The organism is Halorubrum ezzemoulense (genome assembly GCF_004126515.1).
Taxonomy (GTDB): Archaea; Halobacteriota; Halobacteria; order Halobacteriales; family Haloferacaceae; genus Halorubrum; species Halorubrum ezzemoulense.
In genome coordinates this window covers 2337651-2558637 of the sequence record NZ_CP034940.1, presented here as the reverse complement: position 1 = coordinate 2558637, position 220987 = coordinate 2337651, and the positions used below count along the sequence as shown (strand labels likewise).

Sequence of the window (220987 nt, the reverse complement as noted above, 5' to 3'; positions counted from 1 at the left end):
AGGGGAACATCATGAAGTTCACCGAGGGCGCCTTCCGCGACTGGGGCTACGAGGTCACCGAGGAGGAGTACGGCGACGACGTGATCACCGAGGACCAGCTCTGGGAGGAGCACGACGGCGAGCAGCCGGAGGGCACCCTCGTCGTGAAAGACCGCATCGCGGACAACATGCTCCAGCAGCTGCTGACCCGCACCGACGAGTACTCCGTCATCGCGACGATGAACCTCAACGGCGACTACATGTCCGACGCCGCCGGCGCGCAGATCGGCGGCCTCGGCATCGCGCCCGGCATCAACCGCGGTCACGGCCGCTGTCTCGCCGAGCCCGTCCACGGCTCCGCGCCCAAGTACGCCGGCGAGGACAAGGTGAACCCCACCGCGATGATCCTCTCGGGCCGCGAGATGCTCGACTACCTCGGCTGGTCCGACGCCGCGGACCTCGTGCGCGACGCTGTCGAGGAGACCATCGCCTCGGGCAAGGTCACCTACGACCTCCACCGGCAGATCGAGGGCGGCGAGAAGCTCGCCACCAGCGAGTTCGCGGACGCCGTCGTCGACAAGATCGACGAACTGGCGTAAGGCTCCGTCGTCGACCCCGCGGTCAACGACTCCTCTTCTCTCCAAATCGTCGCTGCGTCCCCGCCTATCCCAACCGCTCGTCGAGGATGAGCCGCGTCTTCGTCGACTTGACCTCGTCCATCTCTCGGGCCTGCGTGATCAGTTCGTTGACCGCGCGCGTGTCGACCGCGTCGACGACGAGGACGACGTCCTCCTCGCCGGACACCTGCCAGACGAAGTCGACCTCCTCCCACTCCACCATCCGCTGGCCGACCGCGTCCGTGTTGACGTTCATCTCCACCGAGATCTCGATCATGGCCTTCACGTTGCCGGTGCGGGTCGTGACCGTGAACCGCTCGATCACGCCCTCGTCCGTCATCCGGTCGACGCGGTTGCGCACGGTCCCCTCGGAGGTCCCCACCCGGTCCGCGATCTCCGTGTACGGGGTCCGCGCGTCCCGTCGCAGGATCGAGAGGATCCGTCTGTCGAGGTCGTCCATACCGATCCGTCTCGGTCCGCCGACTTACCCGTTACGAATATCGTAACTAACCTTCGAACGACGCATTTATTATCCTTTACGCGTACGTTTCTCGTAATGTCGGACGCCTACATCGCGCTGGCCGACGGTCGCGTGCTCGAAGCGCGCGCCCGTGCGCCGGGGCGGACCCGCGGCGAACTAGTGTTCACGACCGCGTACACCGGCTACGAGGAGTCGCTCACCGACCCCTCCTACGCCGAACAGATCCTCACCTTCTCGTACCCCCTCATCGGGAACTACGGCGTCCGAACCGAGCGGTTCGAGTCCGAATCGGTCCGGCCGAACGCGGCGGTCGCCCGCGAGATGACCGACGACGTCGCCGACTGGCTCGCCGCGGAAGGCGTTCCGGCCGTCGACCACGTCGACACCCGCGAAATCGTCACCACCGTCCGCGAGGAGGGCGCGATGGCCTGCGGGATCGCCGCCGGCCCGGACGCGACCGCCGAGGACGCCGTCGAAGCGATGGAGGCGTGTGAGCCGATGAGCGACCACGTCGATATCGGCGCGCAGGTGTCCGTCGCGGAGCCGACCGTCCACGAGGGGGGCGGCGACGCCGACGTGGCCCTCCTCGACTGCGGCGCCAAGGGATCGATCATCTCCTCGCTCACCGACCGCGGCGCGGACGTCCACGTGCTCCCGTACGACGCGACCCCCGAGGACGTGGCCGCCGTCGGGCCCGACGTGCTCTTCGTCTCGAACGGCCCGGGCGACCCGGAGAACTTCGTCGCGGCCCAGGCGGTCGTCGACGAGTTCGCCGGCGACCTGCCGATGGCCGGCATCTGCCTCGGACAGCAGGTGATCACGAGCGCGCTCGGCGGCTCGACCGAGAAGATGGCGTTCGGCCACCGCGGCGTCAACCAGCCGGTGAAGGACCTCCGCACCGACAAGGTCGTGATGACCACCCAGAACCACGGCTATACGGTCGACGACACCGGCCCGCTGGAGGTGACGCAGGTGAACGTCAACGACGACACCGTCGAGGGACTCGACAGCGAGGATCTCGACGTGATCACCCGCCAGTACCACCCCGAGGCGAACCCCGGGCCGCACGACTCGCTCGGCTTCTTCGACGAAGTGCTCGACCTGGCGACCTCGTCGCGCCGCGTCGCGGCCGACTGAGCCGACGGTCCGCCCTCCCCGCTCCCGGCGGTTCCGACGCCCTCTGACTGACCACTCGGAGTACCACCCGGTCGGCGCTCGCGATGCCGTCTTCGCTCTCCGCTCTCACCTCTCGGTCCGTCCTTCGGTCTCCGCGCCCCTCGCCGCGGACCGGCGACGTTTTCTCCCGTCCCCCCGCACACCGTCGTATGCCAACCGAGATCCTGCTCACCAACGACGACGGGATCGACGCCGTCGGGCTTCGGGCGCTCGCGGACGCGCTCTCGCGCGACCACGACGTGACGGTCGTCGCGCCCGCGACGAACCAGTCCGGCGTCGGCGGCGCGCGCTCGTGGTGGGACACGACGGTCGACTACACCGAGACGGACCGCGGCTACGCGGTCGAGGGGACTCCCGCGGACTGCGTCGCGGTCGCGGACGTGGCGCTCGGGCTCGACCCCGACGTGGTCGTCTCCGGCTGCAACCACGGCCCGAACATCGGCGCGCACATCCTCGGGCAGTCCGGCACCGTCGGCGCCGCGATGGAGGCCTCGTTCCTCGGCACGCCCGCGATCGCCGTGTCGCTGTACGACCGCGGGAACCTCCCCGTGCCGCCGACGCTCGACAACGGCGACTTCGCGGTCGCCGGCGAGGTCGTCGCCGACCTGATCGACCGCGCCGAACGCGACGCCGGCGACGGCGCCCTCGAACTCCCGTTCGGCGCCGACGTGTTGAACGTCAACGTCCCGGCGGCGGACGACGAGGCCGCGGAGGACCCCACCTACCGGCTGACCGAGCCCGCCCGCGGCTTCGACGTGATCGAGTTCCGCCCGGGCGAGGAGGGACCCGACGACGAGAACGTCCCCGAGGGCTGGGAGTTCGGCGAGCGCCGCGGCGAGATGGGGATGGAACTGCGGGACCGCTTCTGGCGGGAGTTCCTGCGCGGCGACGTGGCGGACGATCCCGGGTCGGACCGCCGCGCGGCCGTGGAGGGCGAAGTGAGCATCTCCCCGCTGTCGAGTTCGCGCGCCGTCGCGGGCGAAAAGGCGGGCGAACTCGTCGAGCCGGTTCGAGGCGCAGAGACGGGAGCCGATTAACGGCGGTCGTCGGTCGGAGTACGACCACTATCGACCACTTCAGCGGCGCGGTCTGCCGATTTAGCGGCGCGGTCTATCGATTCAGCGACGCCGCCGGGGCCGTCGCCCGCTCCCGCTGAACTCCGCGGCGAGCCGACCGAGGTACCACACGACGACCAGCCCGACGAGGAAGCCGCCGCCGAGCGCGGCGAGCAACTGGAGAGGCGACGGGTCCAACTGGAGGGCGAGGAGCGGCGGCGAGGCCGTGACAATCGCGAGCAACGCGATCCTGATCTTCCGGTTCCCCGCGTCCCGTTCGGACTCGGAGATGGGTCCTACCACCGCGATCCCCTCATCTGTGTTCCGACGACTCCCGGCGCGACGCTCATGCCCCCACCACGTCCCCGGCGAACATCAAGGCGACGAACCGAACCCGTTCGTCCGAGTCCGGTGCCGCCGGAGCGACCGCGGAACGATCGTCGCCCCGGACCGTCCGTCGGACGTGCCCACGTCGACGGTCGATCGGTGCGTTCGGTCCCGCACGGGCAAAAGACTCTCGACCGTTCACGCCGTCTCTGGGCTCTCTCCGCCGTGAACGGTCTGGGTCGTTTAAGCCCGTTCGGCGGCTCGTGTCGAGTGCCCCTACCCGCCGTTCCGGTGCGACGGGCGCCGCGGCGACGCCGCCCGCGCCCCGCGTCGCCCGCTCCGCTCCGGGACTCGCCCCTCCCCGCCGTTTCGCGGCGTTTTTGACCCGACCCCGACAAGCGAGCGGCATGGACGACGAACTCCGCGAGCGCGTCGCGGCGGCCGGCGAGGCCGCGGCGCTTTTCAACGCGCTCAAACACGGCAGCGACCCGGACGTGGGCGCGATCATGGGGCCGATCATGGGCGAGAACCCCGAGTTCCGCCCACACGGCGACGAGATCCCGGGCGTCCTCGCGCCGGTCGTCGAGGAGGTCGGCGAGATGGACGAGGCGGCCCGCCGGGAGCGGCTCGGCGAACTCGCCCCCGATAAGCTCGCGGAGCTGGAGGCCGACGACGAGGACGACGACCGCGTCCTCCCCGATCTCCCGAACGCCGAGGACGGCGAGGTCGTGATGCGCGCCGCGCCGAACCCCAACGGCCCGTGGCACGTCGGCCACGCGCGGATGCCCGCCGTCATCGGGACGTACAAGGAGCGCTACGACGGCGAGTTCATCTGCCGGTTCGACGACACCGACCCGGAGACGAAACGCCCCGACTTAGACGCGTACGACGCCATCCTGGACGACATCGAGTACCTCGGCTTCGAGCCCGACCGCGTGCTCTACGCCTCCGACCGGCTGGAGACGTACTACGAGCACGCCCGCGACCTGATCGACGCCGGCGGCGCGTACACCTGCTCGTGCTCCGGCGACGACTTCTCCGAGCTGAAGAACGCGGGCGAGGCGTGCCCGCACCGCGAGAAGGACGCCGAGACGGTCCGCGAGGAGTTCGCGGCCATGGTCGACGGCGAGTACGGCTCGGGAGAGATGGTCCTCCGCGTGAAGACCGACATCGAGCACAAGAACCCCGCGCTGCGCGACTGGGTCGCCTTCCGGATGATCGACACGCCCCACCCTCGCGAGGCGGCCGCCGACTACCGCTGCTGGCCCATGCTCGACTTCCAGTCCGGCGTCGACGACCACCTCACTGGCGTCACCCACATCATCCGCGGCATCGACCTCCAGGACTCCGCGAAGCGCCAGCGGTTCGTCTACGACTACTTCGACTGGGAGTACCCCGAGGTGCTCCACTGGGGCCACGTCCAGGTCGACGAGTACGACGTGACGCTCTCCACCTCGACGATCAAGGGGCTCATCGCGGACGGCGAGCTGACGGGCTGGGACGACCCGCGCGCCCCGACCATTCGGTCGATGCGCCGCCGCGGGCTCCGGGGGCAGGCCTTGGTCGACTCGATGACGGAGCTGGGGATGTCGACCTCCGACGTCGACCTCGCGATGTCGTCCGTCTACGCGCATAACCGCGACCTCGTCGACGACGAGGCGGACCGCTACTTCTTCGTCCGCGACCGCGACGACGCGCCCGCCGTGGCGCTCCCGGTCGTCGACGGCGACGCGCCCGCGCCCGCGGCCGGCCATCCGCCGCTCCACCCCGACCACGAGGACCGCGGCGACCGCGAGGTGCCCGCCGGCCGGGTCCTCGTCGAGTCCCCCGACCTCCCGAGCGAGGGCGAGCGCGTCTGGCTCAAGGGGTACGGCTGCGTCCGGTACGAGGGCGACGAGCTCGCCTTCGTCGACGACGGCATCGAGGTTGTCCGCGAGGGGGACGTGGACGTGGTCCACTGGGCGCCCGCTGAGGAGGGCCTCGACACGCTCCTCCGGACCGTCGACGGCGACGTGCGCGGGATCGCCGAACCCGCGCTCGCCGACGTCGACCCCGACACGGTCGTCCAGTTCGTGCGCGTCGGCTTCGCCCGGATCGACGGGTTCGACCCCGAGGCGACCGATGAGGAGGACGGCCCGAACGGAACCGAGGACCTGCTAGCGTACTACGCGCACCCGTAGGCCGAGGTCGGCGATGTCCGGCCGCCCGGCGGCGCTGCGCTCGGTCGACCGAATCCGTTCGTCGGGGAATTTAAACCCGCGACCGGCGAAGCGAGGGCAACGATGGCCATCGACTCGAACTTCGAAGTGAACCGCGAGCGGGTCGGCGAGGAGGACGGTGTCGCCGTGTGGGGCCCCGTCGAGCCGCCGGAGAAACAGGGGATCCGCGGCACCCACGTCGCGGTCGACTTCGACATCTGTCTCGCCGACGGCGCGTGTCTGGAGGACTGTCCGGTCGACGTGTTCGAGTGGACCGACACCCCCGACCACCCCGAGTCCGAGCGGAAGGCGAACCCCGCCGACGAGGACCAGTGTATCGACTGTATGCTCTGCGTCGACGTCTGTCCGGTCGACGCCATCGACGTGGACCCCGGGCGCGAAAACCGGTTATAATCGGCTGTAAGTGGTCGTTTTTGAGGCCGTGTGGTCTCTGTCGACCGAGTCCCCGTGTTCTGATTGATCCACATTGGATCGACTGCGAACCCCTCCGAAGCCCCAGCCGCGAGGCCGCCGGACGCTCGCCGTGCGCTTCACTCGGTCGCTCACCGCGTTCTTCCCTGCGGTGCTTGCGTCGCCTGCGTTCGCCTCGCGACTGCCCCTTTGAGTCCCGCCCCGACCGCACAGCACGGCACCTCACGCCTCCCCAGCCTCGCGGTTCGCGCTCTCCGAGCGCGAACTGTGTCCCTCGCGCGTGCTCCTCATCCCCTACGGGCGTTCGGAGGCACGCGCCACCGCAGACCTGTTAGCAAGCGGCCGTAGCCGATCCGCTCATTCGCCGGTGAACCGCTCCCGTTCCGCGAGCGCGAAGTCGGTCCCGTACCGCTCCACGAGGGGGGTGTAGGCGTCGCCGAGCGCCCGCATACACGCGCTCGTCGAGGCGAAGCCGAGGTCGTCGGCGACTTCCTCCCACGGCCGGCCTTGGAGGACCTTCCGAACGAGCAGGCGCTCCGCCCGGTCGTCGAGGTCGGTCCCCTCGACCAGCGCCGCGAGCGCGAGGTCGCGGAACGCGCCGGGCGCGCTGTCGTACATCCCCGGCCCGACCGACGCCCCGACGACGGAGCGCCACTCGGTCTCGGTGAGATCGACCGGGACGGAGGCGGAACACGCACCCAGCGCGCCGCGGATCACGTCCGGATCGACGTCGCGGTGCGCGTCGGAGAGCCCGTCGCGCTCGCGGTCCCGGAAGGCGACCGCGTGGCGGGCGAGCAGGTCGCGCCCGGCCGCGGTCTCCGGGCGCAGCATGATCGCGGAGTGCTCCCCCGAGGCGTCGTTGCGGCTCGTCGAGAGGTGGCCGATCCGGTATCCCGCGCGCTTCCAGAAGCGGAGCAGGCGCGGCGTCGCGCCGTAGCCGACCGAGAAGTAGTCGACCGGCTCTCCGTCGTCGTGAGTCGCTTCGCCGTCGCCCGCCACTTCCCCCCCGAACTCCGCGTGGACCTCGTCGAGCAGCCGCGAGCCGAAGCCGGCGTCCCGGAGCGCGTGGTGGGTCGCGATCCGGACCGTTCGCAGGCCGCGCGGGGCGGCGGCGTCCTCGTCGCGGAGTTGGCTCGTGAGCACGTCCGGCACCATGTTGCCGCGGACGCGCTCGCCCTCGTACATCCGCCGCCGCGTCTCGGCGTCGAGGCCGCCCTCCCGCGCGAGGAGCGCGACCGCGACGACCCGGTCGTCCGCGACGAGCGCGCGCGCGACGAGGTTCGGCGCGTCGAGCAGCCGCGCGAGGTCGTTCGGCTCCGTCCGGTAGTGTGCGGTGACGAGCAGCCCGAACGCCTCGCCGAGCAGCGTCTCGTCCGCGCGCAGTTCCTCCGGGTCGAGCGCCCGATACGTCGCGTCGTCGACCGACGCGTCCGCGACCGCGTCGTCGACCGCCGGGCGAGCGTCCAACAGGAGCGCCCGGGACGCCCACGCCTCCACCGGGTCGTTCCGCGCGTACCGGATCGGCTCGTCGAGCCGCACGTCCCGGACCGCGAACCGCGAGCCGACCAGCCGCTCCCGGAACCGGACCGCGAACCCGCGACCCGCCCCCTCGTAGCCGTGGACCGTCGTACAGAACGCGACCGCGGGCGCGTCGAGGAACCCCTCCAAGAGCCGCACCGGGAGCGCCGCCGCCTCGTCGACGATCACGGCGTCCGCCTCGTCGGCGTCCGCCGCGGCCGCCGCGGGCGACATGAACCGGACGCGACCGCCGGCCGGCGTTCGGAGGTCGCGCTCGTCCGCATCGCCGTCGCGGTCGATCCCGTCGCGTTCCCAATCGGTCTCGCTCTCGATCAGCTCTCGGGCCCGCGCGAACACCTCGGCGGCGTTCCGGAACGCGGGCGCGGTGACGAGCACGTCGGCGCCGCCGAGCGCGAGCGCGCCCGCCGCGATCCCGGCCGCGCTCGACTTCCCGCGCCCGCGGTTGGACTCGACGACGACCGCCGATCCGGGGTCGGCGAGCGCCTCGAAGGCCCGCACCGCGCGGGCCTGGTCGTCCGTGAGACAGGCGCCGTACGCGGCCGCGGGGAACGCCGCACCCGGCGGCGGGCTCGGCGCGTCGCGGTCGTCCGCGTCGTCGGGTTCGCCCTCGCCACCGCGTTCGTCCCCACCGCCGCGCTCGTCGCCTTTCTCCGCGGTCAGGCCGTCTCGTTCGAGGGCGTCGCCCGCGGGGTCGTCCCCCAGTGCGACGACCGCGATTCCGGGGTGCGTCCGGAGCGTCGAGACGAGGCGCTCGCGGAACCGCCCGGCCACGTCGCCGAGGCCGTACGGGGGCACCGCGAGCGAGTCGTCGAAGCGGTCGCGGACCCCGGGCCAGTCGTCGAGGAGGGGTGTGAGGAGGATCAGCAGCCCACCGCCGTCGACGGCGCCGACCGCTCGGCCGAGCGCGTTCGGTACGAACTGCCCGTGGCAGTCGAGGACGACCGCCTCGCGGGTGCGTCCGAGCAGCTCGTCGGCGCTCCGCGGGCGGTGCTCCTCGAACCGGAACCCCTCCCGGGTCGAGACGAGCGAGACCGCCTCGTCGTCGACGCCGAGGGACACTATCGCGTCGTAGGCGGCGTCGGTTCCCCGGTCGCGGTCGCCCGCCAGCACGAGGACGCGCCGCTCGTTCGTCCGCTCGGCCTCGGCGCGCAGTTCGCGCGCGACTCCCGCGATCATCTCCGCTCGTGGTTGCCGAGGCGCGGTCATGTGTCTTCCCCTCCGCGCGTCGCCGAGGCGAGTTGCTCGTTCACGACGCTCCGGCGACGCCGGCAAAGGCGGGAGGCTTACGGCCGCGCGGCGCGTCGCTCCCGGCATGACCACGGTCACGCTCATCGGGACTCGGCTCGCGGACGTGGGCCGCGAGTTCGTCTACGAAGGGGAATCGGCCGGCTGCGAAGGGTGTCCCTACCGCGGCCAGTGTCTCAACCTCACCGAGGGGAAGCGGTACCGGGTGACAGACATCCGCGAGAACGCCCAGACGCTCGACTGCGCCGTCCACGACGCGGGCGTCCGCGCGGTCGAGGTCGAGCCCGCGTCGGTCCCGGCGAACGTCCCGTCGAAGCGCGCGTACGCCGGGAGCAAGGCGTCGCTCGCCGGTCCCTGCCCGCACACCGAGTGCCCGAGCCACGGCTACTGCGTCCCCGACGGCGCCGACTTCGACGAGGAGCGCGTCATCGATCAGGTGCTCGGCGACCCCCCGCACGAGACGTGCGCGCTCGACCGCGACCTGACGCTCGTGGAGTTCCGCGCGGAGGAGTGAGTCCGGCCGCGGGGCCGCTCCCTTCGCTTACAGCGAGGTGATCGCGTTCAGCGTGATCCGGATCGCGCGCTCGACGTTGTCCTTCGCCTTCTCCGGTAGTTCGTCGTCGGAGTCTGCCCCCTTCTGCGTGCCCGCGACGAGGTTACCGTCCACCGTACAGATGGCGCCCGCCGCGAGCCCCTTGCGCCGCGCGAGCGAGAAGACGGTCGCCGCCTCCATCTCGATCGCGAGCAGGTTCGCGTCGTTCCAGTCCTCGACGTACTCGTCGTCCTCGTTGTAGAACGCGTCGTCCGAGACGATGGGGCCGACGTGGATCTCCTCGTCGTTGTCCTCGGCCGCATCGACCAAGCCGGTGAGTACGTCGTAGTCCGGGACCGCCGGGTAGTTCGCCGACTCGTACCGCTTGCTCGTCCCCTCCTCCTTGGCCGCGCCCGTCGCGACGACCATGTCGCCGACCTCCATCTCCGGCTGGAGCGCGCCGCAGGTGCCACACCGGACGAACGTCTCCACGCCGACCCGCGAGAGCTCCTCCACGGCGATGGCGGCCGACGGGCAGCCGATCCCGGTCGAGCAGATCGTGAGGTCGACCCCGTCGTAGGTCGCGTTGACGAGCTTGTATTCGCGGTTCTGCGCGACGACCTCGCTGTCGTCACACAGGTCGGCGATCCGGTCGACGCGACCCGGATCGCCCGGGATGACCGCGATCTCGTGGACGTCGCCCTCCTCGACCAGCAGGTGCGGCTGTTTCGCCATACGCGCCGCAACAGCGGCCGCGCGCAAAAACGGACCGGTCGGCGGGCGGGGCTCACGCCGCAAACACAATTTGATATCGCGCTATGCGATTTACAACAGCGATCGAACGGCCGCGGTCCCCCCAGGCTGGACCGCCGACTCCACCGGATCGGACCGTTTTATCGCCCGAGGCCGCGACGTTCGACTATGACCGACGCTGACGCCTCCGCCGATTTCGGTTCGACGCTCGGTGCGCTCACCGTCGCGTTCCTCCTCGTGACACTCGTCACCGGGACGCTGCTTGGCTTCAACTGGACGCAGGCGGTGTTGCTCGGCGGGTTCGCTGGCGTCGTGGCGGTCGGGTCGGCGTGGCTGACGGACCGGCGAGCAGACAACGACTAAAGCCGCGCACGCACCGGTTGCGGCCGCACGGACGCAATTCTCGCGACTGAGAAGGCAACGGAGGATTTTATACCCGTTCGGCGACGACATCGCACAATGCGCTTCAGTCGCGACCGTCGGGGCCAGTCGGTCGTGATCGGGACGGTGGTCCTCTTCGGGTTCCTGATTGTTGCGCTCTCGCTGTATCAGGTACAGATCGTTCCGCAGCAGAACGGACAGACGGAGTTCGAACACTTCGAAGCAGTTCAGAATGATCTCGTCGAACTCCGAACTGCGATTTCCGCTGCCGGACAGTCGGAGCGTCCGCAGTTCCTCGACGTGAAACTCGGAACGAGCTACCGGACTAGGACGTTCACGATCAACCCGCCAGACCCGGCGGGAACGCTGCGGACCAGCGACGCGTACAACATCACGATCACCGACGACTCCGGCACCACAGTGAACGTCTCCACGCGATTTATCGAGTACCGGCCGCGGTACAACGAGATCGAATCGGGGTCGACGTGGTACGACAACTCCGTTCTCTACGTCGAAGAGACGGACTCGAACCGTCCTGCCGTAATCATCGAAGATCAGAATATCTTGGTCGACAACGACACGCTCAGACTGACCGCCGTCCAGAACGACTTCAGCGCGTCCGGCACTCGGAAGGTTGCCGTGGAGCTGTACCCGACGAGCAATGCGACCAATCTGTCGAAACTGTCTGGAGGACTCGACGTCCGTATACCGACACGACTCGGCAGCGAGGACGGCTACTGGAACGAGTCGATCGAGAATGGTTCGGTGACGTATCAGGGGATGGATGATGCCGCGTATCCCGAATCAAGCGAGGTCTCGGCGCTGCTGCTTCGGGTTGACAGCCCTGACAATATCAGCGTGAATTCGGTGGGCATTCAGAGAGAACCAACGGGAGAAGCGACGAAAGACAACATTGGGCCCGCCGGTGGCGGTGGTAGTGACGGGAGCGATAGGAGTGATGGGAGCGGTAGTGGCGCCTCCAGTCAAATAAGTTCTGACAACAATATAAATATCAACAGTTCTGGCGAACATCTTTTCTTCCGCTTCGATACTGGTGGATCAACCTTTACAATAGTCAACGCCAGCGTCGACACCACAAATATGCCAGATGGGTCCCGACCAGATCTCAATGGAATATGGATTAATGAGAACCGCAAATACAATGCGGGAAGCGGTGGATACGCGTCTGATGGTACAACAATAGATATCGATGACACCGCCGTCAGTGGGTCAACCTCGATCAGGTTTGGTCCCTTCACAAGAAGAGAGGGTGTGGCTTTGCCGGGAGGCGCGAGCGACTACACGTTCCAGAACACTCAACCTTCAGGTAGCTACATCGTAGTCAATGTTGGATTCAACGATGGTACCACGAAGACGTTCTATATAGAATACTCTCCATAACAAAACAAACCTGTTCGGCGAATAGCATTCGACAACTGTTTACATCTTCTATTGGGTGGGTGATATTTTTGCTCGTGATGGTGCCAGCCTATCCAATTGGGGGACAAGATCACTTCGGGATTACGTTGACTCTCCAAGTGACGAATCAAACGAAGCGAGTTCCAGTAACGGAGACTTTGAATACGTGTTTGATCCGAGAGTCACAGTTCAATCAGGAGTAAAGACTGAAATTGAATTTGATAATTTTAATAGTAGAATAAAAGAAATTAGTATCATTAATTCAGAATCTAACGCAGATATTATGATCTCGCTTCGGCTAGAAGATGGGAGCGTCAAAAAGATATACTTTGATGCGGAGGAACGGATACAGGGCGGGAACGGGAGCGGGGGTAATCCAGGAAGAGGAAACAATTAGAGGAGCTATACAGTCATACACTGATTGAGCGAGTTCGTCTGTATTGAGCAGCATCACATGCGAGTTCCGACAGCACTTCCACAATCGACGTAATTCCCATCGACAAAGCCATATGCCGGCCGCATGAACGACCGTGTATGACCGCAGTCGGGATCGACGGCATCGAGATCTGGACCGGGAAGCTCAAACTCGACCTGCCGGGCACGTTCGCGCCGGAGAAGGGCGACGACCCCGAGAAGTACACGAAGGGGCTCGGGCTCACTAACTCCTCGTTCCCCGACGTGTACGAGGACATCGTCACGATGGGCGCGAACGCCGCGAAGGGGCTGATGGACCGGAAGGGGCTCGAACCCGAGGACGTCGGCCGGATCGACGTCGCCACCGAGTCGGCGTTCGACCACTCGAAGCCCGTGTCGACGTATATCGCCGGCTGCCTCGAACAGGTGTACGACGGCGACTTCACCCACGCCAACAAGGGCGAGCGCAAGTTCGCCTGCCTCGCCGGAACGCAGGCCATTGACGACGCGTACAACTGGATCCGCGCCGGCCGGAACCGCGACCGCCCCGCGCTCGTCATCACCACGGACACGGCGCTGTACGCTCGCGGTGACCCCGGCGAGGCGACGCAGGGCGCCGGCGCCGTCGCGATGCTGATCGACGAGGACCCCTCGATCGTCGAGCTCTCGACGGACCAGGGGTACGGCTCGAAGGACGAGACTGACTTCCTCAAGCCGAACCAGCAGTTCCCCAGCGTCGACGGGAAGCGGTCGGTCCAGGTGTACCTCTCCCGGATGCGCGAGGCCCTCGAAGACTACGAGTCCGTCACGGACGACATCGAGCTGGAAGACTTCGCGTACGCGCCGTTCCACACGCCGTTCCCCGGCATGGTCCGGAAGGCGGCGCTCCTCGCCTACCGTCACGTCATCCGCGATACAGCACACGAGGACGCGCTCGCCGACGAGATCGGCCGCCAGCCCCGCGAAGGCGAGTACGACGACCGGGAGGCCTACGAGGAGGCGATCCGCGGGTACATGGACGAGTTAAAGACCACCGAGCAGTACCAGACGTGGTACGACACGGCAGTCGAGCCGACGCTCGGCCTCTCTCGCGAGGTCGGCAACTGGTACACCAGTTCGGTCCACATTGCCCGCGTGAGCGCCCTCCGAGACGCCCTGACCCGCGACCGCGAGTTCGTCGGCGACACGCTACTCGTCGCTTCCTACGGCTCGGGCGCGCAGGCCGAGATCCACGCCGAGACGATCCGAGAGGGGTGGCGCGCCGAGATCGAGAGGCTCGACATCGACGACCAGCTCGACGCCCGCTACGACCTGACGTGGGAGGAGTACGAAGACGTCCACGACGTCCACGAGTACGACGCCGACCTCGGGCGCGAGGTCGAGGAGTTCACCCAGCCCGACGGGGAGTTCGTCTTCACCGGCTGGGGGCGGATGAACGAGCGCCAGTACGAGTACGCCGAGTAGCGCCGCGACCGCCGCTGACCGGCACGCTCACCGAACCGTGAGTCATCCGCAGCGGCCCGCAATCCCGTGAAAACGGCTCACACGGGTCGTTCGCGATACGATGCTTTTAAACGACGCTGGCGTGAATCGACACCCAATGGTGACCATCTACGACGTGCCGGCCGACGACCTCATCGAGGCCGTCGCCGCCCGCCTCGAGGACCGGATCGAAGAGCCCGACTGGGTCGAGTTCGCCAAAACCGGCGCAGGCAAGGAGCTCCCGCCGGAGCAGGACGACTTCTGGTACGTCCGATCCGCGAGCCTCCTGCGAAAGGTCGCGCAGAACGAGCCGATCGGCATCGAGCGGCTCGCGACCGAGTACGGCTCGAAGAAGCGCGGCTCCAATCGCTACATCGTCCGCCCCGGCGAGCACGAGGGGGGCTCGCGTAAGCTCATCCGTTCGTCGCTCCAGGCGCTCGAAGAGGACGGGCTCGTCACGACCGCCTCCGGCGAGGGTCGCCGCCTCTCCGACGAGGGCGAGGCGTTCCTCTCCGAGGTCGCGACCGAGGTCTTCGAGGACCTCGACCGTCCGGAACTCGAACGCTACGCGTAAACCGATATCTCTGTTTCTGGCCGCTTTACCGCCGTAGCGACTGCTTTCTCGGTCACATCGCACGCGTCTCGCAAGCGGCTGCTTCGTCTCGCGAGTTCGCCCGTTGCGCACGTCGTAAACCAAACACCGCTATACAAAATCTGATATCGGGTAAATCGACACATACGCGTCGGCCTTCTTCTCCTCGGACGCTCTCCTTCGGTCGCTCCCCCGCTACCTTCTTGATCCCGCGTCTCGGAGTGCCGGCGTGAGTCGCGCATGACGGAGTCACGCGTCGGCACGGTCGAACGAATTCACGTCGCCTCTGGGACGGGCGGCGACCCGGAGCCCCGGGAGGCGGTCGAGGCGGTCGCGGACCGCGGGCTCCGCGGCGACCGCTACTTCGACGGCGACGGGATCTACAACGAGCAGTCGGAGTTGGAGCCGAGCGACATCACGCTGATTGAGGCCGAGACGCTTGCGGCCGCGGCCGCCGAACACGGCGTCGACCTAGAGGCGGGCGCGCACCGGCGCAACGTCACGACGCGTGGTGTCGACCTCAGAGAACTCGTCGGCGAGCGGTTCCGGGTCGGCGAAGCGACCGTCGAGGGGACGGGTCGCTGCGAGCCCTGCGGCTACATGGCCGATCTCGCGGAGGAGTCCGACGCGGTGACCGCGCTCGACGGTCGCGGCGGGCTCGACGCCCGCATCGTGGAGTCGGGAACGGTAGCGGTCGGCGACGAGATCGTCTGGTAGCGACCGACCCCGGGTTATCCGGTGTTTTTCATCCCGGCGGCGATGCCGTTGACGGTGAGCCGCAGGGTGCGCTCCTCCTCGTCGGTGCGGTGGGTGCGTCCGAGCAGGTTCGCCTGGAGGAGGTTCAGGGGGTCGACGTAGGGGTTCCGGCGGTCGAGGCTCTCTTCGAGCCACTCGCGGCGGAGCAGCTGGTCGCGGCCGCTGATCGACAACACTAGCTCGCGGCCGCGCTCGTACTCGTCGACGAGTTCGGGGAAGAAGCGCTCGCGGAGCTCGTCGTCGGCGAGGTCGGCGTACTCGGCGGCGATCTCCGGCTCAGTGCGCGCGAGCGCCAGCGAGGCGTTGTCGAGCGTGGTCCGGAAGAACGGCCACTCGTCGAACATCTCGCGGAGCGTCTCCATCCCCTCCTCCTCGCCGACCTCGTCGAGGTAGGCGTCGATCCCCGAGGCGATCGCGTACCAGCCGGGGAGGATGAGCCGCGTCTGGGTCCACGAGAACACCCACGGGATCGCGCGGAGGTCCTCGACGCTGCGCTCGCCGGAGCGGGAGGCGGGCCGGGAGCCGAGGTTGAGGTCCTCGACGACGCTGATCGGCGTCGCCTGCTCGAAGTAGGAGACGAATCCGTCGCTGTTCAGCAGTTCCCGGTACGTCTCCCGGGCGGCGGGCGCCATGACCTCCATCGCCTCCACCCAGCGGTCCGGGACGTTCTCGACCGGCTCCTCGTTCGCCTCCTTCCGGGCGCGGATCTGGGCGTCCAGCATCTGTTCGAGCTCGCGCTCGGCGATCCGCGGGTTGGCGTACTTCTCGGCGATCGCCTCCCCCTGCTCGGTGAACTTCACCTGTCCGGTGACGGTCTCGTTCGGGAGCGCGGTCAGCGCCTCGTTCATCGGGCCGCCGCCGCGCGAGATGGAGCCGCCGCGGCCGTGGAACAGCCGGAGGGTGACCTCCTCCTCGCGGCAGAACCGGGCGATCCGGCGCTGGTTCTCGTAGAGGTCCCAGTTCGCGGCGAGGAACCCGTTCTCCTTGTTGGAGTCGGAGTAGCCGAGCATGACCTCTTGGACCTCGTCGCGTGCCTTCAGCGCGGCCGCGTACGCCTCGTTCTCGAAGAGGGTACCGAGGATGCGCTCGGCCCCGTTGAGCGCCGATTCGGTCTCGAGCAGCGGGACGACGTCGACCGCGCAGTGGTCGGGTAAGGAGACGACACCGACCTGGTCGGCCAGGAAGAGCACCTCCAGCACGTGGCTGGGTTCCTCCGTCATCGAGATACAGTAGGTGTCTATCGCCTGCTGGCCGTACTCGTCCTGCCAGCCCGCGAACGACGCGAACCGGCGGAGGACGCGCTCCGTCGTCTCGGAGACGTCGCCGGGTTCGTCGACGTCGACGACCGGGTCCTCTTGGAGGATCGCCTCGGTGAGGAAGTCGACGCGCTCGTCTTCGTCCATCTCGGCGTAGTCGACGCCCTCGGCCGCGACCGCCTCGGCGACGGCCTCGGTGTGGTTCTCGCGGTGGTCGCGCAGGTCGAGCGACGCCAGCGTGAGCCCGAACGTGTCGACCTGCCGGCGGAACGGCTCGACGAACGACTCCAGCACCGACTCCTGTCCGTCCTCGCGGAGCGACTCGGCGATCACGTCGAGGTCGTCGAGGAACGCGTCGCCGTCGGGGTACTCGCCCGGCCGGACGTCGTTGACGCGGTCGAGGCGCTCGCGCATCAGCCGGAGCTTCTGCCGGTACGGCTCGTCGGGGTACCGCTCGCGCGCCTCCTCGACGACGGTCGGGAACCGCTCGGCGTCGGCCGCGAGCGACTCCGCGAGCGCGTCGCCGTCGGCGTACCGGTCGCCGTCCTGGCTCAGCACCGCGGAGAGCCGCTTACAGCGGTCTCGGTACTTCTCGACGGCGACCTCGCGCTGGCGTTCGAGCGTCTCGTCGGTCACCTCGGGCGTGACGAACGGGTTGCCGTCGCGGTCGGAGCCCGCCCACGAGCGGAACTCGAAGAGCTTGGGGCAGTCGACGTCGTCGTACTCCTTCGAGATGGTCTCCTCGAACTCCTCGTAGGCGTCACCGACGACGTCGAACAGCGTGTTCTCGAGGTACCACTGGACGTTGCGCGCCTCGTCTTCCGGCTCGGGGGCCCGCTGGCGAACCTGTCGGGTGCCCCACAGGCTGGTTACCTCGGCGGTGACGTCGCGCCAGACGGCGCGCCGCTCGCGGTCGGTGAGGTTGCGCTCGTCGAGCTCGCCGAGGTGGTTCGCGATCGAGCGGAGCTTGGACTTCACGGTTGACCGCCGGGCCTCCGTGGGGTGAGCGGTGAACGTCGGCTCGATGAGCACGTCGGCGAGCAGCTCCTCCAGTTCGTCTGCGTCGACGCCGGCCTCGGCGAACTCGGCTATCGTCGCGTCGAAGGAGTCGTGGAGGGCGGTCCCGTCGTCGGCGTTCCGGACCGCGCGGACGCGCTCGCGCTCCTCGGCGAGGTTGATGAGCTCGAAGTACGTCGTGAACGCGCGGGCGACGACCTCCTCGCGTGTCGTCGAGAGGTCGGCGACCGCCTCGTGGAGGGCGGCCCGGTCCGCGGCGTCTCCCCGCCGGTAATCGATCGCCGCGTTCCGCAGCGTCTCGACCGTCTCGTACGCGTCCGTCGACGCCTGTGCGGCCAGGACGTCTCCCACCAGCGCCCCGAGTTCTCGAACGTCCGTCCGCACGTCCCGATTATGCAACTTCATACCACAGACAGTTCGGTCGGGATCGGTTAAATCCGTGGGCTAGACGAATGCTTGCCCCGGTTCCGAGTAAATTCGATCACGAACGTTCCTTGCCGACCCCGGCCGGAGGCGATGGCGGCGGCGACTCGTCGGTCCCGGGCGCGGCCCGGTTCCGAAGCGTCGCCGTCGACCCGGAATGGCTCCGATTCTCGCCGCTGTGGAGGGTTCGTCACCCTTTTTACCGATCCAACCTCAGTAGCGAGCATGAGTGCGTCCGATAAGTATCCGTCTGAGTCCGGGCGGCGACGCTTCGTGAAGGGCGTCGTCGGCGGCGCGGCCCTCGCTGGGGTCGGCGCGATGGGGTCGGCGACCGTGAACACCCTGACGACCGCCGGCGGCGTCGGCGGCGGGTCGACGATCGCGAAGACCATCGCGCAGACCGGCGGTCCGGCGCCCCGCGGGCTCCCGCAGATCCCCGTTCAGGTCAACGACGACGGGTACATTGAGGGCATCTGGCCCGAGACGACGACCATCACCCAGGAGGGACAGGAGATCGAGGTCGCACAAGAGGAGCTCGGCGGGACGACCTACTCCGGCGCGTGGTTCCAGTACTGCGGCGTCGAGTCGCAGGAGAACGTCCAGCCGAACTTCGAGTCCGACAACCTGTTCCGCGCCGCGAGCGGCCCGCCGTACGACTGGCAGTCGAACACCTACTCGGGCGGCGACCGGATCCACATCGACGACTTCGACGACTACGAGGAGTGGGGGAACGGGATCGGCAGCGACGGCGTCGGCAAGCCGGCGATGACCACGTGGCGCTCCGAGGACTCCGACACGAACCTCAACGCGATCGTGATCCGCTCGCCGGAGATCGAGGAGGCTGCCCAGAACGACGAGTGGCTCCAGGCCTCGACCGATCAGGGGTTCATGGCGTACCTCAACGTCTGTACCCACTTCTGCTGTATTCCGGGCTACAAGGAGCTAGAGGAGTCGGCCCGCTACGACGCCGCCGACGGCTCGTACTGCGTTTGCCACCAGTCGACGTACGACCCGTTCACCATCGAGGAGGCGCTGTTCATCGCGCGTCCCCGACCCGAAGAGTAATCCCAGCCCGAGGAGTAACCCCGCCCTGTCGCGGCTCCGCCCTCCTCTCCGCTCGTCCCTCGGACGTCTCGTGTAAGTCGTCGCCGCGCTTTTCACCTCGCTCGTCCGAGGGAATGACATGAGCGACGACCCCGCTTCCGACGAGTCCGTCTCCAAGGCCGCCGGCGACGACGACCGATCCGCGGCCGCCGGCGGTGCGGACGCCCCCGCGAGCGACGACTTCGAGGCGGAATTGGCCCGCGCCCGCGACCTGCTCGACGGCGACGACATCGACGCGGTCCACGTCGGCGTCGTCCGCGACGGCGAGGTCGACACCACGTTCGCCCAGCGCACCGACGACGACCCGGAGGGGGCGGGACTCCGCGCGCTCGCGCTGCTCGCCGCACACGTCAGGCTGGTCGCGGGCGAGGCCGGCGTCGAGCCCTCCACCGTCGCCGGCGACGCTGCGACGCTCGCGGGGCAGGTGGAACAAATCCCGACGGACACCGAGCAGATCCCCGATGAGTAGCGGGCCGGCTCGTCGTCGCCGGCTGTCTCCGGCGCCGGTCTACTCGGACCCGCCGGACTCCGCCGAGCGGATCCGACGGAGCTGGTGGGCCACGCCCGCGAGCGCGACGAGCAGGACCGCGAGGTTGAACACCGCGAGCGCCACGGACTGGTAGGCCGGATCGAACCACGTGCGGATCGCGTTGCCGGACTGGCTGTAGAACCCCCAGCCAGCCACGACCGCGAGCAGCGACAGCACTGCCAGCCCGACGCGGTCGAGCAGCCCGCGGAGGTCGTCGGTCGAGAGGCGGCCGAAGCCGCCGGAGCCGGCCGGCTCCGTCCAGTAGTCCGTGTCGGTCTCTTCCGGGTCCGTCCGGTCGGGACCCGTCTCCGTGCGGTCGGTCGCGTCGGTGTCGTCTGTCATTGGCTGTGGTGGGTCGCGGGTGCGGTCGCCGTCGGCAGTCGCGCGGTCGTCGCTCGGGCCGTCACGTGGCGGTTCGTCGGTCGCATCAGCACGCGGCGGTTCGTCAGTCATCGTCGCCTCCGTGCGAGCAGCGCCGTGACGACGAGCGCGACGAGCGCGACGAGCGGACCGAAACCGGGTGTCGCGTCGCCGCTGGCGCCGCCGTCTCGCGTCGCTCCGTCGTCACCGGCACTGTCGCCGCCGACGCCCCCCTCGCCGCGCTCGAAGTCCTCGACGGTGAACTGCACGTCGCGGACCGTCTCGTTCGCGGAGAGGGTCTCCTGCGGGTTCAGGTTCGCGACGCCCTGCGTCTCGTCGACGAGCACGTCGTCGTCGAACAGCGCGGCGTCGACGTAGTAGTTGTAGCCGTTCGGCACCTCGACGGTCGCCGTCACGGTGTCGGTGCGACCGGGGCGGACGGTGCCGACGGTCTCCGTCGCCTCCCCGGCGATCACGTTCGACTCCGCCTGCCGGAGGTAGAGCCGGAGGTCGACGTCGTCGCTCGGCTCGTCGCCGCGGTTCGTCACGGAAATCGACGCCGACAGCGTCGCCGTCTCGTTGTCGGCCTCGGTGACGCTCACGGCGACCGTCGGCCAGACCGTCCCGTCGGTGAAGCCGACCCTCGTGTCCGCGTAGTCGGGCGTGAGCGCCGCGACGCCGCCGACGCGAGTGGTCTGTTCCTCGCGGCGCTGGCCGTCCGCGAAGACGACCGTCTCGATGCGGTAGCCCCCCTCGCGCTCGACGTCGACCGTGCCGTTGACCGTTTGCTCCCCCTCGAAGTCGACGTCGCCCACGTCGACCGTGGTCTCGTCGACGAGGAGGCCGGACTCGCTGCCGATCGCGCGGTGGCGGACCGTGACGTTCTCGACTGTCGAGCCGCGGTGGCGGAGGTCGGTGCCGAGCCGGAGCTCGGCGGTCTCGCCGCGCACCTCGCCGGGCGCGACGGTCGCGCCGGCGACGTCGATCCGGCCGGGCGGCTCGTTCGTCTCCCGCGGGTCGGTGATCGCGCCGGGGACGGCGACGGCGCCGACCGCGCTCGCGACGAGGAGGGCGGCGGCCGCCGCCAGGAGGGCCGTGCGGGTGTCCATACGCGACCCCTCACGAGCGTCATATAAGTGCTTTGTCCAGTCGGCGTCTGCGCTTGGAACCGAGCTCAGAGGAGGCGATACCGCCCGTTCGACTCGGTGAGTTCGCCGCGGTGCGCGAGGCGGGTCAGGATCTCGCGGGCCGCGTCGGCGGGGACGCCGTCGGCCGCGGCGCGATCCACGACGGCCGCCTCTGTCGGGTCGTCGAGGGCGTCGACCGCGTCCCGGACGACCTCGGTGCGGCTCCGGGAGCCGCCCCCGCCGCCCTCGGCGCGCGAGGCGGCCTCGTCGACGGCGTCGGCGTCGATGCCCGACGACTCGAGGTACTCGCGGTCGCCGATGCCGGCGTCCTCGACGGCGGCTTCGAGGTCGGCGACGTGGTCCACCTCGGCGAACGCCGCGCTGTCGCCGCGCTTCTTGGCGAGCAGCGCGGACCGCGCCTGGCGGGCCGCCGCGCGCTCCTCGGACTCGAAGAAGCGCTTGAGCTTGGCGGTCCGGTGGGTCTTGCCGCACCGCGAGCACTTCGCCGTCTCGCTCGTCTCCGGGTCCGTGACCAGCCACATGTTGGCGCACTCGTTACAGCCGACGACCGCGTACATGCGACGGGGTTCGCCGGCCCCGAAGTTGAACCCTCGGCTCCGAGACGCGGCCGGGCTCTCGACAACCCAACACGATGCCGTGGCGCGTGCCTCCGAGTGGCCGCCTCCGGCGGCCGCGAGGAGCACGCGCGAGGGAGTCGCGAGCGAAGCGAGCGACGAGGCTGGGGAGGCGTGAGGCGCGGTGCGGGGCGGGACTCGAAGGGGCAGTCGCGAGGACGACGCAGGCGACGTAAGCACCGCAGCGAGTGAGCGAAGCGAACGAGCGAGGAGCGCAACGAGCGTGCGTCGTCCTCGCGACTGGGGCTTCGGCGGTGTTCGCCGTCGATCCGCCACCAGTCATTTATAAACAAGCGACTGTGGCTTCGGCGGTGTTCGCCGTCGATCCGCTATCAGCCAGTTATAACTGAACGGATACGGCGGCTATCCACCGATCGGCGACCTCGATTTATCACCTAACGACTCGGCACTGACCAGCAACGACTACGGACTCCGCTTATCAGTCTGATTCGATCTCGTTCGCGGCCGCGAGCACCTCGTCGTGGAGTGCGCCGTTCGAGGCGACCAGCCCGGTCGAGTCGTGCCGCCAGCGGTTCCCGTCCAAGTCCGTCACGCGCCCGCCGGCCTGTCGGATCGCGAAGACGCCCGCCACCGTGTCCCACGGGTTCGCCGCGACGTTCGTGATCGTCCCCTCCAGCCCGCCGGCGGCGACGGTGGGCAGGACCACCTGCGCCGCGCCGAGCCGGCGCATATCGCCGAAGCGGGTGACAATCGCCTCGCAGGCGCGGGCGTACTCGTCGCGGGCGTCGTATTCCCACCAGATCGTCGGGTCGACGGTCGCGTGCCGGGTCTCGGTCACGCCGCTCACCGCGATCGGTTCGCCGTTGCGGTACGCGCCCTCGGCGTCGGCGATGTAGGTGTCGCCGAGCGCGGGCGCGACGATCGCCGCCGCCACCGGCTCGCCGTCGACGACGGCGGCGACCGCGGTGGCCCACACGCGGATGTCGCGGACGTAATTGTGGGTTCCGTCGATGGGGTCGATCACCCACGCGGGGCCCGACTCGGGGACCGTCTTGCGCTCGTCCTCTTCCTCGCCGACGACCGCGTCGTCGGGGTACGACTCGCGGATCGACTCGATGACGGCGCGCTGGGCGGCGCGGTCCGCCTCGGTCACCACGTCGTCCTCGCCTTTCGTCTCCACCGCGATGTCGCTCCGGAAGCCCTCGTTCGCCACCGCGGCGCCCGCCTCCGCGGCACGCTTCGCGACCGCGGCGCGTTCGTCGACGTCGTCCGTGCGGGCCGCGGGAGCGGGGACCTCCTCGCGCCCGCCCGAATCGGCGCCGCGCTCGTCTGCGTCGGTCATGCGCCCAGTCGACGCCGCCGCGGAGTATAAACGTCGGTTCGACGCGGGGCGCGAGTCGAAATTAACTCAGTTCCGAATCCGAGTACATTTAAGTAGGTCGGAGTCGGACAATTGGATATGAAACCCGAGGAAGCGGTCCGTCAGCTCGAGTACACCATCGACGCCTCGCTCGACGAGATCGGTCAGCGCGCCGCCGCCGGCTACCGGCCCACCTTCGAGCGCGTCGCCGAGCGCGCCGACGGGGCCGCGGTGTACGACCTCGCGGGCGAACTCTCCGAAGAGGTCGTCGACGGCTCTTGCCCCTCCCCGGCGGAGGCGAACGCGGCCGCCGAGCGCGTCCTCGACGACTGGGCGTACACCGACGGCGGGGAATAGGGAAAACGCAGATCGCTAGACGGTCGTCGCAGAGAGGCTCAGACTCCCCGCGATTTCGTCTGCCGTCGCTCCGTCTAGCGCATTGACTATGAACGAGACCCCGATCGATTCGCCGGTGGCCAGCTGCGCGGTGAGCTGGCCTGTTATTGGGCTCGTCGCGAGCCCTTCCCGCGTCCCGCCACCGCCCTGCGAGGACTGTAGCTCGAAGGCGTACTTTGTTCCCTCGTCACTGTCGTCTCGCAGTTCGAAGTCGACCGTGAGAGCGAGGTCGTTGGCCGACTGATTCACGACGGCGAACGCGGACTCAAGGGATTCCTGCCCGCCGCTCATGTCCGACGGGTCGTCGGCCGCGACCACGGAGAACGTGTCGCCCGTGATGTCGGTCACACCGTTGTCGGACACGAAGGCCCCGAACTGATATACCGAGCCGACGTTCACTCCGGGGTCGTCATCACCGAGCGATATCGTTAGCTCGCCCCCGGTGTTCATCCGAACGCCCGCGACCGCGTCGTTCGCGACCAGTCCGACCAGCCCGTCGCTGTCGTCGACGACGTTGATCTTCGCCTCCCGGGAGGCCTCCGCCGCGCTGAACGCGCCGGTGCCGGACGCCGCGGCTCCCGTCCCGACGAGCGCACCCAGTCCGACCACGACATCGCGTCGATTCATGATGATACTCCGAGAGCGGTGTTACGTCCCCGCGTCGGTGTTGGTGAAGTCGTCGTGGCTTCCGGCGCGGACGGTGAGGGTACCGCCGAGATCGGTGCCGCTGGCGGCACCGCCCACGTCGACGAGAATCGTGACGAAAAACTCTTTCCCCGACCCGATCGACGCCGAGTACTGCTGGTCGTCGTCGAAAATGATGCTGGCCGATTTGGCGTTTTCGTTTGCGACACTCCCGACGACGAGGCCCTCCTCCTGTTCGGAACTATCGCCTCCTTCGGGGTAGTAGGCAACCAGGAAGAGGCGCGTACCGTCCGGGAACGGCTCGTCGTTCGCGTTGTAGGTAACCTCGATGTCTTTCGGACTGTCCGTCTGGTTCATCACCTTGAACGCGTACTCCTCCGAGATCAGCGTGGTCGTGTCGATAGCGACCTGTCCGACCGGTGGGTCCACGGTCGGATCGCCCGGAACTAGATCGATATTGCTGGAGTCGAACTGACCCAGTCCGCCGACTTGGTAGGTGGAGTTCGGGTTGACACCCTCACCGCCGCCGGTCGAGCTGAGGTCGATCATCAGCTCGTTCTCGCCGCTTCCTCCGGTGTTGGTGACGTACTCGGATCCTCCGGACTGGAGCCCGATGAGACCGTTGCTGTCGTTGACCACACCGATGTTCGCCTCTCGTCCATCGAGTTCCGCAGCGGTGAACGCGCCTGTCCCCATCGCAGCCGCGCTTCCTGAAGCCAGTGCACCCAGTCCAACAATGAACTTGCGTCGTTCCATATCGTATCTCACCTGTGTTCACACACCCCCGCGACCCGGACATCCGGGCCGGAAGTGCTTGGGTATCACATACAGGGAGGGATACTTCGTTATGATATTCTCGACATGTTCGCGTGCCGATCTCGATACGCGACATGGGTGACACGATACGCGATGTGGACGGCTCAATACGAGACAATTGCCGCTCATGAGCCGTATCGATCCGACCCTGAAGCCGGCGTGGAGACGCTGCGATCCGCTGTTCGAACCCGCTTCGATCCGCAACAACCCCTTGGAACCCGGTAATCGGTCCGTTCTCAGACCCGTTTGCTCCGCGAAAGGCGACGAGCCGAGGCTGTTCCTATCCCATTACTAACATAACAAGTTAACTATCCAACCTATTTATGCCGGGCCGACGCGCACGCTACAGGTGAATATCGCCGGTTCGCGGGAGGGACCGACCGGCGCCAAATTAGGGTGCTCACACCGATGCTCTCTACAACTCCGACACGCGAGACGGGTCAGAACGGAGGTGAACTGTCCGAAGACGAGGTTTTCGAAATCCTGTCGAACAGACGACGCCGATTCGTCATTCACGCGCTCAAGCGGGCGGAAGGCCCGATCGAGGTCTCCGAACTCTCCACGCACGTCACCGCGTGGGAACACGATATCGACCCGACGGACGTCAAGTACGAGGACCGCCGAAACGTGTACAGCACCCTTCAGCGCACGCACCTGCCGAAGTTAGAGGAGGTGAACGTGGTGACGGTCGACGACGAGGCCAACCTCGTCGAGCCGACACCCGAGCTGGAGAGCCTCGACATCTACGTCGAAGTCCTCCGAAGCAGGGAGATCCCGTGGAGCCTCTACTACGTCGGGCTCGCGGCCCTCGCCGCCTCGCTCCTCCTCGCCGTCGTCACGGGGACACCGGGATTCGCCGGGCTGGAGGCGCTCGACGTGGGGGTGTTCACTGCCACCGTCTTCGGGATCTCCTCGGTGGCCCACCACGTCATCGGCCGCAGGACGCGCTTGGGGAACACCGAGAAACCCCCCGAACTCCGCCGCCGAGAATGAACGTCGCTACGTCGCCGTCGACCCGCGTACGGCCGCTCCGCGCGCTGAGCATCGCGCTCGCGTTCGCGGCGGCGACCGGGCTGATATTCGGCACCGCCGGGTTCACCGCGATGGAGGCCGACCGCGGGCTCGCGGTCAACGTCACCGACGACGAGCGCGCGTACCTCGGCTACGCGCCGCTCGCCGACGAAGTCCGCGACGGAGAGCTGACGGCAGTCGTCGAGTACCGCAACCGGTTCGGGAGCGACCTCGACGACATCGATGTCGACGTATCGATCGCGCCGTCCGGATCGCCACGTGCGACGATCGAGTCAGTCGACCCCCCCTCGTCGCTCGACGAGGGCGCCGCCGCCGCGGTCGACGTTACCCTGCGCTGCCCGGTGCGGGAGCGAGTCCCGCTCGTCTTCGAGGTCGACGGGAACGGCGGCGGGGTGAGCGTCTCGCTCAGCCGCGTCCACACCGTCTCCTGCGTCCCGACGAGCCCGATGGTGACCGGCGTCCGGTACGCGGGCGTCGGGAACGCCTTCGTCGAGGCGGGCGGGGAACGCGCGACCGTCGAGGCGACCGTTTGGCTCACCGACTCCGTCCCGGGTGCGAACGGTTCCGAGGGGAGTCTCTGGTCTGAAACTGTCGCGAGCCTGAATCCGTCGAGTCCAGTGCGGCCGCAGCTATCGACTAACGCGTCGAACGAGTGGATCGTCGGCGTCGCGTTCCCCGAGCAGGGGGTCGCGTACTTCCACCCGGGGTGGAACGGAGCGAACCACGTCGCTCCGAGAGAGGGCCCCGGCGTCAGACGAACGGGGGTTCCGCTCGACGCCGAAACCGTCCGGAACACGTCCGTCGTCGAGGACGAGTGACCCCGTTCACAGCTCGATTCGCTCGCCGACCTCGGGCGCGCTCGCGTCGACCCCGTCCGCGCGCAGGTCCGCGGCGAACGCCTCGCAGCGGTCGCCGTGGTTCACCAGCACGCGCGCGTCCCGGTACGCGTCGAGGAACGACTCCAGCCCCTCGCGGTCGGCGTGCGCGGAGAAGTCGTACGACGCCACCCGCGCGCTCACGGGCCTGACCTGCCCGTTCAGCTCCAACCGCCCGCGCTCCTGTAGCTCGCGGCCGGGCGTCCCCTCCACCTGATACCCCGTGAGCGTCACGAGGTTTGTCGGGCTCGTCCTGATCTCCGGGAGGTACGTCTGGACCGGGCCGCCCGCGAGCATCCCGGAGGTGGTGACGATCAGCGCGCTCTCGGCGGTGACCCGCTTCCGCTGGCCGTCGCGGCCCGTGACGACGCGCGCCTGCCCGACCGCCTCCCCGAACGCGTCGGCGTCACGGAGGAACGACGGGTACCGCCGGAGCGTTTCCGTCACCCCGACGCCCATCCCGTCCACGTACGGCGTGAGGTCGTTCGCGGCCGCGACGAGGAGCATCTCCTGCGTCCGGCCGATGGCGAACGCGGGCGCGACGACGGTGCCGCCCTCCCAGAGGGTCCGCTCGACGCGCTCGGCCCACGCCGACTCCACCGCGGCGCGGTCCTCGTGCGTCACGTCCGCGTAGGTGGACTCACAGATCACCGCGTCGGCGTCGGGGCGCGCCGTCGTCCCCGCGACCAGCCGCTGGTCGTCGGTGTGGAAGTCGCCGGTGTACAGCAGCTGAGTGTCTCCGTCGTCGACGAGGACGTGCGCCGAGCCCGGAATGTGCCCGGCCGAGAACAGCGTCACCTCGTAGCCGCCGCCGTCGATCCCGCCCGCGACCGGGAAGGGGTCGCCGTAGCCGTGTCGCACCTCCACTTCGCCCAACCGCGCGACGTGCTCGGCGCCGAACGGGCACAGCGGGCTGTTCCCGTGGAGCTTCAGCGTGTCCTCGGCGAGCGTCCGCGCGAGCTCCCCGGTCGGCGGCGTCCAGTGGATCGGCGGGCGGCGGTCGCCCTTCAGCAGCGCGGGGACCGCGCCGACGTGGTCGAGGTGTCCGTGCGAGACGACGACCGCGTCGGGCTCGGGATCGCGAACCGGGTACTGCGGCGGCTCCGCGGTCATCAGTCCGTAGTCCACGAGCAGCGCGTCGTCGACGAGGAGGGCGCTCCGCCCCACCTCGCGGGCGCCGCCGAGGAACTCGATCTCCATCGAGGGACCGTAGCGGCCGCTGGCGTTAGTGTCCGTCGGTCGGCCGAGCGGCGCTGTCGACCGCAGTGAGTCACTCACTTGGGCGACCGACCTCGCCGACCGCGGTCAGTCGATCCGCTCGGCGGCGTCGCGCTGGACGAGCGGATCGACGTTCTCGACGGGCAGTGAGACCACGTCCTCGCTCGCGAGCTCGTACTCCCGCTCGTCGACGCCGAAGATCGCTCCCACGTCGCGGGTGATCCGCACCGTGGCTCGCTCGGTGGGCCGGTCAGGCTTCGAACCGGCACCCGGCTCCGCAGCCGCGTCCGATCCGCCCCCTGCCGGCGACTCGGGGATCGCTCCCCCGTCCGTCGTCGCGCCGGGGTCGGCCCCCTCGTCCGTGTCTCCCGCGGGGCGATCGCCCGGGACCGTGCCGCTGTCGCCGATCGCGCTGTCGCCGATCGTGTCGTCGGCGTCGGCCGCGTCGTCGGCCCCGACCGCTCCCGGAGGCGCCGGTTCGGGGGGCACCGGCGTCGGACCCTCGCCGCCGTTGGACGCGGACTCGGGGTCGGGCGCCGGGCGGTCCTCGTTCGGCTCCGGCTCGGCGTCGGCGGAGGAGTCTCCCCCGTCGCCGCCCATCGCGCCGGCGAGGGCGCCGGCGTCGCCCGACGCCGTAGCGGCGTCCGACGGCTCGGGTTCCGGGTCGGCGGGAGCCGCGTCCGCGTCCGACGGCTCGGGGCCACCGTCGGGTGAGTCGGTGTCTGCCCGACTTGGGTCCGGCGTCCTCGCTTCGGGGGCCGAGGACCCCTCCTCGGCCCCGAGCGGCCGGTCGTCGCCGTCCGCGGTCGCGGACTCGTCCGGGACCGGCGACTCGCCCGCGAGCACGTCGAGCACCGATGACTTGTTCGCGCTGATGCGCTCGACGAGGTCGTCGAACAGCCGCCGCTCCTCGGCCGTCATTCCCTCCTCGTCGACGGACATGTCGGCCGCGGCGAAGGAGGCGAGCTTGACGACCTTCCCGACCCGGCGCTCGTAGAGCGCCTCGGCGACCTCCTCCGCGGTCTCCACCTCGTCGGAGAGCCGTCGGACGTCGTCGTCGGAGAACGGGTTCTCGACCTGCTCGGCGCGGCGGTCGCGCGCGGCGCGCAGGTCCGCGACGTACGCGCCCACGTCGTCGTAAAACGAGTCCCGCAGGTGCTGGAGGCTGTCCTTCCGGCGCTCCTTCGCCTGCGCGGATCGGAGTTCGTCGAGGTTCATTTGTCGTCGGTCATCGTTCGGGAGCTTTCCGCGCCTCGCCGCGGGCCATCAGGAAGGCTCCCGCGAACTCGGGCACGGTGTTTCTACCGGATTCAACTCTGACGCGCTCGCCGTTTAATTCTACCGTCCGATCCGCGTCCGTCTCGATCCGGATCTCGCGGCCGACGAACCGGTCCGGGACCGCGTCCCGGAGCGGGTCGAAGTCGGCGAGCTCGTCGCGGTCGAGCGGCGTGACGACGAGCGCGGAGCCGCCGTGGAGCGTCCCCGGGAGCCGGATGAGCCGCCGGGTATCGGTCGTCACCGGCTCGTCGATCGGCGCGGCGTCGGTCGCGGCGACGCGCGCGGCGAGCGCGGAGACGAGCCGGCGGACGCCCGGCCCGCCGGCCTCCACGTTGCCCTCGCGCACGGCGGTCGGGTTCCGGTCAAACGCGCCGCGGATCGTCTCCGCGCGCCCCTCGCCGATCCCGTCGAGTTCCATGAGGCGCTCGCGCGCGGCCTCGTCGCCCATCTCGCGGAGGTCGTCGGCGTACTCGACCAGCGCGTCGTGAACGCGCGCGCCCCACCCGCCCTCGGTGCGGAGGACGCGCTTCGTTGTCCCCCGCTCGGAGACCGTCCGGATCAGTCCGTCGCTGTCGAGGTCGATGGCGCGCACGTAGTCGACGATCTCGCGGCGCGCCTCGCTGTCCAACTCCCGCACGCTCTCGTCCCGGACGTGGACGTGGTAGCCCCGCCCACCGGAGAAGACGACCGTCACGTCTTCGAACGCGAAATCGTCGTCGATGAAGTCCAGCAGCCGCACGAGCGCGTCCTTACATGCCGCCAGCATCTCCGGGTAGGAGGTGGTCTCGGGGTCGACGCCGGGGAGGTGGTCGGCGTCCAGGTCGAAGACGAGGTCGGCGTTCCGCCACCCCTTCTGCCCCATCGTCGTCGCTCCGGGGTCGTCGTAGCGCGCGGCCGAGAAGTAGGCGTGCCGGGGCGCGTTGTCGGCGAAGAAGGTGTCCACGTCGCCGAGGTCGTACAGCGACTGGTGACGGACCATCGTCGTCCCCGATCCGGGGGTCCACGGGATGTGCCCCCACTCGCGGAGGTTCGCGTCGGGGGGGAGCGACAGCGACACCGACCGGTAGTAGTCGCCGAACCGCCCCCGGAGGTACTCGCGAGTCCGGTCGTCCATTCGTCTCCTCTCGTACCCGCGGTCGACGTATCAACGTTACCGTTCGCCGGTGTCCGCGACAGTACTCATCGAAAAGACGCGGCGGCGCGTGGCGACGAGCGCTCGAAGAGCGCGAGCCGCGAGGCTGGGGAGGCGTGGGGCGCTGCGCGGTACGGGCGCGGCCCCGCGGCTGGGAATTTGCGGTGTCCTCTGTCGAACTACGATCCATATGTGTAACCAGGCGGCCGTGATTTGGCCTCAGGCCCTCTCCTCGTCACTGACCGTCGACAGCATTTAGTCCGGCACCGTCGTCGGCCGAACACGGCCGGTCCCCATGCTCGACGAGACACTCGACCTGCTCATCGACGAGGTCGCAAAGCTGGTCCCCGATGTCGTGTTGGGCGCGATATTTCTGGTGACCGGTCTCCTGACGGCGATGCTCGGTGTGGCGACGCTTCTCGGCGTGGCGACGGTCGGGTGGTCACCGCGGTTCGGCGGGGTACTGACCGCCGTCGGCGCACTCCTCGTGGTCGGCGTGGTCGTCTGGTGGTATCGATGACCCTCCGGATCCGGTGAGCCCTCAGTCAGTCGCGAGAGTCTCGGCGACGGCGCCCCGTCAACCGCTCGACACCCTTCCGGCCACAACACTATCCGGGACCGCTCCGTACCGAGTGGTATGCGTTCGGAAGAGGAGATCAGAGAGCAGTACGAGTTCCTGCGCGAGCAGTTGGACGACGAAGAGATGAACCACCGCGGCGTCGAGGAGCTGTTCGCGCACTACAAGCGCGCGCTCGGCTGGGTGTTAGAAGAAGAACACATGTGAGCGGCGTACAACACGTTTATTACGCTCTACCTGCTATCGTCAGGTGACGCTTCGTCTGGAGGGCCGAAGCGTCAGCGGGGACCAATCGGCAGGCTCGACGCGGCTTTTTTCCGCGTCGGGCGTGCCTTCTTCGAGCGCTAATCCGACAGCGTCCGGCATATCCTGCTTCGATAGCGCCTCGCACGCCCTGATCCGATAGCGCCTCGCCTCCGTCTCGTCGCGCCCGATCGGAGCCGCTCGGTTTCTCTCCGATCGGCGCCCTACTCCGACAGCCAGTCGTTCCTGTGAGCCGCGGGCTCCGGGCACGTATCAGGTAACCGTAACGACTTCCCATCGCCGAATACCCGCTCTATTTCGGATGACAGTTACGGAGTTGACAGAACGAACCCGTCGGTTACGGAGGCGTAGGTGCCGCCGGCTGGTCGTATGAGGACAGATGTAACGGTATATTTATTTATTTTCGGATAATATGTCTAAGCAGTCGTATGTATGACCTCACAGGTTTTCAGCGAGACCTGCTCTACGTGATCGCGGGGCTCGACGAGCCGCACGGGCTGGCCATCAAGGAGGAACTCGAAGAGTACTACGAAAAGGAGATCCACCACGGCCGCCTCTACCCGAACCTCGACACGCTCGTCGAGAAGGGGCTCGTCGAGAAGGGCCAGCGCGACCGCCGCACCAACTACTACACGCTGACCCGCCGCGGCCGCCGCGAGATCGAGGCCCGGACCGACTGGGAAGCCGAGTACATCGAGCACTGACCCGGCCGCCCGCCGCTCCCGCACTCGGTCGATAGCCGTCGGCCTCTCTTCTTCCTCGCCGTTTTTGCGACGCTCCCGTCGCGCCGCCTCGAACGGTTGGATTCAAGTCCGCCCCGGCGGAAGCGGAGCGTATGCAACCGGGAGATCGCGTCCGCGTCGAGCGCGGGGGCGTCACCAACGAGGGCGTACTGCTCCCCTCCACGACGCGCGACCACCTCGTCGTCAAGCTGGACGGCGGCTACAACGTCGGGATCGACCGCGAGGCGGCCGATGTCGAGGTGCTGGACTCCGCCGCCCGCGAGGTCGACCCTGCGGCCGAGACCGACGACGAGGCCGACGCCACCTCCGAGATCACCTTCGACGAGGACCTCCCCACCGTCTCGCTCATCTCCACCGGCGGGACGATCGCCTCCACCGTCGACTACCGGACCGGCGCCGTCACCGCACAGTTCGACGCCGAGGACGTCCTCCGCGCCGTCCCAGAACTCGCCGGGCGCGCGAACTACCGCGGGCGCGTCGTCGCGAACATCCTCTCGGAGAACATGGAGCCGTCCATCTGGCGCGACCTCGCCGACGCGGTCGCCGAGGAGATCGAGGCCGGCGCCGACGGCGTCGTCGTGATGCACGGCACCGACACGATGCAGTACTCCGCGTCCGCGCTATCCTTTATGCTCGACTCGCCCGTCCCGGTCGTGTTCACGGGGAGCCAGCGCTCCGCGGACCGGCCCTCGTCGGACAACGTGATGAACGCGGTGTGCGCCGTCGAGGCCGCGAAGGCCGAGCATAGCGAGACCCTCGTCTGTATGCACGCCGACCCCTCCGACGACGCCTGCGCGCTCCACCGCGGCACGCGCGTCCGCAAGAATCACACCTCGCGCCGGGACGCCTTCGAGACGGTCGGCGCCGCGCCCCTCGGGCTGATCGACTACGAGCGCGCCGCGGAGGCGGGCGCCGACGGTGACGCGGCCGACGCTGCGATCGAGTGGAACCGCGAGCCGCGCTCGCGGGGCGGAACCGACGGGAGCGACGCGGCCGACGGCGACGCGATCGCGCTTGAGCCCTACCTCGACGGCGACGTGGAGCTGGTGAAGTTCACGCCCGGAATGGACCCGGCCGCGTGGGCGTACCTCGACGACAAGGACGGCGTCGTGATCGAGGGCACCGGGCTCGGCCACGTCCACACCGACCTCATCCCGCGGATCGAGGAGCTGGTCGAGGGCGGGACTGTCGTCGCGATGACGAGCCAGTGCCTCGAAGGTCGGGTCTGCGACCGCGTGTACGACACCGGCCGCGACCTGCTGGACGCCGGCGTCGTCGAGGCGGGCGACACCCTCCCCGGAACCGCGAAGGTGAAGCTGATGTGGGCGCTCGCGAACCGCGCGGACCCCGCCGACGCGATGACGCGTGACCTCGCGGGCGAGCTGACAGAGGAGTCGCGGCCCTGGCGATGAGCGAGGCAGCCGACGACGCCGACGAGGCCGACGCAGCGCCGACCGTCGTCGTCCGCGAGGCGCGCCCGGCCGACGCCGACGCGGTCGCGGCGTTCACCCGCGACACGTGGGGCGAGCGCCACGAGGACTACATCCCTCGCGTGTTCCCGGGGTGGGCCGCGTCCGACGACCCGGACCGCGGCACCTTCGTGGCGACGCTCCCCCCGGACGCCGCCGACGTGGGCGACCTCGACGGCAGAGACGCGGGCGACACGCACGTCACGGGCGACGGCGACGGTGCCGCCGACGCGGGCGACCCCGAGGCGGTCGTCGGCTGTATCCAGGGCGCGCTCCTCAGCGAGTGGGAGGCGTGGGGACAGGGGATCCGCGTCGACCCCGCCGCACGCGGCCACGGCGTCGGGACCGCCCTCTCGGAGGCGGTGCTCGACTGGGCGCGCGGACGCGGCGCGACCGTCTGCCGCAACATGGTGTTCTCGTGGAACGTCATGGGACTCGGCCAGTCGCGCGCGGTCGGCTTCGACCCCGCGACGGAGTTCCGGTTCGCGGAGCCGGCGCCCGACCCGGACGCAATCGACCGCGACGCCGCCGGTCTCGACCGTCTCCCCGACCCCGACCCGAACGCGGCGTGGGCGTTCTGGAGCGACAGCGCCGCCCGCGACCGCCTGCGCGGCCTCGCGCTCGACCCGGACGAGTCGTGGGCCTGCTCGCGGCTCACCCGCGACGAGCTCGCGACAGCGGCCGCCGAGGACCGACTGCTCGCGGTCGCCGACGCCGACGCGCTCGCGGGCTTCGCCGTCCGGACCCGCGTGACGGAGCGCGAGGTCGACGGCGAGCCCACGCGGACCGCGGTCTACGGCGTCGCCGCGTGGCGCGACGTCGACACGGCGGGCGCGCTGTACGACGCGATCGCCGCCGACGCCGCGGCGGCGGACGCCGACCGCGCTCGCGTGCTGATCCCCGAGACGGTCGAGCACGTCAGCGACACCGGCGCGAACCGCGTGCCGGTCGCGGCGGAGCCGGACTTCGTCATGTGCGCCGACCTCACTGGTGGAGACGGATGACGCTCTTCGGTCTCGCTCTCCCGTGGTCGCTGCCGCTCACGCTCGTGATCTACGGCGTCGTCGTCGCCGCCGCGGTGTGGATCTACCGCGACGCGAGGGCGCGCGGGAGCCGCTACGCGGTCGTTTGGGCCGCCTCGACGCTCCTCTTCACGATCGTTCCGGTGCTGGCGTACCTCTATCTCCACCGCGACGCCGGTCCGGCGCGCTAAATTGGTCGCGCGCGGCACCGGTCCGAGCCCCCTGCCGAACCCCCGGCCGCTTATGTACGCCGACCCGGAACGACCGACGGATGCCCTCCTCTCGCCCGCCCGACGGGTTGCGCGCGCTGGCCCGCGGCCGTCGTCCCCGAGTCCTCTCGGTCGCGCTCGCGAACCTGCTCCCGCTCGTCGGCGTGGTCTCGCTCGGCTGGAACGCGGCCGCGCTGATGACGCTGTACTGGTTCGAACTCGGGATCGCCTCCGGGTGGGCGCTCGTCCGCGCGCTGTTCGCCGGACGCCCGTCCGAGATAGAACGCGACGGGCTGCTCATCGGCCCGCTCGCACAGCGACGGGTCGCCCTGTCGATCCCGTGGACCGGCGTTCAGGTCCGGCTCTCGTCGCTGCTCGTCCTCCCCGTCGCCGCGCCGATCCTCGCGGTCGTCTGGCTGGTCGTCGGCACGCTCACGGTCGGCGTCGTCGTTGAGGAGGGGACCGTCTCGACCGTGGTCGACACGGTCGCGCTCGCGACGCTCGCCCTCTTCATCGGCGAGGGGGTCACGACGCTCGTCGAGTACTTCGGTCGCGGCGAGCACCGGGATCACAGCGCGCAGACCGCGATCCAAGGCGTGTTCGCTCAGGGCGCGGCGATCTTCTTCGGCGCGCTGTTCACCGTCACGATCGTCGGCGCGGGAACGCTGGAGGAGGACACGCCGATCTCCGCGATCGATCCGGACGCGATCGGGATTCCCCTCCTGCTCGGCATCGTCGCGGTGAAGTTCGCTTTCGACCTCGCCGGGCTGTACGGCGACCGGCTGGCGGCGTTCGACGAGTCGTCGTCGCTCGATCTGGGGCTCTCCTACGACCCGCCCGCGGCCGAGCCGGTCGACGGATCGCTCGCGAAGCCGACCGAGACGGTCCGCCAGCCCCGCCGCGCTCGCCTCGCCGGGGCGCTGACGACGCCGCTCGGCCACCCGGGGCTCTGGTACGTCGGCGGGGGCCTCGCGCTCCTCGGCCTCCTGTTCGCGTTCGGCGGCGACTGGGGGACCGTCGCCCTCCTCCTCGCGGCCGCGCTCGCGGTCCCGCTCGCGCTCGCCGCGCTCGACCACGAACTCCGGCACGGGCTCGTCGAGTACCGCGCCGGCGACGGCGCGCTCGTCGCGCGCGACCGCCTGTCCGGCGCGACGATGTGGCGCGTCGAGCCGTGGGACGAGACGGATCTGCGGGTGGAGCGCCGGCGGCTCGACCGGCGGCTCGGGACCGAGACCGTCGTGATCGAACTGCGCGACGACGAGTACCGGATCCCGGGCCTCGACGACCCGGAGCCTGTCCTCGACGTGTTCGATCGGCGGCCGGACCGGCCGGACGGCTGACGGCTATCGATATCGATACGCGAACCCGAACGCCTAATTGGTCCCGTCTCGCCCGTGGAGACATGGTCGCGACGCTGCCGGACCTCCTCCGACTCGTCGTCGTCCCCGTGTTCGCGTGGGCGGCGATCCGGGACGTCCGGACCCGGCGCCTCCCGAACAGGCTGTGGCCGCCGCTGTACCTGTTCGGCGCGCTGCTTCTGGTCTGGGAGATTGTGACGATCTGGCCTCTCGGGGGGTTCGTGGAGATGCGATTCCTAGTGCGAGTCGCGATCAGTCTGCTTTTCGTCGCGCCGCTGGGCTACGCGTTCTGGTACCTCGGGGCGTTCGGCGGCGCCGACGCCAAGGCGATGATCGCGCTCGCGGTGCTCTTCCCGACGTTCCCGGCGTACGACCTCGCCGGGGTCACGCTCCCGCTCGTCGACACCCAGCTCGGCGTGTTCTCGCTGACGATCCTCACGAACACCGTCCTCCTCGGGCTCGCGTACCCGGTCGGCCTCGCCGTCTTCAACCTCGTCCGCGGCGAGGCCTCGCGGCTCATGTTCTTCGCGCGACCGGTCGCGACCGACTCGCTGCCCGACCGGCACGGGCGGCTGTTCGAGGACCCCGACGGGCCGACCCGGAACGGCCTCGATCTCGACGCGCTCCGGATGTATCTCCGGTGGCGCGGCCGCACGCTCGCCGACGTGCGGGCCGACCCCGACGACCTCCGCGACCCCGCCTCGGTCGGCGAGACGTTCGCCCCGACCGACGGCGGGACCCACGTCGGTCCGCGGACCGACGGGGGGCGCGCAGTTGACGACGCGCCTACCGACGGGGGGCGCGCAGTTGACGACGCGCCCACCGACGGAGGACGGGAAGTTGACGACGCGGCCCCGGACGGCGGGCATGCGGCCGACGCGGAGACCGACAGCGACGCCGACCGCGAGTCCGACGACCCGTGGGCGGCAGAGCGGTTCCTAGACGAGATCGATCACGGCGCGTACGGCACCGACGCCGCGACGCTCCGCGAGGGCCTCGACGTCGTCGCCCGCGAGGACCGCGTGCTGGTCTCGCCCGGGATGCCGTTCGTCGTCCCGATGGCGGTCGGACTCGTCGCCTCGCTGACGTACGGCGACGCGCTGTTCGCGGCGCTGGGCGCGCTCGGGCTGGTGTGAGCCGACACTGACGACGCCATTTATAAACATATGAGCGGTGCGGCGGCGTGTGCCGACGAGCGGCCGCAGGCCGCGAGTCGCACGCGCGAGGGAGTCACTGGCCCCGGAGCGAAGCGGAGGGCGCCAGCGACGAGGCTGGGGAGGCGTGAGGTGCGGCTGCTGTGCGGTCGGGTGAGACTCAAAGGGGCAGTCGCGATTCCCGCTCGCTTCGCTCGCGGGAATCGCGGCTGGGGCTTTGGAGTCGTTCGCCGCTGATCGCCAATCGCTCTTTTATCGGCGAGCAGCTGCGACTTTAGCGGTTTTTACCGCCGATCGGCGATCGACGATCCGTAAGCGATCAACGACGACCTCCCCGTCTCGCTAGCTCCCAGCGCGGAGGGCGGCCGCCGTCAGTACCCGCGTTCCGACCGGGCGCTTCACGAACTCCCCGAGGTCGCGGCCGACGAGGTCGCCGACCCCGCGCTGGGCCGCCACGTCGAGCAGCCGCTGGTCGACGGTGCCGTCGACAACGACGGCTCGCGGCGCGGGCTCGGCCCCCTCCACCGCGTCGAACGCGTCTCCCGCGTCGACCTCATCGACGACGCCGAACTCGTCGCCGAGGAGCCGGGCGCGGCCGGTCTCGCCGTCGACGACCTCATCGACGTGCGCCGCGATCGACCGCGGTTCGTCGTGCTCGCCGGTCGCGCCGTCCGTCGGTTCCTCGTTCGCGGTCGCGCCGTCCGAAGGTTCCTCGTCCGCGGTCGCGTTGTCGCTAGCCATCTCGTCCGCGGTCGCGTTGTCGCTAGCCATCTCGTCCGCGGTCGCGTCGCCTCCGGACACCTCGTCGGTCTCTCCGGCGGCGTCGTCCGCGACGGTGTCGGTACCGCCGGCTTCTTCGGGAGTTGACGCCGAATCCGCCGGTTCTACTTCGCCACCGGAGGCGGATGCGCCGCTCGTTCCGGCGGCTTCGGCGTCGGCGTCCGTCGCGTCGCGCGATTCGGTCGTCGACCCGGCAGTCGGCGGCTCGGTCGATTCGGGCGACGGGTCGACCGCGTCGCCGCCCGCGGAACCGCTCGGCACCGCGCCGCCGTCGCCGACGCGCGCGGCCGACTCGGGACCGTCGTCGTCGGGTGCCACGTCGTCGGTAGTCGTCCCGTCGCTGACGGACGCCCCGTCGCCGTCCTCGGGATCCTCGTCGCCGGCGGCCGCTCGGAGATCGCCGGCGTCCGCGAGGCTCGCGTACGGGACCTTCCCGCGGAGCGCCTCGAAGACGGCGTCGCGGTCGAGGTCCTCGACGGACTCGCCGGGCGGCGCGAACGCGACGTAGTCCACGTCGCCCACCTGCGCGAGCTCGCGGAGGATGAGCTCCCCGCCGCGGTCGCCGTCGAGGAACGCGGTGACGGTCCGGTCGGCGGTCAGCTCGGCGACCGCCTCGGGGACGTTCGTCCCCTCGACCGCGACGGCGTTCTTGATCCCGCAGTCGAGCAGCGTGAGCACGTCGGCGCGGCCCTCGACGACGATGACGGCGTCTGAGTCGCCGACGCGCGGCCCGGCCGGGAGCCCCTCGTAGTCGACGATGCCCTCGACGCGGGCGGCGTCGCGCACCTCGTCTAACACGTCGCTGCTCGCGAGGCTCGTCTCCTCGAAGCCGCCCGCGATCAGCTCCTTTGCGCGCTCGACGACCTCGCGGCGCTTGGCCGCCCGTACGTCCTCGATGCTCGTCACCTCGACGGAGGCGTGACAGGGGCCGATGCGATCGATCGTCTCCAGCGCGGCGGCCAGGATCGCGGTCTCGACCTTGTCCAGGCTCGACGCGACGGTGACCTCGCCGAACGACTGGCCGTTCTCGGACTCGACGGAGACGTCGATCCGACCCACGCGCGAGGACTCCTGGAGGTCCCGGAGGTCCAGCTCGTCGCCGAGCAGCCCCTCCGTCTGGCCGAACACCGCCCCGACGACGTCGCTCCGCTCGACGACGCCGTCGGCCGCGATGGTGGCGTGTATCAGGTATTTCTCTGTGTCTTTCATGAGTGGTGAATGGTGATAGCGGGCGGTAGCGCCCGTCCGTGTATCGTTGCGCTCCTCGCGGAAAATAGCTATCGCCACGTCCCTCCGGCAACAGTTATCGAAGAAAATTTCTCTCCGATATGTGTGTTCGAACTTATTCGATAGCTCTTTGTGTTTATAGTCGTAGTTTCATTGTACATGACGCGCTTACGGAGCGATCTCGTTTGGATACCGACGTTCGCGATACTCGTTGCGTTCGCGGTGCCGTGGCCGCTGTGGGGCGTCGACCGCGTCGCCGCCGGGCTCCCGGTGTGGATCTGGTGGCACGTGGCGTGGCTCGGGCTGTGTGCGGGCTTGTTCGCGCTGTTCGTCCGGAGCGGCGCGTGGGAGCGCGGGATGGGCAGGCGGGTGGGGACCGACGCCGTGGCCGCAGATTCCGCGGCCGCCGACACCGTGGCCACAGATTCCGCCGCCGTGGACGGCGCGACGAGCCGCGACCCGTCGGAGCCGACCGGGGGTGACCGCCGGTGACGCTCGGCCTTTCGCTCGGCGTCGTCGTCGGCTACCTCGTCGTCGCGCTCGCGCTCGGCCTCGTCGCGTACCGCGTCTCGGAGACGACCGCCGAGGACTACTACCTCGCGAACCGGTCGATCGGCACGCTCGTGCTGCTCTTCACGACCTTCGCCACCCTGCTGTCGGCGTTCACGTTCTTCGGCGGGCCGAACCTCGCCTACCGCGCCGGCCCAGAGTGGCTGATCGTTATGGGGACCTTAGACGGCGTCCTGTTCGCGGTGCTGTGGTACGTCATCGGCTACAAGCAGTGGCTGATCGGCGCTCGTAACGGCTACGTGACGCTCGGCGAGATGCTCGGCGACCGCTTCGGCTCGACCGGGCTGCGCGCGCTGATCGCCGGCGTCAGCCTCCTGTGGCTGTTCCCGTACGTCATGCTCCAGCAGATGGGCGCCGGGGAGGCGCTCGTCGGCCTCACCGACGGCGTCGTCCCGTACTGGGGCGGCGCGGCGCTCATCACCGGGTTCATGATCCTCTACGTCGCCGTTGCCGGACTCCGCGGCGTGGCGTGGACCGACACGCTCCAGGGGCTGTTCATGCTCTCCGTCGTCTGGGTCGCCGCGGCGTGGGTCGTCTCGGCGCTCGGCGGCGTCGGCGCCGCGACCGAGGGGATGCTGGCGGCCCGGCCCGAGTTTGGGGGCTTCGGCGGCGGCGCGTACACGCCGGAGTTCATCGTCTCCACGGCGATCACCATCGCGTTCGGAGTGACGATGTTCCCGCAGATCAACCAGCGCTTCTTCGTCGCGAAGTCGGCCGCGACGCTGAAGCGGTCGTTCGCGCTGTGGCCCGTCCTCGTCCTGCTGCTGTTCCTCCCCGCGTTCATGCTCGGCGCGTGGGCGGCCGGGACGCCGGTCGAGGTGCCAACGGATGCGAACGTGCTCCCGGTCGTGCTCGGCGAGTACACCCCCGCGTGGTTCGCCGCGCTCGTCGTCGCGGGCGCGATGGCGGCGATGATGTCCTCGTCGGACTCGATGCTGCTCTCGGGGTCGTCGTACTTCACTCGCGACCTGTACCGACCGCTCGTCGACGCCGACGCCTCCGAGCGACGCGAGGCGTGGATCGCGCGGATCGGCGTGGCGGCGTTCGCGACGCTCGCGTTCGCCGCGAGCCTGTTCCGCCCGGGGACGCTGATCGAGGTCGGCGACACGGCGTTCTCCGGGTTCGCGCTGCTCGCGCTCCCCGTGATCTGCGCGCTCTACTGGCCGCGGACGACCCGCACGGGGATGATCGCCGGCGTCGCGGTCCCCCAGGCGGCGTACCTGCTCGTCGTGCTGTCCGCCGTCGTCGGTGCCGTCCCGACCCTGCCGAAGACGGTCCTCGGCGGCTGGGACGTTGCGCTCGGGCTGATGGCGCTGTCCGGCGCGCTCACCGTGGGGGTCTCGCTGCTCACGGCGCCGACCGAGGAGGGCGACGCCTCGCGGTTCGCGGTGGCCGGGGACTGACTCGGCCGATCCCCGTCGGTCGGGATTCGACCGCCGTCGGTCTCACTCGTTCCGCAGGAACCGGAGCGTCTTCGGATCGGGCCCGTCGTAGTACCGGTCGAGCGCGGTCCCGAACGGACCGTCCCCGTCCGCGACCGCGTCGAACAGCGTCATCGACGACCGGAACTTCAGGTCGTCCGGCGACCCGAACACCTCGTGGGCCGACCGCCCCTCCAGCCCGTTGACGATCGCCGTACACTCCCGCAGCCGCGGCCCCAGCGTCGGGTGCGCGAGGTACGCGGTCGCCTCCTCGCGGGAACCGATCGCGTAGCGCTGTGACCTCCGACTGGTCCCCAACCCCTCGACCTGCGGGAACACGAACCACATCCAGTGGCTCCGCTTCCGTCCCGCGCGCAGTTCCCGCTTGGCCGACTCGATCACGCCGGCCTGCGCCTCGACGAACCGTCGGAGGTCGTGGGAGTCGTTCGGGTCGGCCATCTCCTCGGGGACGTTCTCGTCGCTTGTTTATAAGAGTGGCCGGCAGTGCCCGTTCCCGCCGCGTCGAACCCGGCGAAAGCCAAAAGACCGCTTCGCCCCGACAACGCGTATGAACGAGCCCGGCACCGAGGGCGTGCTGTTGGACCAAGAGACGCTCCACGATCGGCTCGACGACGCGTCGCCGTGGTTTCAGGAGCACTACCGGACCTTCCGGGAGTCGATGCTCGGCGAGCGCGACGGGTCCCCGTTCCCCTGCTACTTCGGGATCGAGGTCGAGCGCGAGGGCGACATGCTGTACGCCGCCTGCGAGTCGACCACGGACCCGGCCGCGCTGTTGCGGCTGCGCGATGTCCTCTCAGAGTACCTCGACACGTACCCGGACCACGCCGACCGCGCGCCGCTCGCGGTGTTCTTCAGGCCGCCCGACGACGACCGCGGCGAGGCGCACTACCACGAGCGGCTCTGGCACGTCCTGGAGTTCCTCCACGTCCACGACCCGGAGCCGTGGCCGGACGACATCCCGGTCGACCCCGACACCCCGCGGTGGGAGTTCTGCTTCGGCGGCGAGGCGCTGTTCCCGACCTCGCGCGCCCCCTTCTACGACGACCGGAAGAGCCGCTACTCGCCGGTCGGCTTAGAGATCACCTTCCAACCCCGGAGCGTCTTCGAGGGGATCACCGCCGACACCGAGGCGGGCGAGCGCGCCCGCGAGACGATCCGAGGCCGGATGGAGGAGTACGACGGGGTCTGTCCCCACGCCGACCTCGGCGACTGGGGCGCCGAGGGCGACCGCGAGTGGAAGCAGTACCTGTTCCGCGAGGACGACGACGCGAGCCCGGACGCCTGTCCGCTCGACCCGACGCGCGAACACCCCAAGGCGTCCGAGTCGCTGCTCGAACCCGGCGCGTGGCGGGCGTTCGACGCGGCCGACACCGGGAGCGAATCCGACGCGCCCGTCAGTTCCGGACTCGGCGATGACTGACGACGCGGTCCTCCTCCTCGTCGACTTCCAAGTCGGGTTCGACGAGCCGGGGTGGGGCGAGCGCAACAACCCCGACGCCGAGGCGGTCGCGGCCGCGCTCCTCGACCGCTGGCGCGAGACGAACCGACCGGTCGCGCACGTCCGCCACGCCTCGACGGAACCCGACTCGCCGCTGCGTCCGGACGCCCCCGGCTTCGCGTGGAAGCCGGAAACGGCGCCCGCCGGGGGCGAGCCGACCTTCGAGAAGTCGGTCAACGGCGCGTTCCTCGACTCCGGGCTCGACGAGTGGCTCCGCGAGGCCGGGCACGAGTCGCTCGTCGTCTGCGGACTCACCACCGACCACTGCGTCTCGACGACGACGCGCGAGGCCGAGAACCGAGGCTACGACGTGCGCGTGGTCGCCGACGCGACCGCGACGCACGCCCGCGAAGCGCCCGACGGGGAGCGGATCGACCCGGAGACCTCCCACCGCGTCGCGCTCGCGCACCTGAACGGCGAGTTCGCGACGGTCGTCGAGAGCGACGACCTGCTCGCCGACCGCTGAGGAGAACCGCCCGCACGGCCCGTCAGTGACGGCGTCGCGGTCGACCTCGAACGTCGAGGAATTCGGTATTCCGACGAAGCCACCAAGCGCGGGGATCTACCGCGACCCGCACAGCAGAGAACGGAGGGACACCGCGCCGGTCGCGGCCGCTCCGTGCCCCGCACGCGGCCGCCCGGCGCCCGCGAAGGGAAACCTCTTAATGGACTACGCGCGGAGTTCGTGGTATATGAGCAACGGCGATGACGACCCGGCCGACGCCGCGGACGACGGCGAGCCGGCGGAGACGGCCGCTCCGACGCTCCCCGACGACGCGACCGAGGAGTCCCTCACCGAGTACCTCGACGAGATCGCCGACCGCCTCGAGGCCGCCGAGACAGAGGCCGACCTCGACGACGTCGAGGCGCTCTTAGCCGACGCGGAGACCGGTATCGAGGAGGCCGACCTCCCCGAGCCGGACGAGGACGATGAGGACGCGGACGACCCGCGCGGCGACCTCGAAGACCGCGTCGCGGAGCTTCGCGACGGCGTGGACGACGCCCGCGGCCCCTACGGGGAGGACGTCGTCGACGCGATCGAATCCGCCGCCGGGACGGTCGAAGACACGGAGTGGACCGACGACGGGCGAGAGGACGTCGCGGCCGCCGTCGAGTCGTTCGTCGACGCGGCCGCCGACGCGATCGACGAGGCGCTCGGCGACGCCGACGAGGATCCCGAGGCGCTTCTCGCGGAAGGCGAGGCGGCCGACGCCGCGGCGCCGGCCCCCGTCGATCAGCTCGTCGCGGCGCTCGACGCGGTCGCCGGCGCGGTCACTGACGCCGACCTCGACGCGGACGACGACGCCGACGACATCGCCGCGCTGCTGGACGCGACCGACGAGCTGGAGGCCGGCCTCGACGACGCCGAGGAGTGGGACGACCTCGAAACCCACGAGCAGCTCCGTGCGCAGGGATACTACGACGTGCTCGGCCACTACAAGGACTTCCCCGTCGAGTGGGCGGCGCTGAAGGAACACGAGGCGCGGGGCAACGTCGACATGATCCTGCTCGCGCTCGACTCGCTCCAGTCCGAGTTCATGGAGCGCCACTGCCTGGAGGCGTTCGAGCGGATGGGCAAGCGCGGCAAGACCGAGGCGTCGGTCGAGGAGATCCTCGGCCGCGCCGAGAAGCGCGACCAGCCCGCGATCCGGATCCTCGGGACGATGGCGGCCGAAGAGGCGACCGACACCCTCGTCGAGTACGTCCCCGAGGACTCGAACCCGCAGCTCCAGAAGGTCGTGTTCAAGGCGCTCGGCGAAATCGGCGCGTCCGAGGCGGTCCAGCCGCTCGCGAACCAGCTCGACCCCGACGGCGACACCGACGAGCTCGTCCGCCCCCACGCCGCCCGCGCGCTCGGGCTGATCGGCGACACCCGCGCCGTCGACCCCCTCGCCGACGCGCTCGAGGCGCACCCGTCCGACGACGTCCGCGCGGCCGCCGGCTGGGCGCTCCGCCAGATCGGCACCCGCGAGGCGCTCGAAGCGGTCGCCGAGTACGCCGACGAACACTCCTTCGTCGTCTCGACCGAGGGCGAGAAGGCCCGGGACGCGCTCGACGACGAGGCGGAACCGGCGCCGACCGCCTGACGCGGCCCGCGTGATGCGGACCGACTGACCCGACCCGCTCCGCCCGCCGTTCGACCGACCCTTTTCACCGATACCGAGGGCACTCCCCTCGTGTCACCCGCTCCGTTCCGTGTCCCGATCCACTCGACCGCGAGCGTCGCCGCCGTCGTCGCGCTCGGACTGCTCGTCTCCGCGGCCGTCGTCCCGGTCGCCGTCGCTGGCGATGCCGGAACCGGCCCGGGAGTCGGCAGACTCGACCCCGGCGGCGCTGCCACCGCACCGTCGAACGAGAGCCCCGAGAACCTGACGCTCGTGTCCACAACGCCGCGGATCGTCGAGCTGTTCCCGAACCCGACGACCGCGGAGAACCGCGGCGAGTACCTCGTCGTCCGGCTCCCCGAGCGCGGGAACTGGTCGCTCGCCGACGGACACCACGAGGCGGAGGTCCCGGCGAACGCCAGCGGCCTCGTCGCCCTCTCGATGGACCCCGCGAACGCGACGCCCCTGCTCGCCGACGAGACCGCGGTCGCCGGCAACGGCGGCACCGGGGACCCGACGCTCCGCGCGCTCGACGACCACTTCCCGCTCGCCGCGTCGGGCGACCGGATCGCGCTCCGCCGGAACGGGACGACGGTCGCCGCGGTCGACTACGACCGCGCGCCCGAGGGACACCGGTGGCGCGCCGACTGGGGGGAGTGGCGACCCCGCGGGTACGAACGGCGGTCGCCGCGTCGGACCGCGAACGCCGCCGTGACGCCGTTCGTTCTCCCCGACAGCCCCGGCCTGCCGGTCGAGCCGCTCCGCGACGCCGAGGACCGCCTGTTCGTCGCCGGCTACACGCTGACCTCGGAGCGGGTCGCCGACGCGCTCGTCGCCGCCGCGGACCGCGGCGTCCGCGTCCGCGTGCTGCTGGAGGGGTCGCCGGTCGGCGGTTTCCCGGCGCGGAGCGCGGAGCTGATCGACCGGTTGACGGCCGCCGGCGTCGAGGTCCGGATCCTCGACGGCGAGGTAGAGCGGTTCCGGTTCCACCACCCGAAGTACGCGGTCGCCGACGACCGCGCGGTCGTCCTCACGGAGAACTGGAAGCGGTCCGGCACGGGCGGGCGGAGCAACCGCGGCTGGGGCGTCGTCGTCGGAAGCGACGACACCGTGGACGCGGGCGGTCCCGGGACCGAGCGCGACGCGCTCGTCGCGGAGGACCTCGCCGCGCTGTTCGCCGCGGACTTCCGGGCGCGGGACGCGCGCTCGTGGCGCGCCTTCCGCGCCGACACCGAGTTCCACGGCGGCGGGCGCGTGAACGGCTCGTACCCGACGCGGTTCGACGCGCCCGCGAAGCCCGCCACGGCGAACGTGACCGTCCTGACCGCGCCGGGGAACGCCGCCGACCGGATCGTCGCGCGGATCGACGCCGCGGACGAGCGGGTGCTCGCGGTCGTGCCGCGGGTCGGCGGTCCCGACGATCGGACCGTCCGCGCGCTCCGACGCGCGGCCGACCGCGGGGTCGACGTCCACCTGCTGCTCTCGGACGCGTGGTACGACCGGGAGGCGAACCGGAACCTCTCCGAGTCGCTCAGAGACGAGCCGATCGCCGTCGACCTCGCCGAGCCGCGCGGCCGGTTCGAGAAGGTCCACGCGAAGGGGCTGGTCGTCGACGACACGGCGCTCGTCGGCAGCCTCAACTGGAATCCGAGCGCGGAGACGAACAACCGCGAGGTGGTGCTCGCGGTCGAGAACGAGTCGGTCGCCGACTTCTACGCTCGCGCGTACGCGGCCGACTGGCGGGGCGGCGGAATCCAGCTTCCGATCGCCTTCGTCGCCGGGTTCGGCGTCGCGCTCGCGGGAGCCGGCGCCGTCGCTCGACGGGAGCTCGCGTTCGGCTGAGAAACGAGGTCGGTGCGAACGGCCGCGGCGGCCGGCTCAGTCGTCGAGCGCGATCGTCGACGAGAGCGCCTCGTCGATCTCCGCCCCCGCCATCTTCTCGACCAGCGTCTCGATCACTTCGCTCCGGCGGCGCTTCACGAACTTGATCGAGCCGACGACGAGGTGGCCGCCCCCGGAGACGCCGGCCTCGGGGAGTTCCTCGTTCAGCTCGGTCACCATGTTCGGGATGTCGAGCCGGACGCCGTCGGACCGGAGGACGCAGAAGTCGGGGCCGTAGCCGATGGTGATGACGGGGTCGCCGGTCTCTTTCACTCTCGTGTCGTGGAGCTCGCCGGTCGTCTTGCCCGGCGCGGGGTAGGTGAATCGGTGCGCGTACTCGTCTAAGTCGATCCGGTAGAGGTGCGCGCCGGAGGCGAGCCGCTCGTGGTCGACGTGGTCCTCGACGGCGTCGAGCTGGCGCTCCACGTCGCGCTCGGCGCGCTCCGAGAGGAACTCGACGAGCTCCTCGTGGCGCGCCTCGTCGTCGCAACCGACGTTGAGCGCGTCGTTGACCAGGGTCTTCCCCTCGGAGTAGCGGAGCCAGTGGGCGGCGTAGTCGAGCGCCTCGCCGATGTCGAGGAGGTCGGACTCGTCGTACCCCGCGCCCTCGGCGAGCGCGACGTAGTCGTCCATCGCCTCCGCCTTCGAGCGGTCGGAGAGGCCGGCAACCGCCGGCACGTGTTCGAGCTCCTCGGTGAGCGACGGGTCGACGAGCCGGGCGAGCTCGACGCACATCATCCCGGTGGTGACCCGGTAGTCCTCGCCGTGGAGGTAGGGGTTCACGTGGGCGTCGAGCAGCGGCCCGACCGCCTCGGGGTCGGGGTGGTGGTGATCGACGGCCGCGATGGGGATGTCGTAGTGCGCGAGGTTCTCGTAGGCCGGCACGTCCTCCTCTGTCGACCCGTTGTCGAGCATGAGGAGGAAGGGAAGCTTCTGCCCGTGGCGCGCGCGGCCCTCCAAGGCGAAATTGAGGTCGCGGGTGACGTCCTCCATCTCGTAGTAGGGCGCCTTGCTCGGGAGCCGCTTGAACAGGTGTCGGGCGGCGTCGGGGTCGCCGTGGACCTCCTCGATGAGGTTCTCAACGGCGAGCTGTACCGGGATCGCGGCGCACATCCCGTCGCCGTCGGCGTGGTGTCGGACACGGATCGGGCGGCCGGCGAGGACCGTCCGGCGGAGCAACCGCGCGAGCTCGCGGAGGTCCTCGTGGATCGGCTCGAACGCCTCCCAGTCGACGAGCGGCTCGACGTCGGCCGGCTCGGCGCGCTCGTCGAGGGCCGCCTCGAAGCGTTCGCGGGCTTCGGCGGCGCGCTCGTCGGGGAGCCGCGTCAGCGAGTCGACCTCCAACTGGAGCGCGTTCTCGCGGCTCTCGATCGCCCCCGAGACGTGGACCATGTCGCCGACCTCGACCTCGGGGTACGCCCGGACCCCGGCGGACTCGAAGGCGGCACAGGAGAGGACGCCGGAGGCGTCCGCGACGGCGAAGACGGTGGGACCCCCCGTCTGTTTCGCCTGAACGACCTCGCCCTCGACGGTCACCTCGTCGCCCGGCGTGAGGCCCCGGACCCGAGAGACCGTCGGCTCGTGGGCGACCGTCTCGGTGCGGTAGTCGTCGGGGTCGACGTCGTCGAACGCCACGTCGCCGTTCTCCTTGACCTCGGTGAGCCGGACGATCAGCCGGTCGCCGACCGCGTAGTCGCCGTCGAGGTTCGACTCGTGGACCAGCCCGCTCACGGCGTCGGAGAGGTCGACGAACACGCCGTAGTCGACGACGCCGTTGACTTCGGCGTGGTACAGCTCGTCGACTGCGGCGTCTTCGAGGGTACAGTCCGGCGCCAGATCGTAGACGGTCGGCCGGTCGTCGGCCGCCCCCTCCGCCGCGTCGGCGTCGGGTTCGGGGCTCGAATCGCCCCGCGTGCCGGAATCCCCGGCGAAGTTTTCGCTCATGGGCAGCCTTCGGGAACGGCCGGTGTTAAGCCTGTTCTCTCGTGGGCTCGGGCCGGGAGTCCGCGTCGCGTTCCGCGGTCCGGAACCCCTATGAGGCGACGGCGACTTATCCCGCTTATGCGACTGTTCCGCTCGGACGAGCTCCTCGGCATCGCCCGAGAGACCCTGGATTTCGTCCTCGAGGCGAGCGAGGAGACGCACCCCAACGAGTACATGGGGTTCCTCCGCGCGGACGACGCCCGGAAGCTCGATCTCGACCGGGACGGACAGGTGATCACCGACGTGCTCGTCATCCCGGGCACGGAGTCGAGCCCGACGAGCGCCAGCGTCCGGACACACATGAAGCCGAACGACATGCGCGCGGTCGGGTCGGTCCACTCCCACCCCAACGGCGCGCTGCGGCCGAGCGACGCCGACCTCGCGACCTTCGGGCAGGGGAAAGTACACATCATCGTCGGCGCCCCCTACGGCTGGGGCGACTGGAAGGCGTTCGACAACGAGGGGCGACAGACCACCCTCGACGTCCTCGACGTGGAGGTGCCCGACGAGCACTTCTTCGATTTCACCCAGGAGGACATCGACCGGGAGCTCGACGAGCGCGACCGCGGCGGCTTCCTCTCGTGGTTCCGATGACGCGGGTCGTCGCGCAGGGGACGTTCGACCTGCTCCACCCCGGCCACGCCCACTACTTGGAGGACGCCGCGGCCCGCGGCGACGAGCTCCACGCCATCGTCGCCCGCCGGACCAACGTCACGCACAAGCCCGCACCGGTGCTGTGCGCCCGCCAACGGCGCGACATGGTCGCGGCGCTCGACGCGGTCGACGAGGCGCACCTCGGCGATCCGGGGGACGTGTTCGTCCCCATCGAGCGGCTCGACCCCGACGTGATCGTGTTGGGGTTCGACCAGCACCACGACGAGGCCGACATCGCCGACGCGCTCGCGGACCGGGGTATCGACTGCCGGGTCGAGCGCGCGTCCGGCCGCGAGCCGAAGTACGAGGACGAACTGCTCTCCAGTGGCGACATCGTCGACCGGATCCTCCGAGAGCGCGGCGGCGAGGCGGACGCGGACCGGGACTGAGCGCTGACGGACGCCGTCCGCTCGGGTCCGCGTTTTCGCCCGCCGCTCGCCGCCGTTTTGTCGAAGCGCGGAACATATATGGGTCCGATTCGTAATTCACGCCACGTGACGCTCCCAGACAGATTCCCCGCGGTGTTGGCCGCGGCCGCGATGGGCGTGTACCTGCTCGTCGTCGTCGGCGCCACCACCTCGCTCACCGAGGCGGCGACCGCCTGCGGCGCCTGGCCGGCCTGCGGGAACGGCGCCGCCCTCCCGACGGCGACCGAGGGGTGGATCGCCCTCGGCCACCGCGCCCTCGCCGCCGTCGTCGGTCTCCTCGTCGCGCTCTCCGCCGCGCTCGCGTGGCGGGACGGCGCCGACCGCCGGGTCAGGGTCGCGCTCGCCGTCGCGCTCGTCGTCTATCCCGCGCAGGCCGGCGTTGGCGCGCTCGTCGCGCTCGGCGACCTCCCGGCCGCGCTCGGCTCCGCGCACCTCCTGATCGGTATCGGAATCTTCGGGGCCGTCCTCGCCGCGCTCGCCTGGTGGCTGGAGGCCGAGACGGGCGACCCGGACGACGCGCCCGACGAGTTCGAACCCGGGACCGACGACCTGCCGCCGGTCGAGGAGGCCCCGGAACCGGACATCCCGTCGGCGGCGCTCCCGCGGCTGAAGGCGACCGCGACCGCGTACTTCCGGCTGATGAAGCCGCGGCTGATGTGGCTGCTCTGCCTCGTCGCCGCGGCCGCGATGGCGCTGGCGGGCGGCTCCGGTTTCACGCCGCCCGTCGTGGCGGCGACGCTCGCCGGCGGTGCGCTCTCGATCGGCGCCTCCGGGACGTTCAACCACGTCCTCGAACGCGACGTGGACAAGCGGATGCAACGCACCAGCGACCGCCCGCTCGCGACGGACCTCGTGCCCGTTCCGCACGCCCTCGCGTTCGGCGGTCTGCTGACGCTCGTCTCGCTCGGCCTGTTCTGGACGGTGAACTCCTTGACGGCCGCGCTCGGGCTCGTCGCGATACTGTTCTACAGCGTCGTCTACACGCTCGTCCTCAAACCGAACACGGTCCAAAACACCGTCATCGGCGGCGCGGCCGGCGCGCTGCCGGCGCTCATCGGGTGGGCCGCAGTCACGGGCGAGGTCGGCGGCGGCGGGGTGCTGCTCGCCGCGGTCATCTTCCTGTGGACGCCCGCACACTTCTACAACCTCGCGCTGGCGTACAAGGACGACTACGAGCGCGGCGGCTTCCCGATGATGCCCGTCGTCCGCGGGGAGACCGCGACGCGTCGGCACATCCTCTGGTACCTCGGCGCGACGCTGGTCGCCGCGGTCGCGCTCGCCGCGGCCGCCGACCCGCTCGGCGCGCTGTACGCGGTCGTCGGCGTCGGCGTCGGCGGGGTCTTCCTCTGGATGGTCGTCCGGCTCCACTACGAGCAGACCGAGGGGGCCGCCTTCCGCGCGTTCCACGCCTCGAACGCCTACCTCGGCCTGTTGCTGTTCGCCGTCGTCTTCGACGCACTGGTGGTCTGACACGGCGATATCGTCGCGAGCGCGCCGCGACCGACCGGGACCTGTCCCTTTAATCCTGTTCGTGTCCTACGCTGTGCCATGACACGCGTTGAAGTCGAGTACTGCGTCCCCTGTGGCATGTTGAACCGCGCCCGAGACGTCTCCGAGGCGATCCTCAAGCAGTTCGGCGAGAGCGTCGACGAGGTCGCTCTGGTGACCGGCGACGACGGCGTGTTCGTCGTCCGCGCCGACGGCGAGGTCGTCTTCGACAAGACCGAAGACGAGTACGACGTCGACGCCATCGTCCGCGCGGTCAAGCCGCACGTCGGCGCGACGGCGTAGTCACTCGGCTGTTCTCAGACTGGAGACGCCCGAGGAGGACTCTTCGACGGGTTACATTGATCACTGTTCTCACGCCGCAAGCTAATTACGACTCGCCGACAAATCTCGGTGACGATGTCGGACTCATCGGAGCGGACCCGGACCGAGGCGGTCGCCCCCGGCGATCCGGCGGTCGACGCCGCCGCCGAGAACCGGTCGCGGCTCGCGCGGACGTGGTACCGGTCGCGGTTCGGCGTCGGCGTCATCGCCGCCGACGTGCTCCTCACCGTCGGCCTCGCCGCCGGGGCGCTGCTGGTGACCGACGGCCCGTTCCCCGGGTTCGCCGGCCTCGGTTCCGGAGTCGTTCCGCCGTTCGTCCCCCTGTTCAGCCTGCTCGGCGCTCTGGGGTTCGTGTTCACCGCCCTCGTCGAGCGGTTCGACGCCTCCGTCGGCACGCTCGTCCGGTACAACCTCCGGCTGCCGGCCGCCCTGCCGCTCGGCGTCGGGGTGTACCTGCTCTCCGACATCCTTCTCGGCGGGACGACCGGCGACGCGCCCCTCGTCGCCGGCGTCGTCTTCCTCTCGGGACTGTACGTGAACCTCGCGTACAAGCGCCTGGGGGCGTTGGCGCGCCGCCTCCTCCCCGCGAGCGCCGATCGGAGCGCGGGCTCGGGAGACGGGGAGAGCTGACCCCGGCCACGCCGGACTCAGTCGGGGTCGAACACCGCACGCGCGGAGTTGGTCACGACGAGGATGCTGCTCGACGCCATCGCGAGCGCGGCCAGCAGCGGGTTGAGGACGCCGGATAACGCCAACGGGATCGCGACCGCGTTGTAGACGAACGCCCAGCCGAGGTTCTGTTTCAGCCGTCGGTTCGTCCCGCGCGTGACGGCGAACAGTTCGGGGACCGCCGAGAGCCGGTCCTCCAGGAGGACGGCGTCGGCCGCGTCCGCGGCGAGGTCGGTGCCGGAGGCGATCGAGACCCCGAGGTCGGCCGCGGCGAGCGCCGGCGCGTCGTTGCTCCCGTCGCCGACCATCGCGACCGAGCCGTCGGTGCCGAGCCGCCGGACCGTCTCGGCCTTCGCCTCCGGCGGCACCTCGGCGAACACCTCGTCGATCGCGGGGTGCTCCGCGAACCGCCTCGCGGCCGCGGGCGCGTCGCCGGTGAGCACCACCACCCGACGGCCGTCCGCGTCGAGGTCGGCGACCACCGACTCCCACCCGTCGCGCACCTCGTCGCCGACCGTCAGGACGCCGCGGCCGCGACCATCCCAGCCGACGTAGACGGGCACGTTCCCGCGGTCGCGGGCGGTCGCTCCCGCCTCGCGGAGCGCGTCCGGTATCGGCCAGCCGCGCTCGTCGAACAGGCCGGGGTGGCCGACGACGACCTCGTCGCCGTCGACGCGCCCCGCGACCCCGCGGTCGAAGACGTCCACGTCCGTCGCTGACGGGCCGCTCGGGGCGGGCGCGTCGTCGGTCTCGCCGACGCCGTCGGCGGTCGAGTCCGCCGCGGTCGCCGCGCCGCCGTCGGTCGCCGGCCGCTCAACCGTTCGCCCCTCCGAGTCCCCCAGCACTCCGGAGACGATCGCCTCGGCGACCGGGTGGACCGAGGCGCGCTCGACGGCGGCGGCGCGGTCTCGCACGCGGTCGACCGGCGTCCCCGCCGCGGCCGTCGCGTCGAGCAGCCGCATCTCGCCGTCGGTGAGCGTCCCGGTCTTGTCGAGGACGACGGTGTCGACGTCGCTCGCCGACTCGAAGACGGCGTCGGAGACGACGACGATGCCGCGGTTCGCGGCGTCGCGGATCCCGGCGGCGACCGCAAGCGGCGTCGCCAGGCCGAGCGCGCACGGACACGAGACGATGAGCACCGTCAGCCCGACGAGCGCGGCCTCGATCGGCGCCGACCCGAGCGCCAGCGTCGCGGCGGCGCCGACGGTCGCGACCGCGACGACGAGGGGGACGAACACCGTCGCCAAGCGGTCGACGAGCCTCTGGACGCCGGACCGCGAGCTCTGGATCTCCCACAGCAGCCGCACGAGGGTGTCGAGGGTGTTCGCCGCGTCCTCGCCGACCTCGACGACGACCGGCGAGTCGGTGACGACGGTCCCGCCCCGGACCGCGTCGCCCTCGCGTTTCGTGGCGGGGAGGGACTCGCCGGTGACGAGCGCCTCGTCGACAGCGGCCGTTCCCTCGGCGACGGTCCCGTCGAAGGGCACGCGCTCGCCGGGGCGCACGAGCAGCCGGTCGCCGGGGTCGACCGCGTCGGCGGCGACGGTCTCGCCCGCCTCGGTCCGCACCGTCCGGTCCTCGGTCGTCGTCAGGTCGGCGAGCATGCCGGTCGCCCGCCGCTTGATGATCGACTCGTAGTGGTTGCCGGCGGTGACGACCAGGATGACGGCGATGGTCACGTCGAAGTAGAGGTCGGTCCGGCCGACGAACAGCGCGAGCGTGCTGTAGACGTACGAACTCGCGGCCGCGAGCGACACCAACAGGTCCATGTTCGGCTGCCGGGCCCGGAGGCTCACGTACGCGCCCCGCAGGATCGGGTAGCCGGTGTAAAACAGGACGATGGAGGCGAACACCCAGATCTGCGCGAACAGGTACGTCCCGGAGACGCCGCCTAAGTCGAGTATCGGCTCGTACCCGAAGTAGGTCGGATACAGGAAGAGGACGTACCACAGCATCGCCATCATGCCGAAGAACCCGCCGCCGATCAGGAATCGCACGACCGCGTCGTCGTCCTCCGCGTCCGGGTCCGCGCGGTCGCTCGCCGAGTAGCCCGCGACCGAGAGCCGCCCGGGAAGCTCCTCGGCGCTCACGGCGTCGGGGTCGTAGTCGACCCGGATCGTGTCCGTGGCGTAGCTCGCCTCGGCGGCCGCGACCCCCTCCTGCTCGCCGGCCGTCATCTCGAGGAACGACTCGCAGGTGGCGCAGTGCATCCCGTCGACGTGGAGGAACGTCGTCTCGCCGTCGAACTCGTCGCCCGGCGTCGCGTCCGGCCGCTGCTCGTCGAGGTCGTCGAGGTCCTCGACGTCGTCCAGCGACCGCGCGACGGTCAGACAGCCCCGGCAGCAGAACTCGCCGTCGACGTCGGGCGCGGTGTGCGGGTCATCCCCAGTCGGGAGGTCACAGAGCGTACAGCCTGTCATTGGTGGTCCGTTCGCGGTCGGTGGGGCGGTCCGCGGACCGGGGGCGGCGGGTCCCGCGGTTCGTGATCGATTACGCGTGCTCGGAGTCGGCCGAGTCGCCGGCGAACCCCGGGAGGGTCCCGCCGGTCGCGATCCGGAGGCTCCCCCAGATGAGCAGGACGTTCACCAGCGTCACCGCCACGACGAACTCCGCCCGGTCGGCGATGAACACCACCGCGGGGACGAGTCCGCCGAGGACGAGGAGTACGGCCTGTTGGATCGAGAAGTCCATGCCGTAGCCATGCGCTCGCCGGAAATATATAACACCCGTGTTTTCAGGGTGCGAGAACGGGTAGATCTTATATGGCTCTCTACTGTCAAAGTCGCCTATGGGCCAAAGTGAGGCAGCAAACGCTCCGACTGACGATGTCGGCGGCGAGGGAGAGGATTTCGACCCGATCGGCACGCTCACGCTCATCGGAATTTACTTCGCAATCTTGGTACTCGCGTGGGTGTACATCTACTTCGTAGAGTTCCTCGGCCGGGACCTCGTCGTGGTGGGGTGATCACACGTGCACATTCACGCCTACGAGAAGCTCTGGCTCGCGCTGTCGATCGTCCTGATTCTCGCGCTCATCGGCACCGTGACCTACGGGGCGGTCGGTCCCGGCGTGGCGATGGTCGCCGACTCGCAGTCGACGGTCGACGCCGCGGCGCTCGACGAGGACGAGCGGTTCTCCGAGCCCCGCGTCGAGCAGGTGGGCGAAAACGAGTACGAGGCGTACATCGTCGCCTACCAGTTCGGCTTCGAACCGTCTCCGATCGTCGTGCCGGCGAACAGCACCGTGACGTTACACGTCACCTCTCGCGACGTGATACACGGCTTCGAGGTCGTCGGCACGAGTGCGAACACGATGGCCGTCCCCGGCGAGGTCTCGGAGATCACGGTCGAGACCGAGGAGCCGACGGAGTACGGGCTCGTCTGTAACGAGTACTGCGGCGCCGGTCACCACGTCATGGAAGGAAAGATCAACGTCGTGAGCCAGTCGGAGTTCGAGAGCCGCGGAGGTGACTCAGAATGAGCACCGCCATCGAGTCCGAACAGACGTTCGTCGACAAGTTCCCGGACGAGGCGAGGGTCGTCCGCGCGGCCTTCCTGAGCTCCTTCTTCGCCCTGTTGCTCGGCGCGATCTTCGGGATCATCCAGACGCTCCACCGGACCGACGTCGCGCGGATCATCCCCTCGACCGACTACTACACCGTCCTCACCGCGCACGGCGTGTTCATGGTGATCAGCTTCACGATATTCTTCCTCGTCGGGCTGTTCACCTGGGCGCTGACGCGCAGTCTGGACCGGCCGCTCCTGAACATCAAGATCACGTGGACGTGGTACGGGCTGATGGCGACCGGCATGACGCTCACGGGGATCTCGATCCTCGCCGGGTTCGTCGATTCCATCGACATGAGCGCGGACGTGCTGTACACGTTCTACGCGCCGCTTCAGGCGCACCCGCTGTTCTACGCCGGGCTCACCGTGTTCATCGTCGGGACGTGGATCGCGGGCGCCGACTGGTTCCGGACGTTCCTCGCGTGGCGGCGCGAGCACCCCGACGAGCGGATCCCGCTCCAGACGTTCATGGTGCTGACGACGATGACGATGTGGTACATCGCCTCGTCCGCCGTCGCCGCCTCCGTCCTGCTGTTCCTGCTCCCGTGGTCGCTCGGCTTCATCGACCAGGTGAACCCGACGCTCACCCGGACGCTGTTCTGGTTCTTCGGCCACCCGGTCGTCTACTTCTGGCTCATGCCGGCGTACATGCTCTGGTACACCGTCCTGCCGAAGATCGCCGGCGGCCGCCTCTTCAGCGACCCGCTGGCCCGGGTCGTGTTCGTGCTGTTCGTTCTCCTCTCGACGCCGGTCGGGATCCACCACCAGTACCTCGACCCGGGGATCGCCGAGGGGTTCAAGTTCATCTCGATGACGAACACGATGTTCCTGCTGTTGCCCAGCCTGCTCACCGCGTTCACGGTCGTCGCGAGCGTCGAGTACGGCGCCCGTCAGCGCGGCGGCACCGGGCTGTTAGGCTGGCTCACGAACCTCCCGTGGCGCAAGCCGGAGTTCACCGGCATGATGCTTGCCGGCCTGATGTTCGCGGCCGGCGGCTTCTCGGGCATGGTCAACGCCGGGATGAACATCAACTACCTCATCCACAACACGCTGTGGGTGCCGGGTCACTTCCACCTCACCGTCGGGACCGCGGTCGCGCTGACGATGATGGCCGGGACCTACTGGATCTGGCCGCAGATCAGCAACAAGCCGATCTACAGCAGCCAGATCGGGCTGTTCCAGGTCGTCCTCTGGTTCATCGGCATGGCGCTGATGTCGAACGCGATGCACGCGCAGGGGCTCCTCGGCGTCCCGCGACGCACCGCCGAGCCGGAGTACTCCGGCTTCGACTACCCGACGATGTTCGGCGGCTTCGAGGAGCTCAACATCCAGATCGCGATCGGCGGGACCCTGCTCTTCGTCTCGACGATCCTCTTCCTCGGGAACCTCGTGTTGACGATGGGGAACCCGAAGGTGTCCGGGCTCGCGGAGCCGCTCCCCAGTCCGGTCTCCGGCGCGGAGGACGCGCCGCAGGTGCTCGATAACCTCCGCCTGTGGGTCGGCATCGCGCTCACGCTCGTCGTCCTCGCGTACGCGCTGCCGATCGCGGCGATCATCAACCGCGGCGGACTGCTCGGACCGGGCGTCGGCACCTATCCGGTGTGGCTCGCGCCGCTGTTCGACGCGCTGGCAGATGCGGCCGCCCCGCTGTTCGGCGCCGTCGCCGACCTCTCGGCCTCGCTCATTGAGGTGGTCCGATGAGCGTCGACATCTCTCGCGGCGGGCTGCTCGTGACGCTCGCGATCTTCGGCGTGATCGTCTACGAGCTCCGGACCGTGCTCGACTTCGTCGGTGTCGAGCTGCCGATCATCCCGTACATGGGGGCCGTCTTCGTCCTCGCCGGGGCCTCCGTCTGGTACGTCACGCTGAAGGGCGGGTGGCGGACCGAGCCCGAGCCCGACGAACCGGCGTAGCGACGCCGGTCATTCCCGCCGACGCGCCCTCGCGCTCTTCTCTCCGACGTCGACCGCGTCGACGGAAGCAGTTATCACCGTCGACGCCCAATAATGCGTATGGAATCCAATACTGCCTCGAACGCCTCCGAGGCGCCCTCCTCCGGATCGTCCGGCACCGACCGGCCCGTTTCGCTCGCGGACGAGGACGCTCTCGACGCCTTCGTCGCCGACGCGGACGCCGCGCTCGTGGAGTTTTACACCGACGGCTGCGGCATCTGTGCCAGCATGGAGCCGGTGATCGGGAACGTGGCCCGCGGCGCCGAGGCCGACTTGGCGGTCGGCCTGGTGAATCCCCGCGACGACCCGCCGCTGGTCGAGCGGTTCGACGTGCGGAGCGTCCCGCTGTTCGTCCTCTTCGTCGACGGCGAGCCGGTCGCGCGGCGCGCCGACGGGTTCATTTCGGGCGACGACCTGACGGCGTGGGTCGACGAGCACGCGGCCTGACCGAGGCTGATGTGTCGGTCCGGACTCGTTCCGGGGGTCGCCGACGGACACCACTGAAGCCCCAGTCGCGAGCCGGGCGCACGCTCGTTGCGTTCCTCGCTCAGTCGCTCCACTCTGTCGCTGTGGTACGTACACCGCCTTTGCCCGCCTCACGACTGCCCCTTCGAGTGCCACCCCGTACCGCTCGGCCCCGCACCTCACACCTCCCCAGCCTCGGCGGACGCACCGGCGCCGGCGCCGCCGCGCCGGCCCGCCGCCTCCCTCGTGCGTGCTGGCTTCGCGGCCGCCGCTGACGGCCGCTCGCAGGTGCGCGCCACCGCACTTTCCGTACTCACTCGTCGTTTGACTCTCACCTATTTATAAACGATCGCGCTCGACGGAACCCTTTTGAGCCGGAGCGGCGTACTGTGCGCCAGTATGGGACTGGGCTCGGACATGTACCGACAGCAGATCCTCGACCACTACAAGAACCCGCGAAACTACGGGGAACTCGAGGATCCGGACTTCACGCACGTCGGCGAGAACCCCTCCTGTGGCGACACAATCCGGATGGACGTGGACCTCGACGACGAGGAGCAGACGATCGAGGCGGTGCGGTTCACGGGCGACGGGTGCGCCATCTCGATGGCCTCCGCGAGCATGCTCTCGGAGCGGCTCCACGGGATGAACGTCGACGAACTCGACGGGCTCGACACCGACGACGTCACTGAGATGCTCGGCGTCGACATTTCGCCGATGCGCGTGAAGTGCGCGGTGCTGGGGCGACAGGTCGCGCAGGACGGCGCGAAGATCCACCGCGGCGAGCTCGACCCCGACGACCGGACGGTCACCGAGGAGTGAGCCCGCGGGCCGACGGCGCCCGTCGGCTCCCGCCACGGCTCGTCCCGAGCCCACCGGACTTTTGCCCGCGAACCACGTTCGTCAGCCCATGAGCGACGACTTCGACAAGGAGGCGGAACGCGAGAAGCTCCGCGAGAAGTTCGCGGACGACGAGCAGAAGCGCGAGCACACCCAGCGGATGTCCGAGCTCCTCCTGAAGGGCGCGACGATGACGAACCGCCACTGCGAGGAGTGCGGCGACCCCATCTTCCGTCACGACGGTCGCGAGTTCTGTCCCACCTGCGGGAACGAGGCCGGCGGCGCGGCGGGGGCGAACGAGGCGACCGGGACCGCGGCGGAGCCGGACGCGGCGGGAGGCACCGAGGCGACGGGAGCCCCGCCGGACGTGGACGCCGGCGCGGCGGACGGCGTCGCCGAGAACGGCTCGGTGGGTGCCGACTCCGGTGTGACCGATTCCGCCACGACCGAGTCCGGTGCGACCGAGAGCGCGGGGCCGCGGCCCTCCCGCTCGGCTGCCGTGCAGTCACAGGGGTCGGCGCCGCCGCAGGAGTCAGCGCCGCCGCAGGGGTCAGCGCCGCCGCAGCAGTCCGACTCCCAGCGGCCCGAGCCGCGGCGGCCCGACTCCCGACCGCCCGAGTCCGGGCGACCCACCCCGCCTCAGTTGACGGACGACGCCGAGGGCGTCGGCACTGCCCGCGCGTCGCTGACCCGGACGCTGACGCGGTTCGCCCGCGCCGCCGAGGAGACGGACGACCCGCGGCGCGCCCGCGACCACCTCGAAGCGGCCCGCGAGGCGGCCGAGGCGCTGGCGGCGCTGGACTGACGCTACTTATAAACACGTCCCCGTGTCGCGGTCGCGGTCGAGGTCTCGGCTGTCGGTTAACAACCTGATCCCGGTAGATCGGCGGCGAGCCCCACCAGAGTCTCGGCCGACCGTTTATGAGTAATCGACTGCGGATCGCCGGCAATCACCGCCAAAGCCCCGCGACCGCGCCTCACGCCTCCCCAACCTCGCGGCTCCCTCCGCTTCGCTCCGGTCGCCGCGTCCCTCGCGCGTGCTGTCTCGCGGCCGCCGGTGGCGGCCGCTCGCAGGCACGCGCCACCGCAGTTTCGATTATCAAATAGCCTGCGCTACCGCCCGCTCTCGACGGCGACGCGCATGTCCGCCGCCAGCCGCTCGGCGCGGTCGGCGTCGGCGGACTCGGCGTAGATCCGGATCTTCGGCTCGGTGCCCGAGGGGCGGACCAGCACCCACGCGTCGCCGTAGTCGAGCCGATAGCCGTCCGTCGTGTTCGGCTCCGCGTCGGCGGTCTCGACGTAGGCGCGGGCGGCCGAGAGCATCTCGTCGCGCTCGTCGTCGTCCGCGTACTCGACGTTCTCCCGCACGAAGTGGTAGTCGGTGTACGGCGCGACGACCTCGCTGACGGGCGCGCCGTCCGCGGCCGCGAGCAGTTCGAGGAAGCGCGCGCCGATGTACGCCCCGTCTCGCGAGAGCCGGTACGGCGGGAAGAACAGCCCGCCGTTCCCCTCGCCCGCGATGGGGACGTTGACCCCCTCGTCGTGGAGGTCGCGCGTCCGGGTGATGATGTTCGTCGCGCCGATGGGTGTCAGTTCGAGGTCGGCGTCGTTGGCGGCGCAGACGTCGACGAGCCGCTGGGAGACGTTGACCGCGCTAACGACTGCGTCGCCCGGTTCGAGACAGGCGTCCGCCAGCGCCGCGAAGGAGGTGTCGCCGTCGACGAACCGCCCCCGCTCGTCGACGAAGACGGCACGGTCTGCGTCGCCGTCGTGCGCGATCCCCACGTCGGCGTCGGAGGTCGCGACCAGCCGCGAGAGGTCCGCGAGGTTCTCGGGGACCGGCTCGGAGTCGCGGCCGGGGAAGTGGCCGTCCGGCGTCGCGTTCACCGTCAACACCTCACAGCCGAGTTCGCGGTAGATCCGGGGGGACGCGACCGAGGCCGCGCCGTGACCGGGGTCGACCGCGACCGTGAGGTCGGCGTCCGCGACCGCCTCGCGGTCGACCGCAGCGGTCAGTTGGTCGGCGTAGTCGTCGACGGCGCCATCGATCGGCGTCGTCGCGCCGGCCGACCGCCAGTCGGCGTGGTCGTACTCGTCGTCGAGGACGCGCCGCTCGATGCGCTCTAACACGTCGACGGAGAGCTCGACGCCGTCGGCGCCCACCAGCTTGATGCCGTTGAACTCCGGCGGGTTGTGCGAGGCGGTGACGAGGACCGCGGGGACCCCGTCGGCCTCGCAGTAGTTCCCGACCGCGGGCGTGGGCACGACGCCGAGGCGGTCGACGTCGCAGCCGACCGCGGCGAGGCCGCTCGCGGCCGCGTTCGCGAACAGCTCGCCGGTGGTCCGCGTGTCGCGCGCGACGGCGACGCGGTCGGCGTCCCACACCGTTCCGGCCGCCTTCGCGATGTCGAGGACGAGCGCGGGCGTGAGGTACCGCAGCGCGACCCCGCGGATGCCACTCGATCCGAACAGCTCCATGCGGGGCCATCCGCCGGCCGAGGGGAAAGCGGTTCCGAACCGCTCGGCCGGTCGCGTGTCGCTCGACCGACATCCGCGGTCGTTCCCGCGACGACGCGTGCGGTTCATGCCGGTGGCGTTCGTTCGACCCATATGGACCACACGCGACGCGACGCGCTCGCCGGGAGCGCGCTCGCCCTGTCCGTCGCGACGGCGGGCTGTCTCGACTTCGCGGCGGGCGACGGACCGCAGGGCCCGGAGGGAACGCCGGCGACGCTGACCTGCGACGACGACGGGTTCGTCCGCCTCGGTCAGCCGTTCGAGGCGTCGGTCACCGAGACCCTCGTCGAGACGGACGAGACGACCGTTGAGCTCTCCACGGAGGGAGCGACCGAGACGTACGGCCAGTCGCTCCGGCTCGTCCTCCGGAACACCGGCGACGCTCCCGCCGCCACGCTCGGCGAATCCACCTACTCGCTCCAGCGCGAGACGGGGGAGGGGTGGCTCGACATCCGCGGCTCCACCTTGGGCGAGGCGGTCGAACTCCCCCGGACCGAGGCGTCGCTCGACACGAGTTCGGCGTACTCCTGGGACATCACGTTGACCGAGTCGGCGATCGCCGACGCGGTCGACGGCGTCGACTTGGAGGTCTGCCCGCCGCTGGGCGACGGCACCTACCGGTTCGTCTACTGGGGGCTCGTCGACGCGCCCCCGATCGGCGCGGAGTTCGAACTGGTGGGGTGAGGCCGGTTCGACGCGAGCCGCGGAGATCTCGGGCCACGGTGCGGCTCCCGGCTCAGAAGGGCTCCCAGTCCGACGGCTGGCCGACCCGGCCACGGACGCGGAACTCCCGCGCGTCGTCGTCGACGCGGGTCTCGACGACGACCTCGAACGGCTCGTGGAGGGTGTGAACGACCTGTTCGTCGTGGGCGGTCGAGCCGACGACCCCGACGAACGGCCACCCCTCGCCGGAGGTCTGCGAGGTCATTACCCGGGTGAACCGGTAGATACGCTCTGGCTCCCAGTACATCAACAGCTGGGACAGCGAGTAGACGCCGACTGCGCGGTCGCGGCCCACGGAGGACTCGACGATGTCGGTGAACTTGATCCCGATGTCGGTGAGGTTGCCGGCGCTGGCGACGTACTTCGTCGCCGGCGTGTCCTCGCGCTTGTCGCCCTGCTCGTGGGTGACGCAGTCGATGACGACCACGTCGTCGCCGTCCGCCCCCGTCAGCTCCTCGTAGTCCTCGCGGACCTTCTCCGCGGTCCGTCCCGTCGAGATCACGACCGGGCCCGTGGACCACCCTGCGAGCAGCCGGTTGAACAGGTCGTACTTCCCGCTCATCGGCGGACCGCTGATGAGGACGCTGTCGGCACCGCGGACAGCGTCGGGAAGCACAGTCATTTTGTGGACGTGAGAGTGTGTCGGGTAAAACCCTTCCGAGGGATCACTTTCGAAGCATGGAGGGGAGGTCGAGCGACGAGGGCGGGCCCTCCCGCGGCCCGTCGGTGAGTGTCAGTTCGCGTATCGCCCCGGGGAGCGCGGCCGGCACCGGAGACTCGCGCGGTGCGCCGGCGCCGTCGACGAGCGACGACCAGACAGCCTCGTCCTCCGGGTCGTCCCGCTCCGCCTTCGCCTCCAGCGCCTTCGTTCGCCCCTCGTCGTACGCCAGCTCGACGATGCTCCGGTCGTAGCCCCCCGAGAACGTCTCCAGCACGCGGTCGAGCTCCTCCGGGCGGGGGTTGTCGACGCCGGCCGCGACGCCCAGCGCGAAGGCGCGCTCGACCGCCTCCTCGCGGGAGAGGTCGTCCCACTCCGTGCCGAACGTGCGGTCGTACATCAGTGTGTCACCGTCGCCGCCGGGCCGACGCGGAGCCCGCCGTCGGTGAACTCCACGTCTTGGATGTCGGTGTCGACGTCCGTTCCCCGCATCTTCAGCACCTGGACCCCGCGGCGCATCCCCTCGTCTTCGAGGTAGTTGTGCATGAAGACGACGCCGTGCGCGAGGTAGTGCTCCTCGGAGTACGCGCTCGGGTCGGTCATCTCGGAGATCAGAAGCGTCGTCGCGTCCGTCCGCTTCAGCGAGGAGAGCAGCTGGATCATCGTGTCCTCGTCGTCGTCTAAGAGGAACCGCAGCAGCATCGTCGAGTCGAAGACGACGCGGTCGATGTCGCGGGAGTTGATGAACCCGGTGAGCCGGTTGGTGACCCCCGAGCGGTCGCGGCGGTCGCCGGGGAGCCCGAAGAAGCGCCGGCCGTCCGACGAGAAGGAGTCGAGGAAGGTGACGCGGTCGGAGTCGAGCGCGCGGTCGAACCCGAAGTCGTAGCCGCTCATGTCCTCGCGGATCCCGTCCTTCGTCTCGTGCATGCTGATGTAGAGGACGTCCTCGCCGTTCCGAGCGCCTTGGGCCGCGAACTGTGAGCAAAACGTCGTTTTCCCGCTCCCGGGCGGGCCGCTGACAACGTAGAGGCGGTCCTCGGGGAACCCGCCGTTGACGAGGTCGTCGAACCCCGGGACGCCGCTTGAGACGCGCATACGTAGGGACCCGTTGGACGGCTGATAAGCGTTGGCACCCGGTTCTCACCCGTGAGAACCGATCGCCGGCGGACGCCGACGGGGTCGCCGACGCGGTCGCCCGGCGCTCGCTCCGCCCTTTCGGCTACGCTTCCGCGGCCTCGACGTCGTCAAGGTCGCCTGCGATGGCCTCGTCGACGTCCGGCGAGACCCACACGACAAACCGGTCGTCCGACTTGACGATACCGCGGACGCCCTCGTCCTCGACGGTAGTGCTCTGATCGACGTCCTCGGGCGAGACGTCGCGAACCTGGAACACCTCATCGACCATCCAGCCGACCGTGCCGCCCTCGTCGATCTCGTCGTCGTCGAAGACGACGATCCGCTCTCGCGGACCGGCCTCGTCGATGTCGAACAGCGTCTTCGGGTCGACGATCGTCGTCGTCCGGCCGCGGAGGTCCATGACGCCCTCGACGTGGTCCGGCGAGTTGGGGATCCGCGTGAGCTCGCCGGCGTCGACGATCTCGTCGATGACGCCGATGTCCAGACAGTACGTCCCGTCGCCCAGGCCGAACTCCAGCACCTTGGTCGGTTCGGCGTCCGCCTCTGTGGCTGCCATGCCCGTACCTGCGGTGAACCGACAAATAACCGTGTTCCCTGAATTATCAGGGGTGATTACTGGGTCCGTGGATTTATGCTGATTCTGGGCGCGCTGTGGAGTATGAGCAGGACGACGGATCGGCGCGGCGGTCGGGACGGGTCGCCGCGGGTGGTGGTCGTTGACGATTCTCCGTTCATGCGGGGATTGATAAGCGACCTCTTGAGCGACGCCGGGGTCGCGGTCGTCGGCGAGGCGGGGGACGGAGAGGAGGCGCTCTCGGTGGTGGCCGAGACGCGCCCCGACGTCGTGACGATGGACGTCGAGATGCCCGGAATGGGCGGGCTCGAAGCCGTCGAGCGCCTGATGGAGGAGACGCCGACGCCGGTGTTGATGCTGTCCGCGCACACGGACGAGGGGGCAGAAGTCACCTTCGAGGCGCTCGACCGGGGCGCGGTCGACTTCTTCGCGAAGCCGGGCGGCGAGGTGTCCACCGGCGTCTCGCGGGAGTCGGACCGGCTCGTCGAGGCGGTGCGCTCGGTTGCGGACGCCGACCTCGACGCCGCGACCCGCGAGCGTGACGATCCAAGCGCCGCGGCGTCGCGCTCGCCGGGCGCCGCGTCGGAGGCGGACGCCGCGGACGTCGACGGCCCGCTGACGGTCGTGATCGCGGCCTCGACCGGCGGCCCGAACGCGGTCGAGCGCGTGCTGTCGGCGCTGCCGATGGCGGACTGCCGCGTGGTGATCGTCCAGCACATGCCCGAGGCGTTCACCTCGCGGTTCGCGAACCGGCTCGACGAGGCCTCAGCGTACGACGTGCGGGAGGCGAGCGACGGCGCCCGGATCGGCGCCGGCGAGGCGCTCGTCGCCCGCGGCGGAAGCCACACACGCATCGACAGCTACCGGTCGGGGCGGCTCCGGGTGAAGCTCGACGAAGACGACGACTCCCACACTGTCACCCCCGCGGCGGACGTGACGATGCGCTCCGCGGCCGAGGTGATCGACGACCCGCTCGTCGGCGTCGTGCTGACCGGCATGGGCTCGGACGCGGCCGAGGGGATCCGCGCGATGGCCGACGCCGGGGCGTACACGCTAGCGCAGAGCGAGGACACCTGCGTCATCTACGGCATGCCGAAGCGCGCCGTCGAGACGGGCGGCGTCGACGCGGTGTGCGACCTCGACGACGTCGCCGGCGCGATAGTGGGGGGTGAGGCCTGATGGACTCCCACCGCGCGGCGTTCGTCGCCGAGGCCGAAGACGGGATCACCGACCTCAACAACGCCCTGCTCGCGCTCGAAGCGGACCCCGAGGACGCCGAGGCGATGGACGACGTGTTCCGCGTCGCTCACACCCTGAAGGGCAACGCCGCGGCGATGGGGTACGAGGGCGTCTCCGACTTCGGGCACGCCCTCGAAGACCTGCTCGACGCGGTCCGACAGGGCGAGCGCGAGGTGACGCCCGAGCTGATGGATCTCCTCTTCGAGGGGGTCGACACCGTCGAGGCGATGGTCGACGAGATCGCCGACACCGGCGAGGTGTCGACGGACCCCTCCGACCTCGAATCGCGCCTGCGCGAGATGGAGGAGCACGGCACCGTCGGCGGGAGCGACGCCGGCGGAGACGGCGATTCGGCCGGCGGCGCCGGCGATGCCGCGGCCGACGAAGGCGACGCCGGCGGTGACGATGATGGCGGAACCGAAGCCGACGCGGACGGGGAGGCCCCCGACATCTCGGTGCCGGAGCCGCCGGCGGCCGCGGACGACCTCCCGGACCCGGTCGCGTACGCGGACGTGACGATCGGCGAGGCCCAGATGCCGGGCGTCGACGCGGCGCTCGTCCTCCAAGCCCTCGACGAGCAGTTCGACGGGCACGCCACCGACCCCGCGCCCGAGGCGCTGGAGGACGGCGAGTACGACGAGGGGTTCGACGCCTTCGTCGGCGGCGCCGACCCCGAGGTCGTCGCCGAGGGGCTCCGGGCGCTCACGCAGGTCGAGGCGGTGACGGCGGCCGCAGTCGGCGGCGGCGACGCCGCCGAGGTCCAATCGAGCGACCCGGACGCCGAATCGGCGGCCCCCGAGCAGTCCGCCGCCGAGTCGGGCGACGCCGGGCCCGAACCCGCCGACCCCGGCGACGCTGACTCGGGCGAGATCGACGCCGAAGGCGCGGCGGAGCCGGCCGCGGCCGATGCGGACGACGAGCCCGACCAGTCCGACGACGACGGCGAAGCCGAGCCGTCCGCTGACGACTCCAGTTCGCCGTCGGACGACTCCGGGTCCGCCGGCGGGACCGACTCCAAGTCCGGCGACGAGATCAAGTCGATCCGCGTCGATGTCGATCAGGTCGACGAGCTGTACGGGCTCGTCGAGCAGCTGGTGACGAGCCGGATCAAGCTCCGCCGCGAGATCGAGGGGACGGACGCGGAGTCAGACGCCTTAGACGAGCTCGACAAGCTCGCCTCCAGCCTCCAAGACACGGCGATGGACATGCGGCTCATCCCGTTCTCGCAGGTGTCCGACTCGTTCCCGCGGCTCGTCCGCGACATCTCGCGGGACCTCGACAAGCGGATCGACTTCGAGATCGAGGGCGACGATGTCGAGCTGGACCGCACGATCCTCACGGAGATGCGCGACCCGCTCGTCCACGTCCTGCGGAACGCGGTCGACCACGGGATCGAGTCGCCCGAGGAGCGCGAAGCGGCCGGGAAGGACCCGACCGGCCACGTGTCGCTCACGGCGGAGCGCGAGCGCGACCACGTGATCATCGAGGTGTCGGACGACGGCGGCGGGCTTGACCCCGACCAGCTCCGCGAGAAGGCGGTCGACGAGGACGTCAAGAGCCGCGAGGTGGTCGAGGCGATGGAGGACGACGAGGTGTACGACCTCGTCTTCCACCCCGGCTTCTCGACCGCGGAGGAGGTCACCGACGTCTCCGGCCGCGGGGTCGGGATGGACGTGGTCCGGACGACCGCGCGCGACCTCGACGGCTCCGTCTCGATCGAGAGCGAGCCCGGCGAGGGGAGCACGGTCCGGTTCCGGCTCCCGGTCACCGTCGCCATCGTGAAGGTGATGTTCGTCGACGTGGGCGGCACGGAGTACGGCATCCCGATCAAGTCGATCGCGGAGGTCGCCCGCGCCGACGACGTCGAGGAGGTCCACGGCGACGAGGTCGTCAGACACGAGGACGACCTCTACCCTGTCGTCCGGCTGAACGAACGTCTCGGCGAGATCGATCCGACCGCGGCGGAACGGCCGACCGAGACGCCAGCCGCCGACGGCGGCGTCGCGGCCGACGAGCCGGGAGACGACGGGTTCGTCCCGGCCGACCCCGCGGCGCCCGACGGGTCCGGCGAGGGCCCGAGCGACGACGGCATGCTCGTCCGGATCCGCGAGGAGACGCGCAAGGTCGCGCTCCACTGCGACGCGGTGCTAGACCAGGAGGAAGTGGTCGTCAAACCCCTCGACGGCCCGCTCTCGGGGACGCCGGGCCTCAGCGGCACGGCCGTCCTCGGGGACGGGGACGTCGTGGCCGTCCTCGACGTGGTGAGCCTATGAGCGGGTCGGCGGACGACGGCGAGACGGCGTTCGAAGGCGTCCTCCGGCAGATCGACGACACGGTGCCGTTCGAGCCGGGGTACTACAACGAGTCGTACCTCGACCGCCGGATCACGGCGCGGATGCGGCGGCGCGACACGGAGTCGCACGCCGAGTACGAGCGGATCCTCCGCGAGGACGCCGACGAGCGGCAGGCGCTGATGGACGCGCTCACGATCAACGTGACGGAGTTCTTCCGAAACCCGGAGATGTGGGACGTGCTCCGGGACGTGCTCCGCGAGCGGACCGCAGACCAGCGGCGCGTCCGCGTCTGGTCCGCGCCCTCGGCGGACGGCCGGGAGCCGTACTCCGTCGCGATGCTGGCCCGGGACGACCCGGAGATAGACGAGTCGCGGATCGAGGTGCTCGGCTCCGACATCAGCGAGGAAGCCCTCGAAAACGCCCGCGAGGGCGTCTACCACACGACGCGCACAACGGACATCGCCGAGGAGCTGGAGCCGCTCTCCGACCCCGACAAGTACGTCGAGCGCGACGAGGACACGTTTCAGGTGCGCCCGGCGGTCAAGCGCCTCGTCGACTTCGAGACGCACGACCTGATCCGCGACGGCGCCCGCGACCCGTTCGACGTGGTGCTGTGCCGGAACCTGCTGATCTACATCGACGTGGACCACAAGGCCGCCCTGTTCGACACGCTGGAGGCGTCGCTGGCGGACGACGGCGTCTTAGTGTTGGGGATGACGGAGAGCGTCCCCCCGGACCGCACCGACCGCTACGAACCGATCGACAAGCGACGACGGGTGTTCGGGAGGCGCTGATGTCGCTGTACCAGCACGTCCGGGACGGGAACGCGGAGCGCCTCCGGGACGCGCTCGGCAGCGACAGCGCGGCCGTCAGGCGGCGGGCGGCGGAGTTCCTCGGCGAAGTCGGCGAGGAGAGCGATCAGGCGACGGTCGACGGGCTGCTCCGCGCGGCGACGACGGACGACGACCCAGAGGTCCGCGGGTCGGCGGTCGACGCGCTCGACGCGATCGGCGAGGAAGCGCTCCAACAGCTCCTTGAGGAGCTCACGGGCGGCGGCGGCGACGCCGAGGCCGAGTGGGTCACCGCGCGGAAGTTCGCCCGCGCGCTGAAGGCTGACCGCCCGGAGCTCCGGATGGCGGCAGCGAACGCGCTCGGGCGGCTCGACGACGCGAGCGGGGTCCAGCCGCTCGTCGGCGCGCTCGACGACGAGGACGCCCGCGTCCGGCTCCGCGCGGCGCAGGCCTGCGGGACCTTCGCGGACGCCCGAGCGGTCCCCGGCCTCCGCGAGCGGCTGGACGACGACGACCCGCGCGTGCGCCGCGCCGCGGCCAACGCGCTGGGGACGATCGGCACCGACGAGGCGCTGTCGCCGCTGTTGGACCTGCTCGACGACGGCGACGAGTCGATCCGCCGGATCGCGGCCGGGGCCCTCGGGAAGGCGAGCACGCCCGAACCGGTCGAGCCGCTCGCGCGGGCGCTCGGCGACGAGAGCGCGGTCGTGCGCAACGCGGCGGTGTACTCGGTGATCGAGCTGCTCTCGAACGTGCCCACCCAACAGAGCCACGCGGTCCGCGACCAGGTGGTCTCGGAGCTGAAGGCGGCCGACGACGCGACCGTCGTCGAGCCGCTCGTCGAGATCCTCACCGACGGCCAGCAGAGCCGCCAGCGGCGGAACGCGGCGTGGATCCTCGGCCGGGTGGCGGACCCGGACGCGTCGACGGCGGTGGAGGCGCTCGCCGACGCGCTCGCGGACGACGACCCGCAGACCGCGCAGTTCGCGGCCACGAGCCTCAAGAGCCTCGGCGGGCCGGTCGTCGAGGACCGTCTGCTCGACAAGCTGAGCCCCGAACACCCGGAGGACGCCCGCGCGAAGGCGGTGTTCGTCCTCGGACAGATCGGCGGACAGGAGACGCTCAACCGCTTGGAAGAGTACGCGGACGACGACAGTCAGGCCGTCAGGAAGCGCGTGTTCTCGGCCGTCTCGAAGCTCCGCGCGGGGGGTCCGTAAATGGCGCAGGACCAGGGCGAGTACAAGATCACCGACACGCAGGCGAAGTTCGCGGTCGCGGTCCGCGAGGGGCGGAAGGTGAGCGACGTCTCGTGGACGCCCGGGCGCGTCCTGCTCTCGAACCGGCGGCTAATCCTGGCCGGCAACGACGGGAAGCGGACGATTCCGCTGTCGAAGCTGGAGCGGCTCGGCGGCCGCCACGACGCGAACCAGTCCGTCGCGCGCGTCTCCAACTACGTGAGCTTCGACTTAGGCGATCAGGTCATGCTCGTCGCCGCCTCCGACCACGAGTCGTTCGAGCGCGACGTCTACCGCGCCCTGCTCGACCAGAAGACCGTGATGGCGAAACACCCCGCGATCGAGGGGGGCGTCGTCCAGGACACCGAGTGGGAGCAGGCCCGCGTGAAGATCGACGAGAACGGGCTCAACGCCGCCTTGGAGCGCGGCGCGTTCGTGAAGTTCGACCTCGACGACATCAGCGGGCTCGACGCCGCGAAGCGCACGGTGAACGGCGAGAAAAAGCCCGTCATCGAGGTGTCGCACACGGACGACGAGGGGACGAGCATCGAGACGCACGTCGCTGGCGACCCGAGCCGGATGCGGTTCGTCGAGTCGTGGCTCCGGAAGGGCGAGGAGCGGTCGTCGACGAACGTCGACCTCTCTAGCCGCGACCGCGAGGTGCTGATGGCGCTGTACTCCGGCGTCTCGCCGTTCGAGATCCCCTCGTTCCTCGGGATGGACGTCGACGACGTCGAGGAGACGTTTGAGCGGCTGGTCGAGCTCGAAGTGGTCGAGGAGGTCCGGATCCGCCGCGAGGTGGCGCTCAACTCCCGCGGCCGCAACATCGCCAGCGAGGCGATGAACGAGCAGTGAGGCGCGGTCTCCCCTTCTCGACCGCGCGGTGTCGCCGCGTCGAATCACAGTTAAGTCGGTGCCGCGTCGAGTCCGCCCATGAGCTACGAGGCGGTCCTCTTCGACCTCGACAACACGCTGTACCCGTACGCCCCCTGTAACGAGGCGGGCAAGCGGGCCGCGCTCGACGCCCTCCGCGAGCGCGGGTACGAGCTCGACCGCGCGGCGTTTGACGACCTCTACGCGACCGGTCGACGGGAGGCGAAACGCGAGACGCGAACCACCGCCGCCTGCCACGACCGGCACGTCTACTTCAAGCGCGGGCTGTACCGTCGCTCCGGCGAGCCGGACGTCGCGGCCGCGCTGGCGGCCGGCGACGCCTACTGGGACGGATTCCTCGCGGAGATGTCGCCCTGCGACGGCGTCGAACCGGCCTTCGACGCGCTCGACGCGGCCGGGATCGACGTCGCGGTCGTGACCAACCTCACGACGCGGATCCAGCTGCGCAAGCTCACGGCGCTCGGGGTCGACGACCGGATCGACTTGCTCGTCACCTCCGAGGAGGTCGGCCGCGAGAAGCCGAGCGCGCTCCCGTTCACGACCGCGCTCGCCGAGCTAGACCGCCGGCCGAGCGAGGCGCTGGCGGTCGGCGACAACCCCGAGACGGACGTCGCCGGCGCGAACGCGGTCGGTCTCGACACCGCCCTCTTCGTCGCCGACGGCGACGCGCCCGCCGAGGCGGACCTCTCGGCGCGGCAGCGCCCCGACCGTCGGCTCGACGCGCTCACCGACTTGACGGAGGTGGCGGCGTGACCCGCGATGACGCCGGGGGAGACCCCGAGCCGGGAGCGAACCCCGACCTCCTGCGCGAGGCGCGTGACGCGGTCGTCGAGTACGCGCCGGTGCTCGCCGATCTGACGCCCGGCCGGACCGGGAACCTGAGCGTCCGCGACGGCGACGCGGTGGCGGTCACGCCCACCGGCGTCCCCTACGACTCCTTCGACGCGGGGGACGTGCCCGTGGTGTCGCTGGACGGTGAGCGGCTCGCCGGGCGCATGGCGCCGTCGAGCGAAGTGCCGATGCACACGGGCATCTACGGGCACGACCGGCCGGGCGCGATCGTCCACACCCACTCGCCGTGGGCGACGACGATGGCGACGCTCGGCCGGAAGCTCCCGCCGGTCCACTACATGATCGCCGCGGTCGGCCGTGAGGTGCCGCTGGCCGACTACGCGCCGTACGGGACCGAGGAGCTGGCCGCGAACGTCGTCGCCGCGATGGCCGAGGCGGACTCCGACGCCGCAATCTTAGCGAACCACGGGCTCGTCGTCACCGGCCCGGACGTGGAGACGGCGGTCGAGAACACCCGCCACGTCGAGGACATCTGCCGGCTCTACCTGCGCGCGTCCGCGGTCGGCGAGCCGCACGTCCTCACCGACGAGCAGATGGCGACCGTCGAGGAGCGGTTCGAGAGCTACGGCCAGCAGCCGGACGCGGAGTAGGGGCGGCGGCGCCGGCAGTCGGCCGGTTTTATAAATACACGGGCGGCTACCGGATCGGTATGACAGACACGGAGCCGGCGCCGGCGGTCCGTGAGACCGCCGAGTCGATCGCGACGATGGAGATCCGCGGCGCGGCGACCATCGCCTCCGCGGCCGCCGAGGCCCTCGCCGAGCAGGCGGAGGCGGCGGCCGCGGCGGACGCGACCGCGAGCGACCCCGCGGCGTTCCGCGCGTCGATGCGCGCCGCGGCCCGCACGCTCCGCGAGACGCGCCCGACCGCGGTGTCGCTGCCCAACGCGCTCCGATACGTCCTCCAGCGGATGGAGGGCGACTCGGTCGACCGACTCCGCCTGAGCGTCGCCGACGCGAGCGAGGCGTTCGTCCGCCAGCTCGACCGCGCGCAGGAGGACCTCGGGCGGGTCGGCGCGAACCGCCTCGCCGACGGCGACACGGTGATGACCCACTGCCACTCCACCGACGCGCTCGCGTGCATCGAGGCGGCCGTCGAGCAGGGGAAGTCGATCTCGGCGGTCGTCAAGGAGACGCGCCCGCGCCAGCAGGGCCACATCACCGCCGAACAGCTCCGCGACGCGGGCGTCCCCGTCACGCTCATCGTCGACTCCGCGGCGCGGCGGTACCTCGACGAGGTCGACCACGTCGTCGTCGGCGCGGACTCGATCGCCGCCGACGGCGGCGTCATCAACAAGATCGGCACCTCGGGGCTCGCGGTCAACGCCCGCGAGCGCGGCGTCCCGATCATGACCGCGGCACAGACGATCAAGCTCCACCCGGAGACGCTGACGGGCCACACCGTCGAGATCGAGATGCGGGACGAGAGCGAGGTCATCGACGCCGAGACCCGCGGGGAGATCGGTGAGATCGCGGTCGAGAACCCAGCGTTCGACGTGACGCCGCCGCGGTACATGGACGCGATCGTCACCGAGCAGGGGCAGTTCCCGCCCGAGAGCATCGTGACGCTGATGCGGGAGCTGTTCGGCGAGGGCGCAGCCGAGCCGTGGGCGGAACCATGAGCGGACGCGACGGCGCGGGCGACGACGACATCGTGTCCGAACCTGGCGACGGCGAGGGCGTCGACGACTGGGACGAGACGGTCGCGGCGTGGGGCCGCGAGGTCGACGAGTGGGAGGGCGAAGGTTCCGAGGATCGAGGGGACGGCGACGGCGGCACCGCGACCGACGGGGCAGCTGACGACGGCGCGGGGAACGACGCCGCGGGGAACGAGGCTGCCGACGGCGGTGCGCCCCCCGCCGGCGACGGGGTCGACCCGTCGGTCGACCGCGACCCCGACCTGAACCCCGACGACGCCGACCGCGTCCCGAAGGTCGTCTCGGCGGGCCACATCAACTGGGACGTGACGATCCACGTCGACCGCCTCCCCGAGCCCGACGGCGAGACGCGGATCGACCGGCTCGAACAGTCCGGCGGCGGTAGCGCCGCGAACGTCGCGGTTGGGCTCGTCGACCTCGGCGGCCAGTCGGTCGTCTACGGCAGCGTCGGCGGTGACGAGTCGGGCGCGCTGGCGCTGCGCGAGCTCGCCAGCGCCGGCGTCGATCCCGGTCAGGTACTCGTCGACGCCGCCGAGCCGACCTCGGTGAAGTACGTCATCGTCGACGGCGGTGGCGAGCTGCTCATGCTCGCGAACGACGGCGCGAACGAGTCGTTCTCCGCGGCCGGGCTCGACCGCGACACGCTCGCAGCCGCCGACCACCTCCACCTCACCGGCCAGCAGCCCGAGACCGCCGCGGCGCTCGCGACCGCGGCCGCCGAGGCGGGTGCGACCCGGAGCTTCGACCCCGGGCGCCGCGTCGCGGACCGGGAGTTCGACGCCGCGCTCCACGCGAGCGACGTGCTCTTCGTGAACGACCGGGAGGCCGACGCGCTCGCGGCGGCCACGGACGTCGATCCGTGGGAGCCGGAGGACCGCGTCGTCGCGATCAAGCTCGGCGACGAAGGCGCGACGGTGCGGACGCCGCACGGCAGCGTCTCGCACCCCGGGTTCGACGTCGACCCGGTCGACACGACCGGCGCCGGCGACGCCTTCGCGGCCGGGTTCCTCGCGGCCGCGCTGCGCGAGCCGGAGATCACCGGCGACGGGTTCTCGCACGACCCGCGCGACTACCAGGTCCCGATCCTGGTCGGCAACGCCTGCGGCGCGGTCGCCACCGAGTCGGTGACCGCGCGCACGGACCTCTCGTGGGACCGCGTGCGGGACCGGATGGGCGAGTCGCCCGAGACTGACCTCCTCATCGAGGTCCGCGGCTGAGACGCCGCGGTTTGACGCCGGGCCGCCGCGTCAGTCCTCGTAGTCGAACGCGACGGCGAGGTCGTCGGCGCCGAAGAAGACGAACCGATAGCGGCCGGGAACGAGGTCCGGACAGACCCGGAACGCGTCCGCCTGCGGCCCGTCCCCGACGAGCCCGGACTCGCTCATCTCGAACTCCCACGTCAGCGTCCCCCCGGGCGGGACGCCGATCGCCACGTCGTCGTAGCCGACGGCGGGGTCGCCCTCCGTCGCGCGGAGCTCGGTCCAGCCCGCCTCGGTCAGGATCTCCAGGTTGTACTGCCCGCGACTACCGACGTACGCCGTGCGACCGGAGACGTTCGTCAGTTCGATCCGGAACGCAGTCCCGCGGCCGATCGCGAGCGGATCGGACCCGGGGGCGTCGTCGCCGGGGATCACAACGCGGAGCGCGAGCGGGCCGTCGCCGCCGGCGCCGGTGCCGACCCCGCCCGCGCCGCCCCAGTTGACGCCGCCCTCGTAGAGCTGTGGGTGACGCTCGGCCCCCTCGGCGTCGCAGTCGAACAAGGCGGGGACGTTCGACGGCCCGTGGTCGGGTCGGATCTCCCCGGCGAGCCCCTCCGGGTCGCGGATTCCGTCGGCGTCGCGCACCGTCCCGGTCTCGCCCCAGCCGTCGGTGACCGAGAGCCGCGCCGCCCGGGGGAGGGGATCGCTCGTGACCCGGAGCAGCGCGGCCGAGTAGGTGATCGCCTCGCCGCAGGTGACATCGTCGCCCCCCGGCCCCTGAACCGTCGCGTTCGCGACGAGGGTCCCGTCCTCGACCGCGACCCCGCCGAACGCGATCTCGTCGTGACAGGTGTCCGGCCCGACGGACTCGACGTAGCAGAGCCTCGACGCCGCGAAGTCGGTCTCCTCGACGAACGCGCGGACCCGTTCGGGCGCGTCGTCGAACAGCCCCGCGCCCTCGCCGTGCTCCTCGGTGATCAGCGCGCAGAACCCGCGTCGCTCGTTCCGGTTCCACGCCGGCCCGGAGAGGGCCGCGCCGACCTGCTGAACCGCCGTCGTCACCCCGTCGCCGCCGCCCCCGCCGTCGCTCGCGTTACCGTCGCCGTCGCGTCCGTCGCCGCCGTCCGTTCCGTTTCCGCCCGGGATCGGGTCGCCCGCCTCGGTACACCCCGCGAGCGCGGCGGCGCCTCCGACGGCGACGCCGTGGAGGGCCGCTCGCCGCGTGAGACCAGTCATACCTCGCGGTACGCTGTCGATACGTAAGTCCCTCCTGTAGACGCAAACGCGCGTCTAACCAACCGGTCCGCGGCCGGTCCGGGAGCGCGGGACGCGTTCCGGCCGGCCTACGCCGGCGGTGCGAACAGCGCCTCGACCCCCTCGGCGTCGAGGTCGGCGGCGAGGCCGAGCGCGAGCGCGACGCGCGCCTTCGGGGCCGGGAGGTCGCCGGCGAACGTGACGCCGTGGTCGGCGAGCGTGACGGCGCCGCCGGCGGTCCCGTACACCGGCTCCGTCGGCCCGGCGGGCGGGCGCCCGGCCACGACGACCGGCACGGACTCGACCGCTTCGCCGATCGCCTCTCCGAGCGCCCCGGTGACGTTCCCGAGACCGGTCCCCTCGACGACGATCCCGCCGACCCCCGCGTCGAGCGCGTGTTCGAGCGCGCCCGCACCGACGCCGGTGCCCGAGTGGATCACCGGGACCTCAGGCACGCCCTCAGCACCCTCGACGGCGTCTGCGAGGGGATCGACCGAGACGCCGCGCTCGGGGGTGCGGACGACGCGCGAGGCGGCGCGGGTGAACGTCGCGACCGGACCCGCGCCCGGCGAAGTCATCGTCGACAGCGCGTTGCTGTGGCCCTTCACGACGTCGCGGGCGGCGTGGAGCTCGTCGTCGAACGCGACGTGGACGCCGCGCGAGAACCGGCTGTCCGCGGCCGCCCGAACCGCGAGCGCGAGGTTCGCCGGTACGTCGCTGGAGGGCTCGTCGAGCCGCCGCTGCGCGCCGGTGACGACGACCGGCGCGTCGAGGTCCGTGAGGAGGTCCAGCGCGAACGCGGTGTCCGCCAGGGTGTCCGTCCCGTGGGTGACGACGACGCCGTCGGCAGCCTCGTCCGCGCTCACGCCCGTCCGGTCCGGGCCTTCGCCCACCGCCTCGCGCGCCGCCGCCGCGGTCGCGAGCACGTCGCGCCACCGGACGTCGAACCCCGGCCGCGAGCAGACCTCTCTGGCCGTCACCCGCGCGTGGTCGCTCACGGCCGGCACCGCCGCCACGAGGTCGTCGCCGGTCTTCTCCGGCGCCGCACCGTCCTCGCCCGGTTCCGAGGCGATAGTGCCGCCGCAGGCCACCACCGCCACGCCCGGGCGACCGCCGTCGGTTCGCGCCGCGGGTCGCTCTCGGTCGCTTCCGGTGCCGCCGCGCCGGCCGTTCGAGTCGCCGCGCCGGTCGCGGTGATCGGTCTCGGTCATACCGGTCCTCGCTCCCCGACGGACAAAGCGATTGGTACCGCGGCAGGCGCTCGGCTCGGCGCGCGCCGGACCGCGACCGGGGTCGACTACCGGCGGCTCGCGGCGGTCGGACTGCTCCGCGGGCCCAGACGCTCCGAAACCCTCGGTTCGGCACAGATCTCGAAACAAAGGATTAGCGGAGCCGATAAACAGTTAAAATATCTCTGAGCGGGTTTTAAAACGTCCAAACCGACCGAGAAACGTGGTGAAATTCGTCGAACCCTCGTCGGGCTATATGTGGTCCCCCTTCCTACGGAGAGGTGTCCATGTCAACCCCCGCTCCCACGCAGATCGCCTCCGGCGAACGGCTCGCCGGGCTGATGACCGGCACCGTGAAAGCCGCCGCCTTCTGGGCGGCCATCGCCATCCCGGCCGCGTACCCCGCCCTCCTGTACGCGGGCCTCGACGGCGGCACCGGGCAGCTGTTCGTCGCCCTGCTGTTCGCGAACGCCCTCGCGCTCGCGCTCGGTCACGACCACAAGCGCTGAGACCGCCGCCGCCGACTCGACCGCTCGCCGACCGCCGAGGCGTCGCGTGGACACCGACGCTGCGCCCTCCCGCCCTCCTCCGGGCCGTTCTCATATCTCCGGGCCCTCCTCCCGGCCGCCCCCGCGCGCTTTCAGGCCGCGCCGTTCCGCTCTCGAAGCGCTTACCCCCGTCCCGGGCCGACTGCGGGTATGAGCGACGAGACCCGCGTCGAGTGGCGCGACTGGGGCCCCGAGGCGTTCGCCGAGGCCGACGAGCGCGACCGCCCGGTGCTGCTCTCGCTGTCGGCCACCTGGTGCGAGGGCTGTCACGAGATGGACGCGATCACCTACGCGGAGCCGCGGATCGCTGCCAACGTCAACGAGGGGTTCGTCCCCCTCCGCGTCGACGTCGACCGCCACCCGCGGGTGCGCGAGCGCTACAACATGGGCGGGTTCCCGACGACCGCCTTCCTCACGCCCGAGGGGAGACTGCTGACCGGCGCGGGCTACCTCGACGTCGACGGGATGCGGCAGGTCCTCGAATCGGTCCGACAGATGTGGACCGACAAGGGCCGCGACGCGGGGCGCGTCCCCCGGGCGCTCGACGCCGACCTGCCGCCCCGCGGCGACGTGACCGACGGGATAGAGAGCCACCTCGCCGGGCAGCTAGAGGCGAAGTACGACGCCGAGAACGCCGGCTGGGGGACAGACGCGAAGTTCCCGCTCCCGCGGACCGTCGAGTTCGCGCTGAAGCGGGACCGGAACCGCGCGCTCCGGACGCTCGACGCGGTCCGCGACCACCTCACCGACGACGTCGACGGCGGATTCTTCCGCTACGCGGGGACGTCCGACTGGGGGGACGTCGCCTACGAGAAGCCGCTCGACACAAACGCCGCCGTGACCCGCGCGTTCGCGAACGCCTTCCTCTACACCGGCGACGAGGCGTACCTCGACCCAGCGCTCGACGCCGTGGACTTCCTCACCGACGACCTCTGGACCGGCTACGGCGTCGGCGGCAGCCTCGGTCCCGGGCTCGGCCGCGCCTACTACGCCGCCCCCGCCGAGGACCGCGCGGACCTCGACGACCCCCGCCGCGACCTGACCGTGTTCGCCGGCGGCAACGCGCTCGCCGCGGACGCGCTGTTCGCGGTGGCCGCCTACACCGACGACGAGGGGGCCCGCGAGTACGCTGACCGGATCCTCGACGGCCTCGAACGCGACCTGATCGACGCCGACAGCGGCGCGGTCACCCACTACCGCGGCAGCGACGAGGCCGGCGAGTCCGACCTGTTGGAGGACGCCGCCCGCGTGGTCGGGGCGTACGTCCGCGCTGCCGGCGTCCGCGGCGAGGGGGCCGACGTGGCCTGCGCGGTCGCGGACCGAGCGATCGACCGGCTCCACGTCGAGGGGTCGTTCGTCGACGGGCCGCGCTCGGGGGCGGGACTGCTCGACCGGTCGTTCCGCCCGCTCGACGCCAACGTCGAGATGGCGACGGCGCTCCTCGACCTCGCGGCGCTCACCGGCGAGGACCGCTACCGCGAGGTCGCCCGCGAGACGGCCGAGGCGTTCGCCGGCGCGACCGAGCGCCTGAGCGTTCAGGTCGCCGCGTACGGGAGCCTCGCCGCCCGGCTCCGGCGCGGCACGACCGTCATCGCGGTCGGGACCGAACCCGGGAGCGACCTCCACCGCGCCGCGTGGCGGGTCGCCGACCACGAGAAGGTGATCGCACCGAACGCACACGAGGCCGACGCGCCCGCGCCGCGGACGGTGCCAGAAGGGACCGCGGTCGTCCTCGCGGGCGACGAGACCTCCGAGCCGGCGGAAACGCCCGACGAGTTGATGCGTCGCGTCGGCGACGCCCTAGCGTAAGCCGCGCCGATACGCCGGGCAAAAATCGCCGCGTCGCGCCGGTGGCGGCGAGGACGCCCGATCGGTCGGTCCGGATCGTAAACGGGCGACGCGTTTATACGGGTGCCGCGGCATCCCCGGGTATGGCATCTCTCCGCGACCTGGGGCTCTCAGAGTACGAGGCCCGGGCGTACCGCGCGCTCCTCCGGACCGGTCCGACGACGGCGAAGGACCTCTCTCGGGCCAGCGAGGTCCCGATGGGGCGGATATACGACGTGCTCAACAGCTTAGAGCAGCACAGCCTCGTCCGCAGTCAGGCCGCCAGCCGACCGAAGAAGTACGTCGCGGTCGAGCCCGACGCCGCGCTGGACCGCCTGCTCGACGAGAAGAAACAGGAGCTGCGGACGCAGGCCGAGCAGTACGAGTCGGTGGTCGACGACCTCTCCGCCGAGCTCGACGCCGGCGAGCCGGTCGACGGCCAGTTCTGGACCGCGGCGGTCGGCGCCGAGGAGGCGACGGACCTCCTCTTGGAGCGGATCGCCGCCGCGGAGCGCAGGGTGGTCGTGGTCGCGGGCGCGCCGGCGACTGGCTTCGACCTCGGCACGATCGGTGAGCGCGTCACCGCCGAGCTGGAGTCCGCGCTCGAACGCGGTGTGGAGATCCGGGTGCTGCTGTCGCCGGCGACGGTCGACGAGCTCCCGCGGAGCGTTGGCAGCCGGTACACCTCCGAACTCGCCGACATGGACGGGTTCGAGGTCCGGACGTCGCCGAACGTGGACGGGACGTTCAACGTGTTCGACGAGATCGAGGTGTGCATCGAGGTGCCACACCCCCTGTCGGCGGACGAGCCGTTCGCGATGATCGACGTCAAGGACATCGACTTCGCGACGAGCGTGAAAGAGCAGTTCGAGCCGCGGTGGGCGGAGGCGGAGCCGCTGACGTTCGGGTGAGCTGACACCGAGACGGGACGCGGCGCGCGGTGCGAGACGCTTACCGGCCGAGTTCGCCGCGCAGGTCGCCTAGTCTGACCTCGCGTTCGGCGTGGGCGTTGTGCTGGTGGATCGACTCGTCGTTCGACTGTTTCATGCGGATCACGGCGTCGTCCGAGAGGTGCGGGAACTCCTCGACGGTGCCCTCGGCGAGCGCGCGGACGCAGTCCTCGACGAACTTCGCGTCGGCGTGGGCCTCGTAGGTCATGTGGTCCTCGTCGGGCCGCTTCGCCATGTTGTAGATGCGCGCGCTCATCGAGTCCCGGGCGACGTCGATCACGTCGCGGAGGTCGACGTCGGGGTGGCCGTCGGTCGTGATCGTCAGGGTCGCGTGGCCGCGCTGGGAGTGGCCCGGTTGCGGGACGGCGTCCAAGAACTCCTCGGTCGTCTCCTCGTCGATGCCGAGTTCGGCGAGCTTGTCGCGGGCCCGCGACTCGCTCATCCCCTGCGAGCAGGGGCAGACGGTCATCCCCGTCACTTCGGCGCCGATCTCCTCGCGCGTGCCGTCCTCGGTCGCCTCGGCGCTGGCGACGATCGTCGCCGTACTCTGCGTCTCGATGTCGGAGGCGGGCGTGTTCTCGCGGGTGACGAGCTCCGCCGTCATCGACACCTCGGCGGTGGTGGTGTAGTCGTGTTTCTCGAGGAGTCGCTCGGCGGCGTCGCCGCAGACGTCCTCGACGCGGTACGCCTCCTCGCGGGTGATGTCTTCGAGGATCTCGTCGACCGTCGCGAGGTTCCGCGACATGTCGATCCCCTTGCGACCGCTCGGGAGGTCGACGAACACCTCGAACTCCGCCATGAGGACGATGGGCCGTTTGTCGCCGCGCGCCAGCTTCACGAGCTTCTCCACGCCGGTGACCCCGACCTGCGACAGCCCGACGGTGACGTCGGGGGCCGAGGCCTGTACGTCCGGCAGCTGATGACTCATTACGAACATGATAGTGACTCTCGGGATTAGCCCTTTCGGAAGGGGGAGGTACGTCGGGTAGTCGCGCGCGTGCGTCCCGGCCGCGCACGACGCGAAACGTGAGGGGCACCGCCGATCCGCGCGTGTGAGACCTCCACGCCCCGCGGGCCGTAACGCACGATTTATAACGGCGGCAGCGGAAGGTGTTCCAAGACCATGCCGAGTTCCAATGGGCCGCAGAAGGCGACTCGCGACAAGCTCTCGAACAAGCCCCGCAACCGCGGCACCTCCCCGCCGCAGCGAGCGATCCAGGAGTTCGAGGAGGGGTCGCAGGTCCACCTCAAGATCGACCCGAGCGTCCCCAAGGGGCGCTTCCACCCGCGCTTCGACGGCCGGACGGGCACCGTCATCGGCAAGCAGGGGTCGGCGTTCAAAGTCGAGATTCCGGACGGCGGCAAGACGAAGACGCTCATCGTCACCGCCGCTCACATGCGGGCGCAGCAGAACTGAGATGACGATCTTCAAAGAGAAGCTCGACGAGGAGTACGTCACCACCTCCGAGGCGAAGGAGATCCTCGTGGAGATCGAAGACGAGCGCGCGGCCGACGAGGACCGCGATCTCCGCTACGAGCTTGCCCGCGCGATCGAACACGTCAACCGCTTCGCGGACCTCGACGCCGACGAGTCCCGCGAGCTCGTCGAGGAGCTGACCGACCTCGACCAGGTCGACGTGCCGACCGCCGTGAAAATCACCGACCTACTCCCGGAGGACCGCACGGAGCTCCGCTCGGTGTTCGCCCAAGAGCGCTACTCGCTCGACGGCGAGGAGCTCGACGAGATCCTCGACGTCGTCGCGAAGTACGCCTGACCGCGAGATTCTTCCGGCCCGGTGGGGGTCCGTCGCCACGTTTTTTCAGATTTCCGCCCGTATGTCGGGCCGCATGTACCAGACCACCCTCGTTCCGACCGGCGAGGGCGTCGCCGCCCTCGACGCGGTCGACGACGCGATCGACGTCACGGCGGCCGACGGGACGGTACACGTCCTCGGCGTCGTCGAGGAGATCCCGATGTACGACCGGTCCGGCAAGCCGGAGAAGTTCGACGACGACGACCCCGAGCGCCGCGACGAGCTGGAAGCGGCGGTCGACCGGGTCGCGACGGCCGTCGCGGACGCCGGCATCGACAGCGAGACCGCGGTCGAGTCCGGCGTCCCGGCCCACGAGATCGCGGCGTACGCCGACGCCGTCGACGCGGACGCCGTCGTGATGGGCAAACGCGGCCTCGACGCGGCGGCCGGCGACCTGCTCGGGAGCACGACCGAGCGCGTCATCCGGAACGCCGACGCGACGGTCGTCTCCGTCCCGGTCTCCGAGTGAGCACGCGCGGCCGCCCCCGCCCCGCGTCGTCGGCCCCCGTGCGTCACCGGTTCCGGCCGGTCTCAACGGCGATCGTCCCGAAGAGCCGCTGATCGCGCTCCCGGACCGCGGCGCCGTCGTCGAGCGCGCGACGCGCGGCGGCGGTGCGCTCCGCGAGCCTGCCGAGCGGGTCGTCGCCCCGCGCGTCGAAGAGGCGACCGTTCACCGCCACGAACGCCCGGAGCGCGGCGTTCGCCGCTCCGTTCCCCTCCGGGACAAACGCCGCGACGACGACGGCGTCCGCGAGGTCGCACCAGCGGCTCACGACCCGGTACGGGTCGGCGAACAGCGACGTGACGAACGTCGCGAGGACGCCGTCGGCGGCCGCGACGGGCGGGCGCTCGGCGTCGCCCTCGACGAGCGAGACGTTCCCCCAGTCGTGCCGCTCGACGAGCCCGGCCGCGCGGTCGAGCATCCGCGGCGAGACGTCGACGCCGACGACGCGCCCGCTCGGCCCCACCGCGTCGCGGAGCGCGGGGAGGTTCACTCCCGGCCCGCAGCCGAACTCGACGACCGTGTCGCCGGGGGCGAGGTCGAGCGCGCGGACGCAGGCGGCCCGGACGCCGCCGACGGACGCCGTAGCTCGCGCGAACCAGTCGTAGACCCGCGCCCACGCGTCGTAGCCGCGGCGGATCCGACGCAGTCGACGCGGATCCGTTTCCGGATCGCCGGCCACCACGGAGTCGCCGTCACGGTCCCGGGTCACGAGTCGACGCCGACGGCCGCCGGCGGGGTCTTCGGCCACCACCGCGCCGGCCCGTCGCGCGCGACCGTCGAGCGACACCGCTCCGAGTCCGTACAGCCCCGCGGCCGCTGGTAGGCGATCCCCCGCTCGGCCAGGTACGACACGTACCCGTCGTCGACGCGGTCCAGCTTCTCGTGACAGACCCACCGGTCGCCGCACGTCCCGGCGGCGACGCTCCGGTACGGGCAGGTGAACGTCGTCTCCTCGATGCCCGCCTCGGACGCGGTCTCGTCGACCCGCACGCCGACGGAGCGGTACGCCAGCCGGAGTCGCCGGACGACCGCGCTCGGCGACGACGCGCCGAGGAACAGGACGTGCGCGAGCGCGTATCCGAAGTCGTGGAGCAGCCGCTCGCCGCGCGTCAGCGACGCTCGGTCCCCTTCCAGCCGCGTCCGGAGCGTGCCGTACCACTCCGCTATCTCGCGGACCTCGTCGCGCAGCGCCGCCGCCTCCGCGAGCGCCTCTCGCCGCTCCGTCAGGGGCGTCGGCCCGTCGGAGAGACGGAACGACGGCACCGCCTCGACGTGTTCGAGCACGCGCTCGCGGAGGCAGTCGCCGTCCGCGTGCGCCGCGGCTCGGCGGCGGAGCTCGGGGTACCAGTCCCGCGTCAGCGCGCCGTACGCGCCGTCGAGGAGCTCGTCGACCCGTGCCGCGTCCTCCGCTCCGCTCGCTCCGCCGCGATCCGTTCCGCCCGCCCCGGCGGTCGCCCCCGGGAACGCCTCGACGAGTCGCATCACCGCCGCCGGCTCCGGTTCTGCCATGGTATCACGTGTCACTCGACGCTATTGAATCCGCCCGGCGGCGGCCGCCGTCGCCGCGGCCCCGGCAGCGGTTTTTTCACCGCTCGGAGCGTTAAACGATACATGGACAACGCCGACGGCGACGGGACGCCGGAGGACGACCGAACGGGCGGCGACGCCGCCGCGGACGCCGGGGAGACGCCGGACGAAGACGCCGCCGGCGACGGCGGGGACGGACCGACCGCCGTCCTCCTCGACGTGCTGCCGAACGGGCGTCCCGACGACGACCGCCCGCAGTCCCGCAAGTCGCCGGTGGCGTACGGGCTCGGCGACGACTCGTTCGCGCTGTACGAGCTGATGCTCGCCGCCGACGCGGACGTCTCCGTCGGCGACCGGCTCGGGCTGGACGGGCCCAACGTCGGCCGCTACCGAGAGGTCTCCTTCGACGGCCTCACCCGGAACGCGGCCGCGGAGATCGAGTACGCGGCCGAGGCGATCGTCGAGGCCGACGAGGAGCGGTTCGTCGACTTCTACAACGAGGCGGGCCCGATCACCCTCCGGCTCCACCAGCTGAATCTGCTGCCGGGGATCGGCAAGAAGCTGCGGAACGACCTGCTCGACGAGCGGAAGCGCGGGCCGTTCGAGAGCTTCGCCGACGTCGAGGAGCGCATCTCCGGGCTCCACCGTCCCCGAGAGGTGATCCTCGAACGGATCGTCGAGGAGATCCGCGAGGACGACCTGAAGTACCGGACGTTCGTCGGCCGCGAGGAGTGAGCGACGGGCGGCCCGTGCCCCCCGCGACCGTGGGCACGACCGGGAGTCGCCGCGATCCGCCGCCGCGACGCCCCCGGAACGAGACTTTTACCCGAACACCGCGTGTATCCCGGCCATGACCGATTCACCGACGGGTGAAGCCGCCGGCTACGGGAGCCGCGATCCCGACGCGCTCGCGCGGCGGGCCGGCGCGCGGGCGGACCCCGACCGCGACCAGCACTTCCTCGTCGACGACCGGGTCCTCGACCGGATCCCCGGCTACCTCCCGGCCGACGCCGACGGGAGTCACCTCCTCGAGATCGGCGGCGGCGCGGGCGCGCTCACGGACCGCCTGCTGGCGGCGGCGACGGCCGACGGGACCGCGGACTCCGGCCGCGTCACCGTGATCGAGCGCGACGGGGCGTTCGCCGACTTCCTCCGCGAGGAGTTCGCCGCCGCCGTCGCCGACGGCCTCCTCGACGTGGTCGAGGGCGACGCGCTCGACGTCGACCTCCCGCCGTTCTCGGCCTGCGTCGCCAACCTCCCGTACGGCGTCTCCTCGGAGATCGCCTTCCGCCTGCTCCCCGAGAAGAAGCCGCTCGTGTTGATGTTCCAGGCGGAGTTCGCCGACCGGATGGTGGCGTCGGCGGGCGAGTCCGAGTACGGCCGCCTCTCGGTGTCGGCGCAGCACTACGCCGACGTAGAGATCGTCGAGCGCGTCCCGAAGGAGGCGTTCGACCCGCAGCCGGCCGTCGAGAGCGCCGTCGTGCGCTGTGCGCCGCGGGACCCCGACTACGTCGTCGGCGACGAGGCGTTCTTCCTCCGGTTCGTGAAGGCGCTGTTCACCCAGCGGCGCAAGACGGTGCGGAACGCGGTGCGGAACACGGCGCACATCTCCGGGCTCGACGAGCCGGAGGCCGTCGTCGACGCGGCCGACGAGGAGCTGTTGCGCAGTCGCCCGGGGAAGCTGGACCCGGCGGCGTTCGCCGCGCTGGCGGAGCTGGCCCGCGAGCGCGGCTCGCCCACGGGGGCGTGACATGACCGGGTGGATCGGCCTCGTGGCGGCGGTTCAGCGCGCGCTCACGGGCAACGCGGAGCGGTTCGCCGCCTCCGCGGGTATCGTCGCCGCCGTGCTGATCGTCCGGTACCTCACGCGACGGCTGCGCCACGGCGACCGAGACCTCTCCTCCACCCAGCGGCTCCTGCTGTCGGCGGGGGTCGGCGTCGCCACCGCCGCGGGGGCGATCACGCTGATCGCGGTGTGGGACCGGAGCGGCGCGCTCTTCGAGACGGCGCAGTCGGCGCTCAGCGCCGATCAGGTGTCGAACGTCGTCCTCAGCGTGATCCTCTTGGCTATCGCGTACGCGCTCACCGACTTCCTCGGGGGCGTCATCCGCGAGATCGGTGCGGAGAGCGCGTCGATCTCGCAACACCAGCAGGAGGTGATCCTGCGAATCACGCAGCTGACCGTCTACACGTCGGCGGTCCTCGCGGTGGTGGGGCTGTTCACCGACAACGTCGGCAGCCTCCTCGTCGGCGCGGGGTTCCTCGGCATCGTGGTCGGCATGGCGGCCCGCCAGACGCTCGGGGCGATACTGGCCGGGTTCGTGCTGATGTTCTCCCGGCCGTTCGAGGTCGGCGACTGGGTCGAGATCGGCGACCACGAGGGGACCGTCACCGAGATATCGATCATGAGCACACGGCTCCGGTCGTTCGACGGCGAGGTGATCACGATGCCGAACGACGAGGTCCGGTCGGGGTCGATCGTCGACCGATCGCGGCGGAACCGGCTCCGGGTGGAGGTCGAGGTCGGCGTCGACTACGACACCGACGTCGAGCGCGCGGTCGCGGTCGTCGAGGAGGCGGTCGCGGGCGTCGAGGACGTCGCCGAGATGCCCGAGCCGAACGCCGTGACGAAGCGCTTCGACGACTCCGCGGTCGTCCTCGGCCTGCGCTACTGGATCCGCAACCCGAGCATGCGGAAGCGCTGGCGGACCCGGACCGCCGCGATGAACGCGATGAAGGGCGCGCTCGAGGACGAGGGGATCGTCATCCCGTTCCCGCAGCAGACGCTCTCCGCTCGCGCCGAGGGCGCCTCCGGGCCGCAGTTGGACGCGGCGGTCGAGGGCCGGGCGGCGACGCGGCCCGGCTCCGCCGACCCGAACGGCGCCGATGTCGACGCCGACGACGCCGGCGAAGCGACCGACGGCGACGCCGGGGAGGCCGACCGATGACCGACGACGCGAGCGAGGGCGACCTCGCGGCGCGCCGGGGTCTCGACGACGCCGTCGTCTACCAGCCGGCCGAGGACTCCGGCCTGCTCGCGGAGGCGGCGGTCGCGGAGGCGCGCGGCCGCGTGCTGGAGGTCGGAACGGGGTCGGGCTGGGTCGCCGCGCGGGTGGCGAGCGAGCGCGACCTCGACGTGGTCGGCAGCGACCTCAATCCGCACGCCGCGCGACAGGCGCGCGACCGCGGCGTCGGGGCCGTCGTCGCCGACCTGCTCTCGCCGTTCCGCGCGGACGCGTTCGACACGGTGTGTTTCAACCCGCCGTACCTCCCGACCGACCCCGAAAACGAGTGGAGCGACTGGATGGAACACGCGCTCTCGGGTGGCGAGTCCGGCCGGGAACTCATCGAACCGTTCCTCGCCGACGTGGGGCGCGTCCTCGCGCCGGGCGGGGTCGTCCTCCTGCTCGTCTCCTCGCTCACCGGGTACGAGGAGGTGCTCGCACTCATCGAGGAGGCCGGGTTCGACCACGAGGTCGTCGTCGAGGAGTCGTTCCCCTTCGAGACGCTCACGGTACTGGCGTTGCGTCGGGCGTAGCGGGGTCGCTCGGCAACTGATTACTACAAAACATAACGCGCATTAGCAAATATTATACGACGGTATATCCAACGATCGGTGATGACCGAACGTGTCGCGGCGACGCCGGGGCTGTATCCGCTCCCGGACCGGGCGAAAGAGACGCTCTCGGACCTGAAGGGCCACCAGAAGGGGGACCTCCTGAGCGGCGACGAGAGCGAGGCGATCGTGGCGGCGTACGACGAGGTGCGCGCCGAGTACGTCGACGACCAGCTGGACGCCGGCCTCGACCTGATCTCCGAGGGGCAGGGCCGCTGGGACGACATGATCGCGCACCCGCTGACCGTCAGCGACGCCGTCGAGACCGGCGGCATCGTCCGGTACTACGACAACAACAACTTCTACCGGGACCCGCGGGTCGTCGACGACCTCGACTTCTCGGGCGACGTGGCGGGCGAACTGGAGAAGGCGACCGACCTGCTCGCCGACGCCGACGGGGTCGACGACGCGTCGCTCGCGGCGACGCTTCCCGGGCCGTACTCGCTCGCCGACCTCGCGACCGACGAACACCGCGGCGACGAGGCCGATTTCCAGGCCGCCATCGCCGAGTTCCTCGCGGGCGAGGTCGAGGCGTTCCCCGACCACGAGACGCTGTTCCTCCTCGAACCGTCGCTCGTCACGAACCCGCCCGCCGAGGGCGAGGAGGCGGGCGCGACGGACGCCATCTCGACGGTCGCCGACGCGACCGACGCCGACGTGGTCGTCCAGACGTTCTACGGCGCGCTCGGCGAGAAGCTGTACGCGCACCTCGTCGACGAGGCGGGCGCGGACGCGCTCGGGCTTGACCTCGTCGCCGGCGACCGGGACGACACCGTCTACAACGTCCAGGAGTTCGGCTCGACCGACTCGCTGTCGCTCGGGCTCGTCGACGGGCAGAACACGCTGGTCGAGGAGCCGGAGACGATCGCGGAGCGCGTCGAGTGGTTCGAGTCGCAGATCCCGCTGGAGGGGTTCGACCGGACGTACCTCACGCCGAACACCGAGCTGTTCTACCTGCCGACGAACAAGTACCGCGCGAAGCTGAACGCCCTCGCCGACGCCGCGGAGGTGCTCGATTAATGGTCCGAAACCCGTCCGCCAACCGCGACCAGTTCCGTCCGGACGACCACCCGAACGACGCGTTCCTGCTCACGACCGTCGTCGGCTCGTACCCGAAGCCGAAGTGGCTCAACCGCGCCGACGAGCTCGTCGACGACCCCGACTCGAAGTTCGACGAGTCCGACCTCGAGGAGGCGCACGACGACGCCTGTCGGCTCATCACGCACGAACACGAGCGCGCCGGGCTCGACACGGTCGTCGACGGCGAGATGCGCCGCAACGAGATGGTGGAGTTCTTCGCCGACCGCATCGACGGCTACGAGTTCAACGGGCCGGTGAAGGTGTGGGGCCACAACTACTTCGACAAGCCGAGCGTGGTCGAGGAGGTCGCGTACGACGAGCCGTGGCTCGTCGACGAGTTCGAGTTCACCTCGAACGTCGCAGAGCGCCCGGTGAAGGTCCCGATCACGGGGCCGTACACGCTCGGCTTCTGGGCGTTCAACGAGGCGTACCCCTCCACCGAGGAACTCGTGTACGACCTCGCGGACCTCGTCAACGAGGAGGTCGAGAAGCTGGTCGAGGCGGGCGCGCGCTACATCCAGATCGACGAGCCCGCGCTGGCGACGACGCCGGAGGACCACGCCATCGTCGGCGAGGCGCTCGAACGCATCGTCTCGGGCATCGACGAGGACGTCCGGATCGGCCTCCACGTCTGCTACGGCGACTACTCGCGGATCTACCCCGAGATCAACGACTACCCGATCGACGAGTTCGACGTGGAGCTGTGTAACGGCGACTTCGAGCAGATCCCGACGTTCACCGACCCCGAGTTCGAGCCCGACCTCGCGCTCGGCGTCGTCGACGCCCACACCGCCGAGGTCGAGCCGGTCGAGGAGATCAAAGCGAACATCCGGCAGGGCCTCCGCGTCGTCCCGCCGGAGAAGCTCACGATCTCGCCCGACTGCGGGCTGAAGCTCCTCCCGCGCGACATCGCGTACGGCAAGACGGAGAACATGGTGACCGCGGTCCGCGAGGTCGAAGCGGAGATCGACGCCGGCGACATCGACCTCGACAACCCGCTCGCGGACGACTGATCCGCCGACGCTATTTATAAGAAGTCGCCGCACCCACCGTCCGGCATGGACATCGGGGTGACGGTCGGCGACGACCTCGACCGCCTCGCGGCGTCGCCGGCGCGGTTCGACTTCTGCGAACTCGGCGTCGGCGAGCCGACGCTCGTGCCGGACGAGGTCGACCCCGGCCGCCTGACGGACGCGCTCGGCGGCCGCGACCTGCTCGTCCACCTGCCGTACAGCCAGCGACTGGCCAGCTACGTCCCCGAGGTGAACGACGCCATCGTCGACTACCAGCGCCGGCTCCTGACCGCGGCCGGCGACCTCGGCGCGGAGAAGGCGGTCCTCCACGCCACCTCCGCCGACCGCGACGACGTGGCGTTCCGCGAGACCGCGGCCGACCAGCTCCGGCGCGTCGCCGACGTCGGCCGCGAGGCGGGCGTCGAGGTCGTCGTCGAGAACGTCGGCCACCAGCACGCGGGGCTCCAGCTCTCGGTCCTCGGCGACCTCGCCCGCGAGACCGACACGCCGATCTGCTTCGACGTGGGCCACGCGTACATGGAGGGCGGCAACAAGGCGATCAGGCGGTTCCTCCGCAGCCACGGCGACCGGATCTCGCACCTCCACTGTCACGACGTGCGCCGCCGCGGCGACACCCACCTCCCGGTCGGGGCCGGCGAGGTCGACTACGACCTCGTCGCGTCCGAGCTCGACGACTTCGGCGGGACGGTCGCGCTGGAGGTGTTCACCGACGATGCGGCGCTGCTCCTCGACTCGGCCGAGCGCGTCGCCGACCGCCTCGGCGCGTCCTTTTGACTCCGCGGCTCAGTTCGCTCCGCCGGCCGCGTCCTCGTCGTCCGCTCCGGGCGCGTCGTCGCTCGCGTCGGCCGCATCGCCGCTCGTCTCGGCCGCGTCGCCGTCGACCTGCTGTTTGATCGACTCCAGCTCGGACTCCACGTCGACCTCCGGCGGCTCGTCGGCGGCGTCACCGCTCGCATCGCCCTCACCGGGCGCCTCGTCGCCCGCGTCGTCGCTCTCGCCGGGTTCGGTCACGTCGATCCGGACGGGGTTCGCGCCGTCGCCTCGGTCGGACCGCTCCTCGGCGTCCCCTCGGCTCCGCGCGTTGCGGTCGCCGTCGGGGTCGCCGCCCAGCCGCCGGTCGCGCGCCGCGTCCGCCTCGCGGCGCCCCTCGTCGATGCGGGACTCGATCTCCGCGGTGAGGTCGCGCGCGTCGGCGATGATCGAGCGCGAGGCGGCGTCCTCGGGGAGGTCGGCCTCCGAGAGCGCGGTCCGGAGCTCCGAGAGGGAGCGCGAGAGCCCGGCAGTCGCGCCGTCGCGCACGTCCGCGAGGCGGTCGCCCGCCCCCTCTGCGCCCTCGGCGACGCTCCGCCCCGGGTCCGCGAGCCGGAGCGTCCCCCGGAGCAGTTCGAGCGACTTGATCGTCGTCTCCAGCAGCGCGATGACCGTCGGGATGGTGTACTGCTCGGTGAACCGCACTAGCTCCGAGAGCCGCGGCGGCCGCGGGGGACCCCGGCGGTCGCGCTCGCTCTCCCGGAGGTCGGCCCGGAGCTCGCCCAGCACGTCCTCGAGCTCGTCGAGCCGCTCCTCGAGGTCGTCGTCGCGTCGGTCGCGGGAACTCATGCCACCTGCTACGGCGCGCGCGGATAAAAAGCCCGGCAGCGGTCGCGCCCGGCCCAGACCGGCCGCACCGCCGCCGGTCAGAAGGCCTCGCGCAGGAACGTCGGCCGCGGCGGGAAGAGTGCGCCGAGGTCGGCGGCGAGCCCCTCGCCGAAAGCGCCGTCGCCGACGTCCAGCGCGCCGTGCGCCCGGAGGTCGTCGACGCCGCGGTACCCGGCGTACAGCTGCGAGAGCGGGCCGATTCCCGCCGCTACGTCGGCGTCGTCCGGGCTTCCGGGGTCTCCGCCGGCGTCGACCCGCTCGGCGTCGACCTCGCCGCCGGCGACTGTCACCCGGATCGGTCGGTCGTGCCAGCCGACGAGCGGGTCGTCGACCGCGAGCGTGAACTCGGCGTCGAGATCCGGGTCGGGGGCCAGCTCTCGCAGCGCCGCAGGGACATCGACGAGCCGGAACATCGGTCCGGCGCGAACCTCCTCGGTCACCGCCCGCGGGTCGTCGACGCGGTCGAGGAGGCTCACGTCCGCGGGGAGGCGGAGCCGGACGCGCTCGACCTGCGAGTCGTGGTCCCGACAGAAGCGGAACACCTCGTCCCACGCGAACGGGTCGGCGACGGCGGCGTCGGAGACGACCATCGCCTTCCCGTCGCCGTCGTCGCGCTCGGTGAACGTGTACGACAGCAGCGCGCGGAGGTCGTCGTCCCGTCCGAGGCCGTAGACGAAGGGATCGGTCTGCCACCCGCGGAGGGTGTTCTCGCGCCACCACGCCGCCGTCCGCGCCATCGTGAAGTCGTACCGGTCCGCGGTCGCGGCGAGGAGGTCTGCCGCCGCCTCGTAGTCGCCCTCGTCGAGCCGCCGGAATTTCCCCGTTTCGTCACCTCTGTCAGTCGCGTCGGCCGCGAACGCCAACTGTTCCGGCGGCGTCTTCACCCACCGATATCGACTCACCGTCCCCCACCCGTACCGGCGGTAGAAGGGGTGTTCGAACGGCCACAGCACGGAGTACCGAATCTCGTCTTCCCGGTACTCCGTCAGCGACTCGCGGAGGAGCCGCTCGATGTGGCCCTGGCGCCGGTGTTCCGGCGGGGAGGCGACCGCGGAGAGGCCGGCGGCGTCGCGGTCGCGCCCGCGGATCCGGAGCGTGAAGTCGTGGTGGCCGCACACCGCGACCGCCTCCTCGCCGTCGAACAGCCCCCGGTACTCGGCGAGGTGCTCGCGGTCGTCGTCGTCGGCCTCGGGGTCGTACGGCCCCTGCTCGGGAGAGAAGGCGTACCGCATGAACGCGCTGAACTCGTCGTCGCGCTTCTCCGGGAAGGGCCGGTAGTCGAGGTCGCCCATACGCCGTCGGCACCCGGGAGCCTGATAAGTGTTCCCGGCGCCTGCGTGTGGTTCTCACGCCACCGCCGCCCGCGGCCGGTCGCGCGGCCGGCTTAGTCGAACCGGCCGCGGCGGTACTGGACCGGCCACTCGACGTCCGCGCCGAGTTCGTGGGCGGCCTCTAGCGGCCAGTGCGGATGGCGGAGCAGCTCGCGGCCCAACGCCACGAGGTCGGCCCGCTCGTTCCGCACGAGGGCGTCGGCGTGGGTCGGCTCCGTGATCCCGCCGACCGCGGCGACGGGCACGTCGGTCCCCTCGCGGATCGCCTCGGCGTACGGCACCTGGTATCCCGGCCCCGCGCTCGGGAGCTCCTGGTCCGGGTGGATGCCGCCGCCGGAGACGTCTATCAGGTCGGCGCCGGCGTCGGCGAGGAGGGGGGCCAGCCGCACCGAGTCGTCCACGTCCCACGACTCGCGGTCGGGGAGCCAGTCGGTCGCGGAGATGCGGACGAAGACGGTTTCCCGTCCGGCCAGACGTCGCGGACGGCCGCGACGACCTCGCGCAGGAGTCGCGTGCGGTCCTCGAAGCTTCCACCGTACTCGTCGTCGCGGTCGTTGGTGACGGGCGAGAGGAACTGGTGGAGGAGGTAGCCGTGGGCCGCGTGGACCTCCGCGACCTCGAACCCGGCGTCGCGCGAGCGTTCCGCGGCGGCCGCGAACGCGTCGATCACCTCGTCGATCCCCGCCTCGTCCAGCCGGCGGGTGTCGGCGAGTCCGTCCTCGCCGACCTCCGCGTGGGGGTAGGGCTCGCCGGTCGCGGAGACGGTCTCCCACCCGTCCGCCTCGTCCCCCGGAATAGGGTCGCCCCCCTCGGCCGGCGGCCGGTGTGAGGCCTTCCGACCGGCGTGTGCCAGTTGGATCCCCGGCGCCGCACCCTGCGACCGGACGAACTCGACGATCGGTTCGATCGCCTCGGCGTGCTCGTCGGACCAGATCCCGAGGCAGTCCGGCGTGATCCGTCCGCGGGCCTCGACCGCGGTCGCCTCCGTCATCACGACCCCGGCGCCCCCGGCGGCGCGGGCGCCGAGGTGGACCCGGTGCCAGTCGGTGGCCAGGCCGTCGTCGGCGGAGTACTGACACATCGGCGACAGCATGATGCGGTTCCGGAACTCGGTGTCGCGAAGCGAAAGCGGCGTGAACAGCGTGTCGGTCACGGATCGGCGCACGACCGCCGCGACGTAAGGCCCTCCGATCCCCCGCCCGGATCGCCGCCGCTGGTTTAGGCCGACCGAAATATATATGCCCGCCGCTCCCTGAGCGGGGTGTAATGACAACGGGAGACCGGATCGAGCCGGACGCCGAGCCGGCGACCGAGGAGCGACCGACGGTCGCCGCGACCCGCTGCTCGGAGGAGCGGACCGTCTTCGCCGAACAGGGCAACACCGACGCGTGGATCGCGACCGACCTCACCGTCGATCTCGAACGGTAACGCGTCCTCAACGGCGCTCGACCGGCGCGGCGTCTCCTCCCGCCCAGCCCGTCGTGTTCACTCTTCCGAGCGGAGCGTCTCTCCGGTCGAACCGGCGGTCCGCGGCGTCGCAGCCGTTCCCGTGCCCCCTTCTTCCCTGCGCTGCGCGTCGGCGAGCGCGCGGATCCGGTCGAGGATCGCGTCGTATCGCCCGCGGTCGGATCCCTTCTCGAAGTAGGCGTCCGCGCCGGCGCCGAACGCCGCCGCCTCGCACTCCTCGCTCGGACACGTGCTGTGGAACACGACCGGGAGCGCCGGGTCGACCTCGCGCAACCGTTCGGTGAGGTCGACGCCGTGCCCGTCCGGGAGCCGCTGTTCGGTCACGACGCAGTCGACCGCGACCCGCTCGCCGCCGACCTCGATGCCGGTCTCGACGGCGTCGACCCCGTCGGCGAGGCGCTTCACGGACCGGACGTGGACGCGGTCCGTGATCCGCTCGGCGAACGTCTCGAAGAGCTCCGCGGAGCGGGCGTCGGGCTCGATCTGGAGGACGGCGATCGGCGCTTCGCGGTTCTCCTCGCTGACGGTCGTTTCGACTCGGTCGGTGGCTGCGGTCGTGTCCGCGTGTGTTTCGGACGGCGGTGTCTGGTCGGTCATGGGTTGTGGCGCTGGCGACGACTCGTCGAAGAATAACTTACTACGACAGTTGTAATCCTTCTACCAACAGTAGCCGCGGGAACGGTATAATAATTCCGCGATCACCGTTGTCACGCCCCTCAAACGCGATTATCCGGTAGTATTAGGTGAAAATTCCCGGACGTACGGAGGATTTCTCTCTCTGGGCCGCACGCGGCGCGACGCCGTGGGCGCGCGGCTCACACCGGAGTACCCGCTGACGGGATCGAGCGTCGCCGAAGGACCCGTTACGGCGTCGAACGCCGCCGGCCGAGAGGCCTCAGGCGAACAGGTCGCGAGCCTCCCGGACCGCGTCGACCAGGGCGTCGACCTCCTCGACGGTGTTGTAGAAGTAGAAGGAGGCGCGCGCGGAGGCGGCGACGCCCATCTCGTCGTGGAGCGGCTGCGTACAGTGGTCCCCGGCTCGGATCGCGACGCCGTAGTCGTTGAGGATGCTGGAGAGGTCGTGGGCGTGGACGCCGTCGACGTTGAACGCGACGAGGCCGCCGCGGTCGTCCCCGGGCGGGCCGTATATCTCGACGCCGCCGAGTTCGTCGAGTTCGTCGTACGCGTACTCGGCCAGCAGGTCCTCGTGGGCCTCGATCCGGTCCATACCGATCGCTTCGACGTACTCGATCGCGGCCGCGAGGCCGATCCCCTGAGCGATGGATGGGGTTCCGGCCTCGAACTTCCACGGCAGGTCCTCCCACGTGGAGTCCTCGAAGGAGACGCGCCGGATCATGTCCCCGCCGTAGAGGTACGGGCTCATCTCGTCGAGGATCTCCTCGCGACCGTAGAGGACGCCGATCCCGGTCGGGCCGCACATCTTGTGGCCGGAGAAGGCGAGGAAGTCGACGTCGAGCTCGTCGACGTCGACCGGGCGCGTCGGCACCGACTGCGCGGCGTCGGCGAAGACGTACGCGCCGTGATCGTGGGCCAGGTCGGCCAGCTCCCCGATCGGGTTCACGGTGCCGAGCGTGTTCGAGACGTGGACGACCGACACCATCTCGGTGTCGTCGTCGACGAGCTCCGCCGCGTGGTCCATGTCGAGCCGCCCCTCGTCGGTGACGTCGATGAAGCGCACGTCGGCGCCCGTCCGCTTGCCGATCTGCTGCCAGGTGACGAGCGAGGCGTGGTGTTCCATCTCGGAGAGGACGACGTTGTCGCCGGGGCCGAGCTCCTCCAACCCCCAGGCGTACGCGACGAGGTTCATCGCCTCGGTCGTGTTCTTGGTGAAGACGATCTCCTCGCGGCCCGCCGCGCCGATGAAGTCGGCGACCGCGTCGTGGGCCTCCTCGTACGCGACGGAGGCCTCCTGGCTCAGCTGGTGGATCCCCCGGTGGACGTTCGCGTTGTAGCTCCGGTAGTAGTCGGAGATGGCGTCGACGACCGGGTCGGGCGTGTGCGAGGTCGCTGCGTTGTCGAGGTAGACCAGCGGGGTGTCGTCGCCCGCGCCCTCGCCGGCCGTCTCCGGGTCGCCGCCGACCTGCCGATCGAGGATCGGGAAATCGGCGCGGAGCGCCTCCACATCGAACGGGTACTGTTCGTGGACTCCCATTACCTGTTATCAGGCCCCGAGCACTAACACACCTTCGGTCCGGTACGTCTTGCGGGTATCGCAGACGCGCGATATCGGCCGGTCCGCGGCGGGGTACCCCCCGGATCCGCCCCGCGGCGACCTGCGCCTCGGACCGCCCGGCACCTCCTCGGATCCGCCCCCGCTCCGACGACTCCCGCGGCCGCCTACTCCCCCCAGTCCGGATCCGCCCGCGGCGGCGAGAAGATGTCGAAGCCGACGACCGGCTCGTCCGTCCGGTTCTCGGCCGCGTGCGGCTCGCCGCCGGGGATCACGTAGGTGTCGTCGGGGCCGACGACGCGCTCCTCGCCGTCCGCGACGAACGTCAGCCGCCCGGCCGTGATCACGCCGACCTGCTCGTGCGGGTGGTCGTGTTCGGGCACCGTCTCGCCCGGTTCGATCTCGAACCGCTGGATGCTCACGTCGTCGCCGACGGCCCCCTGCGTGAGGAACACGCCGTCGACCGCCTCGACCGCCTCCGCGTCCGCGTCGGGTGCGACGTCCATACGGTCCCCCGCGACCCCGAGCCACCTAAATCCGCGGGCACGGGCAGTCGGCGCCGGGAGGGTCGGACCGCACCGTCGGCGTCTCCGACCCAGCCGCAGTCACGGGAACGGGTGGTACGGCCGGTCGAGCGCGGGCTCGAACCCCATCGACCGCGGCACCTCGCGGGCGCGGTCGCCGAAGAACGGGTCGCCGGTGAACAGCGGCTGTGCGCCCGGCACGAGCACCCGCGCGGCCTCGAAGCCCACCGCAGCGAGGTCGCGGGTCGTCACCCGGGCGACGTACGGGTCGAGCCCGACGGCCTCGACGCGGTCGACGACGGCCGACAGCTCGGCCTCGCCCGTCAGCTCCGGCTCCCCGAGCCCCTCGGCCGAGACGGACGCGTCCGGGTCGAAGAACGCGGCCGTCTCCCCGGGCAGGTCGGCGTGGTGGCCGATCGCCGCCCCCTGCTCGTCGGCCGCCTCCCGTCCCATCGAGCGGAGCTCGGTCCAGTTCTGGAGCGCCTCGGCGAGCGCGCTCCGCGCCGCCGCGGCCGGGTCGAGGTCGGCGCCCGACCCCGCGGCGAACCGCGGCCAGTCGCCCTCGCGGCTGACCCCGACCGCGACGACGGGCACGTCCACGTCGGTCGTGGCGAGCAGCGGCGTCACCGACAGCGACTCCGCCCGCGCTCGCTTCTCCAGTTCGGCGAAGCCCGGGTCGTCGACGTCGAGCCCGAGCGGCTCCGTCGTGGAGTACCAGCTCGTCATCGTCGCGTCGCGCTCGATCGCCTCGTACAGCCCGGAGAGCGCGGCGTCCGGACCCGAGCTACCGAGGCCGAGCCCGGTCGTGATCGGCGGCCGGTACCGCCGCTCCGGCGGCGGGAAGTGAACGAACTCCGCCGGGAGGCTCGCCGGTTCGCCCGTCCCGAGTCGTTCGCCGCGGACCCACGGGAGCCGGTCGTCGCGGTCGTACGCCTCGGCGCCGTCGGGGCGGACGAACGCGTCCGGGGTGACCGGGTTCGGAACGTTCGCGGCCGGCGCGCGCGTGAACGACGCCTCGCGGTAGACGCCCGCCGCGTACCGCTCTAGCCCCTCGCCGAGCGCCTTCATGAACGCGGCGTCCCAGTCGGCGGCCGCGCCACCACCGAAGTCCGCCGCGTCGGCGTCGGAGAACGGGGTGGTGTCCGCGACCCGCGCGACGTAGTACGGCACGGGGAACGACTCTTGCTCGCCGACCTCCGCCAGCGCGCCGATCCGGCGGTCGACGGCGCGCTCCGCCCGGTCGATCGCCTCGTCGAGGCCGCGGTCGGCGTGGTCGCGCGGGAGCGCGTCCCCGGGGCCGTCGCCGCAGCCGCACCCCGGTACCGGGAGGAGGGTCCGCTCGCCGCCCGGCACCTCGACGACGGTGTCCGCCACCGGGTCGCCCGCCAGGAGCCGGATCGTCCGGCGTCCGGCCACCGAGCCGGCGTAGCGCACCGCGGACCGGCGGCCGGTCGGCGCGTCGGCGGGCTCCGCCCCGCCGCTCTCGACCCGGGCGCGCAGGCAGTCGTAGCAGGCGTCGTCGAAGACGGTCACGGCGGCGTCGAGGTCGGCGAGGGGAACGCCGCCGAGCCCACCCACCTCGACCGCGACCCACCGATCGAGCATGTCGTCCGCGGCCCCGAACGTCGCCGACCCGGCGGTGTCGACGACGACCGCGGCGTCGAATCCGTCGAGGAGGTCGGCCTCGACCGGCATCGCGTTCACGTCGACGTCGCCGAGCGCGGCCTCGGCGGCCTCGACCGCGGGGCCGTCGCCGACAAGTCCGATGTCCATACCCGGTCGACGCGAGGCGGCGAAAAAAAGCCGCGGGTCCGCGGCGCGCGGCGGCTCGTTCGGCGCGTCCGCGGAGGGAGTCCGAGAGCGCTCGCGGGCGCGCTCAGGCGGGCGTCGCCGCCAGCATCTCGGCGGCCTCGGCGGCCAGCTCTGCGGCGTCGATGTCCCGGAGCCGGTCGTCGCCGAGCTTCAGGCGGAGCCGCGGTCGGCCGACGTCGATCGGGACCTTCTCCGTGTCGATGATCCCCTGATCTTCGAGGCGCGTCTTCGTCCGGGAGAACGTCGCCTTCGAGGCGATACCGACGTCCTCGCCCCACTTCGAGATGTCGTAGAGGAGCACGTCGTTCTTCGCCGCGACGAGCAGCGAGACGGTCACCTCGTCGAGGTCCACCCCGTCGTCGCGCTCGGTCGCGTCGAGGACGGCGTCGAAGTCCGACCGGGCCTCCTCACCGATCTCGGACTCCAGCGTCTCGCGGACCCGGGCGATCGCCGGCGTGCGGAGCGCGTACGCCTCTGCGTCGTCGAAGGCGGCGCGCTGGGTCTCGTACACCTCCTCGACGAACTCCGCGTCGTCGGTCGAGAGCGCGGCGACGCCCTCCCCCGCGGTGACCAGGGCGACGACCCGAGAGGGCGAGACGAACAGGGCGTTGTCGACCTCCCCGTCCAGCACTCGGATGTCCAGGTCGCCGTCGGCGACGAGGTCCGCGGCCCGGGACGCGACGACGAAGTCGTCGAGCACGTCCTTCAGGGTGCGTTCGTCGGCGAGCATCGACAGCTTCGGGAGGTCGTCCCACCCGACGGCCGTCTCGACCAGCGATACGATCGTCTCTGCGGCGGGGTCCACGACGAGCAGCTCGTCGTCGTCCCCGTCGAAGGCCGCTTCGAGCGCGACCTCGACGTCGGCCGCCAGTAAATTCGATACCATTTGTCTCTCGGTATGAAAGCCGGTTGCGTATTTAATATTAACGGGGTTCATGGAACGAATAACCCGATAAGCGTGCTTGAGGCGGGTAAATTCGGCAGATCGGGGTTACCCAAGCGCAGTCGACGCGAGGCGGCCTCGCGTCCGGTCGCCGCGGGTCGCACGCGCGCCGGCGACGGAAGGATTAATGCGCGGTCGCGCCCGGGTTCGCACATGGACCACGAGCACGTCCGGGAGGTCGATCCGGCGGTCGCCGACGCGCTGGCGGGCGAGCGCGACAGACAGGAGCAGACGCTCGCGATGATCGCGAGCGAGAACCACGTGAGCGAGGCGGTGCTGGAGGCGCAGGGGAGTGTCCTCACCAACAAGTACGCCGAGGGCTACCCCGGGTCGCGCTACTACGCCGGCTGCGAGTACGCCGACGAGGTCGAGGAGCTGGCCATCGAGCGCGCGAAGGAGCTTTGGGGCGCCGACCACGTCAACGTCCAGCCGCACTCCGGCACGCAGGCGAACCAGGCGGTGTACTACTCCGTCCTCGAACCGGGGGACAAGATCCTGTCGCTGAAGCTCAACGACGGCGGCCACCTCTCGCACGGCCACCCCGCGAACTTCACGGGGCAGCTGTACGAGGTCGAGCAGTACGAGGTCGACCCCGAGACGGGGTACATCGACTACGAGGGGCTCCGGGAGGTCGCCGAGGAGTTCGACCCCGACATCGTCGTCTCGGGCTACTCCGCGTACCCGCGCGCCGTCGAGTGGGAGAAAATCCAGGCGGCGGCCGACGCGGTCGACGCCTACCACCTCGCGGACATCGCCCACATCACCGGGCTCGTCGCGGCGGGCGTCCACCCCTCGCCGGTCGGCGTCGCCGACTTCGTCACGGGCTCGACCCACAAGACGATCCGCGCCGGCCGCGGCGGGATCGTGATGTGCGACGCGGAGTTCGCGGACGACATCGACTCGGCCGTCTTCCCCGGCGGGCAGGGCGGCCCGCTGATGCACAACGTCGCCGGCAAGGCGGTCGGGTTCAAGGAGGCCTTAGAGCCCGAGTTCGAGAAGTACGCCCAGCAGGTCGTCGACAACGCGGAGGTGCTCGCCGAGACGCTTCAGGAGCACGGGCTCTCTTTAGTCTCCGGCGGGACCGACAACCACCTCGTGTTGGCCGACCTGCGCGACTCCCACCCCGACCTCTCCGGCGGGGACGCGGAGGACGCGCTCGCGGCCGCGAACATCGTCCTCAACGGGAACACGGTCCCCGGCGAGACGCGGTCGGCGTTCGACCCCTCGGGGATCCGCGCGGGCACCGCCGGGCTCACCACCCGCGGCTTCGACGCCGACGCGATCGAGGAGGTCGGCGACCTGATCTACCGCGTCGTCGACGACGTCGACAGCGACGACGTCATCTACGAGGTCGGCGAGCGCGTCGTCGAGCTCTGCGAGGCGCACCCGCTGTACGAGTAACCGACCGCTCCGATGCGGGATCGCCCTGTCGCGAGACCGCACCGGCGCGGACGAATCCGTGCGTAAAAGTGGGGCCGGCTCGCAGGGGTCGGTATGGACGCTCCGCCGTTTCTCGCCGCCCGCCTCGACCGCGGCGCCGCACCGTTCGCCGTCGGGGACGTGATCGCGTTGATCCTGTTACTGACCGTCGGGACGCTCAACCACCAGACCGTCGAGTTCCTCACCGCGAACCCGCTGTACTTAGCGGGCGTGTTCGCTCCCTTCCTGATCGGCTGGGTCGTTGTCGCGCCGCTCGTGGGCGCCTACTCCGCCGGCGCGGTCGAGACCGCGAAGTCCTCGGTCCCGCTCGTGATCCGGTCGTGGATCCCGGCCGCGGTCGTCGGACTCGCGCTGCGCGCGTTCGTCTTCCGCGGCGGGGCAGAAGTCACGTTCGCCGCCGTCATGCTCGTGTTGGGATCCGTCGCCCTCGGCGGCTGGCGGGCCCTCTACTTCCGGTTCCGATAGTCACCCGCGCTCTCTGCGCGCCGAGCGCCCGACCGCGGTGCCTCGCTTCTCGCTGACGCGGTCGACCGGCCGACTGTGGTGTTGCTCTCCTTGCTGGCCGTTCTCCTCCCCGACCTCTCTTCCCACTGGTCCCTCCTCTCGCCGACTACCCATCCCGAGTCGACGGAGCCTCGGGCCAAGCCATAAGTTACGAGTAACATCCGCGTGTTCACGAACGAACTGCTTCCGAACCGCGGGAAAAATTTAATGTGGACTTTCGACTACTATCTAATGGAAGCATGACTGGATACTACGACTACGTGCTTGGGCTCATCCCGGTGGCGTTGATCGGTGTGACCGCCTCGCTCACGCTGGTCGGACTGTCGTTGACGTCGGCGCTCCCGGTCGGTGCCGTCGCCGCGGCCACGGTGATGGCTCACGCGATGTTCGTCCGAAATCCAGTCGCGGACGGCGCCCCCGAACGGCGGCCGTTCGACGGCGACGCCGGCGAGCGCTCCGCGGGCGGCGGTTCCTCGGCGGGCACCGCCGACTGAGGCGCGGAGTGATTCCCGGTCGCCGCGGCGTCGCGTTTCCGGCCGCCGCGTCCTGTACCGTTTAGTCCCCGCGCCACGAGTGGCCGACTATGACGGAGACCCTGTTCCTCACTAGCTCCGAGGTCGACGACCTCGCGGACCCAGCCGACTACGTCGCCGCCGTGCGCGACGCGTACCGACAGGTGGGCGAGGGAGCGCCCGCCGAGCCGCGGACGAAGCTCCTCAACCGCGAGCCGCCGGGCATGCTCACCACCTACGCCGCCCTCCTCCCGGAGACGGGCGCGATGGGCGGGTACACCTACTCGGCGGGGTTCGGCGCGGGCGACGCGTGGTTCATGACGCCGCTGTTCGACGCCGAGTCGGGCGAACCGCTCGCGCTGCTCGACGGCGCGTCGATGAACCCGTTCAAGACCGGCGCCGCGGGCGCGGTCGCGGTCGACGCGCTCGCCCGCGACGACGCGACCGAGCTCGCCGTGATCGGCAGCGGCGCGCAGGCGCGCGGACAGGTCGCGACGACCGCCACGGTCCGCGAGTTCGAGGCGGTCCGCGTCTTCTCGCCGACCCGCGAGAACCGCCAGGCGTTCGCCGCCGACTTCGGCGACCGGCTCGCCGCCGACGTGACCGCGGTCGAGAGCGCGAGCGCCGCGCTGGCGGGGGCCGACGTGGTCATCACCGCGACGACCGCCAGCGACCCCGTGATCGCCGACGCCGACGTGGAGCCGGGGACTCACGTCACGGCGATGGGCCAGTACCACCCGGAGAAGAACGAGCTCCCGCCCGAGCTCGTCGCTCGGGCGACGTACGTCCCCGACCTGAGGGCGCGCGCGACGCAGGACGCCGGCTCGTACCTCGCCGCGGTCGAGGCCGGCCTGATCGAGGCGGGCGAGGGGATCGCCGCCGACCTCGGCGCGGTCGTCGCGGGCGACCACCCCGGCCGGGCGAGCGACGACGCGGTGACAGTCTTCGACTCCGGCGGCACCGGCGTCGAGACGGTCGCGGCCGCGCACATGCTGTACGAGCGCGCGAGCGAGAAGGGTCGGGGGCAGACCATCGACTTCGCGCCCGCGAGCGAGGCGCTGACTGGCGAGTAGGCGGGGGTTGAAGTGGCGCGCCGCCGACCGGCCGGTATGCTGATCGGCATCGTCTCAGACACGCACGACGACTCGGCCGCGGTCGAGGCGGCCGTCTCGCTGTTCGAGCGCGAGGGGGTCGACGCGGTCGTCCACTGCGGCGACTTCGTCGCGCCCTTCTCAGTGACCCCGTTCAACGCCGACTTCGCGTTCCACGCGGTCCGCGGGAACAACGACGGCGAGTGGGCGGTCGAGTCAACCGTCGAGGAGTTCGGCACCTACCACGGCGAGGCTGCCGCGCTCTCGTTCGGCGACGGAGACGGAGCGGGTGACGCCGTCGACGTCGCGGTCACCCACGGCACGAGCGACCTCGTCGTCGACGCGCTCGTCGACTGCGGCGACTACGACTACGTGCTCCACGGGCACACCCACGCGCACGGCGCCGAGGCGCGCGGCGGGACCGTCCGGGTGAACCCCGGCGGGCTCCCGATCCCGGTCGACGGCGCGGACGACGCGTTCCGCGTGGCGACGCTCGACACGGCGGCCTCCGGCGTCGACGCCGTGACCCACCACGTCCTCGACCGCTGACGCCCCGTGGTAACGGACGCGCCGCTCGCACCCCGAGTTTTATCGCCGCTCGCTCGCTCCGTACGTTCATGAGACACGCACAGGGCCCGCTCCTCACGATCGACCTGACGGAGCGGACCGCGTCGACGACCCGGATCGACGACCGGCTGGCGTCGTTCGTCGGCGGCCGCGGGCTCAACACGTCGCTCGCGTACGACCGGATCCCGTTCGACGCCGACCCGCTCGGCCCGGAGAACCGCCTCTTCCTCTCGACGGGTCCGATGCAGTACTCGACGACCTCCTACACCGGCCGGATGGCCGCCACGGCCGTCTCGCCGCTCACGAACGGCCTCTGCTCGTCGAACGCTGGGGGATTCCTCTCGCGGAACTTCACCGGCGCGGGGTACGCGGCCGTCGAGATCACGGGCGTGAGCGACGACCTGCTCGCGGTCCACGTCCGCGAGGTCGGGCCGGACGGCGAGCCGGACGTGACCTTCGAGGCGGTCGACGACCTGGAGCAGGCCGAGGTGTCGGCGGTCTCCGATCGGTTCGCCGAGACGCACGACCTCGGCCCCGAACACGTCGCCTGCGTCGGGCCCGCGGGCGAGAACGAGGTCCGCTTCGCGTCGGTCATGACCTCCGACACCCGGGCGTTCGGCCGCGGCGGGCTGGGCGCCGTCCTCGGTGCGAAGGGCGTGAAGGCGCTCACGTTCGCCGGCGACGCGGACGCCGAAATCGAGGTCGACTGGCCCGACGAGGCGGCCGAGGTCCACCGCGAGGCGGCCACCTCCGACTCGATCATGAAACGGCAGGGGACGACGAGCGTGACGGAGCTGGCGAACGAGGTCGATGCCCTCCCGTCGTACTACTTCGCGGAGACCTCCTTCGAGGGCGTCGAGGGCATCTCCGGCGACCGCGTCGAGGAGAAGAAGTACGAGAAGGGGACCTGTTCGCAGTGCGCGTTCGCCTGTAAGCTCCCCACCCGCGACGAGGCGACCGGCGTCGAGACGGAGGGCCCGGAGTTCGAGACGGTGATGGCGTTCGGCTCGAACGCGGGCGTCGACGACGTGGTCGACGTGATGCGCGCCAACGAGCTGTGCGACGAGCTCGGGATGGACACCATCTCCTGTGGCGACGTCGTCTCCATGTTCTTAGAGAGCGAAGACGAGTTCGGCAACGCGGACCTCGTCCGCTCGCTCGTCGAGCAGATCGCCTATCGCGAGGGCGTCGGCGACAAGCTCGCGGAGGGCGTCCACCGCGCACACGAGGAGTTCGGCGCGGACGACTGGACGGTCAAGGGGATGGCCTTCTCCGGCCACGACGGCCGCGCGCTCAACGGGCAGGGACTCGCGTTCGCGACCGCGAACCGCGGCGCGGACCACATGTACGGGGAGTTTTACCCCTACGAGTACCCGCTCGTCGACCCCGACGAGGCGTTCGACCCGCAGGGCCTCGACGGGAAGCCGCCGAAGCTCGTCGCGAAGGAGAACCGCAACGCGGTCCTCGACTCGGCGGTGGTCTGTAAGTTCTCGCGGGGAACCGTGACCGACGACCGGCTCGCGGCGCTGCTCGACGCCGACTACGACGACCTCCAGTCGCTCGGCGCCCGGGTCGTCGAGTTAGAGCGCGCGTTCAACAACGCCCGCGGCTTCGACCGGAGCGACGACACGCTCCCGTACGCCGACGCCATCGACGGGTTCGACGCGGCGCTCTCCGAGTACTACGCGCTCCGCGGCTGGAACGACGACGGCACCGTCCCGGGGCACGGCGACGGGCTCGACCCGGCCGGCGCGGCGCCCGCCGACGACTGACGGGCGCGCTCGGCCCGCGCCTCCGCCCGCCTACCCGTCGCCCGGGTCGAGGTCGACGCCGCGGAACTCGAACCGGGCCCCGCCGGCCTCGCTCTCGGCGAGCTCGACCGCCCAGCCGTGCGCCTCCGCGACCTCGGCGACGATCTTCAGTCCGAACCCGGTCCCGTCGTGGTCCGTCGTCACGCCCGCCTCGAACACCTCTCCGCGGTCTTCGGGGTCGACGCCGGGGCCGTCGTCTTCGAGGTAGAAGCCGTCGTCGAGCGCCCCGACCGTGACCGCCACGTCGGGTCCGGCGTGGGCGACCGCGTTGGCGATGAGGTTCTCGAGGGCCTGTCGCAGGCGGCTGCGGTCCGCGGCGACGACGGCGTCCGTCTCGACCGCGATCGTCGCCGACTCGGTGTCGACGGTCTCCCAGCACTCCGCGACGAGGTCGGGCAGCGCGACGGGCTCGGTCTCGTCGATGCTGGCGCCCTGCCGCGCCAGCGCGAGCAGGTCCTCGATGAGCACGTCCATCCGGTCGAGCGAGCGCTCGACCGCGCCCAGCTCCTCCACGTCGACCGACTCCTCCGCGAGCCGCTCCGTGACGATCTCGAGGTTTCCAGTGGCGACGTTGAGCGGACTTCGGAGGTCGTGCGACACGAGGCTGGCGAACTCCTCTAACCGGTCGCGCTCGCGCGCGATCTCCGCCTCGCGCCGCCGGAGCTGCCGCTCGCGCTCGATGCGGACCAGCACCATCGTCACCGTCGCCGCCCAGATGCGCGCCACCGCGAGGTCGGAGTCGTCGAAGGCCTTCGGGGCCGTCGCGCCGACGTTCAACACGCCGTACCGCCCGAGCGGGACGACGAGCTCGCTCCGGATCGTGGCGTCGTCGCTGTGGCGGTCGGGGTCGTCGTGGACGTCCGCGACGTACGTCGGCTCGCCGCTCTCGAAGACCTCCCAGGTGATGCTCGGCTCGTCGGCCGCGAACGTCGGATGCTCGCCGACGACGTCGTCCGCGGTGTCCGTCCAGACGATCGGTTCGAGCGCGTTTTCCCGCTCGTCGTACAGCCATATCGCGGCGATCGGGTGGCCCAGCACGTCGTCGACGTACGACACCGCCGCCTCGGCGGCCGTCTCCCTGTCGGTCGTCTTCAGCAGCTCTCTGGTCGCCTCGTGGAGGGATTCGAGCGTCTTCGTGCGGCGCTGGAGCGCCAGCCGCCGCGTTCGCTCGTTCGTGACGTCGATCGCCGTGACGACCGCGTACGGGTCGCCACCGATCTCGAACGGGCCGACGCTGACCCGAACCGGGACGAGGACGCCGTCCCCGCGGCGCACGGCCAGTTCGAACCCGTCCGCCATCGACCGCGCCTCACCGGCGCGCGTCGTCTCGATCAGCGCCGTCACGTCGTGTCGAGACCCGTCTCGTTCGGCTCTCGCCTCCTCGCCGCTAAGGGGGGCACTCTCCTCGCCGTCTCCGGGTGCGCTCCCCTCGGCACCCCCCGGCGCAACCCCCTCCGCGTCTCCGGCTGCGCCCGCTTCGCCGCCGTCTCGGTCGGCGACGGAGGGCGGCGACGCGACGCGTCCCCAGTCCAGTTCGGTCGGATCCTCGAAGACGTCGCCGATCGCTCGGCCGGAGAGGTCGTCCGGATCGAGCCCGAACACTGTCTCAACGCTCGGCGTCCCGGCGTGGACGACCCCGTCGCCGTCGACGACGAGGGTCGGGTCGGGCGTCGCGTTGATCGCTTCCGGAAAGTGGTCCATGGTCACTCTTCTGCCGGCTCGTGGACGTGGCCGCACTCGGGGCAGCGCACCTCCTCGCCCCGGAGGTCGGCCGAGGAGGCTCGCACCTCGCGCATCACCTCGCTGATCCTGTCTTCGGCCTCCAACTCGTCGGCGACGGCGAGGTCGACGCCCTCGACCTCCAGGAGGAACTTCGCGACCTCGGTCACCTCGTACATCATCTCGTCTAAGTCCTCGGCGGTGAAGAACCCGGACATCGCGCCGTAGAGAAACGTCGCCCCCGCCTTCGTCACCTTCTCCTCGAAAGAGTAGCGCGCCTGGTTCACCGCCTGCGGCGTGTACGTGTCGGTCATGAAGGGGATGAGCTCCGGGAGGTTCTCGCCGATCTTCGTCATCTCGACGCCGGTCTCCGTCCGGAAGTCGGCGCAGAGCCGGGCGATCGCCCACTCGCGGGCGGTGATGTACGTCCGGTCGCGGAGGAACTCGTTGACGCGCTCGTAGCGCGCGCCGTCCATCTTCTTGAACCGCTCGTACTTGCGGACATCCCGCGGCACGTCGTCGGTCGCGTCCGCCTCGTCTCCGGACGCCCCCGACGCCCCGGCGGTCGTCTCCGCGTCCGGTTCGTCGCCGGCGTGCGGATCGGGGTCGCCGTCGTCGTCGGAGGGTGACCGGTCCGTGGCGGCGTCGCCGGTCCCGTCGGCCGAGTCGGCCGTCGAGCCGGAGGGATCGCTCATACGTGCGACACTCCGCGGGCGAACAAAAGCCTTGTCGGTGGCGGTCCGCTCGGAGATCCACTTTTGTACCGTCGCGTGGAGGGGTTGGGCATGAAGGTGCTCTGCGGGATCGGCGGCAGCGACGACTCGTTCCGCGCGCTCGACCGGACGGTCGAGCGCGCGGCGGTCGCGAGCGACGACCTGACGATCGCGGTGGTGGACAACGAGGACTCCTCAGTGTCCCCCGACGAGGTCGTCGAGCGCGCCGAGGCGGCGGTCGAGGAGGCGGCGATCGACGCGGAGGTGCGGCGCGTCGAGGGCGACCCCGGGAGTCGGCTGGTGGACATCGCCGAGACGGAGGGGTTCGAGGAGATCGTCTTGGGCGGCGGACACACGAGTCCGATGGGGAAGATCACGATCGGGTCGATCGCGGAGTTCGTCCTGTTGAACGCCAAGACATCGGTCACGCTGGTCAGATGAGCGATCGAGGCTACCCGGACGCGGTGGCGGACGAGTTCCCGCCGCCGCCGACCGCGTTCACCGACCGCGAGGACCGCCGGATCGAGGTCCGGCCGTACGAGGGCGACCCGGCGGCCAGGGAGTCGCTCGTCGAGATGTACGACGCCTTCGACCCGGCGGACCGCGCGCAGGGGATCCCGCCCGGCGGCGAGGAGCGCATCCGCGAGTGGCTCGACGCCATCCTCGCCGACGACTGCTACAACGTGATCGCCTGGTGCGACGACGCGGCCGCCGGCCACGCGACGCTCGTCCCCGACGGCGACGCCTACGAGCTGGCGATCTTCGTCCATCAGGAGTACCAGCGCGCCGGGATCGGCACCCACCTCATCCGCGGACTGCTCGGCCACGGGCAGGCGAACGGCGTCGAGAAGGTGTGGCTCACGGTGGAGCGGTGGAACCGCGCCGCCGTCTCCTTGTACAAGAAGATCGGCTTCGAGACCTCCGACGCCGAGAGCTTCGAGCTGGAGATGGGGCTGCGGCTGCGCGCCGACGGGGAGACGGCCGCGGAGGGAGACGCGTCCGCGACCCCCGACGAGTCCGACGCCGACGAGTAGGGTTGGCCGGAATCTTCAAGCCTTTAGGGGCGGCCCGCGACCGCTCCGATATGAGTCACCGAATTCTGCTGCTGGGGGCGCCGGGTGCCGGGAAAGGGACGCAGAGCGCGAAGCTGGCCGACGCGTACGGCGTCGAGCACGTCACGACCGGCGACGCGCTCCGCGCGAACAAGGACATGGAGACGGAGTACGGCACGCCGCGCTCGTTCATGGAGGCGGGCGAGCTGGTGCCGGACCCGGTCGTCAACGAGATCGTCGAGGCCGCGATCGGCGACGCCGACGGGTTCGTCCTCGACGGCTACCCGCGCAACCTCGATCAGGCGGAGTTCCTCTCGGAGATCACCGACCTCGACGCCGTCATCCTCCTCGACGTCGACGAGGAAGTGCTCGTCGACCGGCTCACCGGGCGCCGCGTCTGCGACGACTGCGGCGCGAACTACCACGTCGACTTCCAGCCGCCCGAGGAGCCGGGCGTCTGCGACGAGTGCGGCGGCGAGCTGATCCAGCGCGAGGACGACACCGAGGAGACCGCCCGCGAGCGGCTCGACGTGTTCTACGACAACACCGAGCCCGTGATCGACCACTTCCGCGACGAGGGCGTCCTCGTCGAGGTCGACGGCGAGGCGACCCCGGACGAGGTCTTCGCTCGGATCCGCGATGTCGTCGAGAGCTAATCCGCCGCGTGGCCGGGAGCCAATCCGCCGCGTGGCCGGGTGTCAGTCCGACCGGCGCCGGGGGCCGACCGAGCGACGATCCTACAAGGTTCTTAACCGTCGACCGCTAACCGGCCGCTAATGAGCAAAGTCGAACGGCGAGTCCGCTCGCTGGTCCGCGAGGACGGTGAGATGCGGGACGCCATCGAAACCGTCCTCGACAACGCTAGCGGCGGCGAGGTGCGTTGGGTCGACGTCCGCGACCAGATCACCAGCGGACAGTGGGGCCGGCTCATCGAGAAGGAGATCCTCGTCGACGGCGAGGAGGGCTTCGCGCTTGCCGACCGCGACGACATCGAGGCCGGGATGGAGGACGACTCGGGCGGCGGCGACGTTGAGACGCCGGAGACGACCTCTTGGTCGAAGTGGGATAAGCTGGCCGGGCTGGCGACGCTCGGCGCGTTCGTCGGCTACGCGGTCTCGCCGGTCCGGAACGCGATCGCCGGCGGCATCGACGTCGTCCTCGGCCCCCTTCTGAACGTCGTCCCCTTCTACGTCGTCATCATGGTCATCGCGCTCGGCACGGGGATGTACTCGACGCTGCTGCGCGCCGGGCTCATGGACATGGAGAAGATGGGCGCGTACCAGGAGCGGATGAAGGACATCCAGGAGCGCCGGAAGGAGGCCGAGAAGCGCGACGATGACGAGGCGCTCGACGAGATCCAAGAAGAGCAGATGGAGGCGATGGGCGACCAGCTCGGCATGTTCAAAGAGCAGTTCCGCCCGATGGTGTGGATCATGTTCCTCACCATTCCGGCGTTCCTCTGGATGTTCTGGGTGATCGGCTACCGCGGGTCTGAGGCCGCGTACCCGGCCGTCGCCGCCCAGGAGCTCGTCGTCCCGCTCGCGGGCACCGTCACCTGGGACACGGGGATCGTCGGCCCGATCCAAATGTGGATCCTCTGGTACTTCCTCTGCTCGATGGCGTTCACCCAGCTCGTCCAGAAGAGCCTCAACATCGAGATGTCGCCGTCCGCCTCGTAGGCAGCGCCGCGCTCTCCGCCGCTCCCCCTCCGTTTCCCTTCGACGCCGCCGTTCTCCCTCTCACTCCCGTTCCGCGAGGAGCGCTTCCACCTCCTCGCGCGACGGGATCGACCCCATCCCGCCGACCGACCGGACCGAGAGCGCGGCGGTCGCGTTGCCGAACGCGACCGCCTCGCGGAGCGCCTCCGCGTCGGCTCCGGACTCAGACTCGGCACTCCTCGCGAGCCGCGAGAGCAGGCCCGCGGTGAACGCGTCGCCGGCGCCGGTCGCGTCGACCGCCTCCGCCGGGAACCCGTCGTGCCGGACCGTCGTGGCCCCCCATGGCGCGTCGTCGGTACTGACCGCGAGCGCGCCGTCGCGGCCGAGCGTGACGACGACGGTGTGGGGGCCGAGCGCGAGCAGGTCGCGGGCCAGTTCCCCGCCCTCGCTCGTCGACAGCCCGGCCGCGGCGGCGTCCTCGTCGCTACACAGCACGACGCCGCTCTCGGCGACCGTCTCGCGGACCGCGGTCGACGCCGCCTCCGCCGTCTCCGGCGGCACCAGATCGGAGCGGTAGTTCACGTCGAACGAGACGGGACACCCGGCGGCGGTCGCCGCCGAGCGGAGCTCGCGGGTGGCCGCCCGCCCCCGCAAGTGCGTCAGCGCCACGCCGCCGAGGTGGACCCACGGCGGCGCGCTCGCGCCCCCCGGCGACGCCGCGCCGTCGTCGCCCGTCAGCGCCTCGGTCGGGACTGCGTCCGGGTCGAACCCGAACGTCGCGTCGCGGTCGCCGTAGAAGGAGAACCGCGGCCCGCCTTCGCCGGGCGGCGACACCACGGCGAGCGTCGTCTTCCCCTCGACGCGCTCGACGTGCGTCTCCGGAATCTCCGCCGCGGCGAGCGTCTCGGCGAGGAAGTCGCCGAACGCGTCGTCGCCGAGGCGCGTCCAGAACGCCGGCGGCGAGCCGAGCCGCGCGAGCCCGACCGCGACGTTGGCGGGCGCGCCGCCGGGCCGGTGGGCGTAGCTGTCGACCTCCCGCAGCGTCTCCACGGAGTCGGGCACGAAGTCGACGAGCGTCTCTCCGGCGACGAAGATGCCGGCCATTGTCCTACTCGGCCGCCGCGGCCTCGTCGGCGCCGCTCGCCTCGGCCTCGACTTCCTCGGCGACGGCCTCGAACGCCGCGAGGATGACGCGCTTACACGCCTGTCCCTCGGTGCTCCAGTGGTGGGCGTAGTCCAGCATGTCGTCGTAGATGTCGGGCTTACAGCCCGCCGCCTGCGGGTGCCCGCCGCCGTTCACTCGGCCGGCGACCTCGTGGGCGTGCCGGAAGTCGTCCGACCCCCGGATCGAGGCGGAGCCGGCGGGCTTGACGATCACGGCGGCGTCGGCCCCCGCCTCGCGGAGGCGCTCCGCGACCTCGTTCTGCGAGCAGCGGCCGTAGGTGACCGCGACGCGCCAGTCGCCGACCTCATGCGTGACCGCGCGGTCGACCGCGAGGTCGATGCGCGCCTCCTTCTCGACCCGGCGCTCCGCGACGAACGACCGCACCGTCTCCGGGAGGTCGACGCCGTACGCGCCGACGACGGCCGCGTACTCCTCGGCGCCGGCCCAGTAGGAGTAGTCGGCGAGGTCGTCGGAGCGAGGGTCCTCCTTGAGCCAGAGGTCGTGGTCGCGCGTGACCTCGGCGAGCTCGGCCCAGCGGTCGTCGAAGGCGTAGTCGAGCGACCGGAGCGTCACGTCGGCGGTACACTCCTCGTCCGACTCGCCGACGACGAGGTCGACGCCGGCCTCGCGGACCGCGTCGGCGGTCTCGTCGTCCCACTGGTGGTGGTCGAACCACCGGATCGCGTCGGTCGAGTCAGCCAGCTCCGTTAACGGCTCCGCGATCCACTCGTAGTCGTCGGGGCAGAGGTCACAGACGAACAGGTCGATCCCGTCGTCGGCGTACTTTTCGACGCGTTCGAGCGCGGTGTCGATCGAGTACGGCCCCGCCGAGACCAGCCCGACCGGGGACTCGGCGTGGGCGTCGCCGAGGGGGTCGTCGTCGCCCTCCCCCTCGTCGTCCGCCGCGGGCTCGTCCGGCTCGTCGCTCCCGCTCTCGCCTTCGAGCCGGGCCGCGACGGCGTCCTCGAAGGGTCCGACGTCGAGGGCGGCGTCGTACGCCTCGCGGATCATCGCGGCGCAGGCGAGACCGTCGGCGTCGCCGTCGGCGATCACGACCGCCTCGCTGCCCTCGATCGCCTCCCTCGCCCGCCGCTCCGCGCGTTCGTCGTCCAGCGAGTCCGGGTAAAAGAAGCCCTTCCCCGGCAGCTTCGTGTACCGCGACCGGGGGGCATCCCCCGTCTCGATGAGGTCGTCGTCCATACCGTCGAGGCGGGCGGCAGCCGGAAAACTCCGCCGCTCTCGCGGCGAGCGGCGGTCGCGTCGCCTTCGCGACGCTCAGATCGTCGTCCGCCGAGGGTCCTCGTCGGTCAGCTGTCGGACCGTCAGCACCGGGACCGGGCAGGTCCGGACGACGCGCTCGGCGACGGAGCCGATGAGAAAGCGGTTCTCGCCGTGGCGGCCGCGGGTGCCCATCGCGACGAGGTCCGCGTCGGCAGACCGGGCGTACGCGTCGATCTCCGAGGCCGGACGGCCCTCGCGGACCTCGATGGTCACGTCGAGGTCGCCGTCGCGGTCGTGGGCCGCGTCCGCGACGCGGTCGAGCGCGTCGCTCCCCTGATCGTCGAGCGCGTCGCGGAGGTCCTCCCGGACCGTGTCGGGCGACGACTCCACCTCGCCGGCGTCGACGACGTACACCGCGTGGACCTCGGCGTCGAACCGCGCCGCCACGTCGACCGCGACCGAGACGGCCCGTTGAACGCTGTCGGAGCCGTCGGTCGCGACCACGATGGTGTCGAACATGACCACCCGTTCGCCGCAACGACACCTAAAACCCGGCGGTCGGCGGAAGCGCACGCGGTCGGCGGACACGCCGACGGTTCGCCGCCGACTATGTCTAAAATCCTCGCCAGTCGGGCGCCGCTACGCCAGGAAGACGTGGCGCGGGCGGTCGGCGAGCACGTCGCGGCCCCACTGGACGGTCTCGGAGAACTCGTCGGAGCGGAAGAAGCCCATCGCGTCCTCCTTCGCGTTCCACTGGCTGGCGATGAACATGTCGTTCTCGTCTTCGGTGTTCACCATCAGGTCGGTCTCGACGTGGCCGTCCATCTCGGCGAGCAGGTCGCCCACGTCGTCGAAGGTGTCGACGAACTCCGTCTGGTAGTCGGGCTTGACGGTGTAGAACATCCCCATCGTGCCGAAGCCGGACTCCTCGCCGGCGCGGGCGACGATGTCGGGCAGCTCCGAGAGGAACCCCGCCGCGGTCTCCGCCGCCGACGCGGTGTCCCAGATCGAGACGACGGCGGCGCGGTCGGTGTGGCGCCCCTCGTACACCGCGGTCTTGACGTGGGTGCCGTAGTGGTCGAAGTTGCCGCGGAGCCCCTCGACCTCGTCGAACAGCTCGTCCACGTCGGCCTCGCTGTACAGCACGGTGGCGTACACGTCCTCGCCGTGCGGCTTCCCGGCGTAGATGTCGAGGTCGGCGAGCTCGCCGCGGATATCCTCGTCCGAGGCCCCGCCGTCGCCCTCGTCCTCGCCGTGGGGGTGGTCGCCCTCGCCGCCGGCCTCCCCCTCGCCGTGGGGATGGTCGCCGTGCGCGGAGCCGCCGCCCGCACCCGAATGGTCGTGGCCCTGACCGTGGCCGTGCGCGTCGTCGCCGTGACCGCCCTCGCCGTGACCGCCCTCGCCGTGCGGGTGGCCGGCGCTGTCCTGCTCGGGGACGCGCCCGGTCGGGACCGACTCGCCGCCGAGGAAGGCGTCGAGGTCGCGCGGCGGGAACCGCCGGCCGACGTAGAAGTCGCCGAACTCGCCGTAGCGGGAGGAGGCCGGGTCGAACCGCATCTCGTAGACGATGTCCTTGATGTCGGTCGGGTCCGCGCCGAACAGCGTGACGCCCCACTCGTGGTCGTCGAAGCCGACGGAGGAGGCGATCACCTGCTTGATCTTGCCCGCGTACTCCTTGCCGACCTCGCCGTGGCCCGCCATCAGCTCGGCGCGCTCCTCGAAGTCGAGGTCGTACCAGTTGTGTTCCTCGCCGCGGCGCTTGCTCATCGGGTAGAAGCTGACGTACTCCTCGTCGGGGATGTCGGGCTTCAGCTTGCCCTCGATGTACCGCTTGAGCCCCTCGTCGACGGCGTCGGCGCCCTCCTCGAAGTAGTCGTCCGAGACGTAGCCAGACACCTCTGTGACGGAGACGTAGGAGGTCTCGCGCTCGGTGAACTTCGCGAGCGCGGTGTCCTCGAAGCGGCGCTCGATCGCGGAGAGGTCGTCGAGCGACGGCCGGAAGTGGAGGAAGAGGAGGTCCGCCTTGTGCCCCAGCACCGAGAACAGCGCCGACTCGCCGTCCTCGGCGTCGGCGACCAGCTCGCGGTGTTTCAGGAAGGCCTCGCCCTCCTCGATCGCTCGCTGCCGCTCAGACTCGGGCGCCTCGCGCCAGGCGTCCCAGTCGATCGATCGGAAGTCGTGCAGCGAGAACCACCCTTCGGCGGTCTGTGGAGCCTCGACCATACGTCGGGTTCGGGCCGCGCGACTTAGGGGTTTGCGGGTCGTCCCGACGCGCTGTAATCCGTCGGCTCGTCCCCGGTCGTGCCCGAGTCGAAGCCGGCACCAGTGGTTTCGAAGCCCCAGCCGCTCGGCAGTACGTGAGTTCTTATAACCGGTCGATCGGCACGAACATCCCGAAGCCCCAGTCGGGAGGCGGTCGCACGCTCGCCGCGCTCCTCGTCACTCACTCCGTTCGTTCCTGCGGTGCTCGCGTCGCCTGCGGCCGCCTCCCGACTGCCCCTTCGAGTCCCGCCCGCGACCGCACCTCACACCTCCCCAGCCTCGTCGGGCGCGTCTTCGGGCTCCCGCCGGTCGCCCTCGTCGCGCCCGACCCCCTCGCGCGTGCTCCTCGCGGCCAAGGGCCGCTCGCAGGCACGCGCCACCGCGATTCATATTATTAGCGCATCACACCCGCCCCCGTCCGCTCGGGTCATCGACGCCCGCGAACCGCTCCGGTCGTCGCGACTCGCGCCGCTCGCCGTCGCCGTGACCGAAACCCTTTCGACGCGACCCCGAAAAGTCGGGACGATGCGGAAAAGCGGCCCGCCGAAAGGACTGATCTCGTACCTCGTCTTGGAGCTGCTCGACGAACGCCCGCGATACGGGTACGAGCTGCTCGGCGAGATAACCGAGATCAGCGGCGGCCACTGGGAGCCCTCCTACGGCTCCGTCTACCCGATCCTCTACAAGTTCGAGGAGGAGGGCGTCGCCGAGCGCGTCGAGCGCGCGGACGAGCCCGACCGCAAGTACTTCGCGCTCACCGACGCGGGCCGCGAGGAACTCGCCGAGAAGCGCCGCGAGATCGGCGGCGAGGCGCGGGACTTCGGCGACGTGGTCCTCGGCTTCTACCACCTGTACGCCGCGCTCGCCACAGACGGCCGGTTCGAGGTCGACGACGCGGACGCCGACTGGGCGTTCTCGGAGCGGTACAGCGCGTGGATCGTCGAACAGATGATCCGCCACCACGAGCGCGACTTCGGCGAGTTCGAGCGGATCGACGCCTCCCCAGACGAGTTCTACGCGCGGGCGGACGATGCGGACGCGCCGTCGGAGTCCGGGGGCGCCCCCGGCGAGGCCGAGACCGCGGACGACGCGGAGGAGTCGGAGGGGGCGTCCGGCGCGGCCGACGACTGATTCCCTGGTCGGCGGTGAGCGGCGACGCCCCGCGACTCACCGGTGAAGCAGCCGCCACAGGAGTCCGCCGGGGAGCCCGGCGCGGACGAGCCGGTCGTACAGCCGGCCGGGGAGGACGCGACTGAGCCGCGGTAGCCACCGCGCTCGGCGGCTCACCCGATACCGCGTTCGCGGTCGGTCGGCGGTCGTCGCCGTCACCACGCGCTCGACGACGGTCTCGACGTCCGTGGCCGCCGGGGAGTACCCCTCGAACGCGCGGTAGGCGGCGGCGTACGGCCCGTCGCCGTCGGCGGCCTCGACCGCGGCGGCCGCCCGCTCGTTGAAGCCGGTCCGGACGGGACCGGGCTCGACGAGCGCCACGTCGACCCCGCGGGGCGCGACCTCCCGGCGGAGCGCGTCGACGTAGCCGTCGAGCCCCGCCTTCGCGGCGCTGTACGCGCCGTGGTACGGCAGCGCGACCGACCCGACCATCGACCCGACGACCACGACCCGTCCGCCGCGCTCGCGGAGCGTCGGGAGCGCCGCGGAGACGGTCACGTGGACCGCGGTCAGGTTCGTCTCTAGCTGTCGCCGGAACGCCTCGGCCGAGGCGTCCTCGACTGCCGCGATCTCGTAGCCGCCGACGCAGGAGACGACGGTGTCCAGGGGACGGTCGGCGAGCAGGTCGCGGACGGCGGCCTCGTCGCGGAGGTCGACGACGGCGGTCTCGACCGCCTCGGGCAGGTCGGCGAGCCCGTCCGCGTCGCGGTCGACGCCGAGCACGTCGTGGCCGGCGGCGGCGAGCGAGCGCGCGACGCCGCCGCCGATCCCGCCCGCGGCCCCCGTCACGAGAACGTCCATGACGGGCAGTGCGCGGCGCCCCCAGTAGACGGTGGCGGTTCGCGGCGCCGGCTCCGGGGGCCCGTCTCGACCCGCCGCCCGAAGGCATATATCCGCCACGGGCGATTGTCGGCGTAATGTCCACCAACGAGCCGTCCGTCCCGATCGTGTGCGACGAGTGCGAGACGGAGACCCGCGTGCCCCTCGACGACCTCGCGGACGCGCTCGATAAACACAACGACCAGAAACACGGCGGCGAGGCCGTCGCGGAGGTCGATCCGGCGATCAAAGACCGGCTCGCCGACCTCGTCGCCGAGGACTTGGGGCTGTTCGACGAGGAGCCGGCCGAGGGGGCGTGAGCGCCGCCGCGAGCGACCACCGGGAACCGGAGCGCTCGGCGGCACGCGCCAGCAATATTTGCGTCGTTCGGTGACGAGTGTTTTCGCAGTATCTCCGGTATACGGGGCTTTGAACCCTCGAAACGCCACTTCCGTCGTCTTCCGCCGTCACCGGAACGCGCTTCCGTTGCTGGTGACGCGAGAGTGTTGCCCGCGGGGCCGCTTCCGTAGGTATGTACGACTCAACGCGGACAGCGTCGCGGCGGTCGTTCCTCGCGGCCGCGGGCGGAACTGCGACGGTCGGCCTCGCCGGCTGCCTCGGCGGCGGGAGCGGCGGGCTCGACGAGATCACGGTCGCGCACATGCCGATCTACCCCGACCTCCAGTGGTACGTGATGGAGGGCGAGGGATACTTCTCCGAGGTCGACGCCGAGGTCACCGGCCAGGAGTTCGGCAACGGCCCCGACATCGTTCAGGCGCTCGGCGGCAGCGACATCGACATCGCGATGTTCGGAATCGTGCCCGCGATGATCGCGATCGACCGCGGTATCGCCGCGCGGGTGACCGCCGCGAACATCCGGGAGCCGATGGGGATCATGGCCGAGTCCTCGTTCCACGAGACGTTCGAACAGCAGGGCGCCGACGCGTTCGCGGCGTGGGAGGAGGAGCAGGGCGAACCGTTCACCTTCGGCACGTTCCCGCAGGGGAGCGTCCCCGACGTGCTGTTGCGCTTCTGGCTCCGCGATGTCGGCGTCGACCTCGCAGCGAACGACAGCGTGGAGATCATCGAGATCAGCGGGGCGAGCTCCGTCTGGCAGGCGATTGCCAACGACGAGATCGACGGCACCTCGATCATGGAGCCGGTGCCGACCATCGCGCAGGCGGAGGGGTCGTCGGTGGAGATGCTGCGGACCGCCGCCGAGGTCCTCCCCGGCCAGCCCGCCGCGGTCACCCTGATGAGCGACGAGGTCCGGGACTCCCCGATCGCGGCGCAGTTCCTCGAACAGCACGTCCGCGCGACCGACTTCATCGAGGAGAACCCCGACGCGACCGCGGGCCACGTCGAGGAGGGAATCGGGATGCCAGTCGACCGCGCGCGGAAGGCGCTCGACTCGCCGCTGTCGAACTTCATCACCGACCCCGCCGAGATCACGGACGCGACGCAGGTGTTCGCCGAGTTCGCGGCCGATAACGGCCAGACCGACGAACAGCTGTCGAACGACCAGATATTCGACCTCGGGGTGTACGACTCGCTCTGATGGCGACCGAAACCGCATCGCGCGTCGACGAGGACGGCGCGTTCGCCGGCGTCGGGCTCGGAGACGGGCGGCGGCTCCTCCGGGGCGCCGCGGGGGTCGTCGGGTTCCTCCTCGTCTGGCACGCCGTCTCGCTCACCCAGGATCCGTTCGTGCTCCCCTCGCCGGTCGCGGTCGCCGGGGCGTTCGCCGGCGAGCTCGCGTCGGGAGACATGACGACGGCGCTGTATCAGAGCGTCCGCCACTGGATCCCCGGTACCGTCGCCGGAACGGGCCTCGGCGTGGCCGCCGGCGTCGCGTTCGCTTGGAGCGGCCTGCTGGACGACCTGACGGCGCCGCTCGTCCGCACCCTGCGCCCCGTCCCGCCGCTCGCGCTGATCGGCTTCGCGATCGCCTGGTTCGGGATCAACGACTGGGGCGCGGCGTTCATCATCGCGGTCGGCGCGTTCTGGATCAACTTCTACGCGGCGTACGGCGCCGTGGAGGGCGTGAGCGAGGACCTCCTCGACGTGGGGCGGACCCTCGGCGTCCGCGGCGACCTCGACGCGGTCCGGTCGATCGTCCTGCCGGCGTCGCTGCCGGGGATCATGACCGGGATCCGGACCGGACTGGGACGGTGTTGGATGCTCGTCGTCGCCTCGGAGATATTCGGCGTCCCCGGGGTCGGCCGCGAGATCATCCGCGCCAGCAACAACCTGCGCGTCGACCGGGCGATCGCGTACATCCTCGTGTTGAGCCTGATGTACCTGCTCGTCGACGTCGCGTTCCGCGCGGTCGAACGGAGGGCGTTAGCGTGGCGGGCGTGAACGGAGACGGCGCGGCCGGACGCGACGGGGAGACTCCCCCCACCGCGGCGGCCAGCGTCGCGCTCGACGGGGTCGGGAAGACGTACCCCGGCGACGGCGAGGACGGCTCGGTGCGCGCGCTCGACGACGTGTCCTTCTCGGTCGCCGACGGGGAGTTCGTCTGTCTCGTCGGCCCGTCCGGCTGCGGGAAGACGACGCTGTTCCGGGTCGTGGCCGGGCTGACCGAGGCGACCGACGGTCGCGTCCTCCTCGACGGCACCGAGGTCACGGGGCCGACGACGGACATGGGCGTCGTCTTCCAGGAGTACCACCTGTTCCCGTGGCTCACGGTCGAGGAGAACGTCGGGTTCGGGCTCGAACGGAGCGACCGATCGGCCGCCGAGCGCGAGGCGCGCGTCGACGAGATGCTCGACCTCGTCGGGCTGACCGAGTTCCGCGGCGCCTACCCGAAGTCGCTGTCGGGCGGGATGAAACAGCGCGTCGCCATCGCCCGGTCGCTCGCGGTCGACCCGGACCTGCTGCTGATGGACGAGCCGTTCGGCGCGGTGGACGCTCAGACCCGCGAGATGCTCCAGCGGGAGCTACTCGACGTGTGGGAGTCGACGGGGAAGACCGTCCTCTTCGTCACGCACGACGTCGCGGAGGCGGTGACGCTCGCCGACCGGGTCGTCGTGATGGCCGCCGAGCCCGGCCGCGTCCGCGAGGTCGTCGATGTCGACGTCGAGCGCCCGCGCGACCGCGGCGACGCCGCATTCGCGGAGTACGTCGGCCGCGTGCGAGAGCTGATCGGCGCCCACCCGTAGCCCCGTCCCCTTCGCGCCCGGCGCCTCACACCCTACTCCTCGCCGTCCGCCTGATCCTCGACGCTCGCCGACAGCTCGTCCACGTGGGTACGGAGCATCGCGAGCGTCGCGTCCGCGTCGGCGTACCCCTCGTCGTAGTCGTCGAAGGCGGCCGTCGCCCGGTCGAGAAATCGCTCTACCGCCGCGTCGGTCGGCTCGTCGGTCATGAGTCACGCTCCGCCGGCGAGCGGTTTATGTCTCCCGGCGGGGAGCGCGCGGCGACCGTCAGCGCCGACGGAGGGCGTACGTCGTGTAGCCGACCGCGACGACGAGCGCGCCGTACAACAGCGTTCCGAGCAGGGCGGGCGACGCGGTGACGTACTCGCCGAACGGGTCGGTCAGCGCCAGCACGGCCACGATGAGCGCGGCGGAGATGGCGATCCCGACCGCGCCGAACGCCTTGAACGCCGCGTCGAGGTCGAATCCACGCGATCCCGGTTGGTGGCTCATACCCCTTCGTACGCGCTCAGGTTATAAATCCGTCCGACTGGATTCTCAGCCTCGGGGAACGGTGGTGACCGGACCGCCGGGGCTGTGAGCGCGGTTTACTATTATCATTGATAATTTGCTCCGAGGCGTTTTAGCCCTCGGTCGAAACCGGTGCGACATGACGCAGACGGGACCCACGACGCTCTCTCGACGGCGGCTCGCCGCCGGTCTCGGGGGGGCTGTGGCGGGCGCGCTGGCCGGGTGCCTCGGCGACGAGGCCCCCGGTTCGGCGTCGATAGACACCGGCAACGACGAACCGGCGGACGACGAGGCCGACGGGGGAGACGCGATCCGGAACGCGGCGGACGCCAGCGCGACGGTCGGGATGATCTACGCGCTCGGCGGGCTAGACGACCGGTCGTTCAACGACGCCGCGAACCGGGGCATCCAGCGCGCGCGCCTCGATCACGACGTGGCGTTCGCGAACGAGGAGCCGACCTCGATCCCGGAGTTCGAGACCGCGCAGGACGCCCTCTCGTCGTCGACCGATCCCGCCTACGACCTGATCTGCTGTATCGGCTTCCTCCAGGCGGACGCGCTCTCGACGGTCGCGGGCGAGCACCCCGACCAGCGGTACGCAATCGTCGACTCGGTCGTCGACCGCGACAACGTGGCGAGCTACGTGTTCCGCGAACACGAGGGGTCGTTCCAGGCCGGCCACCTCGCCGGGCTGGTGACGGACCGCGACGTGTCCGTCGGCGCGGGGTCGACCGTCCCCGACGAGCGGACCGTCGGCTACGTCGGCGGCGTCGACTCGCCGCTCGTCCGCAAGTTCGAGGCCGGCTACCGCGCCGGCGTCGACCACGCGACCGCGGACGTGTCGGTGCTGTCAACGTACCTCGGCGCGTTCGACGACCCCGAGGGCGGGTACGCCGCCGCCGCGGAGATGTTCGAACAGGGGGCCGACGTGGTGTACCACGCGGCCGGCGGGAGCGGACTCGGCGTGTTTCAGGCGGCCCAGGAGTACGGCCGGTACGCGATCGGCGTCGACTCCGACCAGTCGCGCAGCAACCCGCGGTACGCCGACGTGATCCTCGCGTCGATGGTGAAGCGGGTCGGCACCGCGGTGTACGACGCCGTCGAGGAGACGATCGACGACGACCTCGCCACCGGCTCCACGACGGCGCTCGGGCTCGCCGAGGACGGCGTCGCGCTCGTCTACGGTACGACGCTCGGGCCGGTGATCCCCGACGACGTGCGCGCCGCGATCGTCGACTCCGGCGAGCGGATCGTCGCCGGCGACCTGTCGGTCCCCACGGACCCGGAGGCGGTGAACTGATGGCACCCGACTCGTTCGAGCGCCTCGTGCGCGCGGTCGGGCGGCTCCTCCCGAACGCGGTGCGCCGCCGGTACGCCGCGAAGTTCGCGCTGGCGTTCCTCGTGGTCGCGGCGGTCGTCGTCGCCGGGGGCGCGTTCACCTACCTCCAGACCGAACAGACCGTGGAGTCGGACACGACGACGCAGCTCGCCGAGACCGGCGGCCTCCAGGCCGACGCGATCGGGTCGTGGACCGAGCGGATGAGCACCGAGACGCGGTCGATGTCGGCGGCCGACGCGCTCCGGTCCGACCGGCGCGCGCCGGCGTACGTGCTGTTGAAAGACCAACTGCTCTCCGAGGACATCGTTAGTATCCACCTCGTCGACGCGGCGCAGGACCGGGTCGTCGCCAGCACCGAACGCCCCTTAGAGGGGCGCGCGCCGAGCGACCTCGACGCGCCGTGGAGCGACGCGGACGTCCCCGAGGGGGTCGGCGAGGACGACCGGGTCTGGCGGTCGGACCGCTCGTACCGGTCGCCCGTGCTCAACGACCGCCCGGTGATGGCGTTCGCCAGCTCGGTGCCGCGGGCCGACGGCCGGTACCTCGTCGTGGTCACCCGCATCCAGCCGCAGCTCGAACGCATCCAGAACAGCGACACCGGGGAGGAGACGATGATCCTCAACGCCGCCGGGCAGACCGTCCTCGACATCGACGGCACGGTCGACGAGGCGGAACACGCCGACAGCGTCGAGGCGATCCGGGAGGGCAACGCCACGACCGCGACGCGGATCGGCGACGGTCAGGTCCACGCGTACGCCTCCGTTCCCGACACCGACTGGGTGGCCGTCACGAGCGTCGACCAGTCGACCGCGTTCGCCGTCCGCAACGACGTGGGGAACTCCGTGCTGCTCCTCATCTTCCTCACGCTCGCGTCGCTGGGCGTCGTGGGCGCCGTCCTCGGAACTCGAACGGTGCTCCCGCTCTCGCGGCTCCGCAACCGCGCCGAGCGGATCGAGTCGGGGGACCTCGACGTCGACCTGTCGACCGGACGGATCGACGAGATCGGCCGCCTGTTCAGGAGCTTCGGGGAGATGCGGGACTCGCTTCGGGACCGGATCGCCGAGGCCGAGACCGCCGCCGACGAGGCCGAGGCGGCCCGCGAGGAGGCGGAGGCCGTCACCCGCGACATGGAGGCGCGTGCGGCCGACTACAGCGAGGTGATGGGCGCGGTCGCGGACGGTGACCTCACGCGCCGGATGGACCCGGACGCGGACCGCGAGGCGATGCGCGAGATCGCCGAGGAGTTCAACGACATGGTGGCCCAGCTGGAGCGGACTACCGCGCGGGTCGCCGCCTTCGCCGGCGAGGTCGACGGCGCGAGCGCGGAGCTCGCGGCCGGCGCCGACGAGGTCGAGACCGCGAGCGGGACCGTCAGCGAGCAGATCCAGGAGATCGCCGACGGCGCGATCAGTCAGGACGAGCGCCTCGACGAGGTGAGCGACGAGATGAGCGACCTCTCCGCGAGCATCGAGGAGGTCGCCTCGTCCGCCGCGTCCGTCGCGGAGACCGCCGAGGCCGCCGCGGAGCGCGGCGAGTCCGGCCGCGAGGCCGCCTCGGAGGCGCTCGACGAGATGGACGCGATCGAGGCGCGCTCCGCGGCCGCGGTCGAGCAGATGGAGGCGCTCGACGAGCGCATGGACGAGATCGACGAGGTGGTGGAGTTCATCACCGACGTGGCCGAGCAGACGAACATCCTCGCGCTGAACGCCTCGATCGAGGCCGCCCGCGCCGGCGAGGCCGGCGAGGGCTTCGCGGTCGTCGCCGACGAGGTGAAAGAGCTCGCGGAGGAGACGCAGGAGGCCGCCGCCGAGATCGAGTCGCAGATCGCGACCGTCCGCGAGGAGACCGACGCGACGGTCGATGACATCCGCGAGACAAACGAGCGGATCGACGAGGGGGCGGACACCGTCCGCGAGGCCTCGTCGTCGCTCGAAGCGGTCGTCGACGCCGTCGAGGAGACGAACCACGGCGTTCAGGAGATCAGCGAGGCGGCCGAGGACCAGGCGCGGTCGACGCAGCGCGCGGTCGAGGGCGTCGAGGACGTCGCCGAGGTGAGCGGGGAGGTCGCCGCCGGCTCCGAGCAGGTGTCCGCCGCCGCAGAGGAGCAGACCGCGACCGTCGCCACCATCGCGGAGAACGCCGACCGGCTCCGGGGACAGGCCGAGTCGCTCTCCGAGTCGGTCTCCACCTTCGATGTCGACGTCGACCCCGAGGAAATCGAGGGCGCGGAGTCCGACGGCGTCGACGGGGCCGAGGGCGACGACGCGGTCGGAGGCGACGAGCGACGCGACGCCGGGAACGGGACCGTCGGGGACGCCGACGGATCGCCGTCCGGTGACGGGCTCGCCGCCGACGGCGACGGGCGCCCCCCGTCGTCGGACGAACGTTAGCCCTGCTTCGGGCTCGCTATTGACGAACGAGCGCGAGGGCGACCTTTCGACTGCGTACCGACGAACGAGCGTTACTCCCCGCTCTCCGGGTGTCCCTCGACGATAGCCACGCCGGACGACGCGCCGATCCGCACCGCGCCGGCGTCGAGCATGGCCGTCGCCTCCTCGTAGGAGCCCACGCCGCCGGAGGCCTTCACGGGAAGGTACTCGCTCATCAGCTCCACGTCGGGGACGGTCGCGCCGCCGTCGGCGAACCCGGTCGACGTCTTCACCATGTCGGCGTCGGCGGCGACCGCGGCCTCGCACGCGCGGCGCTTCTCGGCGTCGTCGAGGAGGGCGGTCTCGATGATCACCTTCACCGGGACGGGCACGGCCGCGACGACGTCCGCGAGCTCGTCGGCGACCGCGCCGCCGTCGCCGGCCTTCAGCCGGCCGACGTTGATCACGAGGTCGACCTCGTCCGCGCCCGCCTCCCACGCCGTGACCGCCTCGTCGCGCTTGACCGTCGGGTCGTGTTGCCCATGCGGGAACCCCACCACGGTGGCGATCGCCGCGGGCTCTGCCTCATACTCGGCCGCTTCGGCGACGTAGCACGGCGGGATACACGCGTTCATCCCGTGCGCGGCGGCCTCGTCGAGAACGGTCCGCACGTCGTCCCAGGTCGTCTCCGGACCGAGGACGGTGTGGTCGATGCTGGCGGCGAACTCGTCGCGGTTCATGGGTCGACCGTCGCGCGCGGCAGTAAAAGGCGTGCGGGGTCGGCGCGACCGACTTGACGACCGGTCGCTCCGGCACGAACGGGAGCGCGTTCGGAACAACGCGGGAACGGAACTCGCGGGGAGGGGGCCCGGCGCGATGCCGGTCCGTCGCGACTACGGGGCTCGGAGACCGAGGGTCGCGGGCCGAGCGCGGCGGCGTCAGCTCTCGATCTCGATCTCCGTGCCGCTGACGGCGCTCTCGACGGTCACGGGGAGCCGCACCGTCAGGATGCCGTTCCGGTATTCGGCCTCGATACCGTCCTCGTCGATCGCCTTCGGGAAGCGGAACCGACGGTGGTACGTCCGCCGGGTCCCGCGGTGTTCGTCCTCGTGTTCGCCGGCGACGTTAAGCACGCCGTCGTTCCACGAGGCGGTGATCTCCGACGGGTCGAACCCCGGAAGCTCGACCGACAGGACGAACTCGCCGTCCTCCTCGTACAGTTCGTAGTCGTTGCTACCGGATTCGAACAGTCTGCTCGGGAAGTCGAGTCCCTGTGTCCACGTGTTTGCTGGCTCGAGCATGGGCATCGCTGACCACCTCGAACTCATCCAATTATAGGGTTGCGATTCTATAAAAATCTAACGCATCTTGGTGTTGAGTCTCACACAACGGTCGACGGCCCGTCCCACCGAGCGGCGCTCCGTACAACTGCGCCGACGGATCCGGTCGCCGTCTCAGGCGCCGTCTGGCGAACAAGAGTTAGAGATTTCTCCAACGTTCGCGCGTTCGCCACGAATTTATTCCGTCCGCGTGCCACCGGGAGGCATGGATCGCGACACCGCCACGCCTGCCGTCGCCGACCTGCCGGGCGAGCGCGCTCGCGAGTGGGTCGATTACCACCACGAGTCGGCCGCGCCGAGCACCTACGTCTACGAGTTCGTCTGGGACCGCACCGCCCCCGCCGAGGGCCCGTTCTGTACCGACGTCGACGGCAACGTCCTCATGGACTTCACCAGCCACGTCGCCGCCGCGCCGCTCGGGTACAACAACCCGCTGATCATGGACCGGCTCGCGGAGTTCGACCTTGTCGACCCGCTGAAGATCGCCGGGCAGGACTTCTACGCGGCGGGCGGCCCCTCACCCGGCGACGGGATCCCCGGGGCTTCCGGGCTCATGGACCGCCTGACGGACCTGACGAGCCACTACGACATGGACACCGTCTTCCTCTCGAACTCCGGCGCCGAGGCGGTCGAGAACGCCATCAAGATCGCGTACGACGCCTCGGACGGCGCGAAGTACGCCATCACCTTCGACGGGGCGTTCCACGGGCGGACGCTCGGCGCGCTCTCGCTCAACCGCTCGAAGTCCGTGTACCGCCGCGACTTCCCCGAGGTCAGCGGCGTGATGGACGTGCCGTACTGCGACGACCGGACCTGCTCGCCAGAGACCTGCTCGTGCGGCTTCTTCGCCGACGGCGTCTCCCGGCTCCGCCGGAAGCTCGACCCGGAGCGCGGGAACGTCCACCCGGACGACGTGGCCTACCTCATCCTCGAACCGATCCAGGGCGAGGGCGGCTACCGCTTCCCCTCGGACGCGTTCACCGACGAGATCGCGGCGCTCGCCGACGAGCACGACATCACGGTCATCGCCGACGAGATCCAGTCCGGGGTCGGCCGCACCGGCGAGATGTGGGGCTCGGACCATTACGCGTACGACCCCGACGTGATCACGAGCGCCAAGGGGCTCCGCGTGGGCGCGACCGTCTCCCGGAGCGACGTGTTCCCCGAGGAGAGCGGCCGCCTCTCCTCGACGTGGGGCGCCGGCGACCTGATCGCCTCCGCGCAGGGCGCGCTCACGCTCGACGCCATCGAGGAGGCGGACCTCATGGACAACGCCGTCGTCCGCGGTCGGCAGTTCAAGGAGACGCTGCGCGACGCCGACCTCGACCCCGTCGCGGACGTCCGCGGGAAGGGACTGCTGCTCGCTGTCGAGTTCGACACGAAGGAGCGCCGGGACGCGGTCGTGGAGAACGCGTTCGAGCGCGGGCTCCTCACGCTCGCGTGCGGCCACAAGGTCCTCCGGATCCTCCCGCCGCTCGACGTCACCGAACGCGAGATCGACCTCGGCTGCGACCTCCTCACCGACGCGATCGCGGACACGGCCTGAGCCGCCGGGGAGAGAAACCGAGCCTCAGCGGTCCGCGTACCACTCCGCGAACTTCTCTAAGGCTCGCCCGCGGTGCGACACCGCGTTCTTCCGGTCGGTGTCCATCTCCGCGAACGTCTCGCCGTCGTGTTCGAAGATCGGGTCGTAGCCGAAGCCGCCGTCGCCCCGCGGCGCGACGATCCGGCCCGGGACGTACCCCTCGAACAGCTTGACCGGGAGCGGCTCCGCGCCGGCTCCGGCCGCGCCGCCCTCGCCGTCGCTCCCGCCCTCGCCCGCCGCGTCCGGTCCCGCCGCCGCGGCCGCGTCGCGGTCGCCTTGGTCGACGGGGTCGGGGCTCGCGGCGAACCCCTCGCCGTCGCAGTAGCCGAGCGTACACCGGAAGGCGGCGCGGCGGTCGTCGAGTTCGCTCGCGACCTCGTGGACGCGCTCGATCCCGAGCGTCTCCTCAACGTACGAGGAGTACGGGCCCGGGAACCCGTCGAGCCCCTCGACGAACAGCCCCGCGTCGTCGACGAGGACCGGGGCGTCGGCGTGGCGGTACGCCTCCCGGGCCCCCTGGGCCGCGATCGGGCCGAGGTCGTCGGCCTGGACCTCCGTGTAGTCGAAGTCGAGTCGCTCCACCGAGCCGTCCGGGAGGTACCGCTCCGCCTCGCGGACCTTCCCCGGGTTCGTCGTCACGTACCTGAGCACGGATCCACGTGGGTGCGCCCGCGAGGAATAGCCGTCGGTCGCCCGCAGGGAATCGACCGACTCCGGCAGTACGTTTTTGTCGCCTCGGCGACAGCAGTCGCGCATGGCCCTCCCCACGTTCGAGAAGAAGCGGCTGATCGGTCTCATCGCGATCCTCTCGTTCGGGCTCACGTCGCTGTCCGCCGTCCTCCTCCCGAGCCCGGTGGCGCCGCTCGGACCGGCGATTTTCATCACCGGCTTCTTCATCCTGATCCCGCTGGTGGTGGTGCTCGGTGAGGACTTCCCGCTCGTCGCCGCGGACGATGCCGACGCAGGATCGGCGTCTCCTTCCGCCGAACGACCGGTGGCGGCGCTGCGGGAACGCTACGCGAACGGCGAGATCGACGAGGCGGAGTTCGAGCGGCGGCTCGACCGGCTGCTCGCGACCGAAGACCTCGACGAGCGGTTCGAGCGAACGTCCGCCGGGTTATCCGACCGGTCCGGCGAGAACAGAGCACGCGAGTACGAACTGGAGTGACGCCGGCCGGCCCGACGCGGCAACTCCCGCTCAGGGGTCGACGCGGACGATCCACGCGTCCGGGTCGTCCAGCTCGTCACCGGTCGGGAGGTTCTCGGCGCGCTCCCACACCGCGCCCGCGGCCTCGATGCCGCGCTCGTCGGCGACGTGCCGGAAGAACGCGGCCCCGCGCTCGTACTGCCGCCGCTTGAGGCCCAGTCCCAGCAGGCGCTGGGCGAGCCGCCGCACCGGGCCGCCCCCGCCTCGACGCTCGTCCAGCTTCGCCCGGAGGTCCGCGTACTCGCCGTCGAACGCGCGGTCCATCAGGACCTCGGCGTACCCCTCGACCGCCGTCATCGCGGCCTGGAGCTCCGCGAACGCGTCGGGGTCGAGCCCGCGACTCACGCCCCCTTCGCCGCCGACCATCCCCTCGACGCCGCGCTCGACGCGCGACTCGAGGTACTCCGGGAGCCACGGGGCCGCGCCGAACTCGGCGGCGTGGGTCACCTCGTGGAACGCGATCCACCGCCGGAAGCGGGGGTAGTCCACGTCGAGCGCGCTCGCGACCGCGACGATGTTCGGGTGAACGAAGTAGAGGCCGTGGTCGGCGTCCGGCTCGTCGGCGAGGAGGAGGGGGTCGTACTGGCCGAGGACGTTCCGCGAGAGGAAGCCCAAGGCGAACGCCATCGACCCCGTGTTGGCGACTCGGCTGACGTCCTGCGCGAACGCGGGGCCGCGCTTCGCGGGTGTCGCGTCGAACGTCCCGTCGGGTCCGCCGGGGTCCGCCGCGGCCGCCTCGATCGGGTCCATCACGCGCCGGAACGTGCCGACGCTCGCGTCGATCCAGTGGTGGCGGTTCTGTACCTCGACGGTGTCGGGCACGTCGAACTCGATCCCGGCGACCTCGGTGAGCCGCGAGCGGGCGTCGCGAACGTCGGCGGCGTACCCCGCGCGCTCCGCGTCGGAGATCGCGATCGATCCGGGGTCCGTGGCCTCCTTCGCGGCCGACGCGGCCCGATCCCAGTCGACGACGCCCGGTCCCTCGGCCTCGGCGACGGCCCGGACGCTTCGGAGGATGTCCATACGGACCGGACGTGCGGGCGACTCAAAGCGCTTGTGTCGACCGATCCGCGCCCCGGCGGACTCGCCGGCGGTCCCGGCGCCGAACGCCGACACCGACGTTTTCTTCCCGGCCGCCCCACAGCCACCGAGCATGGACGACACGCGCCGCGCGTTCCTCGACGACCTCCTCGCGACGCCGAGCCCCTCGGGCTTCGAGACGGCCGCCCAGCGCGTCTGGACCGACTACGTCCGCGCGTTTGCGGACCGGGTCGACACCGACTCGTACGGCAACGCCGTCGCGGTCCACGAGGGCGACCCGGACGCGCCGACGGTCGCCGTCACCGGCCACGCCGACGAGATCGGGTTCATCGTCCGGGACGTGCTCGACGACGGCTTCCTCCGGATCGGGCGGATCGGCGGCGCCGACCGCACGGTCTCGAAGGGCCAGCACGTCACGGTCCACGCCGACGAACCCGTTCAGGGCGTGATCGGCCAGACCGCGATCCACCTCCGTGACGGCGACGAGGAGTACGAGGATATCGCTGGGCAGTTCGTCGACATCGGCGCCGCCGACGCCGACGCGGCACGCGACCACGTCGAGGTGGGCGACCCGGTCACGTTCTCGACCGGGCTCCGCGACCTCGTCGGCGACCGGATCGCCGCCCGGGGGGTCGACAACCGGGCCGGCGCGTGGGCGGCCGCGGAGGGGCTCCGGCGCGCCGCCGAGGCGGACGTCGACGCGACGGTGTACGCGGTCTCCACCGTTCAGGAGGAGGTCGGGCTCCAAGGTGCGCGAATGGTCGGCGTTGACCTCGACGACGTCGACGCGTTCGTCGCGGTCGACGTCACCCACGCGACCGACAACCCGGACGTCGACCGCGAGCGACGCGGGCCGGTCGAACTCGGCGCCGGCCCGGTGATCGGCCGCGGGAGCGCGAACCACCCGGTCCTCGTCGACCTCGCGCGCGACGCGGCCGCCGACGCCGGCGTCGACGTCCAGATCCAGGCGGCCGGCACCCGGACCGGGACCGACGCTGACGCGTTCTACACGGTGCGCGGCGGGACCCCCGCGCTCAACGTCTCGATCCCGAACCGCTACATACACACGCCGGTAGAGGTGATCGACACCGCCGACCTCGACGGCGTCGCCGACCTCCTCGCGGCGCTCGCCGCGGCCGCGGGCGACCGCGAGGGGGCGACGAATCCGTTCGCCGTCGACGTCTGAACCGGCCGCCGTCGGTCCGCTCGGCACGACAAACCGGGGCACGGCGGCGTCGAAACGGAACTGTTTTACAATCGTCTTTCCTACCGTCAATTGCGACGAAGGACGTGCTCTGGTGGTGTAGTCCGGCCAATCATATCACCCTCTCACGGTGATGACCTGGGTTCAAATCCCAGCCGGAGCATTTCTCTCTCGATGCGACCGAACCCGATCAGTACCGGCCGTACTCGACCGCCCGCCGTCGGTCGACGCACCGCTCCGCCTCCGTCGGTCGACGCATCGCTCCGCCTCCGTCGGTCGACGCATCGCTCCGCCTCCGTCGGTCGACGCATCGCTCCGCCTCCGTCGGTCGACGCATCGCTCCGCCTCCGTCGGTCGACGCATCGCTCCGCCTCCGTCGGTCGACGCATCGCTCCGCCTCCGCCGGACCGATCGGCCACCGTTCGAGGTAGCGGCAGGTGTTGAGACGGCGTCCGGGTTTTAGCTGGCGGCGCGCGAGCCACGGCGTATGAGCGACGCCGCACGCCCCGCCCCCACCGCCGACGAGGCGCTCCACACGACCGTCGACCTCCCCTTCGAGGACGCGGTGCCGTTCGTCCAGCTCGAACACGAACTCGCCGACTTCGAGACCGTGCGCGTCACGCGGCTCGACGAGATGATCGAGGGGATGCTCGGCCACGACGACGCCGAGCGGACCGCGCTGATCGTCGTCTGTCACCCCGAGATCGCGTCCGACGCGCTGCGGATCGACCCGACGCTCGCCGGTATGCTCCCCTGTACCACGGTCGTGTACGAACGCGCCGGCGACGACCGCGTCCACGTCCACCACGTGTCCGCCACCAAGGCGATCCGCGACCTCGGCTGCGCGTCGGCGGTCGGGGCCGACGAGGGCGCGGTCGAGGACCTCGTGGCGAAGACCGGCGAGCTGATGGCCGTCGTCTGGGAGAACATCGAGCGGCACGGCCGGGAGTAGCCTCGGACGGCTCGGCCGCGCTCACCGGTTCAGCCGCCACCGGATCACCGCGGCGGCGACGAGGACCGTCCCGAACGTGACGACCCCGGAGATCAGCGCGCCGCGGGCGCTGTTCGCGCCCGTCGCGAACGCGCTCACCGACGCGGAGCCGCCGACCAGCGCCGCCCCGCCGGCCACCCCGCCGAACCCGATACAACAGAGGCTCAACAGGCCGACTGCGGACAGCGACCCGAGGATCCCGTCGTCGCTCATCGCTTCCCTCACCGCGGGCGACGGGGAAATAGGTGGTGGGGTCGGGCGCGACTGGCGCCCCGTCGTCGGGGGGGCGGCCGGCGTCGCTCGTCGGCGTCCCGCGGCCGTGGTCGCCGCCCAAGCGAGGGTTTAATTCCGACAGCGCGCGAGGGCGTCGTGTGGACCCGAGCCGGATCCCCGCCGAGTTCCCCGCCCCGAGCTTCCGCGGCGCGCAGGAGCAGGCCCTCGCCGACATCCGCGACGCGTTCGCCGCCGGTAACCGCGTCGTGCTGGTGCGCGCGCCGACGGGCAGCGGCAAGTCGCTGCTCGCCCGGGCGATCATGGGCGCGGCCGAGACCGCGGGCGAGGCGGCCCCCAGCGAGGCGACCGGCGCGTACTACACCACCCCGCAGGTGTCGCAGATCGACGACGTGGAGGCCGACGACCTCCTCGACGACCTCGCGGTGATACGCGGGAAGTCGAACTACGACTGCGTGCTCCCCGGCGAGCACGACACGCCCGTGAACCGCGCGCCCTGCGCGCGCCAGCAGGGGTTCGACTGCTCGATCCGGCACCGCTGCCCGTACTTCTCTGACCGGGCCATCGCGTCCGGCAACCGCTTCGCGGCACAGACGTTAGCGTACTTTATGCGCACCGCCGGCTCCGAGGTGTTCCGGAAGCGCGACGCCGTCGTGATAGACGAGGCGCACGGGCTCGCCGAGTGGGCCGAGATGTACGCGACGATCGAGATATCGCCCGACCGCGTCCCGGTGTGGGACGACGTCGGCGTCCCGGACGTCGCGGCCGACGCCGGCCCCGAGGAGGACGCGGTCGACCGGACCGCGCGGTTCGTCGAGACGCTCCGCGACGTGGCGATCCGGGCGAAAGACGAGCTGGTCGGCCGCCCCGAGCTCGACCGCGAGGAGGTCGCCCGGCGCGACCGGCTCCAGGAGCTCATAAGCGAACTGGGCTGGTTCCTCGAGGACTATCGCGACATCGAGTCCCCGACCTCGTGGGTCGTCGACCAGCCGGGCGGCGAGGGGTCGGCCCTCGATATCAAACCGCTCGACCCCGCCCGGTACCTCCGGCACACCGTCTGGGACCGGGGGAACCGGTTCGCGCTGCTGTCGGCGACCATCCTCTCGAAGGAGGCGTTCTGCCGCGGCGTCGGGCTCGACCCCGCCGACGTCGCCCTCGTTGACGTCGAGCACACGTTCCCGCTCGCGAACCGCCCGCTGTACGACGTGACGCAGGGGTCGATGACGTACGAGAACCGCGACGAGACGGTGCCGAAGATCGCCCGGCTCATCGTCCGGCTGATGGCGGAACACCCCGACGAGAAGGGGCTGATCCACGCGCACTCGTACGACATCGCCGAGCGGATCACCGAGCGGCTCGGCGAGTTCGGCGTCGCCGCGCGGGTCAGGCGGCACGACAGGCAGAACCGCGACGCCGAACTGGAGGCGTGGAAGGCGAGCGCGGACCCGGAGGTGTTCGTCTCGGTGAAGATGGAGGAGGCGCTGGACCTGAAGGGCGACCTCTGTCGCTGGCAGGTGGTGTGTAAGGCGCCGTACCGGAACACGAACGACTCGCGGGTCGCCCGCCGGCTGGCGGACGGGCAGTGGGCGTGGTACCACCGGACGGCGCTGCGCACGGTCATCCAAGCGTGCGGGCGAGTCGTCCGCGCCCCGGACGACTACGGCGCGACGTACCTCGCCGACGACTCGCTGCTCGACCTCTTCGACCGCGCCGCGGCCGACACGCCCTCGTGGTTCCGCGATCAGGTCGACGCGATGACGACCCCGTCGCTCCCGGCGTTCGACCCCGACGCGGCGCTGGCGGGTATCGACGCGTCGGCAGCGAACGGTGCGCGGAGCGGACGGCGGCGGCGCCGCCGCTCGGGTGGGTCGAGGGGTTCGGATCGCTCGTCGCCTGCCGACGGCGATTCCTCGGTCGGCGACGGGGACGCGACCGCCGACAGCGGAACGACCGACGATGAGTCGGTCCGGACCCGCTCCGAGCGGGACGCGGAGCGACGGCAGAACCACCCGCTGTCGGACGTGTGGGGCGACGGCTGACGAGGCGCTATCCAGACGCGGCCGTCACAGCAGCGAGACGCCGTACGCGACCATGGAGCTCACCATGAGAAACGCGAAGAACAACGCCATGAGCTGTTGTCTGTCCATATCGGCGTTCGACCGCAGAGGCGTATAACTCCTGCGGGCGAGCGACGACGGCGCGTGCGTCATATTACCACCTCCGAGCCGATCGTTCGCCAATATATATCGTATAAGGTGTATCAGGGGCCTGAATGAAGTAGTAACCTTCATAATCCCTCACGCGACTACTGGATGTATGGCCACGAACGGGCTGTCGAGTGCGCTGACGCTGTACGGTGCGCGAACCCTGACGCTGTCGCAGGCGGCCGCACAGGCAGGGCTCAGCGAGGCCGAATTCATCGAGCAACTCGAACGCCGCGGCATCGAGGTAACGGAGTCCGAGCGCGCCGCCGCGCTCGGCCGCGAGCAGCCCGCCCGCGCCGACTGAGCGGTGTCCCCCGCGGTCGGGGATGCCGACGCGTCGACGGTTTTCGCGACGCCGTCTCACGAACGATCAGTTCTACGGCCCTCCAGCCGTCCTCGTAGCGCGTTCGGTCCGGCTCGCAGCGATCCCTCAGTTGCCGCTCCGAGCCGACTCCGCGGTCCGTTCCGCCTCGTCGTCGGGCACGAGGTGGACCTCACCGCCGTGTTCGAACGCGAGGACCACGTCGGCGTCGCCGTCGACGAACGCCGGGTTCGGGACGGTCTTCGCCTCGTAGGTGACGGGGTCGAGCACCTGGATCGCGTTCTCGTCTTCGACGGTCACCACGGTGGTCTCCGTCGCGTCCGCGCGGGTCCCGAGCCGGGTCGCGTCGGGGGCCTCCGCGTCCGCGAACGCGGACGTGTACTCCGCGCCGCTCGCGAGCCGGATCCCCTGGAGACGGCCCGAGACGCCCGTGACGAGGACCGGCCCGTCGCCGTCCTCGGGGTCGACGATCTCGCCCTCCGCGTACTTCGGGAGCCGCACCGCGAACGTGACGCGGTACACCTCGTTGCCGTCGCCGTCCTCGGTGACGAGCGTCGGATACGACTCGAAGCTCCCGCCGAGCGACTCGGTGATCCGCGTCGCCACGTTCTGCGCGAGCCGGTTCGAGGAGAGCTTGATGTCCGGCCCGTCGTCGGTCTCGTTCACCTCGGTGATGAACGCCTCGCGGTCGCCGTCGGCCTCCTGGTCGGCGACGTACGACTCCGCGATGTCGAGCGCCTCGGCGCGCTCCGCCGGGGTGAGGTCGCGCTCGTCCGCGCGGACCTGAACGATCCCGGCGTAGTAGCCGCCGGCGATGCGCCCGCAGCGGTCGCAGGTCCCCCGTGATATCTTCACGGGGACCATCACCTCCGCGGAGCGGAGGGTCCCGCGGACGACGCCCGAGAAGCGGCAGTGCATCCGGACCGTGTTCTCGTCGACCTGCTCGGGCTCGACGCCCCACTCGACCTCCTCGGCGTCGACGTGGACGCCGAGCGCCTCCGCGACCTCGTCGACGGCGACGTCGGTGTAGTCGCGCGCGCCGACGTCGCGCCACGACTCGCCGCGCCTGACGGCGCCGCAGCCGGAACACACCAACACCTCGATCCGGTCGGGGGCGTCGACCAGGTCGAAGTCCTCGAAGTAGCAGTCGTCGCAGAGCAGCGCGTCTCGCCCGCGCGGCTCGCCCGGAAGGGGGTCGCGCCGCTCGGGGACCGGGTCGCCGCAGCGCGGACAGAACTCCCGCGACTCGCTCATTACCCGCAGCTACGCCGAGGGCCCGTTTAAACGACGCGGACCGCCCCCGTCGGCGTCGACGGTTCTGCGGGCGGCTCCGGCCGTTCCGCGCGGGTCGCGACCTCCGAAATGGTTTTTCGCACGGACCGAGAACGGGTGCGTATGAGCGGTAACCCCGACGACGAGCGGCTCGAAGAACTGCGCGAACAGAAGATGGAGGAGCTTCGCGAGCGACAGGGCGGCGAGGGCGACGCCGCGGAGGCCCAACAGCAGGCCCAAGAGCGCGCCGAGGCCCAGCAGGAGGCGGTGCTGAAACAGTACCTCACCGACGGAGCCCGCCAGCGCCTCAACGCGGTCGAGATGTCGAAGCCGCAGTTCGGCGAGAAGGTGAAGAAACAGGTCGCCGCGCTGGCGCAGAGCGGACGCATTCAGGGACAGATCGACGAGGACCAGATGCGCGACCTGCTCAAAGAGCTCCAGCCCGAACAGAAGAGCTTCGACATCCGCCGCCGGTAGATGGAGCTCGCGCTGCTGTACAGCGGGGGGAAAGACTCCTCGCTGGCCGCCCACCTGCTCGACCGGTTCTACGACGTCCGCTGTGTCACCGGGAGCTTCGGGCTCACGGACGACTGGGAGCACGCCGAGCGGGCGGCCGGCGAACTCGGGTTCCCGTTCGAGCGGGCCGACCTCGACCGCGAAGTGGCCGAGCGCGCCGCCGAGACGATGGTCGCGGACGGCTACCCCCGGAACGGGATCCAGCGCGTCCACGAGCACGCCCTCGAGACCATCGCCGCGCTCGACGTCGACGCCATCGCGGACGGCACCCGCCGCGACGACCGCGTCCCCACGGTGTCGCGGGCGCAGGCGCAGAGCCTCGAGGACCGAAACGGGATCGACTACATCTCCCCGCTCTCCGGGTTCGGCCGCCACGCCGTTGACCAGCTCGTCGAGGCGACCTTCGATGTCCAGCAGGGACCCAGCGAGGAGGTCCCCAAGGCCGACTACGAGGACGAGCTCCGGACGCTCATCGCCGACGAGTACGGCGAGGGCACGGTGGGAGAGGTGTTCCCGGACCACGACCAGACGTACGTCCACGGCCGGACCGACTGACTCCCGCAGACCCGGAAGCGCCGGAACTCCTTTCGACCCCGCGGTCGTAGCGTCGGGCATGTCATCCGACCGAGTCGTCGACCTGCTCAAGACGGCGTACGCCGACGAGATCGAGACCGTGATGAACTACCAGACGAACGCGATCGTCCTTGACGGCGTCCGGGCCGAGGAGATCAAAGAGAGCCTCAAACAGGACGTCCAAGAGGAGCTCGGCCACGCCGAACAGCTCGGGCAGCGGCTCAAACAGCTCGACGCGCGGCCGCCCGGCTCCGCCGAGTTCACCGCCGGGCAGGAGTCGCTCCAGCCGCCCGAGGACTCGACGGACGTGTTGGCCGTCATCAACGGCGTGCTCGACGCCGAGGAGGACGCGATCGCGACGTACCGCGACCTGATCGACGCCGCGGAGGCGGCGGACGACCCGGTGACCGAGGACCTCGCCGTGACGCTGCTCTCGGACGAGGAGGCCCACCGGACCGAGTTCCGCGGATTCCAGAAGGAGTACCAGCGCGGGTAGACGGCCCGCGGAGCCGCCGCCTCTCGGCCGCAACCGCGCGCCGATCCCGGCTGTCCCGCCCCGAAGGGATGCTTTCAAGCGGGCGCTCGCCGAACCGGCGTCCATGTACGACGGCCTCAAAGGCTTCCGCGACTTCTACCCCGGCGAGCAGTCCGCCCGCCGCGAGGTGACCGACGCGATCGAGGACGCGGCGGCCCGCCACGGCTTCCGCGAGATCGCGACGCCCGCGCTAGAGCGGACGGAGATGTACGTGGACAAATCCGGCGAGGAGATCGTCGAGGAGCTGTACGCCTTCGACGACAAGGGCGGCCGCGGCGTCTCGATGACGCCGGAGCTCACGCCGACGGTCGCGCGGATGGTCGTCGAGAAGGGCCAGGAGCTGTCGAAGCCGATCAAGTGGGTCTCCACCCGCCCGTTCTGGCGCTACGAGCAGGTCCAGCAGGGCCGGTTCCGCGAGTTCTACCAGACGAACATCGACGTGTTCGGCTCGTCGGCGCCCGAGGCCGACGCCGAGGTGCTCGCGACCGCCGCCGACGCCCTGACCGACCTCGGACTCACCGGCGACGACTTCGAGTTCCGCGTCTCGCACCGCGACATCCTCGGCGGTCTCGTCCGGTCGCTCGCCGCCGACCCCGACGCGGTCGACACCGCTGCCGCGATCCGCGCGGTCGACAAGCGCGCGAAGGTCGACGACGCCGAGTACGTCGGACTGCTCTCCGACGCGGGCCTCGCCCGCGACACCGCGCGCGACTTCGACGACCTCATCGCGGGGGTGGAGACCGTCGACGACCTCGACGCGGTCGCCGAGGCGGGCGACGAGTCGGTCGAGGCCGCGGTCGAGAACCTCCGGAACGTCCTCGCCGCCGCCGCCGACTTCGGTGCGGGCGAGTTCTGCGACGTGTCCCTGACGACCGCCCGCGGGCTCGACTACTACACCGGGGTCGTCTTCGAGTGCTTCGACTCCACCGGCGAGGTGTCCCGCTCCGTCTTCGGCGGTGGGCGCTACGACGACCTCATCGAGAGCTTCGGCGGCCAGCCCACCCCCGCGGTCGGGGTCGCCCCCGGCCACGCCACTCTCAAGCTGCTCTGCCAGCGCGCCGGGGTCTGGCCGGACGAGGAGCTCTCGACCGACTACTACGTGCTCGGCGTGGGCGACACGCGGGGCGAGGCGGCCGCGCTCGCGAGCGACCTCCGCGCGCTCGGCGACGACGTGGTGGTCGAACAGGACGTCTCCGACCGCTCGTTCGGCGCGCAGTTGGGCTACGCCGACTCGATCAACGCCGAGACGGTCGTGGTCGTCGGTGAGCGCGACCTCGAGAACGGCGAGTACACGGTGAAGGACATGGAAAGCGGCGACGAGACGACGGTGCCTGTCGAGGAGTTCCCGCCCGAGGAGGGGCTCCCGACGTACGAGGACTACGAGTAGGCGCGTCGGTCGCGGCCTGAACCCTTTTCAGGGTCGCACGGGGAACGGGAGACGATGATCCCGCTCGCGACGACGATGCCCCCGACCGAGGTCGCACTCCGCGTGGCCGCGGGCGTCCTCCTCATCCTGATCAACGCGTACTTCGTGGCGGTCGAGTTCGGCCTGACGCGCCTCCGGCAGTACCCGGAGTCGGAGATGGACACCCCCGGACTGCGGCGCGCCTGGGAGATGACGGACGACCTGGAGTTCTACCTCACCACCTGTCAGGTGTGGATCTCCGGCACGAGCATCGCGCTCGGTATTGTCGCCGAGCCGGGGCTTGCGGCGATCTTCGCGCCGATATTCGAGAACACCGCGCTCGCGTCGGACGGCGCGGGCTCGCTGTTGGGTTTTTTCCTCATCAACATGGTCCACCTGACTCACGGCGAGCAGACGCCGACGTATCTCGGCGTCGAGCGCTCGAAGCAGGTCGCGAACTACGGCGCTCGGCCGCTGTACTGGTTCGCTTGGAGCATCTCGCCGCTGATCAAGTTCGGCGACTGGGTCGCGAAGGCGACGCTGGGGCTCTTCGGCGTCGAGATGACCGGGTCGTGGACCGAGGCCGAAGGGGAGGTGCTGGAGACGCGCGCGCAGCTCCGCACCCGCCTCGGCTCGATGATGGAAGACATCGAGCTACCGAAGGAACGGCGCGAGGAGATTCTCAACGCGCTCGACGTGGATCGGGTCACCGTCGCGGACGTGATGACGCGGCCCGACGAGATCGTCTCGCTGACCACGACGGCGTCGGTCGACGAGAACCTCGACCGGATCCGGGACACCCCGCACACGCGCTTCCCGCTCGTGGGCGAGGACCGGGGCGACTTCGAGGGGATCGTGTACGCCCCCTCGATCGTGAGCCGCTTCGACGCGCTCCGCGACGGCGACCTGACGTTCGCGGACGTCGCGGCCCCCCCGCTGACGGTCTCCCCTGACGCGAGCGTCAGCGACGCCTACGACCGGTTCCAGGCGGAGTCGCAGGAGCTCGCTCTGGTCGTCGCTGACGGCGAGGTCGTCGGCCTGCTCACCGCGACCGACGCCATGGAGGCGGTGATGGGCCAGCTGGAGGACCCGCTGGACGCCGGCGAACTGTAGCGCGCGACACGACTCCGGTCAGTCCTTGTACGCCTCGCGCAGGAACACCAGCGCCCCGCCGAGCATCGCGAGGTTGCCGAAGAAGGCGAGCCGCTCGCCGCCCTTGTCGTCCTCGTCGGCGTTCCAGAAGTCGTGCATCGTCGCGGTGACGACGGTCAGGAACGCGACCGCCGCGCCGGTCGCGACCCGCGGGAGCCGCCAGAGCGCGATGCCGACGCCGGCGACGATCATCATGCCGGAGGCGAACGGCGCGGCCACGTCCGGCATCGGAACGCCCGCCGACTCGGCGTACTCGATCGTGTCGTCCATGTCGCGGAAGTCCTCCGAGGCCTGCGCGGCGAGGCCGGCGCCTAGGAGGACGCGCCCGAGCCGCGACGGCGCGCCGCGGCCGGTCGCCTCGTCGCTCGCGTCTGGTGTTTCGTCGTCGCTCATACCGCACACAACGCGGCCGCGCCTCATAAATCGCGGTGGCGGCGGACGCGGCGTCCCGTCGCGCCGCCCCCTCGCGCCGCGTCGGTCGCCCCTCACGCCCGGTCGATCTGCGCCAGCAGCTCCGCGGTCGCCGCCTCGTCGAAGCCCATCGGGCGGCGCCACCAGGGCCCCTTCCCGGAGTCGCTCGACAGGTCGGTGACGATCGGGTTCGCCTCCACCCCTGCGTCGGGCGCACTCAGCGGAACGACCCGGTCGAAGCGGCCGGACGCGTCCGGGTCGCCGACCGCGACGACGCGGGCGTCGAACGGGTCCCGCTTCAGGTGCGCGTTGGTCGGCGCCGCCGCGGCGGCGGCCGCGCGGTCGACGACGCCGTCGCCCTCGGCCGGCGAGAGTACGCGCTCGATCCGGATCCCCGCGAAGAGGTACGCGCCCCAGTCGGGGGCGAGGTCGTCGTCGACGGCGACGCCGTGCTCTCGGAGCCACGCGCCGCCGCGGTCGTCCGCGCCCGCGTCGCCGGGGCGCTCGTCGCCCGGTCCGGCCCAGTCGCGCGGCCGCAGCGACAGCGTCGCGTAGAACAGGAGCCGGTCGCCGGGTTCGAGGGTCGCGATCCGCCCGGCCTTCACCCCGTGCGGGTCGCCGTACGTCGCGCGCTCGCGGCCGTGGACGCCCGGGAACTCGGGGTCGGCGTGGACGGGCACCTCGCGCAGGGCCTCCGGGACGGCGAACGGGAGGTCGAGGTCGCCGTAGGTCGGGACCGGCTCGTCGACCGGGGCGCGCCCGCGCGGCAGCGTCGCCGCCGACTCGGGGATCGGGACGTACGCGAAGGAGCCGTCGGGGTAGACGCGCCCCCGGAACCCGGGTTCGTTCGTGTTGGCGGCGACGTTGACCGCGAGGGCGCGAGGGCCCGGCATCGAAAAAGCGCGGGCTCAGTCCGCCGTCGCCGCGGTCGGCTCGTGGTCGATCTCGGTCCCGAGCAGGTCGAGGAACTGTGCGATCCACTCGGGGTGATCGGGCCACGCTTGGCCGGTGACGAGGTTCCCGTCGGTCGTCACGCCGTCGACCCACGAGCAGCCGGCGGCCTCGACCTCCGGCCTGACGGCGGGGTACGCCGTGATCTCGTAGCCGTCGAGGACGCCCGCCGCAGCGAGGATCTGCGGGCCGTGACAGATCGACGCGACGGGCTTGTCCGCCTCGAAGAAGTGCCGCACCGCGTCGAGCACCTTGTCGTAGCCGCGGAGGTACTCGGGGGCGCGCCCGCCGGGAACGACTAAGGCGTCGTAGTCGGCCGGGTCGACCTCGTCGAAGCCGTGCGTGAGCTCGAAGTTGTGCCCGCGCTCCTCCAGGTACGTCTGGTCGCCGCGGAAGTCGTGGATCGCGGTCTTGACCGTCTCGCCGCCCTCCCTGTCCGGACAGACGGCGTGGACCTCGTGGCCGACCGCCTGGAGCGCCTGGTACGGCACCATTATCTCGTAGTCCTCCCCGAAGTCGCCGACGATCATCAGTATCCGTTGTCCTGTCATGTGTGCGACACCACCTCTGCGTACGCGCTGCTGGCCAATAACGATACTGGCGTGAGATATCATACCACGAACAAGCCGCTTTCGATCACCGACGCGTCGGCCGCACGGCGCCCTCAGCGCGGCGGGCTCGGCGGCTGGAGGTCCCGCTGAAACTCGTCGAACTGCTCGAGGTCGTCCGGGAGGTCGTACTCGATCTCGCGGTCGTCCTGGTTGTCGGGGAGCCGGCCGTCCTCGATCTCCTCGGCGGCCTCCTCCCACCCCGGCTTCACGCGGACACTGCGGGCGGGCGATCCGACGACCACGTGATGGGCGGGCACGTCGCCTTGGACCACGGATCGCGCGCCCACGACGCTGTTCTCGCCGACGCGGCAGCCGGCCCGGACCATCGCGTCGTAGGTGACGCGGGCGTCATCCTCGACGATCGTGTGGAAGTTCCGGACCTCGGTCTGGTCGACGATGTCGTGGTCGTGGCTGTAGAGGTGGACGCCGTCGGAGATGGAGGCGCGGTCGCCGATCGTCAGCTTCCCGCGGTCGTCGAGGTGGACGTCGTCGTGGATCACGACGTTGTCGCCCACCTCGATGTTGTGGCCGTAGGTGACGGAGATCCCCTTGAAGAAGCGACAGTCGTCGCCGCACTCGGCGAAGAGGTGGTTGCCGAGCATCTGCCGGAACCGGAGCGCGAACTCGACGTTGTCGGCCATCGGTGTGGCGTCGAACTGGCGCCAGAGCCACTGGAGGTGCTTCGAGCGCTGGAAGCGCTCCTCGTCCTTCTCGGCGTAGTACTCCGACTCCAGCGTCGCGTTACACGGGTCGTACCCCTGGAGGCGCACGCGCTCGGCGCGCGACACCGATTCGCCGCTCTGCCACGCCTCCCACGCCTCCCGGTCGCCGTGGAGGTCGATCAGCACGTCACGGACGACCTCGCAGGTGTCCTCGTCCGAGGAGAGCCGCTCGTCCACCTCGTCGATGAACCCTCGGACCCCGGCCTCGGCGCCGTCGGGCAGGGACACGTGTCGCTTTGTCATCGGCCCTCCTTCGTCGCCATCACTCAAATGGATTCGGTTGTGCGACCACGGCGCCTCAGCCGATCAGTACAGTTCCTCGGCGGCAAATATGCCGACGAGAACGCCCGTGAAGGCGATCACGAACGCCGGGGCGATCGCGGCCCTGCCGAACGAGAGCAACAGCGCGGTGACCGCGACGACGGCGATGATCCCGAGCAGGGCGATCACGGCGTCGAGCCGCCGACGGAGGGAGTCGTCCATGGGCGGTCGACGAGCCGGGATCAAGTAATAGGCGGCGGGACGAGCCGAGACGAGCGAGCGTGATCGCCGCCCGCTCCACCGCCCCGAGACCGACAGCGATCGCCGGCCGTTCCACCGCCCCGAGACCGACCGCGCCCGATAAGTGTCCCGACCACCAACCGGTTGGCATGCAACACCGCGAACTCGGTAACTCGGGCGTCGAGGTCTCGGAGGTCGGCTTCGGCGCGTGGGTCGTCGGCACCGACTGGTGGGGCGACCGCTCGGACGAACAGGCGGTCGGGATGGTCGAGGAGGCGCTCGACGCGGGCGTCACCTACGTCGACACCGGCGACGTGTACGGCCACGGCGACAGCGAGGAGATAATCGGGACGGCGATCGCCGGCCGCCGCGACGAGGTGACGCTGTCGACGAAGATCGGCTACGACTTCTACGACAACCCGCAGGCCGGTCACGGCGAGCTCCCGAAGGAGCTGAACCGTGAGTACCTCACCGAGGCGTTCGAGGCCTCGCTGGACCGCCTCGACACGGACTACGTCGACGTGCTCCAGCTCCACAACGCGAACGTCGACGAGGTGACCCCCGAGGTGCGCGACCTCCTCCGCGAGTGGAAGGCCGACGGGCGCGTCCGCGCGCTCGGCTGGGCGCTCGGCCCCTCGATCGGCTGGCTCGCCGAGGGCGACGCCGCCGTCGAGTACGAGGAGTTCGACGCGGTTCAGACCGTCTTCAACCTGTTCGAGCAGGAGCCCGGTCGCCACTTCGTGGACACGATCCGCGAGAGCGGTTCGGACACCTCCGTCATCGCTCGCGTCCCGCACTCCTCCGGCCTGCTGAACGAACAGGTGACGCCCGACACCGTCCTCGAGGACGGCGACCACCGCTCGCACCGCCCGAAGGAGTGGTACGAGACCGGCTGGGAGAAGGTCGACGCGATCCGCTTCCTCGAAGACCCCGACGGCGTTGAGGGGACGCGCACGATGGCGCAGGCCGCGATCCGCTGGCTGCTCGCGCACGACGAGGTCGCCTCCGTCACCCCGACGTTCCGCGACGGCGCCGACATCGCCGAGTGGAGCGCCGCCGCCGACGTGCTGCCGATCTCCGACGCCGAGTACGAGCGGCTCGACGATCTGTACGCCCGCAACTTCGACATCGACCGCGACGACGGGATGGACGTCCTCCGCACCTCCGTCGACGGCGAAGACATCGAGGCCGCCGGCCTCGACAAGCGCGCCGCGTCGTACTGAGCGGCGACCCCGCGTTCGATCGACGCCGATCGACCCGGCCTCTTCGCCTCGAAACCGCCAGACAGCGCCTTGAAACCGTCGCTCAGGACCACTTTCACTCCGGGGCGGCTCGGCCGCGCCGCTGGCGGGTGTGGAAACGGTGGCTCGGTCGAAACCCGTCATCACAAGGGGCTCAGTGGGGGTAACCGACTCGTCATCGCCACCACGGTGCGATCTACTCGCTCGCGGGTATAAACTGATCGCGACGGCCCCCGACGACCGGCGGCTGTGGTCGCGGCGACCGCTCGACCGGGCGCCCGGGCCTGCGACCCGTGAGGAGAGAGCGACCGAAGCGAGCGAGTAGGGCGGAGCGGAAACTAACATGATACTGAGCAACTGTTAATCTACATCCCGCTGTATTGGCGACTGGTGCTGTGCTGGCACAAGTCCCGCGCCGTGCGGGTCGCAGTAGCCCGGCCCCGAACGGTGGGTTCACCGACTCCGAAGGGCGTTCGGTAGGCGGGGCGCATAAAACGCCCCGTCGCGTCGCATGACGGCGAGGACCACATCGAAGCCCCACCCTCAACGAGCGAGCCCCCCCAACGAGCGAGCCTGTCAGCGCGAGCGAAGCAGGGTGAGGTCGGTTACTCGCCCCCGCTACAGACGAGGACCGGTCGTTCGGTGTCGAGGATGACGCTCTGCGTGACGCTGCCGAACAGGACCTTCCCGGTGGGGGTGCGCTTCCGCCCGGCGACGACGATCTGGTCGGCGTCGTACTCGTCGGCGACGTTGAGGATCGCTCGGGCCGCGTCACCGCCGTACCCCTCGGGCGTCACCTCGATCCCGGCGTCTTCGAGTCGCGACCGAGCGACCCGAACTGACTTTACCTGTTCGACGGTGCCCCCCTCCCTGTTCTCGCTGAAGGAGTGAACGAGGACCGCCGTCACGTCGTCCGTCTCCAGCGGCATCGACGCGATCGTCTCGGCTTGCGCGCTGGCCCGGTCCTCGTCCGCGTCGATACCCACAACAAAAGTGAACATGCGACAGTCGTTGCGGCACTCGCATTTGACTGTTTCGGCGGACCGGATCGCTCCGCGCGGTGCTCTCGAGCGCCGCGGCGACCGAAGGACTGCCCGCAGGCGAGTGAATCCATCCCTAATGATTATGTAGTACGTGGCTCTGGGTGGTAGGTAGATGCTCATGACAAATGATAACACAGGGGATCCGACGAGGCTGTACCGGCGGCGCAACGTCCTGAAGAGCGGTGCCGCCGGAGCGGCGACGCTGGCGCTCGCCGGATGTATCGGCGGCGGGGACGGCGGAGACAGCGGAAGCGGCAGCGGCGGCGGAGGGAGCGGGGGGATGCCCGATTCCGTTACGGTGCCCGGGATATACGACGAGAGCGGCGCGACTTCCGACGTGGGCCGGCCGACGGCCATCGGCTCTCGCGACACCATCACGTACATCAACGAGAACGACCTGTTCGACGTGAGCATCGACCATCCGAACAACGACTACGCCTACGAGGTGCCGCAGGCCCAGCAGTACTACCAGCAGTACACCTCGGAGTCGTCGCCGCCGCTGATCATCGGCTGGGGGACCGCCGACACCGAGGCGCTGGCGGGCACCGTCGCGGACGACGAGGTGGTGTACGTCTCCGCGTCCTACTCCGCGAACCTCGTCACCGAGGAGTTCCCGTACAACTTCTTCGGGAACCTCGATTACACCAGCCAGGCCCGCGCCCACCTGCGGTGGATCGCGGACAACGACCCCGAGGCGACGGTCGGGTTCATCTTCTCTAACACGGCGTTCGGGCGGTCGCCCGTCGAGGGCGGCAAGCAGTACGCCGAGGAGCTCGGGCTCGACGTGGCCTCGGACATCAACCTCCCGCTGACCGCCAACTCCGCGACCACGCAGCTCAGACAGGCCCGCGACCAGGAGATCGACTACCTCATCCACCAGAACACGTCCGCGCCGATGCGGGTGCTCTTGGAGGACCGACAGGACATCTACCCCGACCTGACGGTGTGCGGCCTGACCTACACCGTCGACGAGCGCGTGGTCCAGCAGTCGCCCGACATCTTCGAGGGCGTGCGATACGTCAACGCGTTCCGAACGTTCCAGGGCGCTCTCGACAGCGGCGGCCGGGGCGCGGAGATCATCGAGGCGAACTTCGAGCGCGAGGGGCGCAGCATGGACGACCCGGAGGTCGCCCAACTCAACTACGTGCGCGGCGTGATCCACGCGCTGCTCGCGCTGAAGGGCCTGCAGAACGCGGCCGAGGCCGGGAACGACGTCACGACCGGGCCGAACGTCAGACAGGGGATGTTCGGCATCGAGGACGACGACATGTTCGGCCTCGCTGAGCCGTTCAGCTACGCGGAGGACGACCGGCGCCCGACGATGAACGGGCGGCTGTTCGAGGTCACCGACGGCAGCCTGAGCTTCGACACCAGCGTCGAACTGCCCCGTCGCGACTCCTGGATCGGACTGTGATGGCGACCGACGAGCAAACGACCGCGGACGCGACGGCCGCGGCGGGCGACGGCGATCCACCGGTCGTCGAACTCGACAACGTCGAGATCGTCTACGACCGGCACTTCCTCGCCGTGCAGGGTGTCTCGATGTCGGCCAGCGAGGGCGACATCGTCGCGCTGCTCGGCCCGAACGGCGCCGGGAAATCGACGATACTGAAGATGATCAGCGGCATCGGGCGGAGCGAGCGCGGCGAGGTCACGCGGGGTCGTGTTTTCCTGCGCGGCGAGGACGTGACCAACTACGGCGCCAACGAGATGGTCGGCCGCGGCATCACGCACATCCTCGAAGGAAGGCGGGTGTTCGAGGACCTCACCGTCGAGGAGAACCTCCGGTGCGGGCTCTACCGCGAGGGCCGCCGGTTCCGGTTCGACGAGGACGACTACCAGATCGCCTTCGAGTACTTCCCGCAGTTGGAGGACATCTTAGACCTCAAGGCGGGCTACGCCAGCGGCGGGCAACAGCAGATGCTCGTCATCGCGCGAGCGCTCATCCACCGGCCGAACCTGCTCCTGTTGGACGAGCCGTCGCTCGGCCTCGCGCCGAAACTTGTCAGGGACATCTTCGAGACGCTCGTGGAGATCAACAGGAAGGAGGACATCACGATGCTCATCGCCGACCAGAACGCCAAGCGCACCCTGGAGATCGCCGACTACGGCTACGTCATGGAGAACGGGCAGATAGAGCTTCACGACCCGGCCGACGATCTCGTCCAGCGCGAGGAGATCAAGGAGTTCTACCTCGGCACGTCCAGCGAGGACTCCCGCTACACCGACATCAGGCACTACAAGATCCGCAAGAGGTGGACCTGATGAGCGCCGATCAGGAGGCTGAGACGCGGGCGGCGGCGCTCAGAGGCGGGACTCACGTTTCTCCCGAGGACGCCGCGATCGGCTGCCGGAACGTGACCAAGACGTTCGGCTCGATCACCGCCGTCGACGACGTGGACCTCGGTGTCGCCGACGGCGAGTGGGTGTCCATCGTCGGTCCGAACGGGGCCGGGAAGACCACGCTGTTGAACATCCTCAACGGTTTCTACACGCCCGACGCCGGGAGCGAGGTGTTCCTGAACGGCGAGGAGGTCAGCGGCAGGCCGGAACACTACCGCGCGCGCCACGGCATCGGGCGGACGTTCCAGGGCTTGGAGCTGTTCGAGAGCGAGGACGTCTTAGAGAACGTGATGACAACCCGGGCCGTCGCCGAGCGCCCGAACGTACTCTCGGCGATGCTGTACTACGGGACCGGCCGGAAGACGGAGGCCGAGAACATGCGGTTCGTCGAGGAGATACTCGACTACCTCGAGCTCTGGGAACACCGCCACACGACGGTGTCGACGCTGCCGCTCGGCGTCCAGCGGCGCGTGGACCTCGCCCGCTCGCTCGCGCTCGAACCGGACGTGCTCCTGCTCGACGAGGCGATGAGCGGGCTCACCTTCGACGAGAAGTACGACATGATCCGCTTCCTGACCGACCTCCACGAGGAGGAGGGGCTGACGCTCGTGATGATCGAGCACGACCTCGAAGTCGTCACCGCCGTCTCCGAGCGGATGATCGTCATGCAGAAGGGCGGCGTCATCGCCCGCGGGCCGCCCGAGGAGGTGACGAACGACCCCGAGGTCGCCCGCGTCTACACGGGGGTCGAGTAGATGGCGGCCGACAACGCCGAGAGCGAGGGCGTCGCGTCGGGCGACTCCGACGACTCGGGGCTCTCCGTCGAGCGCGTCCTGACCGCGCCGGAGGGCGAGTCGGTTCCCATCGTCTCCGACCGGGCGCTCCCCGAGATCCTCATCGACCACGCCGCCGAGCATCCTGACGACATCGCCCTGCGCTGGAAGCGGTACGGAGTCTGGCAGGAGTTCACTTGGGAGGAGTACTACGACCGGGTGGAGCGGTTCGCGCTCGGCTTAGAGGAGTACGGGTTCGGCGACGAGGACGTGCTGTTCACCATCGGCTACAACCGCCCGCACCAGCTGTGGGCGTGGATCGCCGCGCAGTCCCTCGGCGGGATGGCGGCCCCGAACTACGAGGACATGCTGCCCGAGGACATCGAGAAGCAGCTCCGACTGCTCGAGCCCGAGGTGGTGTACGCGGAAGACCAAGAGATGGTGGACAAGCTCCTCCTCGTCTCGGGCGACGTGCCGTCGCTGTCGACCATCATCTACCGGGACGACAAGGGGATGTTCCGGTACGAGAACGGCGAGAAGACCGAGCCGGGCGACCCGGAGATCGTCGCCTACGAGGACGTCGAGGAGCGCGGCCGCGAGCGCCGCGAGTCCGGGGCCGTGAGCGACGACTACCTCGCGTCCGAGATCCAGGCCGTGCCCGCGGAGGCGACCGCGATGCTCGCGCCCACGTCGGGGACGACGGGGATGCCGAAACGCGTCCGGCTCTCGCATTTCAACCTCGTGAACCTCGCCAACGCCGCCATCGACATCGACCCGCTGCCGAAGGAGTCGGACTACTTCTCCTACCTCCCGATGGCGTGGGTGGGCGAGCAGATGATCCTGCTCGCGGCCGCGTTCGTCGCCGGCTGGACCGCGAACTTCCCCGAACAGCCCGAAACGGAAGAGGAGGACCTCCGCGAGATCGGCCCGGAGATCATCTTCTCGTCGCCGAAGCGGTACGAGGCGTGGGTCGCGGATATCAAGGCGAAGGTCGAGAACACCACCCGGTTCAAGCGCTGGGTGTACGAGAAGGCGACGAGCATCGGCGAGAAGTACGCCGAGTACGTCATCGGCGACAGGAACGACGAGGAGCCGCCGGCGTGGCTGCGCGGTGCCCACTGGCTGTCGTACTGGGTGGCGTACCGCCCGATACTCGACAAGATCGGGCTGAAGCGCGCGAAGAACGTCTACACCGGCGGGGGCCCGCTCGGGGAGGACCACTTCGAGTACTACCACGCGATGGGCGTCCCGCTCAAGCAGATCTGGGGGCAGTCCGAGGTGTGCGGCTTCGTGACGATGCACCGCGACGACGATGTCCAGGTCGAGACGGTCGGCGAGGTGTTCCCGAACGTCGAGGTGGGCATCACGCCGGGCGGTGAACTCCTCGTCCGCGGCCCGGTCGTCACCTCCGGCTACTACGGGATGCCGGAGAAGACGGAGTCGGCGTTCGAGGACGGCTGGCTCCACACCGACGACTTCGGCGCGCTCACCGACGACGACCACGTGCGGATCTTCGACCGGATGGACGACGTGTTGGAGATGAGCGACGGCACCGCCGTCGCGCCGATCAGCGTCGAGACGAAGCTGAAGTTCAACCCCTACGTGAAGGAGGCGATGGTCGTCGGCGACGACCGCGCCGAGCTCACCGCGGTGCTGAACATTCGGTACGACAACGTCGCGGAGTGGGCCGACCAGCGAGACATCCAGTACGCGGGGTACAGCGACCTAACGCGGAAGGAACCGGTCTTAGAGCTGCTTCGCGGAGTGGTCGCCGAGACCAACGAGGACCTCGACAACCCGATCCGGCGGTTCGTGCTCCTGTTCAAGGAGTTCGACGCCGACGACGGGGAGCTCACCCGCACCGGGAAGCTCCGCCGCGAGGTCGTCGTGGACCGGTACGGCGACCTCGTGACCGCCCTGTACGACGGCAGCACCGAGATAGCAATGGAGCTCACGATCACGTACCAAGACGGCAGAGAGTCCGATGAACGCGGTGTCATGCGCATCGTCGACGTGGACCAACCGGTCCTCGACGACGACGACCGCGAACTGGAGGTGAGCTAGATGGTCGACTGGGTCACGTTCATCGACATCTCGCTGAGCGGACTCGGACTGGGCGCGCTGTACGCGCTCGTGGCCATGGGCTTCTCGCTCATCTACAAGGTGACCGGCGTCCTGAACTTCGCGCAGGGCCAGATCGCGATGATCGGCGCGTACGGGGTCGTGGTCTTCGGCACGGCCACCGTGCTCCCGGCGGCGATCCCCGCGTGGGCCGCGGTGCTCGTGACGGTCCTGCTCGGCCTCGTGCTCGGGCTGGCGCTCGAACGCGTCGTGTTCCGCCAGTTCATCGGCGAACCGGTGCTGTCAGTCATCATCGTGACGCTGGCGCTCGGCAGCATCCTCGAGGGCGTCGTCTTCTTCCTGTACGGCCAGAACGCGCAGGCGTACCCGTCGGCGCTGACGTTCGGCGGCCAGCTCAGCCTCCCGCTGGGCACCTCGATACAGGCGGCGTACGCCATCGCCGTCGCCATCGCGCTCGTCGTCGTCGCCGTGCTGATGCTGTTCTTCCGCGAGACCGTCACCGGGTCGATCCTCCGGGCGTCGGCCAGCGACGAGCAGGCGGCGATGGTGCTCGGCGTCTCGATCGAGCGCACCATCGCGCTCGCGTGGACGCTCTCGATCGCCATCACCGCCATCGGCGGCATCCTGCTCGCGACCTCCAGCGGCGGGGCGGCGGTCTCCATCGAGAACACGGGGATCATCATCTTCGCCGCCGTCGTGTTGGGCGGCCTCGACAGCATCCCCGGGGCGTTCATCGGCTCGATCGTCGTGGGCGTCCTCCAGGAACTCGGCTCGTACTACCTCGTGGGCGGCACGGCGGTGTACGTCCCGTTCACGGACGTTCAGGCCAACTTCGGCGCGGGGTTCGGGGAGATACTCCCCCTCATCCTCCTGCTCGTCGTCATTCTGGTGAAGCCGTACGGCCTGTTTGGCACCGAGCGGATAGAGAGGCTCTGACCATGAACGGACACAGTTCGCGCGCCACGCGGCGCTCCGGCGGCGTACCGACGACTCGAACGGCCGCGGCCGAAGGGGGGTGGTCGCATGCCCTGCGGTGAGTACTTCACCGACTACGAGTCGCGGATGGGCCTCGTCCGGTGGCGGACGCAGAAGATCGCGCTCGCCCTAGGGCTGCCGATCCCCTTCATCGCGCCGTTCCTGCTCGGCGGCGGGACCGTGACGCTGCTGACGCAGGCGTACATCTTCGCCATCGCGGTGTTGGGGCTCAACGTCATCCTCGGCTACGCGGGCGAGATCGTGCTCGCGCAGGGCGCGTTCATGGCCATCGGCGCGTACAGCACGAGCAGGCTGCTCGCCGTCGGCGCGGGGCTGTTTCCGGCGCTCGCCGTCGGCGGCCTGATCTCCGCGCTGGTCGCGGTCGGCTTCGGCCTCCCGTCGTTCCGGGTCAAGGGGTTCTACATCGCCATCTCGACGCTGGCGCTCCAGTTCATCGCCGAGGAGTGGTTCTTCGTGAACCCGCAGCTCGCGTTCATCCACGGCGGAACGACCCAGTCGGTGCCCTCGAACGTGGGCCTCGTCGGCCCGGTCGGCGCCCTCGGCACGACCATCGACAAGTACCTGCTCGCGCTGGTGCTGTTGTTAGTGTTCGCGCTGCTGTCGCTGAACCTCTCGCGGACCGGGATCGGAAAGACGTTCCGCGCCATCCACGAGAACGACCTCTCCGCGTCCGTCCTCGGTGTCAACGTGTTCAAGAACAAGCTGCTCGCGTTCGCCATCGGCGGGTTCATGATCGGTGTCGCGGGCGGGCTGTTCGGGTTCCAGATCGGCTTCATCAACGCGGAGTACTTCACCCTCGGGCTCACGCTCGAACACTACGTCATGCTGCTGTTCGGCGGCCTCGGGCGCGTGTGGGGGGCGCTGCTCGGCGTCGGCGTCGTCACGCTCGTGCAGGACTACCTCAACGACGGGCTGAACTACCTCGCCGACCTCACGGGAACCAACGCGACCGCCCTGCTGCCGGTGTTCTTCGGTTCGATCATCATCGTCGTGCTCGCCGTCGAGCCGAAGGGGGTGTTGGCCGGGCTGGGCAAGATCAAGGAGTACCTGCGCACGTGGCCGTTCGCGTACTGAGCGCGACGGCCCGCGCGCCGCGATACGGTCGCGTCGCTCCCGTCTGACCTGACGCGATCCGTCTGATCTGACGCGGTCGACTTCGACGCCCCGCCCGTGACGGAGATTTATGTGCCAGTTTTTCGTGTGTTAACGCGATGTACGACGACAGCACACTGGCTGCGGTCGGGGAGCAGTTGGAGCGGGTCGCCGACCGCGACTTCTACGCCGAGAAGTTCGCGGACGCGGGCGTCGACCCGACGGCGGTTGACTCGTGGGCCGACTTCCGGTCGCTCCCGTTCACCACGGCGGGGGAGCTCGAGGCCGACTTCGAGGCCGCGCCGCCGAGCGGGTCGCTGTACGACGGCGCAGCCATGGTCACGTTCTCGCCGATGGGCGAGCAGCTGCGACCGGTGTTCGACACGGCCGACGACCTCGAGGCCCAGGCCGCCGCCAACGCGGACGTGCTCGAACGCGCCGGCGTCGAGCCCGGCGACCGCGTCGTCAACACGTTCGGTTACGAGCTGTTCGGCACCGGGTACGTGCTCCATCGGGCGCTCGAACGCCTCGGCGCGGAGGTGTTCCCGCTCGGCCCCGGCGACTCCGAGCAGGCCGCCGCCACCATCGAGGCGTACGACGTGGACGCCGTCGTGGGCAACCCGAGCTTCGCGCTGAAGATCGGCGCCGAGGGCGGCTCGGTCGACACGTTCGTCGGCGCGGGCGAGCCGTTCACGTCGATCCCCGGCCGCCGCGAGGCGGTCAAGGACGCGCTCGACGCCTCGACCGCGGTGGACTACTTCGGTACGCGGCACATCATGCCCGTCGCGGCCGAGACCGCGGCCGAGGACGGCCTCCGCGTCGTCGACGACTACGCGGTGGTGGAGGTCGTCGACCCGGACACCGGCGAGGTGCTGGACGCCGGCAAGCGTGGGGAGGTCGTCGTGACGCACCTCAGGAAAGCGGGGGTTCCCCTTGTGCGCTACCGGACCGGCGACCTCGCCGAACTCGCGGTCCGGGACGGGACGGTCGTGCTGCCCGACGGCGTCATCGGCCGCACGGACGAGCGGCTGAAGGTCAAGGGCGTGAAGGTGTACCCGGAGAGCATCGAGACGGTGCTCGCCGGCTTCGAGGGACTGACCGGTGAGTACCGCGTCGAAGTGTCCCAGCCCGAAACCACCGACCGCCTCGTCGTGATCTGCGAGGGCGAGGCCGACGCCGACGAACTGCGCGCGGCGCTCGGCGACCGCCTCATCGTGACCCCGGACGCCGTCGAACTGGTCGCCGACCTCGACGAGCCCGGCGTCGTGGACGAGCGGTACTAAGCGCCCGCCGAGCATCGGCGTCGCTCAGTCGCCGTCGAGGAGGCGGCATCGTCGCTCAGTCGCCGTCGAGGAAGCGGCGCGCGGTCCGAGAGAACATGTTCCGTTGCGCCTCGACCGGGAGATCCCGCGCAAGCAGGTGCTCTCGTTCCCGGGCGTACGGATACGGAATGTTCGGGTAGTCGGAGCCGTACATGACCGACTCCGAGAGCTCGATCAGCGTCTCGTCGGCGACCGTCGCCGGGTCGAACTCCATGTACGTCTCGGCCACGCTCGACATGGCGAAGGTGGTGTCGAGGAAGACGTTGCCGTTGTCGCGGGCGAGTTCGACGAACGCGTCCACCTCGTACGTCCCCATGTGCGCGGCGCACACCCGCACGTCCGGGTAGGAGGCGAGGAACGACTCGAAGCGCTCGACGCCGACGTGGGGGCTGTCCTCGAACATCGGCGCCGTCCCGGCGTGGAGCAGGACCGGCACGTCGCGGGCGGCGACGGCCTCGTAGGCGGGGTCGAGCCGCGGGTCGTCGGCCGCGAACCCCTGGACCGGCAACTGGAGCTTCAGGCCGCGGGCCCCGGCGTCGAGGGCGTCCGCGACGACGGTCCCCGGGTCGTCGTCGCCGGCGTGGACGGTGGCGAACGGGACCGCCATCTCGGAGTCCGCGGCAGCCTCGATCACCCACTCGTTGAGGTCGCCCGCCGTCCCCGGGCGCGAGGCGTACGGGAGCGCGACGTACCGCTCGACGCCGGCGGCGGTCAGTGCCGCTTCCATCCGGTCGCGGTCGGTCGGGTGGTCGAACGTCCAGCCCGCGGCCTCGCCCAGCGCCTCTCGGATGGCGGCCATCAGCCGCTCGGGCATCAGGTGGACGTGCGCGTCCACGACGCCGTCGACGGGGAACTCAGTCATCGGTGAGCTTGTAGACGCCCGTGCCGGTCGCGCAGACGGCGTCCCCGGACTCGACTTCGACGCTCGCCACGCCGATGTCGGCGCCGCGGCGGTCAACCGTTGCTGTCGCGTACAGCGGCTCCCGGCCGGCGGCCTCGAGGTAGTTCACGCGGAGGTCGATGGTGGGCGTGAACGCCTCGCGCCCGCCGACGAAAACGGCGGCGCCGGCGAGGTCAACGAGCGCGCTCACGACGCCCCCGTGGACCGCGCCGAGGTCGGGGTTGCCCACGAGCCCGGGATCGAACGGCAGCTTGACGCTGGCGCGCTCGGGTGTCACGGCGAGCACCTCCAGGTTGTGCCGCCGGTGGAAGGGGACCTCGCCGTACAGCCGCTCCACGACCGCCGTCCGGTCTGCCTCTCCCGAACTCGGCGCCGGCCGGCGGTCGCTGTCGCCGGCTCCCGGACCGGCGTCGCTCGGGTCGGGCATGCGTGTGCCAACGCACGCCACGCCCCCGCATAAATCAACCGCCCAGGTCGACGAGACCGTTCGAGACGTTGGAGAGCAGCGAAGCGATGGGTAGTCCGGGGGAACGGCTTTGTGGTCACGGCGCGCGCTTGGGGGTATGAACGAGGACGCGATGCGACGGTTCCCCGTGCCCGACTACGAGGACCTCCCCGAGGACCTCCGCGACCGCATCGACGAGGAGACGGAAGACGCCGGATTCACGCCGAACGTGTTCTCGGCGTTCGCGTACAAACCCAGCCACTTTCGGGCGTTCTTCGCGTACCACGACGCGCTCGTGTCCGACACGCCGCTGGCTCGGGAGGAGGTCGAGATGATCGTCGTCGCGGTGTCGGGCGCGAACGACTGCCTCTACTGCGTGGTCGGCCACGGCGCGCTCTGTCGGATCTACGCGGGCGCGCCGAAGCTCGCCGACCAGCTCGCCACGAACCACAGGCAGGCCGACGTCTCCGACCACCACATGGCGATGCTCGACTTCGCCGTCACGCTCACCGAGTCGCCCGAGGCCGTGACTGACGAGGACGTACAGCGGCTCCGAGACGCCGGCTTCTCCCCGGAGGAAGTGTGGGACATCGCCTCCGTGGCGGCTTTCTTCAACCTCTCCAACCGCATGGCGACCGTCGCGGACATGCGTCCGAACGACGAGTTCTACGCGATGGGGCGCAGCGACTGACCGCGCCCGCGCCGCCACCGCCGACGCACCGCCACCGACGACGCGCCGCCACCGACGAGGACGGCTCGCGACCGGTCCGGAACCCGTTTGAACCTCGGCGACCTCGAATCGGCCATGCGGGAAGTGACGTTCCGGATCCACCACGCGGGGGAGCCGGAGTGCGAGGTGAGCGCGCGCCACCCGGAGGTGCGGTACCGGTCCGTCTCCTCGATGACCGGCAGCGGGTCCGAGCGCAAGCGGATCGCCGAGCTCACCGGTCCGGCGGCGGAGATCGCGGCGTTCGTCGAGGACTTCCGCGAGTTCGACCTGATCGTGTCGGCCGAGCCGCTCGCGCCGATCGAGGGCGCCCACGCCTACGTCGCACTGACGATCGACATCTCGGCCGCCGACTGGGACGGGATCGGCGAGCGGTTCTCGCGGCTGGGGATCCACTACCGGACGGGGACGACCATCTCCGGCGGCGTCGAGCGCTGGACGGCGTACCTGGAGGACGACGACGACCTCTCGGCGGTAATGCGCGAGCTCGAACGCGGCGGGAACGAGGTGGAACTGGCGCGGAACGTGGAGCTCGCGTCCATCGAGCGCTCGCCGCAGCTCCCCGCGTCCGGCCTCCTCGACGGGCTCACCGACAGGCAGCGCGAGGTCCTCGCCACCGCGATCGCCGCGGGCTACTACGACCACGGCGGCGGCGTGGGCGTCGAGGAGGTCGCCGCCGAACTCGGCCTCGGCTCGACGACCGTCTGGGAGCACCTCTCTCGCGCCGAGTCGTCGGTGATGAACGCGCTGTTCGATCGCTTCGCGGAGGGCGAGCCGGTCGACGCCGCGTACGGGGGAGACCGGACCGACTCGCCGTGAGCCGGACTGATCGCCCGCGAGCGGGGCCGGACCAACGCTTTTGTAGCTTCGGGACGGAGCGCCGCGTATGGACGAGGGAACGGTGACCGTGCCGGACGAGCAGTACGAGCGGCTCGCGGCCCTCGCCGCCGCCCGCGGCGTGAGCCCCGAGACGCAGTTAGCCCGGCTCATCGACGACGCGTACGCCGGCCTCGACGCGGACGGCGACGCCCCCGAGTCGCTCCCGCTCGGCGTCTGCGACGGTTCCGACGAGGAGTGAGCCGAGCGGCGGCCTGACGAGCCGTCCGCGAGCCGCCGCGCCGGACTCGGGGCCGGCGCCCCGCCCCGCCGGCCCCCTCGCGGCCACGCCGAGAGGCGCTCGCCGAGGACCGACGAGACGCTCACGACAGGTTAAGAAACGATCCGCCCGGAGGGCGTCGGGACCTCTCTACGACCGCTACCGTGTTTCGAGACGATATCGAGCGGGTCCTTCGAGACCGTCAGCAGCGCGACGGCTACCTCTTCCCGGCGTACGAGGACTACTGCTTCGGGAACGTCCCGGACACCGTCCGATCGGTGCTCGACGCCGGCGGCCGCCGCGCCCTCCCGAGCGACGTGTTCGACGGCGTCGAGAGGGACGTGGACACGGTCGTCCTCCTCCTCGTCGACGGGTTCGGCCTCGACGGCTGGAAGCGCCACCGTCCACGGTGTGACCTCCTCGACCGGCTCACCGAGGCGGGAACGGTGACCCCGCTCACCTCGGTCTACCCGTCCGAGACCGCGGCGGCGATCACCACGCTCGAGACGGGGCGACTCCCGTGCGAACACGGGTGCGTCGGGTGGAACGTCTACGACCCCCGGTTGGATACGGCGTTCCTGCCGCTCGGGAGGGATGTGAAATCGGGCGCGGCGGCGGAGCGAGTCCCCGAGGGGTCAGTCGTCGGATGCGAGTCGCTCTACGCTCGGATGCGCGACGCGGGGGTCGACTGTCACCGCCTCCAGCCGTTCGACGCCGGCGGCGAGGACGTTACCCAGCACGTCTACGACGGCCTCGGTTCGTTCGGCGAGCGCCTGTCGGCGGCGGTCGCGGCGAGCGGCGACCCCGGATACGTCTACGCGTACGTGCCGCACGTCGACCACGTCTCCCACGCCGAAGGCACCGACGGCCGGGCGTACGGCGAGACGGTGGCGACCGTCTGCGAGCAGGTCACCGCCGCTCTGCGGCGGGTCGATCGGCGGACCGCGGAGCGGACGCTGCTGCTCGTGACGGCCGACCACGGCCACGTGAACACGGACCCCGACGCCAATCTCGACCTCTCGGCGAACGAGGCGGTGACGGGGAACCTCCGACGGCACGCCGACGGCACGCCGGTCAAGATGTCCGGCAGCCCCCGCAACGTTCACCTCCACCTGCGACCGGGAACGGTCCCGGACGCGCGGCGAGCGCTCTCGGACCACGACGCGCGGACGTTCACCCGGCGGGAGGCGATCGACCGCGACCTCTTCGGCGACCGCCCGGTCTCAGACCGGTTCCGACGGCGCTGCGGCGACCTGATCGTCACGCACCGCGACTCGGGAGTGTGGTTCGGCGACGTCGAGCCGGAGAAACTGTCGTACGTCGGGATGCACGGCGGGCTCAACCCGGCGGAGATGCTGGTCCCGTTCGCGGCGGCCCGCGCCTCGGCGCTCGACTGACGCGGCGCGCGGTCCGGACTCGACGCCGGCCTCTGCCGGGTGTCTTGCGTCGACCTCCCGGGCTTACCCGTCGTAGGGCCACCGCCCGCCCGTCTTCAGCTCCTCGACGTACCCCTCGTCGATGGCGTCGCAGATCGACTCCCGCGATCGGTGGTCCGCCCCCACGTCACCCGTCGCGAACCGGTAGACGGCCGCGGTCACGAGCGTCGCCACCTCGCGGAGGTCGCGGGAGTCGAGCTTGTCGATGGTGTCGGCGTGAGTGTGGCCCCAGCCGCGCCCTGACTGGTCGCTCGTCGTCGACGCCATCACGGCCGGGATTCCCTCCTGAACGAACGCCCACTGGTCGCCGTGGGGCGAGATCGTCTCGCCGGTCGTCAGGGGGGCATCGAACGCGTCCGCGACCGCCTCGAACGGCTCGCGCATCCCGTCGAACCCGTTCGTCCCCACGCGGAGGTTCCGCGAGCTACACGCGCCGTCGAGGTTCACCACGCAGGCGATATCCTCCTTCGGGGTCGTCTCCGCCGAGTGGTATGCCCCCCACAGCCCGATCTCCTCCGAGCCGAAGGTGACGAGGCGCACCCGCGTGTCGAGGTCGCCCTCGACCGTCGCGAGCAGGCGACCGACCTCCGCGACGAGCGCCGACCCCGCGCCGTTGTCGTTGGCGCCGTCGCTCACGTCGTGGGCGTCGACGTGGGCGGTGAGGTACACCGCCTCCTCGGTGTCCGGGCCGACCTCCGCGACCGCGTTCACCGAGGTCGTCGGCTCGTTGCGGCAGTCGACGTCGAGCGAGACGGTCGGGCGGTCGGCTCCCGAGCCGCGGCCGCCTCCGCCGTCGCCGTCCGCGGCCGTCTCGGCGAGCCGCGAGAGCCGGTCGCCGACCTCCTTCGAGACGCCGACGGCGGGGATCGGCCCCGGTCGGTTGTGGTACCCGATCTCGCCGGTGGGCGGGAGCGCCCCCTCGATGTGGTTCCGGAAGACGAACCCGACCGCGCCGCGTTCCGCCGCCGCGACGTACTTCTCCATCCGGTGGATCCACCGGTCGTGGCTCTCCGGCGTGCGAGAGGAGGCCATCGCGACCGCGCCGTCCAGCGCCTCGCCCGCGGCCGCGAACTCCTCGTCGGTGCCGTCGCCGACGTCGACGAGGGGGGCCGTCACCTCGCCGCTCGGGGTCCCGGGCAGCGCGATCACCTCGTGGGAGTTCCCGTGGTGCCGCTCCACCGCGCCCGACACCGACAGCGAGGAGTCGCCGCGCCACCAGCCGGGGATCTCGAACTCGTCGAGCCCGGCGTTCCGCAGGCCGGCCGCCTCGAACGCCTCGACGACGCGCTCCGCGCCGCGCCGCTCCCCGGTCGATCCCGCCATCCGGTTCCCGATGTCGGTCAGGTCCGTGAGGAGGCTCCACCCGAAGTCGCTCGTCCGCGCGTCGCCCACGACGCGGTCCGGTAGCTCGGTCATACGGTTCGGTAGTGCCCCGAGCGAAAAGGGGTTGCGGGAGTCGCGGATCGCCTCGTCTGGCTTCGCGAGGCCGTACCGGTTCACTTCCACTCCTCGGCGTCCTCGGCGGCCTGCATCTCTCCTTTAGCTCGTCTCGGCGCCCGCCGAACCGTCAGCGCGATCACGACGACGTAGAACCCGCCGACGAGCGCGAGCACGAGCGCGCCGGGGATCGGCCCAACCGACGCCGTCGCGACGACGCCGTTTCCGGCGGTGGTGAACACCGTGAGCCGCACGACCCACGCGGCGACGAGGACGGAGACGAGCGGCGCGTACACCCGTCGGAGACGCCGCGAGACCGCCTCGACGGCCGGCATCTTGATAGTCGGCTCGCGGAGGTCCTCGCTCAGCAGCGCCCGCCAGTTCGACTGCTCGACGCCCTCCGGATCGAGGGCGTTCGCGAACACGTTCTCCTCCAGCAGCCGGACGCGGGACCGCCACACGTCGAAGGTGCGGTACCGACGCGTCTCGATGCCGAGGAAGACGCTGAGCATGACGAGCCCGATGAGCAGCACGTAGTGCGGCCGCGACGCGCTCGAGAAGGTCCACGTGAGCAGGGACGCGGTCACCACGACCGCCCAGTTGGTCGTGCGGTCGATGCGGGTCCGCCACGAGCTCGTCCGTCCGAGCTCGCCGCGGTATGCGTGGCCCATCAGCGAGAGGAAATCGGACCGGTCGCCGGCGGCCTCGGCGGCGACCTCGCGCTCCTCCCGAGACTCGGGGTCGAAGTCCTCCGACGGTTCGGACATACCGACCCGTACCGAGGCGGGGCAGGTAAAAGCGAGGCGAGACTCAGGCGGGGTCCGCCGCGGTCACCTCGACGTCGACCTCATCGGGGTCGACGCCGATCCGCGCGAACTGCGTCCGGACGTGGTCGCGGGCCGCCTCGACCGCCTGGTCGCGCGTGTCGAACCCGCGGGGCATCGGCTCCTCGAAGGCGACGCGGATCTCCTCGCCGTCGACGACGAGCGGGGAGCCGCCGCTCTCGACCTCGTAGAAGGAGTCGCACACCCACACGTACGGCGCGTCCTCGTCGGGCGCGCCCTTGTACGCCGGCGGCTCTTCGCCGCGCTCGAACACCGTACCGGTGAGGTCCGTCCCGCCTCCGCTGCCGCGAACGAGTATCATGGCACGGGTACGGGGTCGAGCGTGATAAGCGCGCCGCGGGAGGGGTTCCCGTGCGTCCCGGCGGGAGGGCAAACGCTTTCGGCCCGGCGGCCGGTGGATACGCCATGACGCTGGAGGATTTCACCGAGTTCACTGGAGACGGTGACGGCGACGGCGGCGCGCCGAGCGAGGCCGACGGCGGAGGCGACTCCACGGCCGACGGCGGGGTTGCCTCGGCGGCCGACGGCGGGAGTGCGGCCGATGCGGGGGGTGATTCGGCGACCGAAGCCGGGACCGCTGACGCGCGCGGCGACGCGGAAGACGAGGCCTTTGCCGCCTACGACGCGACGCCGGCCGGCAGCGACGCGGGGCTCGGCGTCGTGTCGGTCTCTCAGGGGCTCCGCGTGGCCGAGGAGGAAGACGAGACGTCGCTGAAGGCGTTCGTCACGACCGGCAACCGCGAGTCGGTGCGGCTCGGAAAGTACCTCCTGATCCCGTACCCGGACGGCGAGCGGCTGTTCTGTCGGATCACGGGACTGGAGTACGCGCAGGAGTTCCAGTCCGACGACGCGACCGAGATCCACGCCCGCCGGCAGATGCGCCGCGACGAGTTCGCCGAGCGCGACTACAAGTTCGTCGCCGACCTGGAGCCGATGTCCGTCGTCTACGGCGAGGGCGAGGGGATGAAACGCCGGATGACGGACCGCGTGCCGAAGCCGGGCGCGGTCGTCGAGGAGGCCGACGACGACGCCGAGATCAAGACGGGGCTGAAGATCCCCGACGACGGCGTCTTCCTCGGCCACCTCTCCGTCGGGGGCGAGAAGGTCCGCACCGCGGCGGAGCCCCCGACGGTCGACTACCGCGTCAAGGACGACTACGGCGACGGCGACCCACTCGCGTTCCGGCACACGCTCGTCGCCGGCGGCACCGGTTCCGGGAAGACCCACGCCTCGAAGAACGTCCTCCGCCAGTACCTCGACTCCGACCGAACCTACCCGATGGGCGACGGCCGCGAATCGCGAATGGCAGTCGTCCAGTTCGACCCGCAGGACGAGTACGCGCAGATGCACGACGACAACCCCGACCTCGACGACGCGTTCGCGCGCCGGCTGGAACGCGAGGGGATCGCCCACGGGGGCCACGACGACACCGTCGCCCTCGTGCCCCGCGTCGCGAACGCGACGTACCCCGGCGAGGGGCACCGCGCCGAGCGCGTCGAGTTCACGATCCCCTTCTCGCTGGCGAAGGACATGCCGTGGCTGGTCGCCGGCTCCGGGCTCAACGACAACCAGTACCCCGCGCTGTTGACCCTCATCAACCGGTTCTTCGACAACTACGGCGACGCGGGCACCTACAGCGAGTTCCTCTCGTACCTCGACGACCCGGCGCTCAAAGAGGAGCTCCACGAGAGCGGTCGGATCCACGAGGCGACGTTCGACGCGGTCAAACGGCGGGTCCGCGGGGTCCCGAGCGGGATCTTCGATCAGGACGCGAAGCCGATCACGGAGCTGGACCACACCCTCGTGCGCCCCGGCGGGCTCTCGGTCGTCCCAACCTACCACCTGCCGACCTCCCGGCAGAAGGAGATCGTCGTCCTCGCGGTCGCGGGGCTACTCGTCGACGACAAGCTCTCGAACGACCCGGCGAGCGACCGGATCAAGGAGACGCCGCTGCTGGTCGGGATGGACGAGGCGCACAACTTCCTCGCCGACGCCGACAACGTCCAGGCCCAGAAGGTGGTCCAGAAGTTCACGGAGGCCGCGAAGCAGGGCCGCAAGGAGCGGCTGGGCCTGTTCCTGATCACGCAGGACCCCCAGGACGTGGCCGAGTCGGTGTTCAAGCAGGTGAACACGAAGATCGTCTTGAACCTCGGCGACGAGGACGCGATCTCCAGCGTCAACATCCCGTCGAACCTCGCCGGCAAGGTGCCGTACATGGAGAAGGGGCAGATGGTCGTCTACTCGCCGGACAACTCCGAGCCCGTCGAGCTGATCGGCCTCTCGGAGTGCGTGACGCGGCACGACTGAGACGAGCGCCGCGCGGCCGGCGAGCGCTCCGCGACCGACTGCCCCGCCGCCCGGTCCCGGCCTACGGCCTCGCGGTGAATTGTCGCCGGCTCGAACTCATCGCCGCCCTTTTTGTCCGGAGCAGTCGAACCGCCGCGTATGAGCAAGCGCATCCTCGTCGCGGTGGACGGGTCGGAAGAGGCGGCCGAGGCGCTGCGGTTCGCGGCCGACGAGTGGCCGGACGCCGACCTCACGGCCCTTCACGTGATCAACCCCGCCGACTCGGCGACGGGCGCCGACGGCGGGTTCCCGGGCGCGTCCGACCAGTGGTACGAGAGCGCCAAGCAGCGCGGCGAACGGGTCCTCGCCGAAGTGTCGGAGATAGTCGACCGGGATGTCGAGACGCGGCTGGAGGTCGGCCGCCCGACGAAGACGATCCTCGGCGTCGCGGGCGGCGAGAAGCCGGTCGGCGAAGACGGCGAGGACGGCGAGCCGTTCGACCACCTCGTGCTGGCGAGCCGGGGCCGGACCGGCCTCTCGCGGGTCCTCCTCGGCAGCGTCGCTGAGGGCGTGGTGCGCCGCGCCGAGGTGCCCGTCACGGTCGTCCGCTGAGCGCGCTCCGCTGACGAGGCGGTCCGCCTACCCCTCGGCGCGCTCGGCCGCGACCACCTCGCCGACCATCGACCACCCCTCCTCGTCGGGTCCGGACCGGCCGAGCAGGATGTCCTCGTAGTCCTCGGAGCTGATCAGTCGGAACTCGGCGTCGGCGTCGCCGTCGGTTCGGACGCCCTCGCCGCGGAACTCCCGCTGGAAGAACTCCGTCGACGAGAACTCGAAGACGCCGGTCTCGCCGGAGTCGAGTTCGAGCCGAACCGGTTGGGGCTGGACGTTGTGGATCCGCTTCGCGATCGGGTTGAGATCCGGCATACCGACGTGTCGGTCCGGTCCGCTCATAAGTGGCCGCCTCCGCGGACGGCCCGAACCCGGACGGTGCGGAGGGCACGCACCCCGATGACGCGGACCGCGGTGTAACGGGTCGGAATCAAAAGCGGCGCCGGAAAGCGGAGAGCCGGAAAAAAGCGTTACTCGTCGAGGACGTCGTCGTACTCGCCGGCGTCGACGCGGTCGTCGAACGTCCGGGCGTCCTCGCCCTCGATGGTGACGCCGAGGGAGGCGCAGGTGCCGCCGACCTCCTTGGCGGCGGCCTTCGTGTCGTACGCGAGCAGGTCGCTCGACTTCTGCTCTGCGACCTTCTTCACCTGTTCGATCGACATGTCGGCGACGAAGTTCTCCTGCGGCTCGCCGGAGCCGGTGTCGAAGCCGGCCTCGTCCTTGATGAGCTCCGCCGTGGGCGGCACGCCGACCTCGATGGTGAAGGAGCCGTCGTCGTCGTACTCGACGGTGACGGGCACCTCCATGCCGTCGAAGGCAGCGGTCTCGTCGTTGATCTCCTCGACGACGTCCTGAACGTCCACCGGCGTCGGTCCGAGCTCGGGACCGAGCGGCGGGCCGGGGTTGGCCTGCCCGCCGGGGACGAGCGCTTCGATAGTTCCAGCCATGTCCGTACGAACCCGACGCCGACTTTTAACGGTTGTTCTTTCGGGCAGGGGGCGATAGCGGTTCGCATACGGCGTCCCGACGCCCCGCCGGAAGGAGTTCCCGTCCCGCCGGTTGGGCGGCGACGAGCGCGGCTACGCGTCCGTCGCGACGGGGTCGTTCCCGCCGGCCTCGCCCGCGGCCTGCCCGGGCAGGAACGTCCCGGTCTCCCGTCGGACTCCGAAAAGGAGGACGACGCCGGCCAGCAGCGGGAGGACGGCGCAGGCGGCGTAGATCGGCGTGAAGCCGACCGCCTCGATGAGGGGGAGCGACACCATGGGGCCGAGCCCGCCCCCCACGTCGCCGAGGACGTTGTTCGTTCCCGAGGCGCGCCCCATGCGCTCGTCGGGGGTGAGGTCAGCGAGCAGCGCCATCATCGGGCCGCTCGTCCCGCCCTGTCCCGCGCCGATGAAAACGCAGGCGAGACCCAAGGAGAGGACCGAGCCGGCCCGCGCGAGCAGCAGGAACCCGACGAACGAGACGACGAGGAATGTCAGGAGGATCGGCGTGCGGGAGTCGCGGGTGTCGGAGACGCGTCCGCCGACGAGCATGAAGAACGCCGCCGAGAGGACCGTTCCGGCCATGAACAGCCCGGAGGTGCCCTGCGGGGCGAGACCGAACAGCGAGATGTCGTTCGCGCCGAGGAACAAGACGAGCGTGGAGAACAGCGCGCCGATGTACGCGAACATCAGTCCGAAGTTGACCAGCCCGACCGTCAGCGCCGGGACGGCGGTGTCGATCTCCCACGGCCTGATCGAGTCGTCGGAGCGGTCGCCGGTGACGTGCGTCTCCGGGACGTACCGGTAGGCGACCGCGCTCGCGGTGAGCGCGAAGGCAGCGGCGACGGCGAAGGCGGCGACGTTGCCCACGAGCGCGGAGACGACGCCGCCGAGGACGAGGCCGGCCGGGAACCCCATCGTGATCCCGCCGCGGACGATCCCCATGTTCGTCCCCCGCGAACCGCTGTCGGAGAGGTCGGCCGCAATGGTGTACGCCGTCGCGAACACCGCCGCGGAGCCGAGCCCCCAGAGGACCCGCGCGAGCAGGAACCACGTCTCGGGCGCGACGGCGACGCCGATCGGGGCGAACCACTGCTCGGGACCGACGACCAACGGGCCGACGGCGAACGCGGGGAGCGAGGCCGCGAGTGGACGGAGCGCCTCTGCGGGGGGCATCGCGAGCGCGACGACGTAGCCGAGCGTGGCGACCCCCTCGACGAACAGCCCGGCGACGAACGGCGTCCGGGTCCCGTACCGGTCGACGAGGGCGCCGGCGGGCGCGTTCGCGATGAGTCGAACCCACCGGTTCGCGGAGAGGATCGCGCCGACCATGAACGCGGAGATACCGAGGACTGCGCCGAGGTTGGGGAGGATCGGGAAGACGACGCCGCCGCCGAAGCCGACGAAGAACGTGCTCGCGATCACCGCGAGCAGCACCGGCGGCGGTCGCTCGAACCCGAAGCGGCTCATTCGCCGGGGTCCGTGGACCTGCCGGCCGCTCCGTCGTCGTCGACCGATTCGTCAGGGTCGGCGTCGCCCCGAAGCGCGTCGATCGACTCGTCGAGCGGCGGCAGTTCCACGCCCTCCGCGAGCAGCGGGCCGACGATCCGCCGGAGCGTCGCCTCTGCGACCTCGCGGGTGTAGCCGGCCGCGTCGTCGTCGCGCCCGGCGCCGGCGAGGGTGATCTGTCTGGTCCGGGCGCCGTCGAGGGTGGCCACGAGCAGCGCCGCCGTCTCCTCCGCGTCGATGTCGCGGAAGACGCCGGCATCGATCCCGTCCCCGAGGATGTCGGCGACGGTGCCCCGCAGCAGCCGGTCGCTGCGCGCCAGCTGCTCGCGGATCCGCTCGTTGAACGGTCCCTGCGTGCGCAGCTCCAACAGGGCGATGTGGAACGCCTCGCGGTCGGCCTCGTCGGGCGCGAAGACGAACCACCCGACGAACTGGACCAGCCGCTCGACGGGCGGGTCGTCGGCGCGGGCCGCGATCCGCTCCTCCGAGTCGGTGACGACGTAGTCGAGGAAGGCGACGAGCAGGTCCTCCTTCGTGTCGTAGTGGTAGTGGAGCAGCGACTTGCTCTTCGAACACTCGTCGGCGATGTCCTGCATCGTCAGGTCGGCGTACCCGTGAGCGCGGAGGGCGCTGTACACCCCGTCCATGATCTCCTCCGCCGCGCTCGGCGCGTCGCTCATTGACTGACTAGTCAGTCAACGAGCGGTAAATCCCTATCGGTCGGGGTCGGATCGGGTGTTTCGCCGTCGGCGCCGACCGGGCCTACCGCCCGCGGTGGCCCGCGATCCGGAGCGGCCGCTCGAAGGGTGAAAGCGGTCGAAAAGCCGATTCGCCTCGGGTGTCGTCGCCGACTTACAGACGGGTGACGTTCGACGCGCGCGGACCCTTGTCCGCCTCCTCGATGTCGAACTCGACTTCCTGACCCTCTTCGAGGTCCGGACCGCCGACGTCCTCCATGTGGAAGAACACGTCCTCGTCCGCGTCGTCAGTCGAAATGAAACCGTAGCCGCCAGTGTCGTTGAAGAAATCGACTTCGCCTTTCGCCATTGCGACCGAAGAAGCGGGAGTGGAACATAAAAGGCTTCCGTGACGGTGCGGTCCCTGAAACCCGGTCTCACGGGCCGGTCCGACCGCGTCGCGCCGCCGCGAGCCGGCTCTCGCGGAGCGTTCAAAAATCCGCCATTTCGGGTCGTTGCGTCCGTTTCGCGGGCGTTCGTCGCTCGCCGAGATCCGGGAGCGAGCCCCGCCGTGTTAGTAACTACTATACGACCCCGGTTCAGAACCGTTAGGTATGAGTCAGTCGTACAATCGAGGCCTCATCGAGGACTTCGGCCGTTGGCGGGAGTTCGAGGCGGGGATGTGGGCGTGGATCTTCCACAAGTTCACCGGATGGGTGCTCATCGGGTACCTGTTCACGCACATCGCCGTGTTGAGTACGGGGATTCCGGCGGCCGGCGCCAGCGAAGCCGCGATCGCCGCGGGCAACGACGTGTACACGCAGACGATCGTCTCGCTGGAGGGGCTGCTGCTCGTCCGCATCCTGGAGGTCGGCCTGCTGGCGGTCGCCGTCTTCCACATGCTCAACGGCACCCGGCTCCTCCTCACCGACCTCGGCATCGGGTTGGACGCACAGGACAAGAGCTTCTACGCGTCGCTGGTCCTCACCGGAGCGATCACCGTCGCGTCCGTGCCGACGTTCATCGCGGGGGCGTTCTGAGATGGCCGAGCGCTACTCCTCGTTCCAGTCGGGCGGCCGGATGTGGCTGCTCCAGCGGATCACGGCGGTGTTCCTGCTGGTCGTGTTGGCGTTCCACTTCTTCCTGCTCCACTTCGTCCACCACGCCGACGAGGTGTCGTTCCTCGCCAGCTCCGGCCGGATGGAGCAGCTGAGCTACTACTCGCTGATGATCCTCTTCCTCGTGACAGCGACGTTCCACGGGGTCAACGGCGTCTACAACGCGCTGGTCAACCAGGGGCTCACCGGCACGAAACGCACAGTGATCAAGTGGACGCTCGTCGCCGCGAGCGTCGTGCTGATCGCGCAGGGAATCCGCACCGCGAACGCGTGGGCGGGCATCGGACTCTACTGAACCGACAATGAGCACGCAAATTCCGAAGCAGACCGAGGAATCGACCGAGGCCGAAACCGAGACGGAGCCGGCCTCGAAGGGCGAGGAGCGCCGCGCCGAGAAGCGGCGCCGCGCGGCCGAGCGCCGCCAGCAGCGACAGGAGGAGGAAGCGGAGAAGGCGGCCGCCGACGAGAGCACGGTCGAGCTGAAGGTGTTCCGCTACGACCCGCAGGTCGAGGGGAAACAGGAGCCGCGGTTCGACACCTTCCACGTCCCGTTCACGAAGGGGATGACCGTCCTCGACGCGCTGATGTACGCGCGCGACACGTACGACTCCTCGCTCACGTTCCGCCACTCCTGCCGGCAGGCGGTGTGCGGCTCCGACGCGATGTTCGTCAACGGCGGCCAGAAGCTTGCCTGTAAGACGCAGATATCGGACCTCGAGGAGCCGGTCCGCGTCGAGCCGCTCCCCCACGCCGAGGTGACGAAGGACCTCGTCGTCGACATGGAGCACTTCTACGAGCAGATGGAGGCCGTCGAGCCGTACTTCCAGACGGACGAGTACCCGGACGGCGAGCTCGAAGAGCAGCGCCAGGACCGGGAGAACCGCGAGAAGATCAAGATGTCCACGCGCTGTATCTGGTGTGGCGCGTGTATGTCCTCGTGTAACGTCGCCGCGGGGGACAACGAGTACCTCGGGCCGGCCGCGATCAACAAGGCGTACCGGTTCGCGATGGACGAGCGCGAGGGCGAGGAGATGAAACAGAAGCGCTTAGAGATCATCGAGCAGGAGCACGGCGTCTGGCGGTGTCAGACGCAGTTCTCCTGTACGGAGGTGTGCCCGAAGGACATCCCCCTCACCGAGCACATCCAGGAGCTGAAGCGCGAGGCGGTCAAAAACAACCTGAAGTTCTGGTAATCCCGACAGACAGTATCAAGGGACTTCGGAACTTACGAAATTACATACCAACAATGCACGAACACGATGTCGTCGTCGTCGGGGCCGGCGGGGCGGGACTCCGGGCGGCGATCGCGGCACAGGAAGCGGGCGCGGACGTGGCGATGGTGTCGAAGCTCCATCCCGTCCGGTCGCACACGGGCGCGGCAGAGGGCGGGATCAACGCGGCGCTGCGCGACGCCGACTCCTGGCAGGACCACGCGTACGACACGATGAAGGGGTCCGACTACCTCGGCGACGCGCCCGCGGTCGAGGCGCTCTGTCAGGAGAGCCCCGAGGAGGTCATCCGCCTCGAACACTGGGGGATGCCGTTCTCCCGCGAGGACGACGGGCGCGTCTCGCAGCGACCGTTCGGCGGCCTGTCCTTCCCGCGTACGACGTACGCGGGCGCCGAGACCGGCCACCAGATGCTCCACACGATGTACGAGCAGGTGGTCAAACGCGGGATCACGGTGTACGACGAGTGGCACGTGATGGACCTGGCCGTCACCGACGAGGACGATCCCGCGGAGCGGACCTGCCACGGTGTCGTCGCGTACGACATCCAGAGCGGCGAGATAAGCGGCTTCCGCGCCGAGAACGGCGTTATCCTCGCGACCGGCGGGATGGGGCAGGTGTTCGACCACACCACTAACGCGGTGGCGAACACCGGCGACGGCGTCGCGATGGCGTACCGAGCCGGCGTCCCGATGGAGGATATGGAGTTCATCCAGTTCCACCCGACGACGCTGCCGTCGACCGGCGTCCTCATCTCCGAGGGCGTCCGCGGCGAGGGGGGAATCCTCTACAACAGCGAGGGCGAGCGGTTCATGTTCGAACACGGCTACGCGAACAACGACGGCGAGCTCGCCTCCCGCGACGTCGTCTCCCGCGCCGAGCTGACCGAGGTCAACGAGGGGCGCGGCATCGAGGACGAGTACGTTCACCTCGACATGCGCCACCTTGGCGAGGAACGCATCCTCGACCGCCTGGAGAACATCCTCCACCTCGCGGAGGACTTCGAGGGCGCCGACGGGCTCACGGAGCCGATGCCGGTCAAGCCCGGTCAGCACTACGCGATGGGCGGCATCGAGACGAACGAGTTCGGCGAGACCGTCATCGACGGGCTGTACGCCGCCGGCGAGTGCGCCTGCGCCTCCGTCCACGGGGCGAACCGCCTCGGCGGTAACGCGCTGCCGGAGCTCATCGTCTTCGGCAAGCGCGCCGGCCGCCACGCCGCCGGCGAGGAGATGGGTGAGGCCGAGATCGAGACCGGCCGCTCGGGCGACTGGCAGCCCGCCGACTACGAGTTCGGTGTTGAGGTCGGCGAGACGAGCGGTTCGGGCACGGCCGCGGCCGACGGCGGCGCCGTGGCGACCGACGCCGAGAGCGTCCTCGGCGGCGCCGTCGACCGAGCGCAGGAGCGCGTCGACGAACTGCTCTCGCGGAAGGGCCGCAACCACGCCGAGATCCGCTCCGCCGTTCAGGAAACGATGACGGACAACGTCAACGTATTCCGCGAGGAAGGGCGGCTTGAGGAGACGTTAGCCGACCTCCGCGAGGCCCGCGAGGCGTACAAGGACGTCGCGGTGTCGGACCCGTCCCGGACGTTCAACACCGACCTCATCCACACGATCGAGACGCGGAACATCTTGGACCTCGCGGAGGCGCTGACGATGGGCGCGCTCGCTCGCGAGGAGTTCCGGGGCGCCCACTGGCGCAAGGAGCACCAGGAGCGCAAAGACGAGGACTGGCTGAAGCACACGCTCGTCTCGTGGAACGACGGCGAGCCGGAACTGTGGTACAAGCCGGTCGTCCTCGAGGGCGAGAACAAGACGTACGAGCCGAAGAGCCGGTCGTACTGAACCGCCCGGGACGCTCGGTCGCCCGCGGCGGCGCGTCGCGGCTCCGACCTCTTGGGCCGGAGTTCGCCCGGTCCGGTCGCGGCCCCCGATCTGTCCGGCGGCGGCCCCGGATCGTTTCGCCCGATCGATCCGGATCGTTCACGGTTCCTTATCCGTCGACGGTCGAAACCGAGCGTCGATACGCGTCGATTCGCCGTTCGTCGATCGACGTTATCGGTCCGATTTGAGAGAAAAATGGCTTCAGGGCCGTTCTCAGACCGATCCACGCCGTTTCGACGAACGTTGAATAGGGGGTTTATTATCGTCGAACCCGTCGTATCGGACAAGATGATCGAGACGGAGACCGCGTCCGCGGCGGCCCCCGCGCTGCCCCGGGAGCTCCAGTCGCCCCGCGCCAAGCTCGTGTACCTGTACCTGACCACGAACGGCGACGCCACGGTGTCCGAGATGGGCGAGTCGCTCGGGATGAAGAAGCTCTCCCTGTACAGCATCCTGAAGACCCTCCGCAGCGAGGGACTCGTCGACTGCGACGGCGACCGGTACGTCCCGAACTGAACGGGCCGCGCCACCGCCGCACGCTGCTTTTCACGCTCGTTCCGCACCGCCTCGTTCTCGTACGGCCCTCCCCGGCGGAGCGTTTAGGGACGCGGAGCCCACAGAGCAACCGTGGACGCGAATCAGACGGATTTCGAGAACCCGTTCGCGATGGACGCCGACTGCGAGAACTGCGCCGAGCTGTGCGGCGCTCGCGACCGCGTCGTTCACGGCTACGGCGACGTCGGCGCGGAGTTCCTCGTCGTCGGGACCGGCCCCACGGAGGCCGCCGAGCGCAACGGCGTCCCCTTCACCGGCGCGGGCGGCGGCGAACGCGTCCAGTCGATCTTCGCCGACCTCGGGTTCGTCCGGTCGGCGCCGGACGCCGCGGAACCGGACGTACAAAACCTCTTCTTCACGAACCTCACGCGGTGTCGCCACCCCGACCGCGAGCCGACGGACCGGGAGGTCGACACCTGCGAGCCCTTCCTCAACGCGGAGATCCGGATGATAAACCCCCAGATCATCGTGCCGGTCGGCGACCGACCGCTCCGCGAGCTGGCGGTCGAGTACACGACTCGCCGGCCCGACTCGTTCGATGTCGACGCGGAACACGCGACGACGATTCGCGGACGCGGGTTCGAGCTCGTGCCGATGAAAGAGCCGAGCGAGATGAGCGACGCCGAGGCGGACGCCTTCTGCGACCACATGCGCGAGAACGTCCTGAGCCGGGACTACCGGCAGACGAAGGGCCGACAGAGCCGCTGAGCGGTCGCGACCTCTCCTGAGCGTCGCTCAGTCGTCGAGGTCGATGTCCTCGATGATTCCCTCCGTCGCGTCCTTGCTGTCCGCGCCGAACGCGCAGTCGACGATGATGTGCCCGCCGAGCGTCGTCGGCGAGATCACCTGGTCGGCGCCGGCGCGCCGGAGCTTGTCCACGTTCTCCCGCTGCGTCACCGCCGCGACGATGCGCACGTCGGGATTGAGCTGGCGGGCGGTGAGGATGGCCAGCGCGTCGTGCGCGTCGTCTTCGGTGGCGGCGACGACCGCCCGGGCCCCGTCGAGGTTCACGTGTTCGAGCGGGTCGACGTCGCTGGGATCCGCGGTGTACACCGGGATGTCGCGGTCAGCGAGCCGCCTCGCGGCGGCCTCGTCCGGCGTCACCACGGCGTACTCGACGCCGTCGCGGGCGTCGAGCTCTTCGAGTATCGGTTCCGTCAGGTCCCCGTAGCCGAGCACGAGGACGTGGTCGTCGAGGAGGTCGATCTGTCTGTCGGTCATCTTTCCGAGCGCCTTGGAGAGCTGCGCCTCGATGGCGGGCGTGAGGAGGACCCCGAGCGCCACCGCGAAGGCGGCGACGTTCACCACGAGCGAGGAGAGCGCGAACAGCTGCGCGATGTCGGAGGCGGGACCGGTCGCGGGGTGGACGTCGCCGTACCCCACCGTCGAGGCGGTGACGACGGTGAAGTAGAAGGCGTCGACGATCGTCTCGATGCCCTCGAACTGGTCTCTGAGGGCGTACGACCCGAGCGTCCCGTACGCGACCGCCCCCACGAGCGCCGCGCCCGCGGCCAACTGCGTCGGGGAGGGCCTGAAGTCCCGGTCGAACCGGCCCCGGTTGACCACGAGCGTCGGCACGGAGAGGAGCGACAGCGCCACGAGCGGGAACGACAGGACGGAGGCCTGCATCAGCCCCTGAAGTGCCGTCAGCGGCAGCAACACGGCCGTGGTGTACCACCCGATCCGGTAGCCGTTCCGGAGCGCGAACCCGCTCCCGAACATCGCGAAGCCGGTTATCGTCCCGGTGAACCCGACCGTCTGGCGGACGACCGGGAGCACGTACGGGGCGAGCGGCCCGTCGACGCCGAGCCCCCCGATCTGGGCCAGCCCGGCGAGGATCGACAGCACCGCGACCGCGAACGTCAGGAGGATCGACGCCCGAACGGTCACCCAGTCCCGGGTCAGCTCCATGTTCCCGGGTCGCCGAGACCGAACTTAAACCCCGCGAGGCCGCCGCGGAATCGATCCGACGGGCGCTCCGCGCGTCGCTCGCGCCGGTACTGGTTTAACCGCGCCGCGGATTGGACGCCGTATGTCGCTGCCCGTCGAGATCGTCTTCGGCGTCTACCTCGGGGTGATCACCGGGATCGTTCCCGCGCTGGTGGCCGGGACCCTCGGGTTCGTGTTCAAGTACGTCACCGACGTGACGATCCCCGGGCTCGGAGTGGTCGTGCTGTCGCTCGCGATCGCCGGCGTCAACGGCGGCCTGCTCGCGCTCAACGACGAGACGATTCGGTCGTCGGAGCGCGCGCCAGCGATCCTCACGGCGATCGTCGTGGTGTTGATGATCTCGCTGTACGCCCACGCGCAGGGGGACCGCCTCGGCGCCAGCGCCCCCAAGCGGATCTCGCTCAAGCAGCTCCGCGACCGCACGCTCTCGACGGACGTGATCGAACTCGTCGGCGGCCGCGGGCGCGTCTCCGTCGAGGTCGCCGGCGAGGTGACCGACATCGAGGGGTACCCGCCGCTGCCGGCGGACACGCGCGCCGCGATCCTCGACGGCGACTGGACGTTTCCGGCCGACCTCCCGCTCGCGGAGCTGGAAGACCGATTCGCGGAGCGGCTCCGCACCGAGTTCGACCTGGCCGACGTGTCGGTCCGGATCGACGAACAGGCGCGCGCGACGGTGTCGGCCGCCCCGCCGACCGGCGCGCTCTCGAAGCGGGTGCCCGCCGGGAAGCGCGCGGTGTCGGTGTCGGCGCTCGTGCCGACCGGGATCGCCCGCGGCGACGTCGTTCGCGTGATAACGACGGATATCGACGTCGAGGGCGCCGTCATCGCCGCGCAGTCGAGCGGGAAGCCGGAGCCGGGCGCCGGGGCGGCGTCGACTGTGGTTCCCCCCGCGGGCGACGACGCGGATTCGGAGGACTTCCGAACCGACGGCGGGGAGACGGACGCTCCCTCGCCCCCGGCGGCGACCGCGCCCACGACGACCGGGGGTGAGGGGCGGGTGACGCTCGCCGTCGACCGCTCCGAGGCGACGGATCTCCTCCGCGCCGACCGCGGGCGCGTGCTGGTGCTCTCGCGAGGCACCCGCCGCGAGTACGAGCTCACGGCCCTGCTCCGGCGGGCGGGGAAGCGGTTCCGCAAGGTCACCGTCGCCGCCGGCGGACCGTTGGACGGGCACACCATCGGCGAGGCCGAGGTCCGCGAAGCCTACGACGTAGCCGTCCTCGCGGCCCGTCACGACTCGTGGCGCGTCGCGCCCGACGGGACGCAGCCGCTGTCGGCGGGCGACGACCTGTTCGTCGTGGGGAGCCGCGACGCGCTCGACCGGTTCGCGGAGGTGGCCGCGTGAGCCCCGCGCTCGGTGCGGTCGCCGCCGTCGGCGTCTCCCTCGCCGCCGCTGATGTCCCCCTCGCCGCCGTCGAGGTCGGATTCGCGCGGCCGCGACAGGCGGCCGTCACGCTCGTCACGTTCGCGGTCGTCGCCGCCCTCCTGACCGGGGGCGCGGCGCTCTCCTACCGCTGGTACTTCCGAACGGCGATCCCCGAGGGGGTGACCGGGCTGCTGGGCGTCGCGGTCGTCGCGCTGTACCTCAACACGACCTCGCTGGGGTCGGTCGCGATCGGCGATAATCCGACCCTGTTGGCGCCCGAGAGCGTGTTCTTCAACCTCGTCTCGCTCGGCGTCGCAGTGGTGATGGCGCCCGTCGGCCGATACGCGGGCGACAGGCTCGCGGTCGACGTGTTTGCGCTCTCCGGCGCCAAGCAGCTCGACGGCGAACTCAGCGGGGTCGTGCGCGCTGTCGGGCGGTTCACGGCGGTGACGCTCCCACCGGCCGACGAGATCGGTGACATGGAGACGTACGACCCCGTCTCCCCGGAGAAGAAGGACGAGATCGCCGAGAAGACGCTGCTCTTCCCCCGGAAGCTCTCTCCGGAGTCGCTCCGCGAACGGCTCGTCACCCGGCTCAAAGACGAGTACGGCGTCGGCTACGTCGACGTCGACCTCGACGCGGACGGGTCGGTCGAGTACTTCGCGGTCGGCTCCCGCGCCGCCGGGCTCGGCCCGACGCTCGCGCCGGAGTCGGCGGCGGTGGCGGTGGCGGCCGACCCGCCGAACAACGCCACCGCCGGGGACACGGTCCAGCTGTGGCGCGACGACGCGGAGCCGGAGCGCGTCGCGACCGGCGAACTGCGGGGCGTCGCCGGCGACGCGGTCACCGTCGCGCTCGACGAGTCGGACGCCGAACGCCTGACCGACCAAGGCGGCTATCGGCTCGTGACGCTCCCCGCCGAGCCGCGGGCGGATCGCGAGTTCGCCTCGCTGCTACGGAGCGCGGACGAGACGATGGCCTCGGTCACGGTCGCGGCCGGGAGCGACCTCGACGGGAGCACCGTCGGCGAGGTCGGCGCCGTCGTCGCCGCGGTCCGACCGGCGGCGGGGTCCGTCCAGCCGATCCCGCCGCACGACTACGCGTTCGGCGCTGGCGACCTGGCGTACCTCGTCGGGCGTCCGGACGCGATCCGGTCGTTCGAGGCGGCCGCGTCGACCGCGGGGAGCGCCCAGACGGCGGCGTCGGCCGCGGAGGCCGCAGGCGCCGCCCAGTCCGCCGCGACCGGGGACGGCGACGCGGCGGGGGTCGAAGACGACGGCGACGCCGCTGTCGACTCCGACGGGACGCAACGCTCTTGAGCCGCCCGCGCGGGGATCCGCTATGGAGTGGAAGCTGTTCGCCGACCTCGCGGAGATCGCGGGCGACCGCGCGGTGACCGTCGACGCGGAGCCGGGCGACACGGTCGGCGACGCGCTCGACGCGCTGTTGGACGCGCACCCCGACCTCCGGGACCGCGTCATCGAGGACGGGAGCGTCGCAGACCACATCAACGTCCTCCGGAACGGGCGGAGCGTCCGCCACGACGACGGGCTCGACGCGACGCTGGAGGCGGGCGACGAACTGGCGCTGTTCCCGCCGGTGAGCGGTGGGGCCGCCGACCGATAGATCGGTCGTTTCAAACGCGCGCCGACCCCAGTCGGAGCCATGACCGACAGCGACGGGGACCCCCGAGACGACGCCGCGGACGCCGGTGGCGAGGATCACGGCGGTGAAGGCGATCACGCCGACGGTGACGGCACCGGCGGCGAGCCGAACCGCGAGGAGTTCCACGAGGACCCGGTCGGCCACACGCGTGCGACGGCGGGGATGACGGTGAGCGAACTCGTCGACGGCTACGGCGACGCGGGGATCGGGGCGGCGTCCGTCAACGAGGCGGGCGACGTGCTCGCCGACATGCTCGCGAACGACGACTGTACCGTGTTCCTCTCGCTCGCCGGCGCGATGGTGCCCGCCGGGATGCGCCGGGTCGTCGCCGACCTCATCCGCGACGGCTACGTCGACGCGCTGGTGACGACCGGGGCGAACCTCACCCACGACGCCATCGAGGCCATCGGCGGGAAGCACCACCACGGGCGCACCCACGACCCGGAGAAGAGCCTCCGCGAACACGACGAGGGGCTCCGCGACGAGGGGGTTGACCGCATCTACAACGTCTACCTCCCGCAGGAGCACTTCGCCGAGTTCGAGGGGCACCTCCGCGAGGAGGTGTTCCCCGCGCTGGAGGCCGACCCCGACGCTGACGGGACCGACGCGGTCTCCATCGCCGACCTCACGCGCGAGCTCGGCCGCGCCAACGCCGAAGTCAACGACCGCGACGACGTGCCCGAAGGGCCGGGGGTCGCGGCCGCCGCCTACGAGTCGGACGTGCCGATATACTGTCCGGCGGTCCAGGACTCCGTGCTGGGGCTTCAGGCGTGGATGTACGCGCAGACGGCCGACTTCACGCTCGACGCGCTCGCGGACATGACCGAGCTGACCGACCTCGCGTTCGAGGCCGACGACGCCGGCTGCCTGCTCGTCGGCGGCGGCGTGCCGAAGAACTTCACGCTCCAGACGATGCTCGTCACGCCGCGGGCGTACGACTACGCCGTCCAGATCACGATGGACCCCGAGGCGACCGGGGGGCTCTCCGGCGCGACGCTCGAGGAGGCGCGCTCGTGGGGGAAGCTGGAGAAGGACGCGCGCAACGCCTCCGTCTACGGCGACGCGACCGTGATGCTCCCGATGCTCGTCGCCGCCGCCCGCGACCGCGTGGAGTAGGGTCGCGTCGCCGGTCGCCGGCGAGCGAGCAGGCGATCTTGGCCACGAGCGAGGCCGGACGCCGCACGCGATACGGGGAGAGATATATGCGTGAAGACACCGATACGTGCGCGTATGGGCTCGATCGGCGGCCGGCCGGAACTGCTCGGGGGGCCCGACGACGTCCTCGATCCGCGCTCGCGGCACAACGTCCACGTCACCCGCGCGGCGGACCTCGACCCGGTCGGTCCGTGGTCCCGCGAGACGCTGTACGCGGTCGTGCGGCGAGCCGACGGCGAGGAGCGAGTGGTCGTCCTCGATTACGGTCGTCGCGAGATCTACCTCACGGCCAGGGACGGACTCGCGTACGAGCCACCGCAGGGACTCGGCCTCGCGTCGCCGCCGACGCTCCACGTCGCCGAACCGCATCGAGTCGCCCCCGACCAAGGGGCGGTCACCGCTATCGACCCCGTCGACGTCGCTCCCGAGTTCGACGTCCTCGTCCCCGCCTTCGACTGGGACGAGATCGACGAGGACGACGTCTTACCCCCGGTTCACCGCCGGCCGTCGAGGGCGCCCGCCGGAAGCGGCGCCGGCACGTCCGGCTGACGTTCGGTGCGCATCGACCGGTCCGCCCCGCCGATGTCGGCATCGCACGCGGGGACAGCTACCCCACGCCGTCGCCACAATTTACACGGGAGGCCCGAGTACGCGACGTATGACGCGAACAGCGGTCATCGCGGGCGTCGGTCCGGGACTCGGCGAGTCGCTCGCCAGAAAGTTCGCAGCCGAAGGCTGTCGGGTGGCGCTCTTCGCTCGCTCGGCGGACTACCTCGAAGACCTCGCCGCGGACCTGCCGGACCCGGGTGAGGGGCTCGCCGTTCCGACCGACCTCACGGCGGTCGAGCAGATCCGGGACGGGTTCGAGACGGTCCGAGAGGCGTTCGGACCGGTCGACGTTCTCGTGAACCACGCGAGCGCCGCCTCCTGGACGGGACTCATGGACACGAGCGTCGAGGAGTTCGAGGAGGCGTGGGCGGTGAACGGCCGCGGCGCGTTCGCCTGCTCGCAGGAGGCGGTCGACGACATGCTCGAGACGGGCGGCGGGACGGTCGTCTTCACCGGCGCCACCTCGTCGGTGCGGAGCCTCGGCGGCGCGATCGGGTTCACGGCCGCGAAGTTCGCGGCCCGCGGGATGGCGATGGACATCGCGCAGGAGTTCGGCCCGGAGGGCGTTCACGTCGCTCACGTCGTCATCGACGGGCAGATCGACTCGCCGGGGGTTCGCGAACGGTCCCCGGACCGGGACGGCGACACGTTCCTCGACCCCGACGAGATGGCGGAAACGTACTGGCACCTCGTCGAACGGGACGACGTCGGCACGCAGCCGTTCGAGGTCCACGTCACGAACGGGCCGCGGAACTCCGAGTTCATATAACGGGGTCGGTACAGCGGACAACGGACGGTGCGGTGACGCTCAACTGTCACGGAAGAACCGGCCGTGGAAGCCGAACGGCTCCGCGTGGGGGAGCGACGCGTCGGCGAGGAGTGCGAGCGTCCCGGCGTCGAAGACGAGCAGGCGGGTCTCCTCCGCGCGGCTGTCGAGCGCCGGCGCGACCACGACGCCGTCGTCTTCGGCGGTCGCGCCCGGCCGCCGCACGGGGATCGGCTCCTCCACGAAGACGCCGTCCTCCCACCACTCGCGCGTCCGACCGGTCTCGACGTCGAGCTTTACCAGTCCGTTCGCGCCCTCGCGGTCCGTCGCCTGCGCGTACGCGTACCGGTACTCGCGGCCGACGACGTCGGGGGCGACTCGGGGGAGCTCCACGCCGACCTGGTGGAGCGTCGACCGATCGACTTCGTTGGACCGCAGGTCGACCCGATACCGGACTGGGCGCCCGTCGGGGACGTCGACGTCCGAGGGGTCACCGTCGAGCGCGTCGAGGCGCATCGCGTCGACGATACCGGGGTCGGGAAACTCGACGAGGTCTACGACGACCTCGTCGCCCGTCGCGTACGCGTTGACGTGATGGAAGGCGAAGACTGGCGGGAGCGCGGGATCCGCGACGAGGTCGCCGGTCTCGCGATCGACGACGAGGACGCGCGTGCCGCGCTCCGGCTGCCAATCGAGGACGTCGAGGATGCCCTCGGAGAACGGGCTCAGCGCGCGGCGGATCGGCATCACGAGCGGCGTCTCGACGAGGACGACGTGATCGGTCGTGATGCTACAGTCGTGGATGTACCCCGGGCCGTCCGCCGCGATCGACGCGACCCGTTCCCTGGCGCGACGGTCCGGGGCGAGCCGGTAGACGTGATACTCGGGCGTTCGACCGAACTCGGTCACGAAGCCGAACCACGCGTCGGTCTCGGGGTCGCGCACGAGGTGCGCGGCGGTGACGTGTTCGCCGAGGTCGTCGTCGAAGCCGAATGCGCCTCGGGTCTCGAGCGTCGCGGGGTCGAACGCGATCCGACGCGGCGCCTCGGTGAGCGCGACGTGCTCGCCGTCGAGGCGGGCGACGTGAACGTTCGCGTTGTCCGTGATCTCCGGCGGGCCGAGCGCCCGCAGCCACGACGCGATTTTCCCCACGCCCGTCCGGTCGGTCCCGAACTGCCCGGAGACGGAGCCGTCCATCGCGTCCGCGTAGGCGTCCGTGCGGAGGAAGCGATTCGAGTACGACAGCGCCCCGTCCTCGAACGCGTATCGCCGAAGCATCGCGAGTCCGTCGAACCAGTGCCCGAGTCGCTCACCGCCGACATCGAACAGCCCCGGACCGTTCCGAATGAGCGTCCCCGACAGCCACGACGGGATGTCGCCCTCGACCGGGGGACGGTGGTCCGTCACTTCCGTCGTGAGCGATCGGAACCCGACTCCGTAGCCCTGCCCCATACGGACCGCTGATACGGACCGTACGGTAATCAATTGACCCGTCCCTCGAGGCGGAACGGGCGGAACGACCCCGAGCAACCACGCATCCCGGCTCCGGAACTCGCAGGGGCACCACCGGAACTCGTCATGAGGGCCGGTTCAGTCGGCGTCGAGCGCCGCCGCCAGTTTCGTCGCGCCCCCCTCGGAGACGCTCTCGCCGTGCCCGACCAGGATTCGCTCCGGGCGGTAGTCGGCGAGGCCCTCCGGCGCCTCGTCGAGCGCCGGATGGACGCCGACGTCGTTGTCGCCCTCACAGAACCCCGGGAGGGTGCCAAGCGTCTCCATGACGACGAGGGTCCCACCGGACTCGTCGACGAGGACCGCCTCCTCCCACTCGTCCGTGTCGATGAGGCGGTGGACCTCGTAGTTCGTGCCGGGGAGCTCCGCGTCGAACGGCTCCGGCTCGCCGTCGAGTTTCTCTCGCGTCAGGTCCATCCACTCCGGGACGGACACGGCGACGCCGTGGCGCGCCGCGATCGCTTCGGCGTCCCGCGTGTGTCGGTCGTGGGTCACGACCACGCCGGCGACCTCGCCGAGGTCGCTCAGCCGGTCGTCGAGCCCGTCGGCGTCGAGCGGGTCGACGACCCAGACCCCGCCCTCGGTCGCGAGCGCGTGACTCCCGCGCATCGCGTCTTCCTCGGGATGCGCGACCCAACTGACGCCGCCGTCCCATTCGGTCACCGCCTCGAGCGAGGGTCGCCCCGTCGGCTCGTCGTCGGACATGTGTGCGACTATTAGGCACACGACTAAACGCCTGTCCGTACCGGAACCGAGGCGGGCCGTCCGTCACCTCCCGTCACTTCGACGGTCGGTCGTCGCCACGGTCGCTACGGCTCCCCGTCGAGGCGTCAGTCGTCCGCTCGCCAGCCGTCTGCGCGTCAGTCGGCGCGTGGATCTAGGTCCATCGCTTCGGCGAGGAGCGCGTGCGAATCGAGCGCGGCCTCGCGGTCCGGCACCGTGTGCTGGATCATCACCTCGTCGACGCCGACGCGGTCGGCCAACTGCTCCAGCAGGCCCGACATCGTCTCCGGGCTCCCGGAGATCGACCGCGGCCACTCGTCGTCGTCCAGCGTCGCCGGCGTCGGGTCCGGCGCGCCGCCTAGCTCGTCGATCGCCTCCTCCTCGGTCGGCGTCTCGTCGCCGAGCTCACCGCGTTTCATACGCCGGAACGTCGCCTCTGCGGGCGCGCGCCGACGGGCCGCGGCCGCGTCCGTCTCGGCCGCCACCGCGTTGACCGCGACCATCCCTTGCGGCTCGTCGAGGCCGCCGGGGCCGGCGTCGGGGTCGAACGCCTCGCGGTACGCCGCGAACGCGCGCTCGGCGAACCCGGGCCGGATGAAGCCGGCGAAGCAGTAGCGCAGGCCCAGCTCGCCGGCGATCTCCCCGCTCGCCGGACTCGACCCCAGCACCCACGGGACGGCCGGCCCCTCGGCCGACCCGGGCACCGACAGGTCGGCGTACGGGTGTTCGTCCGGATAGGCGTCGCGGAGGTGGTTCACCACCGCGGTGATCCGCTCGCGGTGGTCCTCGTTCGGGTTCTCGACGCGGCGGTCGGTGCCGAGCGCGCGGTCGGAGGCGGGCGAGCCGTTCGCGCGGCCCATCCCGAGGTCGACGCGGCCGGGCGCCAGCCCGTCGAGGACGCCGAACGACTCGGCCACCTTGAACGGGCTGTAGTGGTTCAAGAGGACGGCCCCGCTTCCGATCCGGATCGAGTCGGTCGCGCCCGCGACCCGACCGAGCAGCACCTCTGGCGTGGTGCCGGCGAGGCGGTCGCCCATCCCGTGGTGTTCGGCGACCCAGAACCGCTCGTAGCCCAGTCGCTCGGCGTGGCGCGCGGCGTCGACCGTGTTCGCGAACGCGTCCGCCGCGGTGCCGCCCCGGGGGACCGGCGAGAGGTCGACGACTGAAAGGTCCATACCCGCGTTCGGCGACTGATCCGGTTAACGGTTGGCTCGGCGGCGGAGCGGTCGGGGGATCGAAACCGCGCCGACCGCGGGGCCGGGAGGACCAGCCGAGCGAAACGCCGCGGCTAGTCGACGGTGAAGACGAAGCGAAGAGAAGAACCGCAGTTCAGTTGTCGCCGGTCTTCGACTGCCAGGCGTAGTCGCGCCGGGAGGCGGACTCGCCGAAGCCGCACGAGGAGCAGCGCTCCTTCTTGACGTGGTAGGACTTCTCGCCGCAGCGTCGACACTTCACGTGAACCGTCTTGTTCTTTTTCCCTTGGGAGGGCGTACCTGCGCCGGTCATGCTTTGATTGTGACGACGTTATCGCCGCGTATAATCGTTGTGTCTTCGATCGCGACCGCGAACTCGCCGTCGAGGTCTTCGTCGACGCGGCCGTCCACGTCAGCCTCCGGCTCGATGACGACGTTCATGTGCTGGTCGTAGCCGCCGAGGACGCCGTAGTACGTCGTGCCGTCCTTCAGGTGTACCGTCACGGGCTCCTCGAGCGACGCTTCGAGCACGTCGAGGGGTCGTCCACTCATTGTCCGTATCGCCGCCCGTCGCGGTAATAAAAATACCGGGACGGAGCCCCCGAGGCCGGTCGGTTTGACACGAACTTCGCGCTCGCGCCCGCCGCAGTCCGTCAGTCCAGCCGCTCGCGGACGAACTCGCTCGCCGCCGGGACCGCCGCGGCGTACAGGGCGACGTACTCAAGGGTCGCCTGCGCCCGCCGGGCCGAGCTGTACCCCTCCTCGACGCGGTCGGCGACGTACTCGAAGCCGTCCAGCCCGGGGCGGACGAGCCGCGTCGCCAGCGGATCGTCGCCGGCGACGGCCTCGCCGACCGCCGTCCGCGCCCGCTCCGCGGCCGACCGCACGGACGACTCCGAGGGGGCCTCCCGGTGTTCGCCGTCGCGGATCTCGCCGACGGCCGCCCGAAACGCGTCGAGCTCGGCCAACGCAACGCCGGACTCGACGACGGCCGTGGAGCAGTCGCCGGCGTCGACCGCCCGCTCGACGTCCTCGACGGCCGAGTCGGTCCGGAGCTCGCCCGTGGCCACAAGCTCCTGTGCGACCGTCCCGCTCAGGTCCTCGCCGCCGAGCGGGTCGTCGCCGCCGGCGCGCTCCCGCACGGTCGAGCGTGTCCGACTCACGGAGCCCCGCAGCTCGTCGGCGGCCGCGACCAGCGACGCCCACCGCGGGACCGGTCCGTCGCGCCCGTCGAGGTACGCGTTCCGGAGGCTCTCGGCGTCGTCCGCGGTCGCCCGCGCGCGCTCGACCCGAGCCGTCGCCTCGCCGGCTCGGAATGGCTCGGCGACCGGGTCGGCGGGGTACGTCAGCTCCGGCCGGACGTGCCGCTCGCACTCCGCGAGCAGCGATTCGACCGGCTCGTACGCCAGCGCCGCCGCGACCGGCGACTCGGCTCGGTACTCCACCTCGGCGGCGAGCGCGCCCCGAGCGTCCCGGACCGCGCTCCGCCGAGCGGCCAGGTCGGCGCCGTCGTCGACGCCGGTGGCCGCGCGATACGCGCCGCGCACCGCCGCGGCGTCCTCCCGACGACGCCGCCACGCCGAGAGGACGTCCACCGGCCACTCGGCTGTCACTCCGGCGTCCGCCCGCTCCAGCGCCCGCTCGCGGTCGGAACCGATCTCCGTCGCCACCGCAGCGTTGGCTATCCCCGGCTCGGCCGGCACGTCGTCGAGTAGGCTCCGGGTCCGCGCCTCGTGGGCGTCCGCGAGCGACTCCGGTACGGTCGCCGGAAACGGCGACGCCGGCCAGTCGACGGTCCCCACGGCGCCGGACGGGAGCGATACGGGCGAGCCGCGGCGCTCCTCGCCGCCGCCGAACGGGAGTCCGGAGCAGCCGGCGACCGCAGCCGTCCCGACCGCCGCTCCGACCCCTGCGAGGAACCGGCGGCGAGAGCTTGAGCCGCCGTGCGAACCGGACCCGCGACCCGTCGACTCGCGGCTCACTCGCCATCACCTCCCGCGCCGGGTGCCGAGGAGTTGAACACGGCAGGCGGATCTCCCTGTCGACAGGAGCCACGCATCCCCATTCCGCTCCCGCTCGACCGCTCCGCCGCCACGGGGAGTCGGATCGCGAAGCCGACGGTGTGGACGGCCTCCGGATCGCACTCGACGTCGGCCGGGCGGTACGCCCGGCAGAAGTCGGCTCGGGGGTGGAGGTCGCCGTCGGCGAGCTCCGACGGCTCGACGGCGACAGACCGGAGCCGGACATCGCGACAGGCCGTCACCGGCATCGAGAGAAGGTAGGCCGACGCCGACTCGAAGTCCGTCCCGTCGAGGAACGACCGCAGGCGGTCGGCGGCCGCGGTCTCGGCGAAGTCGAGTGCGTCGAGGCCGTCGCCCGAGACCAATACGCGCCGGGCGCGAGGCCGCCGTCGCCCGCGCTCGTCGGTCTCGTTCGACGGCGTCTCTTCACCGCCGGTGAGGATCGGCTCGCCGCTCTCGTCGCGCGCTCGTTCGAGTTCGTACCCGTCTATCGGTTGATCGCCCCGGACGGGGTAGCTGTTCGACGCGGAGTCGCTACCGGCGCAGCCGGCCAGCGCGGCGATCCCTGACGCGGCCGCGAGGAGGGCTCGGCGGCGGGGTACGTCTGCCATCGCCGGGGGTTCGATCGAGAGCGTGAAACTCTTTGTGGGGCCAGTTCGGGCGCGAATCCCCGCCGCGGGGCCGAACCCGGGAGTTTTTAACGTGGGCGAGAGTACGCCGATGTACCACACTCCCGCGGGACACGGTGAGTCGCGACGACTCGGCCGTAGCGGGGCCTTCAACGACGCGCGGTAGGACGTAGCGCCGACGGCTCCTTGCGGGGTTCAGTGACCGACGCCGACCACGGCGTCACACACGGACACACTATGGAAATCGAAATTGCGACACTCGGCGGTTACGAAGAGGTCGGTCGACAGATGACGGCGGTTCGCGCGGGCGACGACATCGTCATCTTCGACATGGGCCTGAACCTCAGTAAGGTCCTCATCCACGACAACGTGGAGACCGAGAGCATGCACAGCCTCGATCTGATCGACATGGGCGCAATCCCGGACGACCGGGTCATGAGCGAACTGGAGGGCGACGTCCAGGCGATCGTCCCCACCCACGGCCACCTCGACCACATCGCGGGGATCCCGAAGCTCGCCCACCGCTACGACGCGCCGATCGTCTCCGCGCCGTACACGATCGAACTGGTGCGCCAGCAGATCGAAGACGAGGGCAAGTTCCAGGTGGACAACGACCTCGTGAAGATGAAGCCCGGCGCCACGATGGCGATCGGCGACTCCGAGCAGGTCGAGATGGAGTTCGTCAACGTCACCCACTCGATCATCGACGCGATCAACCCGGTTATTCACACCCCGGAGGGCGCGATCGTCTACGGGCTCGACAAGCGGCTGGACCACGACCCCGTCATCGGCGACCCGATCGACATGGAGCGGTTCCGCGAGATCGGGCGGCAGGACGAGGGCGTCCTCTGTTACGTCGAGGACTGTACGAACGCCGGCCGGAAGGGCCGCACGCCCTCCGAGTCGTACGCGAAGAAACACGTCGAGGACACGTTCAAATCGATGGAGGACTACACCGGCGGCATCGTCGCCACGACGTTCTCCTCCCACATCGCCCGCGTGAAGACCCTCGTCGAGTACGCTCGCGAGATCGGCCGCCAGCCGGTCCTCCTCGGGCGCTCGATGGAGAAGTACTCCGGCACGGCCGAGCGGCTCGACTTCGTCGACTTCCAGGGCGATGTCGGCATGTACGGCCACCGCAAGTCCGTCGACCGCGCGTTCAAGCGGATCATGAAGGAGGGGAAGGGGAACTTCCTCCCCATCGTGACGGGCCACCAGGGCGAGCCGCGCGCGATGCTCACCCGCATGGGTCGCGGCGAGACGCCGTACGAAATCGACGACGGCGACAAGATCGTCTTCAGCGCCAGCGTCATCCCGGAGCCCACCAACGAGGGCCAGCGCTACCAGTCCGAACAGCTGCTCCGGATGCAGGGCGCGCGCCTCTACGACGACATCCACGTCTCCGGGCACCTCCGCGAGGAGGGCCACTACGAGATGCTCGACGCGCTCCAGCCGCAGCACGTGATCCCGGGCCACCAGTCGCTCGAGGGCCGGTCGCCGTACGTGAACCTCGCGACGTCGCAGGGGTACAAGCTCGGACGTGACGTCCACGTCACGCAGAACGGGAGCGTCATCCAGCTCGTCGAATGACGAGCGAGACGAAGGAGGCGCGGGTGCTCGACGCCATCCGCGAGCGGCGTGAGCTCGTCAACGCCGCTATCGACGAGGAGCTGCCGGTCCAGGAGCCTGAGCGACTGTACGAGGCCACCCGATACATCCTCGAGGCCGGCGGCAAGCGGCTCCGCCCGACGGTGACGACCCTGGCCGCTGAGGCGGTCACCGGCACCGAGCCGATGGGCGCCGACTTCCGCGCGTTCCCGTCGCTCGACGGCGACGAGGTCGACGTGATGCGGGCCGCGGTCGCCATCGAGGTGATCCAGTCGTTCACGCTGATCCACGACGACATCATGGACGAGGACGACCTCCGGCGGGGCGTCCCGGCAGTCCACGAGGCGTACGACGTCTCGACGGCGATCCTCGCGGGCGACACCCTCTACTCGAAGGCGTTCGAGTTCATGACCGAGACGGGCGCGGACCCGCAACACGGGCTCGAAGCGATGCGGATGCTCGCGTCGACCTGTACCGAGATCTGCGAGGGGCAGGCCCTCGACGTCGCCTTCGAGAGCCGCGACGACATCCTCCCCGACGAGTACTTGGACATGGTCGAGCTGAAGACCGCGGTGCTGTACGGCGCCTCGGCCGCGACGCCCGCCCTCCTACTCGGCGCCGACGAGGCGGTCGTCGACGCCCTGTATCAGTACGGGATCGACTCCGGGCGCGCGTTCCAGATCCAAGACGACGTGCTCGACCTCACCGTCCCCTCGGAGGAGCTCGGGAAGCAGCGCGGCTCCGACCTCGTGGAGGGGAAGGAGACGCTCATCACGCTCCACGCCCGACAACAGGGAGTCGACGTCGACGGGCTCGTTGACGCCGACACGCCCGCGGCGGTGACCGAGGCGGCCATCGACGACGCGGTCGCGGCCCTCGAAGAGGTCGGCTCGATCGAGTACGCCCGCGAGACCGCCGAGGACCTCACCGCGCGGTCGAAGGACCACCTCGGAGTGCTCCCCGAGAGCGGCTCTCGGAGCCTGCTCGAAGACCTCGCGGACTACCTCATCGTCCGCGGCTACTGAGCGGGCCGCGGCGCGACGGACCCGCCGGACGGGTCGGGACTTCCAGACACGGCGTCACGGCCGGACGAGCCGGCACCGGCGGTCCGGGCCGCGACGGACACCGCTTTACCCGCGGCCCGCGTTCGGTCGACCGTGTCACGGTACCGAGACGCCCTCCTGTTCTTCACCCTCGCCCTGCTGTGGGGCGGATCGTTCGTCGCCATCGAGGTCGGCCTCGACTACTATCCGCCGGTGTTGTACGCCGCCTACCGGTTCGACGTGGCCGCGCTGGCGCTGCTGTCGTACGTGTTCGTCACGCAGGACGGTCCGTTTCCGCGGACGCGCGGCGACCTCGCCGCGATCGGGTTCAGCGGCGGACTCTCCGTGGCCGCGAACAACGCGCTGCTGTTCGTCGGCCAGCAGTACACCACGAGCGGTATCGCCTCGATCACCTACAGCCTCGTCCCCATCGCGACCGCGGCGGTCGCCGCCCTGTGGATCGGCGGGGCGGACCTCGACGCGCGCGGCGCGGTCGGGGTCGTCCTCGCGTTCCTCGGCGTCGGCCTCGTCGCACAGCCGGACCCCGCGAGCCTCGGCGGGGGCGTCGCGGTCGGCGTCGGGCTGATCGCGATCGGCGTCGTCGCCGTCGCGGTCGGCAGCGTCGGGCTCCGGACCGTCGAGACGTCGTTCTCCAGCGTCGCGCTCACCGGGTGGGCGATGGGGTTCGGCGCGCTGGCCATCCACGCACTGAGCCTCGGGATCGGCGAGAGCCAGCGCCTCCCCGCCGCGGCGCCGCGCGCGCTCCTCGCGCTGGCGTTCCTCGGGCTCTGCTCGTCGGCGGTGGCGTACACCATCTACTTCACGCTGCTCGACCGGCTCGGCCCCTTCGAGATCAACCTCGTCTCGTACGTCGTGCCGGTCGTCGCCACCGTCGCGGGCGCCCTGCTGCTCGCCGAGCCGGTAACGGCGTTCACCGTCGCCGGCTTCGCGGTCATCGTCCTCGGCTTCGGCCTGCTGAAGCGCCGCGAGATCGCCGACGCGGTCGCCGGGATCAGCCCGTCGGGATAGCGGTCGCCCTCGACGGCGTCGACCGCCCCGATCAGCCGTCGAGCGCGCGGATGTCGTCGAGTATCTCGACGGCGTGGTCCTCGGGGGAGACCCCCTCGTACGCCAAGACGACGGTTCCCTCGTCGTCGATGACGTACGTGTTCCGGAACACGCCGTCGAAGGTGTTCCCGAACATCGACTTCTCGCCGTAGGAGTCGTACGCGCTCGACACCGCGCCGTCCGGGTCCGAGAGGAGCGTGAAGGGGAGGTCGTACTCCTCGGCGAAGGGTTCGAGGTCCTCGACCGGGTCGTCGCTGATCCCGACGACGGCGATGTCGGCGTCCTCGAACGCGTCCCACTCGTCGCGGAAGCCGCACGCCTCGGCGGTACAGCCGGGGGTGTCGGCGCGCGGGTAGAAGTACACCACCGTGTGGCCGGCCGCGGTCGGGTCGACGGTGGCCGTCTCGCCGCGGTGGTCGGTGAGCGTGATCGCGGGCGCGTCGTCGCCGGGTTCGAGCATACGGATCGACGCCGCTCGAACTGGTTAGAGGATTCGGTCCCTTTTTACCGACTACTCGCATCCTACCGGTATCGATGGCGTGGCAACCGACGCCGTACACGGTTCCGCTGCTCGTCGCGGCCGTCGCGTCGTTCGGATTCGCCGCGTACGCGGCCGCGAACCGTTCTCGCGGCGGCCGGGCGCTCCTGTGGAGTTTCGTCGGCGTCGCCGGCAGCGCCGGCGTCTGGTCGCTGGCGTACGCGGCGCAGCTATCGGCGACCGCGCTCGGTCCCACGCTGCTTTTCAACCGCTTCGTCTGGCTCGGGACCGCGGGGCTGGCGGTCGCGTGGCCCGCCTTCGTCCTCTCGTACGTCGACCGGACCGAGTGGCTCGGTCGCCGCCGGTTCGCGCTCTTCTGGGTCGTCCCGGCCGCGACCGCCGTTGCCGTCTTGACGGTCGGCGCCGACCCGCTGTTCTACGCCGACCCCTCGCTCGTCGACGCCGGCGGGTACCGCCTCCTCGGCTACGCGCCGACGCCCGCCCTGCTCGGATTCGTCGGGTACACCTACGCGGTCAACCTGTTCTCCTTCGGCGTGCTCGGCTACGCCGCGGTCTCCCGTGACGGCGTGTTCCGCCGGCAGGCCGCCCTCCTCTTCGCCGCCGGCGTCGCGCCGCCGGCGCTCGGCGCGGCCGGCATCTTCGGGCTCGTCGGTCCGGCGGACGGCGTGGTCGACTTCACGCCGATCGCCTTCAGCGGGACCTCGGCGCTGCTGGCGTGGGTCGTGTTCCGGTACCGGCTGCTCGACGTGTCGCCGATCGCCCGCGACGCGGTGTTCGCGAACCTCTCCGACGGCGTGGTCGTCTGCGACGCCGACGGCCGGGTGATCGATCGCAACGACTCGGCTCAGGCGCTGTTTCCCGACGCCGAACTCGGCGCCCGCGCCGACGAGGCGTTCGCCGACGCCCCGCCGGTCGTCGACGCGGTGACGGAGGCGGGGTCCGACGAGGGGGAAGCGTCGTCCGACGACGAGTTCCGCGTGACCGTCGGCGGCGACGACGCCGCGCCGCGGTTCCTGACGGTTGACGTCCACGACATCACCGGCCCGGGGACGACCCGCGGCGGGACGGTCCTGCTGTTCCGCGACGTCACCGAGCGGGAAACGCTCCAGCGGCGCTACCGCGCCCTCATCGAGAAGTCGCCGAACGTGATCGCGGTCTGCGGCGAGGACGGCCTGATCAGGTACGTGAGCCCCTCGATTGAGCGCCTGCTCGGTCACGCTCCCGCGGCGATCGAGGGGCGTCCTGTGATCGACCTGGTCCACCCGGAGGACCGACGCGAGGCGCAGCAGGCGTTCGAGCGCGCCTTCGAGGGCGCCGAACCCCAGTCGATCACGCACCGGATCGCCCGGGGCGACGGCAGTTGGCGCCGGTTCGAGACGGTGATCGAGCGGCTGTTCGAGGACGCGCGCGAGGTCGTCATCACCGCAACCGACGTGACGGAGGCCCGGCGGTACGAACAGCGGCTCCAGGTTCTGAACCGCGTGCTGCGCCACGACCTGAAGAACGACACCAACGTCATCGGCGGGTACGCCGACCTGCTCCGCGACCACGTCGACGAGGAGGGCGACCCGTACCTCGACGTCATCGACCGGAAGGTACAGACGCTGACGCACCTCAGCGACCAGGCGCGCGAGATCGATGTCGCGCTGCACAGCGACGCCGACAAGACCGAGATCGACCTCGCCGAACTCGTCGACCGCCTCTGCGAGTCGCTGGGCTCGTCGTTCCCGCGGGCGACGGTGACGGTGACGGTGCCCGACTCCGCCGTCGTCGCCGCGGACGAACTGCTGGAGTCCGCGGTCCGGAACGTGCTGGAGAACGCTGTCGTCCACAACGACGACGATGATCCGCACGTCGAGGCGACGGTCGTCGCCGACGGCGACCGGTTCCGGCTCGACGTGGCCGACGACGGCCCCGGCATCCCGCCGGTCGAGCGGACGGTGTTCTCGGAGGCGCGGGAGACGGCGCTCGAACACGCGAGCGGGCTCGGCCTCTGGCTCGTCCACTGGATCGTCACGGAGTCCGGCGGCGACCTCCAGATCGACACCCGTGAGCCGACCGGCACGGTAGTCCGGATGTGGCTCCCGCGAGCGGCCGAAGAGTGCGAGTAGATCCGCCGACCTTCCGGTGTCGGCTCAGACGCGGACGCGGACGACGTGACCCCCGCAGCCGCACCGCTCGATGTACTCCCAGTCGAGGTCGTCGCCGAGCTCCGATTCGAGCGCGTCGACGAGGTACGTCTCCGGGTGGCCGTGGTCGCCGTGGGTGACGAGGTTGACGTGGTTGCCCGCGGCCGTGTGCTCGACCGCTTCGATCGCCTGTCGGACGAGCAGATCCCGGTCGTCCGCGTGTTCGGGGCCTTCGAGGTTCGCGGACCACGAATTCTCGTGGACGTGGTCGGTCACCGGGTCCGCGTCGTGATCGTGGCCTGAGGGTGTACTCGACATGTCCGATCCGACGCTCTCAGTTCCCCTACGTCTTCGAGCGAACATGTTCGCGCGGAGCGTCGACCGACGACCGGCGCGCGAACGTCTTGGGGACAGGAGACACTCCCGCGGGACCCGACGACAGACTCATCAGTCGCGACCCGTTCGGCGACGCGGACGAGCCCTTGGACGCTCGCGAGATAGACGACGACCCCGACCGGCGACGCGTGGTACGTCGAGGTCACGAACGGGGCGTAGTCGACCGCCCTCCGCAACCTCTTTGCGCGCCCTCGCCGAAGCCGGAGCCATGAGTCACGGACCTCTGGACGAGGACGCGGTCGAAAGCTACCGCGAGGCCGGCGCGGTGCTGGTCGAGGCGATGAACGAGGCCCGCGAGATGGTCGAGCCGGGCCGGACCCACCTCGAAGTCGCCGAGTGGACGGAAGACTTCGTCCGCGAGCAGGGGGCGGGCCTCGCGTTCCCGGTCAACATCAGCGTCGACCCCGAGGCGTCGCACGCGACGCCGGGTCGGGACGACGAGACCGAGTTCGGCGAGGAGATGGTGTGTCTCGACGTCGGCGTCCACGTCGACGGCTACATCGCCGACGCCGCGGTGACGGTCGACCACAGCGGGACGCCCGAACTCGTCGAGGCCGCCGAGATGGCGCTGGAGGCCGCGCTCGACGAGGCCGGGCCGGGCGTCGAGGTCGGCGTCGTCGGGCAGGCGATCGAAGACGTGATCCGCGGCTACGGCTACACGCCCGTCCTCAACCTCTCCGGGCACGGCGTCCAGCGCTACGACGCCCACACCGGGCCCACGGTACCGAACCGCGGCGTCGACCGGTCGGTCGAGCTGGAGCCGGGGCAGGCGGTCGCCATCGAGCCGTTCGCCACCGACGGCCGCGGAAAGGTCGGCGAGGGGACCGACGAACAGATCTTCGAGCAGCAGGGCTCCGCGAGCGTGCGCGACCGGCGGGCGCGGCAGGCGCTCGAAGAGATCGAGGCGTTCGACGACCTCCCGTTCGCGGCGCGCTGGCTGGAGACGGACCGGGCGGGGATGGCGCTTCGTCGCCTGAAGCAGGCGAACGCGATCAAGGGGTACCCCGTCTTGAAGGAGGACGACGACGCCATCGTGAGTCAGGCGGAGCACACGCTGCTCGTCACCGAGGACGGCGTCGAGGTGACGACCGCGGGCATCCACGGCTTCGACGACTGATGGACCGGATCTTCGCGCCGTGGCGGATCGAATGGGTCGAGCGCGACGCCGACCCGATCGACGGCTGCCCGTTCTGCGTCCTGCCCGAGCGCGAGGACGCCCGCGAGGCGCGCGTCGTCGCCCGCAGCGAGCGCAACTACGTCCTCCTGAACAACGCGCCGTACAACCCCGGTCACGCGATGGTGATCCCGGACGCACACGTCGAGGATCCGACCGGCCTCGACGACGCGACACTCCTCGATCACGCGAAGCTGAAGGCGGCGACGCTCGCCGCGCTGCGCCGCGACGTGAACCCCGACGGCGTCAACACGGGCCAGAACCTCGGCGGCGACGCCGCGGGGGGGTCGATCGACCACCTCCACACCCACGTCGTCCCGCGCTGGAGCGGCGACACGAACTTCATGCCCGTCACCGGCGCCACGAAGGTGATCGTGGAGGCGATAGACCGCACCTACGACCACCTCCACGCGGGCTTCGCGGCCGACGACGCGGTCGTCGATCCGGGAGACGCCGAGGCGGGCGAGGCGGTCGAACTTGACTTCGGCGTCTAACTCGGCGGTGTCGATCACTCATAAACAAACGGCGTGGCGGCGCGTGCCGATGAGCGCCCGTATGGCGCGAATCGCCCGCGCGAGGTCGCCGGCGCGAAACGCCGGCTGCCGGAGAATCTTCGATTCTCGCCGGAGTCGCTGGCTCCCGGAGCGAAGCGACGGGTGCCAGCGACGAGGCTGGGGAGCCGTGAGGTACGGTCGCTGTGCGGGGTGGGACTCAACGGGGCAGTCGCGAGAAGGCGGGAGGCGATGTAAGCACCACAGCGAGCGGAGCGAGCGAGGAGCACAACGGGCGTCCCGTCTCCTCGCGACTGGGGCTTTGGAGGTATTCACCGCAGCGTCGTCGATCACCCGACCGGATCGCTGTATTCGACCGATCTCCCGCCTCCCCTCGACGCAAATTAGTACACCAGTTCGCCCGAGATGAACTTCCGGGTGCGCTCGTCGGCGGGGTCGTCGAAGATCTCCTCGGTCGGACCGATCTCCGTGATCCCGTCGTCGAGCAGCACCGCGACGCGGTCCGCGACCCGCTCGGCCTGATGCATGTCGTGGGTCGCCACGACCACGCCGATCCCCCGCGCTTTCGCCTCACCGATCGCCTCCTCGATGACGGCCGTGTTCCGTGGGTCGAGGTCGGAGGTTGGTTCGTCGAGCAAGAGGGCGTCGGGGTCGTACGCCAGCGCGCGGGCGAACGACACCCGCTGGGCCTCGCCGCCGGAGAGCGAGTCGGCGGGCTGGTCCGTCTTGTCTGCGAGTCCGACGACCTCCAGCGACTCGTGGACCGCGTCGGCGGCGCCGGACAGCCGGAAGAGCGAGGCGATCCGCTCGCTCCACGAGCGGCGGACCCGGAGCCCGTACTCGACGTTTCGGGCGACCGATCCCCCGAAGAGGCTCGCCTCTTGGAACACCATCCCGACGCGGCGGCGCAGCGCGAGCCGCGCCGACTCGTCGACGGCCCACGCGTCGGTCCCGTCGAGCGTCACCGTCCCCTCGTCCGGCTCCAGCGACAGCGCGAGCGTCCGCAGCAGCGTGGTCTTGCCGACGCCGGAGGGACCGATGACGGCGACGACCTCGCCCGCGTCGACGTCGATCGTGAGGTCGCGGAACACCCTCTCGTCGCCGTACGACCGCGACACGCCCGTCGCGCGGAGCATCAGCCGGACACCCCCCGCCGCATCAGGCCACCCCCCGATCGCCGAAGCGGACCACGATCGCGTTGACGGTCAACACGAGCGCGACCAGCACCGCGCCGAGCACCATGGCGGTCTCGTACCGCCCCTGCCGCGCTTCGAGCTGGATCGCGGTGGTGAGCGTGCGCGTCTTCGAGATGCCGTCGGCGCTCGTGATGTTCCCGCCGACGATCAGCACGGAGCCGACCTCGCTCACCGCGCGACCGAACCCGGCCAGCACCGCGGTCGCGATCCCGTACTTGGCCTCCTTGATCACGACCAGCGCCACGTCGATCCGCGTCCCGCCGAGGACGCGAGCAGCGTCCCGGACGCCGTCGTCGACGCCGCTCACGGCCGCGAGGCTGATCGCCGTGATCGGTGGCGTCGCGAGGACGAACTGCGACATGATCATCGCCTCGCGGGTGAAGATGAGCTCTAGCGACCCCAGCGGCCCCTGGTTGGAGACCGCGAACAGCACTACCAGCCCGACCACCACGCTCGGGAACCCCATCCCGGTGTTGACGACCGACTTCACGAACCCCTTCCCCGGGAACTCCGCGAGACCGATCGCGACGGCCGCCGGCACGCTGACGAGCGTGCTCAGCGCCACGGCGGTGAGGCTCACGTACAGCGAGACCGCGATGATGCTCCCGACGTACCCCTCCCTGAACGAGGCGCCGAGCAGGGACGCCGCGGGGCCCGCGCCCGAGTCGAGGAGGGCGGGGGCCAGCTGTGCGACCGGTTCGAGCGGCACGCTTACGCGTCCGAGTCGTCGCTACTCCAGCCTTCCGGAACGTACTGTTGGAAGTCAGGGTCCTCCGAGACGGCCTCGGGGAAGAACAGCTGTTCGCCGTTCACCTGGTACTCTGCGATGGCCTCCTGGACGCCGGGACTGGTGATCCAGCCGATGTACGCCATCGCGAGGTCGTAGTTGGCGTTCTCGTGGACGCCGGGGTTGACCGCCATGACGCCGTACGGGTTCGCGAGGATCTCCGGCCCGCCCTCGATCGGCCCCTGAACGAGGATCGTCAGGTCGATCTCCGAGCGCTGCGAGATGTAGGTTCCGCGGTCCGAGAGCGTGTACGCGCCCTGCTGGTTTGCGATGTTCAGCGCCTCGCCCATCCCGGTGCCGGTCTCCTGATACCAGTCTCCGCCGGGATCCGTGCCCGCCGCGTCCCAGAGGTTCAGCTCCTTCGTGTGGGTCCCGGAGTTGTCGCCGCGAGAGACGAACGTCGCCTCCGCCTCCGCGATGGTCGTCAGCGCCTCGGTCGCTGAGCCCGTCCCCCCGATTCCCGCCGGGTCGCTCTCGGGGCCGACGATCACGAAGTCGTTGAACATCAGGTCGCGGCGGTTGATCCCGTACCCGTTGCGCATGAATTCGTCTTCGAGGCCGCGGGCGTGGACCATCACGATGTCCGAGTCGCCGTTGCGCGCGGTCTCCAGCGCGGCGCCCGTCCCCTGCGCGACGGCGTCGACCGTGACGCCGTACATCTCCTCGAAGTCCGGGTGGATCGCGTCGAGGAGCCCCGTGTCGTAGGTGCTCGTCGTCGTCGTGAGCGTCAGCGTCTCGCCGGCGACGCCGACGCTCTCAGCGCTGTTTCCGCCGTCGGTGCCGTTGCCCCCGGTCCCGTCGCCGCTGCCGCCATCGTTCGTCGACGAACAGCCGGCCGTACCCACGATCGCTCCGGCGCCGACCGCGGCCACGAACTTCCGTCGTTGTATCGGCATAGATACAACGGCGGGGCGACACGACATATAAGTTGCGTCACGGTGGGGAACGTCGGCCCGGAGCGGCCCGAGGGCGCGTCGAAACCCCCAACACGTCCCGGACGCATCCCCCGAGCATGGGAGAGCCGACCGACTCCGGTCCCGCCCCGGCCGCGGGGCGCGGACGGGCCGCGCTGATCGAGGACGGCGTCGAGTTCGACGGCCGCGACGCGGCCCTGTTGCGCGCGGTCGACGCGGCGGGATCGGTCGCGGGCGCGGCCTCGGAGCTCGGCCGCTCCCGCGCCCGCGCTCTCACCCGGATCGAGACGCTGGAGGACGCTTACGGCACGCTCGTCGAGCGCCGTCGGGGCGGCGAGGGCGGCGGCGGGAGCCGGCTCGCCGCGTCGGCTCGGGACCTCCTCGACCGCTACGACCGCCTTCAGGCCGTCCTCGCGGCGACCGCGTCGGTTCCCGAGACGGTCCTCGACGGGACCGTGGCCGCCGTCGACGGCGAACTCGCCGTCGTCGACACGCCGGTCGGAGAGCTCTCCGGACTCCACGGCGGCACCGTGGACGACGAAGGCGCAGACGACGGGGCCGACGGCAGAGACGCAGACGACGGGGCCGACGGCGGCGCGGTCGCCGTCGGCGACGCGGTTCAAGTCCGGATCGGCGCGGACGCGGTCACCGTCAACGACGCGGCCAACGCGGTCGACCCGGACGCGACGAGCGCCCGGAACCGCCTGGCCGGCCGCGTCTCGCGCATCGACTCGGGCGAGACGGTGTCGACGGTTCGGATCGTCGTCGAACCGGTCGACCGGGGAGGGACAGACGACGCCGCCGTCGAGGTCGCGGCGCTGATCACCGCCGAGAGCATCGACCGGCTCGGCCTCGCGCCCGGTGACCCGGTGTCGCTCCGGTGGAAGGCGACCGCGACGCGACTCGTTGCGCAGGTCGAGTGACTCGGCCGACCGGAGTAGACCAGCGTTCTGAACCGGGGGGCGGACCGGCGTTCCGGACAGGTGGGCCGTGCCAAGCGCTCCCGCGCAAGCGAACGGTTTTTGCGTCGACCGACGGGAGAGGTGGTATGGACGAGGACACCCCCGAAGGGACGACGCCGGGCGGTGACGGGCGCGAGCCCGACGCCGACCGCGGGCCGTTGACGCCCCCCCGGACCGACGGCGGGACCGACGCGGACGAGCCGACCGAGGACGTCGCGCTCGACCCGTGGGGGTCGGCGTCGGTCGGGGACTACGCGGACCTCTTCGCGGAGTTCGGCATCGAGGCGTTCGACGAGGTCGACGACGACGTGCCGGACCCGCACTACCTGATGCGCCGCGGCGTCATCTTCGGGCACCGTGAGTACGACGCGGTCGCGGAGGCGATGGCGAACGACGAGCCGTTCGCGGCGCTCTCCGGGTTCATGCCCACGGGGGACCCGCACATCGGTCACAAGCTCGTGTTCGACGAGATCATCTGGCACCAAGAGATGGGCGGCGAGGCGTTCGGGCTCATCGCCGACCTCGAAGCGCATTCCGCGCGCGGGATGTCGTGGGACGAGATCGACGAGCACGCGCGGAACTACCTCCTGAGCCTCCTCGCGCTCGGCTTCGACGCCGAGGACGGCGAGATCTACCGTCAGTCCGACAACCGCGAGGTCCAGGACCTCGGCTTCGAGCTCGGCTCGAAGGCGAACTTCTCGGAGTTCGAGGCGATCTACGGCTTCGACGGCGAGACGAACATCTCGCACATGCAGAGCGTGATCACCCAGACCGCGGACATCCTCTACCCGCAGCTCGTCGACGAGCCGAAGCCCACCGTGATCCCGGTCGGGCCCGACCAAGACCCCCACGTCCGGCTCACTCGAGACCTCGCGACCCGCGTGCGCTACTTCAAGGTGACCGAGGCGTTCGCCTCCTTCGAGCTCGACGACGACGAGCGGCAGCTCGTCCGGGCCGCGTACGACGCGCTCGCGCCGGACGTCGCTGACCCGGAAAGCGACGTTCGCTGCGAGGACGCCGCCGAGTGGCTCGGGGACTACGAGCCGCCCGAGAGCGACCGCGAGAGCGTGGACCTCGCGGCCGCGAAGGCGACCGCGCTCGACAAGCTCGAGGCCGGCGGCAAGGAGCCGCTCCGGCCCCGCGTGCGATTCTTCGACCGCAACGCAACCGACGAGGCGTTCGAGGCGCTGATCGAGGCCGTGGAAGGGGAAAAACGCGTGTTCGAGGGCCACGTCGACGCGTTCGACCTGACCCGCGACGAGGCCGAGTCCATCGCGCGCGAGGTCGAGATCGACCACGACGGGTTCGGCTTCCGGCAGCCCTCCTCGATCTACCACCGGTTCATGACCGGGCTCACCGGCGGCAAGATGTCTTCGTCGATCCCGGCGAGCCACATCTCGCTGCTCGACGATCCTGAGGACGGCTACGACAAGGTGAAGGCGGCGACGACTGGGGGCCGCGACACCGCCGAGGAGCAGCGCGAGCTGGGCGGCGAGGCCGACGAGTGCCCGGTCTACGAGCTGTACGCCTACCTGCTCGCGGGCGACGACGACGAACTCACCAAGGAGGTGTACTCCGAGTGCGTCAACGGCGAGCGCCTCTGCGGCGGCTGTAAGGAGCAGGCCGCGGAGCTCATGCGCGAGTTCCTCGAGGACCACCAGGAGAAGCGCGCGGAGGCCGAGGAACTCCTCGACGACCTCGACATCGACCTCGACTCCGACCGGCGCGGCACCGGCGGCGAGCACTGAGGCGTCTCTATTGAGGTCGCAGGGCAACTCTCACGAGCTGTTTTATAAACGAACGGTGCGGTGGCGCGTGCCTGCGAGGCCGCCTTGCGGCCGAGCAGCACGCGCGAGGGAGTCGCTGGCTCCCGGAGCGAAGCGGAGGGTGCCAGCGACGAGGCTGGGGAGGCGTGAGGTGCTGTGCTGGGCGGGACTCAAAGGGGCAGTCGCGAGGACGAAGCACGGCGACGTAAGCACCGCAATGAGGGAGCGAACGGAGTGAGCGACCGAGTGAGGAGCACAGCGAGCCGCGCGAGTCCTCGCGACTGGGGCTTTGGAGGCGTTCGCCGCCAATTCACGGGTAGCTGTTTATAACCGAGCGACTGGGGCTTTGGAGGCGTTCGCCGCCAATTCACGGGTAGCTGTTTATAACCGAGCGACTGGGGCTTTGGAGGCGTTCGCCGCCGATCCGCAATCGATTTCTATAACTAACAGCGACCGCCTTACAGCTCGTTCTTCACGTACACGCCCAGCAGTCCGCCGAGCGCGCTCAGAACCACGGAGTAGGCGACGCCGCCCAACACGATGAGGGCGGCGACGAAGACGACTCCGCCGGCCGCGAGGCCGACTTCGAGCGGGAACCCGAAGAACCCCAAGAACGGGAGGAAAACCAGCACGAGCAACAGCAGTCCGACGATCGGGATCGCGGCGATCGCGCCGGAGAGCGCGCCGACCCGGAGGCCGTCGTCTCCATTTAAGTACCCGGCCACCGCGCCGCCGAGGAGCGGTGAGATGCCGGTAAACGAGAGCACCGTCGACGCGATAGCGCCGACGACCGCGTTGAGGAGGGTGTTCTCTGTGTCCATGCGCGGTCGAACTCCCGGCGGCGGCATACGTTTTGCGAAGCGCGGCGGCCGGGCCGGCCCGCGCTCGGCACGACCGGACGGCGAGCGAGCCGATAGTTTATGAGGCGGGCGCCACCTCTCACGGGTATGAGCGAGGAGGAGGCGATCCACGTCGCGGACGTCAGCGAGGGGATCGGCGGCGACGCGACGGCGGAACCTGGCTCGCCGGTCGAACTCCCGGTCGTCGACGTGCTCACCGGCCGGTCCTTCATCACCGGGAAGAGCGGGTCCGGGAAGAGCAACACCGCAAGTGTCGTGATAGAAAATCTGCTATCTAACGGATTTCCTGTCATGATCGTGGACACAGACGGTGAATATTACGGTTTAAAGGAAGAATATGAAATTCTTCACGCCGGCGCCGACGACGAGTGCGACATCGTCGTCTCCCCCGAGCACGCCGAGAAGCTCGCGACCCTCGCCTTAGAGCAGAACGTCCCGATCATCTTGGACGTCTCCGGCTACCTCGAAGAGGACACCGCCAACGAGCTCCTCTTGGAGGTCGTCAAGCAGCTGTTCGCGAAGGAGAAGCGCATGAAGAAGCCCTTCCTGCTCGTCATCGAGGAGTGCCACGAGTACATCCCCGAGGGCGGCGGCATGGACGAGACGGGGAAGATGCTGATCAAGGTGGGGAAGCGCGGCCGGAAGCACGGGCTCGGCATCGTCGGCATCAGCCAGCGCCCAGCCGACGTCAAGAAGGACTTCATCACCCAGTGCGACTGGCTCTGCTGGCACCGGCTCACCTGGGACAACGACACGAAGGTGGTCGGGCGCATCCTCGGCTCGAAGTACGCCAGCGCGGTCGAGGACCTCGGCGACGGCGAGGCGTTCCTGATGACCGACTGGGACGAGTCGATCCGCCGGATCCAGTTCCACCGCAAGGAGACGTTCGACGCGGGCGCGACCCCCGGGCTCGACGACTTCGAGCGCCCCGAACTGAAGTCCGTCTCCAGCGACCTCGTCGGCGAGCTCCAGTCGATCTCCGACGAGAAGGAGCGCCGCGAGTCCGAGATCGCCGACCTCAAGCAGGAGTTACAAAAGAAGGACCGGCGGATCGCCGACCTCGAACGCGAGCTGGAGGAGGCCCGCGACCTGAGCGACATGGCCGACCAGTTCGCGCAGGCGCTCCTCGGTAAGGCGGAGGCCCCGTACCGGGGCGGCGGTCGACCTCCGGCCGGCGACGAGCGACTCGGAGGGACGGACGACGGCGACGAGGGCCAGTCCGTCCTCAAGTCGTACGACGAGGCGGTCGCCGCGACCGAGGAGAGCGACGCGGACGCGGAAGCGGAGACCGACGCCGCGCCCGGACCGGGCCCATCGGCCGCCGACGGCGGCGCCGAGGTCGACGCCGACGCCGCGACCGGTGACGCTGCGACCGCTGACGCCGCGGATGTCGACGCGACGGCCGCCGATTCTGCGGACGAACCGAACCCCCCGGACGACGTCGACCCGGTCACCCGCGACGACGTGGCCGAGAGCGCGCTCCGGTTCGACGAGGCGATCGAGCTCGGTACCCGCGAAGCGGTCATCGATGAGCTCCGCTCGCGGATCGAGTCCCTCCCGGAGCTCTCGCGCGGGATGCTCCGCCACTATCGGCGCGAGGGCGCGAGCGACCCCGTCGCGGCCCACATCGACGCCGGGGGCGACGGCGACTCCGGCCACGCGTACAGCCGTCACCGCCCGATCCGGCGGGCGGGACTCATCCGCCACGCCGGTCGGGGCAGCTACGCCTACGCGGTCCCGGACCTCGTCCGGGAGGCGTACGCCGACCGCCTCGACGAGGCGCAGGTCGACGAGATCGTTCGCGCCGTCGAGCGCGTCTTCGTCCCGTCCGCCGAACTGGACTACCCGCCGGACGCCGCTCCGGCCGAGGTCGGTGACCGGGCGCCCGCCGGAGACGACGAGGCCGAGGAGAACACGGACACCGACGCGGCCGACGGGGACGAGGAGCCTTCGGCGCCGACCGACGCCGGCCTGAGCGACGCCGCGCGTCGGTTCGCCGAGCGATCGGAGCGCTGAGGCCGGAGTGCCGGGGCCGGAGCGCTGAGACCGGAGCGCTGCGGTCGGCGAACCCCGCGGCCGGCTCTCGAGGTAACTCTTCGCTCGGTAGCCCGGTCAGAACGGGACCGAGAGGTACTCGCTCGGCACCGCGTTCCGTGCCGTCACCTGCGGGTCGACCACCTGACTGATCTCCAAGCCCCCGACGAGGCTGGAGAAGAGATACGCCTCGGTGCGCGAGAAGCCGTGGTGGTGCGCCAGCAGGTCGAGCATGTCGGCGTTCGCCAGCTCGACCGCCCCCTCCAGCGTCTCGGCGCTCGCGAGCGTCTTCACCGCGTCGCCGGTGTCGAGGAGCGGACGGTCGAGCGGCACGGCCGGATCCTCGACCACGGAGAGCGTCGCGTCGACCTCGACCGCGATCTCCGCGCCGGTCCCGCACATCTCCCCGTCCGCCATCGCCGCTTTCGCGTCGCCCAGCGCCAACATGGCGCCCTCCTGAAACACCGGGAAGTAGACGGTCGTCCCCCCGGTCACGTCGGTCGTGTCGAGGTTACCGCCGTGGTCGTCGGGCGTGAGCGTCGAGACCGTCCCGCCGCCGGTGGCGACCCCGATCGTTCCGATCACGGGTTCGATCGGTACGTCGATCCCCTCGAACTCGACCGCCCCGGCCTCCGACTCGTCGGTGTCGACCTCGGTGATCCGCGTCGCGGGGTGGTCGATCTCGGGGTCGTCCTGAAGCAGTCCGAACCCGGGTGCGGTGAGCACACGGCCGCGGTCTTCGGCGACGCGCACGGCCTCGATCTCCACCGCGAGGACGTCGCCGGGGCTCGCGCCGGCTACCGCGATCGGTCCCGTCGCGGCGTTGACCTCTTCCGGGATCGCATCGAGGAGGTCGTCGTCGCGCTGAATCTCGCCGTTCAGACTGTCGATCGTCTCGACCGTCAGCGACTCGCCGTCGGCGGCCTCGTAGACGGGGTCCATCTCCGGACCGAACTCGTAGACGTGGCCGTCGCGGTGTGAGACTGTTTCTCGCGTCATTACGTCCACCTGGGCGCCCCGGTAACAAAAAGCCCGGCCGGCGTCAGCGCGGCGCCGCCGCCTCGGGCGGGACGAGCAGGACGTTGTTCGTCCCGCGCGCGACGATCGACTCCGCGGTGCTCCCGAGGAGGAGCCGCCGGAGTCGGCTCGTCCCGCGCGCGCCGATGAGCGTCGTCGTCGCGCCCACGCGCTCCTCTTCGGCCGTGATCTCGTCGACGGGGTTGCCGGACCTGACGTTGGTCTCGACGTGGAACCCGGTCCGGTCGCCGAGGTCACTCGCAAGCTCGTCCAGCCGCTCCTCGGCGGTCGCCGTCGACTCCGCGTCTCCGCCGCCCACGTGGAGCAGGTACGCCCGCTCGGTCGCGCCCGTCAGCGCCGGGAAGTAGTCGTAGGCGCGCGCCGCGTTCTCGGAGAAGTCGGTGGCGTACAGCACGTCCTGGAACAGGTGTTCCTTCTTGACCGCGTGTCCGTCCGGCGTCTCCTCGATCCGCTCGACGAGCAGCGGCCTGACGGCCGTCCGCGCGACGTTGCGCACGGTGCCACCGATGAGCCGATTCTGGAGCGGCGCCTGTCCGCGCGACCCGACGACGATCATGTCCGCGTCGAGCCGCTCGGCCAAGCCGTTGATCCGTCGATGCGGCGTCCCGCGGGCGACGTGCGTCTCCACGTCGAACCCCGCGCGCTCGAACACGCTCCGCTGCGGCGCGAGCGCCTCTCGGGCGTCGCTGGCGGCGTCCATCCCCGGCAGCCCGCTGGAGACGTTGTCCGGGACGACCGTCAACAGGTGAACCTCGCTGACACCGATGTTGTCGAGACACTCCAGACAGGTCCGAGACTCGATCGCCGCCTCGTTCGCGTCCGAGAGGTCTGTCGCGAATACGATCCTCATACGCGACTGTTCGTGCTGATGAGTAATATTGTTTTTGTTGTACAATACAAGAGTCTTCGAAGACGGCACAGCGATCGGTCGGTGACGGCACACTCCGGTTCGGGGCCGGTCGCTGCCGGGGGAGCAACCCGCCTCAGGCGTCCGGGTCGGCCGCCGCCGACGGTCCGTGATCGAGGAGCGGCGAGTCCGCGTTCGCACACTCGTCCCGGCCACAGACGCCGGCGTCGTCGCCCGCTCGCTCGACGCCTGCCGTGAGTCCGCCGATCTGCCAGTCGACGGCGTGCCCCGTCGCGCGCTCGTGGTCGTCGAGCGCGGTCCGCGCCCGCCGGAGCGAGTCGAACGCTTCGTCGTACGCACAGTCGGTACAGCGGACGCGAACGGTCGTCGACATGGCCCTCTCTTCGGTCTCGACCACCGTAAGTGCCGCTATCGGCTACTGGGCCGATCGCCCCGGCGTCGGATTCCCTCGGACGGGACTGTATTGAGACAGATACGCAAGATTAAAACATCTGTGAGTAGTATTGTTTTTTGCGCACAAACTACTAACCCATGAGCACCGAACTCGATATCGCGGAGACGCTGGACGTGAAAGGACTGAGCTGCCCGATGCCTATCGTGAAGACGAAGGGCGCGATCGACGACCTCGCCCCCGGTGAGGTGCTGGAGGTCGTCGCGACCGATCCCGGAAGCGTGAGCGACATCGACGGGTGGGCGACGGGCACCGACGGCGTCACGCTCCTTGAACAGGAGGAGGGCGACGACGTGTACACGCACTACGTCCGCAAGGAAGAATGAGCATGGACGAGATCGGCATCATCGTCTCCAGCGACGACCCGAAGAGCCTCGCGATGGCGACCAACCTCGGCCACGTCGCGCTGACGATGGACACCGACGTGTTCCTTTACTTCACCTTCGACGGACTGACGCACCTGCTGGAGGGCGAGAAAGACCTCTCGTCGGTCCAGCCGCTGCTCGACGAGGGGATGCCGAACCCCTACGACATGCTCGACCAGCTGATCGCCGACGGCGGGGAGGCGGTCACCTCGGTCGCGTGTACGACCACGCTGGACATGCTCCAGTGGGAGCAGGAGGCCATCGACGACGACCTGACGACGCAGTTCGCCGGCGCGGTCACCTTCCTCGAGGCGGCCGAGGAGGCCGACCACGTGTTCACGTTCTGAGCGCCGGCGTTGCGTCGGTCCGCTCCACCCTTCCCGCCGCTGTACGTGTGCCCCTGAGACGTATCGCCGTCCGAAACAACTCTCCCACCGTCCGAACTCCCGCGCCGTCCGAAGCTTGCCACCGCGAGACGTGTCCGACTCGACGTGAGAACGGATCTGTCCTCAATCGGGAGCGTACGGATCACAACTATTTTGGAGAGTAATGGAAAAATCACACACATGCCCTCTGAAAAGACCTGTCCGGACTGCGAGAAGCCGCTAGAGGAGATGGAGCTACAGGGAACCGACGCTCTCGGGACGCTCTCCGTGGTCTCCGACGGGTCGAGCGACGGATTTCTCGGCGGCCTCAGCGCCGACGAGATCCTCACGCCGGTCCCGTACGTGTGCCCCGAGTGCCGGCGGACCCTCATCTACGCGGAATAGCGACCGAAAGTAGCGCGCGAAACCCTGCGACGCCCACCGCCCTCGCGTCGAGTCCGCCTCGTGAGGGGTCTCGGTGCTCCGCTCAGCTCTCGACGGCGGCGCGCTCGGGTTCGTCGTACTTCTCCTCGAACTCGCCGATGAGCTGGCCCATCTTCGCGTACCAGTCGTTGAGCATCCGCTGCATGTCGTCGGCGATCTGGGACGGATCCGTGGGGCTGTACACGTGGTAGTAGCCGCCGTGGTCGTAGTTGATCTGTTCCTTCTGGATGAAGCCGGCGTTCAGGAGGCGCTGGACCGCGCGGTAGGCGGTCGAGCGCTCGCGGTCCACGCGTTCGGCGACCTCGTCGATCGTGAGCGCCTCTTCGGCCGAGACCATCGCTCGGTAGCAGTCCTTGTCCAACTGTTTCAGACCGTGGAAGCACTCGAGTAACCCCTCGCACTCCATGTCTCGTTGGAGCTGTTCGGACATCGAATCGGACATTTTACGTGGTAACTGACGGTTTCCGCCGCAAAAAGTGTTGTGTGTGTCGTACAATCGCGCGCTTCAGAGCCCGGACTCCCGCTCCTCCCGGCGCTGCCCGCGCCGGTCGCTCCCGCCGCGAGGAGGCGCAGCGGAGCGGTTCGGTCCCGGCTCCCGCACGCGGTCGCTACTCGTCGCCGTCGGACGCGTCGTCGTCCGTCTCCTCTGCGTCCTCCTCGTCCGCCGCGAGCCCGGCGGCCTCGACGGCGGCCTCGACCTCGTCGGTCGGGACCGTCCGGAAGCCGTCGGCCTCGGTCACGGTCGCGACCGCGAGGTCGGACGCCTCGAACTCGTCGTCGTGGGCGGCCAGGGCCGCGACCGCGAGTTCGATGCCGTCCTCGAGCGAGAGGTCGTCGCTCCACTCGTCTTCGAGGTGTCCCTGAATGTCCTGCCGGCCGCCGCCGATGACGGTCGCCTTCCACTCGTTGGGCGTACCCGAGGGGTCGGCGGCGAACAGGCGCGGCTCGCCGTCGTCGATGCCGCCGATGAGGAGGGCGGCACCGTACGGGCGCGTGCCACCGCGCTGGGTGTTCTCTTGGATGTGGTCGGTAATGAACTTCGTCAGCGTCTCGACGCCGACGGGCTCGCCGTAGCGGAGGCGGTTCCCCTGCGACTGGCGGCGCGCGAGGTCGATCAGCTGCCGGGCGTCGGCGACGTGGCCGGCGCTCGCGGTGCCGACGTGGTCGTCGAGCTTGTGGAGCTTCTCGATGCTCTCGGCCTCCATCAGCGACGAGGAGGGGCGAGACATCGCGACGAAGACGACGCCGTCGGTCGTCCGGACGCCGACGCTCGGCGCGCCGCGCGAGACCGCCTCGCGGGCGTACTCGACCTGATATATCCGGCCGTCCGGCGAGAACAGCGACGTGCCGCGGTCGTACGCCTGCTGGTCGTTGCCGCCCATCATCGCCGATCACCCGCTCGCGCGGTGTCGCGTTCAGTCATTACCCTCACTTACGTCGGCCCGTTGAAAAAGCATCCGTAACCGGTACGTCTCGGTGGCCGTCGAAACCGCGGGTCCCCGCCGGCCGCGTTCGCCGCCTAGCGGCGGAGTCGAGTTCGCCGACGAAGCGCCGGTAGGAGCCGTCAGCTTCCGTCGCCGACGGATATAACCACGCAGGTCGCGTAGTTATAGTGACATTGACGCCCACACGAACTACAGCCGCGCTGCTGGCCGCGTTAACGGTGCTGTCCGTCGTCGGCGGCGGGTTCGCGGTCGGCGGCGCGGCGGCGGTACCGGACGCGCGGATCACCCTCACCGAGGTCGGCGTGTCTCCGGGCGCTCCGACCGTCGACGAGCGCGCGACCCTGAACGTCACGGTCTCGAACTCCGGCGGCAGCGACGCGGCGGCGAACCTCACGACGGTCCGCGTCCGGGACGCGGACGGCGACGTGCTCGACAGCGCCTCGGGCGTCGGGGCGCTCTCGGCGGGCGACTCGCTGGACGCGACGCTGTGGACGACGTTCAGGGAACCGGGCGAGAAGCGGCTCACCGTCGAGGTCGTCGCGAACCAGTCGACGAGCGGCGAGTTCGTGACTGTCAGCCGCGACGTCGTGTTCGAGGTGCGCCCGACCGAGGTCGCGCTCGACCTCCGCACCCGCGCGCTCGACCCCGAGGACCTCCGGAGCGACGACGAGAGCGAGAGCGCCACCGGCGACCTCGGCATCGGCGGCATCCAGGGCATCTTCGGCGGGGGCGGCGGGCTCGATACCGGCGACGGCGGTCAGGGCGAGGCGTCGCCGCCGGCCGTCGATTCGCCCGTCGAGGTGACCGTGGTCAACACCGGTACGACGGCCGCCGACCGGATCAGCCTCCGCGCCGTCGGGGCCGCGGTCGACGGTGACGGCGCGGAGACGGTCGACGTCGGCCCGTTCGTCGTCGAGGGCGTGGCGCCCGGCGAGGAGCGACGCGTGATCGTCGATCTCGGACCGCTCGACCGGCGCTCGGACGTGACGGTCACCGCCGCCTTCCGCGCCGACACGGACCGGCGGAACGATCGCGGCGCCGACCGGAGCGCGGAGTCGACGGTGACGTACCCCGTCCGCGAGGCGACGCCGACCGTGACCGACGCGACCGTGCGCGAGACCGCTGACGGTGTCGTCGTCGACGCCAACCTCGGCAACGCGGGGAGCGGCGAGATGACCGGTGCGGTCGTCTCGGTCGGCGACGCGCCCGGCGTCGCGCCGACCCCCGCGGGCGGCGAGTACTTCGTCGGGACGCTCGGCGCCAGCGACTTCGTCGGCTTCGACGTGACGACCGCGGCGAACGTCACGGTCGCCGAGGAGATCCCGATCCGCGTCACGTACACCGAGCGCGGCGTGCGGTACACGGAGACGTTCTCGGTGGCCGCGCCGGAGCCGGCTACCGACGATCGCGACGGCGGCGGCACCCTCGGCCGACTCGGCGCCGGCGGGCTGGGGACCGTGGGGACGGTCGCGAGCGGCCTCGCGCTCGTCGGCCTCGCCGGGGCGGTCGGCGTCGCGGTCAGGACCGGACGAATCGGGGGACCGACCGGGCGACGACGCGACGGGTCGGCGCCGTGAGCCGGAACCGCACGACCGACGAGGCGGAGGATCTTGCGGCCGGTCGGGCGACGAACGGCGCTGCGGCCGACTGGGAGACGAGCGGCGACAGCAATCTCGCTGACGACGACTACGCCGTCGCGCTCCGCGGGGTCGTCAAGCGGTATCCGAGCGGGGGCGGCGAGCCGGTGGTCGCGCTCGACGACGTCGACTTCGCGGCCCGGCCCGGCGAGTTCGTCGCGGTAGTCGGGCCGAGCGGCTCCGGCAAGTCGACGCTGCTGAACGTCCTCGGGCTCCTTGACGACCCCACTTCCGGCCGACGGCTGCTCGGCGACACCGACGTGACGAGCCTCTCCGTCGCGGAGCGAACGCGGGCGCGCAAGGAGTCGATCGGGTTCGTGTTCCAGGACTTCCACCTGCTGCCGACGCTCACCGCCGTCGAGAACGTCGCGATGCCGACGGCGTTCGACCCCGGCGACGCGAGCGACCGGGCCGCGAACCTGCTCGCGCGGTTCGGGCTCGGCGACCGGCTCGACCACGAACCGAACGAGCTCTCCGGCGGGCAGAAACAGCGCGTCGCGATCGCCCGGTCGCTGATAAACGAGCCCGCGGTCCTGCTCGCGGACGAGCCGACGGGGAACCTCGACACCGACACCGGCGAGGCGATCCTCGCCGAGTTCGAGCGCGTCAAGGCCGAGGGGGTCGCCGTCATCGCCGTCACGCACGATCCGCTCGTCGAGGAGTACGCCGACCGCGTCGTCGACCTCACCGACGGCGTGCTGACCGGCGGCTTGCCCGGCGAGTCCGATCCGCACACCGACGCGGACCGGCGCGGCGGCCGCGACGCCGGCCGGACCGCTCCGGGACCGCAGATGGGCGGTGACCGCGGATGAGCGGTGACCGCGGATGAGCGGGGACCACGGATGAGCGCCGACGACCGCGCACCGGGGGGCGCCGCCGGCTGGCTCCGCGGCTGGCGCCCCGCGGTGTCGATGGCGTCGCGGAACCTCCGACGAAACCGGGTCCGGACCGTGCTGGCGGTCCTCGGGGTCTGTATCGGGGTCCTCGCGGTCGCGGCGCTCGGCATCTTCGGGAACGTGCTGGCGCTGGGCGCGGACGACGCCATCGGCGATATCGGCACGCAGGTCGTCGTGTCGCCGAACACCGACGCCGGCGTGGAGTCGCTGTCCGACGCGGACATCGCCTCGATCCGCCGGGCGGTCGGCGAGCCCGCAGTGATCCCGCTGTACTCCGACAGCGCCACGGTCGCGCGGCAGGGCGACCAGACGTTCGCGACGGTGTACGGGGTCGAAGAGCCCGCGCTGGCGTACGAGGCAGCCGAGGGGCGACTCCCCGAGCGGCACCGACAGGGCGCGATCCTCGGCGCGGGGATCGCCGAGGACCTCGGCGCCGGCGCGGGCGACACCGTCGAGATCGCCGGCTCGCAGGTCCGCGTCATCGCGGTGTTGGTCGAGAGCCAGACGTTCAGCCCGGTCGCGCCCGACGACGCGGTGTACCTCCCCGAGTCGGCGTTCTCGGCCGACGGCTACGCGCAGGCGCTCGTCGTCTCCGACACCGGCGCCGAGGCGCGGGCGGCCGCGGACGCCATCCGCGAGGCGGTGAACGCCCGCGAGGACCGGGTGGAGCTGTTCGAGCTGGCCGCCCTCGTCGACGAGATCAACGAGTTCTTCGGCCTCCTCTCGACGTTCCTGCTCGGGCTCGGCGCGATCTCCCTCGTCGTCGCCGGGGTCTCGATCCTCAACGTGATGCTGATGAGTACCGTCGAGCGCCGGCAGGAGATCGGGGTGATGCGCGCGGTCGGCGTCGCCCGCCGCGACGTGTTGCGCGTCCTGCTCGCGGAGGCCGGGCTGATCGGCGCGGCCGGCGCCGCGGCCGGCACCCTGCTCACCGTCCTGCTCGTCGCGGGCCTGGTCCTCGCGACGCCCGCCGTCGACACGGCGCTCGTGCTCGACCGTACGAACGCCTACTACCTCCTCTTGGCGCTCGGCTTCGGCGTCGGCGTGGGGCTCGTCAGCGGCGCGTACCCCGCGTGGAAGGCGGCCAACGAGCGGCCCGTCGAGGCGCTTCGGAGCTGACGCGGTCGCCGACATCCACAGCCGAGCGTCCGCGGGACCCCTCGCGACGGTCCGACCGGATCTACTCCAGTCGGCGGTCGCGGAACGCGCGGATCACGTCCTGACGCGCGATGATTCCGATGATACGGCCGTCGTCGTCGACGACGGGCACGCGGTTGATATCGGGGTCGTCGCCGACAAGCAGGTCCAGCACGTCGTCGACGCTCACGTCCGGCGTCACGGTCGCCACGTCCGCGCTCATCACCTCGGAGACGGGTCGGTCCGCGTTGCGGAGCATGTCGACGCCCAGATCGAGGTCGGCCCACGGGCGCTTCACCTGATACGAGAGGGTGTCCACGAACGGAGGGAGTCCGACGGGGATCCACAGCGTCTCGTCCTCCGGCTCGAACAGGTCGACGAGGTCGGACTCGGTGACGATCCCGACCACCCGCTCGTCCTCGTCGACGACCGGGAACCCGCTGAACTCGTACCGAGCGAACCGCTTGAACGCGTCGGCGACGTCGTCGTCCGGCGAGACCGTCTTCACGTCCGGCTCCATCAGGTCGCGGGCGGTCAGTGTCATACCGGAGCGTCACGGCGGGAGGCCGTAGGCGTTTCGCCCCGACAACGCGACGGGACCGCGAGCTCCGCGGACGCGTCCGGAGACGCGCCGTGGGGGGTCGCGTCTCGACGTAACGGACTTACGGACCCGGAACGCAGTCGTCAACATGTACCGGAAGGGACACGTCGGGGCCTCGCTCGTCGTCTACGCCCCGTTCGGGTTTCTCGTCACCGCCCTCCTCTCGATAGAGGCCGGCCTCGTCGGCGCCGCCGGCGCCGCCTCGACGGCGATGGTCCCCGACCTCGACATGCGAGTTCCCGTCGTCAGGCATCGGGGGATCACGCACACCGTCTGGTTCGCGCTGCTCGTCGGAGTCGTCCTCGGGGGCGTCGGGCTGGCGGTCGGGCTTCAGCGCGGACTCGCCGAGGCGCTGCTGTTCGGCGCCGCCGCGTTCCTGTTCGCCGCCGTGACGATCGTCTCGCACATCCTCGCGGACGCGCTCACACCGACGGGCATCCGACCGTACGCGCCCGTGCGAGACACCGAGTATTCGCTCGACCTGTTCACCGCGGCGAATCCCTTCGCGAACTACGGACTGTTGGGACTGGGCGGCGTCGTCGTCGCGGTCGCGCTCGTCGCCGGCGAGGCGGTTCCGGTGTAGCACTCGATCCGGCGGCGACGGCGGACGGATCGGCGGGGCCGGCGCTCGCCGACCGGTCGGTCGTAGAAATGGCCGGGGTGGGCTCCGAACCCACGATCTCCGCATGTCCCAGGTCCGAGGCTCGGCGGAGCCACGGGAAGGACGCGGACGCTTCCAAGGCGTCACCGCACCGAATCTCCGAACCCTATGAGTGCGGCGCTATGTCCAGCTAAGCCACCCGGCCTCACCTTCTCGTACCGCGATGAGACCCTTTAACCTTCCCATCCGTCGGAGGGTTGTGAACCGATCGCAGATCGCCGCGGCCGGTCGCCTTCGGGAGGATCGCTTCGGGGCTGTCACTTTCGGGAGGATCGCTTCGGGGGCTGTCACTTTCGGGAGGATCGCTTCGGGGGCTGTCGCTTTCGGGAGGATCGCTTCGGGGGCTGTCGCTTTCGGGGGCGATCGCTCCCGCCTCGGGCCGGCGGCGCGGACGGCGCGTCGGGAGCGCGGTGAACGCGGTGACTGGGCTCGATCGACCCCGAGCCAGCGGATTTATGCCGGGCGCGGCGTATCTCCGGCGTATGAGCCTTCCCGACCTGCTCGCGGGGACCGTCGGCGACGAGGACGTCGTCGCCGAGGTGCCGTTGGGCGGCGACGATCGACTCGCGGTCACGCCCACCCGGACCCTCGTCTACCGCGGCGACGGACTCCTGTCCGACGAGTCCGTCGACGAGTACGGCCACGACGTCGAGCGAATCGAGGTCTCGACGGGACGCCGCAAGGCGAAGATCACCCTCGGGTACGGCCTCGACGGCGACGAGACGCTCTCGGTACCGACCAAGCGCGTCGACGATGTCCTCCACCCGATCCTCGCGGGCGTCCTCTCCGCGAGCGGCGTCACCGGGCCCGGCGAGACGGTCGTGCGCACCTTCCGCTTCTCGGAGCTCACCCTGATCGTCACCAGCGAGCGACTGGTCAAACACGTCGGCTCGGCGGTCTGGGACCCCGAGTTCGAGGAGTTCGGCTACGACGACCTCACCGGGCTCGACTTCGAGGAGGGGACCGTCGCCACCGCGGTCGTCCTCGTCCACGACGGCCGCTCGGAGCGGTTCAAGGCCCCGAACGAGTCCGCCCGGGCAGTCCGGGAGACGCTCGCCGACGCGGTGTGCTCGTTCCACGGCGTCGACAGCTTAGAGGAGTTCCGCGTTGCCGCCGCTGAGGCCGAGGAGGCGGCGTCCGACGCCGAACAGACCGGCACGACCGACTTCGGCGAGGGACCGGACCCGCTGTCGGCTTCCCCGGCCGCCGACGCCGAGGCGGACGCCGACGCGGCGCCCGGCGCCGAGGCGGAGCCAGACTCCGGCGGGCTCGGAACGGAACCGAAGGGCGCGGGCGGACGCGACTCCGCCGGGGGGTCGGAGTCGCTCGCCGGGGGCGACGGGCCCGGAGCGACGACCGAGAGCGCGGAGTCGGCGTCGGTCGGATCGCCGGAACCGAGCGGCGGCAGCGACCCGCTCGACGACCCGCTCGCCGCGGACGCCGCCGTCGACGACGCGGCCGAGGACCCTCTCGCGGGAGACGCGGGCGCGACGGATTCGACGGACTCCCCCGCCGGCGACGCGCCCGAAGCCCCGGCGGAAGGCGCCGAGCGAGGGGCCGGAGGCGAGCCCGCGGCGGCGGTCGGCGAGGAAGCGGTCGCGGCGGACGGCGAGACCGACGGCGTCGTCCCGGACGACGACGCGTTCGACGGCTCGCCGTTCGAGAGCGCCGGCGTCGAGGACGCGGACCTCGCGAGCGAGGTCGCCGCGCTGCGGCGCACGGTCGAGGCGCAGTCCGAGCGCCTGGACCGGCAATCGACGCTCATCGAACAGCTGATCGAAGAGCTCCGACGCGGCCGGTGACCGGGAGCAGGGCAGTCGCGGCCTCCTTCCCCGCAGCGGTCGTGCCGATTCTCTCCGCTGAGACTCGCGTCGGATCCGTTAACCGAGCGGCGGCGAACGTCAGACCGTGATAGGCGGACTGGGAACGCGGATCGGCGCGGTGTTGAGCGACGTATCGAGCACGGAGGGGCGGCTGGCGGCCACCGCGGCCATCGCCCTCGCGACGCTCGGCGTCGGCTGGCTGCTGCTGCCGCGGGCGGTCCGCGCCGGCGAGCAGACCGTCACCGACTGGGTCGGGCGGCTCCTCGACGAGCGGCTGTCGGAGTCGACGGAGGGCGCGGTGGAGACGCTGCGGGAGGGGATCCCCGCGTCGTTCCTCCTGCGGCTCGCGGTCGGACTCCTACAGCTCGCGCTGTTCGCGCTCGCGGGCGTCGCCGTGCTGACGCTGTGGGGCCGGTTCGCACTCGTGGTCGCGGTGCTGCCGCTCGTGGAGAACGCCGCCCGGGTCGGCGGGCAGGTAATCGCCTCGGCGCTGCTGCTCGGCGGTGCGTACGTCGTCAGCGACGTGGTGGAGACGTACGTCGGCGAGCTGTCGGCGGACAGCGACCGGATCACCGCCCACCAGGAACAGCTGCTCACCCGGCTCGCACAGGTCGGCCTGCTCGTGCTCGCGCTGATAACCGTCCTTGGCATCTGGGGCGTGAACCTCGGCGGCCTCCTCGTCGGGGCTGGGTTCCTCGGGATCGTCCTCGGGATGGCGGCCCGGCAGACGCTGGGCTCGCTCATCGCCGGCTTCGTGTTGATGTTCGCCCGCCCCTTCGAGATCGGCGACTGGGTGGCGATCGGCGACGAGGAGGGGTTCGTCACCGACATCACGATCATGAACACCCACATGCGCAACTTCGACGGGGAGTACGTCGTGGTGCCAAACGACCTCGTCGCCAATCAGGCGATCACCAACCGAAGCCGGGAGGGGCGCCTCCGGATCCACATGGAGGTCGGGATCGGCTACGACGACGACCCGGACGAGGCCAGCGAGATCGCCGAGGATGTCTTAGAGAACATCGGCGTCATCGCGAACAACCCCCAGCCGTACGCGATCCCGTCCGGATTCGGCGACTCGGCGATCCTGCTCGACCTCCGGTTCTGGATCGACCCGCCGACCCCGCAGGCGCGGTGGCGCTCGAAGGCGCTCGCCGTCGAGCGGATCCAAGAGCGGTTCGCGGACGCCGGCATCTCGATCCCCTACCCGCAGCGGACCGTCTCGTACCCGCCGGAGAAGGCGGCGGCTGACGACACGGTCGAACGCGTCGAACAGACCGACGAAAACGGCGACGGGCGGTCGCGAGACCGACCGGCCTGACGCGCCGCCGCGGCGGCGCTCTCGCTACCCGTCTGGCCCCTTCTGCTACCCGCCGGACCCTCCCGCTACCGGTCGGACGGACCGGTGTAGCCGCTCGGCAGCTCCGACCCGCGGCCGGTGAACAGCCGCTCGAACCGCTCGATCTTGTCCAACACGTAACTGAGCGCCGCGGTGAGCGAGTCCGCGCCGATCGAGAGCAGGTGGCGCGCCCCCTTCGTGCGGTCGGCGTGGTAGAAGCTGACCTCGCCCTCCGGGTCGGTGTTCCGCTCCGGCATCACCACGAGGTCCTGTCTCGTGGGGCCGTGACGGAAGACGAGCACGTCCGTGAGCGAGTCCGCGCCGTAGGTGACCACGTCGTGGAGGACGCTCCACTTCGGCGGCGTCTCCTCGGCGAGCGCGTCCGCGTCGACGACGTTCCGCATCGTCGTCGCCGCCGAGACGCTCTCCAAGCTCGACGCGCGTCGCTTCCGAAGCCACGCGAGCAGTCGCTCGACGAGGTCGCGGAAGCCGTCCGGCCCCGAGAACCGGCCGGCCGACCGCTCCGCGGGCAGCGACCCCCGCGTCACTTCGGTCCGCTCTCCCATGCGAGTATCCCCGGTCCCATCGCGTTAATAGATATCGGTCGGTACTGTCGATCGCCTCGCCGCGGGGCGACCGGCCTCGCGGCTCAGCGGTCCCGACCGAACCCGGCCGCGACCGTCTCCTCGTCGACCGAGAGGACGGTCGGCCGGCCGTGCGGACAGGCGTACGGGCGGTCGCACTCGCCGAGACGGTCGAGCAGCCCCCGGAGGTCGTCGTGAGCGAGGTCCGAGAACTCGCCGCGCTTCAGCGACGGGTGACACGCCAGGTCCGCGAGGAGGTCGTCGCGCGCGTCTCGCGCCGTCCCCGGGTCCGCCCCGACGAGCGCGGCGAGCACGTCGCGGAAGGCGTCGGCGTCGGCGGTCCGGCCGAACGGCGCCGGGACAGTCCGGAGGCGACGCGTGCCGCCGCCGAACGCCTCGGTCTCGAAGCCGAGCGCGGCGAGGTCGTCTGTGTGCGCCCTCGCGGCCGCCGCCTCGTCGGTCGACAGCGAGACGGTCGCGGGCGGGTCGAGCGGGGCCGTCGGCACCGGCTCGCCGTCGAACGCGCGGGCCAGCCGCTCGTAGTTCACCCGCTCGTGGGCCGCGTGGCCGTCGATCACGAGGAGCTCGTCGCCGGCCTCGACGAGGACGTACAGGTCGCGGAACGTGCCTATCGGCACGGCGTCGGCGAACGCGCCGGGCCGCGAGCCGTCGTCCGCGCCGACCGGATCGAGGGCGCCGTCGAGGTCGGTGGCGACGTCCGCGGCCCGCCGGAGGTCCGCGCCGGTGAGCGCGTCCTCGACGACCGACGCGACCGCGTCGGCGACCGCGTCGGCGTCGCGGAGCCCCACCTCCCGCTTCGCCGGGTGGACGTTCGGGTCGACCCGAGCGGGCGGCAGCGACACGTCGACCGCGGCCACCGGCTCGCGGCCGTCGGGGAGGAGCCGCCCGTAGCCGTCGCGGACCGCGGCCGCGAGCCGGTCGTTCCGGACCGGGCGGCCGTTCACCGAGACGCGGACGTGATCGCGGGAGGACCGGGTGATCGACGGGTACGCCAGCGTGGCCGAGACCTCGACGCCGACGGCGTCCGCGTCACCCCCCCTGCCGGGCGGCGCGTCGACGCTCGCGGCCACCGTCGTCGACCGGCTCGCGGTGTCGCGGTCGTACACGCCGAGCAGCGCGTCCGTGCGGTCGGTCCCCGGCGTCGACAGCGTCGTCGACCCGTCGTGGTCGAGCGTGAACGCCACCGACGGGTTCGCCAGCGCGTAGTCGGCGACGAGCGAGGAGATCCGCGCGAACTCCGCGTTCGCCCCCGCGAGTGACTCCCGACGCGCCGGCCGGGTCGCGAACAGGTCCCCGACGAGGACCGTCGTCCCGCGGGCGCGGCCCGCGGGTTCGACGCTGACGCCGTTGGTCGAGTCGGACGCGCTCGACCGGTTCCCCCGGTCGGCGGTCCCGTCGACGACGACGCGGGTGCCGACCCCGTCGCCGGAGCTCGTGACGACCTCCAGCCGGGCGGCCTCGGCGATCGCCGCGAGCGCCTCGCCGCGGAACCCCAGCGACGGGACGCCCACCGGGTCGCCGTCGGGCGCCAGCTTGCTCGTCGCGTGGCGCTCGACGGCCCGGGCCGCGTCCGCGCGGGCCATGCCCCGACCGTCGTCCGCGACGCGGATCCGGTCGGTGCCGTCGCCGTCGACCGCGACGTCGATCCGCGAGGCGCCCGCGTCGAGCGCGTTGTCGACGAGTTCGCCGACGACCCGGGCGGGTCGAGTGACGACCTCGCCGGCCGCGATCCGGTCGACGGTCGCCGGGTCAAGCCGACGGACGCGACTCTCGCTCTTGGACCGATCACCGGTACCCGACCGGCCGCGCTCGCCGTCTCGCTCACCCGTCATCGTCGACTCGCGACTGGAGGTCGTGGAGGGCGTTCAGCGCCTCGATCGGCGTCATCCGCGCGAGGTCGAGGTCGCGAAGCTCCGCGGCGAGGCCGGGGGGCGCGCCGGCGGCAGGCCTGTCGTCGTCGCCGCCCGTCGGCTCCGCCCGCTCGCTTTCGGGCGGGGTGTCCGCCTCGGACCCGGATCGGCTGCCGTCCTCCGACGCCTCCTCCGCGAGGAACTCGCGCAGCGACGCGTCGCCGTCCCGGTCTCCCTCTGCCTCGCCCTCGCCCGACCGGTCCGCCGGGTCGACCGCGTCCTCGCGTCCGGCTCCGCTCGCCGCCCGCCACCGGTCCGCCTCCTCCGCGGCGACGAGGTCGCGGGCGCGGTCGACGACCGCCCCCGGGACCCCGGCGAGCTCCGCCACCTCGACGCCGTACGACGACGACGAGGCGCCCGGCACGACCCGGTGGAGGAAGGTAACGTCGCCGTCTTCCCGGGTGGCGGTGAAGTGGAGGTTGAAGACGCGCTCTCGCTCGTCGGCGAGGTCGGTGAGCCCGTGGTAGTGCGTCGCGAAGAGCGCGGTCGCGCCCAGCTCGTCGTGGAGGAACTCGGCGGCCGCGCGGGCGATGGCGCGCCCGTCGGTCGTGGCCGTGCCCCGGCCGACCTCGTCGAGGAGGACGAGCGAGCCGGGGCCGGCGTCGTGGAGGATCTCCGTCAGCTCGCTCATCTCTCGCATGAACGTCGACTGGCCGCCCGCGATGTCGTCGGAGGCCCCGACGCGGGTGAACACCCGGTCGAAGACGGGGAGCGTGGCGGCCTGCGCTGGAACGAACGACCCCGTCTGCGCGAGCACGACGGCGAGCGCGACCGACCGCATGTACGTCGATTTCCCGCTCATGTTCGGCCCGGTGATCACGGCGACCGAGCCGCGCGGGAGGTCCGCGTCGTTCGGGACGAACGCGTCCTCGGTCCGCTCGACGACCGGGTGTCTGCCGCCCTCGATCTCGACGCCCGCGGTGGCCGCCCCGTCCGCGTCGGGGGACTCGTCGACGCCCTCCCGCAGTTCGGGCCGGACGTAGTCGTGTTCGACCGCGACCGCGGCGAGCGACGCCAGCGCGTCGAGTTCGGCGAGCGCGTCGGCGAGGGCCTGGATCCGCTCGGTCTCGGCCGCGACGCGCTCGCGGACGTCGACGAACAGCTCGTACTCCAGCGCGTCCGCGCGCTCTGCGGCCCCGACGATCTCCTCTTCGCGCTCCTTCAGCTCCGGCGTGACGTAGCGCTCGCTGTTCTTCAGCGTCTGCCGACGCCGGTAGTCGTCGGGGACGCGGTCGAGGTTCGCGTCCGTCACCTCGATGTAGTAGCCGTGGACCTGGTTGTGGCCGACGGACAGCGAGTCGATCCCGGTGCGTTCGCGCTCGCTCGCCTCCAGATCCGCGACCCACTCGCGGCCCTCGCGCTCGGTGGCGCGCAGGTCGTCGAGGTCGCCGTCGAACCCCTCGCGGATCACCCCGCCCTCGGTGATCTCCTGTGGCGGATCGGTCGCGATCGCGTCGTCGATCAGCCCGCGGACCCCGGCCAGCTCGTCGAGCCGGTCACCGAGGTCGCGGAGGTGCTCGGTTCGGGGGAGGGCGGGGTCGTCGGTGGTGGGGCGTTCCTCTCCCTCCGCGCCCGCCAGCGTCGCCTTCAGGTCGGGGACGACGGCGAGCGTCCGGTGGAGCGAGCGCAGGTCGCGGGCGTCGGCCCGCCCCCGCGAGACGCGGCTCACCAGCCGTTCGAGGTCGTAGGCGGTCGCGAGCGCGTCGGCGACCCCCTCGCGAGCGAGGCTCCGGTCGGCGAGTTCGCCGACCGCGTCGTGGCGGCTCCGGATCGCGTCCGCGTCGACGAGCGGGCGCCGGAGCCAGCGCTCCAGACACCGTCGCCCGAGCGCGCAGTTCGTCTCGTCGAGCGCGTCGAACAGCGTGTCGCTCGCGCCAAGCCCCCGGTTCTCGAACAGCTCCAGGCTGCGCTGGGCCGCCGCGTCGAGCCGGAGCCGGTCGCGGGGGTCGTACCGCCGGACCCGAGTCACGTACGAGAGCGGGCCGTCGTCGCCCTGCGTGTACTCGGCGTACGCGAGCACCGCGCCGGCCGCCCGCAGCTCCGCGTCCGCGTCGAAGCGCCGCTCGGGCGCGGGGAGGTACGGCT

233 protein-coding genes, 2 tRNA genes and 2 pseudogenes (2 of these 237 only partly in view) are annotated in these 220987 nt (G+C 70.7%); 141 read left to right on the top strand and 96 right to left on the bottom strand.

Annotated elements, in window-relative coordinates; genetic code table 11:
• Positions 1-578, top strand: the final stretch of a protein-coding gene (gene icd / locus EO776_RS12950) for an isocitrate dehydrogenase (NADP(+)) (protein ID WP_094521434.1). The gene continues 685 nt to the left of window position 1, outside the view; the window shows 578 of its 1263 coding nt (coding positions 686-1263); its start codon lies off the left edge, out of view; its stop codon occupies positions 576-578.
• A 64-nt stretch (positions 579-642) separates the two neighbouring features.
• Here icd and EO776_RS12945 read toward each other — a convergent pair whose 3' ends face one another.
• Positions 643-1056: an Lrp/AsnC family transcriptional regulator gene (locus tag EO776_RS12945; protein WP_006114390.1), complete on the bottom strand. Its 414-nt coding sequence runs from the start codon at positions 1054-1056 to the stop codon at positions 643-645.
• Between the two features lie 96 nt (positions 1057-1152).
• Between EO776_RS12945 and carA the strand changes: the two genes are divergently transcribed.
• Together carA and surE are read left to right on the top strand one after the other, a co-directional pair.
• Positions 1153-2214 (top strand): glutamine-hydrolyzing carbamoyl-phosphate synthase small subunit, encoded by a 1062-nt coding sequence (carA, locus tag EO776_RS12940; protein ID WP_049930296.1) that lies wholly within the window; start codon positions 1153-1155, stop codon positions 2212-2214.
• A gap of 188 nt (positions 2215-2402) precedes the next feature.
• Positions 2403-3290 carry a 5'/3'-nucleotidase SurE gene (gene surE, locus EO776_RS12935; protein ID WP_049930297.1) on the top strand — a complete coding sequence of 296 codons (888 nt, stop codon included), beginning with the start codon at positions 2403-2405 and terminating at the stop codon, positions 3288-3290.
• Positions 3291-3371: 81 nt separating this feature from the next.
• On the opposite strand, the gene EO776_RS12930 is transcribed toward surE, so the two are convergent.
• The gene (locus tag EO776_RS12930; RefSeq protein ID WP_080508553.1) at positions 3372-3611 is read right to left on the bottom strand and encodes a hypothetical protein; all 240 of its coding nucleotides are present in this window, start codon (positions 3609-3611) and stop codon (positions 3372-3374) included.
• Between the two features lie 431 nt (positions 3612-4042).
• Here EO776_RS12930 and EO776_RS12925 point away from each other — a divergent pair, with 431 nt between their 5' ends.
• Entirely contained in the window at positions 4043-5815 is a 1773-nt protein-coding gene (locus tag EO776_RS12925) for a glutamate--tRNA ligase (RefSeq protein WP_094494626.1), read from the top strand.
• 102 nt (positions 5816-5917) lie between these two features.
• Positions 5918-6247 (top strand): 4Fe-4S dicluster domain-containing protein, encoded by a 330-nt coding sequence (locus EO776_RS12920; RefSeq protein ID WP_094494627.1) that lies wholly within the window; start codon positions 5918-5920, stop codon positions 6245-6247.
• Between the two features lie 375 nt (positions 6248-6622).
• Here EO776_RS12920 and tmcA read toward each other — a convergent pair whose 3' ends face one another.
• Positions 6623-8980, bottom strand: coding sequence for a tRNA(Met) cytidine acetyltransferase TmcA (gene tmcA, locus EO776_RS12915; protein WP_100050407.1), 2358 nt, complete (start codon positions 8978-8980; stop codon positions 6623-6625).
• A 136-nt stretch (positions 8981-9116) separates the two neighbouring features.
• Between tmcA and EO776_RS12910 the strand changes: the two genes are divergently transcribed.
• A complete protein-coding gene (locus EO776_RS12910) occupies positions 9117-9563 on the top strand; it encodes a UPF0179 family protein (RefSeq protein WP_049930303.1) in 447 nt (148 codons plus the stop codon).
• Between the two features lie 27 nt (positions 9564-9590).
• On the opposite strand, the gene EO776_RS12905 is transcribed toward EO776_RS12910, so the two are convergent.
• Entirely contained in the window at positions 9591-10316 is a 726-nt protein-coding gene (locus tag EO776_RS12905; RefSeq protein ID WP_094494629.1) for a nucleoside phosphorylase, read from the bottom strand.
• 186 nt (positions 10317-10502) lie between these two features.
• On the opposite strand from EO776_RS12905, the gene EO776_RS12900 reads away from it, so the two are divergent.
• The 6 genes from EO776_RS12900 to EO776_RS12875 all read left to right on the top strand — a co-directional run bounded on the left by EO776_RS12900 (position 10503) and on the right by EO776_RS12875 (position 15339).
• Positions 10503-10697 (top strand): hypothetical protein, encoded by a 195-nt coding sequence (locus EO776_RS12900; RefSeq protein ID WP_094494630.1) that lies wholly within the window; start codon positions 10503-10505, stop codon positions 10695-10697.
• A 96-nt stretch (positions 10698-10793) separates the two neighbouring features.
• Positions 10794-12116, top strand: coding sequence for a hypothetical protein (locus EO776_RS12895; RefSeq protein ID WP_094521432.1), 1323 nt, complete (start codon positions 10794-10796; stop codon positions 12114-12116).
• Between the two features lie 55 nt (positions 12117-12171).
• The gene (locus EO776_RS12890) at positions 12172-12531 is read left to right on the top strand and encodes a hypothetical protein (RefSeq protein WP_129452436.1); all 360 of its coding nucleotides are present in this window, start codon (positions 12172-12174) and stop codon (positions 12529-12531) included.
• 137 nt (positions 12532-12668) lie between these two features.
• The gene (gene hmgB, locus EO776_RS12885) at positions 12669-14012 is read left to right on the top strand and encodes a hydroxymethylglutaryl-CoA synthase (RefSeq protein ID WP_049930312.1); all 1344 of its coding nucleotides are present in this window, start codon (positions 12669-12671) and stop codon (positions 14010-14012) included.
• A gap of 136 nt (positions 14013-14148) precedes the next feature.
• Complete coding sequence (locus EO776_RS12880) at positions 14149-14604, top strand: 30S ribosomal protein S19e (protein WP_094521431.1); 456 nt, start codon at positions 14149-14151, stop codon at positions 14602-14604.
• A gap of 258 nt (positions 14605-14862) precedes the next feature.
• Positions 14863-15339, top strand: a complete 477-nt coding sequence (locus EO776_RS12875; protein WP_094521430.1) for an MOSC domain-containing protein — start codon at positions 14863-14865, stop codon at positions 15337-15339.
• 14 nt (positions 15340-15353) lie between these two features.
• Here EO776_RS12875 and ppc read toward each other — a convergent pair whose 3' ends face one another.
• On the bottom strand, positions 15354-18056 hold the full coding sequence (gene ppc / locus EO776_RS12870; protein ID WP_049930316.1) for a phosphoenolpyruvate carboxylase: 2703 nt from the start codon (positions 18054-18056) through the stop codon (positions 15354-15356).
• Between the two features lie 243 nt (positions 18057-18299).
• Between ppc and EO776_RS12865 the strand changes: the two genes are divergently transcribed.
• Positions 18300-19139, top strand: coding sequence for a Rieske (2Fe-2S) protein (locus EO776_RS12865; protein ID WP_089308331.1), 840 nt, complete (start codon positions 18300-18302; stop codon positions 19137-19139).
• Positions 19140-19257: 118 nt separating this feature from the next.
• Positions 19258-19647, top strand: a complete 390-nt coding sequence (locus EO776_RS12860) for a hypothetical protein (RefSeq protein WP_049930320.1) — start codon at positions 19258-19260, stop codon at positions 19645-19647.
• Between the two features lie 39 nt (positions 19648-19686).
• Here EO776_RS12860 and EO776_RS12855 read toward each other — a convergent pair whose 3' ends face one another.
• From EO776_RS12855 to EO776_RS12840, 4 genes are all read right to left on the bottom strand, one after another.
• Positions 19687-20160: a hypothetical protein gene (locus EO776_RS12855; protein ID WP_049930323.1), complete on the bottom strand. Its 474-nt coding sequence runs from the start codon at positions 20158-20160 to the stop codon at positions 19687-19689.
• Complete coding sequence (locus EO776_RS12850; RefSeq protein WP_086220236.1) at positions 20157-21176, bottom strand: DUF7490 domain-containing protein; 1020 nt, start codon at positions 21174-21176, stop codon at positions 20157-20159. Before EO776_RS12850 ends, EO776_RS12855 begins: the two co-directional genes overlap by 4 nt.
• Positions 21177-21241: 65 nt before the next feature.
• Positions 21242-21772, bottom strand: coding sequence for a DUF5817 domain-containing protein (locus EO776_RS12845; protein ID WP_049930326.1), 531 nt, complete (start codon positions 21770-21772; stop codon positions 21242-21244).
• Positions 21773-22268: 496 nt separating this feature from the next.
• Positions 22269-23132: an inositol monophosphatase family protein gene (locus EO776_RS12840; RefSeq protein ID WP_049930328.1), complete on the bottom strand. Its 864-nt coding sequence runs from the start codon at positions 23130-23132 to the stop codon at positions 22269-22271.
• Between the two features lie 117 nt (positions 23133-23249).
• Here EO776_RS12840 and EO776_RS12835 point away from each other — a divergent pair, with 117 nt between their 5' ends.
• Entirely contained in the window at positions 23250-23507 is a 258-nt protein-coding gene (locus EO776_RS12835; protein ID WP_049930330.1) for a hypothetical protein, read from the top strand.
• 15 nt (positions 23508-23522) lie between these two features.
• On the opposite strand, the gene EO776_RS12830 is transcribed toward EO776_RS12835, so the two are convergent.
• Positions 23523-24173 carry a hypothetical protein gene (locus EO776_RS12830; RefSeq protein ID WP_086216942.1) on the bottom strand — a complete coding sequence of 217 codons (651 nt, stop codon included), beginning with the start codon at positions 24171-24173 and terminating at the stop codon, positions 23523-23525.
• Positions 24174-24194: 21 nt separating this feature from the next.
• On the bottom strand, positions 24195-24947 hold the full coding sequence (locus EO776_RS19370; RefSeq protein ID WP_246041430.1) for a hypothetical protein: 753 nt from the start codon (positions 24945-24947) through the stop codon (positions 24195-24197).
• Positions 24948-25415: 468 nt separating this feature from the next.
• Here EO776_RS19370 and EO776_RS12815 point away from each other — a divergent pair, with 468 nt between their 5' ends.
• Positions 25416-26000 carry a DUF7344 domain-containing protein gene (locus EO776_RS12815; protein ID WP_086216943.1) on the top strand — a complete coding sequence of 195 codons (585 nt, stop codon included), beginning with the start codon at positions 25416-25418 and terminating at the stop codon, positions 25998-26000.
• Positions 25997-26857 carry a hypothetical protein gene (locus EO776_RS12810; protein ID WP_100050406.1) on the top strand — a complete coding sequence of 287 codons (861 nt, stop codon included), beginning with the start codon at positions 25997-25999 and terminating at the stop codon, positions 26855-26857. The genes EO776_RS12815 and EO776_RS12810 overlap by 4 nt, the downstream gene beginning before the upstream one ends.
• A 6-nt stretch (positions 26858-26863) precedes the next feature.
• Here the strand turns inward: EO776_RS12810 and EO776_RS12805 are convergent, their stop codons facing one another.
• The 3 genes from EO776_RS12805 to priS all read right to left on the bottom strand — a co-directional run bounded on the left by EO776_RS12805 (position 26864) and on the right by priS (position 30524).
• The gene (locus tag EO776_RS12805) at positions 26864-28114 is read right to left on the bottom strand and encodes an MBL fold metallo-hydrolase (protein WP_100050405.1); all 1251 of its coding nucleotides are present in this window, start codon (positions 28112-28114) and stop codon (positions 26864-26866) included.
• A gap of 105 nt (positions 28115-28219) precedes the next feature.
• Positions 28220-29350, bottom strand: a complete 1131-nt coding sequence (locus EO776_RS12800) for a hypothetical protein (protein WP_100050404.1) — start codon at positions 29348-29350, stop codon at positions 28220-28222.
• A 10-nt stretch (positions 29351-29360) separates the two neighbouring features.
• Positions 29361-30524: a DNA primase small subunit PriS gene (priS, locus tag EO776_RS12795; RefSeq protein WP_129452435.1), complete on the bottom strand. Its 1164-nt coding sequence runs from the start codon at positions 30522-30524 to the stop codon at positions 29361-29363.
• Positions 30525-30837: 313 nt separating this feature from the next.
• On the opposite strand from priS, the gene EO776_RS12790 reads away from it, so the two are divergent.
• The 8 genes from EO776_RS12790 (at position 30838) to EO776_RS12760 (ending at position 37320) form a co-directional block, all read left to right on the top strand.
• Positions 30838-31062 carry a hypothetical protein gene (locus tag EO776_RS12790; RefSeq protein ID WP_049930346.1) on the top strand — a complete coding sequence of 75 codons (225 nt, stop codon included), beginning with the start codon at positions 30838-30840 and terminating at the stop codon, positions 31060-31062.
• A gap of 117 nt (positions 31063-31179) precedes the next feature.
• Positions 31180-31326, top strand: a complete 147-nt coding sequence (locus tag EO776_RS19045; RefSeq protein WP_167373080.1) for a hypothetical protein — start codon at positions 31180-31182, stop codon at positions 31324-31326.
• Between the two features lie 485 nt (positions 31327-31811).
• Positions 31812-32087, top strand: coding sequence for a PadR family transcriptional regulator (locus EO776_RS12785; protein ID WP_004597247.1), 276 nt, complete (start codon positions 31812-31814; stop codon positions 32085-32087).
• A 131-nt stretch (positions 32088-32218) separates the two neighbouring features.
• A complete protein-coding gene (gatD, locus tag EO776_RS12780) occupies positions 32219-33538 on the top strand; it encodes a Glu-tRNA(Gln) amidotransferase subunit GatD (protein WP_049930348.1) in 1320 nt (439 codons plus the stop codon).
• Positions 33535-34599, top strand: a complete 1065-nt coding sequence (locus tag EO776_RS12775; RefSeq protein WP_100050402.1) for a GNAT family N-acetyltransferase — start codon at positions 33535-33537, stop codon at positions 34597-34599. Before gatD ends, EO776_RS12775 begins: the two co-directional genes overlap by 4 nt.
• Positions 34596-34808 carry a hypothetical protein gene (locus tag EO776_RS12770; protein ID WP_049930351.1) on the top strand — a complete coding sequence of 71 codons (213 nt, stop codon included), beginning with the start codon at positions 34596-34598 and terminating at the stop codon, positions 34806-34808. Before EO776_RS12775 ends, EO776_RS12770 begins: the two co-directional genes overlap by 4 nt.
• Positions 34809-34888: 80 nt before the next feature.
• Positions 34889-36166 (top strand): DUF6498-containing protein, encoded by a 1278-nt coding sequence (locus tag EO776_RS12765; RefSeq protein ID WP_100050401.1) that lies wholly within the window; start codon positions 34889-34891, stop codon positions 36164-36166.
• 62 nt (positions 36167-36228) lie between these two features.
• Positions 36229-37320, top strand: a complete 1092-nt coding sequence (locus EO776_RS12760) for an A24 family peptidase (protein WP_100050400.1) — start codon at positions 36229-36231, stop codon at positions 37318-37320.
• Positions 37321-37680: 360 nt separating this feature from the next.
• On the opposite strand, the gene dnaG is transcribed toward EO776_RS12760, so the two are convergent.
• On the bottom strand, positions 37681-39327 hold the full coding sequence (dnaG, locus tag EO776_RS12755; RefSeq protein ID WP_094580099.1) for a DNA primase DnaG: 1647 nt from the start codon (positions 39325-39327) through the stop codon (positions 37681-37683).
• Positions 39328-39504: 177 nt separating this feature from the next.
• On the opposite strand from dnaG, the pseudogene EO776_RS19365 reads away from it, so the two are divergent.
• Together EO776_RS19365 and EO776_RS12745 are read left to right on the top strand one after the other, a co-directional pair.
• Positions 39505-39714 (top strand): annotated as a pseudogene (locus tag EO776_RS19365) (DUF3311 domain-containing protein); the annotation flags it as partial.
• A gap of 119 nt (positions 39715-39833) precedes the next feature.
• Entirely contained in the window at positions 39834-41318 is a 1485-nt protein-coding gene (locus EO776_RS12745) for a sodium:solute symporter family protein (protein ID WP_049930359.1), read from the top strand.
• Positions 41319-41360: 42 nt separating this feature from the next.
• Here EO776_RS12745 and EO776_RS12740 read toward each other — a convergent pair whose 3' ends face one another.
• On the bottom strand, positions 41361-41795 hold the full coding sequence (locus tag EO776_RS12740) for a DUF1810 domain-containing protein (RefSeq protein ID WP_086219400.1): 435 nt from the start codon (positions 41793-41795) through the stop codon (positions 41361-41363).
• A 109-nt stretch (positions 41796-41904) separates the two neighbouring features.
• On the opposite strand from EO776_RS12740, the gene EO776_RS12735 reads away from it, so the two are divergent.
• The 4 genes from EO776_RS12735 (at position 41905) to EO776_RS12720 (ending at position 46802) form a co-directional block, all read left to right on the top strand.
• Positions 41905-42777 carry a YqcI/YcgG family protein gene (locus tag EO776_RS12735; protein ID WP_086215835.1) on the top strand — a complete coding sequence of 291 codons (873 nt, stop codon included), beginning with the start codon at positions 41905-41907 and terminating at the stop codon, positions 42775-42777.
• Entirely contained in the window at positions 42770-43321 is a 552-nt protein-coding gene (locus EO776_RS12730; RefSeq protein WP_100050399.1) for a cysteine hydrolase family protein, read from the top strand. The genes EO776_RS12735 and EO776_RS12730 overlap by 8 nt, the downstream gene beginning before the upstream one ends.
• A 226-nt stretch (positions 43322-43547) precedes the next feature.
• A complete protein-coding gene (locus EO776_RS12725) occupies positions 43548-44942 on the top strand; it encodes a HEAT repeat domain-containing protein (protein WP_100050398.1) in 1395 nt (464 codons plus the stop codon).
• A 90-nt stretch (positions 44943-45032) separates the two neighbouring features.
• Positions 45033-46802, top strand: coding sequence for a phospholipase D-like domain-containing protein (locus EO776_RS12720; RefSeq protein WP_100050397.1), 1770 nt, complete (start codon positions 45033-45035; stop codon positions 46800-46802).
• A gap of 36 nt (positions 46803-46838) precedes the next feature.
• Here EO776_RS12720 and EO776_RS12715 read toward each other — a convergent pair whose 3' ends face one another.
• Positions 46839-48785, bottom strand: coding sequence for a DHH family phosphoesterase (locus EO776_RS12715; protein WP_094494533.1), 1947 nt, complete (start codon positions 48783-48785; stop codon positions 46839-46841).
• 117 nt (positions 48786-48902) lie between these two features.
• Here EO776_RS12715 and EO776_RS12710 point away from each other — a divergent pair, with 117 nt between their 5' ends.
• From EO776_RS12710 to EO776_RS12690, 5 genes are all read left to right on the top strand, one after another.
• Positions 48903-49418 carry a Mov34/MPN/PAD-1 family protein gene (locus tag EO776_RS12710; protein ID WP_049930371.1) on the top strand — a complete coding sequence of 172 codons (516 nt, stop codon included), beginning with the start codon at positions 48903-48905 and terminating at the stop codon, positions 49416-49418.
• The gene (locus EO776_RS12705) at positions 49415-49867 is read left to right on the top strand and encodes an adenylyltransferase/cytidyltransferase family protein (RefSeq protein WP_100050410.1); all 453 of its coding nucleotides are present in this window, start codon (positions 49415-49417) and stop codon (positions 49865-49867) included. Before EO776_RS12710 ends, EO776_RS12705 begins: the two co-directional genes overlap by 4 nt.
• 105 nt (positions 49868-49972) lie before the next feature.
• Positions 49973-51376, top strand: a complete 1404-nt coding sequence (locus tag EO776_RS12700) for a heme o synthase (RefSeq protein ID WP_049930373.1) — start codon at positions 49973-49975, stop codon at positions 51374-51376.
• 78 nt (positions 51377-51454) lie between these two features.
• The gene (locus EO776_RS12695) at positions 51455-51697 is read left to right on the top strand and encodes a SelT/SelW/SelH family protein (RefSeq protein WP_049930374.1); all 243 of its coding nucleotides are present in this window, start codon (positions 51455-51457) and stop codon (positions 51695-51697) included.
• Positions 51698-51811: 114 nt separating this feature from the next.
• Positions 51812-52366 (top strand): hypothetical protein, encoded by a 555-nt coding sequence (locus EO776_RS12690; RefSeq protein WP_049930375.1) that lies wholly within the window; start codon positions 51812-51814, stop codon positions 52364-52366.
• Positions 52367-52383: 17 nt separating this feature from the next.
• On the opposite strand, the gene EO776_RS12685 is transcribed toward EO776_RS12690, so the two are convergent.
• Together EO776_RS12685 and EO776_RS12680 are read right to left on the bottom strand one after the other, a co-directional pair.
• Positions 52384-54825: a heavy metal translocating P-type ATPase gene (locus tag EO776_RS12685; protein ID WP_129452434.1), complete on the bottom strand. Its 2442-nt coding sequence runs from the start codon at positions 54823-54825 to the stop codon at positions 52384-52386.
• Positions 54826-54895: 70 nt separating this feature from the next.
• Positions 54896-55096, bottom strand: a complete 201-nt coding sequence (locus EO776_RS12680) for a hypothetical protein (protein WP_086215829.1) — start codon at positions 55094-55096, stop codon at positions 54896-54898.
• 97 nt (positions 55097-55193) lie between these two features.
• Here EO776_RS12680 and EO776_RS19040 point away from each other — a divergent pair, with 97 nt between their 5' ends.
• From EO776_RS19040 to EO776_RS12660, 5 genes are all read left to right on the top strand, one after another.
• The gene (locus tag EO776_RS19040; RefSeq protein WP_007345353.1) at positions 55194-55370 is read left to right on the top strand and encodes a hypothetical protein; all 177 of its coding nucleotides are present in this window, start codon (positions 55194-55196) and stop codon (positions 55368-55370) included.
• A gap of 6 nt (positions 55371-55376) precedes the next feature.
• Positions 55377-55886 (top strand): cytochrome c oxidase subunit II, encoded by a 510-nt coding sequence (locus tag EO776_RS12675; RefSeq protein ID WP_007345352.1) that lies wholly within the window; start codon positions 55377-55379, stop codon positions 55884-55886.
• Positions 55883-57673: a b(o/a)3-type cytochrome-c oxidase subunit 1 gene (locus tag EO776_RS12670; RefSeq protein ID WP_086215828.1), complete on the top strand. Its 1791-nt coding sequence runs from the start codon at positions 55883-55885 to the stop codon at positions 57671-57673. The genes EO776_RS12675 and EO776_RS12670 overlap by 4 nt, the downstream gene beginning before the upstream one ends.
• Positions 57670-57885, top strand: a complete 216-nt coding sequence (locus EO776_RS12665) for a hypothetical protein (protein WP_049930382.1) — start codon at positions 57670-57672, stop codon at positions 57883-57885. The genes EO776_RS12670 and EO776_RS12665 overlap by 4 nt, the downstream gene beginning before the upstream one ends.
• A 99-nt stretch (positions 57886-57984) precedes the next feature.
• The gene (locus EO776_RS12660; RefSeq protein ID WP_049930383.1) at positions 57985-58371 is read left to right on the top strand and encodes a thioredoxin family protein; all 387 of its coding nucleotides are present in this window, start codon (positions 57985-57987) and stop codon (positions 58369-58371) included.
• A gap of 197 nt (positions 58372-58568) precedes the next feature.
• Here the strand turns inward: EO776_RS12660 and EO776_RS19035 are convergent, their stop codons facing one another.
• A complete protein-coding gene (locus tag EO776_RS19035; protein ID WP_186279031.1) occupies positions 58569-58706 on the bottom strand; it encodes a hypothetical protein in 138 nt (45 codons plus the stop codon).
• An 82-nt stretch (positions 58707-58788) separates the two neighbouring features.
• On the opposite strand from EO776_RS19035, the gene sufU reads away from it, so the two are divergent.
• The gene (gene sufU / locus EO776_RS12655; RefSeq protein WP_049930385.1) at positions 58789-59211 is read left to right on the top strand and encodes a Fe-S cluster assembly sulfur transfer protein SufU; all 423 of its coding nucleotides are present in this window, start codon (positions 58789-58791) and stop codon (positions 59209-59211) included.
• Between the two features lie 88 nt (positions 59212-59299).
• Complete coding sequence (locus tag EO776_RS12650) at positions 59300-60034, top strand: Sjogren's syndrome/scleroderma autoantigen 1 family protein (protein ID WP_094521070.1); 735 nt, start codon at positions 59300-59302, stop codon at positions 60032-60034.
• Between the two features lie 308 nt (positions 60035-60342).
• Here EO776_RS12650 and glmM read toward each other — a convergent pair whose 3' ends face one another.
• Entirely contained in the window at positions 60343-61707 is a 1365-nt protein-coding gene (gene glmM, locus EO776_RS12645; RefSeq protein WP_049930388.1) for a phosphoglucosamine mutase, read from the bottom strand.
• Between the two features lie 132 nt (positions 61708-61839).
• On the opposite strand from glmM, the gene EO776_RS12640 reads away from it, so the two are divergent.
• Positions 61840-62430 carry a hypothetical protein gene (locus EO776_RS12640; RefSeq protein WP_086215826.1) on the top strand — a complete coding sequence of 197 codons (591 nt, stop codon included), beginning with the start codon at positions 61840-61842 and terminating at the stop codon, positions 62428-62430.
• Positions 62431-62482: 52 nt separating this feature from the next.
• On the opposite strand, the gene EO776_RS12635 is transcribed toward EO776_RS12640, so the two are convergent.
• The 4 genes from EO776_RS12635 to EO776_RS12620 all read right to left on the bottom strand — a co-directional run bounded on the left by EO776_RS12635 (position 62483) and on the right by EO776_RS12620 (position 64820).
• Positions 62483-63091 (bottom strand): DUF7504 family protein, encoded by a 609-nt coding sequence (locus tag EO776_RS12635; RefSeq protein WP_086215825.1) that lies wholly within the window; start codon positions 63089-63091, stop codon positions 62483-62485.
• A 43-nt stretch (positions 63092-63134) separates the two neighbouring features.
• The gene (locus EO776_RS12630) at positions 63135-63527 is read right to left on the bottom strand and encodes a hypothetical protein (RefSeq protein WP_086215824.1); all 393 of its coding nucleotides are present in this window, start codon (positions 63525-63527) and stop codon (positions 63135-63137) included.
• Positions 63527-64222: an RAD55 family ATPase gene (locus EO776_RS12625; protein WP_094521068.1), complete on the bottom strand. Its 696-nt coding sequence runs from the start codon at positions 64220-64222 to the stop codon at positions 63527-63529. Before EO776_RS12625 ends, EO776_RS12630 begins: the two co-directional genes overlap by 1 nt.
• A 124-nt stretch (positions 64223-64346) precedes the next feature.
• Positions 64347-64820 carry a chemotaxis protein CheW gene (locus EO776_RS12620; RefSeq protein ID WP_049930396.1) on the bottom strand — a complete coding sequence of 158 codons (474 nt, stop codon included), beginning with the start codon at positions 64818-64820 and terminating at the stop codon, positions 64347-64349.
• Positions 64821-64922: 102 nt separating this feature from the next.
• Here EO776_RS12620 and cheB point away from each other — a divergent pair, with 102 nt between their 5' ends.
• The 9 genes from cheB (at position 64923) to EO776_RS12575 (ending at position 75017) form a co-directional block, all read left to right on the top strand.
• Positions 64923-66017, top strand: a complete 1095-nt coding sequence (cheB, locus tag EO776_RS12615; RefSeq protein WP_176450746.1) for a chemotaxis-specific protein-glutamate methyltransferase CheB — start codon at positions 64923-64925, stop codon at positions 66015-66017.
• Complete coding sequence (locus tag EO776_RS12610) at positions 66017-68350, top strand: chemotaxis protein CheA (RefSeq protein ID WP_129452433.1); 2334 nt, start codon at positions 66017-66019, stop codon at positions 68348-68350. Before cheB ends, EO776_RS12610 begins: the two co-directional genes overlap by 1 nt.
• Complete coding sequence (locus EO776_RS12605; RefSeq protein ID WP_049930399.1) at positions 68347-69165, top strand: CheR family methyltransferase; 819 nt, start codon at positions 68347-68349, stop codon at positions 69163-69165. The genes EO776_RS12610 and EO776_RS12605 overlap by 4 nt, the downstream gene beginning before the upstream one ends.
• Positions 69165-70379, top strand: coding sequence for a HEAT repeat domain-containing protein (locus EO776_RS12600; RefSeq protein ID WP_094521066.1), 1215 nt, complete (start codon positions 69165-69167; stop codon positions 70377-70379). The genes EO776_RS12605 and EO776_RS12600 overlap by 1 nt, the downstream gene beginning before the upstream one ends.
• Positions 70380-71252, top strand: a complete 873-nt coding sequence (locus EO776_RS12595; protein WP_049930402.1) for a CheF family chemotaxis protein — start codon at positions 70380-70382, stop codon at positions 71250-71252.
• Between the two features lie 78 nt (positions 71253-71330).
• Positions 71331-72044 (top strand): HAD family hydrolase, encoded by a 714-nt coding sequence (locus EO776_RS12590; RefSeq protein WP_094521065.1) that lies wholly within the window; start codon positions 71331-71333, stop codon positions 72042-72044.
• Complete coding sequence (locus EO776_RS12585; RefSeq protein WP_094521064.1) at positions 72041-72733, top strand: class II aldolase/adducin family protein; 693 nt, start codon at positions 72041-72043, stop codon at positions 72731-72733. Before EO776_RS12590 ends, EO776_RS12585 begins: the two co-directional genes overlap by 4 nt.
• Positions 72734-72792: 59 nt before the next feature.
• The gene (locus EO776_RS12580; protein WP_086215819.1) at positions 72793-73764 is read left to right on the top strand and encodes a ribose 1,5-bisphosphate isomerase; all 972 of its coding nucleotides are present in this window, start codon (positions 72793-72795) and stop codon (positions 73762-73764) included.
• Entirely contained in the window at positions 73761-75017 is a 1257-nt protein-coding gene (locus tag EO776_RS12575; RefSeq protein WP_094521063.1) for a carbohydrate kinase family protein, read from the top strand. Before EO776_RS12580 ends, EO776_RS12575 begins: the two co-directional genes overlap by 4 nt.
• Positions 75018-75047: 30 nt before the next feature.
• Here the strand turns inward: EO776_RS12575 and EO776_RS12570 are convergent, their stop codons facing one another.
• Together EO776_RS12570 and EO776_RS12565 are read right to left on the bottom strand one after the other, a co-directional pair.
• On the bottom strand, positions 75048-76235 hold the full coding sequence (locus EO776_RS12570; protein ID WP_094521062.1) for a hypothetical protein: 1188 nt from the start codon (positions 76233-76235) through the stop codon (positions 75048-75050).
• A 107-nt stretch (positions 76236-76342) separates the two neighbouring features.
• Positions 76343-77464, bottom strand: coding sequence for an asparaginase (locus EO776_RS12565; protein ID WP_094521061.1), 1122 nt, complete (start codon positions 77462-77464; stop codon positions 76343-76345).
• A 305-nt stretch (positions 77465-77769) separates the two neighbouring features.
• On the opposite strand from EO776_RS12565, the gene EO776_RS12560 reads away from it, so the two are divergent.
• The 3 genes from EO776_RS12560 to EO776_RS12550 all read left to right on the top strand — a co-directional run bounded on the left by EO776_RS12560 (position 77770) and on the right by EO776_RS12550 (position 80768).
• A complete protein-coding gene (locus EO776_RS12560; RefSeq protein WP_049930415.1) occupies positions 77770-77991 on the top strand; it encodes a hypothetical protein in 222 nt (73 codons plus the stop codon).
• 189 nt (positions 77992-78180) lie between these two features.
• Positions 78181-79839, top strand: a complete 1659-nt coding sequence (locus EO776_RS12555) for a DUF255 domain-containing protein (RefSeq protein ID WP_094583348.1) — start codon at positions 78181-78183, stop codon at positions 79837-79839.
• Between the two features lie 122 nt (positions 79840-79961).
• Positions 79962-80768: a TrmB family transcriptional regulator gene (locus EO776_RS12550; RefSeq protein ID WP_049930418.1), complete on the top strand. Its 807-nt coding sequence runs from the start codon at positions 79962-79964 to the stop codon at positions 80766-80768.
• A gap of 40 nt (positions 80769-80808) precedes the next feature.
• On the opposite strand, the gene mptA is transcribed toward EO776_RS12550, so the two are convergent.
• On the bottom strand, positions 80809-81735 hold the full coding sequence (mptA, locus tag EO776_RS12545) for a GTP cyclohydrolase MptA (protein WP_049930419.1): 927 nt from the start codon (positions 81733-81735) through the stop codon (positions 80809-80811).
• Positions 81736-81930: 195 nt separating this feature from the next.
• Between mptA and EO776_RS12540 the strand changes: the two genes are divergently transcribed.
• The 3 genes from EO776_RS12540 to EO776_RS12530 all read left to right on the top strand — a co-directional run bounded on the left by EO776_RS12540 (position 81931) and on the right by EO776_RS12530 (position 83090).
• Positions 81931-82224: a 50S ribosomal protein L21e gene (locus tag EO776_RS12540; RefSeq protein ID WP_049930420.1), complete on the top strand. Its 294-nt coding sequence runs from the start codon at positions 81931-81933 to the stop codon at positions 82222-82224.
• 1 nt (position 82225) lies between these two features.
• The gene (locus EO776_RS12535; RefSeq protein WP_049930421.1) at positions 82226-82582 is read left to right on the top strand and encodes an RNA polymerase Rpb4 family protein; all 357 of its coding nucleotides are present in this window, start codon (positions 82226-82228) and stop codon (positions 82580-82582) included.
• 73 nt (positions 82583-82655) lie between these two features.
• Positions 82656-83090 (top strand): universal stress protein, encoded by a 435-nt coding sequence (locus EO776_RS12530; RefSeq protein WP_049930422.1) that lies wholly within the window; start codon positions 82656-82658, stop codon positions 83088-83090.
• Positions 83091-83133: 43 nt separating this feature from the next.
• Here the strand turns inward: EO776_RS12530 and EO776_RS12525 are convergent, their stop codons facing one another.
• Together EO776_RS12525 and EO776_RS12520 are read right to left on the bottom strand one after the other, a co-directional pair.
• Positions 83134-83874, bottom strand: coding sequence for a class I SAM-dependent methyltransferase (locus tag EO776_RS12525; protein WP_049930684.1), 741 nt, complete (start codon positions 83872-83874; stop codon positions 83134-83136).
• A complete protein-coding gene (locus EO776_RS12520) occupies positions 83832-84635 on the bottom strand; it encodes a hypothetical protein (RefSeq protein ID WP_094521016.1) in 804 nt (267 codons plus the stop codon). Before EO776_RS12520 ends, EO776_RS12525 begins: the two co-directional genes overlap by 43 nt.
• Positions 84636-84737: 102 nt before the next feature.
• Between EO776_RS12520 and EO776_RS12515 the strand changes: the two genes are divergently transcribed.
• The 7 genes from EO776_RS12515 (at position 84738) to EO776_RS12485 (ending at position 91157) form a co-directional block, all read left to right on the top strand.
• Positions 84738-85388, top strand: coding sequence for a DUF655 domain-containing protein (locus EO776_RS12515; protein ID WP_086215641.1), 651 nt, complete (start codon positions 84738-84740; stop codon positions 85386-85388).
• 115 nt (positions 85389-85503) lie between these two features.
• A complete protein-coding gene (locus EO776_RS12510; RefSeq protein ID WP_086220330.1) occupies positions 85504-86403 on the top strand; it encodes a 16S ribosomal RNA methyltransferase A in 900 nt (299 codons plus the stop codon).
• Position 86404: 1 nt separating this feature from the next.
• Entirely contained in the window at positions 86405-87601 is a 1197-nt protein-coding gene (locus EO776_RS12505; protein ID WP_049930427.1) for a mechanosensitive ion channel family protein, read from the top strand.
• Positions 87598-88191: a HemK2/MTQ2 family protein methyltransferase gene (locus tag EO776_RS12500; RefSeq protein ID WP_049930429.1), complete on the top strand. Its 594-nt coding sequence runs from the start codon at positions 87598-87600 to the stop codon at positions 88189-88191. Before EO776_RS12505 ends, EO776_RS12500 begins: the two co-directional genes overlap by 4 nt.
• 81 nt (positions 88192-88272) lie before the next feature.
• Positions 88273-89289: a 5-methyltetrahydropteroyltriglutamate--homocysteine methyltransferase gene (locus tag EO776_RS12495; RefSeq protein WP_089308301.1), complete on the top strand. Its 1017-nt coding sequence runs from the start codon at positions 88273-88275 to the stop codon at positions 89287-89289.
• Positions 89289-90362 carry a methionine synthase gene (locus tag EO776_RS12490; RefSeq protein ID WP_086215646.1) on the top strand — a complete coding sequence of 358 codons (1074 nt, stop codon included), beginning with the start codon at positions 89289-89291 and terminating at the stop codon, positions 90360-90362. The genes EO776_RS12495 and EO776_RS12490 overlap by 1 nt, the downstream gene beginning before the upstream one ends.
• Before the next feature lie 45 nt (positions 90363-90407).
• Positions 90408-91157, top strand: coding sequence for a sugar phosphate isomerase/epimerase family protein (locus EO776_RS12485; protein ID WP_089308300.1), 750 nt, complete (start codon positions 90408-90410; stop codon positions 91155-91157).
• A gap of 9 nt (positions 91158-91166) precedes the next feature.
• On the opposite strand, the gene EO776_RS12480 is transcribed toward EO776_RS12485, so the two are convergent.
• From EO776_RS12480 to EO776_RS12470, 3 genes and pseudogenes are all read right to left on the bottom strand, one after another.
• Positions 91167-91982, bottom strand: a complete 816-nt coding sequence (locus tag EO776_RS12480; RefSeq protein WP_089308299.1) for a DUF7547 family protein — start codon at positions 91980-91982, stop codon at positions 91167-91169.
• 77 nt (positions 91983-92059) lie between these two features.
• Positions 92060-93313: a GNAT family N-acetyltransferase gene (locus EO776_RS12475; RefSeq protein ID WP_094521015.1), complete on the bottom strand. Its 1254-nt coding sequence runs from the start codon at positions 93311-93313 to the stop codon at positions 92060-92062.
• Positions 93314-93405: 92 nt separating this feature from the next.
• A pseudogene (locus tag EO776_RS12470) lies at positions 93406-94505 on the bottom strand (NADH:flavin oxidoreductase/NADH oxidase).
• A gap of 113 nt (positions 94506-94618) precedes the next feature.
• Between EO776_RS12470 and EO776_RS19030 the strand changes: the two are divergent.
• On the top strand, positions 94619-94780 hold the full coding sequence (locus EO776_RS19030) for a DUF7331 family protein (RefSeq protein WP_167373079.1): 162 nt from the start codon (positions 94619-94621) through the stop codon (positions 94778-94780).
• 57 nt (positions 94781-94837) lie between these two features.
• Here EO776_RS19030 and EO776_RS12465 read toward each other — a convergent pair whose 3' ends face one another.
• The 5 genes from EO776_RS12465 to tbsP form a co-directional block, all read right to left on the bottom strand.
• On the bottom strand, positions 94838-95416 hold the full coding sequence (locus EO776_RS12465; RefSeq protein ID WP_094494517.1) for a response regulator: 579 nt from the start codon (positions 95414-95416) through the stop codon (positions 94838-94840).
• Positions 95417-95714: 298 nt separating this feature from the next.
• Complete coding sequence (locus EO776_RS12460) at positions 95715-96992, bottom strand: aminotransferase class V-fold PLP-dependent enzyme (RefSeq protein ID WP_049930443.1); 1278 nt, start codon at positions 96990-96992, stop codon at positions 95715-95717.
• Positions 96993-97177: 185 nt separating this feature from the next.
• The gene (locus EO776_RS12455) at positions 97178-97516 is read right to left on the bottom strand and encodes a cupin domain-containing protein (RefSeq protein ID WP_049930444.1); all 339 of its coding nucleotides are present in this window, start codon (positions 97514-97516) and stop codon (positions 97178-97180) included.
• 99 nt (positions 97517-97615) lie between these two features.
• Positions 97616-99307, bottom strand: a complete 1692-nt coding sequence (locus tag EO776_RS12450) for a YcaO-like family protein (RefSeq protein WP_094521014.1) — start codon at positions 99305-99307, stop codon at positions 97616-97618.
• Between the two features lie 103 nt (positions 99308-99410).
• Positions 99411-100232: a transcriptional regulator TbsP gene (gene tbsP, locus EO776_RS12445; protein ID WP_094521013.1), complete on the bottom strand. Its 822-nt coding sequence runs from the start codon at positions 100230-100232 to the stop codon at positions 99411-99413.
• A 210-nt stretch (positions 100233-100442) separates the two neighbouring features.
• Here tbsP and glyA point away from each other — a divergent pair, with 210 nt between their 5' ends.
• The gene (gene glyA, locus EO776_RS12440) at positions 100443-101690 is read left to right on the top strand and encodes a serine hydroxymethyltransferase (protein ID WP_094494516.1); all 1248 of its coding nucleotides are present in this window, start codon (positions 100443-100445) and stop codon (positions 101688-101690) included.
• A 93-nt stretch (positions 101691-101783) separates the two neighbouring features.
• Complete coding sequence (locus EO776_RS12435; RefSeq protein ID WP_049930450.1) at positions 101784-102194, top strand: DUF3054 domain-containing protein; 411 nt, start codon at positions 101784-101786, stop codon at positions 102192-102194.
• On the opposite strand, the gene EO776_RS19640 is transcribed toward EO776_RS12435, so the two are convergent.
• Entirely contained in the window at positions 102195-102320 is a 126-nt protein-coding gene (locus tag EO776_RS19640) for a hypothetical protein (protein ID WP_255510312.1), read from the bottom strand.
• A gap of 152 nt (positions 102321-102472) precedes the next feature.
• On the opposite strand from EO776_RS19640, the gene EO776_RS12430 reads away from it, so the two are divergent.
• The 4 genes from EO776_RS12430 to EO776_RS12415 all read left to right on the top strand — a co-directional run bounded on the left by EO776_RS12430 (position 102473) and on the right by EO776_RS12415 (position 106175).
• Entirely contained in the window at positions 102473-102727 is a 255-nt protein-coding gene (locus EO776_RS12430; protein WP_049930451.1) for a hypothetical protein, read from the top strand.
• Positions 102728-102816: 89 nt separating this feature from the next.
• Positions 102817-103818: an ornithine cyclodeaminase family protein gene (locus tag EO776_RS12425; RefSeq protein WP_049930452.1), complete on the top strand. Its 1002-nt coding sequence runs from the start codon at positions 102817-102819 to the stop codon at positions 103816-103818.
• A 36-nt stretch (positions 103819-103854) separates the two neighbouring features.
• Positions 103855-104385 (top strand): metallophosphoesterase, encoded by a 531-nt coding sequence (locus EO776_RS12420; RefSeq protein ID WP_094521012.1) that lies wholly within the window; start codon positions 103855-103857, stop codon positions 104383-104385.
• Between the two features lie 68 nt (positions 104386-104453).
• A complete protein-coding gene (locus EO776_RS12415) occupies positions 104454-106175 on the top strand; it encodes an aldehyde ferredoxin oxidoreductase family protein (RefSeq protein ID WP_094521011.1) in 1722 nt (573 codons plus the stop codon).
• Positions 106176-106205: 30 nt separating this feature from the next.
• Here the strand turns inward: EO776_RS12415 and EO776_RS12410 are convergent, their stop codons facing one another.
• Both EO776_RS12410 and EO776_RS12405 read right to left on the bottom strand, forming a co-directional pair.
• Positions 106206-107921: an ATP-binding protein gene (locus EO776_RS12410; protein WP_094521010.1), complete on the bottom strand. Its 1716-nt coding sequence runs from the start codon at positions 107919-107921 to the stop codon at positions 106206-106208.
• Positions 107918-108628, bottom strand: a complete 711-nt coding sequence (locus EO776_RS12405) for a DUF5806 family protein (RefSeq protein ID WP_049930460.1) — start codon at positions 108626-108628, stop codon at positions 107918-107920. Before EO776_RS12405 ends, EO776_RS12410 begins: the two co-directional genes overlap by 4 nt.
• Before the next feature lie 90 nt (positions 108629-108718).
• Here EO776_RS12405 and EO776_RS12400 point away from each other — a divergent pair, with 90 nt between their 5' ends.
• The 4 genes from EO776_RS12400 (at position 108719) to EO776_RS12385 (ending at position 111377) form a co-directional block, all read left to right on the top strand.
• Positions 108719-109087, top strand: a complete 369-nt coding sequence (locus tag EO776_RS12400) for a universal stress protein (RefSeq protein WP_049930461.1) — start codon at positions 108719-108721, stop codon at positions 109085-109087.
• Complete coding sequence (locus EO776_RS12395; protein WP_049930463.1) at positions 109084-109680, top strand: GNAT family N-acetyltransferase; 597 nt, start codon at positions 109084-109086, stop codon at positions 109678-109680. Before EO776_RS12400 ends, EO776_RS12395 begins: the two co-directional genes overlap by 4 nt.
• A 50-nt stretch (positions 109681-109730) precedes the next feature.
• Positions 109731-110354 (top strand): adenylate kinase, encoded by a 624-nt coding sequence (locus tag EO776_RS12390; RefSeq protein WP_094521009.1) that lies wholly within the window; start codon positions 109731-109733, stop codon positions 110352-110354.
• Between the two features lie 120 nt (positions 110355-110474).
• Entirely contained in the window at positions 110475-111377 is a 903-nt protein-coding gene (locus EO776_RS12385; RefSeq protein WP_049930467.1) for a DUF106 domain-containing protein, read from the top strand.
• A 60-nt stretch (positions 111378-111437) separates the two neighbouring features.
• Here the strand turns inward: EO776_RS12385 and EO776_RS12380 are convergent, their stop codons facing one another.
• From EO776_RS12380 to EO776_RS12365, 4 genes are all read right to left on the bottom strand, one after another.
• The gene (locus EO776_RS12380; protein WP_094521008.1) at positions 111438-112460 is read right to left on the bottom strand and encodes a carbohydrate kinase family protein; all 1023 of its coding nucleotides are present in this window, start codon (positions 112458-112460) and stop codon (positions 111438-111440) included.
• A gap of 4 nt (positions 112461-112464) precedes the next feature.
• Positions 112465-113721, bottom strand: coding sequence for a DHH family phosphoesterase (locus tag EO776_RS12375; protein WP_086219565.1), 1257 nt, complete (start codon positions 113719-113721; stop codon positions 112465-112467).
• A 75-nt stretch (positions 113722-113796) separates the two neighbouring features.
• Positions 113797-114261 carry a universal stress protein gene (locus tag EO776_RS12370; RefSeq protein ID WP_049930471.1) on the bottom strand — a complete coding sequence of 155 codons (465 nt, stop codon included), beginning with the start codon at positions 114259-114261 and terminating at the stop codon, positions 113797-113799.
• A 120-nt stretch (positions 114262-114381) separates the two neighbouring features.
• Complete coding sequence (locus EO776_RS12365) at positions 114382-115965, bottom strand: heme-binding protein (protein WP_094521007.1); 1584 nt, start codon at positions 115963-115965, stop codon at positions 114382-114384.
• A 564-nt stretch (positions 115966-116529) separates the two neighbouring features.
• On the opposite strand from EO776_RS12365, the gene EO776_RS12360 reads away from it, so the two are divergent.
• Positions 116530-117135, top strand: a complete 606-nt coding sequence (locus tag EO776_RS12360; protein ID WP_049930475.1) for a PadR family transcriptional regulator — start codon at positions 116530-116532, stop codon at positions 117133-117135.
• Between the two features lie 36 nt (positions 117136-117171).
• On the opposite strand, the gene EO776_RS12355 is transcribed toward EO776_RS12360, so the two are convergent.
• Positions 117172-117975, bottom strand: coding sequence for an SDR family NAD(P)-dependent oxidoreductase (locus tag EO776_RS12355; protein ID WP_176450693.1), 804 nt, complete (start codon positions 117973-117975; stop codon positions 117172-117174).
• A 116-nt stretch (positions 117976-118091) separates the two neighbouring features.
• Here EO776_RS12355 and EO776_RS12350 point away from each other — a divergent pair, with 116 nt between their 5' ends.
• The 4 genes from EO776_RS12350 to EO776_RS12335 all read left to right on the top strand — a co-directional run bounded on the left by EO776_RS12350 (position 118092) and on the right by EO776_RS12335 (position 121157).
• Positions 118092-118313 (top strand): hypothetical protein, encoded by a 222-nt coding sequence (locus EO776_RS12350; protein WP_089308289.1) that lies wholly within the window; start codon positions 118092-118094, stop codon positions 118311-118313.
• Positions 118314-118525: 212 nt separating this feature from the next.
• Positions 118526-119551: an ABC transporter substrate-binding protein gene (locus EO776_RS12345; RefSeq protein WP_089308288.1), complete on the top strand. Its 1026-nt coding sequence runs from the start codon at positions 118526-118528 to the stop codon at positions 119549-119551.
• Positions 119551-120354: an ABC transporter permease gene (locus tag EO776_RS12340; RefSeq protein ID WP_049930481.1), complete on the top strand. Its 804-nt coding sequence runs from the start codon at positions 119551-119553 to the stop codon at positions 120352-120354. Before EO776_RS12345 ends, EO776_RS12340 begins: the two co-directional genes overlap by 1 nt.
• The gene (locus EO776_RS12335) at positions 120342-121157 is read left to right on the top strand and encodes an ABC transporter ATP-binding protein (RefSeq protein WP_094521006.1); all 816 of its coding nucleotides are present in this window, start codon (positions 120342-120344) and stop codon (positions 121155-121157) included. The genes EO776_RS12340 and EO776_RS12335 overlap by 13 nt, the downstream gene beginning before the upstream one ends.
• Before the next feature lie 32 nt (positions 121158-121189).
• On the opposite strand, the gene EO776_RS19025 is transcribed toward EO776_RS12335, so the two are convergent.
• A complete protein-coding gene (locus tag EO776_RS19025) occupies positions 121190-121363 on the bottom strand; it encodes a hypothetical protein (protein WP_167373077.1) in 174 nt (57 codons plus the stop codon).
• A 58-nt stretch (positions 121364-121421) separates the two neighbouring features.
• Positions 121422-121646 carry a hypothetical protein gene (locus EO776_RS12330; RefSeq protein ID WP_094494510.1) on the bottom strand — a complete coding sequence of 75 codons (225 nt, stop codon included), beginning with the start codon at positions 121644-121646 and terminating at the stop codon, positions 121422-121424.
• A gap of 157 nt (positions 121647-121803) precedes the next feature.
• On the opposite strand from EO776_RS12330, the gene EO776_RS12325 reads away from it, so the two are divergent.
• Positions 121804-122964 (top strand): BMP family lipoprotein, encoded by a 1161-nt coding sequence (locus EO776_RS12325; RefSeq protein WP_089308285.1) that lies wholly within the window; start codon positions 121804-121806, stop codon positions 122962-122964.
• Entirely contained in the window at positions 122964-125393 is a 2430-nt protein-coding gene (locus EO776_RS12320; protein WP_094521005.1) for a methyl-accepting chemotaxis protein, read from the top strand. The genes EO776_RS12325 and EO776_RS12320 overlap by 1 nt, the downstream gene beginning before the upstream one ends.
• Before the next feature lie 71 nt (positions 125394-125464).
• Here the strand turns inward: EO776_RS12320 and deoC are convergent, their stop codons facing one another.
• Both deoC and EO776_RS12310 read right to left on the bottom strand, forming a co-directional pair.
• Positions 125465-126112, bottom strand: coding sequence for a deoxyribose-phosphate aldolase (deoC, locus tag EO776_RS12315; RefSeq protein WP_094521004.1), 648 nt, complete (start codon positions 126110-126112; stop codon positions 125465-125467).
• Between the two features lie 198 nt (positions 126113-126310).
• The gene (locus EO776_RS12310; protein ID WP_049930686.1) at positions 126311-126673 is read right to left on the bottom strand and encodes an Hsp20/alpha crystallin family protein; all 363 of its coding nucleotides are present in this window, start codon (positions 126671-126673) and stop codon (positions 126311-126313) included.
• A gap of 244 nt (positions 126674-126917) precedes the next feature.
• Here EO776_RS12310 and EO776_RS12305 point away from each other — a divergent pair, with 244 nt between their 5' ends.
• The gene (locus EO776_RS12305) at positions 126918-128258 is read left to right on the top strand and encodes an aminotransferase class III-fold pyridoxal phosphate-dependent enzyme (RefSeq protein WP_086220137.1); all 1341 of its coding nucleotides are present in this window, start codon (positions 126918-126920) and stop codon (positions 128256-128258) included.
• A 24-nt stretch (positions 128259-128282) separates the two neighbouring features.
• On the opposite strand, the gene EO776_RS12300 is transcribed toward EO776_RS12305, so the two are convergent.
• A complete protein-coding gene (locus EO776_RS12300; RefSeq protein WP_049930492.1) occupies positions 128283-128948 on the bottom strand; it encodes a non-canonical purine NTP pyrophosphatase in 666 nt (221 codons plus the stop codon).
• A 103-nt stretch (positions 128949-129051) separates the two neighbouring features.
• On the opposite strand from EO776_RS12300, the gene EO776_RS12295 reads away from it, so the two are divergent.
• Positions 129052-129465, top strand: a complete 414-nt coding sequence (locus tag EO776_RS12295; RefSeq protein ID WP_049930493.1) for an SHOCT domain-containing protein — start codon at positions 129052-129054, stop codon at positions 129463-129465.
• A 30-nt stretch (positions 129466-129495) separates the two neighbouring features.
• Here EO776_RS12295 and EO776_RS12290 read toward each other — a convergent pair whose 3' ends face one another.
• Positions 129496-130527, bottom strand: coding sequence for a zinc-dependent metalloprotease (locus tag EO776_RS12290; protein WP_049930687.1), 1032 nt, complete (start codon positions 130525-130527; stop codon positions 129496-129498).
• Between the two features lie 130 nt (positions 130528-130657).
• On the opposite strand from EO776_RS12290, the gene EO776_RS12285 reads away from it, so the two are divergent.
• Both EO776_RS12285 and EO776_RS12280 read left to right on the top strand, forming a co-directional pair.
• Positions 130658-131731 carry a M28 family peptidase gene (locus EO776_RS12285; protein ID WP_094521003.1) on the top strand — a complete coding sequence of 358 codons (1074 nt, stop codon included), beginning with the start codon at positions 130658-130660 and terminating at the stop codon, positions 131729-131731.
• A gap of 106 nt (positions 131732-131837) precedes the next feature.
• Positions 131838-131912, top strand: a tRNA-Glu gene (locus tag EO776_RS12280).
• Positions 131913-131939: 27 nt separating this feature from the next.
• Here EO776_RS12280 and EO776_RS19020 read toward each other — a convergent pair.
• Complete coding sequence (locus tag EO776_RS19020) at positions 131940-132086, bottom strand: hypothetical protein (protein WP_158228721.1); 147 nt, start codon at positions 132084-132086, stop codon at positions 131940-131942.
• A gap of 150 nt (positions 132087-132236) precedes the next feature.
• Here EO776_RS19020 and EO776_RS12275 point away from each other — a divergent pair, with 150 nt between their 5' ends.
• Positions 132237-132701: a DUF302 domain-containing protein gene (locus EO776_RS12275; RefSeq protein WP_094521002.1), complete on the top strand. Its 465-nt coding sequence runs from the start codon at positions 132237-132239 to the stop codon at positions 132699-132701.
• 21 nt (positions 132702-132722) lie between these two features.
• Here the strand turns inward: EO776_RS12275 and EO776_RS12270 are convergent, their stop codons facing one another.
• Positions 132723-132953, bottom strand: coding sequence for a hypothetical protein (locus EO776_RS12270; RefSeq protein WP_049930499.1), 231 nt, complete (start codon positions 132951-132953; stop codon positions 132723-132725).
• Positions 132954-133111: 158 nt separating this feature from the next.
• Here EO776_RS12270 and EO776_RS12265 point away from each other — a divergent pair, with 158 nt between their 5' ends.
• Positions 133112-135010: a helicase C-terminal domain-containing protein gene (locus EO776_RS12265; RefSeq protein ID WP_094579956.1), complete on the top strand. Its 1899-nt coding sequence runs from the start codon at positions 133112-133114 to the stop codon at positions 135008-135010.
• Between the two features lie 24 nt (positions 135011-135034).
• On the opposite strand, the gene EO776_RS19015 is transcribed toward EO776_RS12265, so the two are convergent.
• On the bottom strand, positions 135035-135181 hold the full coding sequence (locus EO776_RS19015; protein WP_158093826.1) for a hypothetical protein: 147 nt from the start codon (positions 135179-135181) through the stop codon (positions 135035-135037).
• Between the two features lie 106 nt (positions 135182-135287).
• On the opposite strand from EO776_RS19015, the gene EO776_RS12260 reads away from it, so the two are divergent.
• Positions 135288-135479, top strand: a complete 192-nt coding sequence (locus EO776_RS12260) for a UPF0175 family protein (RefSeq protein ID WP_017344020.1) — start codon at positions 135288-135290, stop codon at positions 135477-135479.
• 126 nt (positions 135480-135605) lie between these two features.
• Here EO776_RS12260 and EO776_RS12255 read toward each other — a convergent pair whose 3' ends face one another.
• Positions 135606-136751 carry a 60S ribosomal export protein NMD3 gene (locus tag EO776_RS12255; RefSeq protein WP_094521001.1) on the bottom strand — a complete coding sequence of 382 codons (1146 nt, stop codon included), beginning with the start codon at positions 136749-136751 and terminating at the stop codon, positions 135606-135608.
• Positions 136752-136892: 141 nt separating this feature from the next.
• On the opposite strand from EO776_RS12255, the gene EO776_RS12250 reads away from it, so the two are divergent.
• The 5 genes from EO776_RS12250 to EO776_RS12230 all read left to right on the top strand — a co-directional run bounded on the left by EO776_RS12250 (position 136893) and on the right by EO776_RS12230 (position 140911).
• Positions 136893-137246 carry a DNA-binding protein gene (locus EO776_RS12250; protein ID WP_049930504.1) on the top strand — a complete coding sequence of 118 codons (354 nt, stop codon included), beginning with the start codon at positions 136893-136895 and terminating at the stop codon, positions 137244-137246.
• Positions 137247-137840, top strand: a complete 594-nt coding sequence (locus tag EO776_RS12245; protein ID WP_089308278.1) for a DUF7411 family protein — start codon at positions 137247-137249, stop codon at positions 137838-137840.
• Positions 137841-137898: 58 nt separating this feature from the next.
• Complete coding sequence (locus EO776_RS12240; RefSeq protein ID WP_094521000.1) at positions 137899-138354, top strand: DUF892 family protein; 456 nt, start codon at positions 137899-137901, stop codon at positions 138352-138354.
• 103 nt (positions 138355-138457) lie between these two features.
• Positions 138458-139780, top strand: a complete 1323-nt coding sequence (gene hisS / locus EO776_RS12235; RefSeq protein ID WP_049930508.1) for a histidine--tRNA ligase — start codon at positions 138458-138460, stop codon at positions 139778-139780.
• A gap of 54 nt (positions 139781-139834) precedes the next feature.
• A complete protein-coding gene (locus EO776_RS12230) occupies positions 139835-140911 on the top strand; it encodes a CNNM domain-containing protein (protein ID WP_094520999.1) in 1077 nt (358 codons plus the stop codon).
• Positions 140912-140929: 18 nt separating this feature from the next.
• On the opposite strand, the gene EO776_RS12225 is transcribed toward EO776_RS12230, so the two are convergent.
• From EO776_RS12225 to EO776_RS19010, 5 genes are all read right to left on the bottom strand, one after another.
• Positions 140930-141343: a DoxX family protein gene (locus EO776_RS12225; RefSeq protein WP_049930511.1), complete on the bottom strand. Its 414-nt coding sequence runs from the start codon at positions 141341-141343 to the stop codon at positions 140930-140932.
• A gap of 92 nt (positions 141344-141435) precedes the next feature.
• On the bottom strand, positions 141436-142254 hold the full coding sequence (locus EO776_RS12220) for an Nmad3 family putative nucleotide modification protein (RefSeq protein ID WP_094520998.1): 819 nt from the start codon (positions 142252-142254) through the stop codon (positions 141436-141438).
• A 15-nt stretch (positions 142255-142269) separates the two neighbouring features.
• Positions 142270-142863, bottom strand: coding sequence for a DJ-1/PfpI family protein (locus EO776_RS12215; RefSeq protein WP_094520997.1), 594 nt, complete (start codon positions 142861-142863; stop codon positions 142270-142272).
• Between the two features lie 113 nt (positions 142864-142976).
• Entirely contained in the window at positions 142977-143888 is a 912-nt protein-coding gene (locus tag EO776_RS12210) for an acyltransferase (protein ID WP_049930517.1), read from the bottom strand.
• A gap of 63 nt (positions 143889-143951) precedes the next feature.
• Positions 143952-144128, bottom strand: coding sequence for a hypothetical protein (locus EO776_RS19010; protein ID WP_155120031.1), 177 nt, complete (start codon positions 144126-144128; stop codon positions 143952-143954).
• Between the two features lie 167 nt (positions 144129-144295).
• Between EO776_RS19010 and EO776_RS12205 the strand changes: the two genes are divergently transcribed.
• Positions 144296-145369, top strand: coding sequence for an aldo/keto reductase (locus EO776_RS12205; RefSeq protein WP_100050383.1), 1074 nt, complete (start codon positions 144296-144298; stop codon positions 145367-145369).
• 623 nt (positions 145370-145992) lie between these two features.
• Here the strand turns inward: EO776_RS12205 and EO776_RS12200 are convergent.
• Positions 145993-146388 (bottom strand): universal stress protein, encoded by a 396-nt coding sequence (locus EO776_RS12200; protein ID WP_049930521.1) that lies wholly within the window; start codon positions 146386-146388, stop codon positions 145993-145995.
• A gap of 160 nt (positions 146389-146548) precedes the next feature.
• Here EO776_RS12200 and EO776_RS12195 point away from each other — a divergent pair, with 160 nt between their 5' ends.
• The 7 genes from EO776_RS12195 (at position 146549) to EO776_RS12165 (ending at position 154999) form a co-directional block, all read left to right on the top strand.
• Positions 146549-147844, top strand: coding sequence for an ABC transporter substrate-binding protein (locus tag EO776_RS12195; protein WP_080508555.1), 1296 nt, complete (start codon positions 146549-146551; stop codon positions 147842-147844).
• The gene (locus tag EO776_RS12190; protein ID WP_049930523.1) at positions 147844-148695 is read left to right on the top strand and encodes an ABC transporter ATP-binding protein; all 852 of its coding nucleotides are present in this window, start codon (positions 147844-147846) and stop codon (positions 148693-148695) included. Before EO776_RS12195 ends, EO776_RS12190 begins: the two co-directional genes overlap by 1 nt.
• Complete coding sequence (locus EO776_RS12185; protein ID WP_129452547.1) at positions 148695-149528, top strand: ABC transporter ATP-binding protein; 834 nt, start codon at positions 148695-148697, stop codon at positions 149526-149528. Before EO776_RS12190 ends, EO776_RS12185 begins: the two co-directional genes overlap by 1 nt.
• Positions 149529-151610 (top strand): AMP-binding protein, encoded by a 2082-nt coding sequence (locus EO776_RS12180; RefSeq protein ID WP_094520995.1) that lies wholly within the window; start codon positions 149529-149531, stop codon positions 151608-151610.
• On the top strand, positions 151611-152564 hold the full coding sequence (locus EO776_RS12175) for a branched-chain amino acid ABC transporter permease (protein ID WP_049930529.1): 954 nt from the start codon (positions 151611-151613) through the stop codon (positions 152562-152564).
• A gap of 87 nt (positions 152565-152651) precedes the next feature.
• Positions 152652-153698 (top strand): branched-chain amino acid ABC transporter permease, encoded by a 1047-nt coding sequence (locus tag EO776_RS12170; RefSeq protein ID WP_049930531.1) that lies wholly within the window; start codon positions 152652-152654, stop codon positions 153696-153698.
• Positions 153699-153835: 137 nt separating this feature from the next.
• Entirely contained in the window at positions 153836-154999 is a 1164-nt protein-coding gene (locus EO776_RS12165; protein WP_049930533.1) for a phenylacetate--CoA ligase family protein, read from the top strand.
• Positions 155000-155054: 55 nt separating this feature from the next.
• Here EO776_RS12165 and EO776_RS12160 read toward each other — a convergent pair whose 3' ends face one another.
• Together EO776_RS12160 and EO776_RS12155 are read right to left on the bottom strand one after the other, a co-directional pair.
• Entirely contained in the window at positions 155055-155900 is an 846-nt protein-coding gene (locus tag EO776_RS12160; protein WP_094520994.1) for an amidohydrolase family protein, read from the bottom strand.
• A complete protein-coding gene (locus EO776_RS12155) occupies positions 155893-156366 on the bottom strand; it encodes a PaaI family thioesterase (protein WP_049930535.1) in 474 nt (157 codons plus the stop codon). The genes EO776_RS12160 and EO776_RS12155 overlap by 8 nt, the downstream gene beginning before the upstream one ends.
• A 136-nt stretch (positions 156367-156502) precedes the next feature.
• On the opposite strand from EO776_RS12155, the gene EO776_RS12150 reads away from it, so the two are divergent.
• From EO776_RS12150 to EO776_RS12135, 4 genes are all read left to right on the top strand, one after another.
• The gene (locus EO776_RS12150; protein WP_049930536.1) at positions 156503-157075 is read left to right on the top strand and encodes a peroxidase-related enzyme; all 573 of its coding nucleotides are present in this window, start codon (positions 156503-156505) and stop codon (positions 157073-157075) included.
• 114 nt (positions 157076-157189) lie between these two features.
• Positions 157190-157930, top strand: coding sequence for a helix-turn-helix domain-containing protein (locus tag EO776_RS12145; protein WP_094520993.1), 741 nt, complete (start codon positions 157190-157192; stop codon positions 157928-157930).
• A 67-nt stretch (positions 157931-157997) separates the two neighbouring features.
• On the top strand, positions 157998-158189 hold the full coding sequence (locus tag EO776_RS12140) for a hypothetical protein (RefSeq protein WP_049930539.1): 192 nt from the start codon (positions 157998-158000) through the stop codon (positions 158187-158189).
• A 182-nt stretch (positions 158190-158371) separates the two neighbouring features.
• Positions 158372-159604, top strand: a complete 1233-nt coding sequence (locus EO776_RS12135) for an alkaline phosphatase family protein (protein WP_094520992.1) — start codon at positions 158372-158374, stop codon at positions 159602-159604.
• A gap of 63 nt (positions 159605-159667) precedes the next feature.
• Here EO776_RS12135 and EO776_RS12130 read toward each other — a convergent pair whose 3' ends face one another.
• The 3 genes from EO776_RS12130 to EO776_RS12120 all read right to left on the bottom strand — a co-directional run bounded on the left by EO776_RS12130 (position 159668) and on the right by EO776_RS12120 (position 162226).
• Positions 159668-161059, bottom strand: a complete 1392-nt coding sequence (locus tag EO776_RS12130; RefSeq protein WP_100050386.1) for a M28 family peptidase — start codon at positions 161057-161059, stop codon at positions 159668-159670.
• An 80-nt stretch (positions 161060-161139) separates the two neighbouring features.
• Positions 161140-161847, bottom strand: coding sequence for a DUF2270 domain-containing protein (locus EO776_RS12125; RefSeq protein ID WP_094494494.1), 708 nt, complete (start codon positions 161845-161847; stop codon positions 161140-161142).
• A 43-nt stretch (positions 161848-161890) separates the two neighbouring features.
• On the bottom strand, positions 161891-162226 hold the full coding sequence (locus tag EO776_RS12120) for a DUF7113 family protein (protein ID WP_086215542.1): 336 nt from the start codon (positions 162224-162226) through the stop codon (positions 161891-161893).
• Positions 162227-162330: 104 nt separating this feature from the next.
• Between EO776_RS12120 and EO776_RS12115 the strand changes: the two genes are divergently transcribed.
• Both EO776_RS12115 and EO776_RS12110 read left to right on the top strand, forming a co-directional pair.
• On the top strand, positions 162331-164232 hold the full coding sequence (locus tag EO776_RS12115) for an ATP-binding protein (RefSeq protein WP_094520991.1): 1902 nt from the start codon (positions 162331-162333) through the stop codon (positions 164230-164232).
• A 138-nt stretch (positions 164233-164370) separates the two neighbouring features.
• A complete protein-coding gene (locus tag EO776_RS12110) occupies positions 164371-164823 on the top strand; it encodes a universal stress protein (protein ID WP_049930546.1) in 453 nt (150 codons plus the stop codon).
• Between the two features lie 27 nt (positions 164824-164850).
• Here EO776_RS12110 and EO776_RS12105 read toward each other — a convergent pair whose 3' ends face one another.
• The 5 genes from EO776_RS12105 to EO776_RS12085 form a co-directional block, all read right to left on the bottom strand.
• On the bottom strand, positions 164851-165138 hold the full coding sequence (locus EO776_RS12105) for a transcriptional regulator (protein WP_094520990.1): 288 nt from the start codon (positions 165136-165138) through the stop codon (positions 164851-164853).
• A gap of 155 nt (positions 165139-165293) precedes the next feature.
• A complete protein-coding gene (locus EO776_RS12100) occupies positions 165294-165770 on the bottom strand; it encodes a 50S ribosomal protein L11 (RefSeq protein ID WP_049930549.1) in 477 nt (158 codons plus the stop codon).
• 132 nt (positions 165771-165902) lie between these two features.
• Positions 165903-167276: an MFS transporter gene (locus tag EO776_RS12095; RefSeq protein WP_049930551.1), complete on the bottom strand. Its 1374-nt coding sequence runs from the start codon at positions 167274-167276 to the stop codon at positions 165903-165905.
• Positions 167273-167995, bottom strand: coding sequence for a TetR/AcrR family transcriptional regulator (locus tag EO776_RS12090; protein ID WP_094552782.1), 723 nt, complete (start codon positions 167993-167995; stop codon positions 167273-167275). The genes EO776_RS12095 and EO776_RS12090 overlap by 4 nt, the downstream gene beginning before the upstream one ends.
• Before the next feature lie 172 nt (positions 167996-168167).
• Positions 168168-168362 (bottom strand): cold-shock protein, encoded by a 195-nt coding sequence (locus EO776_RS12085; RefSeq protein WP_004596869.1) that lies wholly within the window; start codon positions 168360-168362, stop codon positions 168168-168170.
• Between the two features lie 244 nt (positions 168363-168606).
• Between EO776_RS12085 and sdhC the strand changes: the two genes are divergently transcribed.
• The 6 genes from sdhC (at position 168607) to EO776_RS12055 (ending at position 173488) form a co-directional block, all read left to right on the top strand.
• Positions 168607-169032: a succinate dehydrogenase, cytochrome b556 subunit gene (gene sdhC / locus EO776_RS12080; RefSeq protein WP_049930554.1), complete on the top strand. Its 426-nt coding sequence runs from the start codon at positions 168607-168609 to the stop codon at positions 169030-169032.
• A gap of 1 nt (position 169033) precedes the next feature.
• Entirely contained in the window at positions 169034-169405 is a 372-nt protein-coding gene (locus EO776_RS12075; RefSeq protein ID WP_049930555.1) for a succinate dehydrogenase hydrophobic membrane anchor subunit, read from the top strand.
• Between the two features lie 7 nt (positions 169406-169412).
• On the top strand, positions 169413-170303 hold the full coding sequence (locus EO776_RS12070; protein ID WP_089308217.1) for a succinate dehydrogenase/fumarate reductase iron-sulfur subunit: 891 nt from the start codon (positions 169413-169415) through the stop codon (positions 170301-170303).
• A 53-nt stretch (positions 170304-170356) separates the two neighbouring features.
• Positions 170357-172186 carry an FAD-binding protein gene (locus EO776_RS12065; RefSeq protein WP_049930559.1) on the top strand — a complete coding sequence of 610 codons (1830 nt, stop codon included), beginning with the start codon at positions 170357-170359 and terminating at the stop codon, positions 172184-172186.
• A gap of 327 nt (positions 172187-172513) precedes the next feature.
• Positions 172514-172741: a helix-turn-helix domain-containing protein gene (locus EO776_RS12060; RefSeq protein ID WP_086215536.1), complete on the top strand. Its 228-nt coding sequence runs from the start codon at positions 172514-172516 to the stop codon at positions 172739-172741.
• A 111-nt stretch (positions 172742-172852) separates the two neighbouring features.
• Complete coding sequence (locus tag EO776_RS12055; protein ID WP_049930561.1) at positions 172853-173488, top strand: uracil-DNA glycosylase; 636 nt, start codon at positions 172853-172855, stop codon at positions 173486-173488.
• A gap of 27 nt (positions 173489-173515) precedes the next feature.
• Here the strand turns inward: EO776_RS12055 and EO776_RS12050 are convergent, their stop codons facing one another.
• Positions 173516-174691, bottom strand: coding sequence for an NAD-binding protein (locus EO776_RS12050; RefSeq protein WP_049930564.1), 1176 nt, complete (start codon positions 174689-174691; stop codon positions 173516-173518).
• Positions 174692-174812: 121 nt separating this feature from the next.
• On the opposite strand from EO776_RS12050, the gene EO776_RS12045 reads away from it, so the two are divergent.
• The 6 genes from EO776_RS12045 (at position 174813) to EO776_RS12020 (ending at position 180297) form a co-directional block, all read left to right on the top strand.
• On the top strand, positions 174813-176078 hold the full coding sequence (locus EO776_RS12045) for a potassium channel family protein (RefSeq protein WP_100050387.1): 1266 nt from the start codon (positions 174813-174815) through the stop codon (positions 176076-176078).
• Positions 176075-177418 carry a potassium transporter TrkA gene (locus EO776_RS12040; protein WP_094580011.1) on the top strand — a complete coding sequence of 448 codons (1344 nt, stop codon included), beginning with the start codon at positions 176075-176077 and terminating at the stop codon, positions 177416-177418. The genes EO776_RS12045 and EO776_RS12040 overlap by 4 nt, the downstream gene beginning before the upstream one ends.
• A gap of 22 nt (positions 177419-177440) precedes the next feature.
• On the top strand, positions 177441-177725 hold the full coding sequence (locus EO776_RS12035) for a ubiquitin-like small modifier protein 1 (RefSeq protein WP_049930569.1): 285 nt from the start codon (positions 177441-177443) through the stop codon (positions 177723-177725).
• Between the two features lie 39 nt (positions 177726-177764).
• The gene (locus tag EO776_RS12030; RefSeq protein ID WP_049930571.1) at positions 177765-178880 is read left to right on the top strand and encodes a deoxyhypusine synthase; all 1116 of its coding nucleotides are present in this window, start codon (positions 177765-177767) and stop codon (positions 178878-178880) included.
• A gap of 114 nt (positions 178881-178994) precedes the next feature.
• Positions 178995-179468 carry a hypothetical protein gene (locus EO776_RS12025; RefSeq protein WP_086215532.1) on the top strand — a complete coding sequence of 158 codons (474 nt, stop codon included), beginning with the start codon at positions 178995-178997 and terminating at the stop codon, positions 179466-179468.
• A 109-nt stretch (positions 179469-179577) separates the two neighbouring features.
• On the top strand, positions 179578-180297 hold the full coding sequence (locus EO776_RS12020) for an SDR family NAD(P)-dependent oxidoreductase (RefSeq protein ID WP_094494488.1): 720 nt from the start codon (positions 179578-179580) through the stop codon (positions 180295-180297).
• 39 nt (positions 180298-180336) lie between these two features.
• On the opposite strand, the gene EO776_RS12015 is transcribed toward EO776_RS12020, so the two are convergent.
• The 7 genes from EO776_RS12015 to EO776_RS11985 all read right to left on the bottom strand — a co-directional run bounded on the left by EO776_RS12015 (position 180337) and on the right by EO776_RS11985 (position 186351).
• Entirely contained in the window at positions 180337-181746 is a 1410-nt protein-coding gene (locus EO776_RS12015; protein WP_094593403.1) for a carotenoid oxygenase family protein, read from the bottom strand.
• Positions 181747-181884: 138 nt separating this feature from the next.
• A complete protein-coding gene (locus tag EO776_RS12010) occupies positions 181885-182508 on the bottom strand; it encodes a hypothetical protein (protein ID WP_100050388.1) in 624 nt (207 codons plus the stop codon).
• A 155-nt stretch (positions 182509-182663) separates the two neighbouring features.
• Complete coding sequence (locus EO776_RS12005; protein ID WP_086219528.1) at positions 182664-183701, bottom strand: MsnO8 family LLM class oxidoreductase; 1038 nt, start codon at positions 183699-183701, stop codon at positions 182664-182666.
• A gap of 154 nt (positions 183702-183855) precedes the next feature.
• Positions 183856-184032, bottom strand: coding sequence for a 50S ribosomal protein L37e (locus tag EO776_RS12000; protein ID WP_006112801.1), 177 nt, complete (start codon positions 184030-184032; stop codon positions 183856-183858).
• The gene (locus EO776_RS11995; RefSeq protein ID WP_049930582.1) at positions 184029-184271 is read right to left on the bottom strand and encodes an LSM domain-containing protein; all 243 of its coding nucleotides are present in this window, start codon (positions 184269-184271) and stop codon (positions 184029-184031) included. Before EO776_RS11995 ends, EO776_RS12000 begins: the two co-directional genes overlap by 4 nt.
• 101 nt (positions 184272-184372) lie before the next feature.
• Positions 184373-185701 (bottom strand): hypothetical protein, encoded by a 1329-nt coding sequence (locus tag EO776_RS11990; protein WP_100050389.1) that lies wholly within the window; start codon positions 185699-185701, stop codon positions 184373-184375.
• Positions 185698-186351 (bottom strand): hypothetical protein, encoded by a 654-nt coding sequence (locus tag EO776_RS11985; RefSeq protein ID WP_089308208.1) that lies wholly within the window; start codon positions 186349-186351, stop codon positions 185698-185700. The genes EO776_RS11990 and EO776_RS11985 overlap by 4 nt, the downstream gene beginning before the upstream one ends.
• 255 nt (positions 186352-186606) lie before the next feature.
• Between EO776_RS11985 and EO776_RS11980 the strand changes: the two genes are divergently transcribed.
• The 3 genes from EO776_RS11980 (at position 186607) to EO776_RS11970 (ending at position 190049) form a co-directional block, all read left to right on the top strand.
• Positions 186607-187959: a ribonuclease J gene (locus tag EO776_RS11980; RefSeq protein WP_100050393.1), complete on the top strand. Its 1353-nt coding sequence runs from the start codon at positions 186607-186609 to the stop codon at positions 187957-187959.
• Positions 187956-189002: a geranylfarnesyl diphosphate synthase gene (gene idsA3, locus EO776_RS11975; RefSeq protein WP_049930588.1), complete on the top strand. Its 1047-nt coding sequence runs from the start codon at positions 187956-187958 to the stop codon at positions 189000-189002. The genes EO776_RS11980 and idsA3 overlap by 4 nt, the downstream gene beginning before the upstream one ends.
• A 132-nt stretch (positions 189003-189134) precedes the next feature.
• Positions 189135-190049, top strand: coding sequence for a DMT family transporter (locus EO776_RS11970; protein ID WP_049930589.1), 915 nt, complete (start codon positions 189135-189137; stop codon positions 190047-190049).
• 31 nt (positions 190050-190080) lie between these two features.
• On the opposite strand, the gene EO776_RS11965 is transcribed toward EO776_RS11970, so the two are convergent.
• A complete protein-coding gene (locus EO776_RS11965) occupies positions 190081-190548 on the bottom strand; it encodes a peroxiredoxin (protein WP_049930591.1) in 468 nt (155 codons plus the stop codon).
• 74 nt (positions 190549-190622) lie between these two features.
• Here EO776_RS11965 and EO776_RS11960 point away from each other — a divergent pair, with 74 nt between their 5' ends.
• Positions 190623-192698 (top strand): histidine kinase N-terminal 7TM domain-containing protein, encoded by a 2076-nt coding sequence (locus tag EO776_RS11960; RefSeq protein ID WP_100050390.1) that lies wholly within the window; start codon positions 190623-190625, stop codon positions 192696-192698.
• 24 nt (positions 192699-192722) lie between these two features.
• Here the strand turns inward: EO776_RS11960 and EO776_RS11955 are convergent, their stop codons facing one another.
• Entirely contained in the window at positions 192723-193034 is a 312-nt protein-coding gene (locus EO776_RS11955; RefSeq protein ID WP_100050391.1) for a CGCGG family putative rSAM-modified RiPP protein, read from the bottom strand.
• Between the two features lie 286 nt (positions 193035-193320).
• On the opposite strand from EO776_RS11955, the gene map reads away from it, so the two are divergent.
• Both map and EO776_RS11945 read left to right on the top strand, forming a co-directional pair.
• Positions 193321-194229 carry a type II methionyl aminopeptidase gene (gene map, locus EO776_RS11950; RefSeq protein WP_086215522.1) on the top strand — a complete coding sequence of 303 codons (909 nt, stop codon included), beginning with the start codon at positions 193321-193323 and terminating at the stop codon, positions 194227-194229.
• A complete protein-coding gene (locus EO776_RS11945) occupies positions 194229-194780 on the top strand; it encodes an HIT family protein (protein WP_086215521.1) in 552 nt (183 codons plus the stop codon). Before map ends, EO776_RS11945 begins: the two co-directional genes overlap by 1 nt.
• A gap of 401 nt (positions 194781-195181) precedes the next feature.
• Here EO776_RS11945 and EO776_RS11940 read toward each other — a convergent pair whose 3' ends face one another.
• From EO776_RS11940 to EO776_RS11930, 3 genes are read right to left on the bottom strand one after another with little or no spacing between them, the layout of a single operon-like run.
• Complete coding sequence (locus EO776_RS11940; RefSeq protein WP_049930600.1) at positions 195182-195934, bottom strand: amino acid ABC transporter ATP-binding protein; 753 nt, start codon at positions 195932-195934, stop codon at positions 195182-195184.
• A 22-nt stretch (positions 195935-195956) separates the two neighbouring features.
• On the bottom strand, positions 195957-196703 hold the full coding sequence (locus tag EO776_RS11935; RefSeq protein ID WP_049930601.1) for an ABC transporter permease: 747 nt from the start codon (positions 196701-196703) through the stop codon (positions 195957-195959).
• A gap of 2 nt (positions 196704-196705) precedes the next feature.
• Entirely contained in the window at positions 196706-197677 is a 972-nt protein-coding gene (locus EO776_RS11930; RefSeq protein WP_049930602.1) for a substrate-binding domain-containing protein, read from the bottom strand.
• Between the two features lie 116 nt (positions 197678-197793).
• Between EO776_RS11930 and EO776_RS11925 the strand changes: the two genes are divergently transcribed.
• Complete coding sequence (locus EO776_RS11925; RefSeq protein WP_094552771.1) at positions 197794-198618, top strand: TOBE domain-containing protein; 825 nt, start codon at positions 197794-197796, stop codon at positions 198616-198618.
• 125 nt (positions 198619-198743) lie between these two features.
• On the top strand, positions 198744-200405 hold the full coding sequence (locus EO776_RS11920) for a tryptophan--tRNA ligase (RefSeq protein WP_100050392.1): 1662 nt from the start codon (positions 198744-198746) through the stop codon (positions 200403-200405).
• Positions 200406-200881: 476 nt separating this feature from the next.
• Here EO776_RS11920 and EO776_RS11910 read toward each other — a convergent pair whose 3' ends face one another.
• Complete coding sequence (locus tag EO776_RS11910; protein ID WP_049930606.1) at positions 200882-201244, bottom strand: DUF5518 domain-containing protein; 363 nt, start codon at positions 201242-201244, stop codon at positions 200882-200884.
• 126 nt (positions 201245-201370) lie between these two features.
• Here EO776_RS11910 and EO776_RS11905 point away from each other — a divergent pair, with 126 nt between their 5' ends.
• Positions 201371-203299, top strand: a complete 1929-nt coding sequence (locus EO776_RS11905; RefSeq protein ID WP_086219783.1) for an ATP-binding protein — start codon at positions 201371-201373, stop codon at positions 203297-203299.
• 96 nt (positions 203300-203395) lie between these two features.
• On the opposite strand, the gene EO776_RS11900 is transcribed toward EO776_RS11905, so the two are convergent.
• The 3 genes from EO776_RS11900 to EO776_RS11890 all read right to left on the bottom strand — a co-directional run bounded on the left by EO776_RS11900 (position 203396) and on the right by EO776_RS11890 (position 205596).
• A complete protein-coding gene (locus EO776_RS11900; protein WP_049930610.1) occupies positions 203396-204316 on the bottom strand; it encodes an acetamidase/formamidase family protein in 921 nt (306 codons plus the stop codon).
• A 43-nt stretch (positions 204317-204359) separates the two neighbouring features.
• A complete protein-coding gene (locus tag EO776_RS11895) occupies positions 204360-205205 on the bottom strand; it encodes a universal stress protein (protein ID WP_049930612.1) in 846 nt (281 codons plus the stop codon).
• Positions 205206-205338: 133 nt separating this feature from the next.
• Positions 205339-205596 carry a DUF7542 family protein gene (locus tag EO776_RS11890; protein ID WP_176450674.1) on the bottom strand — a complete coding sequence of 86 codons (258 nt, stop codon included), beginning with the start codon at positions 205594-205596 and terminating at the stop codon, positions 205339-205341.
• A gap of 158 nt (positions 205597-205754) precedes the next feature.
• Between EO776_RS11890 and EO776_RS11885 the strand changes: the two genes are divergently transcribed.
• The 3 genes from EO776_RS11885 to EO776_RS11875 all read left to right on the top strand — a co-directional run bounded on the left by EO776_RS11885 (position 205755) and on the right by EO776_RS11875 (position 206809).
• Positions 205755-206000, top strand: a complete 246-nt coding sequence (locus EO776_RS11885) for a sulfurtransferase TusA family protein (protein ID WP_004596950.1) — start codon at positions 205755-205757, stop codon at positions 205998-206000.
• Between the two features lie 2 nt (positions 206001-206002).
• The gene (locus tag EO776_RS11880) at positions 206003-206386 is read left to right on the top strand and encodes a DsrE family protein (RefSeq protein ID WP_049930616.1); all 384 of its coding nucleotides are present in this window, start codon (positions 206003-206005) and stop codon (positions 206384-206386) included.
• Positions 206387-206605: 219 nt separating this feature from the next.
• Positions 206606-206809, top strand: a complete 204-nt coding sequence (locus EO776_RS11875; protein ID WP_094521227.1) for a hypothetical protein — start codon at positions 206606-206608, stop codon at positions 206807-206809.
• Positions 206810-206891: 82 nt separating this feature from the next.
• Here the strand turns inward: EO776_RS11875 and EO776_RS11870 are convergent, their stop codons facing one another.
• Positions 206892-207290, bottom strand: a complete 399-nt coding sequence (locus tag EO776_RS11870; RefSeq protein WP_049930620.1) for a helix-turn-helix domain-containing protein — start codon at positions 207288-207290, stop codon at positions 206892-206894.
• Between the two features lie 166 nt (positions 207291-207456).
• Positions 207457-208233: an archaeal proteasome endopeptidase complex subunit alpha gene (gene psmA / locus EO776_RS11865; protein WP_176450675.1), complete on the bottom strand. Its 777-nt coding sequence runs from the start codon at positions 208231-208233 to the stop codon at positions 207457-207459.
• Between the two features lie 227 nt (positions 208234-208460).
• Here psmA and EO776_RS11860 point away from each other — a divergent pair, with 227 nt between their 5' ends.
• Genes EO776_RS11860 through EO776_RS11850 form a run of 3 tightly spaced genes read left to right on the top strand, consistent with a single transcriptional unit; the run spans position 208461 to position 211945 of the window.
• Entirely contained in the window at positions 208461-209870 is a 1410-nt protein-coding gene (locus EO776_RS11860; protein WP_186279030.1) for a CARDB domain-containing protein, read from the top strand.
• Complete coding sequence (locus tag EO776_RS11855) at positions 209867-210742, top strand: ABC transporter ATP-binding protein (RefSeq protein ID WP_394346114.1); 876 nt, start codon at positions 209867-209869, stop codon at positions 210740-210742. The genes EO776_RS11860 and EO776_RS11855 overlap by 4 nt, the downstream gene beginning before the upstream one ends.
• A gap of 30 nt (positions 210743-210772) precedes the next feature.
• Positions 210773-211945, top strand: coding sequence for an ABC transporter permease (locus EO776_RS11850; RefSeq protein WP_086217015.1), 1173 nt, complete (start codon positions 210773-210775; stop codon positions 211943-211945).
• 61 nt (positions 211946-212006) lie between these two features.
• Here EO776_RS11850 and EO776_RS11845 read toward each other — a convergent pair whose 3' ends face one another.
• On the bottom strand, positions 212007-212507 hold the full coding sequence (locus EO776_RS11845; protein WP_086217016.1) for a CBS domain-containing protein: 501 nt from the start codon (positions 212505-212507) through the stop codon (positions 212007-212009).
• Positions 212508-212652: 145 nt separating this feature from the next.
• Between EO776_RS11845 and EO776_RS11840 the strand changes: the two genes are divergently transcribed.
• A complete protein-coding gene (locus tag EO776_RS11840; RefSeq protein ID WP_129452431.1) occupies positions 212653-213147 on the top strand; it encodes a metal-dependent hydrolase in 495 nt (164 codons plus the stop codon).
• 69 nt (positions 213148-213216) lie between these two features.
• Here the strand turns inward: EO776_RS11840 and EO776_RS19005 are convergent.
• Positions 213217-213370, bottom strand: a tRNA-Met gene (locus tag EO776_RS19005).
• A gap of 62 nt (positions 213371-213432) precedes the next feature.
• Between EO776_RS19005 and EO776_RS19780 the strand changes: the two genes are divergently transcribed.
• From EO776_RS19780 to EO776_RS11825, 3 genes are all read left to right on the top strand, one after another.
• Positions 213433-213639, top strand: coding sequence for a pentapeptide repeat-containing protein (locus tag EO776_RS19780; RefSeq protein WP_394346131.1), 207 nt, complete (start codon positions 213433-213435; stop codon positions 213637-213639).
• 68 nt (positions 213640-213707) lie between these two features.
• Positions 213708-215027 (top strand): DUF7115 domain-containing protein, encoded by a 1320-nt coding sequence (locus tag EO776_RS11830; RefSeq protein WP_089308196.1) that lies wholly within the window; start codon positions 213708-213710, stop codon positions 215025-215027.
• Positions 215028-215133: 106 nt separating this feature from the next.
• On the top strand, positions 215134-216369 hold the full coding sequence (locus EO776_RS11825; protein ID WP_176450677.1) for a mechanosensitive ion channel family protein: 1236 nt from the start codon (positions 215134-215136) through the stop codon (positions 216367-216369).
• A gap of 65 nt (positions 216370-216434) precedes the next feature.
• On the opposite strand, the gene EO776_RS11820 is transcribed toward EO776_RS11825, so the two are convergent.
• The 3 genes from EO776_RS11820 to mutS all read right to left on the bottom strand — a co-directional run.
• Positions 216435-216953 (bottom strand): hypothetical protein, encoded by a 519-nt coding sequence (locus tag EO776_RS11820; protein ID WP_049930633.1) that lies wholly within the window; start codon positions 216951-216953, stop codon positions 216435-216437.
• Between the two features lie 83 nt (positions 216954-217036).
• Entirely contained in the window at positions 217037-218824 is a 1788-nt protein-coding gene (mutL, locus tag EO776_RS11815; RefSeq protein WP_129452430.1) for a DNA mismatch repair endonuclease MutL, read from the bottom strand.
• Positions 218814-220987, bottom strand: partial view of a DNA mismatch repair protein MutS gene (gene mutS, locus EO776_RS11810; RefSeq protein WP_129452429.1) — the 3' portion only. It continues 694 nt past the right edge of the window; only the last 2174 of its 2868 coding nucleotides appear in the window; its start codon lies beyond the right edge, outside the window; its stop codon occupies positions 218814-218816. The genes mutL and mutS overlap by 11 nt, the downstream gene beginning before the upstream one ends.

Coding starts and splice junctions, on each gene's coding strand:
- EO776_RS12620 (WP_049930396.1), bottom strand. CDS start 64,820: ATGGCAGCCACAGAGGCGGACGCCGAACCGACCAAGGTGCTGGAGTTC.
- EO776_RS12115 (WP_094520991.1), top strand. CDS start 162,331: ATGACGCTGGAGGATTTCACCGAGTTCACTGGAGACGGTGACGGCGAC.
- mptA (WP_049930419.1), bottom strand. CDS start 81,735: ATGAGTCATCAGCTGCCGGACGTACAGGCCTCGGCCCCCGACGTCACC.
- EO776_RS12660 (WP_049930383.1), top strand. CDS start 57,985: ATGGAATCCAATACTGCCTCGAACGCCTCCGAGGCGCCCTCCTCCGGA.
- EO776_RS12845 (WP_049930326.1), bottom strand. CDS start 21,772: ATGTACGCGGTCGTCGGCTGTAACGAGTGCGCCAACATGTGGCTGGTC.
- EO776_RS12580 (WP_086215819.1), top strand. CDS start 72,793: ATGACAGACACGGAGCCGGCGCCGGCGGTCCGTGAGACCGCCGAGTCG.
- EO776_RS12420 (WP_094521012.1), top strand. CDS start 103,855: ATGCTGATCGGCATCGTCTCAGACACGCACGACGACTCGGCCGCGGTC.
- EO776_RS11875 (WP_094521227.1), top strand. CDS start 206,606: ATGCCCTCTGAAAAGACCTGTCCGGACTGCGAGAAGCCGCTAGAGGAG.
- EO776_RS12815 (WP_086216943.1), top strand. CDS start 25,416: ATGCTCTCTACAACTCCGACACGCGAGACGGGTCAGAACGGAGGTGAA.
- EO776_RS12295 (WP_049930493.1), top strand. CDS start 129,052: ATGGCCCTCCCCACGTTCGAGAAGAAGCGGCTGATCGGTCTCATCGCG.
- EO776_RS12540 (WP_049930420.1), top strand. CDS start 81,931: ATGCCGAGTTCCAATGGGCCGCAGAAGGCGACTCGCGACAAGCTCTCG.
- EO776_RS12550 (WP_049930418.1), top strand. CDS start 79,962: ATGGCATCTCTCCGCGACCTGGGGCTCTCAGAGTACGAGGCCCGGGCG.
- EO776_RS11850 (WP_086217015.1), top strand. CDS start 210,773: ATGAGCGCCGACGACCGCGCACCGGGGGGCGCCGCCGGCTGGCTCCGC.
- EO776_RS12725 (WP_100050398.1), top strand. CDS start 43,548: ATGAGCAACGGCGATGACGACCCGGCCGACGCCGCGGACGACGGCGAG.
- EO776_RS12340 (WP_049930481.1), top strand. CDS start 119,551: ATGGCGACCGAAACCGCATCGCGCGTCGACGAGGACGGCGCGTTCGCC.
- EO776_RS12120 (WP_086215542.1), bottom strand. CDS start 162,226: ATGATACTCGTTCGCGGCAGCGGAGGCGGGACGGACCTCACCGGTACG.
- carA (WP_049930296.1), top strand. CDS start 1,153: ATGTCGGACGCCTACATCGCGCTGGCCGACGGTCGCGTGCTCGAAGCG.
- sufU (WP_049930385.1), top strand. CDS start 58,789: ATGGGACTGGGCTCGGACATGTACCGACAGCAGATCCTCGACCACTAC.
- EO776_RS12415 (WP_094521011.1), top strand. CDS start 104,454: ATGAGACACGCACAGGGCCCGCTCCTCACGATCGACCTGACGGAGCGG.
- EO776_RS12215 (WP_094520997.1), bottom strand. CDS start 142,863: ATGACAGGACAACGGATACTGATGATCGTCGGCGACTTCGGGGAGGAC.
- EO776_RS12255 (WP_094521001.1), bottom strand. CDS start 136,751: ATGAGCGAGTCGCGGGAGTTCTGTCCGCGCTGCGGCGACCCGGTCCCC.
- EO776_RS12100 (WP_049930549.1), bottom strand. CDS start 165,770: ATGGCTGGAACTATCGAAGCGCTCGTCCCCGGCGGGCAGGCCAACCCC.
- EO776_RS12130 (WP_100050386.1), bottom strand. CDS start 161,059: ATGACCGAGCTACCGGACCGCGTCGTGGGCGACGCGCGGACGAGCGAC.
- priS (WP_129452435.1), bottom strand. CDS start 30,524: ATGGACGACCGGACTCGCGAGTACCTCCGGGGGCGGTTCGGCGACTAC.
- EO776_RS12510 (WP_086220330.1), top strand. CDS start 85,504: ATGACCGATTCACCGACGGGTGAAGCCGCCGGCTACGGGAGCCGCGAT.
- EO776_RS12010 (WP_100050388.1), bottom strand. CDS start 182,508: ATGTCCGACGACGAGCCGACGGGGCGACCCTCGCTCGAGGCGGTGACC.
- EO776_RS12650 (WP_094521070.1), top strand. CDS start 59,300: ATGAGCGACGACTTCGACAAGGAGGCGGAACGCGAGAAGCTCCGCGAG.
- EO776_RS12195 (WP_080508555.1), top strand. CDS start 146,549: ATGACAAATGATAACACAGGGGATCCGACGAGGCTGTACCGGCGGCGC.
- EO776_RS12485 (WP_089308300.1), top strand. CDS start 90,408: ATGGACATCGGGGTGACGGTCGGCGACGACCTCGACCGCCTCGCGGCG.
- EO776_RS12030 (WP_049930571.1), top strand. CDS start 177,765: ATGACCGACAGCGACGGGGACCCCCGAGACGACGCCGCGGACGCCGGT.
- EO776_RS12395 (WP_049930463.1), top strand. CDS start 109,084: ATGAGCGATCGAGGCTACCCGGACGCGGTGGCGGACGAGTTCCCGCCG.
- EO776_RS12465 (WP_094494517.1), bottom strand. CDS start 95,416: ATGACCGACCAGACACCGCCGTCCGAAACACACGCGGACACGACCGCA.
- EO776_RS12385 (WP_049930467.1), top strand. CDS start 110,475: ATGAGCAAAGTCGAACGGCGAGTCCGCTCGCTGGTCCGCGAGGACGGT.
- EO776_RS12705 (WP_100050410.1), top strand. CDS start 49,415: ATGACGCGGGTCGTCGCGCAGGGGACGTTCGACCTGCTCCACCCCGGC.
- EO776_RS12390 (WP_094521009.1), top strand. CDS start 109,731: ATGAGTCACCGAATTCTGCTGCTGGGGGCGCCGGGTGCCGGGAAAGGG.
- EO776_RS11910 (WP_049930606.1), bottom strand. CDS start 201,244: ATGGACACAGAGAACACCCTCCTCAACGCGGTCGTCGGCGCTATCGCG.
- ppc (WP_049930316.1), bottom strand. CDS start 18,056: ATGAAGTTGCATAATCGGGACGTGCGGACGGACGTTCGAGAACTCGGG.
- EO776_RS12350 (WP_089308289.1), top strand. CDS start 118,092: ATGTCCACCAACGAGCCGTCCGTCCCGATCGTGTGCGACGAGTGCGAG.
- EO776_RS12850 (WP_086220236.1), bottom strand. CDS start 21,176: ATGGACACCCGCACGGCCCTCCTGGCGGCGGCCGCCGCCCTCCTCGTC.
- EO776_RS12240 (WP_094521000.1), top strand. CDS start 137,899: ATGTCATCCGACCGAGTCGTCGACCTGCTCAAGACGGCGTACGCCGAC.
- EO776_RS12400 (WP_049930461.1), top strand. CDS start 108,719: ATGAAGGTGCTCTGCGGGATCGGCGGCAGCGACGACTCGTTCCGCGCG.
- EO776_RS12155 (WP_049930535.1), bottom strand. CDS start 156,366: ATGCCCGACCCGAGCGACGCCGGTCCGGGAGCCGGCGACAGCGACCGC.
- EO776_RS12460 (WP_049930443.1), bottom strand. CDS start 96,992: ATGGGAGTCCACGAACAGTACCCGTTCGATGTGGAGGCGCTCCGCGCC.
- EO776_RS12905 (WP_094494629.1), bottom strand. CDS start 10,316: ATGGCGAAACAGCCGCACCTGCTGGTCGAGGAGGGCGACGTCCACGAG.
- EO776_RS11870 (WP_049930620.1), bottom strand. CDS start 207,290: ATGTCCGATTCGATGTCCGAACAGCTCCAACGAGACATGGAGTGCGAG.
- EO776_RS11965 (WP_049930591.1), bottom strand. CDS start 190,548: ATGCTCGAACCCGGCGACGACGCGCCCGCGATCACGCTCACCGACCAC.
- glmM (WP_049930388.1), bottom strand. CDS start 61,707: ATGGAGCTGTTCGGATCGAGTGGCATCCGCGGGGTCGCGCTGCGGTAC.
- EO776_RS12260 (WP_017344020.1), top strand. CDS start 135,288: ATGGCCACGAACGGGCTGTCGAGTGCGCTGACGCTGTACGGTGCGCGA.
- EO776_RS11960 (WP_100050390.1), top strand. CDS start 190,623: ATGGCGTGGCAACCGACGCCGTACACGGTTCCGCTGCTCGTCGCGGCC.
- EO776_RS19020 (WP_158228721.1), bottom strand. CDS start 132,086: ATGCGTCGACCGACGGAGGCGGAGCGATGCGTCGACCGACGGAGGCGG.
- EO776_RS12640 (WP_086215826.1), top strand. CDS start 61,840: ATGGACCACACGCGACGCGACGCGCTCGCCGGGAGCGCGCTCGCCCTG.
- EO776_RS12635 (WP_086215825.1), bottom strand. CDS start 63,091: ATGACTGTGCTTCCCGACGCTGTCCGCGGTGCCGACAGCGTCCTCATC.
- EO776_RS12450 (WP_094521014.1), bottom strand. CDS start 99,307: ATGGACATCGGACTTGTCGGCGACGGCCCCGCGGTCGAGGCCGCCGAG.
- EO776_RS12695 (WP_049930374.1), top strand. CDS start 51,455: ATGACACGCGTTGAAGTCGAGTACTGCGTCCCCTGTGGCATGTTGAAC.
- EO776_RS12270 (WP_049930499.1), bottom strand. CDS start 132,953: ATGAGCGACGACGGGATCCTCGGGTCGCTGTCCGCAGTCGGCCTGTTG.
- EO776_RS19030 (WP_167373079.1), top strand. CDS start 94,619: ATGACAACGGGAGACCGGATCGAGCCGGACGCCGAGCCGGCGACCGAG.
- EO776_RS12380 (WP_094521008.1), bottom strand. CDS start 112,460: ATGGCCGGCATCTTCGTCGCCGGAGAGACGCTCGTCGACTTCGTGCCC.
- EO776_RS12005 (WP_086219528.1), bottom strand. CDS start 183,701: ATGGACCTTTCAGTCGTCGACCTCTCGCCGGTCCCCCGGGGCGGCACC.
- EO776_RS11985 (WP_089308208.1), bottom strand. CDS start 186,351: ATGGCAGACGTACCCCGCCGCCGAGCCCTCCTCGCGGCCGCGTCAGGG.
- EO776_RS19370 (WP_246041430.1), bottom strand. CDS start 24,947: ATGGAACGACGCAAGTTCATTGTTGGACTGGGTGCACTGGCTTCAGGA.
- EO776_RS12685 (WP_129452434.1), bottom strand. CDS start 54,825: ATGACAGGCTGTACGCTCTGTGACCTCCCGACTGGGGATGACCCGCAC.
- EO776_RS12605 (WP_049930399.1), top strand. CDS start 68,347: ATGAGCGGGTCGGCGGACGACGGCGAGACGGCGTTCGAAGGCGTCCTC.
- EO776_RS12085 (WP_004596869.1), bottom strand. CDS start 168,362: ATGGCGAAAGGCGAAGTCGATTTCTTCAACGACACTGGCGGCTACGGT.
- EO776_RS12355 (WP_176450693.1), bottom strand. CDS start 117,975: ATGGACGTTCTCGTGACGGGGGCCGCGGGCGGGATCGGCGGCGGCGTC.
- EO776_RS12435 (WP_049930450.1), top strand. CDS start 101,784: ATGGACGCTCCGCCGTTTCTCGCCGCCCGCCTCGACCGCGGCGCCGCA.
- EO776_RS12360 (WP_049930475.1), top strand. CDS start 116,530: ATGCGGAAAAGCGGCCCGCCGAAAGGACTGATCTCGTACCTCGTCTTG.
- EO776_RS12800 (WP_100050404.1), bottom strand. CDS start 29,350: ATGAACCTCGACGAACTCCGATCCGCGCAGGCGAAGGAGCGCCGGAAG.
- EO776_RS12665 (WP_049930382.1), top strand. CDS start 57,670: ATGAGCGTCGACATCTCTCGCGGCGGGCTGCTCGTGACGCTCGCGATC.
- EO776_RS12110 (WP_049930546.1), top strand. CDS start 164,371: ATGAGCAAGCGCATCCTCGTCGCGGTGGACGGGTCGGAAGAGGCGGCC.
- EO776_RS12530 (WP_049930422.1), top strand. CDS start 82,656: ATGTACCAGACCACCCTCGTTCCGACCGGCGAGGGCGTCGCCGCCCTC.
- EO776_RS12205 (WP_100050383.1), top strand. CDS start 144,296: ATGCAACACCGCGAACTCGGTAACTCGGGCGTCGAGGTCTCGGAGGTC.
- EO776_RS12365 (WP_094521007.1), bottom strand. CDS start 115,965: ATGGTCGAGGCTCCACAGACCGCCGAAGGGTGGTTCTCGCTGCACGAC.
- EO776_RS12490 (WP_086215646.1), top strand. CDS start 89,289: ATGGTCCGAAACCCGTCCGCCAACCGCGACCAGTTCCGTCCGGACGAC.
- EO776_RS11940 (WP_049930600.1), bottom strand. CDS start 195,934: ATGCTCCGCGCGACGGGCGTGTCGCGGTCGTACGGCGACGAGAGGGTG.
- EO776_RS11895 (WP_049930612.1), bottom strand. CDS start 205,205: ATGAGGATCGTATTCGCGACAGACCTCTCGGACGCGAACGAGGCGGCG.
- EO776_RS12785 (WP_004597247.1), top strand. CDS start 31,812: ATGTATGACCTCACAGGTTTTCAGCGAGACCTGCTCTACGTGATCGCG.
- EO776_RS12925 (WP_094494626.1), top strand. CDS start 4,043: ATGGACGACGAACTCCGCGAGCGCGTCGCGGCGGCCGGCGAGGCCGCG.
- EO776_RS12285 (WP_094521003.1), top strand. CDS start 130,658: ATGGACGACACGCGCCGCGCGTTCCTCGACGACCTCCTCGCGACGCCG.
- EO776_RS12150 (WP_049930536.1), top strand. CDS start 156,503: ATGAACGAGGACGCGATGCGACGGTTCCCCGTGCCCGACTACGAGGAC.
- EO776_RS12180 (WP_094520995.1), top strand. CDS start 149,529: ATGGCGGCCGACAACGCCGAGAGCGAGGGCGTCGCGTCGGGCGACTCC.
- EO776_RS12690 (WP_049930375.1), top strand. CDS start 51,812: ATGTCGGACTCATCGGAGCGGACCCGGACCGAGGCGGTCGCCCCCGGC.
- EO776_RS12015 (WP_094593403.1), bottom strand. CDS start 181,746: ATGGGGCAGGGCTACGGAGTCGGGTTCCGATCGCTCACGACGGAAGTG.
- EO776_RS12810 (WP_100050406.1), top strand. CDS start 25,997: ATGAACGTCGCTACGTCGCCGTCGACCCGCGTACGGCCGCTCCGCGCG.
- EO776_RS12140 (WP_049930539.1), top strand. CDS start 157,998: ATGGACGAGGGAACGGTGACCGTGCCGGACGAGCAGTACGAGCGGCTC.
- EO776_RS12345 (WP_089308288.1), top strand. CDS start 118,526: ATGTACGACTCAACGCGGACAGCGTCGCGGCGGTCGTTCCTCGCGGCC.
- EO776_RS11820 (WP_049930633.1), bottom strand. CDS start 216,953: ATGGGAGAGCGGACCGAAGTGACGCGGGGGTCGCTGCCCGCGGAGCGG.
- EO776_RS12790 (WP_049930346.1), top strand. CDS start 30,838: ATGCTCGACGAGACACTCGACCTGCTCATCGACGAGGTCGCAAAGCTG.
- EO776_RS12505 (WP_049930427.1), top strand. CDS start 86,405: ATGACCGGGTGGATCGGCCTCGTGGCGGCGGTTCAGCGCGCGCTCACG.
- tmcA (WP_100050407.1), bottom strand. CDS start 8,980: ATGATCGCGGGAGTCGCGCGCGAACTGCGCGCCGAGGCCGAGCGGACG.
- EO776_RS12630 (WP_086215824.1), bottom strand. CDS start 63,527: ATGTACGACCGCACGTTCGGCACGGAGTGGGACGACCTCTCCCGCGAG.
- EO776_RS12770 (WP_049930351.1), top strand. CDS start 34,596: ATGACGCTCTTCGGTCTCGCTCTCCCGTGGTCGCTGCCGCTCACGCTC.
- map (WP_086215522.1), top strand. CDS start 193,321: ATGAGTCACGGACCTCTGGACGAGGACGCGGTCGAAAGCTACCGCGAG.
- EO776_RS12035 (WP_049930569.1), top strand. CDS start 177,441: ATGGAGTGGAAGCTGTTCGCCGACCTCGCGGAGATCGCGGGCGACCGC.
- EO776_RS12245 (WP_089308278.1), top strand. CDS start 137,247: ATGGAGCTCGCGCTGCTGTACAGCGGGGGGAAAGACTCCTCGCTGGCC.
- EO776_RS12455 (WP_049930444.1), bottom strand. CDS start 97,516: ATGGACGTCGCACCCGACGCGGACGCGGAGGCGGTCGAGGCGGTCGAC.
- EO776_RS12910 (WP_049930303.1), top strand. CDS start 9,117: ATGACCACGGTCACGCTCATCGGGACTCGGCTCGCGGACGTGGGCCGC.
- EO776_RS12735 (WP_086215835.1), top strand. CDS start 41,905: ATGAACGAGCCCGGCACCGAGGGCGTGCTGTTGGACCAAGAGACGCTC.
- EO776_RS12555 (WP_094583348.1), top strand. CDS start 78,181: ATGAGCGACGAGACCCGCGTCGAGTGGCGCGACTGGGGCCCCGAGGCG.
- EO776_RS11845 (WP_086217016.1), bottom strand. CDS start 212,507: ATGACACTGACCGCCCGCGACCTGATGGAGCCGGACGTGAAGACGGTC.
- EO776_RS12430 (WP_049930451.1), top strand. CDS start 102,473: ATGACTGGATACTACGACTACGTGCTTGGGCTCATCCCGGTGGCGTTG.
- glyA (WP_094494516.1), top strand. CDS start 100,443: ATGGACCACGAGCACGTCCGGGAGGTCGATCCGGCGGTCGCCGACGCG.
- EO776_RS12165 (WP_049930533.1), top strand. CDS start 153,836: ATGTACGACGACAGCACACTGGCTGCGGTCGGGGAGCAGTTGGAGCGG.
- EO776_RS12575 (WP_094521063.1), top strand. CDS start 73,761: ATGAGCGGACGCGACGGCGCGGGCGACGACGACATCGTGTCCGAACCT.
- EO776_RS12860 (WP_049930320.1), top strand. CDS start 19,258: ATGAGCGACGACCCCGCTTCCGACGAGTCCGTCTCCAAGGCCGCCGGC.
- EO776_RS12765 (WP_100050401.1), top strand. CDS start 34,889: ATGCCCTCCTCTCGCCCGCCCGACGGGTTGCGCGCGCTGGCCCGCGGC.
- EO776_RS12595 (WP_049930402.1), top strand. CDS start 70,380: ATGGCGCAGGACCAGGGCGAGTACAAGATCACCGACACGCAGGCGAAG.
- hmgB (WP_049930312.1), top strand. CDS start 12,669: ATGACCGCAGTCGGGATCGACGGCATCGAGATCTGGACCGGGAAGCTC.
- EO776_RS19045 (WP_167373080.1), top strand. CDS start 31,180: ATGCGTTCGGAAGAGGAGATCAGAGAGCAGTACGAGTTCCTGCGCGAG.
- EO776_RS12775 (WP_100050402.1), top strand. CDS start 33,535: ATGAGCGAGGCAGCCGACGACGCCGACGAGGCCGACGCAGCGCCGACC.
- deoC (WP_094521004.1), bottom strand. CDS start 126,112: ATGAACCGCGACGAGTTCGCCGCCAGCATCGACCACACCGTCCTCGGT.
- cheB (WP_176450746.1), top strand. CDS start 64,923: ATGAGCAGGACGACGGATCGGCGCGGCGGTCGGGACGGGTCGCCGCGG.
- EO776_RS12900 (WP_094494630.1), top strand. CDS start 10,503: ATGACCGACGCTGACGCCTCCGCCGATTTCGGTTCGACGCTCGGTGCG.
- EO776_RS12625 (WP_094521068.1), bottom strand. CDS start 64,222: ATGCGCGTCTCAAGCGGCGTCCCGGGGTTCGACGACCTCGTCAACGGC.
- EO776_RS12045 (WP_100050387.1), top strand. CDS start 174,813: ATGTCGCTGCCCGTCGAGATCGTCTTCGGCGTCTACCTCGGGGTGATC.
- EO776_RS19025 (WP_167373077.1), bottom strand. CDS start 121,363: ATGACCGACGAGCCGACCGACGCGGCGGTAGAGCGATTTCTCGACCGG.
- EO776_RS11890 (WP_176450674.1), bottom strand. CDS start 205,596: ATGTCGACGACCGTTCGCGTCCGCTGTACCGACTGTGCGTACGACGAA.
- EO776_RS12715 (WP_094494533.1), bottom strand. CDS start 48,785: ATGAGCGAAAACTTCGCCGGGGATTCCGGCACGCGGGGCGATTCGAGC.
- EO776_RS12305 (WP_086220137.1), top strand. CDS start 126,918: ATGGATCGCGACACCGCCACGCCTGCCGTCGCCGACCTGCCGGGCGAG.
- EO776_RS12475 (WP_094521015.1), bottom strand. CDS start 93,313: ATGGGCGACCTCGACTACCGGCCCTTCCCGGAGAAGCGCGACGACGAG.
- EO776_RS12840 (WP_049930328.1), bottom strand. CDS start 23,132: ATGACCGACGCAGACGAGCGCGGCGCCGATTCGGGCGGGCGCGAGGAG.
- EO776_RS12880 (WP_094521431.1), top strand. CDS start 14,149: ATGGTGACCATCTACGACGTGCCGGCCGACGACCTCATCGAGGCCGTC.
- EO776_RS12185 (WP_129452547.1), top strand. CDS start 148,695: ATGAGCGCCGATCAGGAGGCTGAGACGCGGGCGGCGGCGCTCAGAGGC.
- EO776_RS11885 (WP_004596950.1), top strand. CDS start 205,755: ATGAGCACCGAACTCGATATCGCGGAGACGCTGGACGTGAAAGGACTG.
- EO776_RS12710 (WP_049930371.1), top strand. CDS start 48,903: ATGCGACTGTTCCGCTCGGACGAGCTCCTCGGCATCGCCCGAGAGACC.
- EO776_RS12125 (WP_094494494.1), bottom strand. CDS start 161,847: ATGTCCGAACCGTCGGAGGACTTCGACCCCGAGTCTCGGGAGGAGCGC.
- EO776_RS12330 (WP_094494510.1), bottom strand. CDS start 121,646: ATGAGCCACCAACCGGGATCGCGTGGATTCGACCTCGACGCGGCGTTC.
- EO776_RS12895 (WP_094521432.1), top strand. CDS start 10,794: ATGCGCTTCAGTCGCGACCGTCGGGGCCAGTCGGTCGTGATCGGGACG.
- EO776_RS12920 (WP_094494627.1), top strand. CDS start 5,918: ATGGCCATCGACTCGAACTTCGAAGTGAACCGCGAGCGGGTCGGCGAG.
- psmA (WP_176450675.1), bottom strand. CDS start 208,233: ATGATGGGCGGCAACGACCAGCAGGCGTACGACCGCGGCACGTCGCTG.
- sdhC (WP_049930554.1), top strand. CDS start 168,607: ATGAGTCAGTCGTACAATCGAGGCCTCATCGAGGACTTCGGCCGTTGG.
- EO776_RS12425 (WP_049930452.1), top strand. CDS start 102,817: ATGACGGAGACCCTGTTCCTCACTAGCTCCGAGGTCGACGACCTCGCG.
- EO776_RS12830 (WP_086216942.1), bottom strand. CDS start 24,173: ATGAATCGACGCGATGTCGTGGTCGGACTGGGTGCGCTCGTCGGGACG.
- EO776_RS12160 (WP_094520994.1), bottom strand. CDS start 155,900: ATGACTGAGTTCCCCGTCGACGGCGTCGTGGACGCGCACGTCCACCTG.
- EO776_RS12835 (WP_049930330.1), top strand. CDS start 23,250: ATGAAACCCGAGGAAGCGGTCCGTCAGCTCGAGTACACCATCGACGCC.
- EO776_RS12760 (WP_100050400.1), top strand. CDS start 36,229: ATGGTCGCGACGCTGCCGGACCTCCTCCGACTCGTCGTCGTCCCCGTG.
- EO776_RS12570 (WP_094521062.1), bottom strand. CDS start 76,235: ATGACTGGTCTCACGCGGCGAGCGGCCCTCCACGGCGTCGCCGTCGGA.
- EO776_RS12250 (WP_049930504.1), top strand. CDS start 136,893: ATGAGCGGTAACCCCGACGACGAGCGGCTCGAAGAACTGCGCGAACAG.
- tbsP (WP_094521013.1), bottom strand. CDS start 100,232: ATGGTATCGAATTTACTGGCGGCCGACGTCGAGGTCGCGCTCGAAGCG.
- EO776_RS12740 (WP_086219400.1), bottom strand. CDS start 41,795: ATGGCCGACCCGAACGACTCCCACGACCTCCGACGGTTCGTCGAGGCG.
- surE (WP_049930297.1), top strand. CDS start 2,403: ATGCCAACCGAGATCCTGCTCACCAACGACGACGGGATCGACGCCGTC.
- EO776_RS12515 (WP_086215641.1), top strand. CDS start 84,738: ATGGACAACGCCGACGGCGACGGGACGCCGGAGGACGACCGAACGGGC.
- EO776_RS12875 (WP_094521430.1), top strand. CDS start 14,863: ATGACGGAGTCACGCGTCGGCACGGTCGAACGAATTCACGTCGCCTCT.
- EO776_RS11900 (WP_049930610.1), bottom strand. CDS start 204,316: ATGACGCGAGAAACAGTCTCACACCGCGACGGCCACGTCTACGAGTTC.
- mutL (WP_129452430.1), bottom strand. CDS start 218,824: ATGACGGGTGAGCGAGACGGCGAGCGCGGCCGGTCGGGTACCGGTGAT.
- EO776_RS12325 (WP_089308285.1), top strand. CDS start 121,804: ATGACGCAGACGGGACCCACGACGCTCTCTCGACGGCGGCTCGCCGCC.
- EO776_RS12190 (WP_049930523.1), top strand. CDS start 147,844: ATGGCGACCGACGAGCAAACGACCGCGGACGCGACGGCCGCGGCGGGC.
- hisS (WP_049930508.1), top strand. CDS start 138,458: ATGTACGACGGCCTCAAAGGCTTCCGCGACTTCTACCCCGGCGAGCAG.
- EO776_RS11830 (WP_089308196.1), top strand. CDS start 213,708: ATGAGCCTTCCCGACCTGCTCGCGGGGACCGTCGGCGACGAGGACGTC.
- EO776_RS11930 (WP_049930602.1), bottom strand. CDS start 197,677: ATGCCGATACAACGACGGAAGTTCGTGGCCGCGGTCGGCGCCGGAGCG.
- EO776_RS12020 (WP_094494488.1), top strand. CDS start 179,578: ATGACGCGAACAGCGGTCATCGCGGGCGTCGGTCCGGGACTCGGCGAG.
- EO776_RS11945 (WP_086215521.1), top strand. CDS start 194,229: ATGGACCGGATCTTCGCGCCGTGGCGGATCGAATGGGTCGAGCGCGAC.
- EO776_RS12310 (WP_049930686.1), bottom strand. CDS start 126,673: ATGCTCGAGCCAGCAAACACGTGGACACAGGGACTCGACTTCCCGAGC.
- EO776_RS11920 (WP_100050392.1), top strand. CDS start 198,744: ATGGACGAGGACACCCCCGAAGGGACGACGCCGGGCGGTGACGGGCGC.
- EO776_RS12535 (WP_049930421.1), top strand. CDS start 82,226: ATGACGATCTTCAAAGAGAAGCTCGACGAGGAGTACGTCACCACCTCC.
- EO776_RS12520 (WP_094521016.1), bottom strand. CDS start 84,635: ATGGCAGAACCGGAGCCGGCGGCGGTGATGCGACTCGTCGAGGCGTTC.
- EO776_RS12610 (WP_129452433.1), top strand. CDS start 66,017: ATGGACTCCCACCGCGCGGCGTTCGTCGCCGAGGCCGAAGACGGGATC.
- EO776_RS12000 (WP_006112801.1), bottom strand. CDS start 184,032: ATGACCGGCGCAGGTACGCCCTCCCAAGGGAAAAAGAACAAGACGGTT.
- EO776_RS12680 (WP_086215829.1), bottom strand. CDS start 55,096: ATGGACTTCTCGATCCAACAGGCCGTACTCCTCGTCCTCGGCGGACTC.
- EO776_RS12945 (WP_006114390.1), bottom strand. CDS start 1,056: ATGGACGACCTCGACAGACGGATCCTCTCGATCCTGCGACGGGACGCG.
- idsA3 (WP_049930588.1), top strand. CDS start 187,956: ATGACGAGCGAGACGAAGGAGGCGCGGGTGCTCGACGCCATCCGCGAG.
- EO776_RS12320 (WP_094521005.1), top strand. CDS start 122,964: ATGGCACCCGACTCGTTCGAGCGCCTCGTGCGCGCGGTCGGGCGGCTC.
- EO776_RS12500 (WP_049930429.1), top strand. CDS start 87,598: ATGACCGACGACGCGAGCGAGGGCGACCTCGCGGCGCGCCGGGGTCTC.
- gatD (WP_049930348.1), top strand. CDS start 32,219: ATGCAACCGGGAGATCGCGTCCGCGTCGAGCGCGGGGGCGTCACCAAC.
- EO776_RS12865 (WP_089308331.1), top strand. CDS start 18,300: ATGAGTGCGTCCGATAAGTATCCGTCTGAGTCCGGGCGGCGACGCTTC.
- EO776_RS12220 (WP_094520998.1), bottom strand. CDS start 142,254: ATGCCGGGCCCTCGCGCCCTCGCGGTCAACGTCGCCGCCAACACGAAC.
- EO776_RS19015 (WP_158093826.1), bottom strand. CDS start 135,181: ATGACGCACGCGCCGTCGTCGCTCGCCCGCAGGAGTTATACGCCTCTG.
- EO776_RS12600 (WP_094521066.1), top strand. CDS start 69,165: ATGTCGCTGTACCAGCACGTCCGGGACGGGAACGCGGAGCGCCTCCGG.
- EO776_RS12145 (WP_094520993.1), top strand. CDS start 157,190: ATGCGGGAAGTGACGTTCCGGATCCACCACGCGGGGGAGCCGGAGTGC.
- EO776_RS12060 (WP_086215536.1), top strand. CDS start 172,514: ATGATCGAGACGGAGACCGCGTCCGCGGCGGCCCCCGCGCTGCCCCGG.
- EO776_RS11925 (WP_094552771.1), top strand. CDS start 197,794: ATGGGAGAGCCGACCGACTCCGGTCCCGCCCCGGCCGCGGGGCGCGGA.
- EO776_RS12375 (WP_086219565.1), bottom strand. CDS start 113,721: ATGGACGACGACCTCATCGAGACGGGGGATGCCCCCCGGTCGCGGTAC.
- EO776_RS12290 (WP_049930687.1), bottom strand. CDS start 130,527: ATGGACATCCTCCGAAGCGTCCGGGCCGTCGCCGAGGCCGAGGGACCG.
- EO776_RS12170 (WP_049930531.1), top strand. CDS start 152,652: ATGCCCTGCGGTGAGTACTTCACCGACTACGAGTCGCGGATGGGCCTC.
- EO776_RS11955 (WP_100050391.1), bottom strand. CDS start 193,034: ATGTCGAGTACACCCTCAGGCCACGATCACGACGCGGACCCGGTGACC.
- EO776_RS12050 (WP_049930564.1), bottom strand. CDS start 174,691: ATGGAGCTGACCCGGGACTGGGTGACCGTTCGGGCGTCGATCCTCCTG.
- EO776_RS12230 (WP_094520999.1), top strand. CDS start 139,835: ATGATCCCGCTCGCGACGACGATGCCCCCGACCGAGGTCGCACTCCGC.
- EO776_RS12370 (WP_049930471.1), bottom strand. CDS start 114,261: ATGTTCGACACCATCGTGGTCGCGACCGACGGCTCCGACAGCGTTCAA.
- EO776_RS12565 (WP_094521061.1), bottom strand. CDS start 77,464: ATGACCGAGACCGATCACCGCGACCGGCGCGGCGACTCGAACGGCCGG.
- EO776_RS12730 (WP_100050399.1), top strand. CDS start 42,770: ATGACTGACGACGCGGTCCTCCTCCTCGTCGACTTCCAAGTCGGGTTC.
- dnaG (WP_094580099.1), bottom strand. CDS start 39,327: ATGAAAGACACAGAGAAATACCTGATACACGCCACCATCGCGGCCGAC.
- EO776_RS12210 (WP_049930517.1), bottom strand. CDS start 143,888: ATGACAAAGCGACACGTGTCCCTGCCCGACGGCGCCGAGGCCGGGGTC.
- EO776_RS12090 (WP_094552782.1), bottom strand. CDS start 167,995: ATGAGCGACGCGCCGAGCGCGGCGGAGGAGATCATGGACGGGGTGTAC.
- EO776_RS12670 (WP_086215828.1), top strand. CDS start 55,883: ATGAGCACCGCCATCGAGTCCGAACAGACGTTCGTCGACAAGTTCCCG.
- EO776_RS19010 (WP_155120031.1), bottom strand. CDS start 144,128: ATGGACGACTCCCTCCGTCGGCGGCTCGACGCCGTGATCGCCCTGCTC.
- EO776_RS12200 (WP_049930521.1), bottom strand. CDS start 146,388: ATGTTCACTTTTGTTGTGGGTATCGACGCGGACGAGGACCGGGCCAGC.
- EO776_RS12590 (WP_094521065.1), top strand. CDS start 71,331: ATGAGCTACGAGGCGGTCCTCTTCGACCTCGACAACACGCTGTACCCG.
- EO776_RS12405 (WP_049930460.1), bottom strand. CDS start 108,628: ATGAGCGATCCCTCCGGCTCGACGGCCGACTCGGCCGACGGGACCGGC.
- EO776_RS19040 (WP_007345353.1), top strand. CDS start 55,194: ATGGGCCAAAGTGAGGCAGCAAACGCTCCGACTGACGATGTCGGCGGC.
- EO776_RS12225 (WP_049930511.1), bottom strand. CDS start 141,343: ATGAGCGACGACGAAACACCAGACGCGAGCGACGAGGCGACCGGCCGC.
- EO776_RS12025 (WP_086215532.1), top strand. CDS start 178,995: ATGGGCTCGATCGGCGGCCGGCCGGAACTGCTCGGGGGGCCCGACGAC.
- EO776_RS12105 (WP_094520990.1), bottom strand. CDS start 165,138: ATGCCGGATCTCAACCCGATCGCGAAGCGGATCCACAACGTCCAGCCC.
- EO776_RS12495 (WP_089308301.1), top strand. CDS start 88,273: ATGACCGAACGTGTCGCGGCGACGCCGGGGCTGTATCCGCTCCCGGAC.
- EO776_RS11995 (WP_049930582.1), bottom strand. CDS start 184,271: ATGAGTGGACGACCCCTCGACGTGCTCGAAGCGTCGCTCGAGGAGCCC.
- EO776_RS12480 (WP_089308299.1), bottom strand. CDS start 91,982: ATGAGTTCCCGCGACCGACGCGACGACGACCTCGAGGAGCGGCTCGAC.
- EO776_RS12275 (WP_094521002.1), top strand. CDS start 132,237: ATGAGCGACGCCGCACGCCCCGCCCCCACCGCCGACGAGGCGCTCCAC.
- EO776_RS12095 (WP_049930551.1), bottom strand. CDS start 167,276: ATGAGCCGCTTCGGGTTCGAGCGACCGCCGCCGGTGCTGCTCGCGGTG.
- EO776_RS12805 (WP_100050405.1), bottom strand. CDS start 28,114: ATGGAGATCGAGTTCCTCGGCGGCGCCCGCGAGGTGGGGCGGAGCGCC.
- EO776_RS11980 (WP_100050393.1), top strand. CDS start 186,607: ATGGAAATCGAAATTGCGACACTCGGCGGTTACGAAGAGGTCGGTCGA.
- EO776_RS11880 (WP_049930616.1), top strand. CDS start 206,003: ATGGACGAGATCGGCATCATCGTCTCCAGCGACGACCCGAAGAGCCTC.
- EO776_RS11905 (WP_086219783.1), top strand. CDS start 201,371: ATGAGCGAGGAGGAGGCGATCCACGTCGCGGACGTCAGCGAGGGGATC.
- EO776_RS12075 (WP_049930555.1), top strand. CDS start 169,034: ATGGCCGAGCGCTACTCCTCGTTCCAGTCGGGCGGCCGGATGTGGCTG.
- EO776_RS12560 (WP_049930415.1), top strand. CDS start 77,770: ATGTCAACCCCCGCTCCCACGCAGATCGCCTCCGGCGAACGGCTCGCC.
- EO776_RS12065 (WP_049930559.1), top strand. CDS start 170,357: ATGCACGAACACGATGTCGTCGTCGTCGGGGCCGGCGGGGCGGGACTC.
- EO776_RS11840 (WP_129452431.1), top strand. CDS start 212,653: ATGTACCGGAAGGGACACGTCGGGGCCTCGCTCGTCGTCTACGCCCCG.
- EO776_RS12855 (WP_049930323.1), bottom strand. CDS start 20,160: ATGACTGACGAACCGCCGCGTGCTGATGCGACCGACGAACCGCCACGT.
- EO776_RS12175 (WP_049930529.1), top strand. CDS start 151,611: ATGGTCGACTGGGTCACGTTCATCGACATCTCGCTGAGCGGACTCGGA.
- EO776_RS12070 (WP_089308217.1), top strand. CDS start 169,413: ATGAGCACGCAAATTCCGAAGCAGACCGAGGAATCGACCGAGGCCGAA.